The 230686-nt window shown below is 62.1% G+C and carries 203 protein-coding genes, 2 tRNA genes, 1 other RNA gene, 13 pseudogenes and 1 riboswitch (2 of these 220 cut by a window edge); of the genes and pseudogenes, 132 read left to right on the top strand and 87 right to left on the bottom strand.

What is annotated here, in order from left to right:
• The 9 genes from IPK59_05830 to IPK59_05790 all read right to left on the bottom strand — a co-directional run.
• On the bottom strand, positions 1-940 hold the 5' portion of the coding sequence (locus IPK59_05830) for a thiamine pyrophosphate-binding protein (GenBank protein ID MBK8158307.1). 749 nt of this gene lie to the left of the window's left edge; the window shows 940 of its 1689 coding nt (coding positions 1-940); its start codon is at positions 938-940; the stop codon falls past the left edge of the window.
• A gap of 57 nt (positions 941-997) precedes the next feature.
• A complete protein-coding gene (locus tag IPK59_05825; GenBank protein MBK8158306.1) occupies positions 998-2422 on the bottom strand; it encodes an amidase in 1425 nt (474 codons plus the stop codon).
• 2 nt (positions 2423-2424) lie between these two features.
• Positions 2425-3237: an ABC transporter permease subunit gene (locus IPK59_05820; GenBank protein ID MBK8158305.1), complete on the bottom strand. Its 813-nt coding sequence runs from the start codon at positions 3235-3237 to the stop codon at positions 2425-2427.
• The gene (locus IPK59_05815) at positions 3234-4073 is read right to left on the bottom strand and encodes an ABC transporter permease subunit (protein MBK8158304.1); all 840 of its coding nucleotides are present in this window, start codon (positions 4071-4073) and stop codon (positions 3234-3236) included. Before IPK59_05815 ends, IPK59_05820 begins: the two co-directional genes overlap by 4 nt.
• Entirely contained in the window at positions 4073-5170 is a 1098-nt protein-coding gene (locus IPK59_05810; protein MBK8158303.1) for an ABC transporter ATP-binding protein, read from the bottom strand. Before IPK59_05810 ends, IPK59_05815 begins: the two co-directional genes overlap by 1 nt.
• Positions 5171-5200: 30 nt before the next feature.
• Positions 5201-5545 (bottom strand): hypothetical protein, encoded by a 345-nt coding sequence (locus IPK59_05805; protein ID MBK8158302.1) that lies wholly within the window; start codon positions 5543-5545, stop codon positions 5201-5203.
• 24 nt (positions 5546-5569) lie between these two features.
• Positions 5570-6028 carry a GNAT family N-acetyltransferase gene (locus tag IPK59_05800; GenBank protein ID MBK8158301.1) on the bottom strand — a complete coding sequence of 153 codons (459 nt, stop codon included), beginning with the start codon at positions 6026-6028 and terminating at the stop codon, positions 5570-5572.
• Positions 6029-6040: 12 nt separating this feature from the next.
• The gene (locus IPK59_05795; GenBank protein MBK8158300.1) at positions 6041-6526 is read right to left on the bottom strand and encodes a YajQ family cyclic di-GMP-binding protein; all 486 of its coding nucleotides are present in this window, start codon (positions 6524-6526) and stop codon (positions 6041-6043) included.
• Positions 6527-6590: 64 nt separating this feature from the next.
• Positions 6591-7922 carry an MATE family efflux transporter gene (locus IPK59_05790; GenBank protein ID MBK8158299.1) on the bottom strand — a complete coding sequence of 444 codons (1332 nt, stop codon included), beginning with the start codon at positions 7920-7922 and terminating at the stop codon, positions 6591-6593.
• Positions 7923-8188: 266 nt separating this feature from the next.
• Between IPK59_05790 and IPK59_05785 the strand changes: the two genes are divergently transcribed.
• Positions 8189-10255 carry an EAL domain-containing protein gene (locus IPK59_05785; protein ID MBK8158298.1) on the top strand — a complete coding sequence of 689 codons (2067 nt, stop codon included), beginning with the start codon at positions 8189-8191 and terminating at the stop codon, positions 10253-10255.
• A gap of 53 nt (positions 10256-10308) precedes the next feature.
• On the opposite strand, the pseudogene IPK59_05780 reads toward IPK59_05785, so the two are convergent.
• The 6 genes and pseudogenes from IPK59_05780 to aguB form a co-directional block, all read right to left on the bottom strand.
• Positions 10309-11150: pseudogene (locus tag IPK59_05780) on the bottom strand (ABC transporter permease subunit).
• On the bottom strand, positions 11147-12094 hold the full coding sequence (locus IPK59_05775; protein ID MBK8158297.1) for an ABC transporter permease subunit: 948 nt from the start codon (positions 12092-12094) through the stop codon (positions 11147-11149). Before IPK59_05775 ends, IPK59_05780 begins: the two are co-directional and overlap by 4 nt.
• An 8-nt stretch (positions 12095-12102) precedes the next feature.
• Positions 12103-13248 (bottom strand): polyamine ABC transporter ATP-binding protein, encoded by a 1146-nt coding sequence (gene potA / locus IPK59_05770; GenBank protein ID MBK8158296.1) that lies wholly within the window; start codon positions 13246-13248, stop codon positions 12103-12105.
• Between the two features lie 87 nt (positions 13249-13335).
• A complete protein-coding gene (locus IPK59_05765) occupies positions 13336-14502 on the bottom strand; it encodes a polyamine ABC transporter substrate-binding protein (protein ID MBK8158295.1) in 1167 nt (388 codons plus the stop codon).
• A gap of 341 nt (positions 14503-14843) precedes the next feature.
• Positions 14844-16059 (bottom strand): annotated as a pseudogene (locus tag IPK59_05760) (polyamine ABC transporter substrate-binding protein).
• A gap of 156 nt (positions 16060-16215) precedes the next feature.
• Entirely contained in the window at positions 16216-17091 is an 876-nt protein-coding gene (gene aguB, locus IPK59_05755) for an N-carbamoylputrescine amidase (GenBank protein MBK8158294.1), read from the bottom strand.
• A gap of 268 nt (positions 17092-17359) precedes the next feature.
• Here aguB and IPK59_05750 point away from each other — a divergent pair, with 268 nt between their 5' ends.
• Positions 17360-18454, top strand: a complete 1095-nt coding sequence (locus IPK59_05750) for a TRAP transporter substrate-binding protein (GenBank protein MBK8158293.1) — start codon at positions 17360-17362, stop codon at positions 18452-18454.
• Positions 18455-18533: 79 nt separating this feature from the next.
• Here the strand turns inward: IPK59_05750 and IPK59_05745 are convergent, their stop codons facing one another.
• From IPK59_05745 to IPK59_05700, 10 genes are all read right to left on the bottom strand, one after another.
• Positions 18534-20222 carry a TRAP transporter large permease subunit gene (locus tag IPK59_05745; protein ID MBK8158292.1) on the bottom strand — a complete coding sequence of 563 codons (1689 nt, stop codon included), beginning with the start codon at positions 20220-20222 and terminating at the stop codon, positions 18534-18536.
• A complete protein-coding gene (locus IPK59_05740; protein ID MBK8158291.1) occupies positions 20219-20836 on the bottom strand; it encodes a TRAP transporter small permease subunit in 618 nt (205 codons plus the stop codon). The genes IPK59_05745 and IPK59_05740 overlap by 4 nt, the downstream gene beginning before the upstream one ends.
• A gap of 129 nt (positions 20837-20965) precedes the next feature.
• On the bottom strand, positions 20966-21589 hold the full coding sequence (locus IPK59_05735; GenBank protein MBK8158290.1) for a LysE family translocator: 624 nt from the start codon (positions 21587-21589) through the stop codon (positions 20966-20968).
• A gap of 110 nt (positions 21590-21699) precedes the next feature.
• Positions 21700-22812: a TRAP transporter substrate-binding protein gene (locus IPK59_05730; protein ID MBK8158289.1), complete on the bottom strand. Its 1113-nt coding sequence runs from the start codon at positions 22810-22812 to the stop codon at positions 21700-21702.
• Positions 22813-22959: 147 nt separating this feature from the next.
• A complete protein-coding gene (locus IPK59_05725) occupies positions 22960-23688 on the bottom strand; it encodes an arginyltransferase (protein ID MBK8158288.1) in 729 nt (242 codons plus the stop codon).
• A 62-nt stretch (positions 23689-23750) separates the two neighbouring features.
• On the bottom strand, positions 23751-24287 hold the full coding sequence (locus IPK59_05720; GenBank protein MBK8158287.1) for an RDD family protein: 537 nt from the start codon (positions 24285-24287) through the stop codon (positions 23751-23753).
• A 118-nt stretch (positions 24288-24405) separates the two neighbouring features.
• On the bottom strand, positions 24406-25419 hold the full coding sequence (gene motB / locus IPK59_05715; protein MBK8158286.1) for a flagellar motor protein MotB: 1014 nt from the start codon (positions 25417-25419) through the stop codon (positions 24406-24408).
• A gap of 21 nt (positions 25420-25440) precedes the next feature.
• Positions 25441-26298, bottom strand: coding sequence for a flagellar motor stator protein MotA (motA, locus tag IPK59_05710; protein ID MBK8158285.1), 858 nt, complete (start codon positions 26296-26298; stop codon positions 25441-25443).
• Positions 26299-26433: 135 nt separating this feature from the next.
• Positions 26434-28752 (bottom strand): penicillin acylase family protein, encoded by a 2319-nt coding sequence (locus IPK59_05705; protein MBK8158284.1) that lies wholly within the window; start codon positions 28750-28752, stop codon positions 26434-26436.
• A gap of 39 nt (positions 28753-28791) precedes the next feature.
• On the bottom strand, positions 28792-29988 hold the full coding sequence (locus tag IPK59_05700) for a CoA transferase (GenBank protein ID MBK8158283.1): 1197 nt from the start codon (positions 29986-29988) through the stop codon (positions 28792-28794).
• Positions 29989-30134: 146 nt separating this feature from the next.
• Here IPK59_05700 and IPK59_05695 point away from each other — a divergent pair, with 146 nt between their 5' ends.
• Genes IPK59_05695 through IPK59_05685 form a run of 3 tightly spaced genes read left to right on the top strand, consistent with a single transcriptional unit; the run spans position 30135 to position 33087 of the window.
• Entirely contained in the window at positions 30135-31286 is a 1152-nt protein-coding gene (locus IPK59_05695; protein ID MBK8158282.1) for a type III PLP-dependent enzyme, read from the top strand.
• A gap of 5 nt (positions 31287-31291) precedes the next feature.
• A complete protein-coding gene (locus IPK59_05690; GenBank protein ID MBK8158281.1) occupies positions 31292-32134 on the top strand; it encodes an alpha/beta hydrolase in 843 nt (280 codons plus the stop codon).
• Positions 32116-33087 carry an alpha/beta fold hydrolase gene (locus IPK59_05685; protein MBK8158280.1) on the top strand — a complete coding sequence of 324 codons (972 nt, stop codon included), beginning with the start codon at positions 32116-32118 and terminating at the stop codon, positions 33085-33087. The genes IPK59_05690 and IPK59_05685 overlap by 19 nt, the downstream gene beginning before the upstream one ends.
• Here IPK59_05685 and hemB read toward each other — a convergent pair.
• The 3 genes from hemB to IPK59_05670 form a co-directional block, all read right to left on the bottom strand.
• The gene (hemB, locus tag IPK59_05680) at positions 33070-34107 is read right to left on the bottom strand and encodes a porphobilinogen synthase (protein ID MBK8158279.1); all 1038 of its coding nucleotides are present in this window, start codon (positions 34105-34107) and stop codon (positions 33070-33072) included. The two genes, IPK59_05685 and hemB, sit on opposite strands and share 18 nt — an antisense overlap.
• 142 nt (positions 34108-34249) lie before the next feature.
• Entirely contained in the window at positions 34250-35563 is a 1314-nt protein-coding gene (locus IPK59_05675; GenBank protein MBK8158278.1) for a PLP-dependent transferase, read from the bottom strand.
• Between the two features lie 24 nt (positions 35564-35587).
• Positions 35588-36058 carry an OsmC family protein gene (locus IPK59_05670; GenBank protein MBK8158277.1) on the bottom strand — a complete coding sequence of 157 codons (471 nt, stop codon included), beginning with the start codon at positions 36056-36058 and terminating at the stop codon, positions 35588-35590.
• A 361-nt stretch (positions 36059-36419) separates the two neighbouring features.
• On the opposite strand from IPK59_05670, the gene IPK59_05665 reads away from it, so the two are divergent.
• Both IPK59_05665 and IPK59_05660 read left to right on the top strand, forming a co-directional pair.
• Positions 36420-37445, top strand: coding sequence for an enoyl-CoA hydratase/isomerase family protein (locus IPK59_05665; GenBank protein MBK8158276.1), 1026 nt, complete (start codon positions 36420-36422; stop codon positions 37443-37445).
• A 160-nt stretch (positions 37446-37605) separates the two neighbouring features.
• A complete protein-coding gene (locus IPK59_05660) occupies positions 37606-38100 on the top strand; it encodes a winged helix-turn-helix transcriptional regulator (GenBank protein MBK8158275.1) in 495 nt (164 codons plus the stop codon).
• Here IPK59_05660 and IPK59_05655 read toward each other — a convergent pair.
• The 8 genes and pseudogenes from IPK59_05655 to IPK59_05620 all read right to left on the bottom strand — a co-directional run bounded on the left by IPK59_05655 (position 38064) and on the right by IPK59_05620 (position 49151).
• Positions 38064-39404: an aminotransferase class I/II-fold pyridoxal phosphate-dependent enzyme gene (locus IPK59_05655; GenBank protein MBK8158274.1), complete on the bottom strand. Its 1341-nt coding sequence runs from the start codon at positions 39402-39404 to the stop codon at positions 38064-38066. The two genes, IPK59_05660 and IPK59_05655, sit on opposite strands and share 37 nt — an antisense overlap.
• 17 nt (positions 39405-39421) lie before the next feature.
• On the bottom strand, positions 39422-40477 hold the full coding sequence (gene pseI / locus IPK59_05650; GenBank protein MBK8158273.1) for a pseudaminic acid synthase: 1056 nt from the start codon (positions 40475-40477) through the stop codon (positions 39422-39424).
• Positions 40477-43515 carry a UDP-2,4-diacetamido-2,4,6-trideoxy-beta-L-altropyranose hydrolase gene (pseG, locus tag IPK59_05645; protein MBK8158272.1) on the bottom strand — a complete coding sequence of 1013 codons (3039 nt, stop codon included), beginning with the start codon at positions 43513-43515 and terminating at the stop codon, positions 40477-40479. Before pseG ends, pseI begins: the two co-directional genes overlap by 1 nt.
• Entirely contained in the window at positions 43512-44204 is a 693-nt protein-coding gene (locus tag IPK59_05640) for an HAD family phosphatase (protein MBK8158271.1), read from the bottom strand. Before IPK59_05640 ends, pseG begins: the two co-directional genes overlap by 4 nt.
• 14 nt (positions 44205-44218) lie before the next feature.
• Positions 44219-45046 (bottom strand): class I SAM-dependent methyltransferase, encoded by an 828-nt coding sequence (locus IPK59_05635; protein MBK8158270.1) that lies wholly within the window; start codon positions 45044-45046, stop codon positions 44219-44221.
• Positions 45047-45061: 15 nt separating this feature from the next.
• Complete coding sequence (locus IPK59_05630) at positions 45062-46507, bottom strand: hypothetical protein (GenBank protein ID MBK8158269.1); 1446 nt, start codon at positions 46505-46507, stop codon at positions 45062-45064.
• A 316-nt stretch (positions 46508-46823) separates the two neighbouring features.
• Positions 46824-47823: pseudogene (pseB, locus tag IPK59_05625) on the bottom strand (UDP-N-acetylglucosamine 4,6-dehydratase (inverting)).
• Positions 47824-47951: 128 nt separating this feature from the next.
• On the bottom strand, positions 47952-49151 hold the full coding sequence (locus IPK59_05620) for an acyl-CoA dehydrogenase (GenBank protein ID MBK8158268.1): 1200 nt from the start codon (positions 49149-49151) through the stop codon (positions 47952-47954).
• Between the two features lie 168 nt (positions 49152-49319).
• Between IPK59_05620 and IPK59_05615 the strand changes: the two genes are divergently transcribed.
• From IPK59_05615 to thiL, 16 genes and pseudogenes are all read left to right on the top strand, one after another.
• A complete protein-coding gene (locus tag IPK59_05615) occupies positions 49320-49535 on the top strand; it encodes a hypothetical protein (protein ID MBK8158267.1) in 216 nt (71 codons plus the stop codon).
• A gap of 250 nt (positions 49536-49785) precedes the next feature.
• Positions 49786-50748: a branched-chain amino acid ABC transporter permease LivH gene (locus IPK59_05610; GenBank protein ID MBK8158266.1), complete on the top strand. Its 963-nt coding sequence runs from the start codon at positions 49786-49788 to the stop codon at positions 50746-50748.
• Between the two features lie 14 nt (positions 50749-50762).
• Positions 50763-52283, top strand: a pseudogene (gene livM / locus IPK59_05605) (high-affinity branched-chain amino acid ABC transporter permease LivM).
• 52 nt (positions 52284-52335) lie between these two features.
• A complete protein-coding gene (locus tag IPK59_05600) occupies positions 52336-53166 on the top strand; it encodes an ABC transporter ATP-binding protein (GenBank protein ID MBK8158265.1) in 831 nt (276 codons plus the stop codon).
• An 8-nt stretch (positions 53167-53174) separates the two neighbouring features.
• A complete protein-coding gene (locus IPK59_05595) occupies positions 53175-53885 on the top strand; it encodes an ABC transporter ATP-binding protein (GenBank protein ID MBK8158264.1) in 711 nt (236 codons plus the stop codon).
• A 13-nt stretch (positions 53886-53898) separates the two neighbouring features.
• Positions 53899-54228 carry a hypothetical protein gene (locus IPK59_05590; protein ID MBK8158263.1) on the top strand — a complete coding sequence of 110 codons (330 nt, stop codon included), beginning with the start codon at positions 53899-53901 and terminating at the stop codon, positions 54226-54228.
• Positions 54229-54379: 151 nt separating this feature from the next.
• Complete coding sequence (locus IPK59_05585) at positions 54380-55516, top strand: branched-chain amino acid ABC transporter substrate-binding protein (GenBank protein ID MBK8158262.1); 1137 nt, start codon at positions 54380-54382, stop codon at positions 55514-55516.
• 160 nt (positions 55517-55676) lie between these two features.
• On the top strand, positions 55677-56894 hold the full coding sequence (locus IPK59_05580) for a branched-chain amino acid ABC transporter substrate-binding protein (GenBank protein ID MBK8158261.1): 1218 nt from the start codon (positions 55677-55679) through the stop codon (positions 56892-56894).
• 136 nt (positions 56895-57030) lie between these two features.
• Positions 57031-57462, top strand: a complete 432-nt coding sequence (gene rpiB / locus IPK59_05575) for a ribose 5-phosphate isomerase B (protein ID MBK8158260.1) — start codon at positions 57031-57033, stop codon at positions 57460-57462.
• A 60-nt stretch (positions 57463-57522) separates the two neighbouring features.
• A complete protein-coding gene (locus IPK59_05570; protein MBK8158259.1) occupies positions 57523-58827 on the top strand; it encodes a serine hydroxymethyltransferase in 1305 nt (434 codons plus the stop codon).
• 27 nt (positions 58828-58854) lie between these two features.
• Positions 58855-59313, top strand: coding sequence for a transcriptional repressor NrdR (gene nrdR / locus IPK59_05565; GenBank protein ID MBK8158258.1), 459 nt, complete (start codon positions 58855-58857; stop codon positions 59311-59313).
• 28 nt (positions 59314-59341) lie between these two features.
• A complete protein-coding gene (gene ribD, locus IPK59_05560; GenBank protein MBK8158257.1) occupies positions 59342-60424 on the top strand; it encodes a bifunctional diaminohydroxyphosphoribosylaminopyrimidine deaminase/5-amino-6-(5-phosphoribosylamino)uracil reductase RibD in 1083 nt (360 codons plus the stop codon).
• A gap of 41 nt (positions 60425-60465) precedes the next feature.
• Entirely contained in the window at positions 60466-61062 is a 597-nt protein-coding gene (locus IPK59_05555) for a riboflavin synthase (GenBank protein MBK8158256.1), read from the top strand.
• A gap of 86 nt (positions 61063-61148) precedes the next feature.
• Positions 61149-61604: a 6,7-dimethyl-8-ribityllumazine synthase gene (locus IPK59_05550; GenBank protein ID MBK8158255.1), complete on the top strand. Its 456-nt coding sequence runs from the start codon at positions 61149-61151 to the stop codon at positions 61602-61604.
• Between the two features lies 1 nt (position 61605).
• Positions 61606-62136 carry a transcription antitermination factor NusB gene (nusB, locus tag IPK59_05545; protein ID MBK8158254.1) on the top strand — a complete coding sequence of 177 codons (531 nt, stop codon included), beginning with the start codon at positions 61606-61608 and terminating at the stop codon, positions 62134-62136.
• The gene (gene thiL, locus IPK59_05540) at positions 62057-63106 is read left to right on the top strand and encodes a thiamine-phosphate kinase (GenBank protein MBK8158253.1); all 1050 of its coding nucleotides are present in this window, start codon (positions 62057-62059) and stop codon (positions 63104-63106) included. The genes nusB and thiL overlap by 80 nt, the downstream gene beginning before the upstream one ends.
• Before the next feature lie 43 nt (positions 63107-63149).
• Here thiL and IPK59_05535 read toward each other — a convergent pair whose 3' ends face one another.
• A complete protein-coding gene (locus tag IPK59_05535; GenBank protein ID MBK8158252.1) occupies positions 63150-63758 on the bottom strand; it encodes an HAD family phosphatase in 609 nt (202 codons plus the stop codon).
• A gap of 90 nt (positions 63759-63848) precedes the next feature.
• Here IPK59_05535 and IPK59_05530 point away from each other — a divergent pair, with 90 nt between their 5' ends.
• The 6 genes from IPK59_05530 to rhtA all read left to right on the top strand — a co-directional run bounded on the left by IPK59_05530 (position 63849) and on the right by rhtA (position 70559).
• Complete coding sequence (locus IPK59_05530) at positions 63849-64289, top strand: hypothetical protein (protein MBK8158251.1); 441 nt, start codon at positions 63849-63851, stop codon at positions 64287-64289.
• Entirely contained in the window at positions 64286-65509 is a 1224-nt protein-coding gene (locus IPK59_05525; protein MBK8158250.1) for an MFS transporter, read from the top strand. Before IPK59_05530 ends, IPK59_05525 begins: the two co-directional genes overlap by 4 nt.
• A 148-nt stretch (positions 65510-65657) precedes the next feature.
• Positions 65658-66395 (top strand): sel1 repeat family protein, encoded by a 738-nt coding sequence (locus IPK59_05520; protein ID MBK8158249.1) that lies wholly within the window; start codon positions 65658-65660, stop codon positions 66393-66395.
• 24 nt (positions 66396-66419) lie between these two features.
• On the top strand, positions 66420-67199 hold the full coding sequence (locus IPK59_05515; protein MBK8158248.1) for a methyltransferase domain-containing protein: 780 nt from the start codon (positions 66420-66422) through the stop codon (positions 67197-67199).
• 242 nt (positions 67200-67441) lie between these two features.
• Positions 67442-69517: a sodium-translocating pyrophosphatase gene (locus IPK59_05510; GenBank protein MBK8158247.1), complete on the top strand. Its 2076-nt coding sequence runs from the start codon at positions 67442-67444 to the stop codon at positions 69515-69517.
• A 169-nt stretch (positions 69518-69686) separates the two neighbouring features.
• The gene (rhtA, locus tag IPK59_05505; GenBank protein MBK8158246.1) at positions 69687-70559 is read left to right on the top strand and encodes a threonine/homoserine exporter RhtA; all 873 of its coding nucleotides are present in this window, start codon (positions 69687-69689) and stop codon (positions 70557-70559) included.
• A 15-nt stretch (positions 70560-70574) separates the two neighbouring features.
• Here rhtA and IPK59_05500 read toward each other — a convergent pair whose 3' ends face one another.
• Positions 70575-71090: an outer membrane protein assembly factor BamE gene (locus tag IPK59_05500; GenBank protein ID MBK8158245.1), complete on the bottom strand. Its 516-nt coding sequence runs from the start codon at positions 71088-71090 to the stop codon at positions 70575-70577.
• 217 nt (positions 71091-71307) lie between these two features.
• On the opposite strand from IPK59_05500, the gene IPK59_05495 reads away from it, so the two are divergent.
• The 11 genes and pseudogenes from IPK59_05495 to IPK59_05445 all read left to right on the top strand — a co-directional run bounded on the left by IPK59_05495 (position 71308) and on the right by IPK59_05445 (position 78836).
• The gene (locus IPK59_05495) at positions 71308-71907 is read left to right on the top strand and encodes a ubiquinol-cytochrome C chaperone family protein (protein MBK8158244.1); all 600 of its coding nucleotides are present in this window, start codon (positions 71308-71310) and stop codon (positions 71905-71907) included.
• A 2-nt stretch (positions 71908-71909) separates the two neighbouring features.
• Positions 71910-72467, top strand: coding sequence for a DUF177 domain-containing protein (locus IPK59_05490; protein ID MBK8158243.1), 558 nt, complete (start codon positions 71910-71912; stop codon positions 72465-72467).
• A 132-nt stretch (positions 72468-72599) separates the two neighbouring features.
• A complete protein-coding gene (rpmF, locus tag IPK59_05485) occupies positions 72600-72794 on the top strand; it encodes a 50S ribosomal protein L32 (protein MBK8158242.1) in 195 nt (64 codons plus the stop codon).
• A 41-nt stretch (positions 72795-72835) separates the two neighbouring features.
• Positions 72836-73885, top strand: a complete 1050-nt coding sequence (gene plsX / locus IPK59_05480; protein ID MBK8158241.1) for a phosphate acyltransferase PlsX — start codon at positions 72836-72838, stop codon at positions 73883-73885.
• A gap of 57 nt (positions 73886-73942) precedes the next feature.
• Entirely contained in the window at positions 73943-74917 is a 975-nt protein-coding gene (locus tag IPK59_05475; protein ID MBK8158240.1) for a ketoacyl-ACP synthase III, read from the top strand.
• Between the two features lie 128 nt (positions 74918-75045).
• Complete coding sequence (locus IPK59_05470) at positions 75046-75354, top strand: integration host factor subunit alpha (protein MBK8158239.1); 309 nt, start codon at positions 75046-75048, stop codon at positions 75352-75354.
• The gene (locus IPK59_05465; protein ID MBK8158238.1) at positions 75351-75971 is read left to right on the top strand and encodes a MerR family transcriptional regulator; all 621 of its coding nucleotides are present in this window, start codon (positions 75351-75353) and stop codon (positions 75969-75971) included. Before IPK59_05470 ends, IPK59_05465 begins: the two co-directional genes overlap by 4 nt.
• A gap of 194 nt (positions 75972-76165) precedes the next feature.
• Positions 76166-76243, top strand: a tRNA-Pro gene (locus IPK59_05460).
• A gap of 476 nt (positions 76244-76719) precedes the next feature.
• Positions 76720-77061 (top strand): annotated as a pseudogene (locus IPK59_05455) (DJ-1/PfpI family protein).
• On the top strand, positions 77045-77287 hold the full coding sequence (locus tag IPK59_05450; GenBank protein ID MBK8158237.1) for a DJ-1/PfpI family protein: 243 nt from the start codon (positions 77045-77047) through the stop codon (positions 77285-77287). Before IPK59_05455 ends, IPK59_05450 begins: the two are co-directional and overlap by 17 nt.
• A 970-nt stretch (positions 77288-78257) precedes the next feature.
• On the top strand, positions 78258-78836 hold the full coding sequence (locus IPK59_05445; protein MBK8158236.1) for a GNAT family N-acetyltransferase: 579 nt from the start codon (positions 78258-78260) through the stop codon (positions 78834-78836).
• Between the two features lie 83 nt (positions 78837-78919).
• Here the strand turns inward: IPK59_05445 and IPK59_05440 are convergent, their stop codons facing one another.
• Positions 78920-79231, bottom strand: coding sequence for a helix-turn-helix transcriptional regulator (locus IPK59_05440; protein MBK8158235.1), 312 nt, complete (start codon positions 79229-79231; stop codon positions 78920-78922).
• 133 nt (positions 79232-79364) lie between these two features.
• On the opposite strand from IPK59_05440, the gene IPK59_05435 reads away from it, so the two are divergent.
• The 3 genes and pseudogenes from IPK59_05435 to IPK59_05425 all read left to right on the top strand — a co-directional run bounded on the left by IPK59_05435 (position 79365) and on the right by IPK59_05425 (position 82684).
• A complete protein-coding gene (locus IPK59_05435) occupies positions 79365-79694 on the top strand; it encodes a nuclear transport factor 2 family protein (GenBank protein MBK8158234.1) in 330 nt (109 codons plus the stop codon).
• A 111-nt stretch (positions 79695-79805) separates the two neighbouring features.
• Positions 79806-82007 (top strand): annotated as a pseudogene (locus tag IPK59_05430) (esterase-like activity of phytase family protein).
• Between the two features lie 359 nt (positions 82008-82366).
• Positions 82367-82684 carry a hypothetical protein gene (locus tag IPK59_05425; protein ID MBK8158233.1) on the top strand — a complete coding sequence of 106 codons (318 nt, stop codon included), beginning with the start codon at positions 82367-82369 and terminating at the stop codon, positions 82682-82684.
• 135 nt (positions 82685-82819) lie between these two features.
• On the opposite strand, the gene IPK59_05420 is transcribed toward IPK59_05425, so the two are convergent.
• The 3 genes from IPK59_05420 to IPK59_05410 all read right to left on the bottom strand — a co-directional run bounded on the left by IPK59_05420 (position 82820) and on the right by IPK59_05410 (position 86383).
• Entirely contained in the window at positions 82820-83665 is an 846-nt protein-coding gene (locus IPK59_05420) for a FecR domain-containing protein (protein MBK8158232.1), read from the bottom strand.
• A gap of 198 nt (positions 83666-83863) precedes the next feature.
• Positions 83864-85849 (bottom strand): DNA topoisomerase IV subunit B, encoded by a 1986-nt coding sequence (parE, locus tag IPK59_05415; protein ID MBK8158231.1) that lies wholly within the window; start codon positions 85847-85849, stop codon positions 83864-83866.
• A 129-nt stretch (positions 85850-85978) separates the two neighbouring features.
• Complete coding sequence (locus IPK59_05410; GenBank protein MBK8158230.1) at positions 85979-86383, bottom strand: pentapeptide repeat-containing protein; 405 nt, start codon at positions 86381-86383, stop codon at positions 85979-85981.
• A gap of 470 nt (positions 86384-86853) precedes the next feature.
• On the opposite strand from IPK59_05410, the gene pseC reads away from it, so the two are divergent.
• Together pseC and mscL are read left to right on the top strand one after the other, a co-directional pair.
• Complete coding sequence (pseC, locus tag IPK59_05405) at positions 86854-88062, top strand: UDP-4-amino-4,6-dideoxy-N-acetyl-beta-L-altrosamine transaminase (GenBank protein MBK8158229.1); 1209 nt, start codon at positions 86854-86856, stop codon at positions 88060-88062.
• A gap of 41 nt (positions 88063-88103) precedes the next feature.
• Positions 88104-88517, top strand: a complete 414-nt coding sequence (gene mscL / locus IPK59_05400; GenBank protein ID MBK8158228.1) for a large conductance mechanosensitive channel protein MscL — start codon at positions 88104-88106, stop codon at positions 88515-88517.
• On the opposite strand, the gene IPK59_05395 is transcribed toward mscL, so the two are convergent.
• The 4 genes from IPK59_05395 to IPK59_05380 form a co-directional block, all read right to left on the bottom strand.
• Positions 88518-89684 carry a hypothetical protein gene (locus IPK59_05395; GenBank protein ID MBK8158227.1) on the bottom strand — a complete coding sequence of 389 codons (1167 nt, stop codon included), beginning with the start codon at positions 89682-89684 and terminating at the stop codon, positions 88518-88520.
• 3 nt (positions 89685-89687) lie between these two features.
• Entirely contained in the window at positions 89688-91181 is a 1494-nt protein-coding gene (locus IPK59_05390) for an MBOAT family protein (GenBank protein MBK8158226.1), read from the bottom strand.
• A 42-nt stretch (positions 91182-91223) separates the two neighbouring features.
• Complete coding sequence (locus IPK59_05385) at positions 91224-92477, bottom strand: hypothetical protein (protein ID MBK8158225.1); 1254 nt, start codon at positions 92475-92477, stop codon at positions 91224-91226.
• A 128-nt stretch (positions 92478-92605) separates the two neighbouring features.
• A complete protein-coding gene (locus IPK59_05380; protein MBK8158224.1) occupies positions 92606-93772 on the bottom strand; it encodes a hypothetical protein in 1167 nt (388 codons plus the stop codon).
• Between the two features lie 150 nt (positions 93773-93922).
• Between IPK59_05380 and IPK59_05375 the strand changes: the two genes are divergently transcribed.
• From IPK59_05375 to IPK59_05350, 6 genes are all read left to right on the top strand, one after another.
• Positions 93923-94924: a 4-hydroxyproline epimerase gene (locus IPK59_05375; GenBank protein MBK8158223.1), complete on the top strand. Its 1002-nt coding sequence runs from the start codon at positions 93923-93925 to the stop codon at positions 94922-94924.
• A 52-nt stretch (positions 94925-94976) separates the two neighbouring features.
• The gene (gene upp / locus IPK59_05370; GenBank protein ID MBK8158222.1) at positions 94977-95630 is read left to right on the top strand and encodes a uracil phosphoribosyltransferase; all 654 of its coding nucleotides are present in this window, start codon (positions 94977-94979) and stop codon (positions 95628-95630) included.
• Positions 95631-95642: 12 nt separating this feature from the next.
• Positions 95643-97124 carry a glycerol kinase GlpK gene (gene glpK / locus IPK59_05365; GenBank protein MBK8158221.1) on the top strand — a complete coding sequence of 494 codons (1482 nt, stop codon included), beginning with the start codon at positions 95643-95645 and terminating at the stop codon, positions 97122-97124.
• Complete coding sequence (locus IPK59_05360; GenBank protein MBK8158220.1) at positions 97124-97780, top strand: hypothetical protein; 657 nt, start codon at positions 97124-97126, stop codon at positions 97778-97780. The genes glpK and IPK59_05360 overlap by 1 nt, the downstream gene beginning before the upstream one ends.
• Positions 97781-97975: 195 nt before the next feature.
• A complete protein-coding gene (locus IPK59_05355; protein ID MBK8158219.1) occupies positions 97976-98695 on the top strand; it encodes a hypothetical protein in 720 nt (239 codons plus the stop codon).
• A 182-nt stretch (positions 98696-98877) separates the two neighbouring features.
• Positions 98878-99612, top strand: coding sequence for a hypothetical protein (locus IPK59_05350; protein ID MBK8158218.1), 735 nt, complete (start codon positions 98878-98880; stop codon positions 99610-99612).
• Between the two features lie 21 nt (positions 99613-99633).
• On the opposite strand, the gene trmFO is transcribed toward IPK59_05350, so the two are convergent.
• Positions 99634-100998, bottom strand: coding sequence for a methylenetetrahydrofolate--tRNA-(uracil(54)-C(5))-methyltransferase (FADH(2)-oxidizing) TrmFO (gene trmFO / locus IPK59_05345; protein MBK8158217.1), 1365 nt, complete (start codon positions 100996-100998; stop codon positions 99634-99636).
• 171 nt (positions 100999-101169) lie between these two features.
• Between trmFO and IPK59_05340 the strand changes: the two genes are divergently transcribed.
• Positions 101170-101559 (top strand): RidA family protein, encoded by a 390-nt coding sequence (locus IPK59_05340; protein ID MBK8158216.1) that lies wholly within the window; start codon positions 101170-101172, stop codon positions 101557-101559.
• Positions 101560-101721: 162 nt separating this feature from the next.
• Positions 101722-103197 carry a PAS domain-containing methyl-accepting chemotaxis protein gene (locus tag IPK59_05335; protein ID MBK8158215.1) on the top strand — a complete coding sequence of 492 codons (1476 nt, stop codon included), beginning with the start codon at positions 101722-101724 and terminating at the stop codon, positions 103195-103197.
• Between the two features lie 72 nt (positions 103198-103269).
• Here IPK59_05335 and IPK59_05330 read toward each other — a convergent pair whose 3' ends face one another.
• Positions 103270-103908: a glutathione S-transferase family protein gene (locus IPK59_05330; GenBank protein MBK8158214.1), complete on the bottom strand. Its 639-nt coding sequence runs from the start codon at positions 103906-103908 to the stop codon at positions 103270-103272.
• Positions 103909-103911: 3 nt separating this feature from the next.
• On the bottom strand, positions 103912-106785 hold the full coding sequence (gene uvrA / locus IPK59_05325; protein MBK8158213.1) for an excinuclease ABC subunit UvrA: 2874 nt from the start codon (positions 106783-106785) through the stop codon (positions 103912-103914).
• A gap of 184 nt (positions 106786-106969) precedes the next feature.
• Between uvrA and ssb the strand changes: the two genes are divergently transcribed.
• Together ssb and IPK59_05315 are read left to right on the top strand one after the other, a co-directional pair.
• Entirely contained in the window at positions 106970-107497 is a 528-nt protein-coding gene (gene ssb / locus IPK59_05320) for a single-stranded DNA-binding protein (protein ID MBK8158212.1), read from the top strand.
• 37 nt (positions 107498-107534) lie between these two features.
• Positions 107535-107933 (top strand): VOC family protein, encoded by a 399-nt coding sequence (locus tag IPK59_05315; protein ID MBK8158211.1) that lies wholly within the window; start codon positions 107535-107537, stop codon positions 107931-107933.
• A 468-nt stretch (positions 107934-108401) separates the two neighbouring features.
• Here IPK59_05315 and IPK59_05310 read toward each other — a convergent pair.
• From IPK59_05310 to IPK59_05300, 3 genes and pseudogenes are all read right to left on the bottom strand, one after another.
• Positions 108402-109194 (bottom strand): annotated as a pseudogene (locus IPK59_05310) (methyltransferase domain-containing protein).
• Positions 109191-109985, bottom strand: coding sequence for an ABC transporter ATP-binding protein (locus tag IPK59_05305; protein MBK8158210.1), 795 nt, complete (start codon positions 109983-109985; stop codon positions 109191-109193). The pseudogene IPK59_05310 and the gene IPK59_05305 overlap by 4 nt, the downstream one beginning before the upstream one ends.
• Complete coding sequence (locus IPK59_05300) at positions 109982-111295, bottom strand: iron ABC transporter permease (GenBank protein ID MBK8158209.1); 1314 nt, start codon at positions 111293-111295, stop codon at positions 109982-109984. Before IPK59_05300 ends, IPK59_05305 begins: the two co-directional genes overlap by 4 nt.
• Before the next feature lie 1016 nt (positions 111296-112311).
• Positions 112312-112533, bottom strand: a riboswitch (cobalamin riboswitch).
• A gap of 46 nt (positions 112534-112579) precedes the next feature.
• Between IPK59_05300 and IPK59_05295 the strand changes: the two genes are divergently transcribed.
• Positions 112580-113047: a GNAT family N-acetyltransferase gene (locus IPK59_05295; protein MBK8158208.1), complete on the top strand. Its 468-nt coding sequence runs from the start codon at positions 112580-112582 to the stop codon at positions 113045-113047.
• Here the strand turns inward: IPK59_05295 and IPK59_05290 are convergent.
• The 3 genes and pseudogenes from IPK59_05290 to IPK59_05280 all read right to left on the bottom strand — a co-directional run bounded on the left by IPK59_05290 (position 113019) and on the right by IPK59_05280 (position 115982).
• Positions 113019-114242 (bottom strand): TIGR03862 family flavoprotein, encoded by a 1224-nt coding sequence (locus IPK59_05290; GenBank protein ID MBK8158207.1) that lies wholly within the window; start codon positions 114240-114242, stop codon positions 113019-113021. The two genes, IPK59_05295 and IPK59_05290, sit on opposite strands and share 29 nt — an antisense overlap.
• A pseudogene (locus IPK59_05285) lies at positions 114235-115388 on the bottom strand (N-acetyltransferase). The gene IPK59_05290 and the pseudogene IPK59_05285 overlap by 8 nt, the downstream one beginning before the upstream one ends.
• Positions 115389-115517: 129 nt before the next feature.
• Positions 115518-115982: a RidA family protein gene (locus IPK59_05280; GenBank protein ID MBK8158206.1), complete on the bottom strand. Its 465-nt coding sequence runs from the start codon at positions 115980-115982 to the stop codon at positions 115518-115520.
• Between the two features lie 166 nt (positions 115983-116148).
• Between IPK59_05280 and IPK59_05275 the strand changes: the two genes are divergently transcribed.
• Positions 116149-117222: a phosphotransferase gene (locus IPK59_05275; GenBank protein ID MBK8158205.1), complete on the top strand. Its 1074-nt coding sequence runs from the start codon at positions 116149-116151 to the stop codon at positions 117220-117222.
• A 162-nt stretch (positions 117223-117384) separates the two neighbouring features.
• Positions 117385-118698 (top strand): aminotransferase class III-fold pyridoxal phosphate-dependent enzyme, encoded by a 1314-nt coding sequence (locus IPK59_05270; protein ID MBK8158204.1) that lies wholly within the window; start codon positions 117385-117387, stop codon positions 118696-118698.
• Positions 118699-118788: 90 nt separating this feature from the next.
• Here IPK59_05270 and IPK59_05265 read toward each other — a convergent pair whose 3' ends face one another.
• From IPK59_05265 to IPK59_05250, 4 genes are all read right to left on the bottom strand, one after another.
• The gene (locus tag IPK59_05265; GenBank protein MBK8158203.1) at positions 118789-119340 is read right to left on the bottom strand and encodes a hypothetical protein; all 552 of its coding nucleotides are present in this window, start codon (positions 119338-119340) and stop codon (positions 118789-118791) included.
• Between the two features lie 351 nt (positions 119341-119691).
• On the bottom strand, positions 119692-123435 hold the full coding sequence (locus IPK59_05260) for a vitamin B12-dependent ribonucleotide reductase (GenBank protein ID MBK8158202.1): 3744 nt from the start codon (positions 123433-123435) through the stop codon (positions 119692-119694).
• Positions 123436-123596: 161 nt separating this feature from the next.
• On the bottom strand, positions 123597-124676 hold the full coding sequence (locus IPK59_05255) for a DMT family transporter (GenBank protein MBK8158201.1): 1080 nt from the start codon (positions 124674-124676) through the stop codon (positions 123597-123599).
• A gap of 95 nt (positions 124677-124771) precedes the next feature.
• Complete coding sequence (locus tag IPK59_05250) at positions 124772-125749, bottom strand: hypothetical protein (protein ID MBK8158200.1); 978 nt, start codon at positions 125747-125749, stop codon at positions 124772-124774.
• Positions 125750-125938: 189 nt separating this feature from the next.
• On the opposite strand from IPK59_05250, the gene IPK59_05245 reads away from it, so the two are divergent.
• The 5 genes from IPK59_05245 (at position 125939) to IPK59_05225 (ending at position 128188) form a co-directional block, all read left to right on the top strand.
• The gene (locus IPK59_05245) at positions 125939-126439 is read left to right on the top strand and encodes a GNAT family N-acetyltransferase (protein MBK8158199.1); all 501 of its coding nucleotides are present in this window, start codon (positions 125939-125941) and stop codon (positions 126437-126439) included.
• A 118-nt stretch (positions 126440-126557) separates the two neighbouring features.
• A complete protein-coding gene (locus tag IPK59_05240) occupies positions 126558-126911 on the top strand; it encodes an NADH:ubiquinone oxidoreductase subunit NDUFA12 (GenBank protein MBK8158198.1) in 354 nt (117 codons plus the stop codon).
• 72 nt (positions 126912-126983) lie between these two features.
• Positions 126984-127460 carry an outer membrane lipid asymmetry maintenance protein MlaD gene (gene mlaD, locus IPK59_05235; GenBank protein MBK8158197.1) on the top strand — a complete coding sequence of 159 codons (477 nt, stop codon included), beginning with the start codon at positions 126984-126986 and terminating at the stop codon, positions 127458-127460.
• Between the two features lie 15 nt (positions 127461-127475).
• Positions 127476-127715, top strand: a complete 240-nt coding sequence (locus IPK59_05230; protein MBK8158196.1) for a hypothetical protein — start codon at positions 127476-127478, stop codon at positions 127713-127715.
• A 17-nt stretch (positions 127716-127732) separates the two neighbouring features.
• Complete coding sequence (locus tag IPK59_05225; GenBank protein ID MBK8158195.1) at positions 127733-128188, top strand: DUF2155 domain-containing protein; 456 nt, start codon at positions 127733-127735, stop codon at positions 128186-128188.
• On the opposite strand, the gene IPK59_05220 is transcribed toward IPK59_05225, so the two are convergent.
• The 4 genes from IPK59_05220 to IPK59_05205 all read right to left on the bottom strand — a co-directional run bounded on the left by IPK59_05220 (position 128122) and on the right by IPK59_05205 (position 131076).
• Positions 128122-128811, bottom strand: coding sequence for a leucyl/phenylalanyl-tRNA--protein transferase (locus tag IPK59_05220; GenBank protein ID MBK8158194.1), 690 nt, complete (start codon positions 128809-128811; stop codon positions 128122-128124). The genes IPK59_05225 and IPK59_05220 overlap by 67 nt on opposite strands.
• A gap of 63 nt (positions 128812-128874) precedes the next feature.
• On the bottom strand, positions 128875-130209 hold the full coding sequence (gene accC / locus IPK59_05215) for an acetyl-CoA carboxylase biotin carboxylase subunit (protein ID MBK8158193.1): 1335 nt from the start codon (positions 130207-130209) through the stop codon (positions 128875-128877).
• A 19-nt stretch (positions 130210-130228) separates the two neighbouring features.
• A complete protein-coding gene (gene accB / locus IPK59_05210; protein ID MBK8158192.1) occupies positions 130229-130666 on the bottom strand; it encodes an acetyl-CoA carboxylase biotin carboxyl carrier protein in 438 nt (145 codons plus the stop codon).
• Positions 130663-131076, bottom strand: coding sequence for a 3-dehydroquinate dehydratase (locus IPK59_05205; GenBank protein ID MBK8158191.1), 414 nt, complete (start codon positions 131074-131076; stop codon positions 130663-130665). Before IPK59_05205 ends, accB begins: the two co-directional genes overlap by 4 nt.
• Positions 131077-131339: 263 nt before the next feature.
• On the opposite strand from IPK59_05205, the gene IPK59_05200 reads away from it, so the two are divergent.
• Positions 131340-133028: a transporter substrate-binding domain-containing protein gene (locus IPK59_05200; protein ID MBK8158190.1), complete on the top strand. Its 1689-nt coding sequence runs from the start codon at positions 131340-131342 to the stop codon at positions 133026-133028.
• A gap of 3 nt (positions 133029-133031) precedes the next feature.
• Here IPK59_05200 and IPK59_05195 read toward each other — a convergent pair whose 3' ends face one another.
• Entirely contained in the window at positions 133032-133841 is an 810-nt protein-coding gene (locus tag IPK59_05195) for a thioredoxin domain-containing protein (protein MBK8158189.1), read from the bottom strand.
• 64 nt (positions 133842-133905) lie between these two features.
• The gene (locus tag IPK59_05190; GenBank protein MBK8158188.1) at positions 133906-135291 is read right to left on the bottom strand and encodes a M48 family metallopeptidase; all 1386 of its coding nucleotides are present in this window, start codon (positions 135289-135291) and stop codon (positions 133906-133908) included.
• 62 nt (positions 135292-135353) lie between these two features.
• On the opposite strand from IPK59_05190, the gene IPK59_05185 reads away from it, so the two are divergent.
• Both IPK59_05185 and IPK59_05180 read left to right on the top strand, forming a co-directional pair.
• The gene (locus tag IPK59_05185) at positions 135354-136895 is read left to right on the top strand and encodes a gamma-glutamyltransferase (protein ID MBK8158187.1); all 1542 of its coding nucleotides are present in this window, start codon (positions 135354-135356) and stop codon (positions 136893-136895) included.
• Between the two features lie 17 nt (positions 136896-136912).
• Positions 136913-138058 carry an aminotransferase class I/II-fold pyridoxal phosphate-dependent enzyme gene (locus IPK59_05180; GenBank protein ID MBK8158186.1) on the top strand — a complete coding sequence of 382 codons (1146 nt, stop codon included), beginning with the start codon at positions 136913-136915 and terminating at the stop codon, positions 138056-138058.
• Between the two features lie 21 nt (positions 138059-138079).
• On the opposite strand, the gene IPK59_05175 is transcribed toward IPK59_05180, so the two are convergent.
• The gene (locus tag IPK59_05175) at positions 138080-139345 is read right to left on the bottom strand and encodes a tyrosine--tRNA ligase (GenBank protein ID MBK8158185.1); all 1266 of its coding nucleotides are present in this window, start codon (positions 139343-139345) and stop codon (positions 138080-138082) included.
• Between the two features lie 253 nt (positions 139346-139598).
• Between IPK59_05175 and IPK59_05170 the strand changes: the two genes are divergently transcribed.
• The 3 genes from IPK59_05170 to IPK59_05160 all read left to right on the top strand — a co-directional run bounded on the left by IPK59_05170 (position 139599) and on the right by IPK59_05160 (position 141706).
• Positions 139599-140690, top strand: a complete 1092-nt coding sequence (locus IPK59_05170) for an anhydro-N-acetylmuramic acid kinase (protein ID MBK8158184.1) — start codon at positions 139599-139601, stop codon at positions 140688-140690.
• Positions 140691-140808: 118 nt separating this feature from the next.
• Entirely contained in the window at positions 140809-141240 is a 432-nt protein-coding gene (locus IPK59_05165) for a GFA family protein (GenBank protein ID MBK8158183.1), read from the top strand.
• 223 nt (positions 141241-141463) lie between these two features.
• A complete protein-coding gene (locus tag IPK59_05160) occupies positions 141464-141706 on the top strand; it encodes a hypothetical protein (GenBank protein MBK8158182.1) in 243 nt (80 codons plus the stop codon).
• Here IPK59_05160 and IPK59_05155 read toward each other — a convergent pair.
• The 4 genes from IPK59_05155 to IPK59_05140 form a co-directional block, all read right to left on the bottom strand.
• Positions 141676-143349, bottom strand: coding sequence for a phosphatidylinositol-specific phospholipase C (locus tag IPK59_05155; protein ID MBK8158181.1), 1674 nt, complete (start codon positions 143347-143349; stop codon positions 141676-141678). The genes IPK59_05160 and IPK59_05155 overlap by 31 nt on opposite strands.
• 24 nt (positions 143350-143373) lie before the next feature.
• Entirely contained in the window at positions 143374-143838 is a 465-nt protein-coding gene (locus IPK59_05150) for a hypothetical protein (protein MBK8158180.1), read from the bottom strand.
• 99 nt (positions 143839-143937) lie between these two features.
• Entirely contained in the window at positions 143938-144423 is a 486-nt protein-coding gene (locus IPK59_05145; GenBank protein ID MBK8158179.1) for a hypothetical protein, read from the bottom strand.
• Between the two features lie 813 nt (positions 144424-145236).
• Positions 145237-145905, bottom strand: coding sequence for an alpha/beta hydrolase (locus IPK59_05140; GenBank protein ID MBK8158178.1), 669 nt, complete (start codon positions 145903-145905; stop codon positions 145237-145239).
• A 295-nt stretch (positions 145906-146200) separates the two neighbouring features.
• Between IPK59_05140 and cysE the strand changes: the two genes are divergently transcribed.
• The 22 genes from cysE (at position 146201) to IPK59_05030 (ending at position 173063) form a co-directional block, all read left to right on the top strand.
• Positions 146201-146965, top strand: coding sequence for a serine O-acetyltransferase (gene cysE / locus IPK59_05135; GenBank protein MBK8158177.1), 765 nt, complete (start codon positions 146201-146203; stop codon positions 146963-146965).
• 48 nt (positions 146966-147013) lie between these two features.
• On the top strand, positions 147014-147508 hold the full coding sequence (locus tag IPK59_05130) for an Rrf2 family transcriptional regulator (GenBank protein ID MBK8158176.1): 495 nt from the start codon (positions 147014-147016) through the stop codon (positions 147506-147508).
• A 28-nt stretch (positions 147509-147536) separates the two neighbouring features.
• A complete protein-coding gene (locus IPK59_05125; protein ID MBK8158175.1) occupies positions 147537-148679 on the top strand; it encodes a cysteine desulfurase in 1143 nt (380 codons plus the stop codon).
• A gap of 24 nt (positions 148680-148703) precedes the next feature.
• A complete protein-coding gene (locus IPK59_05120; protein ID MBK8158174.1) occupies positions 148704-149978 on the top strand; it encodes an IscS subfamily cysteine desulfurase in 1275 nt (424 codons plus the stop codon).
• Between the two features lie 35 nt (positions 149979-150013).
• A complete protein-coding gene (iscU, locus tag IPK59_05115) occupies positions 150014-150409 on the top strand; it encodes a Fe-S cluster assembly scaffold IscU (protein ID MBK8158173.1) in 396 nt (131 codons plus the stop codon).
• 5 nt (positions 150410-150414) lie between these two features.
• The gene (locus tag IPK59_05110) at positions 150415-150819 is read left to right on the top strand and encodes an iron-sulfur cluster assembly accessory protein (GenBank protein ID MBK8158172.1); all 405 of its coding nucleotides are present in this window, start codon (positions 150415-150417) and stop codon (positions 150817-150819) included.
• A 9-nt stretch (positions 150820-150828) separates the two neighbouring features.
• The gene (hscB, locus tag IPK59_05105) at positions 150829-151482 is read left to right on the top strand and encodes a Fe-S protein assembly co-chaperone HscB (protein MBK8158171.1); all 654 of its coding nucleotides are present in this window, start codon (positions 150829-150831) and stop codon (positions 151480-151482) included.
• A gap of 11 nt (positions 151483-151493) precedes the next feature.
• Positions 151494-153392 carry a Fe-S protein assembly chaperone HscA gene (gene hscA, locus IPK59_05100; protein MBK8158170.1) on the top strand — a complete coding sequence of 633 codons (1899 nt, stop codon included), beginning with the start codon at positions 151494-151496 and terminating at the stop codon, positions 153390-153392.
• A gap of 53 nt (positions 153393-153445) precedes the next feature.
• Positions 153446-153781 carry a ferredoxin family 2Fe-2S iron-sulfur cluster binding protein gene (locus IPK59_05095; GenBank protein MBK8158169.1) on the top strand — a complete coding sequence of 112 codons (336 nt, stop codon included), beginning with the start codon at positions 153446-153448 and terminating at the stop codon, positions 153779-153781.
• Between the two features lie 27 nt (positions 153782-153808).
• Positions 153809-154003, top strand: coding sequence for a Fe-S cluster assembly protein IscX (iscX, locus tag IPK59_05090; protein ID MBK8158168.1), 195 nt, complete (start codon positions 153809-153811; stop codon positions 154001-154003).
• The gene (locus IPK59_05085) at positions 153996-155417 is read left to right on the top strand and encodes a hypothetical protein (protein MBK8158167.1); all 1422 of its coding nucleotides are present in this window, start codon (positions 153996-153998) and stop codon (positions 155415-155417) included. Before iscX ends, IPK59_05085 begins: the two co-directional genes overlap by 8 nt.
• Before the next feature lie 17 nt (positions 155418-155434).
• Positions 155435-156616, top strand: coding sequence for a tRNA 2-thiouridine(34) synthase MnmA (mnmA, locus tag IPK59_05080; protein MBK8158166.1), 1182 nt, complete (start codon positions 155435-155437; stop codon positions 156614-156616).
• 33 nt (positions 156617-156649) lie between these two features.
• Positions 156650-156952 carry an SCP2 sterol-binding domain-containing protein gene (locus IPK59_05075; protein MBK8158165.1) on the top strand — a complete coding sequence of 101 codons (303 nt, stop codon included), beginning with the start codon at positions 156650-156652 and terminating at the stop codon, positions 156950-156952.
• A gap of 123 nt (positions 156953-157075) precedes the next feature.
• A tRNA-Met gene (locus tag IPK59_05070) sits at positions 157076-157150 on the top strand.
• A 58-nt stretch (positions 157151-157208) separates the two neighbouring features.
• Positions 157209-158339, top strand: a complete 1131-nt coding sequence (locus IPK59_05065; protein MBK8158164.1) for a class I SAM-dependent RNA methyltransferase — start codon at positions 157209-157211, stop codon at positions 158337-158339.
• A gap of 720 nt (positions 158340-159059) precedes the next feature.
• Positions 159060-160271, top strand: a complete 1212-nt coding sequence (locus IPK59_05060) for a TolC family protein (GenBank protein MBK8158163.1) — start codon at positions 159060-159062, stop codon at positions 160269-160271.
• 53 nt (positions 160272-160324) lie between these two features.
• A complete protein-coding gene (locus tag IPK59_05055) occupies positions 160325-165706 on the top strand; it encodes a cadherin domain-containing protein (GenBank protein MBK8158162.1) in 5382 nt (1793 codons plus the stop codon).
• Between the two features lie 28 nt (positions 165707-165734).
• Complete coding sequence (locus IPK59_05050; protein ID MBK8158161.1) at positions 165735-167456, top strand: ATP-binding cassette domain-containing protein; 1722 nt, start codon at positions 165735-165737, stop codon at positions 167454-167456.
• Complete coding sequence (locus tag IPK59_05045) at positions 167453-168745, top strand: HlyD family type I secretion periplasmic adaptor subunit (GenBank protein MBK8158160.1); 1293 nt, start codon at positions 167453-167455, stop codon at positions 168743-168745. The genes IPK59_05050 and IPK59_05045 overlap by 4 nt, the downstream gene beginning before the upstream one ends.
• Before the next feature lie 8 nt (positions 168746-168753).
• Positions 168754-170772 (top strand): CHASE2 domain-containing protein, encoded by a 2019-nt coding sequence (locus IPK59_05040; GenBank protein ID MBK8158159.1) that lies wholly within the window; start codon positions 168754-168756, stop codon positions 170770-170772.
• A complete protein-coding gene (locus IPK59_05035; GenBank protein MBK8158158.1) occupies positions 170754-171410 on the top strand; it encodes an adenylate/guanylate cyclase domain-containing protein in 657 nt (218 codons plus the stop codon). Before IPK59_05040 ends, IPK59_05035 begins: the two co-directional genes overlap by 19 nt.
• Before the next feature lie 252 nt (positions 171411-171662).
• Positions 171663-173063, top strand: a complete 1401-nt coding sequence (locus IPK59_05030; GenBank protein ID MBK8158157.1) for an L-serine ammonia-lyase — start codon at positions 171663-171665, stop codon at positions 173061-173063.
• 2 nt (positions 173064-173065) lie between these two features.
• On the opposite strand, the gene IPK59_05025 is transcribed toward IPK59_05030, so the two are convergent.
• From IPK59_05025 to IPK59_05010, 4 genes are all read right to left on the bottom strand, one after another.
• Positions 173066-174133: a hypothetical protein gene (locus IPK59_05025; GenBank protein ID MBK8158156.1), complete on the bottom strand. Its 1068-nt coding sequence runs from the start codon at positions 174131-174133 to the stop codon at positions 173066-173068.
• A gap of 355 nt (positions 174134-174488) precedes the next feature.
• A complete protein-coding gene (locus tag IPK59_05020; protein MBK8158155.1) occupies positions 174489-175502 on the bottom strand; it encodes an ornithine cyclodeaminase family protein in 1014 nt (337 codons plus the stop codon).
• A 33-nt stretch (positions 175503-175535) separates the two neighbouring features.
• Positions 175536-177881: a caspase family protein gene (locus IPK59_05015; GenBank protein MBK8158154.1), complete on the bottom strand. Its 2346-nt coding sequence runs from the start codon at positions 177879-177881 to the stop codon at positions 175536-175538.
• A 102-nt stretch (positions 177882-177983) separates the two neighbouring features.
• Complete coding sequence (locus IPK59_05010; protein MBK8158153.1) at positions 177984-178934, bottom strand: autotransporter outer membrane beta-barrel domain-containing protein; 951 nt, start codon at positions 178932-178934, stop codon at positions 177984-177986.
• 293 nt (positions 178935-179227) lie between these two features.
• Here IPK59_05010 and IPK59_05005 point away from each other — a divergent pair, with 293 nt between their 5' ends.
• The 3 genes from IPK59_05005 (at position 179228) to IPK59_04995 (ending at position 182734) form a co-directional block, all read left to right on the top strand.
• Positions 179228-179872, top strand: a complete 645-nt coding sequence (locus IPK59_05005; GenBank protein MBK8158152.1) for a hypothetical protein — start codon at positions 179228-179230, stop codon at positions 179870-179872.
• Positions 179873-179937: 65 nt separating this feature from the next.
• Positions 179938-181971, top strand: a complete 2034-nt coding sequence (locus IPK59_05000; GenBank protein MBK8158151.1) for an adenylate/guanylate cyclase domain-containing protein — start codon at positions 179938-179940, stop codon at positions 181969-181971.
• Between the two features lies 1 nt (position 181972).
• Entirely contained in the window at positions 181973-182734 is a 762-nt protein-coding gene (locus IPK59_04995) for a glucose 1-dehydrogenase (GenBank protein MBK8158150.1), read from the top strand.
• Here IPK59_04995 and IPK59_04990 read toward each other — a convergent pair.
• The 4 genes from IPK59_04990 to IPK59_04975 all read right to left on the bottom strand — a co-directional run bounded on the left by IPK59_04990 (position 182731) and on the right by IPK59_04975 (position 187567).
• Entirely contained in the window at positions 182731-183912 is a 1182-nt protein-coding gene (locus tag IPK59_04990; protein MBK8158149.1) for a Gfo/Idh/MocA family oxidoreductase, read from the bottom strand. The genes IPK59_04995 and IPK59_04990 overlap by 4 nt on opposite strands.
• A gap of 13 nt (positions 183913-183925) precedes the next feature.
• Positions 183926-184984, bottom strand: a complete 1059-nt coding sequence (locus tag IPK59_04985) for a sugar phosphate isomerase/epimerase (protein MBK8158148.1) — start codon at positions 184982-184984, stop codon at positions 183926-183928.
• Between the two features lie 69 nt (positions 184985-185053).
• The gene (gene xylB, locus IPK59_04980; GenBank protein ID MBK8158147.1) at positions 185054-186514 is read right to left on the bottom strand and encodes a xylulokinase; all 1461 of its coding nucleotides are present in this window, start codon (positions 186512-186514) and stop codon (positions 185054-185056) included.
• Positions 186515-186529: 15 nt separating this feature from the next.
• Positions 186530-187567 (bottom strand): LacI family DNA-binding transcriptional regulator, encoded by a 1038-nt coding sequence (locus IPK59_04975; protein MBK8158146.1) that lies wholly within the window; start codon positions 187565-187567, stop codon positions 186530-186532.
• A 444-nt stretch (positions 187568-188011) separates the two neighbouring features.
• Here IPK59_04975 and IPK59_04970 point away from each other — a divergent pair, with 444 nt between their 5' ends.
• From IPK59_04970 to dhaK, 12 genes and pseudogenes are all read left to right on the top strand, one after another.
• Entirely contained in the window at positions 188012-189328 is a 1317-nt protein-coding gene (locus IPK59_04970; GenBank protein MBK8158145.1) for an extracellular solute-binding protein, read from the top strand.
• 69 nt (positions 189329-189397) lie between these two features.
• Positions 189398-190351, top strand: coding sequence for a sugar ABC transporter permease (locus IPK59_04965; GenBank protein ID MBK8158144.1), 954 nt, complete (start codon positions 189398-189400; stop codon positions 190349-190351).
• Entirely contained in the window at positions 190348-191304 is a 957-nt protein-coding gene (locus IPK59_04960; protein MBK8158143.1) for a carbohydrate ABC transporter permease, read from the top strand. The genes IPK59_04965 and IPK59_04960 overlap by 4 nt, the downstream gene beginning before the upstream one ends.
• 2 nt (positions 191305-191306) lie before the next feature.
• Positions 191307-191519 (top strand): hypothetical protein, encoded by a 213-nt coding sequence (locus tag IPK59_04955; protein MBK8158142.1) that lies wholly within the window; start codon positions 191307-191309, stop codon positions 191517-191519.
• A 3-nt stretch (positions 191520-191522) separates the two neighbouring features.
• The gene (locus tag IPK59_04950; GenBank protein ID MBK8158141.1) at positions 191523-192620 is read left to right on the top strand and encodes an ABC transporter ATP-binding protein; all 1098 of its coding nucleotides are present in this window, start codon (positions 191523-191525) and stop codon (positions 192618-192620) included.
• Positions 192613-193632, top strand: coding sequence for an ABC transporter ATP-binding protein (locus tag IPK59_04945; protein ID MBK8158140.1), 1020 nt, complete (start codon positions 192613-192615; stop codon positions 193630-193632). Before IPK59_04950 ends, IPK59_04945 begins: the two co-directional genes overlap by 8 nt.
• A 44-nt stretch (positions 193633-193676) precedes the next feature.
• Positions 193677-194288 (top strand): dihydroxyacetone kinase subunit L, encoded by a 612-nt coding sequence (gene dhaL / locus IPK59_04940; protein MBK8158139.1) that lies wholly within the window; start codon positions 193677-193679, stop codon positions 194286-194288.
• Positions 194285-194674 carry a PTS-dependent dihydroxyacetone kinase phosphotransferase subunit DhaM gene (locus tag IPK59_04935; GenBank protein MBK8158138.1) on the top strand — a complete coding sequence of 130 codons (390 nt, stop codon included), beginning with the start codon at positions 194285-194287 and terminating at the stop codon, positions 194672-194674. Before dhaL ends, IPK59_04935 begins: the two co-directional genes overlap by 4 nt.
• A 61-nt stretch (positions 194675-194735) precedes the next feature.
• The gene (locus IPK59_04930; GenBank protein MBK8158137.1) at positions 194736-195068 is read left to right on the top strand and encodes an HPr family phosphocarrier protein; all 333 of its coding nucleotides are present in this window, start codon (positions 194736-194738) and stop codon (positions 195066-195068) included.
• Positions 195058-196659, top strand: coding sequence for a phosphoenolpyruvate--protein phosphotransferase (ptsP, locus tag IPK59_04925; protein ID MBK8158136.1), 1602 nt, complete (start codon positions 195058-195060; stop codon positions 196657-196659). Before IPK59_04930 ends, ptsP begins: the two co-directional genes overlap by 11 nt.
• Positions 196656-197081, top strand: a complete 426-nt coding sequence (locus tag IPK59_04920) for a hypothetical protein (GenBank protein MBK8158135.1) — start codon at positions 196656-196658, stop codon at positions 197079-197081. The genes ptsP and IPK59_04920 overlap by 4 nt, the downstream gene beginning before the upstream one ends.
• Positions 197082-197098: 17 nt before the next feature.
• Positions 197099-198099, top strand: a pseudogene (gene dhaK, locus IPK59_04915) (dihydroxyacetone kinase subunit DhaK).
• Positions 198100-198162: 63 nt separating this feature from the next.
• On the opposite strand, the gene IPK59_04910 reads toward dhaK, so the two are convergent.
• Positions 198163-199281 carry an extracellular solute-binding protein gene (locus IPK59_04910; protein MBK8158134.1) on the bottom strand — a complete coding sequence of 373 codons (1119 nt, stop codon included), beginning with the start codon at positions 199279-199281 and terminating at the stop codon, positions 198163-198165.
• 295 nt (positions 199282-199576) lie between these two features.
• On the opposite strand from IPK59_04910, the gene IPK59_04905 reads away from it, so the two are divergent.
• Genes IPK59_04905 through IPK59_04895 form a run of 3 tightly spaced genes read left to right on the top strand, consistent with a single transcriptional unit; the run spans position 199577 to position 202470 of the window.
• On the top strand, positions 199577-200560 hold the full coding sequence (locus IPK59_04905; GenBank protein ID MBK8158133.1) for an ABC transporter permease: 984 nt from the start codon (positions 199577-199579) through the stop codon (positions 200558-200560).
• A 1-nt stretch (position 200561) separates the two neighbouring features.
• Positions 200562-201365 (top strand): ABC transporter permease, encoded by an 804-nt coding sequence (locus tag IPK59_04900; protein ID MBK8158132.1) that lies wholly within the window; start codon positions 200562-200564, stop codon positions 201363-201365.
• 4 nt (positions 201366-201369) lie between these two features.
• Positions 201370-202470 (top strand): ABC transporter ATP-binding protein, encoded by a 1101-nt coding sequence (locus tag IPK59_04895; GenBank protein MBK8158131.1) that lies wholly within the window; start codon positions 201370-201372, stop codon positions 202468-202470.
• Positions 202471-202475: 5 nt separating this feature from the next.
• Here IPK59_04895 and IPK59_04890 read toward each other — a convergent pair whose 3' ends face one another.
• The 6 genes and pseudogenes from IPK59_04890 to tkt form a co-directional block, all read right to left on the bottom strand.
• Positions 202476-203681, bottom strand: coding sequence for a serine hydrolase (locus IPK59_04890; GenBank protein ID MBK8158130.1), 1206 nt, complete (start codon positions 203679-203681; stop codon positions 202476-202478).
• Positions 203682-203824: 143 nt separating this feature from the next.
• A complete protein-coding gene (locus tag IPK59_04885; protein MBK8158129.1) occupies positions 203825-205942 on the bottom strand; it encodes a TonB-dependent hemoglobin/transferrin/lactoferrin family receptor in 2118 nt (705 codons plus the stop codon).
• 188 nt (positions 205943-206130) lie between these two features.
• Positions 206131-207093, bottom strand: a complete 963-nt coding sequence (locus tag IPK59_04880; GenBank protein ID MBK8158128.1) for a heparin lyase I family protein — start codon at positions 207091-207093, stop codon at positions 206131-206133.
• A 12-nt stretch (positions 207094-207105) separates the two neighbouring features.
• Complete coding sequence (locus tag IPK59_04875) at positions 207106-207492, bottom strand: MAPEG family protein (protein MBK8158127.1); 387 nt, start codon at positions 207490-207492, stop codon at positions 207106-207108.
• Positions 207493-207668: 176 nt separating this feature from the next.
• Positions 207669-208676 (bottom strand): type I glyceraldehyde-3-phosphate dehydrogenase, encoded by a 1008-nt coding sequence (gene gap, locus IPK59_04870; GenBank protein ID MBK8158126.1) that lies wholly within the window; start codon positions 208674-208676, stop codon positions 207669-207671.
• A 37-nt stretch (positions 208677-208713) separates the two neighbouring features.
• Positions 208714-210712, bottom strand: a pseudogene (gene tkt / locus IPK59_04865) (transketolase).
• 348 nt (positions 210713-211060) lie between these two features.
• Here tkt and IPK59_04860 point away from each other — a divergent pair.
• The 6 genes and pseudogenes from IPK59_04860 to IPK59_04835 all read left to right on the top strand — a co-directional run bounded on the left by IPK59_04860 (position 211061) and on the right by IPK59_04835 (position 213280).
• Complete coding sequence (locus IPK59_04860; protein ID MBK8158125.1) at positions 211061-211246, top strand: hypothetical protein; 186 nt, start codon at positions 211061-211063, stop codon at positions 211244-211246.
• 4 nt (positions 211247-211250) lie between these two features.
• The gene (locus tag IPK59_04855) at positions 211251-211580 is read left to right on the top strand and encodes a cell division protein ZapA (GenBank protein ID MBK8158124.1); all 330 of its coding nucleotides are present in this window, start codon (positions 211251-211253) and stop codon (positions 211578-211580) included.
• 13 nt (positions 211581-211593) lie between these two features.
• Positions 211594-211751, top strand: a non-coding RNA gene (gene ssrS / locus IPK59_04850) — 6S RNA.
• Between the two features lie 94 nt (positions 211752-211845).
• The gene (locus IPK59_04845; protein MBK8158123.1) at positions 211846-212241 is read left to right on the top strand and encodes a hypothetical protein; all 396 of its coding nucleotides are present in this window, start codon (positions 211846-211848) and stop codon (positions 212239-212241) included.
• Complete coding sequence (locus IPK59_04840; GenBank protein MBK8158122.1) at positions 212213-212443, top strand: hypothetical protein; 231 nt, start codon at positions 212213-212215, stop codon at positions 212441-212443. Before IPK59_04845 ends, IPK59_04840 begins: the two co-directional genes overlap by 29 nt.
• A 4-nt stretch (positions 212444-212447) precedes the next feature.
• A pseudogene (locus tag IPK59_04835) lies at positions 212448-213280 on the top strand (YmdB family metallophosphoesterase).
• A 187-nt stretch (positions 213281-213467) separates the two neighbouring features.
• On the opposite strand, the gene IPK59_04830 reads toward IPK59_04835, so the two are convergent.
• Complete coding sequence (locus tag IPK59_04830; protein ID MBK8158121.1) at positions 213468-213734, bottom strand: hypothetical protein; 267 nt, start codon at positions 213732-213734, stop codon at positions 213468-213470.
• Positions 213735-214049: 315 nt separating this feature from the next.
• Between IPK59_04830 and IPK59_04825 the strand changes: the two genes are divergently transcribed.
• From IPK59_04825 to gloA, 17 genes and pseudogenes are all read left to right on the top strand, one after another.
• Positions 214050-214799 carry a YebC/PmpR family DNA-binding transcriptional regulator gene (locus IPK59_04825; GenBank protein ID MBK8158120.1) on the top strand — a complete coding sequence of 250 codons (750 nt, stop codon included), beginning with the start codon at positions 214050-214052 and terminating at the stop codon, positions 214797-214799.
• A 26-nt stretch (positions 214800-214825) separates the two neighbouring features.
• Positions 214826-215341: a crossover junction endodeoxyribonuclease RuvC gene (gene ruvC / locus IPK59_04820; GenBank protein MBK8158119.1), complete on the top strand. Its 516-nt coding sequence runs from the start codon at positions 214826-214828 to the stop codon at positions 215339-215341.
• Positions 215338-215958, top strand: a complete 621-nt coding sequence (gene ruvA, locus IPK59_04815) for a Holliday junction branch migration protein RuvA (protein MBK8158118.1) — start codon at positions 215338-215340, stop codon at positions 215956-215958. The genes ruvC and ruvA overlap by 4 nt, the downstream gene beginning before the upstream one ends.
• Positions 215959-215978: 20 nt before the next feature.
• On the top strand, positions 215979-217013 hold the full coding sequence (ruvB, locus tag IPK59_04810; protein ID MBK8158117.1) for a Holliday junction branch migration DNA helicase RuvB: 1035 nt from the start codon (positions 215979-215981) through the stop codon (positions 217011-217013).
• 148 nt (positions 217014-217161) lie between these two features.
• Positions 217162-217602 (top strand): tol-pal system-associated acyl-CoA thioesterase, encoded by a 441-nt coding sequence (gene ybgC, locus IPK59_04805; protein MBK8158116.1) that lies wholly within the window; start codon positions 217162-217164, stop codon positions 217600-217602.
• Between the two features lie 20 nt (positions 217603-217622).
• Positions 217623-218420, top strand: a complete 798-nt coding sequence (tolQ, locus tag IPK59_04800; protein ID MBK8158115.1) for a protein TolQ — start codon at positions 217623-217625, stop codon at positions 218418-218420.
• Positions 218420-218893: a biopolymer transporter ExbD gene (locus IPK59_04795; GenBank protein MBK8158114.1), complete on the top strand. Its 474-nt coding sequence runs from the start codon at positions 218420-218422 to the stop codon at positions 218891-218893. The genes tolQ and IPK59_04795 overlap by 1 nt, the downstream gene beginning before the upstream one ends.
• Positions 218894-218897: 4 nt before the next feature.
• The gene (locus tag IPK59_04790; protein ID MBK8158113.1) at positions 218898-219806 is read left to right on the top strand and encodes a hypothetical protein; all 909 of its coding nucleotides are present in this window, start codon (positions 218898-218900) and stop codon (positions 219804-219806) included.
• 197 nt (positions 219807-220003) lie between these two features.
• Positions 220004-221331, top strand: a pseudogene (gene tolB, locus IPK59_04785) (Tol-Pal system protein TolB).
• Between the two features lie 154 nt (positions 221332-221485).
• Positions 221486-221992, top strand: coding sequence for a peptidoglycan-associated lipoprotein Pal (pal, locus tag IPK59_04780; protein ID MBK8158112.1), 507 nt, complete (start codon positions 221486-221488; stop codon positions 221990-221992).
• 213 nt (positions 221993-222205) lie between these two features.
• Positions 222206-222694, top strand: coding sequence for a peptidoglycan-associated lipoprotein Pal (gene pal, locus IPK59_04775; GenBank protein ID MBK8158111.1), 489 nt, complete (start codon positions 222206-222208; stop codon positions 222692-222694).
• Positions 222695-222887: 193 nt separating this feature from the next.
• Positions 222888-223865 carry a tol-pal system protein YbgF gene (gene ybgF, locus IPK59_04770; GenBank protein MBK8158110.1) on the top strand — a complete coding sequence of 326 codons (978 nt, stop codon included), beginning with the start codon at positions 222888-222890 and terminating at the stop codon, positions 223863-223865.
• 86 nt (positions 223866-223951) lie between these two features.
• Positions 223952-225226, top strand: a complete 1275-nt coding sequence (tilS, locus tag IPK59_04765; protein ID MBK8158109.1) for a tRNA lysidine(34) synthetase TilS — start codon at positions 223952-223954, stop codon at positions 225224-225226.
• 108 nt (positions 225227-225334) lie between these two features.
• The gene (gene ftsH / locus IPK59_04760; GenBank protein MBK8158108.1) at positions 225335-227278 is read left to right on the top strand and encodes an ATP-dependent zinc metalloprotease FtsH; all 1944 of its coding nucleotides are present in this window, start codon (positions 225335-225337) and stop codon (positions 227276-227278) included.
• Positions 227275-228308, top strand: a pseudogene (folP, locus tag IPK59_04755) (dihydropteroate synthase). Before ftsH ends, folP begins: the two are co-directional and overlap by 4 nt.
• A 60-nt stretch (positions 228309-228368) precedes the next feature.
• Positions 228369-229730 carry a phosphoglucosamine mutase gene (locus tag IPK59_04750; protein MBK8158107.1) on the top strand — a complete coding sequence of 454 codons (1362 nt, stop codon included), beginning with the start codon at positions 228369-228371 and terminating at the stop codon, positions 229728-229730.
• Positions 229731-229768: 38 nt separating this feature from the next.
• A complete protein-coding gene (gene gloA, locus IPK59_04745) occupies positions 229769-230158 on the top strand; it encodes a lactoylglutathione lyase (protein ID MBK8158106.1) in 390 nt (129 codons plus the stop codon).
• Between the two features lie 66 nt (positions 230159-230224).
• Here gloA and gltA read toward each other — a convergent pair whose 3' ends face one another.
• Positions 230225-230686 carry the 3' end of a citrate (Si)-synthase gene (gene gltA / locus IPK59_04740; GenBank protein ID MBK8158105.1) on the bottom strand. It continues 963 nt past the right edge of the window, so only the last 462 of its 1425 coding nucleotides appear in the window; its start codon lies off the right edge, out of view — the gene reads right to left on this strand; its stop codon occupies positions 230225-230227.

Here is a 230686-nt window from a genome sequence, read left to right as displayed (position 1 = left end):
GGCCCAACTCCTCAGCACTGGCATGCACATGAACCAGCTTCTGCGCCGGCATCGGAATGTCGATCAAAGTATAGCCGGACGTCGTCATTTCACCAAGGCGGGCGCCGATGGCGATGAGCAAGTCACTTTCCTTGATGCGTTGCGCGAGCTTCGGATTGATACCGATGCCGACATCGCCGACATAATTGGCGAGTGTGTTGTCGTAAAGATCCTGGCAGCGGAACGCGCAGCCGATGGGGAGATTGTTGGCTTCGGCGAAGGTGCGGAAGTCAGCCACCGCCTCGGCATCCCAACCACCGCCGCCCAGGATGACAAGCGGCCGTTGCGCCTTCGCCAGCATGTTGCGGAAGCTCGCCATGTCTTCTTCGCCAGGATGAGCGCGGCTCACCTTGAAATGATCCGCATCACCCACCTCGACCACATCGGTCAACATGTCTTCCGGCAGGGCGAGTACGACCGGGCCGGGGCGGCCATTGACGGCGCGGTGGAAAGCCTGGCTCACCAATTCGGGAATGCGGCGGGCGTCGTCGATCTCCGCCACCCATTTCACCATCGGGCCATACATGCGGCGGAAATCGATTTCCTGGAACGCCTCGCGTTCAACCTGGTCCCGCGCTACCTGGCCGATAAAGAGGATCATCGGCGTCGAATCCTGGAACGCGGTATGGACGCCGACCGAGGCGTTGGTCGCACCGGGCCCGCGCGTCACGAAACAGATGCCAGGCTTGCCGGTAAGCTTGCCATAGGCGTCGGCCATATAGGCGGCGCCACCTTCCTGGCGACAAACGATCAGCTTGATCTTGTCCTTGGAATCATGGAGCGCGTCGAGGGCCGCAAGATAGCTTTCACCGGGCACGCAGAAGGCCATCTCCACGCCATGTTGGATCAAGGCGTCGATCCGGATTCGGCCGCCATTGCGTGGCTTAACATTCTTGGACATCGGGAGCACCCAGGATAGCTGAGGAAATGGGGAAAAGCGGGCTAGGGCTAGCGCCTTTTACGCCTGCTTGGCAAGAGGGGGCCGCTTGTCCGCCCAAGGTTGGAGCTTTTCCAGGGCGGCACCCAGGCCAAGGACACCCCGGTCATCGTGGCGGCGGCCGATGATCTGCAGGCCGATGGGCAGATTGTCCCTGGTGAAGCCGGCCGGCACGGACAAAGCCGGGCAGGGGCTGACGAAGTTCCAGACCGAGGTGAAATCGAGCGCATGGTAGCGGCCCTGCTCGTCAAGTTTCCAGTATTCCGTGTCGCTGCGGCCGACCCTGGCTGCCGGCTGGCACATGGTGCCCGTGAGGACTGCCTCGTTCCGGGCGAGGATCGGCTGCAATTCACCCCACATGCGGGTGCGCGCGATCTCGATCTTCTTGAACTCGACCGCATTCATGGCAAAGCCCGCATCCATCAGGCGCACGACATTGGGATCCATCTTGGCGCGGAAGTCCTTCAGCACATGGCCGAAGAAAGTGGCGAGATAGACACCCCAATGCTGGCTCCATAGATCGTCTTCATCCTTGCCCCAGGGCAGCGAGACTTCTTCGATGACGGCGCCTTGGCTGGCAAAGAGATCGGCGACGCGCCGGACGGCGGCTTCGACCTCGGGATGCCAGACATGATGACCGGCATTCAGCAGCAGGGCGAGACGGCGTCCTTTGAGGTCGCTCGGCAGCGGTGCCGTGAAATCCAAGGGGGATGTGAGCGACTGGATGTCGCGCTCATCCGGTCCCTGCGTGATCTCCAGGAACAGGCAGGCATCGGCGATCGTGCGGGCGAGTGGGCCGAAATGGGAGATCTGGTCGAACTGGCTGGGCAGGATGGTGAAGGGTATGCGGCCGAAGCTCGGCTTCAATCCGACGATGCCGCAGAAGCTCGCCGGAATGCGCACCGATCCGCCCATGTCCGATCCTTCCGCAAAGGGCACGCAACCGCTGGCGACTGCGGCACCTGATCCACCGGAGGAGCCGCCGGCGGTGCGCTCCAAATTCCATGGATTGCGCGTGATGCCCCAGAGCGGGCTTTCAGTGAAGCTCGAATAGGCAAATTCCGGCGTTGTTGTCTTGCCGATGAGTATCCCGCCGGCCTTGGCCAGCGCTTCCGCGATCGGCGCGTCATGGTCCGGGGCCCAATGTTCATAGGCATAGGAGCCAAGCGTCGTGCGCTTGCCTTTGGTCGGAGTCAGATCCTTGAGCGCATAGGGTACGCCATGCAGGGGCCCCCGAAACTTGCCCGCTTTGGCTTCCGCCTCCATCACTTTGGCGAGCGCCAGGGCTTCATCGGCATAGACGAAGCAGAAGCAGTTGAGAACTGGATTGACCTCGGCAATGCGCGCGAGGGCATTGGTGACCAAAGTCACCGGCGACAGCGTGCCGGCTCGGATACGGGCGGCGAGGTCGGTAGCTGGAGCAAAGCACAGATCTAGGTCGGTCACGATCAGTATCCGTTCCGGGGTTGAGAAAGGCGTCCGAGGCGGCGCACGACAAAGATGAGCAGAATGACGTCGACCAGCATCATGAGCGCCACCAGGGCATGATAGAGGGGCGAGGCATTCTGGGCGACCCCCGACAGGATGGCGCCGGGCAGCAGTACCGCCTCGCCGGAGAGGGCATTGCCGAGATAAAAGTCGCCCAACGACAGTATAAGCGCCAACAGCCCGCCAAACACGGCATAGGGGCGCAAGCTTGGCCAGGTAAGGGACCGGAAGATGGTGATCTCATCGGCGCCGGCCTCAAGTGCGGCCTCCCGCCAGGCGGGATCGACGCGGCGCCAGCCGATGCACAGGATGGCGGCCACGAGTGGCGCTGCCACAGCCGCCTGGCTGGCGGCGACCAGGCCGAGCCCCAGGGCATTGCCACCCCATTGCGCCAATTTGAGGCAGGCCAACAGAAAGAGAGCGCCCAGGCCGAACCGGGGCAGAAGGAAGGGCAGGGCTGAAGCCAGGATGGCAACGTAACGGCGCCGTGCCAACCATTGCCGCCAGAGAAGGGAGAGGCATAAGCCCCAGACTGAAGCCAGGAGGGCGACGCCGAGGGCAATCAGCGGTGTCAGCAGCAAAGCCGGCGCAATACCAGATTCCTTGGTCAAGGCAGCCGTCAACTGGCTGGCATCCGCCACCAGGACGATCCCGAGGCTGTAATAAAGACCGAGCCCGAAGATAGCACCCACCGGCAGAAGCAGGAACAGGACCAGCAACAGGGCTATGAGATGAAGGGACCAGGCGGGCGTATGACTGACACGGCGGATCATAATCTGATCTCCTGCCCACGTCGCTTGGCCAGCGCCACGACGAACAGCGGCAGACAAGCCAACAGCAGCATGAGCAGCAACATTACAGCCGCATAGGGCCAGCCGGTGTCACTTTCAAGAGCGCGTTGCAGCCATTCGCTTGCCTGCTCGAAACCGCCGGTTCCGAGCAGTCGCGGCTCCAGAAAGCTGCCAACCGACCCGCAGAACAGCACCGTAGCGGTAAAGGTGAAAAGCCGGCGATTGGGCGGCCAGAGAATCTGCTGCAGAAGCGCAAAGGCTGTCGCGCCGCATTCGCGCGCTGCATCGAGGACGTTTCGATCAACACGATTGAAGCCCGCAGCAAGGCACAGGACAGCCAAAGGCAGCCAGGCATGTACACTGGCGATCAGTTCGGCCGAGAATCCGCCCAACATGTTAATTGGAATGAAGTCGATGAGCGCCAGATCCTTGAACGCCTGCATCCAGCCCAGGATGCGGATGCCTGGATCGGAGAACCACATCAGGATGATGAAGCCCAGGAGAAGGCGGCCCAGGAAGCGCCTGCGTATGGCAATCAGAAAAGCGAGCGGCGTGGCTATGAGCGTCGTGATCAGTGCCGACAATGCTGCCAGCAGCATGCTGTTCAACAGAGCGGCGCGCGCTTCGACCGACCCGAGGACACTGAGCCATGCGGTGGAGGTGATCGTGGCGGGTCCGTCCGGTGCACCTTGCAGGCTGAGCCACAGCACCAGCAGCAGGGGAGCCGCAAAGAACAGGGCCTGTGCGAAGACCGCGATCCAGGCGAGACCCAGGAGCGGGCCTCGCAAGATAGCGGCATGCGCGATATTCCGTGCCATCAGTCGGCCGGCAGCAGAAAGGCGTCGGCACGATTCCAGCCCAGTGTGATTCGCCGGCCCGCTTCTAGCGGAAAAGGCGCTGGCAGGGGAATATCGGCGATAATGCCGGGCTGGAACCCCTCGATTGTCGCACGAATCTGTACACCGCCACCACGTGGCATCACATCGGCGATCTGTCCGTCGGCCAGCATGTCGAAGCGTCGAATGCCGAGAAAGGGTCGCACAACCTCGGGCCGGATCAGCAACTGGGCTGGCCCGGTTGCCAGCGTCGGGTGACAGCGGTCGCGGCCGATATCACAACCGCCGGCCTGCAGAATAGCGCTGCGCAAAATCACCTTGGCCTCGCTCACGTTGATCTCGACCGGCAGCAGGTTGCAGGGACCGGCCAATCGCGCGATCACGGCATTCGCTGGTCGACCGAACAGGTCCTCGGGTTTGCCATGCTGTGCCTCGCGGCCCTCGATCAGCACCGAGATCGTGTCGGCTAGCGCCATCGCTTCAACAAGATCATCGGTGGCAAGGAGGGTGGTCAGGCCAAATTGGCGATGCAGGCGTTTCACTTCAGGCAGAAAGGCGCGTCTGGCCGCCGGTGCCAGCATATGCAGCGGCCGTTCCAGCAACAGGATTTCCGGCTCGCCGCCCAGCGCCCGCGCCAGGGCCACGCGCAGCTGCTGTTCGGCGGACAGCGCCCCGGGCATGCATGTCAGCAAGTCGGCGCTGATGCCGCATTCCTCGGTCAGGCGATCAAGTCGGTTCTTGATTTCCCCCTGGTCGTGCCCGCGTTGCTGCAAGGGAAAGGCAATATTCGCGAGGACGCAAAGATGGGGGAAGAGGGCGGGGTTCGATCGCACGGTCATGACGCCGCGCTCACCCGGCGCACGCAGGCCCAGATCCTTGCCGTCGAGCAAGATGCGCCCATGCTGCGGCCTTGTAAATCCGGCGACGGCATCAATCAAGGCCCGCAGGCCACTTTGATCCGGCGACACCAGCGCGAAGATCGCGCCACGGTGCAGGGCTGCCGAATAGCCGTCGAGGACCGGTCCCGTCGGGCCGCCGATCGTCAGATCACGCAGATCAAGATGCGTCGGCACCGACATTCCTGCTTTGCCCTTCCCCTGACGAAATCGTCAGTGATGATGAGCTTCGTGCAACATGCTCTGCCGCATGCCGGTATCGTAGCTATGGCCGGCCGGCGTCAAGATGCAGGCGCGCGGAAACATCGACTGGATGAGGCCCTTGCGTTCTAGGGCGCGCCAGGCAGCTTCGTTGCCAAGGCCGGTGGCGTCGCTGGCCGAGAGGACCCAGGGGCCAAGATGAAAATGGTCATCATGGGCATGGGGCAGGCGTTGAATGAGTGTGTGGCCGGCTTCCTCGGCCGGTACGGCATAGCCTTCCAGTCCCGACAAGGCCTGGAACAGGGTCAGCGTCTTGAGTTGCAGAGCGTTCAGATTGAGCGGGTTCTTCTTCGGCATGACGATGTTTCCTGAGTGAGACGTCTAGGCGGCGAGTGCCTTTTCCATGAACAGCGAATTTGGATCGGCCTGGTAAGCGCCAAACGGCTCGATTCCGTAAAAACCGGCGCTACGGTACAGGGCGATTGCTTCCGCTTGCCGGATGCCGGTCTCCAGGCGCAGGCAGTGGAGACCGACCGCGCGGGCATCCGCTTCCAGCGCCGCCAGCAGGCGGCTGCCGAGCTTCAGGCCACGTGCCGTCGGATCGACGAACATGCGTTTGATTTCACCATAGCCTGATTGGCGCAGAATCGCCGCAATGCCGCGCATAGCGCCATCGACGCGGGCGACGAAAAATGTCGTATCCGGGTGCTGCAGCGAAGAAACGTCGACCAGGTGATTGCTCTCGGCTGGGTAGAGTGCCGCGTAATAAGCGTCGCTGACCTGCAGCAAGGCGTGGACTTCAGGCTGGTCCGGAGTCTCGATTCGAATGACGGGGTGAATCAAGGCGTAACCTCAGTCGCGGAAATTGGTGAATTGCAGCGGCTGCTCGATCTTGAGCCCTTTGACAAAAGCGATCGCATCCTGGAGATCGTCGCGCTTCTTGCCCGTGACGCGCAGCTCGTCGCCCTGAATCGAAACCTGGACCTTCAGTTTGCTGTCCTTGATGTCCTTGACGATCTGCTTGGCCAGCTTCTGGTCCAGTCCCTGCTTCACGACGACTTCCTGCCGGCGCGAGTTGCCGGTCGCCTTCTGCTCTTCCTTGAACTCGAGGCAGTTGGCATCCAGCTTGCGGCGCGTGATGTAGACCTTCAGCAGATCCTGAACCTGCTTCAGCTTCAGATCGTCATCGGCGTTGATTGTGATGAGCTCGTCCTTGCGTTCGACGGTGCATTTCGAGCCCTTGAAATCGAAGCGGGTCGCGATCTCGCGGACCACGCCCTGCACGGCATTGTCGACCTCGGCCAGCTCGGTCTTTGAAACGATGTCAAATGACGGCATCGGAACCTCCTGAATAATCCGCGAATGTGCCATAGCGGCGGTCATTTCGCCAGCGCTGCGCCACTCAATGTGCCAGGGCCCTCGGGATGCGGGGATACCAAAGATAGAGTGTCGCGGCGCGCAGGCCAAAGAACAGCATCAGAGATGCCCATAGGCCATGATTCCCGAAGGCAGGGATGAGAAAGTACTGGGCGATGATGGCACCCAGGCCGGCGATGATCATCCCGTTGCGCATCTCGCGCCCCCGCGTGGCACCGATGAAGACGCCGTCAAGGGTGTAGCACCAGAACGCCACCAGCGGCGTCGCCACCAGCCAGGGCAGATATGGGCTGGCCAACGCGACCACGGGCGGATCGCTGGAAAACACGCCGATGATTGTCGGCCCGAACCTGTAGAGCAGGGCAGAAAATGCCGCCGCTATGAGCAGAGTCCAGAGCAAAGACCCCCAGACGACATTTCGCAACTGCCGTCGGTCGCGCGCGCCGACAGCCTGCCCCACGAGCGTTTCGGTGGATTGGGCACAGCCATCAAAGGTCTGCGCGATTGCAGCCAGCAGGACGAACAGCACCTGGTTCGCGGCCACCGTAGCATCGCCCATGCGTGCGCCGAGGCCGACGAAATACGCCATGATGAACATGATCGCCAGAGTGCGCAGGAAAATGTCGAAATTGACCGAGATCAGCACGAACAATTTGTCGAGATCGATCAACGAACCTGCGTCGTCGCTGAGTGGCACGATGCGCAGCAGCCGTCGCACGACCACAAAGCCGACGATCGCCGTCACCGTTTGAGCAATTGCCGTCGCGATTGCGGCGCCATCGACACCCAGATGGAAGCGAAAGACCAGGATATAGCAGAGCGCGATATTCAGTCCATTGAGCAGGAGCTGGAGTGCCAAGGCGCGCCCCATGCGTTGCAGGCCAATGAGCCAACCAAGAATGACGTAGTTCGTGAAGTCGAAGGGAGCACTGAACAGGCGATAGTGGAAGTAGCGCGCGGCAAGATCCGCCACGGCCTCGCTGGATCCGAACAGCGGCACCGTGACATATGCCAGAGGCACCATGACGAGAAGCACCACGCAACCGAAAATCCAGGCGAGTGAAAGAGCCCGGTTCAGCGTCGCCTTGATCTCGTCACCATCCTCGGCGCCAAAGGCCTGGGCGGTGAAGCCGGCTGTCCCCAGGCGCAGGAAGGCGAAGGCCCACAATACCAGGGCAGCCAAGGCAGCACCCACGGAGATGCCGCCCAGGGCGGTGGCATCCCCCGTCTGGCCGACCAGGGCGGTGTCGACCAGATTGGGCAATACCGCTGAGAAATTGGCAAGGATCGCCGGAACCGCCAAAGCAACGATGCGGAAATGGGTCGATTGAGGCGCTGGGGCGGTTGTGTCTGTCATGCTGCTGCGATGCAATGGGCGGCGCAATATAGGCAGGGCGTCCGATGACTGGCAAGTTGGCGTGATGATGCCATGCCCCTGCCAATCACGATATTTTGTCACTATTTCAGCTAGCTAGAGCGTTGCTAACCTATCTTTAATCAATTCACTCTAGGTAACGAGGATCAATTCCGTGATTGCCTGAAAACGCCCGTTGGGGCGACTCTGGGTGGTCAAACCCTCACTGCAGGGGCGCCGGTTGCGTCCAGGCCGAGCCGGGTGGCGCAATGCATGACGGCCACATTCTCTGTCTGCTGAGTGACGACGCGGAAAACGCGGCCATTCGTGCTGCCTTGGGCGATGACCGGTATCGCCTTGAGTGGGTGACGTCGCGCGAGACGCTCATTGGCGACAAGGGTGGTGATCCCCCGGCGGACCTGCTCCTGATGCGTGCAAGGTCGGGCACGGATGGCGACTTCATCAAGGCGATACGCACCGACCACGGGTCGGACCGATTCCCGATCGTTTTCCTCGTCGATCCGGGCGAGGAGACGCTGGTTGAGCATTGCCTGTCCTGCGGTGCCGATGACTTTCTCACCGTGCCGATTCACGCCGCCGAATTGTTGGCCCGGATTCGCAGTCAGTTGTCGCGCGCCCGAGCCATTGCAGCGAGCCGGCTTGAGCGCGACCGCTTCGCCCTCGCCGTAGCCGGTTCCAGCGACGGCATCTGGGACCTCACGTTGAGCGACGACGCGCTGTTCATGTCGCCGCGATGTGCTGAATTGCTTGGGCGCAATGGCGACGACGGATTCAAGCGTCTCGAAGACTGGCTGGCCATAATCCATCCCGATGATGTCGACCAGTTCCAGGTGGAACTGCGCAATCATCTTGAGGGCATTACGCTCTCTCTGCAGATGGAATGCCGTATGCAGCACCGCAACCAGACCTATCGTTGGTTCCTGGTACGCGGCACGGGCCAGCGCAACGCAACCGGTAAGGCGTTCCGCATCGCCGGATCCCTCACCGACATCAGCGAGCGCAAGCTCACCGATGCGATGACCGGTTTGCCGAATCGGATTGTGCTGTATGACCGTCTCAATCAGACCATCGTGAAGAACCGGCGCAAATCTTCGGCCAATTTCGGCATCATCCTGCTGCAGATCGATCGCTACGAGACGATGCGCGAGGCCTATGGCCAGGTCTTCTGCGACGCCGTCCAGAAAGTCGTCTCGCAACGCCTGGTCGGTACGTTGCGCACGACTGATACGCTCACCATCATGGGCGAGAACACCATGTGCATTCTCCTCGACGTGATGCGCGACGATACCGATCTGGTGCGCGTTTCGCACCGAGTCCGCGCCGCCGCCGAAGAGCCAATCACCCTGGGTGACGAGAGTGTCCTGCTCAGTCTCTCGATCGGCATGGCACAGGCCCAGGCGCATCACCAGAGTGCCGAGGATCTCATCCGCGACGCCACGGCGGCCCTCAACAAGGCCCGCGCCGAGGGTGGCGGGCAGGAGGTCGTGTTCGATCCGGATATGCAGCGTCGAGCGCGCGACCGCCTGCGGATCGAGGCTGAACTGCATCTAGCCCTCAAACGCAATGAACTCGTCCTCCTCTACCAGCCGATCATCGACCTCAACACCGGGCGCCTTGCCGGGTTCGAGGCCTTGGTCCGCTGGCAGCACGCCCAACGCGGCCTGATACCGCCAATGGAGTTCATCCCGATCGCCGAGGAGACAGGTCTCATCGTGCCGATCGGCACATGGGTCGTGCAGGAGGCCTGTCGCCAGGGCCGGGAATGGCTCGACCAGGAGGGCAATGCCGACCTGTTCATCAGCGTCAATGTGTCTTCTCGTCAGTTGGACGGTCCGGCCCTGCCCGAGATCGTGCGACAGGCCCTGCGCGAACATCGGCTGGCTCCCGAGCATCTCAAGCTTGAGATCACCGAAAGCGCCGTGATGCGGGATTTTGAACTGACCATGAAGCTGCTCAAGCGCCTCAAGGAAATCGGCGTCGGCCTGTCGCTCGACGATTTCGGCACGGGCTATTCGAGTCTCAGCCTCCTGCGGCGCCTGCCGGTCGATACCTTGAAAGTGGATCGTTCCTTCGTCACAGCCATGACCGCCGATACCAGCGGCGTGAAGATGGTTGAAGCCATTCTGCAGCTCGCCCGCCTGTTCGATCTCAAGGTCGTGGCCGAGGGGATCGAGCATGAGGAGGAGGAAAAGCTCCTCAAGGAACGCGGCTGCGAGTTCGGCCAGGGCTGGCGTTACGGGAAGCCGCTCACGGTCTCTGCCTGCCTTGACTTGATGCGCGAACAGCGCAAATCCACCAAACGCATCGCCGGGTAACGAAGGCGGCGGCGCCCATTGTGGACGGCGCCGACCGGTTCACATCCATCGAGCTATTTGTTGGTCTGCAGGGCGGCCTGGATATCCCGCTGCCGCCGCTTCTCGCTCCGCGTCATCAGGATGTGCGAGGTGATGACGCCCGTCGCCACCACCGCGATGATCATCGTTGCCAGGGCATTGATCGTGGGATCGACGCCGCGCCGGACCTTCGAGAAGATCAGCTGCGGCAAGGTCCCCCAGCCCGGACCGTTGGTATAGAGCGTGATGACCAGATCATCGAGCGAGATGGTGAAGGCGAGCAGCCAGCCGGAAATCACTGCCGGCGCGACAATCGGCAGGGTGATAACCAGGAAGGTCTTCAAGGGCTTCGCCCCGAGATCGAGGGCCGCCTCCTCCAGCGACATATCGAAGACGGAAAAGCGCGACTGCATGACCACGGTGACATAGGACATGGAAAGGTGATGTGGGCGAGCGTTACAGTCCAGAAATCCATGCGCCCGGGCCAACCAATTATCTGCTGCGAAGCCTTGAACAGCAGCAGCAGGGACAGGCCGGTGATGACTTCCGGCATGACCAGTGGCGCAGTCACCATGCCGCTGAAGGCGATGCGGCCATGGAACTTGCGATATCGGGCGAGGACGTAACCCGCCATGGTGCCGAGCACCGTTGCGAAGGTGGCGCTCACCGCTGCGATGATGAAACTGTGCTTGGCAGCATCCAGCACCGCTTGCTCCTGCAACAGCACTGGATACCAGCGTGTCGAGAATCCGCCCCACAGGGTCATCAGTTTGTTGTCGTTGAAGGAGTAAGTCACCAGTACCAGGATTGGCCCATAGAGGAACACAAAGCCCAGAACCAGCATCAGCAGAATGAACCAGGAGAGACGCTTGGTCATTTCGGCGCCTCCTGGGATTTGTTCTGGAAGTACTGGAACGCCATGATCGGGACCACCAGGATGATAAGGATGGCCACGGCAACGGCGGATGCCATGGGCCAATCACGGTTCTGGAAGAATTCGACGGCGACGACCTGGCCTATCATCAGCGCATCGGGGCCACCCAGCAGTTCCGGGATGACATATTCGCCGACTGCCGGAATGAACACCAGCAAGGCGCCGGCGATGATGCCAGGGAGCGAGAGCGGAATAGTGATGACGCAGAAGGCCTTCAATGGCCGGCAGCCGAGATCGGCTGCTGCCTCTAGCAGGGACATGTCCATCTTTTCGAGATTGGCATAGAGCGGCAGGATCATGAACGGCAGATAGGTATAGACGATGCCGATATACATCGCGGTCGGCGTGTAGAGGATCAGCAATGGCTCGTCGATGATGCCGAGCGCCAGCAACACGTCATTGACCACGCCTTCCTTGTTGAGGATGCTCTTCCACGCATAGACGCGAATGAGGAACGAGGTCCAGAAGGGCAGGATGATCGCCAGCAGCAGCAGGGCCCGCGTCGATGGCGTGCAGCGGGCGATGCCATAGGCCATCGGATAGCCGATGAGCAGGCAGATGATGGTCGAGAAGAAGGCGAGGGTGAGTGAGTTCAGATAGGCTTTGTAGTAGAGCGAATCGTGGAACAACCGCTTGAAATTGTCGAACAGTTGATCGTGCGGCACGCTCTCTGGCCCGAACATCGGCGTGTAAGGCGGCTGCGCGATGATGGTCTGGGCGAAGCTGAGCTTCAGGATGATGATGCAAGGAACGACGAAGAAGATAGTCAGCCACAGATAGGGAACCAGGATAACTGCTGTACGGGGCTTGAAGCCGAGGGCTGTGAGAACACTGCGGATCGGCCCGCCAAGCGGCAGGGAAGTCTGCTGGGGAATGTCGGATGCCATGTGCCGCCTCAGCTCAATAAAGCGACGGGGCTGTTGGCGTGCCAGGTGACATAGACCCGGTCGTCCCAGTCGATCGCATGCTCGGCGGCGCGGCGTTGGTTCGACATGGTGACTTTGACTTCCTTGCCGCTGTCGAGCTTGATCAGGTAGACGGACATGTTGCCCATATAGGCGATGCCCTTGACGATGCCGGGTGCGCAGTTGTTGGCGTCACCGGGATTGGTCTTGTCCAGTTCCATCTTTTCGGGGCGGATGGCCACCCACACTTTGGCACCGGGCGCCGCCGAAATACCGTGGTCGATATAAATCGGGCATCCGGCCTCGGCCGATTCGATCAACACATGGCCGGGCTCGTCTTCGACGATGTTGCCTTCGAACAGGTTGACCGAGCCAATAAAGTCGGCAACGAACTTGGTGTTGGGATATTCGTAGATTTCCTTCGGCGTGCCCACCTGCACGATATGCCCGTTGTTCATGACGCCGATCCGGGTCGACAGCGTCATCGCCTCTTCCTGGTCGTGGGTCACGACGATAAAGGTGATGCCGAGGCGATCCTGGATGTTCATGATCTCGAACTGGGTTGCTTCGCGCAGTTTCTTGTCAAGGGCACCCAAGGGCTCGTCGAGCAGCAGCAGCTTGGGTTCCTTGACCAGCGAACGGGCAAGCGCCACGCGCTGGCGTTGGCCACCTGAGAGTTGATGCGGCTTGCGGTGGGCAAACTGACGCATCTGCACCATGTCGAGAATAGCGCCGACCCTGGATTTGATCTGATCGGGTGGCGTTTTGTCCTGCTTGAGCCCGAAGGCGACGTTCTGTTCGACTGTCATATGCGGGAACAGCGCATAGGATTGGAACATCATGTTGGTTGGTCGCTCATAAGGCGGAATGTTCGCCATGTCGACGCCATCAATGTAAATCTTGCCCGATGTCGGCTGTTCGAAGCCAGCCAGCATGCGCAGCAAGGTCGTCTTGCCGCAGCCTGAACCGCCCAGCAGCGCGAACAGTTCGCCGCGATAGATGTTGGCGGATACATTGTTGACCGCGACGAAATCGCCGAACTTCTTCGTGACGTTCTCGATGCGAATGTAAGGCTGCGCGTTCGGATCGTTCCAGATCTGGGAGGTGGGTTCCGCTTTTGCTCGTTCAGCCGCCATGATGTTTCCTGTCGCTGCTGACCCGGTTCGGGCCTAGGCACTGTCAAAAAGGAAGCGGCGGCGCCGAGGCCGGCGCCGCCGTGTTTTCTACTGACCGGTTTTCACCCGTGTCCATTCGCGCGTGATGACACGGCTGAGTTCCTGGGAACGGACCACGGAGGGGAATCCCCGCTTCATCACTTCCTCGTTCGGGTAGATGGCCGGGTCGTCCAGGATTTCCTTGTTCACGAACTCCTTGGCCGCCAGGTTGGCATTGGCATAGTAGGTATAGTTGGTGGCGGCGGCGATCACTTCTGGACGCATCATGTAATTGAGGAACAGGTTGGCGTTCTTGGGATGCGGCGCATCTGCCGGGATCAGCATGCCATCGAACCAGATGTTGGTGCCTTCCTTCGGTATCGTGTAGGCGAGATTGATCTTGAGGCCGGCCTCGGCAGCTCGAGTCGCGGCGGTCGCATAGTCGCCCGACCAGCTCATCGAGATGCAGTTCTCGCCATTCGGCAGCGAGGTCAGATATTGCTGCGAGTCGAAGTTGCGGATATAGGGCCGCACCTTCATCACCAGGGCTGCGGCGGCGATGATGTCCTCTTCCTTCTGCGACGTCGGATCCTTGCCCATATATGCAAGCGCCAGCGGAAACACGTCTTCCGGTGAATCGAGGAAGGTGACACCGCAATCGGCGAATTTCGAGAGGATGTTCGGATCGAAGATGATGGCCAAGCTGTCGAGCGGGGCGTCGGGCATGCGTTCCTTCAGCATGTCGACATTGTAGGAGAACCCGTTGGTGCCCCACATGTAAGGAATAGCGTGTTCATTGCCCGGATCTGCGTCCTTGGCAAGAATGGCCATGATGGACGGATCCATGTTCTTCAGATTGGTGAGTAGGCTCTTGTCGAGCTTCTGATAGAGACCGATCCGAATCTGCCGCGCAAAGAATGAAGAGGAGGGGAAGACGACATCATAACCCGTCCCGCCGGTGACAAGCTTGGCCTCGAGATCCTCGTTGCCGGTGTAGGTGTCATACTGCACCTTGATGCCGGTCTCCTTCTCGAAATCGGCAATCGTGGTCTCGCCGATATAGTCGGACCAGTTATAGACATTCAGAACTTTGGGTTCTTCGCTGGGAGCCGGCGTGACCGCCGCTTCCTGTGTCGGCGCTGCGTTGGTCGTTTCGGTCGCCGTTTGATTCGCTGCGGGTGTCGTCGCTGTTTCGTTGCTTTGTTGCGACGTCTTTTCCTCGCCGCAGCTGGACATGAAGGCGCCAAGCGCCACCATCACCGCTGCCACGCGCAAGTTGTGACCGATACGCCTCTCGCCGGACATGACGCCTCCCCAGTTTTGAGCACACCAACCGGAATTGAGCACGTCTTGAACTAACGTTGCTTCAGTCCGGAGAATCCCTGTTTAGCACATTATTAACGATTTTTTATATCTGACCCCGTCCGAGTACCCCGTGTCAACCCTCGCCATGCAGCGCACAATCAAGATGTACTCGCGCAATAAAAGACCCCGCGGAATGAACCGCGGGGCCATTAGTCATTTTGTATCGATCAGATATTGCAGCGCTTTATGACGGCGCCATCATGTCTGCGGCATTACTGGCCGGTCTTGATCTTGGTCCAGGTGCGGGTGCGCAGGCGCTCGATTTCCGGTGTAGCGACCTTGTCCGCAAACAGGCGGGCGCGCACTTCTTCGTTCGGGTAAATGTTCGGATCATCCAGCAGAGCCTTGTCGATCATCGGCATGGCGGCGGCAACCGGGCTGCCGTAAGCCACATAGTTGGCGTTGGCGGCCGCGACCTTCGGATCGAGATTGTAGTTGATCCACTTATAGGCCTGCTCGATGTTGACGGCATCGGTCGGGATGGCCATCACATCCATCCAGATCAGCGTGCCCTCCTTGGGGAATCGCATAGCCGATCTCGATGCCGTTCTTGGCCTCTTCGGCACGGGCGCCAGCCAGGCTGAAATCGCCCGACCAACCCAGGGTCAAACAGACGCTGCCACTGGCAATGTCGTTGATATAGCTCGAGCTGTGGAAGTATTTGACATAGGGCCGAACGCCGAGCAGCAATTTCTCGGCCGCCGCATAGTCATCCGGGTTGGCGGTATAGGGATCCTTGCCGAGATAGTTCAAGGCGACTTGCAGGACTTCGGCCGGCGCATCGAGCATGGTGATGCCGCAATCGGCGAATTTCTGCGCCAGTTCTGGCTTGAAGATGATGTCGAGGCTGTTCACCGGCGCATCCGGCATGCGCTTGTTGATCTCGGCAACGTTATAGCCGATGCCCGTCGTACCCCAGAACCATGGCACGGAGTATTTGTTGCCAGGATCGAAGGCCGAAAGCACTTCCATGATCTTCGGATCGAGGTTCTTGTAGTTCGGAATCGTGGCAGGGTCGATCGGTTGGTAGATACCGACGATGATCTGCCGGGCGAGGAAGGCGCCTGAGGGATGCACGAGATCGTAGCCGGTGCCGCCGGCCATCAATTTCGCTTCGAGCATTTCGTTCGAATCATAGACATCGTACTGAACGGCGATGCCAGTCTCCTTTTCAAACTCGCCCTTGGTCTCCTCGGCGATGTAGTCCGACCAGTTATAGACATTGAGCTTGCCGCCGGAATCGGCTGCCGGTGCTGCTGCTGTCTCCGTCGTGGTGGCCGGTGCTGTTTCGGCGGCGTTGGTCGCCGGTGCTGCTTCCGTCGCGGTCGTGTTGGTGGCTTGTTCAGCCTCCTTCTTTTCCTCGCCGCAAGCTGTCAACAACAGCGCTGAGATAAAAGCTACCCCGATCAGTTTTGATTTTTGCACCATGGCCTCCTGGTTATTGTTGAATTGCCGGATTGTTTATTTCGGCCGCGCCGACTGGCCTGATGGCCCGCAGCCCAATGGTTAACACGCCCAGATGCTATTTTCGCACCTCAGAGGGTGGTTTTGTCAACAAATGGCCGTGAAGGACTGGTCCCTGGCTCATTCGCTCCAGTTCTGGCCGTCGAGCGTCATCATCACCGTATAGAGATCCGGCCGTCGGTCGCGGAACAGGCCCCAGCCCGCCCGCTGGCGCCGAAGTGCCTGAAAATCGAAATCGGCAGTGAGAATCGCTTCCTCGGCACCCGCCTCGGTAATGATCTCGCCGCGGGCGCCGGCGATGAAGGAGCGGCCATAGAAGGTCAGCGAGCAAGTCTGGCCGTCTTCCCTGCCGATGCGATTGGACGCCACCACCGGCACCATGTTGCAGGCGGCATGGCCTTGCATGGCGCGCTGCCAGTGATCGGCGCTGCTGAAATTGGGATCGTTGGGCTCGCTGCCGATGGCGGTCGGATAGAGCAGCAGCTCGGCGCCCATCAGGGCCATCGCGCGGGCGCATTCCGGGAACCATTGGTCCCAACAGATGCCGCAGCCGATTCGGGCATAGGCGGTATCCCATACCTTGAAGCCCGTGTCGCCCGGATTGAAATAGAACTTCTCCTGATAGCCCGCACCATCAGGAATGTGGGATTTGCGATAAAGTCCCAACATCTCGCCGTCGGCGTCGATCACCGCCAAGGAATTGTAATAGGCATTGTTGGCAGCCTCGAAGAACGAGATTGGCAGCACGACCTCCAATTCTCTGGCAAGTTCCTGCATGCGGGCAATGGTCGGATGGTCTTCCGCCGGTTGGGCAAGATCGAACAGCTCGGCCAATTGATCCTTGCAGAAATAGGGCGTCTCGAACAATTCCTGCAATTGAATGATGCGGGCGCCCCGCTTGGCGGCCTGCCGTACCAGGGCCTCGGCCCGGTCGACATTCTGTGCGGAATTCGGCGAACAGGCGAATTGAGTTGCCGCAACCGTCACCGTAGCCATGGATATATCCCCGATTTTCAATCTTGCTGCCCCGATTCATAGCCTTTGCGCGGAGCCGATCAAGCCTTTACTGGCGCACCGGTCCTACCCTCCTTTTGGAGTACTTGCATGCCGTTCCGAAATCGTCACATTGTGTCCTGGGCGGCGCACAAGGGCAGCGGCGTTTTCTGTTGTCTTCGCGGCGATTTGCGGGCGCCCCTTAAAATCTGACTCGATGACCAGGATTCCCACGGGATCCCAGCAAATATAGTCAACTTGGGAGGACCTTATGCTTCGTCGCAATTTCCTGAAAGGCGCCGGTATCGGCGTCGCTGCAACTGCGGTGGCGGCCCCCGCCATTGCCCAAAGCAGCCCCGAACTCAATTGGCGCCTGACCTCTAGCTTCCCGAAAAGCCTCGACACAATCTTCGGTGCAGCGGAGACCTTCGCGAACTACGTTTCCGATGCGACGGATGGCAAGTTCAAGATCCAGGTTTTCCCGGCCGGCGAACTCGCCCCGGGCCTTGAGGCCGCGAACGAGGTCGCCAAGGGCTCCCTCGAGATCTGCCATACCTGCAGCTATTATTACTGGGGCAAGGATCCGACCTTTGCCTTCGGCACAGCTGTGCCGTTCGGCCTCAACAGCCGCATGCAGAACGCCTGGATGTATCATGGCGGCGGCATCGAGTTGATGAACGAGTTCTATGCCGGCCATAATCTCTACGGCCTGCCCTGCGGCAACACCGGTGCCCAGATGGGCGGCTGGTTCAGGAACGAGATCAAGTCCGTCGCTGACCTCAAGGGCGTCAAGATGCGCATTGCCGGGTTTGCGGGCAAGGTGATGTCCGGCGTCGGCGTCGTCCCGCAGCAGATCGCCGGCGGTGAAATCTACCCGGCCCTTGAAAAAGGCACGATCGACGCGGCCGAATGGGTCGGTCCCTATGACGATGAGAAGCTCGGCTTCTACAAGGTGGCGCCGTTCTATTACTATCCCGGCTGGTGGGAAGGTGGCGCTTATCTCCACATCATGATCAACAATGAAAAGTGGAACGCACTGCCCAAGAGCTACCAGTCGATCGTGAAGGCGGCGGCTCAGGCAACCACGGCCGATACCCAGGCCAAGTACGACTTCCTCAACCCGACGGCGCTCAAGAAACTGGTCGCCGGCGGCGCCAAGCTGAAGCCCTATCCGCAGGATGTCATGGAAGCCTGCTTCAATTCGGCGAAAGCGGCCTATGAGGAGATCAGCGCCACCAACGCGCCCTTCAAGAAGGCTTACGAAGCGATGGCAGCCATCCGCGCCGACCAGTATCTCTGGTTCCAGGTGTCGGAACACACCTTCGATACGTTCATGATGAACCAGCAGCGCAAAAAGCAGCTCTAGTCACGGCTGCCATAAGTGATGAGGCCCGGCAATCCACCGATTGCCGGGCCTCTTTCTTTGTGCGCGATGCGGATCGGGCTCACTCGATGGCGGGCGGCTCCGACAGGTCGAAGCTCGGCAGGGTCGGCAGTTCTTCGGACCCGCCCAGCCCCTCGCTCGATGGCAGCGTAATCTCCACATTTGCGGGATCAACGGTCGAGATTTCGTCCTGGTAATGCGTGACAATCTGCGGGAACAGCATCACTGCGGCCACCATCAGCAGCTGCAGCAGGATGAACGCCACGGCACCTCGATAGATGTCGGTGGTCTTGACGCCGGCCAACGTCTTGCCGGTGACCTTGTCGAGCCAGTTGCCGACCGGTGCCACGGACCGCATGTAGAAGAGCGCAAAGCCAAAGGGAGGCGTCAGGAAACTGGTCTGCATGTTGATGCCGAGCAGGACACCGAACCAGATGAGGTCGATGCCCATCTTGGCCGCGACCGGCGCCAGCAGCGGGATGATGATGAAGGCAATCTCGAAGAAGTCGATGAAGCAGCCAAGGATGAACACCAGGATGTTCACCGCGATCAGGAACCCGACTTCTCCGCCCGGCAGGCCGGACATGAGTTCCTCGACCCAGACATGGCCGTTGACGCCATAGAAGGTGAGCGAGAACACGCGGGCGCCTATCAGGATGAAGAGCACGAAGCAGGACAGCTTGGTCGTGGCATCGAGCGCTTCACGGAGCGCGCCCCAGGAGATACGACGCTTGGCGAGCGCCATCAACAAGGCACCGGCGGCACCCATGGCGCCGCCTTCGGTCGGTGTCGCGATGCCGAGGAAGATAGTGCCCAGAACCAGGAAGATCAGCGCCAAGGGCGGGATCAAGGTGACGACGACTTCCTGGGCAAGCCGCGAAAGCCAGCCGAGGTTCATTGTCTTATTGGCAACCGCCAGGGCGTAGATTGCCGAGGCGCCGATGGTAGCACCCCAGATGCCGGCGCCATTTTGGATGCTGTCGCCGATTGAAAGGGCGACGGCAAAGGCGATCGCCGTGCCGACAATCGTCACGACGAGCAGCGACATGGCACCACTGCCAAGCGTGCGCGCTTCCGCCGGCAGGGCAGGTGCGGCTTTGGGACGGATGATGGTGATCACGAAAACATAGGCGCAATAGATCGCCGTCAGCATCAGGCCGGGAACGATGGCGCCTGCATACATGTCGCCCACCGAGCGGCCGAGCTGGTCGGCGAGGACGATCAGCACCAGCGAGGGCGGGATGATCTGTGCGAGCGTGCCGGACGCGGCGATGACACCGGTCGCCAGCGACCTGTCATAGCCATAGCGCAGCATGATCGGCAGAGAGATGAGGCCCATGGCCATCACTGATGCGGCCACCACGCCGGTGGTTGCCGCCAGCACGGCGCCGACCAGGACGACGGCATAGGCAAGACCGCCGCGGATCGGGCCGAACAACTGGCCGACGGTATCGAGCAGATCTTCGGCCATGCCGGATTTCTCCAGCACGATGCCCATGAAAGTGAAGAAGGGGATGGCCAGCAGCGTTTCGTTGTTCATGACCCCCAGCAGGCGACCGGGCGATGTCTGCAGCAGTGGCCAGGAAAGCGTGATTTCGCCGCCGGAAATCGGCGCAAGCTCGACCCCGATGAAGAAGAAGAACAGGCCGTTTGCCGCGAGGGCGAAGGCGACCGGATAGCCCATGATCAGGAACAGTACCAGGGAGGCGAACATGATCGGGGCAAGGTTATGGGCGATGAATTCGATCATCGGGCATCTCCCCCACCGCGATTGCGCTCGCTGTCGGGCACAGGTGTCGGTGCGCCCAGCGTTTCAGGATCGATCGTCGCATGTGCCCCGTGAAAATCATCGGACTCGTGAAGATTGCCGCTTAGGACGGCCACACGCTTGATGATTTCAGAGATCGCCTGTGCCAGCAGCAGGACAAAACCCGCCAGGATGATGAATTTGGCCGGCCAGATGATGAGCCCGCCGGAATTCATCGACATTTCCTGCGACTGGTAGGAGTCGAGGGCAAACGGGATGCACAGCCAGATCATCATCAGCACAAAGGGCAGCAGGAAGACGATATGGCCGAACAGGTCGATCCAGTCCCGGGTGCGCTTTTTGAGATGCGCGGAGATGACGTCGATGCGGATATGGGCGTTGCGCTGCAGGGTATAGGCGGCAGCCAGCATGAACACGGCGCCGAACAGGTACCATTGCAGTTCCAGCCAGGCATTCGAACTCTGGTCGAACACCTTGCGGATGATGGCATTGACCGCGCTGACGATGATTGCCACCAGGATCAGCCATTTCACATGCCGCCCGATGAACGCCGTCACCGCATCGATCCCGCGGCTGGCCGCAAGCAGTGCCTGCATCCGCTTGTCCTCCCGATTGTCACCGATTCCGGTGGTTTCTTGAACTCCCGCGCCAACCTACCTAAAGCCTTGATGGGGCGCAATCATTCCGGGTCTGGCGCCAAGGTCGACTTTAGTCTGGCTGGGGGCTTAGCTCTGGCTGGCGCGGGCCGTCGCGGTGAGAATGCCGGCGCCTATCAGCAGGCTGCCGCCGACCTTGTTGGCGGCCTCCACCACGCGCTCGTTGCGGATTGCGGCCCGCGCCCGCGAGGCGACGAGCGCATAGCCGATGGCATTGGCGAAGGCCAGGATCAGGAAGGTCGCTTCGAAGACCAGCATCTGGGTCAGGAAGTCGGCTTGCGGATTGAGGAATTGTGGGAGAAAGGCCACGAAGAAGATGATGCTCTTGGGATTGAGCGCCGTGACGATCCACGCATGCCCCAGCATCTGAGCCTCGAGGCGCCATCGGCGCGTGGCGGCGTTGAGCGCACCGCCGGCGCGCCACAGCTTGATGCCGAGCCAGATCATGTAGCCGGCGCCGATCCATTTGAGAATGGTGAATACCGTGGCCGAGGCGGCCAGAAGGGCGCCCAGTCCGAGCATGGACAGGGTCATGGCGGTGAAGTCGCCGAGCGCCACGCCGATCGCCATGGGGAAGGCCGCGCGCCAGCCTTGGCCGAGGGCATAGGAGATGACCAGGAGGATCGTGGGTCCCGGGATGACCATCAGCAAGGCCGACGCTGCCGTGAATGCGGCCCAGGTTTCCCAGCTCATCGTCCCGATCTCCCCCATGTTGCTGGAGTGATCAAGCCACAGCCGGTAGTCCAGGTCCAGTCCAGGCGTTAGCCCGGGGGAACTAATCTAACTATATGAAATATAATAATTTACCCGGTCGGATAGGTGAACCCGAGATACCGGGCGGCGAGGAAGCCGCCTTCACTGACGCGGGTCCAGGTCAGGGTGGTCTTCCGGTATTTGAGATAGGAGCCGACGATCCGCTTTGTCACGTCATCGCCGGCGTCGAGCACCTCCTGGACGACTTCGCTGGAAGCATTGCCGAAGGCGATCAGCACGTCGCGGGAGAACTTCTTGAGCTGCACGTCATGCTCGTTCACCAGCGTGGCAAGGGCTGCCGGACTGCGGCCGCTATATTCCGCCGCCGTCAGATCATTCTCGGCCATGCAGGCCGCGGCCACGATCTGCTTCAGATCGTCCGGCAAGGAAGAGAATTTGCTCTTGTTGACGATGCATTCCAGTCCCGTCCCCGGCTCCTGGAAACCAGGCCAGTAGTAGAGCTTGGTGATCTTGTAGAGGCCGAGCGAAAGATCATTGTAGGGCCCGACCCATTCGGCGCCATCAATGGCACCGTCCTGCAGCTTGGCAAACAACTCGCCGCTCGCCATCGGCATGACGTCGACGCCGAGCTTCTTGAGTGCTTCGCCGCCATAGCCGGGAATGCTGAATTTGCGGCCCTTGAGGTCGGCGACATCGTTCACTTCCTTGAGGAACCAGCCGCCCATCTGCACGCCGGTATTCCCGGCGAGGAAGGGTTTGACGCCGGCGGCGTCATAAAGTTCGTCCCACAATTCCTGTCCGCCGGCAAAGTTCATCCAGCCGTTGAATTCGGATGGAATGAGGCCGAACGGCACGGCGCTGAAGAAGCCGGCGGCCGGCATCTGCCCGATATGATAGAGCGAAAAATCATGGGCCATTTCCGCAGTGCCCTGCGACACGGCGGCAAAGCCCTGCAGGGGCGATACCAGTTCACCAGCGGCATAGACCTTGATCGTCAGTCGACCGCCGGACAATTGGTTGATGCGCTCCGCCAGTCGTTCGGCGCTGGAGCCGAGGCCGGGCAGGCCTTTCGGCCAGGCCGTCACCATTTTCCATTCAATGCGATCTTGGGCGAGAGCGGGTTTGGGAAAGGCACCGCCCAGGGTCGCAGCACCCGCGGCACCGGCCGTGAGTGCGCCGGTCAGAAAGCGACGACGTCGCATGCAAGCAATCCTCGATCTGGTCAATTCGGGCCGTGCGCCGCCGCCGTTTTCGGAGGAACTGCCACCGGCCCATTACTATCTGGGGCCGGAAACTATCAGGTCGGCGGTGCCAAGGAAAGCGGCCTCACGGCTGGCGCCGGTGGGTCGCTATTGGTCGGCAGCGAGACGTCGCCAGCCGTCGGCGCCATAGCGTTCCAGGGGCTGGAATCGCCGTTTATAGTCCATCTTCTGGCTGCCCTTCACCCAATAGCCGAGATAGAGGTAGGGCAGGCCAGCCTGGCGCGCGAGGTCGATCAGGCGCAGCACCACGAAGCTGCCGAGACTGTCCTGCGCCCGGTCAGCGGCAAAGAAACTGTAGACGGCGGAAATGCCGTCGGCACTCCAATCCGTCAGGCATGCGGCGATCAGGTTGCGATCGGTATCGCGGAACTCGACCATGCGCGTGTCGATCGGGCTGTCGGCAACCATGCTGGCGTAATCCTGCGGTCCCATGCCGACCATTTCGCCGTCATTGTGGCGCTGGTCGAGATAGCGGCTGAACAACTGGTATTGTTCCTGGGTTGGATGCGCCGGCCGGATTTCGGTCACCAGGTCGGCATTCCGCGCCAGCACTCGGCGCAGGGACCGGGAGGGGTGAAAATTGGCGATGTCGATGCGCACGGGAATGCAGGCCTGGCAGCCGGCACAGGCCGGGCGATAGGCGATCGAGTGACTGCGCCGGAAGCCTGCCCTGGACAGAAGCTCGAACAATTCGGTGGCTTGTCCGCCGGAGAGTTCGGTGATGATCTTTCGTTCCATCCGCTCAGGCAGGTAGGGACACGGGACCTCGGTGGTCACCATGAAGCTGATCGGGAAGCTGCGGCTCTGCACGCTCATGGCGTTATCCTACGCCAAGGACCCGTTTGTGACCAGTATCGGTGCAGGGGCGGCGGCTTCGCTCAATCCGGGTCGGCGCGCACGACGATCGAGCCGACGACGATGTCATGCAGCAGTCGGGAGCGGTCCGCGAAGAAGCCTACCGCCAGCACCGGAAAGAACACGGTGACGGTGGCAAAATACATCGCCGTCATCAGGAATGCTTGCACATGGTCAAGTTTGCGACCGTCGGTGTTAACCACCCGCAGGCCGGCGGCCCGCATGCCCAAGGTGGCGCTGCGCGGCCCAGCCATCAAATAGGTTGCCATCGCCACATGGATGACGATCGGTGCCAGCACCAGCGCCGGGAGCGACAGCAGCCCCAAGGTCGCGATTGTGGCCATGCAGTTGGCCAGCCACAGCACGCAGGACAGGATGAAGGCGATGGTGAAATCGACACCTGCCGCACAGAAACGTCGCAGCAGAACACCTTCATAGCGGCGCGGGTCGGCGAGATCGATATTGGTGTGCAAGGCCGCTGCCTCGTCGCTCCAGTCACGCCCGGCACCGCCTGGATCTAGGCGGCTCAATTGGATCGAGGGCGGTTTGCGGTCGGTCAAATCTGGGCCTGTGGCTTGGCTGCGGACTGGCTACGCGCTGGATATGTGATGTCGGGGCGCCGATCGCAAGCCCACTTTCCATCAGGAAATGCGGGTTTCTGCGGCGATCACGGGATCGTCACCCGCCGGAATCGGGTTCGACGTTTGCAGGCGGGATGATTTCCGCGGGCGGCTCATCCGGTGCTGCCGGTGCTGCCGGCGCTGCGGCTGGCGCGGCACCTTGGCCGCCGGGGGTATCTAGCACATTGCTCAATAGCGTGATCGAGATACGGCGGTTCTTCGGATCCGCAGGATTGTCCGCGATGAAGGGGTCTGTATCGGCGCGCCCGACAACGTTACGGACATTGCTCGCCTGGACCCCATTTTCGACCAGGACGCGCCGCGCCGCATTGGCGCGATCAGACGACAATTCCCAATTGGTGCGCCCGTCCGCGCCCACATAGGGGGACGAATCCGTGTGGCCCGAGATGGCAAGCTTGTTGGGCAAATTCTTGACGGCCTGCGCGACCAGACCAAGTAGACGGCGGCTCTTTTCATCCATGTTCGCACTGCCTGAGGCGAACATCGATTCCTTCTCGGCATCGAGCAACTGGATGCGAAGTCCTTCCGGAGTCTGGTCGATCTTCAGATTGTCCTGCAGGCCGGAAAGGTCCGGCGATTCCGCGATCACCTGCTGGATCTGTTGCTTCACTTCCTCGAACTTCTTCTCTTCCGTGGCCTTCAGCGCTGCCTTGGCCTCGGCGGCATCGATCGGCTTTTCCCCTTCAGCTGTGGCCGCAGCTTCCTCGGTATCGGCCTCGCCGGTCCCGTCGCCCGTGGCGCCGGTGCCTTCTTCCTCGATATCGATCTCAACCTCGGCGGCGGCCGTGCCGCTGGCTGCGTCCATCACCTGCTCCTGACCGTCCATCACGGAGACCGAGGTCGCTGCATCGGTTATGGCAAGAGTGGGGGTGAAATAATGGCCGATGGCCTTTTTCTGCTCATCGGTGGTGTTGCCGAGCAGCCACAGCAACAGGAAGAACGCCATCATCGCCGTCACGAAGTCGGCATAGGCCACCTTCCAGGCGCCGCCATGGGCGCCGCCGGCGACCTTCTTGATCCGCTTGATGATGATCGGTCTTTCATCCGCCATGGATCTGACCTCTCAAGTGCCTTAAGGCGTCGGCAGGGCGCTGACGGCCTGCTCGACCTCATAGAAGCTCGGCCGTTCGGTCGACCAAAGGACCTTGCGCGCGAATTCGACCGACACGGCTGGTGGATAGCCCTGCATGTGGGCCAGCAAGCCGGACTTCATGCACTGGTAATATTTGGCATCGGCATTGTCGGTCGCAATAACGACCGATGCAATGGGCGCAAAGACACCGTATGACATTAAGATACCGAAAAACGTACCGACTAGGGCCGCGCCGATGAGGCCGCCAAGAATTTCCGGCGGTTCGGCGATCGAGCCCATTGTTACGATGACGCCGAGCACCGCGGCGACAATGCCAAGGGCGGGCATGGCATCGGCCGTGCTCTGGATCGCATGGCTACCGACATGGAGCTCGGCGTGATGCGTCTCCAGTTCCGCGTCAATCAGGGTTTCGACCTCGTTGGGGTTTTCGGTACCCAAGGTCATCATGCGCAGATAGTCGCACAGAAACTCGACGGCATGGTGATCGTGCTGGAATTTTGGAAACTGCGCGAAGAGGGTGCTCTCGTCCGGTTTTTCCACGTGCTGCTCCAGGGCCAACATGCCCTTGGTTTTCGCGAGCCGGAAAATCTGGTAGAGGACGGAGAGCAATTCGACGTAATCGGCTTTTTTGTAATGTGGACCCTTGAGAGCACGCTTGAAGGCCGCGCCGGTCGCTTTGAGGCCAGTTTTTGTGTTGCTGATGATAAGGGCGCCCATGGCCGCGCCCAGAATGATCACGAATTCGAGCGGCTGCCACAGAACCCGTAGGTCCCCGTGAACGGAATAGGCGCCAAAGACGCAGCCAAATACGATGACGATGCCGACGATAACCAGCATGGATAGCCCGAACCCGCCCCTGTTTAACCCACCACAACATCACCGGTTTTAGTTAATACTTGGTTTAGGAGTCGGGGCAAGAGCTTGAATTGAGGTTCAATTCAGATAGTAGCTGAAGAGTTGCGCGGCGATGCCCTAATCCGGATCGGCGGGCTGCAACACCAATTGCGCCGCCCCGCCACCCTTTAATCCACGATAGACCCCATCCCGCCAATCAGTCAGCCAATCGTCATAGTGTCGCGAGAGCGGATTGCCCGATTGTCCGCCGGCCAGGGCAAACTGTGCTGCCTCGGGTGCGGCGAAATCGAGCACGAAGCGCAGACCCGGCCCATGCACGTGGGCGAGGGCGACCCCGCCTCTGGGTGGCAGCGGCGTGCCGCGGTTAACCGTGAAGAAATCGCCATCCGTCGGCAGATCGGCATCGAGCCAATCCCGCAGCAACGGGACATGGCGGAAAACCGGGTGATTGAAGTGCGCCCGGTGGCTGTCGCCCCAACGCCATGTCGCCGCATCTGGTCCGTAAGCTTCGGCGAGGTCACGGCGCGTGTCGCGAAAGGCCGCGACGAGAATATCGGCACAGCTTTCCTTTGCCGGGCTGACAATATCGTCGCAGGCGCGGCCATCGGCGAGGATCAACTGGAGCCGGTCGATCTGCCAGAACCACCAGTCGGGGAAATGGCCGCGCATCTCGTCGGCAAGGAGCTGCTTTGCCACACGATCGATCAGGATCGTGGCGATCAGCGGGGCTGCAAGGTCGCGGTCCATGGCGCCATCCCACGCCTCAAGGATGCCGGCCATCTGCGGGTCCGCCTTCGCCAGCACAGGCAGCCAGCGGCGCACGAAGGCAAGCACTGGCGCCGAATGATTGTCCATCTGGACAGCCTTCAGATGATCAGGCGTGATCTCAGCCTTGTTTTCCAGCAGGGCGCCGATCCGGTTCGCGCGGTCTTCTTCCGGCCAATCCGCAGTGATGAAAGGACGATAGCCCGCCGGTCTGATATCGTTGTTCGCCGTGACCAGCACACCGTTTCTGTCGCCATGCAATTGCGGCAGGGCCGCCATCGGCAGGGTACCCAGCCAGTCATAGGCGCCGCTCCAGCCCGGTGCCGGCAGGCGGCTCTCGGCAAAGATCGCCCGGCGCAGCGGCACGCGACCGGCAGCGATGAAGCCGGTGGCGCCGGTGCGATCGGCATAGACCACGTTCTGCTCAGGCGCGTGAAAATCGACCAGCGCCACTTCCAGCGCTGTCGCATCGCGCGCATGGTTCATGGCGAGGATGCTTTCCGGCGTGCGGTCACCCGGCAGCAGTGCCGTCCAGGCCAGGGCCAGCACGGTGTCCGGCGCCACGCCATCGTCGCTGAGATCGGAGACGACCGGGCCGTGACGTGTGCTGCGCACGGTGATCTCGATCTCCGGCGCATCCTTGATCCTGATCGTTTCCTGCCGTGTGAGGAATGGCTGCGGGCCAGTCGGGGTCACGTAGTGATCGGGGCGCTCCGGCACGATCCGTTCTTCGAACAGATCCTGGGTATCCCCATGGGTGGTGGTGAAGGTCCAGGCGACATGGCCATTGGTGCCGATCATGATGAAGGGAAGGCCAGGTGCCGTCGCCCCCGTCCAAGTCATATCCGGTGTTTCGAGGCGCGCCAGATACCAGGTTGCGGGCAGGCTGAGGCCCAGATGCGGATCGTTGGCGATGAGCGGCTTTTCGCTGGCACTGAGAAGGGGACCCACGGCCCAGCTGTTAGATGCGTAGCTGAGCGGTTGACGCCAGTTCGGCACGCTGCCGTCATCATTGCTGGCGGCGCGCGCCGTCGGCGCAGATACCAGCAGGTCGAATAGGTATGGCGGCAGGGCACGCTTCATCAACCGGTTGGTCGTTTCCCCCTGCCAATTGTTGGAAAGATCGAGCGCCATCAAGCGGCCCCAGACCAGGGAATCCGCCGGTCGCCAAGGCGTTGGCCGGTAGCCCAGCAGATAGAATTCCGGCGGCCAAGCACCGTCATGCGCGGCGATGAAGGCGTTCACGCCGGCGCTATAGGCGTTGAGCACGGATTTGAGCGCCGGACTTGCCGCCAGCACCTGAGCCTCAGCCGAACGGTAGAGTCCCAGCGTCCGCATCAGGCGGTCGGTTTCAAGCGTGTCCGGACCCAGAACCTCGGACAGGCGCCCGGCGCCAAGTCGGCGCATCGCATCCATCTGGAACAGCCGGTCCTGCGCATGGACGAAGCCAAGCGCGAAATAGGCATCGTTGCTGGACTGTGCAGCAATGGTGGGGACGCCGCGATCGTCACGCGTGATCGAGACCGCGGCGGGGATGCCGGGCAGGGTGATGTCACCCTCGGCCTGGGGCAGCCTCGTGCGTAGCCACAGATAGCTGCCCAAGCCAGCGGCGGCGACAAACAGCACCAAGATGACGAAGATGCGGAGTGTCCAGCGCAACCAATTGCTCATGAAACCTTTTTCCTGACAGCGTCGCGCCCCGCGGCGAGCTTAGCTGGCTTCCGGAAAATCGGCCAGGATGCGCGCGCGATCCTGGTCAAGCTCCGGCGCCGCCGGCCGCATCGCCGGTGTCGCAAATCCGGAGAATTTGATCGGCGAGCCGGCGACTTCCAGCGGTGCCACGCTGGGATCGTCGATCGGTAGCACGATCTGCCGGTGCTGCACCTGCGGATCATGGATCGCCTGTTCCACATTGTTGATCGGCGCTGATGGAATGCCGGTGCGGTTGAACAGCTCCAGCCAATAGTCGGTGGTGTTCTGGGTGAGGAAGCTCTCCAGCATTTCCTTCAACTGGGTGACATGTTCCGACCGCTTGGCGTTGGTGGCAAAGCGCGGATCGTCCGCCAATGTCGCGTGCTGCACCACGCCGCAGAAGGTCCTGAACAGCGAATCATTGCCGCAGGCGATGACGACATAACTGTCTTTCGTCCGGTATGCCTCGAAGGGGGCGATCGACGGGTGCCGCGCACCCAGGGGCTTGGGCGATGTGCCGGTGGAGTAATAGCGCGCGATGGCGTTCTCCAGCAGCGCCAACTGGCTGTCGAGCATGGCGACATCAACGGCGATGCCTTCGCCGGACTGATGGCGGTGGTGCAACGCCGAGACGATGCCCAGCGCCGTGAACAGGCCGGCACCGAGATCGCCGATCGAGGCGCCGACACGGGTCGGCTCGCCACCCTCATGGCCGGTGATGCTCATGATGCCGCCCATGGCCTGGGCGATGATGTCGTAGGCCGGGCGGTCGGCATAGGGACCGGTCTGGCCGAAGCCGGAGGTCGAGGCGTAAATCAGCTTAGGGTAGAGCCGCTTCAGGTCTTCCTGGCCAAAACCGAGCCGTGCCATGGTGCCGGGCCGAAAATTCTCGATCATTACATCGGCGCCGCGCAGCAGCCGGTGCAGGATCGCCTGGTCAGCTTCATTCTTGAGATCGAGGGCGATCGATTCGCTTCCCCGGTTCTGGGCAATGAAATAGCCGGACTTGCCGTTGATGAAGGGGCCGTAGGCGCGGGAATCATCGCCGCCTTTGGGATTTTCCACCTTGATCACCCGGGCACCCAGGTCAGAGAGCAACATGGTGCAGAACGGCCCCGCCAGCACCCGGGTGAGGTCGATGATCACGATGCCGGAAAGCGGCCCCCCGGCCTTACTCTCGGCCTTGCCTCGGGTCGCCCCGTTCGATTGCGCCATCTCCCCAATCCCCCCGACCTGCGTTCTGTCATTAATATGACTTGTTCCTTGGGGCATTTAGATAGCTGATCCGGGGGCTGGGTGACAACAGCGGGCCTATCGGCTAGAAGCCCATGAAGTCGGCATATGAGCCTCAGGAGTTGGGTATGGCGAAAGAATTCGAAAGCGTTCGGAGCATGATCGAGACGCTGAAGCCCAGCTATCCGGTCTATTGCCTGCGACCCGAGATCATCACCCAGGCGGCTACCCGGTTCCTGGAGCAGTTTCCGGGCCGGGTCCTCTATGCGGTGAAGTGCAACCCGCATGCCGAGGTGCTGCGCGCACTGCACCGCGCCGGTATCCGCCATTTCGACACCGCCTCGCTGCCCGAGATCGCCCAGGTGCGCGAGAGCTTTCCCGATGCCGCCTGCTATTTCATGCACCCGGTAAAGGGCCGCGCCGTCATCAACACGGCCGCCAAGGTCTATGAGATCGACACCTACATCATCGATCACCCGAGCGAGCTCAACAAGATCCTCACGGAGACCGGCGGTGCCGAGGGCCTCACCATCTATGTCCGCCTGAAGACGCCGCCTGTCGATGGCGCGTTCTACCACCTGGCCGCGAAATTCGGCGCCGATGTCGACGATGCCGCGTCCATGCTGCGCGATGCGGCGTCGCGCGGCTGCCGGGTCGGCCTTGCTTTCCATGTCGGCTCGCAATGCCTCGTGCCCGGCGCCTATGGCGAGGCGCTGAAGATCGTCGGCGAGGTGCTGGAGAAGGCCAAGGTGGATATTGTCGGCCTCGATGTCGGCGGTGGCTTTCCGGCGGAATATCTCGGCACTAACATGCCGCCCTTCGAGGACTTCATTCACGAAATCGAAGAGGGTGTGAAGAAGCTGAAACTGCGCCGCGACTGCGTACTAATGTGCGAGCCCGGCCGTGCGCTGGTGGCCCATGCGGTCTCGGTGGTGACCCAGGTTCAACTGCGCAAGGACGACCAGCTCTACATCAATGACGGCATCTACGGTTCGCTGTCGGAAACCGTCGATGCCGGCGTCAGGCTGCCGGCACGGGCCCATCGCCTGGCCGGAGCGCTCACCGGCGCGCCCAAGGATTTCATCCTCAACGGCCCCACCTGCGACTCCCTCGACGTCCTGCCTTCGACCTTCTCGCTCCCCTCGGACATCGACGAGGGCGATTGGATCGAGATCGACCGGGTCGGTGCCTATTCAAATGCGCTGGCGACACGCTTCAACGGCTTCGCGCCGGAAACGCTGGTTGTCGTCCATGATCAGCCGATGGGCAGCGTGCGCTGACCATGATGCGGCAGAAGCAATTCCTGGCGCTCAGTCCAGCAGGCTTCCACAATGTCGCCTATGTGGAATGGGGTGATCCTGCGGCGTCGCGGGTGATCCTCTGCTGCCATGGCCTGACGCGCAACGGCCGCGACTTCGATGCCCTGGCCACCGAATTGTCGAAGGAGGCACGGGTCATTTGCCCGGATATCGTGGGTCGCGGCAAAAGCGATTGGCTGCGCGATCCGGTCCATTACGGCTATCCGCAATATTGCGCGGATATGAGCGCGCTCATCGCCAGGCTCGATGTCACGGAGCTTGACTGGGTCGGCACCTCGATGGGCGGCCTCATCGGCATGACGCTGGCGGCCCAGGCAGGCACCCCCATCCGCAAACTCGTCATCAACGATGTCGGCCCCTTCGTGCCCAAGGCGGCGCTGCTCCGCATCGCGGACTATGTCGGCCTCGACAACCGCTTCTCATCGCTCTCCGCCGTCGAGACGCATCTCCGGAAAGTGCTGGCCCCCTTCGGCCCGCTGACTGACGCGCAATGGCAGCATATGGTGGCCTTCGGCCATCGCCTGCGGCCGGACGGCACCTATGGCCTCGCCTATGATCCGGCGATCGCCGTCAACGTAAAGATGGCGGTGCAGGATTGGGATTTATGGGCGCTCTGGGACAAGGTCGTGGCGCCGACCCTCGTGTTGCGCGGTGCGGATTCCGATCTCTTGACGGCGGAGACCGCGGTGGAAATGACCGAGCGTGGTCCCAAGGCGAAACTCGTGACCTGGGGCGGCATGGGCCACGCCCCGGCCCTGATGGCTCCTGAGCAGATCGATCAGATCAAAGAATGGCTGACGGGCAGATAAGGACTCTCCAGAAACTCGAATTGCCGCCCTTCCGGCCGCTGCGGCTGTGGCGGGGTGGCGATCTGCAGACCCTGCGCAACTGGATCCGACCGCCCAAGGACAATCTCGATCTCTGGCCCGGCGAAGGGCATATCTTCACCTGCAACGACGGCAGTGGCGATCGGCTGATCGCCAAACTGCACCGGCCGGCGGATCCAGGGAAACGCCCCCTCATTCTCCTCGTCCATGGCCTGTCGGGCAGCGAGGACAGCTATTATGTGCGGGTCAGTGCCTGCCATCTGCTGGCGGCCGGCTACCCGGTCATGCGCCTCAATCTGCGCGGTGCCGGTCCTGGCCGTGACTTCGCCAAGGGGACCTATCACGCCGGCCGCAGCGAAGACATCGCAAGCGCGCTCGCCGGTCTTGAACCGACCTTGAAACGTCACGGCGTGGTGGCGGTCGGCTATTCGCTGGGCGGCAATGTGCTGCTGAAATATCTGAGCGAAGCCGGCAGCAATGCGGATCTCCTTGGGGCGGTGAGCATTTCGGCACCGATCGACCTCAAGGCTACCTCCATCTCCATCACGTCGAAGCGCAACCGCCTCTATCATGCGCATCTCATCGACGGCATGCGCGTTGAGCGCGGCATCATCGCCAAGGATATCCGCACCATCACGGAATATGACAATCGCATCGTGGCGCCGGAGAACGGCTTTCGCGATGCCGATGAATATTACGCCGAATCTTCTGCCGCACAGCGCTTGGGGGGCGTGCGGGTGCCGACCATGGTGATCCATGCCTCGGACGATCCGTGGATTCCGGTTGCCTGCTATGGCCAGGTGAAGTGGGACGACAATCCCTATCTGCAGTTGAAGCTGCCGGTCTCGGGCGGCCATGTCGGCTTCCATGGGCAGGGCCTCGACCGGCCCTGGTACGACATGGCGCTGCTGCGGTTTTTAGCGTTGCTTGGCTAGCCGTTCCGCCACTTCAATGGCCGAGTAGGTGAGAATCCCATCGGCGCCGGCGCGCTTGAAGCAGAGCAGGCTCTCCATCACAACGCGGTCATTGTCGAGCCAGCCATTGCCTGCCGCGGCCTTGATCATCGCGTATTCGCCCGACACCTGATAGGCGAAGGTCGGCATCTTGAAAGCCTCCTTCACGCGCCAGATGATGTCGAGATAGGGCAGGCCTGGCTTCACCATCAGCATGTCGGCGCCTTCGGCTACATCGAGAGCGCATTCCCGCAGCGCCTCGTCGCCATTGGCGACGTCCATCTGATAGGTGCGCTTGTCGCCCTTGAGGGCCGATTTCGAGCCCACCGCGTCGCGGAACGGACCATAAAAGCCGCTCGCATATTTGGCGGCATAGGACATCAGTTTCACCCGCTGGAAGCCGGCGGCATCGAGCGCATCGCGCAGGCGGCCGATGCGGCCGTCCATCATGTCGGAGGGCGCCACGATATCGACGCCGGCCTCTGCCTGGGCCAGGGTCTGACGGATCAGGATTTCGATCGTCTCGTCATTCAGGATCTCGCCACCCTTCATGAGCCCGTCATGGCCATGGTCGGTATAGGGGTCGAGCGCCACGTCGCAGATGATGCCGATCTCCGGCACCGCTTTCTTCAGCGCCGCCACCGCGCGGTTGCACAGATTGTTGGCGCGGTAGGCCTCCTCGGCGCCGGCTGATTTCTTCTCGCGCGGCACCACAGGGAACAGCGCCATAGCCGGAATGCCGAGCTTCGCCGCTTTCTCCGCAGCTTTCACCAGCGCCGGAAGGGTGAGCCGGTCGACACCTGGCATCGAGGGCACGGCTTCCTTTGCCGGCCCACCTTCCTTGACGAAGACCGGCCAGATGAGGTCGTTGACCGTGAGGGCATTCTCCGCCACCAGCCGGCGCGACCAATCCTCCTGCCTCGTCCGGCGCATCCGGACGCGCGGGAACTGGCCAAAGGGCTGGCGCTTGGCATGGCGGTTGTCGTGGCTGTGCTCGGTCATGGCGGCTGCTCTGATCATGGGGCGATATCGTCCGATACAACGGCGCCGAGCCCAGCGCAATGGACGACACGCCGCGGTCCGGAAACGACAAGGGGGCCGGTCCCGTGGAACCGACCCCCTTGCCCGTTGATGCGGTTGGCGCTTACTCCGCCGCTTTCGCTGTGCCGGTCGCCACATCCAGGGCCTGGGTGATGTCAGCGAGGATGTCGTCGATATGCTCGATGCCGATGGAGAGACGGACATAGGAATCCGAGACGCCGCTCGTTAACTGCTCCTCGGGCGAGAGCTGCGAATGCGTGGTCGAGGCCGGGTGGATGGCGAGGCTCCGCGCATCGCCGATATTGGCCACGTGATAGAGCAGCTTCAGGGAATCGATGAAGCGGCGGCCGGCTTCCAGCCCGCCTTTGATCTCGAAGCCGAGCAATCCGCCATAGCCGCCCTTGAGATAGGTGTCGGCACGGCGCTTGTCTTCGCCGGTGGCGAGGCTCGGATGAATGACCTTGGTCACCGCCGGGTGGCCATTGAGATAGCTCGCCACCGCCTGCGCGTTCTTGACATGCTCGCGCATGCGCAAGGGCAGGGTCTCAAGTCCCTGGATGAACAGGAAGGCGTTGAACGGGCTCATCGCCGCACCGAGATCTCGCAGCAAGGTGACGCGCGCCTTGATGATATAGGCGATGGGGCCCAGCGGCTTCACGGCCTGGGTCCAGATGGCACCGTGATAGGAGGGGTCTGGCTGGTTGAGTCCGGGGAAGCGCGCGGCATTGGCTTCCCAATCGAAATTGCCGCCATCGATGATGGCACCGCCGATCGACGTGCCATGGCCGCCGATATATTTCGTGGTCGAATAGACGACGATAGCCGCGCCATGGTCGAACGGCCGGCACAGGATGGGCGCGGCCGTATTGTCCATGATCAGCGGCACGCCGAGCTTGCGGCCGATATCGGCCACTTCCTTGATCGGGAAGACGCGGAGCTTCGGGTTGGGCAGGGTCTCGGCGTAATAGGCGCGGGTCTTGGCGTCGGTGGCCTTGGCGAAGGCTTCCGGGTCCTTCGGGTCAACGAAGCGCACCTCGATGCCCTGTTGCTTCAGCGTATTGGCGAAGAGGTTCCAGGTGCCGCCGTAAAGATCGGTCGAGGAGACGATGTTGTCGCCGGCCTTGGCGATGTTCTGGATCGCCATGGCCGAGGCCGCCTGGCCGGAGGCAACGGCGAGGGCCGCGACACCGCCTTCGATGGCTGCGAGACGCTCTTCGAGCACCGCCGTGGTCGGGTTCATGATGCGGGTATAGATGTTGCCGAACCGCTTCAGGCCAAAGAGGTCGGCGGCATGGGCGGAATCGTCGAACTGGTAGGAGGTTGTCTGATAGATCGGCACGGCCACCGAGTTGGTGGGGCTGTCGCGGCGATGGCCGGCGTGGAGCACGATCGTTTCAGGATGCTTGCTGGCAGTCATTGTACGTCTCCAGAGTGTGATATGTCAGGCGGCAAGTGAATTATTGTCTCGCAGGTTTATGGAAATCTCAAGCCGGGTAGGCGTCGCGTTTCGGAACAGGTCCAGCACCGGGTCACGCCGTTCGACCGTGATCCTCAGCCGTTCCAGGGCATAAATATCGGCGGAACTAGAAATCCTTGCTTCAGCGCGCAAAGAACTCAGGCCCGGGCGGACGCTGTCCGACGCGGCGGCAAGCCCATTGAGATCCAAGCCCGCTTCAATGCGGATTTCAACCTCGCTGAGTTGTATGTCGAGGGCCGCGGCAAAGCGGCGATAGCTGGCGGCAAGGCTGCCGGCGAGCGCCTCCAGGATCCGCTGCACATGGTCGAGCTCCGGTCGCCGCGCTTGTGGCGCCTCGACGCCAGCGCGGGCTTTCAGCGTGACCTGGGCACAATGCGGGCTGCGGCGGATCTCGTCCTGCAATCGGGAAATAGTGGTGTCGGTTTCGGTCGTCATCGAAGATAGCCCTCCTCAAAGGCAGTCACATCCGCCCGGGGCCAAGGCTCTGCAGCGCTTTAGCTCTTGGTAACGCGGTGCAAGCTGCCCCTCAAATCCCGCGGGTCCGTTGTGGTGGACCAGGCCAGAATGACAAAACCCGCCGCGTCTGGGACGGGCGGGCAGCCAAAACACGGAGTTTCATGTCGAAACCGCGCTTTAGCTGCATTTGTAAAGCGCCCGCAAGCTGAGCTTCAAATCGGCGCGGGCGCAGAATGATCTGGGGCAGGGAGGCTTGTCAAGTTCGCTTGACGCGCCGACTTGACGTTGGCGGCCACATGGCCGAAGAGTCCGGCCCCTTTCCCCAGCAATCGGCCGGATCATGAGCACCTTCAAAGACGTCCTGTTTTCCATCGAGAACGGCCATGGCCGGATCGTGCTCAACCGGCCCCAGGCGATGAATGCGCTGACCCTCGACATGATCGACGCGATCACGGCGCAGCTCGCGGCCTGGGAAATGCGCACCGACATCAAGGCCGTCATCATCACCGGTGCGGGCGACAAGGCGTTCTGCGCCGGCGGCGATGTTAAGGCCGTGCATGCGGCCAAGCAGCGCGGTGATCTCGGCCTGCTCGAGGATTTCTACCGCCGCGAATACACGCTCAATCACCGCCTCGCTACCTATGCAAAGCCAATCATTGCTGTGATGGATGGCATCGTCATGGGTGGTGGTGCGGGCATTGCCTTCAACTGTTCGCATCCGGTGGTGACGCACAAGACGATCTTCGCCATGCCGGAATGCCGCATCGGCCTGTTCCCCGACGTAGGGGCAGGGCACTTCCTCAACCGCTGCCAGCCGGCCCTCGCCCTGGCGCTGGGCCTCCTGGGCCTGAGCCTGCGCGGCCCAGGCGTGATCCGGGCTGGCCTTGCCAAGTACTTCGTCGGCAGCGGGCGCGTTGCCGAGATCTCGCTGGATAACCTTGATGCGCTCCATCTCCCGGTCGATGCCGCCGGCCTCGACCAATTGCTCCCCAACATCGAGCGGGTGTTCGGCCTGAAGACCCTCGATGAAATCATGACGGTGCTGGGTGCCAGGCGGGATGCCTGGGCGGTCGAGACGGTGAAGGCGCTCCGCGCCTTCTCGCCGACCAGCCTCAGGGTTACTTTTGCCCACCTGACCCGATCGCGCGGGCAGACATTGGCCGAGGTGCTCAAGACCGACTTCCGGCTGGTCCAGCATTTCATGGCGGCCCCCGATTTCTTCGAAGGGGTGCGGGCCCAGTTGATTGACAAGGATGGCAGCCCCAAATGGCACCCGGCAGACCTCGCCGCCGTCACCCCGGCCATGGTCGAGGCCTGTTTTGGACCCGTCCCTGGCGTCAAGGATTGGGCGCCGCAGGTCCATTAAAGGGTGCCCGGGAGCCCTAAGGGCCCGGAAGGCCGGGAAATTTTGGAGATTCCCCTTCACTGGGCTGGCGCGGGATTAACCATTGCTTTACGATGGGTAGCTAGCTTGAGTCCGAATCGCGACCGTTTTTGGCGTGATTCTGCGCTATTGGGGATTAGCGGTGAAAAAAGCCTATCTGGAAACTATTGCGCTGGTTGAGCGCCTGCATCGCGAATGCCTTGAAGTGATCAAGGCCGATCTTGATCGGCAAGGCATCCGGGACCTCAACAACGTTCAGGCGATGATCCTGTTCAACATCGGCAGCGACGTGCTGTCGGTCGGCGAACTGACGAACCGGGGCTACTATCTCGGCTCGAACGTCTCCTATAACGTGAAGAAGATGGTCGAGAACGGCTATCTGATCCAGGAGCGCTCGCCGCATGACCGGCGCGCCGTCCATGTGAAGCTCTCGGAGAAGGCATTGGCCGTCGTCCAGAAGATGCATGACATGTACGACAAGCATCTCCAGGCCCTCAATACCGAGACCTTCAAGGACGGCGAGCTTGACGGGGTCAACCTGACCCTGCGCCGCTTGGAGCGTTTCTGGGCCGCCTCGATGGATTACGCCCCCGCTAACGGTTACGCTTTCCGAATGAAGTGGATGTCCTGGAACTGACGGCGGAAAGCCGTCACATCTCCTTGGACGCGCTCCGGCGCTTCACCCTTGACCAGCACCCGTGCGCAGAGTGCCGCCACTTCGGCCATATCGGCCGGAGTGAAGCCCCACCGGGTGATCTCCTGCGTACCGATGCGGATGCCATTGGCATCACCCTTCACCTCTGGCAGGGGCAGGCCGATGCTGGTGAAAAGGATGTTCGCGGGCTCGATCCGCGCGCTGGCCGCATTGCCCCCGCCATAGGGGATCGCATTCAGCGCCACATGCTGTGATGTCGTGAACTGGTCGCGGCCCGCTGGCTTGAACACCGTGATCCCCTCGGCAGACATGGCCGCTGCCAGGGCCCGTGCGTTGGCAATGCAGGCCTTGGCGTAGGCCGGCCCGAACGCCAGAAGGTCCAGCACCGCGATGATCATCGCCGCCGTCCGGCCGAGATCGAAATTGGCGGTGAGGCCGGGGAAGGCGATCCGGTCGAGCCGTTCCGCCAGTTCCGGCGCGTTGGTGAGGATCATACCCGAGGGTGGCCCGCCGAAGGATTTGTAGGTCGAGCCGGTCATGAGATCGGCACCCTCGGCCAGCGGTTGCTGGAACTCCCCGCCGGCGATGAGCCCGCCCATATGGGCGGCGTCATAGAGCACATAGGCGCCGACCTCATCCGCCACCGCGCGCACGGCTGCGAGGTTGTAGGGGAAGAGGCACATGCTGCCGGCGACGATGATCAGCTTCGGCCGGATGCGCTTGGCCGCATCGCGCAGCCCATCCGCATCGACATCCATGCGGGTGACGTCAAACGGCACGTCGTGAACCTCGAGGCCATAAAGGCCGGCCGCACCAATGGCATGATGGGTCGGGTGACCGGCCGCTGCATCAGGGAAGGCCATGATCGAATCGCCCGGCCGGCACGTCGCCATATAGGCATAGAGGTTCGCAAGCGAACCACTACCCACCCGGTGCTCGACGAAACGCGCCTTGAACAGGCGCTTCAGCAGCGTCGAGAGCATGACCTCCAGCTGTTCGGCATGCTGCATGCCCTTGTTGTACTTGGCGCCGGGATGGCCAAGGTTCGGCCGGCTGCCGATGGTGGAGGCGAGAAGGGCCGAGCCGCGTGGATTGGGAATGTTGGTGCCGGCGTATAGATTGATGCAGTCGTGATCGACCAGTTGCTCATGCGCTGCAACCAGCCGGTGCGCTTCGGCATCCAGCGCGTCGAATGCCATGGCGTCATAACGAGCAGTATGCCGCTCGATGAAGGAAGCGGCGTCGGCCGGAATCCAGGGCGAGGTCGAACTGCTGGAATCCGGCATGGGCATCTCGCGCGTTGCTAGTTGGTGGCAGCCAGCATGGTCCAATCGACCGCGGTGCCGCGTTTGAGATCACGCGCCGCGCGGCGGCCGATCACATCGGGCAGATGCTTCGGCGCCAGGCCCTTGCCGGGCCGGATCGAACGCACATGCTCCGCGCCAATGACATCACCTGCATTCACGTCCTTGACGACATAGAGTGAGCGGCGCAGCGGTCTGATACCGGCTTCCGATGCGCTCGGGCCGTAATGGACCGAGCCCACAGCTTCCCAGGCGACGTTGATCGCCTCGATCATCTGCTTCAGTTCCGCCGGCTCCAGGCTGAAGGCGGAATCGACGCCGCCATCGGCGCGGGCAAGGGTGAAGTGCTTCTCGACCAGGGCGGAACCCAGCGCGGTTGCTGCCACCGGCACCGCCGTGCCCATCGTGTGATCCGAAAGGCCGACCACGCAATTGAACATGTCGGCAAGATGCGGAATGGTCTTCAGATAGCTTTCGGCCGGCGGTGTCGGGTAGCCGCTGGTGCATTTCAGCAGGATGAGCTCCTTGCAGCCGGCACCGCGGGCCGCCGCCACCGCATCGGCGATCTCGCCCAGTTCCGAGGCGCCGGTCGACATGATCATCGGCTTGCCGGTCCGGGCTACATACTGGATGAGCGGAATGTCGCAAAGTTCCAGCGAGGCGATCTTGTAGGCGGGTGCGCCCAACTGCTCCAGCATATCGACCGCGGTATGATCGAAGGGCGAACTGAACACCGCGATCCCCAATTCGCGGCCAAGCGCAAACAGCGGCTCGTGCCATTCCCACGGCATCGCCGCCTCCTTGTAGAGGTCGAACAAGCGCGCGCCATCCCACAGCCCGCCCTTCACGCGGAAGTCCGGGCCGTCATGGTCGATGGTGATGGTATCTGCCCGGTAGCTCTGCAACTTCAGGGCATCGGCGCCGGCTTGTCTGGCCTCGCGCAGGATATCCTTGGCGCGCTCCAGGCTGCCATTGTGGTTGGCCGAGAGCTCGGCGATGACGTAAGGCGGGCGGTCGCGGCCGATCTCCCGCCCGGCAATGGTAACGCGCTGCATTAGGCCTCCTTGCGCTGGGGCGGGTAGGAGTGGAAATACCCATCCGCCGCCAGGCTGTATTCTGCTCGAATGAAGAGTGACAGTGAAGCTAGGTTATCGGGCAGGATTTTGGCATAAAAATGTGCCCCCGGCGCAAGTTGCCGCACCGCCTTCAACAGCGCAGCGCCAATTCCCATGCGGTGGTGCGACCGCGCTGTGGCGATCGAAATCAGATATTCAGGACGGCCATTGTCCTCGCCGATCCAATCCAGGCGTACATAGCCCGCCGGCTGCGCATCCACCTCGGCGATCAGAAACCAGTCCGCCACGGCCGACAGCCGCTCGAACAGCCAATTGTGATGTTCCTCGGCGGAGGGAATGGCGGGATTGAGCGCATAACGCCGTGTTTCCGGGGCACGCTGCCAATCCATCAGCATCGCTTCGTCGCTGGCCTCGACGATCCGCAGGTGAAGCTTGCGGCCGTCCCGGATCGACCTGGGCGGCAGCAGCGCCACGACCACGCGTTGCGTGCCGCGCCCGTCACACAGGCCCGTTGCCGCCACGGCCATGGCCCGGCAACGGGCGCCGTCCTGGCGAAGCGCGCGAAGTTGCGCTGCCAATCTGCTGGCGATCAGGTCCCTGGGCTCCGATGTCAGAAACCCAGCCAGGGTGCCGGCGCCGGCGCGTTCAACGATGGCCGCATTGTCGCGCTGATTCTCGACGATGCCGATCAGCACGGTTGGAATGCCCAGACAGCCACGCTCCCAGGTGGAGGTGCCCGGCGCGCCGATGATGAGATCGGCGGTGACCATCATCGCCGCCATATCGGCGACATCAGTCCACAGCCGGAAGCGATCGCCCGATTTCGCAATCTGTGCCGTGACGGCCTCGATATGGGGCGCGCGACTACCCAGCACGACATCGACCTTGAGGTCGCCTTCCTGGGCAAGGACGTCCAAGGCAAGCCCGGTGCCGTTGAGCGGATCGACACCGCCGAAGGCAACCAGCACCCGCTCGATCGGCTTGCCGTCACCCTGGGCTTTCAAGGCGTGCAGCCGTGCCGCCCGTCGGGCGTGAAACTGCTGACGCAAAAGTGCTGCATCGGGGCCGATCAGCAAGCGGCCGGGTCGCGCGTTCAAGGCCGCGTAGCGCTCCGGCGGGATGCCGGGCGTGGGATTGATGATGATGTCGGCGTTGATCTGTCGATTGGCAAGATCATCGAAGTAAACGACCCGATCGGCATATCGTCGCGCTTCTGTCGCAAATTCCGCCGTAACCTCGTAATCGTCGATGACCAGCACATCAAACTGTCCGACCGTCGCGCCGATCTTGGCGGCATGCGCCCTGCTGTCGGTTCCTTCGAGGCGGATCAGCGCATGGGCCGGTATGTTGCTGCCGAGGAAATCGATCGTTGTCTGAGTGGCTGCCCAATAGCATCGCCACCCCAGGGCCTCGACGCGGGTGAGCAGAGCATGGCAGCGCATGGCGTGACCCAGCCCGATCATCTCGCTGGCCGTCGACCGGAACACGATGATGCTGGCGGCGGGGTCCGCAGCCATTGCCGATCGCACGCGATGGCGCACATTGGTGACCGACAATTCCGGAATCCGCTCGATCCGCGATAGTGCCTCCTGCCAGGAAGGGATCAGCTCGCTGGGCAGATCGGCAAAAAGCCGGGCGAAGAAGGCGAGATCTTCGGGATAGTCCAGGGTCCAGCGTTGCTGATTGGCCGGCCAACCGGGGCCAACCACATTCACGCGGTGAATTTCTGGACTGCGTCGCAGCCAGGGTGTCACGTGCTCGCGATCATAGGATTCGGTTACGTCATGGGCAGCGCGCTCCAAGGCGGCTCTGGTGAAGGCCTCACAATCCAGCCCATGCGGGAACAGGCGCGGCATGTTGTTGGCAACATAATCGGCGCCGCTATCCGCCCTGGTGGCAATGACCGCGCTGCACAGCGCCGGATCGATCAACGGGCAATCACTGGTCACGCGCAGGATCACATCCGCGTCCACAGCCTGCGCGGCCCCCAGATAGCGTCCCAGCACATCGTGTTCATCGCCGCGGAAGACGATTGCGCCGAGCCGTTCTGCCAACTCAGCCACTTCATCGTCGGCCGGCTGGGTCGTGGTGGCGACCACGACCATGTCGGCATTCTTGACCTGGCGCAGGCGACCGATCACATGGGCCAGTACCGTCCGATCGCCAAGCTGCTGCAGAATTTTTCCAGGCAGGCGCGACGAGCCCTTGCGGGCTTGAACAATGATGGCTGTCCGATGCGGGCTGGGCGTCGGCTGACCGACCGACAGCGGCGTTATGGGTGGGTTCAGCAGGGTCCGCTCATTGACCACCATCTGCAGCAAGGCAAGCGTCAGGGGCGTCATGGTGCCTTGGTTGGCCACCAGGAAAGCCTGGATACTGTCGAGCGGCAGTACTTCAAGGCGCTCGTATTCGGCGCTGGCATTCTGCGCAAAGGCCTGCTGGATCTGCGCCCAGGAAAGGTCGCTCCGGAGGGTGAAGCAGACGTCAAAGACCTGGCTGTCGATATCGCTCACGATCGCCAGGGGTTGCACATCGGTGACGGCGCTGGGGTCGATGCCGACTTCCTCGCGCAGCTCCTGCATCAACTGCTCCTGCAGGTTGATGCTGTTATTGGTGTCCAAGGTGGAAACATCGACAGAACCGGACGGTGCGAGTTCACCCATGCCTGGAAACTGATAGACCGATTTGCTGCGATGGCCGATGACGATGCCATCCCGGCAGAACAGCAGGCCGGTGACCGCCAACGGGCGCACCTGCGACCATTTGAAGACTGAAGCATCACGCGATTGCGCGAGCAGCCAACGGTATTCCGCGCGCCGCCCGACAATGCGGTTGCCATCGATGGAGGCGACGGAGACGATCTCGCCGTCGAACAGGGCTGGCCCGCGCCGTCGGATCTCCTCATCCCAGATATTTCTGGCCAGAGTGTCGACGGAACTGGGAATCGTCAGCTCACCAGCCGACAGGTTGCAGCTCGGTATGCCATGGATTCGGGTGAGTGAAACTGGGTGCTTCAAAGATCCCTCGTCGGCTCGAACCGGTGCTGCAGATAGGCTAGTGCCGCGCTCAGGGAGGCGACATCCGCGCTTGTCATGACGGCGCTGCGCTGGGCCCGATCCGCCGACAGTCGAATGACTTCCAGGCCGGCTCCCTGGGCGGATGCGACACCGGCGGGGGAATCCTCGACCACGAGGCAATCGGCATGATTGACGCCGAGCCTGGCGACAAGGAGCTGATAGATGGCCGGGTCCGGTTTAGCGCGTTCACAAAGATCTGCGCCGACGATGCAATCGACATCGGCCGCAAGACCGTTTCGCGTCAGCCAATCCAAGATGAGGGTCGTTCGGCTGGCCGAACCGATGCCGATGCGCCAGCCTTGTCGGCGGGCCCAGGCAACGAGCTGATGTGCGCCCGGGGCTGGTGCGGCGCCCAGCACAGCGGACTCAACGCTGGCCCAGTAATCGCGCCAAGTGCCGGCAGCATCGCGGTCAGGCGCATGTTGTGCGCAAAGTTGCTTGACCAGGTCGAACAGATTGGCCCCGTTCACCTCAGCAAAGCTGGGTGCCTTGCCGGTCGCATCGATGCTGTTGAGGAAGTCGGCATAGACGGCACGCAAGCCGGGCAAGGTATCGGCCAGCGTTCCGTCGAAATCCAACAGCAGCGCGCGACGCCGGGATGTGACTGCCCTGGATGCCGGTTCGGACATCGTGTCAGTCCGCCTCAGGTCCGCGCGGGCTTTTGGCACAGGACCAGGCGATTCTGCCCGATCGGCCCAAGATCGAGGTCGAGCGATCCCGTCAGGTCGATATTCAGCTTGGCCGAGGCCTCGATCAGCGGATGATCGTAATCGACAATGCCGCCATTGGTCATCGGCAGCAGGACATAAAGCAACAGGTCATGCAGCGTGCTGATATACTGGGTTGCAACGACCTGCAGGCCAAGTTCGTCGGCCAGCGCCTCAAACCGTCCGTCCGCGACGAAAGTATTGAAACTGTCGATGGGACGATCCTGGAGACCTTGAGCCACGCGCAGGCTGTTTTGCCGGGCACGGGCCTCGGACGAATTCTCGATCGTTGCCAGGTAGCCTTGCGGTCCGAGCAGCGCAGCCATCAACCGAAAGGCCTTCTGCTGCAGGTCCCAGCTGTTGAGATTGATCAGGCAGCGATCTGTGAAAACGAGATCGAAAGGACCGCTAACATTGTCGAGCTCGACCGCGTTGCCGACCAGATAGGACAGCCGGGCGGCATCGATGCCGTCTTCTGCCTGGCGAAGCCTGGCAGCGTCGATCATTTCGGGAATGTAGTCGAGGCCGGTCACATGGCAGTCGGGAAAGTTTTGCGCGACCCAACTGCAATTGAATCCGTTGCCGCAGCCGACCTCGAGAATCCGCAGCGGTCTGCCAAGTTCAGTCCGTGCCCGCGCAACAACCCGGCCGATAGCGGCAATCTCGATCATCTTCGCGGTACGCCCCTTGGTGGTGGCGCGCAGATCCTTGCCGTATGAACGGGCCCAGTTCTGCCAATGCTGCTGAATGTCCTGGAGGTTCATTTTGGTGGACGCGCCCTAGGCGAATTTGCTGCGCACAAATTGCTGCAGACGTGTTGGCATGCTGACATTCTTTTGCGTCAGCAGCGCCACTTTGGATCCGCAGGAATAGATGCTTGGGTTGACATTGATGCCGAGCGCCCCGGCGATTCGGCGCAGCCGCTCCATGATCATTTCGTGGTCGAAATCCGGGAACAGCGTGCCACGCACGTTCTTGTCCTTGAGACTCCATTGGTAGTTCCAGGTGGGGCGCCAATCGCTGACCGAATCGTTTGCCGTGGTCGGTGGTGCTGCGTGCGCTGCCAGCAGGTTGTCGAGGGCATCCATGATTGTCTGGGCGCCCATTCGATCGGGATCAAAGCTCATGCTGGCGACAAAGGCCGCGCGCATCTCGTCGGTATAGGCAAGCGCTGGCTTGCCGGCTACGTGGTCGAGCAGCATCGCAACTGCCTGGTCTACTGAATGCGCCACCGGATTGACGCGATTGGCGACATAGCGGCTGACGACCGGACTTTCGGTCGCCATGACGCACAGTGCCGGGTGATCGAGTGCTATGGCCTCGACGCCAGTCGTGCAATTTGTCTGTATGAGAGCTTCGGATGCCAGGATCCAGGGAATGGACGCGCCTTCGCGCACTACCGAAAGGCGCGGTGCGCCCTTGAAGTGATTGAGCCAGGTGTCGATCCGCTCGCTGGGATGCGGCCGCAGGACGATCGACATGTCGGGCAGGCGCTCAAGCAATTGCTGGATGATGCCGACGACCGCGCGGTGGTTGTCGCCTTCCATGATCAGGTAGTTCTCGATGAACGAGCGCGCCGCGGGGTCTGAGAGGTCGAGTTTTCCCTGGCGCGCCTGATCCTGGACCATGAAGTCGACCGGACCCTTTTCAGAGTTGGTCCAGCCGAGATTGGTATTGACCAGGAGAAAACGGCCAAAGCGCTTGCGGATGGCATCGACCTCGGCCTGGTGGATGCTGCGCATGTTCGGGCGCAGCAGGTCCCAGCGCGGATTGATGGTCATATGGATCCGCTCCGCCGCGAAGGGGAAGCGAAGCTTCATCGAACTTGTGTTGACCTCGCCGCCGATGAATATGGCATCGGTGTGCCGCACCGCGTCATCGGCGATCCAGCGCAATTCGTCGGGCTTGGTAACGAGACCGGGAACCTCTTCTTCGATCGCCGCCACGCTGTAGCCGAGTTCCTGGACCCGCATGATCGTGCGGGCGTCGCGCTGGGTCAGGCTCTTGGAAAGATAGATGCCCGGCGGCATGGCTTCGACGTTGCGTTCGATCAGCCATTTCTGACCCAGTACAACCTCGAAACCGCGATTGAGGGCCAGCGCGGCCAGGAGCAGGCGCGAATCAAGTTCCCGGGACGATATTTCCATCGGCAGATACAGCAGGCGCCGCAGGGGCGGCGTCTGGGCGGGCGGGTTGCCCGCGGCTGTTGATGGCGTCTTAAACAAAAGCAATTCCCTTTGTTTTCCAGGCCTTAGTCGCTACCAAGCGATGAAACGTTCAACCCAACAAACCAGTCCGCTAGCATGTTCGACGCCGAATCGGGAATGGCAGCCGAGCCGATCCTGGCAGAAGGCAATCACTCCAGCATGCTTCTTGGCCGAATGCAGCGCGGCTATTTACCGCGAGACGGATGAAGATCGCAATTGCGGAACACGACGTCTTTATTAAAACGGGTTTATTCTATTTAAGATACGTCTAAGGAGAGCGACCGTCGGCTTGGCATTGGCCCCTTAGCGCAGCCTAATTTGCGCGGCCGGTCCGCTAGATCATCTTCTTGAGGGACGCGGCGTCGAGCCATTGGGTGTTGATGTCGCTGGCGAAGCGGAAGCCCTCTGCCACCTTTGGGGCGCCATCCTGGGCAAAGGAACGACGGGTCCAATAACTGAACACCGGCTCGATCACAGCGATCCTTGAGCTCAATCGTGGAGCGGCTGTCATCCTCGGTGATCATCACCTCGTGCAGCTTCTCGCCGGGGCGGATGCCGATGATGGTGTGGGGCAGGCCGGGCGCCAGGCAGTTGGCAAGCTCGGTCACCTTCATCGAGGGAATCTTCGGGACGAAGATCTCGCCGCCGCGCATGATCTCCATGCTGGACAGCACGAAAGCCACACCCTGGTCGAGGGTGATCCAGAAGCGGGTCATGCGGTCATCGGTGATGGGAATCGATTTGGCGCCCTTGGCGACCAGTTCCTGGATCACCGGCACGATCGAGCCGCGCGAGCCGATGACGTTGCCGTAGCGCACGACCGAGAAAATGGGGTCATGGCCGCCGGAGAGCGCATTGGCGGCGATGAAGATCTTGTCGGAGGCGAGCTTCGAGGCGCCGTAGAGATTGACCGGGTTGGCGGCCTTGTCGGTCGAAAGCGCCACGACCCGCTTCACCTTGTTCTTGATCGCCGCCTGCACCACGTTCTCGGCGCCGATCACATTGGTGTGGATGCATTCGAACGGGTTGTATTCAGCAGCCGGCACCTGCTTCAAGGCGGCGGCATGAATGATGTAGTCGACATCCCGCGTCGCCATCTCGAGCCGCTGCCCGTCGCGCACATCGCCGATGAAATAGCGCAGGCAGGGATACTTCTCCTGGCTGAGGTCCTGCTGCATCTCCCACTGCTTCAATTCGTCGCGCGAGAAGATGATGAGGCGCTTCGGCTTCCAATCCTTGAGCACGCGCTTGATGAACGCCTTGCCGAACGAGCCCGTCCCACCCGTCACCAGGATCGATTTCCCGTTCAGATCGGGAAGTGCCGTCTCAAACATGTCGAAATGCCTCGCCAAAAGAAGTGCTGCTAGGGCCTAACGACCATGTGGAGCCCTGTCAATCGCCGACCGGCCAAAGAAGAAGGGGCGCGACAATGCGCGCCCCTAAAACGGTGATTCTGGCTGATCTATGCGCCGGTAAAGGCCTGAAGCCCGGTCTGGGCCCGGCCCAGGATCAGGGCGTGGACGTCGTGGGTCCCTTCATAGGTGTTCACGGCTTCCAGGTTCATGACGTGGCGGATGACGTGGAACTCGTCGGAGACACCGTTGCCACCGTGCATGTCGCGCGCCATGCGGGCGATGTCGAGCGACTTGCCGCAGGAGTTGCGCTTGATCAGCGAGATTGCTTCCGGCGGGCAGTTGTCGGCGTCCTTCATGCGACCAACCTGCAGGCAAGCCTGCAGCCCCAGGGTGATCTCGGTCTGCATGTCGGCAAGCTTCTTCTGGATGAGCTGGTTCGCGGCCAGCGGCCGGCCGAACTGCTTGCGGTCCATCGTGTATTGCCGTGCTGCGTGCCAGCAGAACTCGGCGGCACCAAGCGCACCCCAGGCGATGCCATAGCGCGCATTGTTGAGGCAGCCGAAGGGGCCGCCCAGGCCCTTGGCATTGGGCAGCAGGTTCTCGTCCGGCACGAACACATTTTCCATGACGATCTCGCCGGTAACCGAGGCGCGCAAGCTGAACTTGCCCTCGATCTTTGGGGTCGAGAAACCCTTCATGCCGCGCTCCAGGATGAAGCCGCGGATGATATTGTCATCGGTCTTCGCCCAGACCACGGCGATATCGGCGATCGGCGAGTTGGTGATCCACATCTTGGCGCCGGTGACGCTGTAGCCGCCATCGACCTTCTTGGCACGCGTCACCATGCTGCCCGGATCCGACCCATGATCGGGTTCGGTGAGGCCGAAGCAGCCGACCAGTTCGCCGGTCGCGAGCTTGGGCAGGAATTTCTGGCGCTGCTCTTCCGTGCCATAGGCATTGATCGGGTGCATCACCAGGCTGGACTGCACGGACATGGCCGAACGGTAGCCGGAATCGACCCGTTCCACTTCCCGGGCGACGAGGCCGTAGGCGACATAGTTGGTGCCGGCGCAACCATAGCCGTCGATGGTCGAGCCCAGCAGTCCAAGCTCGCCCAACTCGTTCATGATCTCGCGGTCGAAGCGCTCGTGCCGGTTGGCCTGGACAATGCGCGGCATCAGCTTGTCCTGCGCATAGGCGCGGGCGGTATCGCGGACCAGCCGCTCTTCTTCGCTCAACTGGGCGTCGAGGAAGAGGGGATCATCCCATTGGAATTCGGGCTTGGCGGCGGTGCGGGCGGAACTCATGTGGTACTCCGGCTTTTGACAAGATTATAGGCGTTGGCAGCGGATGCTATATCATGTGGACTGGCGGCGCGACAGGCAGCGCGGCGCAGGCCACACATGTCCCACCCGCCCAGCTATCTTGCGGGCGCATGTGAGCCATGCAGGCGTCCCTTGCTATCAGGAGCGGTATTGTCGGACGAAGACTACCTCATCGAGTTTCACCAGGTCGGGTCCTACGTCAAGGTTTCGATCATGGATCCCGTCTCGCTGACCGAGGTCTCGATGGTGGCGCCGGCCAGCATGTCCCAGGGCCAGCTCGCCCAGGCGGCGATCCGCAAGCTGAAATATGTCCTGGCCCGGCGAAATGGCACAGTTGCTGACGGAACGGCAGGCGAACGCAAATAACACCTTGTCCGCCCGGAATTGTCACGATAGGTTCCGCAGCAATGACGAGCTGCACGCCGACAGGCCGGAAACGGCCTGCGAGAAGCGGCCGGAATGGGGGCCTTTCGTTTGATGTGACGTCCATGGCAGGGAAGATCTTCCTCGTCATGCGGCAGCAGCATTCCTCTTCCGATCGCGGCGCTCTGCGGCTCTTGGGATTGGCCGACGCATCACCGGTGCAAGGCCATGGGAGAAGGGGATAACGCCAGAGATGGAATGGTTTCTATCTTTATCGCCGCTGCTGGATGAGAAATTCCCACCCTTCGTGCAGCAGCTGATCAACGGGCTGACACTTGGTTCCATCTACGGCCTGATCGCCATCGGTTACACGATGGTTTACGGCATCATCGGCATGGTCAACTTTGCCCATGGCGACGTCTATATGATCGGCGCCTTCCAGGCGATGATCGTGCTGCTGCTGTGCGGCACTTTGGGCATCTCCTGGGTACCGCTGCAATTGCTGATCATGCTGGTGGTGGCCATCGTCCTCACCGCGGCTTATGGATGGACGGTCGAACGGATCGCCTATCGACCCTTGCGCGGTGCGCCGCGCCTTGCTCCCCTCATCTCCGCCATCGGCATGTCGATCGTGCTGCAGAACTATGTGCAGCTCCTGCAAGGTCCGCGCCCCAAGCCGGTCGAACCTGTCATCCAGGGTGGTTTCAAGCTGATGAGCCGGTCCGACGGCACCTTCGTGGTCCAGCTCGGCTACATGCAGATCATCATCTTCCTGATCACCGTCGCCTTGATGGCGGGGTTTGCGCTGATGATCTCGCGCACCACGCTGGGGCGCGCGCAGCGGGCCTGCGAGCAGGACATGAAGATGGCCTCACTGCTGGGCGTCAATGTCGACCGCACCATCTCGCTCACCTTCGTGATGGGCGCCGGCCTCGCCGCCGTGGCCGGCATGATGGTGACGCTCTATTGGGGCAACAACGATTTCTACATGGGCTTCATCGCCGGCATCAAAGCCTTCACGGCGGCGGTCCTGGGTGGCATCGGGTCGCTGCCCGGCGCCATGCTGGGCGGCATTCTCATCGGCCTCATCGAGGCTCTCTGGTCCAATTATTTCTCGGCCGAATACAAGGATGTGGCGGCGTTTGGGGTTCTGATTCTTGTGCTGATCTTCCGGCCCACGGGTCTGCTGGGGCGGCCTGAAGTGGAAAAGGTCTGACCGCCATGACTGATATGACGCAAGGCCGTAACGTCCGCGCCGCCGATGCAGGGCCAGCCGAACCCAACCCGTATGTCGAATCTCTCAAGGAAGCGCTCTTCACCGCTGTCCTTGTGTTCCTGCTGGGCTTCCTGATGGTCGGCTACCAGACCGAGGTGCTGCAGGGCAAGCAGATGAGCTACGTCACGCGCTATGCCGACGTCGCCTGGGCAGTGGTCCTGATGTCGGCCGGCCGCTTCCTGCTCACCCTCACGCGGTTCGACCGGACCTTGCCGGCCCTCATCCTGGGTGGACTCGCCTGTCTCTATCTGTTCGGCGCCGGTGTAATCGGTGTCCTTGAACTGCCGATCTATGAAACGCTGTTCGTAACCCCGGATCCCTTGCAGCCGGACATCCTGCCCTTCGAACAGCCGATGGTGAACGTCATCTTCGGCCTCGGCGCCTTGTTCATCTTTGCGTCGTCGGTGCGGACCCGTCGCCGCAAGACGGTGGGTGGCCAGACGATCGAGGTGCGTGAAGCCGCGGAGGCGCGCCAGGCCAGCTTTGCCCGCAACATTTCGGGCGTTCTTGGCCCGATCCTCATCATCCTCGCTTTGGTCATTCCGATGACGCCATGGGGTGACCGTCAGCTGGTCGACAGTCTGGTGCTGGTGATGACCTATGTCATGCTGGGCTGGGGCCTCAACATCGTGGTCGGTCTTGCCGGCCTGCTGGACCTCGGCTACGTCGCCTTCTACGCGGTCGGTGCCTATACCTATGGCAAGCTCTCGACCACGCTTGGCCTCAATTTCTGGGAGAGCTTGCCCCTGGCCGGCGCCATGGCGGCGACCTTCGGCCTTGTGCTCGGTTTTCCGGTGCTGCGCCTGCGCGGTGACTACCTCGCCATCGTGACCCTTGGCTTCGGCGAGATCATCCGTCTCGTCCTGGTCAACTGGCAAGCCTTTACCGGCGGCCCCAACGGCATCGGCAACATCGCCAAGATCGACTTCTTCGGCATTCCCTTCGAACGCAATCCGGCCGAGGGTACGCTGGCCTTTCATACGCTGTTCGGACTGGAGTTCAGCACCACCCAGCGCGTCGTGTTCCTCTACTACGTCATTATCGGCCTGGCGCTCATCACCAACTTCGTCACCATTCGCTTGCGCAAGATGCCGATCGGCCGTGCCTGGGAAGCCTTGCGTGAGGACGAGACCGCGTGTCGCGCCCTCGGCATCAATCCCACCAACACCAAGCTGACCGCCTTCGCGATCGGCGCCATGTTCGGCGGCTTCGCCGGCTCGTTCTTCGCCACCCGCCAGGGCTTCATCAGCCCGGAGCGCTTCAACTTCCTCGAATCCGCGATCATCCTGGCGATCGTCGTGCTCGGCGGCATGGGCAGCCAGGTCGGTGTCGCCCTGGCGGCTATTCTGCTCATCGGCCTACCCGAGGTGCTGCGCGAACTGTCGCTCTATCGCATGCTGGTCTTTGGCGGCGTCATGGTTCTCATCATGCTGCTGCGGCCCAAGGGCCTGCTCTCCTATCGCGTGCCCACCATCCTCTACAAGGATCGCAAGAAAAAGAGTTGGCCTCGACGCCGGGAGCGGCGCAATGACCGCGGCGGCCACGACCCATCTTGCCGACAACACCTTGCTGGAGGTGGAGCGGCTGACCATGCGCTTTGGCGGCCTCGTCGCGATCAACGACGTCAGCTTCTCGGCGAGGTCGCGCGAGATCACCGGTGTCATCGGCCCCAATGGTGCCGGCAAGACCACCGTGTTCAACTGCATCACCGGCTTCTACAAGCCGACCGTCGGCCGCATCGCGCTGCGCAATGCGCATGGTGAACCCTTCCTGCTGGAACGGATGGACGGTTTTCGCATCGGGCAGAAAGCCAAGGTCGCCCGTACTTTCCAGAACATCCGCCTCTTCCCCGGCATGTCGGTGCTCGAAAATCTGATGGTGGCGCAGCATAACAAGCTGATGCACGCCTCGGGTTGGACCGTGCTGGGCCTTCTCGGCCTGCCGTCCTTCCGGCGCGCGGAAGCGGCGGCGCGCGACCTTGCCATCGAGTGGCTTGAGCGCGTGAAGCTCACGGCCGTGGCCGACGAACCCGCCGGCAGCCTTCCCTATGGCGACCAGCGGCGGCTTGAGATCGCCCGCGCCATGTGCACCGAGCCGGTCCTCCTCTGCCTCGACGAACCGGCCGCTGGCCTCAATCCGAAGGAATCGGCCGAGCTCAATGCCCTGCTGCTCTCGATCCGCGACGAGTTCGGCATCGGCCTGCTCCTGATCGAACACGATATGAGCGTTGTCATGGGGATTTCCGACCATATTGTCGTGCTGGATTACGGCAGCAAAATTTCAGACGGGTCGCCGCTCGACGTGCGCAACGACCCGGCCGTCATTCGCGCCTATCTCGGTGAAGACGAGAAGGAATAGAATTGGCGATGCTCAAGATCTCAGGCGTTCACACCTTCTACGGTCACATCGAGGCGCTCAAGGGCGTCGACCTCGAAGTCAAACAGGGTGAGATCGTGACCTTGATCGGTGCCAATGGCGCTGGCAAGTCGACCTTGCTGATGACCATCTGCGGCACGCCCCGGGCACTCACCGGGCGTATCATCTTCGAGGGCAAGGACATCGCCCAGATGCCGACCTTCGAGATCATGCGCCTCGGCGTCGCGCAATCGCCGGAAGGGCGCCGCATTTTCCCGCGCATGACTGTGATGGAAAATCTGCGCATGGGCGCTATCACCGGCGACCCGCAGCATTTCAACACCGATCTCGATCGGGTCTTTTCGATTTTCCCGCGCCTCAAGGAACGCGCGGCACAGCGCGGCGGCACTCTGTCGGGTGGCGAGCAGCAGATGCTGGCCATCGGCCGCGCCCTGATGAGCCGGCCGCGTCTGCTGCTGCTCGACGAACCGTCGCTGGGTTTGGCGCCGCTGATCGTCAAGCAGATCTTCAGCATCATCCGCGAGATCAACGAGCAGCAGGGCATGACGGTGTTCCTGGTCGAGCAGAACGCCAACCATGCCTTGAAGCTTGCCCATCGCGGCTATGTGATGGTCAACGGCACCATCACCTTGTCGGGTACCGGAGCCGAGCTCCTGACCAATGCCGAAGTGCGCGCGGCCTACCTTGAAGGCGGCCATTGAGCTGGAGATTGATATGTGGGTTTTCCTGTTCCTCACCGTCTGCATTTTCGGCGGCACCGCCTTTCTCATGGGACAGGCCATCGGCGAGACATGGCGGCCCATGTGGCAGAACGTTCCCTATGGAATCCTGCTGGTGATCGCGAACCGCTATTTTGCCGCGGTCTTGTTCAAGCAGCCGGCCTTTGATGTGCTGGAGATTCTGCTGGATACGATCGTGATCATCGGCATCGCCCTGGTTGCCTACCGGCTGACCCAGGCGCGCAAGATGGTCGCTCAATATCCCTGGATTTATGAACGCACCGGTGTGTTTACCTGGCGCGAGAAGGCCACAACCCAAGGTTAAGTATGACAAACGGCGTGATCCGCCGGATCACGGAGTTTTGCAGTCGGTTAGGATTGACCCGGCTGCCGTTAGGCGAGAAGATGCCGCCAGCTTAACCTGACGGCGGAAGATCGCAGGGGTAAGTGAAACTCAGGCTTTATGCGAGGGATCTATGCTTAAGAATTTGATTGGCTCGACGGCGCTGGCCGCCGTTCTGGCTATTGGCGCGTTTGGCACCGTTTCGGTTGCCAAGGCGGACGACATCACCATCGCGGTTGCCGGTCCGATGACCGGTGAACTGGCCGCTTTCGGCGAACAGCTGAAGCGCGGTGCGGAAAAGGCGGTTGCCGACATCAATGCCAAGGGCGGCGTTCTCGGCAACCAGCTGAAGCTGGAGATCGGTGATGACCAGTGCGATCCGAAGCAGGCCGTGCAGGTCGCTAACGACCTGGTGAAGAAGGGTGTCACCTTCGTCGCCGGTCACTTCTGCTCGGGCTCCTCGATCCCGGCCTCGGCTGTCTATGCTGAAGAAGGCATCGTGCAGATCACCCCGGCTTCGACCAACCCGGCCTTCACCGAAGACATGGCTGCCAAGGGCGTCAACACCGTGTTCCGCACCTGCGGCCGCGACGACGCCCAGGGCGTGTTCGCAGGTCCGTGGCTGGCCAAGACCTATCCCGGCAAGAACGTCGCCATTCTCGACGACAAGTCGGCTTATGGTCAGGGTCTCGCCAATGAAACCGCGAAGAACTTTGAAGCGGCCGGTGGCAAGATCGCGCTCCGCGATACCTACACCGCCAAGGAAAAAGACTTCTCGGCGCTCATCAGCAAGCTGAAGGACGCCAAGATCGACGCCGTCTATATCGGTGGCTACCATAACGACGTGGGCTTGATCGTCCGCCAGGCGCGTGAACAGGGCCTCGAAGCCGCTGTGATCTCGGCTGACGCGCTCAACACCGCTGAGTTCTGGTCGATCTCGGGTCCGGCCGGCGAAGGCCTGCGCTACAGCGACGGCGCCTCGGCGGTCAATCTCGACTCCGCCAAGGACGTGGTTGCGGCGTTCCGCGCCGACAATTACGAACCGGAAGGCTACACGCTGAACAGCTATGCCGCGATCCAGGCTTGGGCTGCGGCGGTGACGGCGGCTGGCGACACCGATGGTGCCAAGGTTGCGGCAGCGCTGCGCGCTGCTCCGATCCCGACCGCGATCGGCGACCTGACCTTCGATGCCAAGGGCGACCTGACCAAGGTCAACTACGCCTGGTATGTCTGGCACGATGGCAAGGCCATCCAGGAACCGTTGAACTAAGCCTTCGGTTCTTCGGAACCAAGGGAAGAAGCCCGGGCCCTCGGCCCGGGCTTTTTTGTTTCTGCGATCGCTGCGCCTGCAGATGGTGTTGGGGGCTTGCGCGGCGCGACTGCGCTCAGTAATCGTAGGCGCCCAGGGCGTTTCAATCCGGGGAATATCAATGAGGTCGCGTATCGTGATAGACAGCCGCCTGATCGCCGCTCAGCTTCTGATGGCGCTGCTGCTGACGTCATGTGCCGGCGGCCCAAGCGGTCCCACTCAGGCCGAGAAGGAGGCCGCGGCCGCGCGTTTCGCCACCGAGGTGGCAGCGGCCCAGGCGGCGGCCGAGGAAGCCGGCACAATCCATATCGGTGTCGCCGGCCCGATGACCGGCGACTTCGAAGCTTATGGCATCGATATGCGGCGTGGGGCGGAACTGGCGGTTGCCGATATCAATGCCGCGGGTGGCGTGCTTGGGCGAGAGGTGGTCCTGGAAGTGGCCGATGACCGTTGCGGGATCGAGGATGCTGACGCCGCCGCCAGGGAGCTGGTCAGTCGTGGCGTGGTTTTCGTCGACGGTCATTTCTGCTCGGGCTCCTCTATCCGCGGCGGCAAGATTTATGCGCGTGCCGACGTCCTCCAGATCACGCCATCCTCGACCAACTCATTGCTGACCGACACGGCAGTGCAGGACAAGGTCACGACCTTGCTGCGCGTGGTCGGACGCGATGACATGCAGGGTGATTTCGCCGGTGAGTGGCTGGCAACGTCTCATGCCGGCCAGCCCATTGCCGTCGTCAGTGACAACAGCCTCTACGGCAAGGGCATTGCGGCGCGCCTGCTGGCGAAACTGAAGGAGAAGGGCATTCGGCCAGTGATCGACGGCCAGTTTACGCAAGGCCAGACGAGCTATGCCACGCTGGTCGAGGCATTGAAGAAGTCGGGGACCCGCGTTCTCTATGTGGCGGCCTATCATGATGACATCGGTCGTATCGCCTGGGCCTTGCGGGTGGCGAAGCTGGATATCGAACTGGTCGGCCCCGACGTCCTCAACAACCCGGAGTTCTGGTCCTTCTCGCAGAGCAAGGGGAACGGCGTACGCTTCAGTGATTTCGCCCCAGCCGTCGAGCGGCCGGAAGCGGCCGAGGTGGTCGCGCGCTTTCGGGCGCAGGGTATCGAACCCACCAACTACACCCTCAATGCCTATGCTGCAGTCCGGGTCTTTGCCGCCGGCGCGGAGGCCACCAAGGGCACCGACGCCAAGGCCATTGCGAACTATCTCCGCCAGAACAGCGTCAAGACCATCCTCGGCGAGATCAGCTGGGACGAGAAGGGCGACCTCCGGGAAAGCAACTATATCTGGTATGTCTGGCAGGATGGGCTGATCATGCGCAAATAGCGCGGTCAACCGCTCTCCACGGCATAGTTTGTGGTTGGCGCGGACCCCGGCCCGGCTATATGGTGGTCCCGCCTGAACTCGCCGCGCCCGGCGGGTTCAGGCATCTTGCATATTGGGCCGTCGAGATACCGGGAACATGGCTGAGAAGATCGCGATCGCCAGCGACCATGGCGGGTTTGACCTGAAAACCCAATTGAAGCAGGAGCTTGAACGGCTCGGCTTCGAGCCGCTCGACCTTGGCACCGATGGCCCGGCCTCGGTCGACTATCCTGATTTTGCCGTGAAGATGGCGCAGGCCCTGAAATCGGGTCCGGCGACACGCGGTATCCTCATCTGCGGGTCCGGCATCGGCATTTCGATCGCTGCCAATCGCCACCCCCATATCCGTGCCGCCTTGTGCCACGATCACCTGACCGCCTATCTCGCCCGCTGGCACAACAACGCCAATGTCCTGTGCTTAGGCGGCCGGACGACCGGCGTCGATGTCGCTCGGGACTGCTTGCAGGTGTTTCTTGGGACAGAATTCGAAGGTGGCCGTCACCAAAATCGCGTCGCCAAGCTGGGATAGGTTTGGCGTGAGCCGGCGGCAATCAGAAGCGCCAGGCGATGGCCAGGAAAGGTTAAGAGAATGAACAAAGAGACGAGCAATTATAAGCCGATGCCGGGCTTCTTCGACAAGCCGCTGGCCGAGCAGGACGCGGCGATTTTCGACGCGATCGGCAAGGAATTTCACCGCCAGCAGGACCAGATCGAGCTCATTGCCTCGGAGAACATCGTCTCGCGCGCGGTGCTTGAGGCGCTAGGCTCAGTCCTTACCAACAAATATGCCGAAGGTTATCCGGCCAAGCGCTATTACGGTGGCTGCGAATATGTCGATATCGCCGAATCCCTTGCGATCGACCGTGCCAAGAAGCTCTTCAACTGCAAATTCGCCAACGTCCAGCCGCATTCGGGCGCCCAGGCCAACCAGGGCGTTTTCATGGCGCTGCTGCAACCGGGCGATACCTTCATGGGCCTCAACCTCGCGGCCGGCGGTCACCTGACCCATGGCTCGCCTGCCAACCAGTCGGGCAAGTGGTTCAAAGTCGTGTCCTACACGGTCGATCCCGCGACCCTGCGCATCGACATGGATGAAGTCGAGCGCCTGGCACTGGAAGCCAAGCCGAAGCTGATCCTCGCCGGCGGTTCGGCCTATCCGCGCGTCTGGGACTTCGCCCGCTTCCGCAAGATCGCCGATGCGATTGGCGCGGTGTTCATGGTCGACATGGCCCATTTCGCCGGTCTCGTGGCGGCGGGCGTCCATCCGAGCCCGTTCCCGCACGCCCATGTCGTCACCACAACCACGCACAAGACCTTGCGCGGTCCGCGTGGTGGCATGATCCTGGCCGATGACGAGGAATTGGGTAAGAAGCTCAACTCGGCGATCTTCCCGGGACTGCAAGGCGGTCCGCTCATGCATGTCATCGCAGCCAAGGCCGTGGCCTTCGGCGAGGCGCTGAAGCCGGAATTCAAGGTCTACGCCCAGCAGGTCATCGACAATGCCAAGGTGCTGGCCGAAACCGTCATCGAAGGCGGCCTCGCCATCACGACGGGCGGCACCGACAACCATCTGATGCTGGTCGATCTCCGGCCCAAGAAACTCACCGGCAAGGCGGCCGAGATCAGCCTCGACCATGCCGGCATCACCTGCAACAAGAACGGCATTCCCTACGACACCGAAAAGCCGATGATCACCTCCGGTATCCGTCTCGGTACCCCGGCAGGGACGACGCGCGGCTTCGGCACCGGGGAATTCCGCCTGATTGGTAAACTGATCTGCCGCGTGCTGGATGGGCTCGCGGCGCATCCTGACGACAATTCGGCGACGGAAGCGGCCGTGCGCAAGGAAGTGAAAGCCTTGTGCGCCAAGTTTCCGATCTACCCGAACCGATAGTCGGGGTAAAAGGGGAAGAGGGGAAATATGCGCTGCCCGTTCTGCGGCAATGAAGACACCCAGGTGAAGGATTCGCGGCCGACCGACGACAACGCCGCGATCCGACGCCGCCGCCAATGCGGCAATTGCGGCGCCAGGTTTACGACCTTCGAGCGCGTGCAGCTGCGCGAGCTCGTGGTGGTGAAAAGCAATGGGCAGCGCGAACCCTTTGAACGCGAAAAGCTGATGCGCTCGATGCAGACCTCGCTCCGGAAGCGCCCGGTCGATGCCGAGCGGCTCGAGCGGGTGGTGAACGGCATCGTCCGTCGCCTGGAAAGCTCCGGCGAAAGCGAAGTGCCGACTTCGATGATCGGCGAAGCCGTCATGGACGCCCTGGCCAGCCTCGACAAGGTGGCCTATGTGCGCTTTGCCTCGGTCTATCGCAATTTCCGCGAAGCCAAGGATTTCGAGACCTTCATCGGCAAGCTCGGTGGCGAGAACGACTAACGTCGCCACCGATAGCGACCGTGCCCATATGGGCGCGGCGCTGGGCCTTGCTCGCCGCGGGCTTGGCCGGACCTGGCCAAATCCCAGCGTCGGCTGCGTCCTCGTCGACCCGGATGGCCGCTTGGTCGCGCGCGGCTTTACCCAGCCGGGTGGCAGGCCGCATGCCGAAGCCCAGGCCCTCGACCAAGCGGGCGACAAGGCCCGCGGCGCCACCGCCTATGTCAGCCTCGAACCCTGTGCCCATCACGGCAAGACGCCGCCTTGTGCCGAGGCACTGGTGGCGGCAGGCATCAGGCGCTGTGTCATTGCGACCGGTGACCCCGACCCCCGCGTCGCCGGTGGCGGCATCGCCATCCTCAAAGCCGCCGGGATCGAGATCCTGGAGAGTGTCCTGGAAGAGGAAGCGCGGGAGCTCAATGCTGGCTTCTTCACCCGGATCGCCCTGGGCCGGCCGCTTGTCACCCTGAAACTCGCCACCTCCCTGGACGGCAAGATCGCCACCCTGTCGGGGGAAAGCAAATGGATCACCGGCCCTTCCGCCCGCGCAATCGGCCACCTGCTGCGGGCGACCCATGACGCGATCCTGGTGGGATCCGGCACCGCCTTGGCCGACGACCCGGAACTCACCTGCCGCCTCCCCGGTTTGGACGAGCGTTCGCCGGTCCGTATCGTCCTCGACAGTCGGTTGCGCCTGCCGCTGTCGGCCGGGCTGGTCGCCAACCAGACCCGCCATCCGACTTGGCTGGTGACCGGGGCCGACCACGCGCCCGAGAAACTGGCGCCCTATCGCGAGGCCGGCGTCACCCTCATCCAGCTGCCGACGGGCAAGTCCGGGCGGGTCGACCTTGCGGCCGTTCTCAAGGTTCTGGGTGAGCGGGGCCTCACCCGCCTGCTGGTCGAGGGCGGTGCCAATCTCGCTACCAGTCTGCTGGCAGCCGATCTCGTCGACCGCCTCGCCTGGTTCCAGGCGCCCCTTGTGATCGGCGATGACGGCATGGCTGGTATCGGCGAACTGGGCAGGGCGCAGCTTGACCGGGCCCAGCGTTTTGCGCTTCTGTCCGAGCAACGGGCCGGGCCGGATGGCGTCGCCTTTTATCGCCGCAGCACCTGAGCTTCGAGATTCGGTTGATCGGCTAAGACACGGATATTGAAATATGTTTTACTGGAATCGTGACCGACCTCGGCACCGTCCGGTCGCTGCGGCAGGGCGCCGTCACGCGCCTTGAGATCGTCACCACCTATGATACGGCCGATATCGCCCTTGGCGCCTCGGTCGCCTGCAATGGCTGCTGCCTCAGCGTGGTCGAAAAGGGGCCGGATTGGCTGGCTTTCGAGGCGGCGCAGGAGACCCTCAACGTCACCACGCTGAAGGATTGGCAGGTAGGACACCGCATCAATCTTGAACGCCCGACCAAGGTCGGCGACGAACTGGGCGGTCATATCGTGGCTGGCCATGTCGACGGTATTGGCACGGTGGTGGTCGCCGCTGAAGACAGAGGCAGCTTGAGGTTGACCATCGAAGCCCCTGAAAATCTGGCAAAATATATCGCCTCCAAAGGGTCGGTCACGATCGACGGCGTGTCGCTCACCGTGAACGAGGTGGCCGGTCGGCGCTTCGGTGTCTGCCTTATCCCGATCACCCGCGAGGCCACCAATCTCGGCAAGGCCATGGTCGGCCAGCGGGTCAATCTCGAGATCGACCTCATCGCCCGCTATGTGGCACGGCTCTTGGGCCAGGATGGAAACTAAGCGGGGACGGAAACTAAAGCGATCCTCGACCTTGCCGACCGAAGCCGCTAAGAAGGCGCCAACAATCCCTTCAGAGTTTAGGAATTATGACCGCTAAGCCACATATCATGGTTATTGAGGCCCGCTTCTATGAGGACCTCTCGGACGCCCTGTGGGAAGGTGCCGAGCGCGCCTTGACCACGGTCGGCGCCACCTATGAACGCTTCACCGTTCCTGGCGCGCTGGAGATCCCAGCCATCATCCGCCTGGCCCATCTCGCAGCCGAGGCCGGAAAGATGAAGAAGCCCTTCGACGGTTTCGTGGCGCTGGGCTGTGTCATCCGGGGCGAGACTACCCATTACGAGACCGTCTGCAACGAGAGCGCCCGTGGCCTCATGACGCTTGCCACCGATTTTGGCCTCTGCATCGGCAACGGCATCCTCACCTGCGAGAATGACGCGCAGGCCTGGGTTCGCGCCAAGGCCAACGAACTCGACAAGGGTGGCGGGGCCGCCCTCGCTGCCCTCAGCCTGATTGCCGCGCGCAAGCGTCTGGTGTCCTGAGATGGCCGAGGAAAAAGCCCTCTCGGCCAAGGAACGCAGCCAGCAATTGGCGCTGGAACGCCGGGCGGCGCGTTTGGCCGCCGTCCAGGCGCTTTACCAGTGGGAACAGACCGGCGCCAAGCCGGATGTGATCATCTCCGAATTCAGCGTCCACCGCATCGCTCGCCGCCCCCAGGAGGGCGAGGATGCCGAATTGCCGCCGGCCGACCGCAAGCTCTTTGCCGAGCTGGTCCGGGGTGTGGCGTCCGGTGTGTCCGAACTTGATGACATGCTCTCCGCCGTCATCTCCGACGAATGGCGTGTCGAGCGGCTGGAATCGATCCTGCGCGCCATCATGCGCTGTGGCGCCTTCGAACTGGCCCATCGCCAGGACGTGCCGCCCAAGGTTGTCATAAGCGAATACGTGGCCGTGGCCGACGCCTTCTTCGGCGAGAAGGAAACCGGCATGACCAATGGTGTCCTCGACAAGCTGGCGCAGTCCCTGCGCCCGGGTGAGATCGGAACGGGACGCGGTGGCAAGACTACCGGGTGAGTTCGACCTCATCGCGCGCTACTTCGCGCCGCTGGCGGCCGGCATGCCCGGCGCCCTTGGCCTCACCGACGACGCCTGCACCCTGACGCCGCCACCGGGCCAGGAACTGGTCCTGACCGTAGACGCCCTGGTAGCCGGGATCCACTTCCTCCCAGAGGACCCGCCTGATCTCGTCGCCCGCAAGATGCTGCGCGTCAATCTCTCCGATCTCGCCGCCAAGGGTGCGACCCCCCTCGGTTATCTGATGGCGACTGCCTTCTCGCCCGATATCGACGAGGCCTGGGTCGCGGCCTTCACCCGCGGCCTTGCCGCCGACCAGGCGGAATTCGGGCTGGGCCTGATGGGCGGCGACACGGTCGCAACCCCCGGGCCGCTCACTTTGTCGCTCACCGCCATCGGTTCCGTGCCCACGGGCCGTGCGCTGCGCCGCAACGGCGCGAAACCGGGCGACGTCGTGCTGGTCTCCGGCACCATCGGCGATGGCGCGCTTGGTCTCAAAGTACTGCGCCACGAATTCCTGGATGCACCGGCGGATGACCGGCATTTCTTGAGCGATCGCTATCACCTGCCGCAACCGCGCGTGACCCTTGGTCAGGCCTTGCTCGGGACCGGCCATGTCCACGCCATGATGGATGTGTCCGATGGGTTGGTGGCCGATCTCACCCATATCGCCGAGGCTTCCGGCGTCGGCGCCATCCTGCGCGCCACCGATGTGCCGCTCTCTGACCCGGCGGCGGCGATCCTCGCCGATCAACCGGACCTGCTGCCGCTGCTCCTCACCGGCGGTGATGATTACGAACTGCTGCTCACCGCATCACCCGATGCGGTCGCCGATCTCCTCGGCCTCGCCGCCGAACTCGATGTACCGCTCACTGTGATCGGCGACATCGTCTCTGGCCGGGGTGTCGATGTCATCGACCGCGACGGCGCCGCGCTTGAAATCGGCAGCAGCGGCTTTCGGCATTTCTAGCTATTGCGTCATGGTCCGCGAAGGCGGACCATGACGATTTAGATCAAATCCCCAACCCCAATCCCCGTAGTTCCTCCAGCGCCGTCCCGTCATTGCGGAAATGCACTGCCTTTATGCCGAGCCTGCGTGCGGCCTCGATGTTGGCCGGATTGTCGTCGATGAAGGCGCATTGCGCCGGCGGCAGGTCGATCTGCTCCAGGAGATGGTGATAGATCGCCGGGTCCGGCTTCACCATCTTGAGATGCCCGGAAACGGCGACATATTCCATGTGCTTCACGAAGGGCAGATGATGCTGACGCGTGTCATAGGTCTCCGCCGACCAATTGGTGAGGCCATAGGCCGGGATGCCTGCGGCGACCACCCTCTCCAGAATGTCATGACCTTCGGCGACCGGCCCTGACACCATCTCGTCCCAGCATGCGTGGAAGGCTTCGATCAGCGGCGCATGCTGCGGATGCTCTGCGCTCAACTGCGCGATCGCCTCGGCCCAGCTGCGGCCGCGATCCTGTTCCAGGTTCCAGGCCGGGCTGCAGACATCGCGCAGGAACGCGCGGCGCGCCTCGGGGTCCGGGATCAGCCGGCGATAGAGATTTTCCGGGTCCCAGCCGACGAGGACATTGCCGAAGTCGAAGATGACGGCGCCTATGGCAATGAAAATCCTCTGCTTTCGGGGAATCAGTGCGTTCGTGTAGAGGGGCTGTCGCGTTGCCCGAAATCAATCCCGGCGCGTTCCGGTAGGTGCATGAAGAAAATCATCATCCTCCTTGTGATCCTGCTCCTGCTCGGCGGTGGCGCCGCGGCGGTGTGGTGGTTCTTCTTGAAGCCACCCGAAGACGGCGCCCCGGTCGTCGAGGAAGTGCCCCCGCCGGTCCTCTCGCAGATTGATCTGCCGCTGATTTCCATCTCGATCATCAAGAACAACAAATCGACCCAGCGCATTGATTTCCTGATCTCCCTGGTCTTCGATGCGCCCGAGAAGCAGGCCCTGGTGACGGAGCGCATGCCGCGCCTGAGCGACGCCATCGTCACGGAACTCCACAGCCTGCTGCCGCGCAAGATGGTAGAGCAGGGCGGCTTCGACCGGGTCTTTCTGGAACAGCGGCTGACCAAGATGGCGGAGGAGAAGTTCGGCGCCGGCACCTTCTACAAGATCTATATCCGGGACATGCAGGTCTATAAATGACCGCAGCACCCCTGCCGGTCGTCAGCGCGCACCGCGCCGTCTTCGTATTGGCCATGGCGCAGGCCACCGCGATGATCTGCAACTCCATCATGATCGTCACCTCGGCCCTCACCGGCCAGATGCTGGCCGCGGACAAGGGCTGGGCGACATTGCCGCTCGCCTGCCAGTTCATCGCCACCATGCTCACCACCTTTCCGGCCTCCTTTCTGATGAAGCGCATCGGCCGCAAGCAAGGCTTCATCATCGGCGCCCTCATCGGCATCCTGGGCGGCCTCGTCATGGCGGCCGGTTCCTACATCGCCAGCTACTGGCTGTTCACGGTTGGCAACACGATCTTCGGAATCTCCGCAGCCTTCACGCTGTTCTACCGCTTTGCCGCGGCGGAAGCGGCCGACGATGCGTTCCGGCCCAAGGCGATTTCGCTGGTTATGGCGGGCGGTGTCATCGCTGCCGTGCTTGGCCCCGAATTGTCGAAGGCGGGGCAGGATTTCCTGGCGCCCCATCTCTTCACCGGCGGCTTCGTTTTTATCGTCGGTCTCTCGGTATTGGTGGTGCTGCTGTTATTGCCGCTCCATCTGCCGCCGATGGCCGACGACAAGGCCGCCGGCAGGGATGGGGTGAAGCCGGCAGCGTCGCGGCCTCTCCTCGAGATCGTGCTGCAACCGCGCGCCCTTTCCGCGATCGTCGCGGCCATGCTGGGCTATGGCGTGATGTCCTTCGTGATGACGGCGACACCCCTTGCCATGCGCTTCTGCGGCTTCGATCTCAAGACCGGCATCGCCTTCGTCATCCAGGGCCATGTGCTGGCGATGTTCGCGCCCAGCTTTGTTACCGGGCATATCATCCGACGAGTGGGCGAGTTCAAGGTCATGGCCGCCGGGGTCCTCTGCTATGCCGGCTGCATCGCCATGGGCATGGCCGGCATCGACATCCACCATTTCTGGCTGGCGCTTGTGCTGCTGGGGCTCGGCTGGAATTTCCTCTATGTGTCCGGCACCAGCCAGCTCACCAAATGCTACCGGCCGTCGGAGCGGGCGAAGATCCAGGCCTTCAACGATTGCATGGTCTTCTCCGGCGTGGCGGTCTGTTCCTTCATCGCCGGCACCGTCGAGCAGGCCTTCGGCTGGGATTGGGTGCTGCGCGGTGCGATCGTGCCGGTGGTGCTGATCGCCCTGGCGCTGCTGTTTGGGTGGCGGCGTGAGCGAGTGACCGCGTCCTGAACCACCTCGTCATCCGAGCTTGATCCGCTGACCAAGTCAATGTGATTGCCCGGTATGCATCGTGATTGCAATTTTTTGCCGAATTTGATCGTATCGCACTCGCCGGTAAAATCCCATGCCCCTTTGGCAACTGCTCGCGGGAAAATAGATGTCACTCCAGTTATATCGGGTCGTTATCAACCTCTCGTTCGGAGCAATGTGTTTTCTTCTAGTTTCGTCCGCATCTGCTGATACGAGCAGCGGTCTTGATGCTTTTGAGAAAGGCGATTTCCAGAAAGCACACGCACTGTTGTTGCCACTCGCTGAGACAGGTGACGCCGACGCAGAGTATGCCGTCGGCCTCATGTACTTGAAGGGATTGGGCCTTGAGCAAGAGGTTTTAGCTGCGCGTTTTTGGATCGCAAGATCTGCCGAACGTGGAAATACTGCCGCAAGCGACGCGCTTCAGAAGATAGAAGACCTGCTTGAGCAAAAATATTCCAGAGGGCTTCCTCGCGTGGACGGCGCTGACGGTTCATCCCGGGAGCGCGCAATCTTTCTCCCCGATGCTCATAGCGAATCGGCAGGAATTCGCACAGAACACTTGATCGTTGGCTTCTTTTTTTTCGGGGTGGACGTGGAAAGCGCAGGCTGTGATGAATGGCCCATCAGTGCGCATTTACGACGTGATCACCTTGGAGAAAAGTGGCGCTCAGCGCGATATCTATTTCGATATTACGAATTGGTTCGGGCAGAGGGACTAATTTCGTTAGAACTTAAAGCGTGGAAAATAGCGCCAGAGGAAGGATTTGAGCCGCCTCCCAAGGAATCGTTATCCCCGAGCTTGACCCGGGGATCCACTGTCGCCGTTGATAGTGTGGATCACCGAGGCAAGCCCCGGGGATGACGCGTAAAGAGGCGGGCCACTATGATGACCGAGACCCACGAAGAATATGACGGCCGCATGCTGACCTTGCTCCAGATGATCTGGGGCGAGGGGTTTCTGTCGCCGGGCGGTCCACAGGCTGTGCGCGACATTGCTGCCGGGATCGATCTTGGCGGCAAGCGGGTGCTCGATATCGGTTGCGGCCTCGGTGGGCTCGACCAGGTACTGCTCATGCTCGGCGCTGGCCACGTCACCGGCATCGATGTTTCGCCCGGCATCGTCGAACGGGGGCAGGAACGCATCCGCCGCTCCGGCCTCAACAAGAAGATCGAGATCAAGCTGGTGGAACCCGGCCCACTCCCCTTCGCCGATGCGAGCTTCGATGTGGTGTTCGGCAAGGATGCCTGGTTGCACATCCCCGACAAGGTGGCGCATTTTGCCGAGGTGCGCCGCGTGCTGAAGCCCGGCGGGCGCATCGCCGCCGGCGACTGGATGAAATCGCCGGGGCCTTACAGCCGCGACATGGCATACTTCTTCGAGATGGAGGGGCTCACCTACCATCTCGTCACCCTGGCCGCGTATGGCGAGCTGCTGCACGGTGCGGGCTTCACCGACATCCGGCTTGAGGACATCACCGACCATTACCGCGCCGAGGCACATGAGGAACTGGCCCGCATGAAGGGCGAGCTTGCCGGCATGATGCTGGCGGAGCTCGGCGAGGCCGGGAATGCCCATTTCATCGAAGACTGGCGCTCCCTGACGGTTGTACTCGATAAAGGCGAACTGCGCCCGGCCAGGATATGGGCCACGAAACCCGCTGCCTAGCCGTCGCTGCGGCGCAACATCGCGCCGACTCGGAATTTTGATGGTGCTGTCGTGGGTTGGCAGCCATCTGGATGCCAGCGGCCCGGTGCCGGGCGGTCCGGTCAGTTGCAACGGCATGCCTATTCCTTTATGTTCCGGCCACTTTTAATGATTGCCGCAGGTGACTTTGAGCGCCCACCCAAGGCCCTCGACCGACCCCAAGCGGCAACCTGCCAACTCAATTCTGAATAGGGGATGCAAGAATGGATTCGTGGCTTTGGGGAGTAATCGCCTGCGGCGTCTTCGCGCTGCTGTACGGCATCTGGGCGACCAGATCCGTCCTGGCGGAGAGCGCCGGTAATGCGCGCATGCAGGAAATCGCTGCAGCGATCCAGGAAGGCGCCAATGCCTATCTGAACAAGCAGTACACAGCCATCGCCATCGTCGGCGTCATTGTGGCCGTGATCCTTCTGGCCTTCCTGACGAAATTGGCCGCACTCGGCTTCGTCATCGGCGCCGTCCTCTCGGGCGTCACCGGTTATATCGGCATGAACGTTTCGGTCCGCGCCAATGTGCGCACGGCCGAAGCGGCGCGCCGCGGCATGGCCCCGGCACTCGATGTTGCCGCGAAATCGGGCGGCATCACCGGCATGCTGGTGGTCGGCCTCGGCCTCATCGGCGTCGCTGGTTATTACGGCATCCTGAAATCCTCGGGCGTCGAAATGCGCGCGATGCTGGAAGCGCTGGTCGGCCTCTCCTTCGGCGCCTCGCTCATCTCCATTTTCGCCCGCCTTGGCGGCGGCATCTTCACCAAGGGCGCAGATGTCGGCGCCGATCTGGTCGGCAAGATCGAAGCCGGTATCCCCGAGGATGATCCCCGCAACCCCGCCGTCATCGCCGACAATGTCGGCGACAATGTCGGCGATTGCGCCGGCATGGCGGCCGATCTGTTCGAGACCTTCGCGGTCACGGTGGTCGCCACGATGCTGCTGGGCTCGATCTTCTTCACCGGCCCGGCCCAGGAAATGCTGATGCTGCTGCCGCTGCTGATCTGCGGCGCCAGTGTCATCGGTTCGGTGGTCGGCATGTTCGCCATCAAATTGGGCGCCAGCCAGAACATCATGGGTGCCCTCTACAAGGGCCTCATCACCGCGAGCGTCATCTCGATCATCATCATCGCGGGGCTGGTTCACACCCTGTTCGGCTTTGGCCTGATCGAGGGTACGGAGCTTACCGGCGGCGCCATTTTCTGGTGCGCGGTCATTGGTCTCGCAGTTACCGGCCTCCTGGTCTGGATCACCGAATACTACACCTCGACGGCTTACCGTCCGGTGCGTTCGGTGGCGCAGGCCTCGACCACGGGCCATGCCACCAACATCATCCAGGGTCTCGCGGTTTCGATGGAAGCCTGCGCGCTCCCCGTGCTGGTGATCTCGGCGGCGATCGTCGCGGCCTTCAGCTTTGGCGGTCTCTATGGCATCGCCATCTCTGCCACCACCATGCTGTCGCTGGCCGGCATCGTCGTCGCCCTCGACGCCTATGGCCCGGTCACGGACAATGCCGGCGGTATCGCGGAAATGTCAGAACTGCCGCCGGAAGTGCGCAAGGTGACGGATGCTCTGGACGCGGTCGGCAATACCACGAAGGCCGTGACCAAAGGCTACGCCATCGGTTCGGCGGCCCTTGCGGCCTTGGTGCTGTTCGCGGCCTATACCGAGGATCTGAAGCACTACTTCCCGCAGCTCATCGATGTTATCAAGTTCGAGCTGAATAACCCCTACGTGGTCATCGGCCTGTTCATCGGCGGCGCCTTGCCGTTCATGTTCGCCTCCATGGGCATGATGGCGGTGGGTCGTGCGGCGGCCTCGGTCGTCGTCGAAGTGCGCCGTCAGTTCAAGGAGATCCCGGGTATCATGGAAGGGACAGCCAAGCCCGAATACGGCAAGGCGGTCGCCATGCTGACCACAGCGGCGATCAAGGAGATGATCATCCCCTCGCTGCTGCCGGTGGCTGCACCCATCGTCCTCTACTTCGTGGTGGCGGCGGTCTCGTCGCAGGCCGAGGGCTTCATCGCACTTGGCGCCATGCTGCTGGGCACGATCGTCACGGGCCTCTTCGTCGCCATCCAGATGACCTCTGGCGGCGGTGCCTGGGATAACGCCAAAAAGTACATGGAAGACGGCCATCACGGCGGCAAGGGCTCCGACGCCCACAAGGCCGCGGTGACCGGTGACACGGTCGGCGATCCCTACAAGGATACTGCCGGTCCCGCCGTCAACCCGATGATCAAGATCACGAACATCGTGGCCTTGCTCCTGCTGGCGGCACTCGCCCACTAAGCAGGTCGCTCATCGCTGAAACGGAGACCCCCGGCCGGGACATCGGCCGGGGGTTTCTTTTGTCGCCTGATCGCGCCTGCAAACTGTATCCCAGGGCCGGACGCTTCTGGCCCTTGCGCCTTGCTGGGCGCCACCGCACTTTCTTCTACCGCTAATTCTGGATCGCCCGATGAAAACCGCGACGTCTGTCCTGCTGCCCGTGGGCGCCCTGCTGATCGCCATGGTGTCGATCCAGGCAGGTGCCTCCTTTGCCAAGGGATTGTTTCCGCTGGTTGGCGCCGAGGGCACCACGGCCCTGCGTCTCGGACTCGGCGCCCTGATGCTGACCATCGTGCTGCGACCCTGGCGCACGACCTTCACGCGGCGCAACTGGCGTGCGGTAGTACTCTATGGCGTCATCCTCGGCGCCATGAACCTTCTCTACTACCTTTCGGTAGCACGAATCCCGCTCGGCATCGCGGCAGCGCTGGAGTTTACCGGGCCGCTCGCTGTGGCTGTCTTTTCGTCGCGCCGACGCCTCGACTTCGTCTGGATCCTGCTCGCGGCCGTGGGGCTCCTGCTGCTGCTGCCGATCGGCGAGTCCGTGCATGCGCTCGATCCCTGGGGCGTCGCGCTGGCGCTTGGCGCCGGTGTCGGCTGGGCGCTCTACATCATCGTCGGCAAGAAGGCAGGGGCGGAGCATGGCGGTTATACGCCGGCCCTGGGCATGATCATCGCAGCGCTCGTCGTGCTGCCGGTCGGTATCGATCACGCAGGCGCCGCGCTGCTCAGCCCCGCCATCCTTCCCATGGCATTGGTGGTCGCGGCCCTGTCGAGTGCCGTGCCCTTTGCCTTTGAGATGGTGGCGCTTCGCCGCCTGCGGGCGCAGACCTATGGCACGCTGACCAGCCTGGAACCGGCGATCGGCGCCTTCGCGGGCCTCGTCATTCTACAGGAAGCCTTGCCGATCATTCAGTGGGTGGCGATCGGTCTTATCGTCTGCGCCTCGGTCGGCACGACCCTGACTATGACGCCGGAGCCGGTGATACCGCTGCCCGATTAAGTGGCGCGTTGGCGACTAGACGCCGCCGGGGGCGCCCGTGGTTCCGGTGGGGCCTTTCTTGGGTCCACCCTCATCCGGGCTGAAGCGGCCGAGATTGCCGAGCATTTGCTGGATGATGGTCAGTTCATTGCCGTGGGTCGGCGTCTGGCGGTCGACCATGGCGACCAGGCGGCCGTCGCTCTTGTCATAGACCTTCATGTCCTGGACGATGCCCTGGCTGTCGAAGGCAATGGCCAGCACGCCCTGATCGATGACGTCGGGTTCGAAGAAGGCGGTCTGGCTGGTGCGCTTGGACACGTAATACCAGATGTCGTCACCGAAGGTGCCGGTTGTCGAGGGGGAACCCAGCAGCTGCTCGACCCGGTTCTTGTCGTCTTGACCCGGCTGGATCTGCACGACCTCATCTTCGTCCGGGACATTGCCATGCTGGAGGATCTTGGCCTGGCAGCCGGTCAGCACGATCGCAAGTCCGACAGCGCCGGCCAGGAGAGCCGTGCGGAAGGGGTGGGTGCTGCTGCGACGGTCGGCCATGGGTCGGGTTCCGGGAACTGCCAAATGTGTTGCGCCCGCGTCGGCCCGAAAGTACGGTCCTCGAAATTCCGCTGGCAAGCGGTGGCAAATTCGCACCAGCGCCGGCGGACGTCAAGGAAATGGCTCGGGATAGGGTGCCGCCATGGCGCTACCCGCTATACCGACCGCGGTCCGCTGGCCCGGGTCAAGCCAGGGTCAATACTGAGAAGGTTTCAAATTGGCACAATCGGCTTTAGGCGGCCTTATCTCCCGACTCCTGCAGGGGCCGGGCGAAGTCAAACAGGTGGCGGCAAAGCTGTTCAACCGGCTGGTGTCCCAGGCGCGGGAGCGCGTGTTCTACGAGCGTCTTGGCGTGCCGGACACGGTCGACGGCCGCTTCGACATGGTAGCCCTGCACACCTTCCTCATCTTCCAGCGCCTGAAAGGGCAGGGGGACCGCTCGGCGATCCTCTCCCAGGCGCTATATGATGCACTCATCAACGACATGGAAGCGTCTCTCCGGCAATTGGGGGCTGGCGATATCGGCGTCGGCAAGCGAATCCGCGTGATGACCGAGGCGCTGCAGGGCAGAATTAATGCCTATGAGAAGGCGCTGGCGGGTAGCCAGATCGAGATCGAGGGAGCGCTCCGCCGCAACCTCTATGGCACCACCGACCCCGACATGGATGCCGTCCGCGCCGTCGCCAACTATCTGCGCCGCGCCAAGGATCTGGCCGACACGCAGCCGATCGATCGCATCATGCGGGGCATTTTTGACTTCCCGTCTTTGCCCAATGTGGCTGGATCAAGTGGCCAATCAAGCTATGGATTGGATTGAGGATGACACAGCAACCTACTGATATTTCAGTTTTCTCACGCATCATCGAGGCGAGCTCGGTGAGTGCCCGCAGCTCCGAGCGCCAGCTTGAGGCCAACCCGGCGGAACGCGCGGCGCTGGCCGACGTGCTCGACCTCCAGGCCATGGACAGGCTCGTGGCGAAGCTTGCCTTGCGCCGTTTGAGCTCCGGGCTGATCGAGGTCAAAGGGGCCCTGGAGAGCGAGGTCGTACAGACCTGCGGCGTCACCCTCGAACCCGTACCGGCGAAGGTCGCCGAAACCTTCCGCCTCACCTTCGGCGATGCCCAGCCGGAACCGGACCTCAGCGAAATCGACATCGATTTCGAGGATTCCGACCCGCCGGAACCGATTCTGGACGGCAAGATCGACCTCGGCGCCCTGGTGGCGGAGCAGCTCTCATTGGGCCTCGACCCCTATCCCCGCAAGGAGGAGGCAGCCCTGCCGCAGGAATTTGCCCCCAATGAAGCTGAGATCGCCGCCGAAAACCAGCTGGCAGGCAAGCGCAAGCCTTTCCTGGGGCTGGATAAATTGAGGAAATAGGAAATCCAGGCCTGTACCGGTGCAAAAGGCCCGGTCTCGGCAAGACGCTTGCCATCCCCGGGGATTTTCGTTATCTACCCGCCCATTGGCGGCACGCTTGCCGCCGCTATTTTTTTGTGAAGAGAGTGGATCATGGCAGTCCCCAAGAAGAAAACCAGCAAGTCGCGCCGTGACATGCGCCGCAGCCACCATGCGCTGACGGTCACGACCTCGGCCGAATGCCCGAATTGCGGTGAGCTGAAGCGCCCGCACCATGTCTGCGGCTCCTGCGGTCATTATGATGGCCGTGAGGTTGTCGCGCAGGGCACCGAGGCAGACGCAGCGTAACTCCAGACCCGCTGCTATGATGGCCGGGAAGGAGTGACGGGGTGAGCACCAGCCTGGCTATATCTCTAGACGCGATGGGTGGCGATAACGCTCCTGATATGGTGATCAGGGGCGCGGAGATCGCACGCCAGCGTTTCCCCAATGTCCACTTCCTGATGTTCGGCGACGAGGCGAAGCTCAAGCCGATGCTTGATGCGCTGCCTGCCCTCGCCAAGGTCTGCACAATCCGCCATACCGATTCCGTCGTCTCCATGGACGACAAACCGAGCCAGGCCCTGCGCGGTGGCCGCCAGAGCTCGATGCGTCTTGCCATTGATGCCGTCCATAACGGCGAAGCCGGGGCCATGGTCTCGGCCGGCAATACCGGCGCCCTCATGGCCATGGCCAAGTTCGTCTTGAAGACCATGCCCGGCATCGACCGCCCGGCGATCGCTTCCTTCTTCCCGACCATGCGGTCGGAAAGTGTGATGCTCGATCTCGGCGCCAATGTTCAGTGCGACGCCAACAATCTCGTCCAGTTTGCCGTCATGGGGAATGTGTTCGCGAGACTCGTTCTCGGCGTCCAGCAGCCCAGCATGGGCATCCTCAATGTCGGCGCCGAAGAGCTCAAAGGCCATGACGCGGTCAAGGTGGCGGCCGCTATCCTGCGCGACGTGCCGCTGCCCGGCAAATTCGTGGGCTTCGTCGAAGGTGACGATATCGCCAAGGGCACGGTCGATGTGGTGGTGACCGACGGCTTCACCGGCAACATCGCCTTGAAAACCATCGAAGGCACGGTAAAGCTTTACGGTCATTGGCTTAAGCAGACTTTCTCAGCCACTTTGTGGTCCAAGATCGCCTATCTTTTTGCCCGTCCCGCCCTCAACGGCCTGCGGGCCCAGGTCGATCCGCGCCGCTATAACGGGGCGATTTTGATGGGTCTCAACGGCATTTGTGTCAAAAGCCATGGCGGCACCGATTCCTATGGTTTTGCCAACGCCATCGGAGTTGCGGTAAACATGGTGCAGAATGACGCCATGGAGCGCATGAAGCAGGATTTCGCCCAATTGATGGCTGTGCCCGGGGCGGAAGCCGTCGCTGCGGCGCTCTAGACCAGCGACCATTCACTTTTCAGAACGTCTCTTTCAAAGATTGGCCCCAGATTAGCCATGGCCCGCAGATCCCTTCTTCTTTCCGCCGGCAGCTATCTCCCCAAGGAGATCCTGACCAATGCGGAACTCGCCAAGCGCGTCGACACCACCGATGAGTGGATCTCGCAGCGCACCGGCATTCGCCAGCGCCATATCGCGGCCCCCGGTGAGCTGACCTCCGACCTCGCGGTCCATGCGGCCGAGCAGGCGCTCCACCATGCGGGCCTGCGCGGCGCCGATATCGACATGCTGATCCTCGCCACGACCACCCCGGACCATACCTTTCCGGCCACCGCCACCAAGGTCCAGCAGCGCATCGGCATGAAGGGTGGCTTCGCCATGGACGTGCAGGCGGTCTGCTCCGGCTTTGTCTTCGGCCTCGCCACCGCCGACAATTTCATCCGCGCCGGCCAGGCGCACCGCGCCCTCGTCATCGGCGCCGAGACCTTCTCGCGCATCCTCGACTGGAAGGACCGCAACACCTGCGTCCTGTTCGGCGATGGCGCCGGTGCGGTCGTGCTGGAAGCGGGGGAGGGCGACGGCACCTCCAAGGATCGCGGCGTGCTCTGCACCCATCTCTTCTCCGATGGGACCTATTACGACAAGCTCTATGTCGATGGCGGCCCCTCGACGACTCAGACCGCGGGTTTCGTCCACATGGAAGGCAAGGAAGTGTTCCGCCATGCCGTGGTCAATCTCGCGGCCGCGGTCGATGCGGCCATCGCCTCGGCCGGCATCAAGGCCGACGATGTGGACTGGCTGGTGCCGCACCAGGCGAATCGACGCATCATCGACAGCATGGGCAACAAGCTGAAGCTCGCGCCCGAAAAAGTGGTGGTCACGATCGACCGCCATGCCAACACATCGGCCGCCTCGATCCCTCTCGCACTCGCGGAAGCGGTCAATGACGGGCGCATCCAGCGTGGCCAATTGGTCCTCATGGAAGCTATGGGTGGTGGTTTCACCTGGGGTTCGGCCCTGATTCGCTACTGAATCTTCCGTGACATTGCTGAACCAATCCCTACACATATGACTACAGATCAATGTCGCTCTCTAATTGACTGATTTCAGAGTAAACGATACGCTCATTCATCAAGAGCCGACTAGAAAGGCAGGGGGAGATGAAGGGCAACACGATCACTCGCGCGCATCTGGCCGAAGCCGTCTATCAAGAGGTGGGCCTCTCGCGCAATGAATCAGCCGAGCTGGTGGACACCGTGCTCGACGAAGTTTCGCATGCGCTCGTCCGTGGCGAGAGCGTCAAGATCTCATCCTTCGGCAGCTTCCTCGTCCGCCTCAAGGGCGACCGTGTCGGCCGCAATCCGAAGACCGGCGAAGAAGTGCCGATCAAGCCGCGCCGCGTCCTCGTCTTCCGCGCGTCGCACGTGCTGAAGGACCGGGTCAACAAGGGCGCTGAAAAACAACCATGAGCTCCTCGGCAGAACGACTCCCCACCGCCGATCGGGTCCTGGGATCGGATCAGGCATCTCAGAAATCGGACTCGGTCGCGGCCCAGCGCCGCACGGCGGCCCGCCGGGTGGAGAAGGCCGCGGGCGCCTTCCGCACGATCTCGGAAGTGGCCGACGACCTCGAAGTGCCGCAGCATGTGCTCCGCTTCTGGGAGACCAAATTCCCCCAGATCAAGCCGATGAAGCGGGGCGGTGGCCGCCGCTATTACCGGCCGGAAGACGTTGACCTGCTGCGCGCCATCCGGGGCCTGCTCTATGACCAGGGCTATACCATCAAGGGCGTCCAGAAGCTGATCCGCGAGGGGGCCCTGCGCCTCGGCGCCGAATTCGCCGATGCCGAGGCCCTGGCTGGCGGGCTGGACCCCGTCGGCAACGGCCATGACGGGCTCGAATCCGGTCATCTGGCCGACGGCACCACAGACCCGACCTTGGCGGCCAGGATCGGCCAGGCTCAGGCCATGCTCGATCTGCCTCTGTTCAAGGCAGCAGCCCTCGACGAGCGCCAGATCCGTGAGGTGAAGGCCATCACCAACGAACTCGAGGAACTGCGCGACCGCCTCCGGAAAGTCCTGGGCTGAGCCTTCCTGCCGCCTGATCAGACGTCCTCCCCCCGCCCTTAATCAATCTGGGGTCGGGGCGGTTTCTTTACGTTGCGTGGGCGCTGGCCGCCCGCTATATAAAGCGCGCCGTCGGCACCCCCTAGGGATTGGAGCTTTCCAGACCCTTCGCCGGCTGGCCCGGGCCCCGTCTCACGGGCAGCCCGAAAGAGTGTCGGAGCGTGGCGCAGCCTGGTAACGTACTAGACTGGGGGGTCTAGGGGTCGCAGGTTCAAATCCTGTCGCTCCGACCATTTTCTCTCCCGTCAGCAAATCTGGAAACCGGCATCGGGCAATCGCCGCGCGCCGCCCCTTCCGGCACGCCCAAAATCGCGCTACGGTCGGCTACGACTTTCAGGAGTAGCGACAAGATCAAAGCCGTCCAATGTCGCGCTCTCCGGATTGCTTTTTTGACGACACAGTTCGGTTAGGCCCTCTATGGGCTTGATGTGGAAAAGTTCGAAGGCAGCGTGTTCTCAGCGACTGTCTTCACCTCGCTACTTCTCGTTTGGATGAATGACCGTCGCCACTCAATCGATATCGGAGCATGAAGAATGAGCAATCCAATCCAAGCCGCCGCTTTCCTGCGCATGCAGCAGTTGATGTCGGCCTCGCCGGTGCCGTCGATCTCGACGGAACTCCTCACGACGGCGGATGGCGATCTCAACCGGGAGCTCAATAGTTTTCTGTTCGACCCGCCGACCGATCCCAATCTCCTCAAAGGGAAGAGATCGCGATCTGCTGCACTAACGGCGTTGAGGAGGTCGAGATCCTGGGGGCCCATCGCTGGCTCTCCGAACATGGCGCCACGGTGCATATCGTCTCCCCGCGGATTGGCGAGTTCCATCCGACCCTGGGTCTGCGCTTCCCGCCGCAGAGCACCACGCATGTGCTGGCGATCCGGCTCATGGAAAATGCCGGCTGGCTGAAGATCGACCGCTACACGGATGAGGCCAAGGCGGCGGATTACGATGCCATCCTCTTGCCCGGCGGCTGCTGGAATCCGGACGCGCTACGCATGGACAAGCACGCGCTGGCCTTGGTGCGCGCGATGTATGAAGCCGGAAAACCCGACGGCCATCTGTCACGGCCAATGGGTGATGGTCAGCGCAAAGATCCTGAAGGGAAAGCGCGCCACCGCCGTCTGGAACATCCAGATCGATCTGGAGAATGCCGGTGCCGTGGTCTCGGATGAGCCTTGCGTTGTCGACGGCAATCTCATCACCGCCCGCTTTCCCTACGACCTGCCGCGTCTCGTGAAGGCCCTCGTCCAGCAATTGGTGTCAGCGAAAGCGTGATTTCACGCGCAGCGGCCTTCTTCGCCTTACTATCTCTCGCATGGAGATAGATTTCGGAGCGACGGTCTCGCTCCAACGGGAGGCCGTGAATAACGCGATGACGATAGCTCGAAGGAGCAAAGGCAATGAAGATGAAATTTCAGAAATCTGGGGTCAGACTCCTTTTTTTCTACAACGATGCTCAACGGGAAAACGAAGGTTAAGGTCAAGAAAGAGTGGGCCGAGACTGAGAAGGGGGGCTTCTGCCCCATGGTCGGACGAAAAGCCCGTTCTCTTGAATGGCAATGACAATGCTATTCGGGTCGATTCCCCCAAAGGCGCTCGCCAAAGCCATTGATCTGATCATAGCTAAGACGGGTGAGGGCGCTTACGACGCGGTGCTTGAAGTCGCCGTCGCTCGTGTCGCGAAAGATGCCAACGCCGCCAAGGGTGCGCCCTCAAGTTCTTACCATTTTTAAAGCGTCTCTTTACGGCGTGCCTGGAGCGTCTTTGTCCGCGCAGGAGTACAACGTGTCTTCAAAAGCGCACTGAGCATCAACACAATAGCGACTTAACTTCACCGCCTTCTTGTCGTTGTAGAGACTGCATCCTCGTGCTGCTTCAGCGTCGATCTCAGACTCTGGTGTCACCCCACGGAGTCCGCGGACCTTCACCATGCTCTCATTGATGTCGGAAATGGCGGCCTTGGATCCCACGCACCCGATCAACAGTAAGCAAGCCCCCAATGCGATCACTCTCTTGTTCATAGCATCCCCCGATGGTGTTTCGGATTAGAAACACAACCTATCCAATTGTGGGCGAGGGAAGTCAATAGGTTCAATAGGTGCCCCGAGGGAGCGGATACCCCTTGATGGTAAAACGTGGTCAGAGCAACCGAGTCAGATACCGATTTCGACCAATATCCACACCCACAGCGCGCCCACCGCTAGCACCGATCTGCTGCTGGCCGAGGTCGAGACTCTTGGCGCCGATGCGCTGCGTGGTCTCGCTCAACCGGCCACTGTTTCTCCGCCTGTCGCCGGAGCCGCGATGGAGTGAAGGGAGGCACGGAGCCGTCCCGGAAAACAAAACAAGGAAAACCAGCAACAATGCTCTTGATTGCAAGGAGAGTCCGGATCAGCCGGAGGTCGCCCGCCTGCTTTGCCTCGCCGATGCGCGGGCGGCAGCACTCTATCCGACGGAGAACCGTCATGGCGCCAGCGTGGCGGATCTCATTTCCCAGGGTGTCCGCTTCTTTGTCGCGCGGTCGGACGCTGCCGTTATCGGCTGCGGCGGTTATGCGATGCAGGGGGAGAATGCCTCCGAATTGAAGCGCATGTTCGTCGAGACAGCGGCACGGGGCGGCGGCGTTGGCCGTGCGCTGCTGCGGACGATCGAAGAGGCGGCGCGGGCGGAGGGGGTCCGTGTGATGCGGCTGGAAACCGGTATCCAGTCAGTGGAAGCCCGGTGGCTCAATGGCAGCTTGGGCTACCGCGCGCGCGGACCTTTTGGCGCCTATGGCCCAGACCCGCTGAGCGTGTTCATGGACAAGGACCTCCTGGCCGAATGAGCCATGGCGCCCATGCCTTGGCCGCCCTCTCCGATCCGGTCACGGTGTTGCGCCTGTCACGCGGATGATGGTTCGCCTGCCTGTTATGCCGGCAACGCCGCCCATTTCAGCAGCGCATCCAGCGCCGGGCAAAGCGCCTGGCCCCAATCGGTGAGGCTGTACTCGACTTTCGGCGGCACCTGATGGTGGACGAGGCGGCGGACGATGCCATCCTTTTCCATCTGGCGCAGTTGCTGGATCAGCATCTTCTGCGAGATGGCGGGAATGGCGCGCTCGAGATCGGAGAAGCGCAGGGTCTTGCCGCCGAACAGGTGAAACAGGATGGTGAGCTTCCAGCGTCCTTCAAGGATTTTGAGCACCTGCTCGACGCCGTCGGCGGCTGTCGCCGGCGTCAGGGCCTCCACGACCTTACCTGAAGGTAAGTACCCAACTTTTTCGTGCGTACTTGTCATCGGGAAAGGTTAGCTGCATCTCTCTCGGTGAGCAAGGCGCGTGGCTGCGCGCGCCTAAATCCAAGAGGAGATATCCATGACCATCGATCTGCCCCAGCCGATCGCCGCCTATGTGGCGGCCGACAATGCCGACGACGCGGACGCCATTGCCGCCTGCTTTGCCGCCGATGCCGTCGTGCGCGATGAGGGGCACGTCCATGAGGGGCGTCAGGCAATCGTGGCCTGGAAGGCGGCCGCCAAGCGGAAATACCAGTATACCAGCGAGCCGCTCACCTGCATTACGCGGGACGGCAAGACCGTGCTCACGAACCGGGTCACCGGCAATTTCCCCAACAGCCCGATCGACCTCACCTTTGTGTTCACCATCGCGGATGGAAAGATCACACAGCTCAAGATCGGCGCCTGATCAAGATCGGCACCTGAGCGATCACCAATCCGTCACATCGCCGCAATCCCGCGGTCATGATTCGGCGCTACGCCTCAGCTTTCCGCGAAATACAGGATGGGGGCTGAAACCATGACACGCGTCGCCAGGACGACTTTGCTTGCGGCACTTTTCGCATCGACCGCGCTGACACCGGCCTTGGCCGACAGCTTCAACCGGATCGCGACCTTCCATGTCGTCGACAATCTGCCGGCGGATGCCGATCCCGCCAAGGAAACCGTGTCCGAAATCATCGCCGCCACCGAAGACGGCATGACCCTTGTCTACACCGACAGCCCCGGCGAACGCATCGGCCTCGTCGACATTGCGGACGCGAAGGCACCGAAGCCGGCCGGCACCGTGGCGCTGGGTGGCGAGCCAACCTCGGCCGTCGTCATCGGCGGCACGGCCCTGGTCGGTGTGGTCACCTCGCCCGCGAAGGACAAGCCCGCGGGCCATGTCGCCATCGTCGATCTTGCGACCAGGCGGTGAGCGCCACCTGCGATCTCGGCGGCCAGCCGGATTCACTGGTACTGAGCCCCGACAAGAAATTCCTCGCCGTCGTCATCGAGAACGAACGCGATGAGGAGGTGAACGAAGGCGCCCTCCCGCAATTGCCGGGCGGCAATCTCACCATCTTCTCCCTCACCGATGGCGCCGTTGATTGCGCATCGAAGAAAGTGGTCGATCTCACCGGCCTCGCCGCAGTGGCGCCGGAAGATCCGGAACCGGAATATGTCGACATCAACAGCCGCAACGAAGCCGTGGTGACGCTGCAGGAGAACAACCATATCGCGATCGTCGACCTGGCGGCCGCCAAGGTGACCGCACATTTCACCGCCGGTACCGTTGATCTCAAGAACATCGACACCGAGAAGGACAAGGTGATCTCCCTTACCGGATCGATGGACGGCGTCGCGCGCGAACCCGATACCGTGCAATGGGTCGATGACGACCGCTTCGTCACCGCCAATGAAGGCGATTGGAAGGGCGGCAGCCGCGGCTTCACCATTTTCAACAAGGATGGCAGCGTCGATTTCGACAGCGGCACCGCGTTCGAGTATTTGACCGTGCGCCTCGGCCACTATCCCGACAAGCGCAACAAGAAGGGCAACGAGCCGGAAGGGGCGGAAGTAGCCACCTTCGGTGCCGATCGGCTCCTGTTCGTGGCCTCGGAACGCGGCTCGCTGGTCGGCGTCTATCAGGATGCGGGTGCCGGCAAGGAGCCGACCTATCTTCAGGCGCTGCCGGGCGGTATCGGGCCGGAAGGATTGCTCGCCTTGTCGGCGCGCAATCTGTTTGTGACCGCCGCCGAAAACGATCTCCGCGCCGACGGCCTCATCGGCGCGGTCGTGACGATCTATGAACGGAGCGCTGCCCCCGCCGCCTATCCGACCATCGTGTCGGCCAATGGCGACGATGGCTTGCCGCTCGGCTGGACAGCCCTCTCGGGCGCCGTGGCCGATCCGACACTGCCGGGCATCCTCCATGTGGTGAGCGACAGCGCGCTTGCGGAAGCACGCATCATGACCGTCGATGCCACCGCGAAGCCTGCCAACATCACCAGCGCGCTCACCGTCACCAAGGACGGGGCGCCGGCGAAGCTGCTCGATCTCGAGGGCATCGCCATGGCGACGGATGGTGGCTATTGGCTGGCCTCGGAAGGCAATCCTGAACGCGAGAAGGACCCGACCGAGAACCATCTGCTTAAGGTGTCGGCAGCGGGCGTCATCGAACAGCAGATCGCCCTGCCGAAGGATCTCGCGGCACAGGCCGTGCGCTTCGGCTTCGAAGGCGTCGCCGTCACCGGCACCGGTGCCGACGAAATCGTCTGGCTGGCCGTCCAGCGCGAATGGAAGAACGACCCGAAGGGCATGGTGAAGCTGCTGGCTTACAAACCTGCGGATCAGAGCTGGGGCCAGTTGCACTATCCGCTCGACAAGGCGGGGAAGGGCTGGACCGGCCTTTCCGGAAGTCACCGCCACCAAGGATGGCCTCGTCTTCATCGAACGCGACAACCAGGCCGGCCGCGAGGCTACTGTCAAGCAGCTGACCTTCGTTGCGTCGGCCGAGCTGGCGCCGGTGCCGCTCGATGCCGCCGCGGTGCCCGTCGTGAAGAAGTCGCTGCTGCGCGATCTGCTGCCCGACCTTTCCGCTCCCGGCGGCTACGTGCTCGACAAGGTTGAGAGCTTTGCCATCGATGTGGCTGGCAATGCCTTCGTCATCACCGACAATGACGGCGTCGACGACCATTCCGGCGAAACGCAGTTCATCCCGCTCGGCAAGATCAACTGACCGGCGGGCGGGTCCAGCCCTGTCGCACGAACGAAGAATCCGCGCCGTCCGGCGCGGATTCCTGGGCATTTGACACGCATTGTTTGCATCCCCTGGGCTGGCGCCGGGCGTGGTCGGAACGCGGCCAAAGCCACGGTCTTGCTGGCTTTTTGGTCCGGCCCCTGCGGCGGCAAGTCGCGGATATTTCGATCAAATATGCGGGAAAAGCTCTTTCGCACACATTTGTGTATCCGGGAGGAAGATTCGCTGGTTCATTTCCGGACGCGGAAATGCGATAAGGGAGACGGAAACAACAGTTGAGGCGAATGCAGTCCTTTTTAGGGGCTGGGCGGCTTGGCCTTCGCTATAGCGAGAATGTGATGATTGACGCTCCTGAGACTTTGCAACCATTTGTACCTCATGCTGATGGCGACGCCGGGAACGGCAACGCCATCAGTCTTTCTCTGGCCGATCTGCTGCCCGATAGCGGTGGCGCCATCGTCATAGAAGGCGATGGGCTGGATCTTTCCGTCCGCATCATGACCGACGAACCGGTGATTGACGCCGGTGTCATCGATTCCCTGGTGACGGCGACCGGTGAAGATGTTTCCGGGCATGCTTTCTTTGCCTTCAGCAACGGCACCACGCTCTATGCGCCGCGCGAACTGGATCTGTTGATCGTCAATCTCGACATTTGACTGACCACATCGCGGCCTAGACTAACCCCCGTCTACCACTGATCCACGGCCTGGCGCTTCTGGGCTCCGCTGTCATGTCCGTCTGCTGGCGTGTCCTCAGGCCGGACCCAGCCGGGTTTGCCACCTGATCGCGCCTCAGGTGTTGCCGCCGTTACTGTCATGTTCATGATTGTTGTCGTTGTCATGCTCATGTGTCTGACCGCGGTCGCGGTCCCGCCGCTTGCATGAAAACGTATCCGGGTCCGGGCAGTTCTGTTTCCCGGGCTTGGACTTTCCCTGCTCATTGTCGGGTGCGACCGGCTTGGCCGCCGGGGCGAGGTCGAGCGCCGGGGCGGTGCCGAGATCGAAGCCCCGCTCCGGGCCAGGCACCTCGGTGGCTGCCATGAGCGCCGCCACCTGCGCCTCGTTCCAGCGGGTAATCTGCCCCAGCCCCTGATCGGTCACCGTGACGCCCAGCGTGCGGGTGAGCGTGGTGGCGCTGACCCCGGAAACCTCATTCTTGCGCACACCGACGCGGCCCGAGAGGACCAGCACGTCGCTTTGCACGGCATTGGCGAGGATGCCCCATTCCGTGCCGCGCACGGCCGTGATCGCCCGGGGCGTGCGGATTTCAAAGCGTGATTTTGATGTCGCCGGCGCTGCGAACGCCCGCAACGCACCCAGCCACAGATCGAGGCCCACCTGGCGGTCGGTCCCCGGGCCGGCGGACACGACATTCTCGATCGACAACTCGGATTCCGAACCGAGGTTGATGATCGATCCGTCGATCAACTGCACCCGTACACGGCTGCTGGCATCGGTTTTCAGCCTGTCACCGGGCTCAAGCGCCGCGCCCAGTACCAGGGGCGCCGAGGCGGCACCGCGCGTGACCTCGACATTGCCCGACAGTTTGACAACCTGGGCAACAGGGTCGGCCCAGGCAAGGCTGGTCGACACCAACAGGGCGAGCACTCCCCAAGAGAGTTCGCGTAAGCACATCATTTTCAAGATCCGTCTCAAGATTTTCTAGCGTAGGCCACACAATACGGCGCGTCCAGACGCGTCGGCTGGTCCTATGACTTAAGGATAGGATTTGTGCCAGGCGCGCGGAAGCATCGGCCGTCACATGTCGGTCGACCGGCAGCCTGGCTTGGTTCGGGAGCGACTCACACGCCAATGAGAGTGTTGGGCGATCTGGGCTCAGATATCCAGATTCTGGGCGAAGCGGGCATTTTCCTGGATGAACTGGAAGCGCATCTCGGGCTTGCGGCCCATCAGACGTTCGACAAGATCGGCGGTCTCGCGGGCTTCGTCGCGCTCTTCCTCGTTATACTTGTGCGGGATGCGCACCTTGAGGAGCGAGCGAAAGCGCGGGTCCATCGTCGTTTCCTTGAGCTGCGATGCCGGCATTTCGCCGAGGCCCTTGAAGCGGCTGATCTCGACCTTGCCGCGGCCGGAGAACTCACCTTTGAGCAGCGCTTCCTTGTGGGCATCGTCGCGCGCATAGGCGACCTTGCCGCCTTGCGCCAGCCGATAGAGCGGCGGCTGCGCCAGGAACAGATGGCCGTTCTCGATGAGCTGCGGCATCTCGCGATAGAAGAAGGTCATCAGCAGCGAGGCGATATGCGCACCGTCGACATCGGCGTCAGTCATGATGACGACCTTCTCGTAGCGCAAACGCTCTTCGCTGTATTTGTCGCGGCTGCCGCAGCCTAGTGCCTGGATGAGATCGATCAGCTCCTGATTGCCGGCGAGCTTGTCGCTGGTGGCGGAGGCGACGTTGAGGATCTTGCCGCGCAGGGGCAGGACCGCCTGAGTTTCACGATTGCGCGCCTGCTTGGCGGAGCCGCCAGCGCTGTCGCCTTCCACCAGGAAGATCTCGGTCCCGGCCATCGCATCCTTGGTGCAATCGGTGAGCTTGCCGGGCAGGCGCAGCTTGCGGGTCGCCGTCTTGCGCGACAGCTCCTTGTCCTGCTTCTTCCTGAGGCGCTCCTCCGCCTTTTCGATGACGCGGTCGAGGAGATCCTTGGCGCGGCCGGGATCGTTCGACAGCCAGTGGTCGAAATGATCCTTGATCATGTTGTCGACCAGGCGCGCTGCCTCGGGGCTGGAGAGACGTTCCTTGGTCTGGCCCTGGAATTGCGGATCGCGGATGAACACCGACAGCAGCATCGCGGCATTGCCGCAGATATCGTCCGACGTCACCAGGCCGATCTTGCGATTGCCGACCAGGTCGCCATAGGCCTTCAACGAACGGGTGAGCCCGGTGCGCAGGCCGCTCTCATGGGTGCCGCCTTCCGGCGTCGGCACCGTGTTGCAATAGGAGCTCATGAAGCCGTCTTCATCGACCGGCCAGGCGATGGCCCATTCGACGCGGCCCTGCTCGTCGGGGAAGTCGGCCTGGCCCGCATAGGGGGCCGCGGTGATGGTCTTGCGCGTCCCCAGGGTCATGCCGAGATAATCCATGAGGCCGCCCGGGAAGTGCAGCACGGCCTGCGCTGGCGTATCGTCGCCGTCATGGATCAAGGTCGGGTCGCACGACCAGCGGATCTCGACGCCGCGATAGAGATAAGCTTTCGAGCGGCACATGCGATAGAGCCGGCTCGGCTTGAAATGAAGCTGCTGCCCGAAGATTTCCGGATCCGGATGGAAGCGGATCGAGGTGCCGCGGCGATTGACGTTGCCCTCGTTCTTAAGCTTGGTGACCGGCTTGCCGCGCTTGTAATGCTGCACCCAGAGCTGCTTGTCCTTGGCCACCTCGACGACGAGATCGTCGGAAAGCGCATTCACCACCGAACTGCCGACGCCGTGCAGGCCGCCGGACGTCTGGTACACCTTGCCGCTGAACTTGCCGCCGGAATGGAGGGTGGTGAGGATCACTTCGAGTGCCGACTTGTCCTTGTACTTCGGATGCGGATCGATCGGAATGCCGCGGCCATTATCGCGTACCGTCACGTAACCATCGGCGCCCAGTTCCACCTCGATGCGGCTGGCGTGACCCGCCACGGCTTCGTCCATCGAGTTGTCGAGCACTTCGGCGACCAGGTGGTGGAGGGCGCGCTCATCGGTCCCGCCGATGTACATGCCGGGACGGCGGCGGACGGGCTCAAGACCCTCCAGAACCTCGATATCCTTGGCGGAATAATCGCCGCCCTTCTTGGGCGTGCCTTCGAAAAGATCGCTCATGGGACTCCAGACCGTACTCGACTCGTTCGCGCCAGCTGGCGCCAAGTGGCGCAGTGATACCCAGCCAAGGCCGATGACCGCAAGAACTGCGTTGGCCTGTTTTATCTATTTGATTTAAAAAGGAAAATATTACTCGGGCGGCTGGTTGCTGCCAGGATGTCGACAGGAAAGGGCCCGGTGCAGCACCTCCGGTGCCACCTCGACCCCCATCAGATTGGCACGCCACAGGTCGGCGCCATCAAGATTGGCACCGGACAGATTTGACCCCTTGAGGTTCGCGTCGGAGAGATCGGCCCCCGCGAGGTCGGCATCCTTGAAATTGGCCCCGGCGAGATTGCAACCAGCGAGATTGGCACCCTGCAGCTTGCTCTCCGACAGATCGGCGCCGGAAAAGTCGCAGCCGGCGAGATTGGCCATGGAGAGATCGAGCCGCGGCAGCTTGAGGCCCGAGAGATTGCGTCCCGTAAAATCCGCCCGTTCACCGCCGGCACCCCGCAGCCAGTCGTGATGCGACCGGAGGATATCGAGCAGCATCCGCAGATTGCGCGATTTTGCCGCACGCTCGGCGGCGTCGACCTCGGCCTTTTCGACCAGGTTCACATGGGGCGGCAGAGTGGGTGCAAGAAGCTTCAGGCGCAGCTGCCGTTCGGCATCGGCCTCGTTCTCCGCCAAGATCTCGCCATGGAGCGTCGGCAGGCCTTTGCGCTGCTGAATCCGATAGATGAAAACTTTCGGCTGACCTTCGCCGTCCTGGGCGTCCGTGCCGTCCAACTCGGTCATCTGCGGGGATACTCCCTGCCTCACTTGGTAGATGCCCGCACCAGCGGTGCAGGCGGCTGCGACTCAGGTCTTGTGGATAACTATAGCAAGCCTCGGTCGCACCGACTCTAAGGAAGAATAGTTAATACCTTATGTCTCGATACGCCTCCTGACTGGCGTGGTCCGGTATGGCCCGCTATAGGTCTTAGTCCCAGTCTATCCATATCAGCCGCGTCAAAGAGATCATGAGCAACAATTCCTTTCTGCCCTACGGCCGCCAGAGCATCGACCAGGACGATATCGCCAGCGTAACCAAGGCTCTGCAGGCCGATTACCTCACCACCGGTCCCGGCGTCGGTCGCTTCGAGCAGGCCTTCGCCGAGATGGTCGGTGCGCGTTATGCCATCGCCAGCAACAGCGGCACGGCGGCGCTCCATCTCGCCTGCATAGCGCTGGGTCTGCAGAAAGGGGATGCGGTCATCGTGCCGACCCTGACCTTCCTCGCCACGGCCAATGCGGCGCGCTATTGCGGGGCCGATGTCATCTTCGCCGATGTCGATGCCGATACGGGGCGGCTGACCGCCGCGACGTTGGCGGCGGCGCTGTCGAAGGCGGGCTCGGCCAAGGTGAAAGCGGTGCTGCCGGTGCATCTCAACGGCCATTGCGCCGATCTCACCGCCATCCGCGCCCTCACCGAGGCGCGTGGGATCAAGGTGATCGAAGACGCCTGCCACGCGCTGGGTGGCATCCATCAATCGGGCAACAGCAGCACGGCAAAGGTCGGCGCCTGTGCGCTCTCGGAACTCGCCTGCTTCTCGCTGCATCCGGTCAAGACCATGACCACTGGCGAGGGTGGCGTCACCACGACCAACGACCCGAATCACTACAAGATCATGCAGACCTATCGCAGCCACGGTATGGTGCGCGACGCGGCCGATTTCCGGCACCGCGATCTGGGCTTCGGTCCCGATGGCCAGCCGAACCCCTGGTATTACGAGATGCAGGCCCTGGGCTGGAACTACCGCATCACCGACTTCGCCTGCGCGCTCGGCGAAAGCCAGCTCGCTAAATTGCCGCGCTTCATCGCGCGCCGCCGCGAACTCACCGCCCTCTATGACAAGCTGCTGCCCGACCTCGCGCCGAGGCTCAAGATCGTGCCGGCGCAGCCCGGCGATAACGCTGCCTTGCACCTCTATGCCGTGCTGATCGATTTTGCCGGGATCGGCAAGTCGCGGGCGCAGGTCATGGCTGAACTGAAGGCGCTGGGTGTCGGCACCATGGTGCATTACCTGCCGGTCCATCAGCAGCCCTATTACCGCGATCTCTACGGCAAGCAGGACCTGCCGGGTGCGGATTCCTATTACGCCCGACAGCTCTCGATTCCGCTCTATCCCGATATGACGGATGCGGATGTAACAAGGGTGGTCGGCGCCTTGCGGTCCGTCCTCGGCTGACCTAACCTGCCGGTCTCGACATGACGATGAAGGGGACGGCCATGTTCAAGGAATTCCGGGATTTTGCCGTACGCGGCAATGTGGTGGATCTAGCCGTCGGTATCATCATCGGCGCGGCCTTCACCGGCATCGTCAATTCGCTGGTCAAGGACATCATTATGCCGCCCATCGGCTGGATCCTTGGCGGCATCGATTTCTCGAATTTCTTCATCGCGCTGAGCACCGAACATTACGACACGCTCAAGGCAGCGACCGATGCCGGCGTGGTCACGATCAATTACGGCCTGTTCCTCAATGCCTGCATCAATTTCCTGATCGTGGCCTTTGCCATCTTCCTGCTGGTCAAGCAGATCAACCGCTTCAAGAAGGCGGAAGAGGCGGCACCCGCCCCAGGCCCCTCGGAGAGCGAGAAGCTGCTGGCCGAAATCCGCGACCTCTTGAAGAGCAGCCGCTGACTATTTCCGGCAGCCGAGGCTGTTGAAATCGGCTTCTGGCGCGCGGCCTTCACGCGCCACGGTGGCGCGACCCTTGTTGGCATCGATCAATTGGCGGATGAGGGGGCGATCGACCGCCTGATCAAGATGGCTGCTGGGGTCGGCCGCCATGGCATCGATCACCCGCAGATAGGTCACTTCGCCGCCGTGAATGCCATCGACAAATTCGCACGGATCGGTGCCGAGGCTCGATGGGTCGTGGAAATCGAAGGTGAGGACCGGCAGCGATGACAGGCGGCGGCGCACCTCGTTGACGATATTGGGCTCCGACTGTTCTGCCACCCATTCATAAATTGGGCCGGCAACCGGCGGCAGCACGACCATGACTTCGACATCATGGTCCTGCAGCTTGTGGATCAATACTTCCAGCCGGTGCCAACTCGCTTCCGAAAATTCGTTCCACGGCGCCCGGTCGTTGCGCTTCGATTGCCGTGCCATATCCTTCAGCGTTTCGGCAAAGCCCACATCGCTGCCGCCGGCCTGCTCGGTGAGGCTGATGCCGTAGTCATAATGACCGAAAGGATCCCAGCCGGCATCGCCGAAGCGGGCGGGCAGGCCGATGCCGGGCAGCAGATCCTCGGGCGAAAACAGCAGGGTCGACAGATTCCGTGGTGTCAGCGTGCCGTTCCACAGCCACACCGCAGGCTGCGTCAGTTCATGGAGTGTCAGCGGCGTCTCCGGCGAAGCGTCCGTCGGTGCATCCGGCCGCCTGGTTGCGCTTAGCCACCACCAATCCAGGGCGATGATCATTTGCCTGGGACGATAGCGTTCGAGCACCGCGTTGACGAAGATCTCACCGGATTCAAGATCGCGCATGGCGCCGCCGGCATTGATCGCTTTGCTGCGCCAGGGATCGGCAATGAACTGCATCGCGCGTGACGAACCCAGCAGCACGACCTCGGCCTCGGCAAGCCTCGCGCGTTCGATCTTGTAGGGGCGCGGCCGATAGAACAGCCCCGAACTGTAGCGGACATCGTGCTCTTGCTGGATGCTGGCGGCGGTGATCGGATCGATCGTCTCGCCGGCACGATGCAAGGCGAGGTAAGAAATGCCCAGCAGTCCGAAGGCAATTCCCAGCGGGATTGCGAACAGCAGGGCGTAGCGAAGATATGAGCTTTTTCTTTTCATGTTTCAGAACTGGAAATAGAGGAATTCGGATTGCCAGCCGAGGATGGCGACGGCGCCGGCCGTCGTCACCAGACCCGCCGCCAGCGCCCATCCGGCCACCGGGCGCCATTCCAGATAGCGCTCATAGCGCCCGAGATGGCGCCGCGTCAGCGTCACCAGCTTCAGCGTCGGCGCATAACGGCGGAAGATCTCGGTGCTGTTGGGGGCGAGCGTCGCGATGAGGCCGGCGATCAGGATCACCGGCCAGCCATCCAGCGGCAGATCGGGCAGGTTGGGCGTCTTCAGGCCGAAGCCGCTGGCGCCCACCAGGGAAGCCAACACGCTATGCGCCGTGGCGACGTCGACCGCCTTGAAATAGACCCAGGCCACCATCACCACCAGCATGGTGATGAGCCAGCCCACGGGCCGCGGCAGGGCGAACCCGCGGCCTTTGCAGAAGCCCGACCACAGGCGCTGCACCACCAGGAACGCGCCGTGGAGCGCGCCCCAGATGATGAAGGTCCAGCCCGCGCCATGCCACAACCCGCCCAGCAGCATGGTGAGCAGCAGATTGGCCAACTGCCGCGCCGTGCCGTGGCGATTGCCGCCCAGCGGGATATAGAGATAGTCGCGCAGGAAACGTGACAGGGTCATGTGCCAGCGGCGCCAGAAATCGGCGATGTTGACCGCCTTGTAGGGCGAATGGAAATTGGCCGGGAAGCGGATGTTGAACATGCGCGCAAGGCCGATCGCCATGTCGGAATAGCCCGAGAAATCGAAATAGAGTTGCAGGCTGTAGGCGAGCGCCCCCATCCACGCCTCGACCAAAGTGAGGTCGGCGCCGGCATGGGCGGCGGCGAAAGCGGGATTGGCGATCTGCGCCAGCGTGTCGGCGATCACCGTCTTCTTGAAGAGGCCCAAGCCGAACAAGGACAGGCCCACCAGGATGTTGATGGCCCGTGGCTTCAGGAAACCCGGCTGGCGGATCTGCGGAATGGCCTCGTTGTGATGCACGATCGGGCCGGCCACCAGCTGCGGAAAGAAGGTCACGAACAGGCAGAAATCGATCAGCCGGTAATGCTTGGCCGACCGGCGATAGGCATCCACCAGATAGGCGATCTGCTGGAAGGTATGAAACGAAATGCCGAGCGGCAGGATGATGAGGCCGAGACTCCAATCCGTGCCGGCCGTGTCGTTGACAATGCCCAGGAAGAAATTGACGTATTTGAAATAGCCCAGCACCACCAGGATGAGCGCGATGGCGGCGGTCAGAATGAGCCGCCGCGCCCGATTGGAAAGATCGGTCCGCTCCAGCTGACGGCCGACCAGGAAGCTGAACACCACCTCGCCCAGGATGAGGAGGATGTAGATCGGGCTCCACCAGGCATAGAAGAACACCGAGGCCAAAGCGAGAAAGCCCACCGCCATGTCGCGTGCGGCGAAGCGGCCGAGCAGGAAAAACAGCGCCAGTGTCACCGGCAGGAAGACGAACATGAACTGGTAGGAATTGAAAAGCATGCTAGGGCCTCGGTGTGGGCGCTGAGAGGGAATTCAAGGCGGTCACGAAGACTTGTCGCAGCCGAGGTCGAGGAAATCGACTTCGGGCGGCACGTCACCCGGCCGCAATTCGCGCAAGCGCGCATGGCCGGCATTGCTGGCAATGAGGCCGGTGACCATGTCGCGGTCGATCGCCTGCCCGAACTTGGTGCCGCCGAAATTGCCGATGGCATCGAGGATGCGCAGATAGGTCACTTCGCCGCCATGGAACCCGTCGACGAATTCGCAATCGGAGGACCCCAACGCGCCGGCATCGGAAAAATCGAACAGGCGCGCACCGATGCTGCCAAGGGCATCACGCCAGAGCGGCACCAGCCGGTTTTCGGCATCCTGGTCCATTGCCGCCTGCACAGGCCCGGCCAGCGGCGGGACCAGCAGGATCACTTCGATCGATTGTGTTTCCAGCTCCCGCACCAGGTCGCGCAATTGCTGCAGTCCTTGCGCGGACGGTGCGACATGAACGTTCATCTTGCTCGACTTCCTGGCGCTTTGCAGGCGCTTCAAGGTGCGCTTGAACTGCCTGTCGTCGCTTTTCATGCCACCGTCAATCAACGTGCCGTAATCATAGCGGCCATAGACGTCCCAGCCGCGTCCGCCGAATTTGGCAAACGCCCCGATGCCCTGCGGCAGCGCGTGAAACGGCGACAATCCTTCCAGGAACGAGCTGAGGTGAATGGCGTCGTCTGCCACCCACTGCACCGGCGTCATCAACTGGGTCAGGGAAACCTCGACCTCGTCGCTCAACGTGCCGGTGGCATCGATCTCGTCATCGCGGTTAGGGTTGAACCACCAGAAATCCAGCCCGAGCAGGATCGACTTCGGCTTGTGGATGGCGATCGCGGCGCGGGTGAAGGCGACTGCCTGGTCCAGGGTGTTGGCGGCACCACCCGCATTGAGGACCGAGCCTGAAAAAACCTCGCCGGCAAACGGCATGACGCGGGACGAACCGACCAGCAGGAAATCCGGCGTCTTCAGCCGATAGCGTTCCAGCTTGTAGGCGTAGGGGCGGTAGACGAGGGCCGGTCCATAGAGCGTACCGGTCTCATCCTGGAGCCTTGCCGCCGCGACGGGTCCGGTCGTTTCCTCCACCCGTATGAGGAAGGTGTAGAGAGCTGCCAGGACCAGTACCGCGATCAGGATCGGCACAAAGAAAATTGTCAGGTAGCGCGCCGTGCGCCGCCGTCCGACGGACGCCGTGCGCGGACCGCCGCGCACAGGGTCGGATACGTGATCCGGAAGGACATTTTCCTGGGTCATGCGGGCACAGAATCAGTCGGTTGAGATAGCCAAGGCCGGGGCCGGGTTATACCAACTGGCTGGCCTGATGTCATGCCCCGCCGCATGTCCGGAAAATGGTTAACCGCATGGCCCTGTTGGTGTTTTTCTCAGCGCGCCTTGTCGCAGTCACTGTCGCGGTAGAGCGATCCTGGCGCTGCATCCGCTGGCAACAGCTCGACAAGGCGCTTGTGCCCGATATTGCTGGCAATCAGGCTCGTGACCAGATCGCGGTCAATGGATTGGCTGAGGATCGTGCCGCCCGCGCCCGCGATCGCCTCCAGGGCGCGGATATCGGTCACCTCGCCACCGGTAAGATCGTCGACGAATTCGCAATCGGACGACCCCAGGACGACGGCATCGTCGAAATCGAACACGCGCTGGCCCGTGGCGCGGAGGGCGTCGCGCCAAAGGGGCACCAGCCGGTTCTCCGAATCCCTGGCAAGGGATGCGCGGAGCGATGCGGCCATCGGCGGCACCATCAGGATCACTTCGACGGACTTGTCGTTGAGTTCGGCGAGGAGGTCGGTGAATTGCGCCAGGGCCGCCGGCGACGGGGCGACGCGAACATCGCGCAAGCCGGCTGGCTCGTCATTGTCGGCCGCGGGACCATCATAGCGTCCATAGGCGTCCCAGCCCTGGCCGTTCAACATCGCCAGGGCGCCGATGCTGAAGCTTTCATCACTTGCGGGAAGCAGTCCACCAAACCAGTGGCCGGGCGAGACCTGTCCGGTCAGCAGCCACAGCGCGGGACTGTGGAGATGCGCGGCGAAATTCGGCGCGTCAGCAACCGACGGGCCGGCCGGCGGCGCATCGGGATGGAACCACCAGAAATCGAGGCCGATCAGAATTGATTTGGGGGGATGCAATGCCACCGCCGCCCGGACGAAGCTGGTGAGCTGGTCGAGCGAGCCAGCGGCCCCTGCCGCATTGTAGACCGTCGTCGCGAAAGCTTCGCCGGGCAGGGCGGACAGCCGCCGCGAGCCGATGACGAGAATATCGGGCCGCGTCAGGCGATATCGTTCCAGCTTGTAGGCATAGGTGCCGACATCGGAGGCCGGTCCATAGAGACCGCCATGGGTCTCCTGCCGCCCGGCCGCGAGGGTCGGCGCCATCAACTCCTGGCTCCGCCACAGAAGGATGGCGCTGGCGCCGCAGAGCAGGCCTGGGATGAGCACAAGGAGTGCTACAAGCAGCACCCAGCGACCAGGGTGGCTGTCCCGCGATTGTCGGCGGAAGCTGAGGCCGGAGGACCTGATGACACGCTTTGAAGACATCTTTTCTCAGGTCATCTGCGGCAACGAATCACAAATGGGACTCGGTCGGTTGAAGATTGCCAAGGCCGGGGCCGGGTTATATCAATTGGCGGGCTCGCTGTCATGTCCGGCGGCGCCAACAACTTCCTTACCCATCAAAAGGTTAACCACATGGCCCGATTCACCTTCTCCTGCATCGACGCGCATACATGCGGCAATCCGGTGCGGGTCGTGTCGGGGGGCGGACCGCAATTGACCGGCGCCAGCATGAGCGAGCGGCGCCAGCATTTCCTCAAGGAATTCGATTGGATCCGCACCGGCCTGATGTTCGAGCCGCGCGGCCATGACATGATGTCCGGCAGCATCCTCTATCCGCCGACCCGGCCCGATTGTGATGTTGCCATCCTGTTCATCGAGACCTCGGGCTGCCTGCCGATGTGCGGCCATGGCACCATCGGCACGGTGACGGTCGCCATCGAGAACGGTTTGGTGCGGCCGAAGAAACCGGGCGAACTGCGCCTCGACACGCCTGCGGGCCTCGTAGTCGCGACCTATGAACAGGTCGGCGACTATGTCGAATCGGTGCGTCTCACCAATGTGCCGGGCTTCCTGCATTCCGAGGGGCTGGAGATCGATTGCCCGGAGATCGGGCCCATCAAGGTCGACGTAGCCTATGGTGGCAATTTCTATTGCATCGTCGAACCACAGGCTGGCTATCGCGACATGGCGGATTTCACCGCCGGCGAGCTTATTGCGATGAGCCGCGAACTCCGCCGCCGGATGAACGAGCGCTATACCTTCCAACATCCCGAGAACCCCACCATCCAGGGCCTCTCGCACATCCTGTGGACAGGCAAGCCCACCGTCGCCGGCGCCGATGCGCGCAACGCGGTCTTCTATGGCGACAAGGCGATCGACCGTTCGCCCTGCGGCACCGGCACCTCGGCGCGCATGGCGCAGCTTGCCGGCAAAGGGCGCCTCAAGGTCGGCGACAATTTTGTCCATGAGAGCATCATCGGTTCGCTCTTCAAGGGCCGGGTCGAGCAGGCGGCAACCGTCGGCAACAAGCCGGCTATCGTGCCGTCGATCGAAGGCTGGGCGCGGGTCACCGGCTTCAACACCATCTTCATCGACGATCGCGATCCCTACAAACACGGTTTCCAGGTCATCTGACGCGCATCAATCAAGAAGCAACGAACCCGGCGACGGGAATAGGGAGCGGCCCATGGTCAAGACATTCAAGGAATTCCCGACGCTGAGCGTGCTCGATCATCCGCTGATCCAGCACAAGCTCTCGATGATGCGGGACAAGTCGACACCGACCACCCTGTTCCGCCAGTTGCTCAAGGAGATCGCACTCCTCATGGGCTACGAGCTCACGCGCGATCTGCCGATGACGACCCAGGAGATCGAAACGCCGCTCACGAAAATGGATGCGCCGGTGATCATGGGCAAGAAGATCGCCGTGGTGCCGATCCTGCGCGCCGGCCTCGGCATGGCGGATGGTCTCATGGAACTGGTGCCCGCCGCCCGCATGGGCCATATCGGTCTCTACCGCGACCACGAGACCAAGCGGCCGGTTGAATATTTCGTGAAGCTGCCGGAGCCCGAGGGCCGCATCTTCATCCTGGTCGACCCGATGCTGGCGACCGGCCACTCGGCGGCGGCGGCCATCGACACGCTCAACAAGCGCGGCATTTCCGATGACAATATCCGCCTGATGTCGCTGGTGGCAGCCCCCGAAGGCGTCCGCGTCGTCCAGGCGGCGCACCCAAGTGTGCCCATCTTCGTGGCGGCGCTGGATTCCCATCTCAACGAGCTGGCCTATATCGTGCCCGGCCTCGGCGATGCCGGCGACCGGCTCTTCGGCACGAAATAGGGGGCGATCATCATGGCCAAAGCGGATCTCATCCTCGCCATCGACCAGGGCACCACCAGCACGCGCGCCATCGCCTTCAGCCTGCGCGGCGAACCGCAGGCGACGGTACAGAAGGAACTGCCGCAGATCTATCCGGCCGATGGCTGGGTCGAGCATGACCCGGAGGAAATCTGGCGCGCCACGGTCGAGGTGAGCCCGGGCGTCATCGCCAAGGTGGGGGCCGAACGCATTGCTGCCATCGGCATTACCAACCAGCGCGAAACCACGGTCGTCTGGAACCGGAAGACCGGCAAGCCGGTGCACAATGCCATCGTCTGGCAGGACCGGCGCGGCGCCCCCATGTGCAAGCAGCTCATCGCCGATGGCTGGGAGCCCAAGATCCAGGCCAAAACCGGCCTCCTCATCGACAGCTATTTCTCGGCCACCAAGATTGCCTGGATTCTCGAGAATGTTGCAGGCGCGCGTGAATCTGCCGAGCGCGGCGAGCTTGCCTTCGGCACCATCGACACCTTCCTGCTCTGGCGCCTGACGGGCGGCAAGGCCCACGCGACCGATGTCACCAACGCCTCGCGCACCATGCTCTGCGACATCCACAAGCTGGCCTGGGATGATGAACTGCTGTCGCTGTTCAAGATCCCGCGCTCGATGCTGCCGGAAATCAAGGAGAACGCCGCCGGTTTCGGCACGACCGATCCGCGCGAGCTGGGCATCGCCTTGCCGGTCGCTGGCATGGCCGGCGACCAGCAGGCAGCCCTCATCGGTCAGGCCTGCTTCACCCCCGGCATGATCAAGAGCACTTATGGCACCGGCTGCTTTGCCTTGATGAACACCGGCACCAAAGCTGTCCTCTCGAAGAACCGGCTGCTCACCACCGTCGGCTACAAGCTGAAGGGCGAGACCGCCTATGCGGTCGAGGGCAGCATCTTCATCGCCGGCGCCGCCGTGCAATGGCTGCGCGACGGCTTGAAGCTCATCCAGCAGGCGGGCGAGACGGAAGTGCTGGCCCGCTCCGTGCGCGGCACGGGTGGTGTCTATTTGGTGCCGGCCTTCACGGGCCTGGGTGCGCCCTATTGGGACCCGATGGCGCGTGGCGCGCTCTTGGGACTTACCCGCGACACCGGCATCGCCGAGATCGTGCGCGCGGCATTGGAGGCCGTCTGCTACCAGACCCGCGACCTCATGAGTGCCATGATTGCCGACACCGGCACCGATGTGCAGAGCTTGCGCGTCGATGGCGGCATGGCGCGCAACGATTGGGTCATGCAGTTCCTGGCTGATCTCCTCCATGTGCCGATCGGGCGGCCTGTGGTGGTGGAAACCACGGCGCTCGGCGCGGCGATCGCGGCCGGGCTTGGCACCGGCATCATTCCCGATCTCAAGACCGCCGCCGCCAGTTGGCAGCAGGAGCGGGAGTTCAAACCGGAAATGGCCGAGGCGGATCGCGATCGCCTCTATGCCGGCTGGAAGACGGCGATCGGGCGGATCAGGTCTTAGTGCAGCTCATGCGGATCGCGGTTCTCGTTTCCCTGCTCGCCTCGCTGCTCGGGGCATGTGCATCCGGTGGCACGACATCCTCCCACAGCCAGTATCCGGAGCAGTATGACACCACTGTACTGGCCGACACGGCACATCAAGACAAACTGCGGGCCATTGGGGCGGATGTGCGTGTCAAGCTGGCAAAGGCCTGCACCCAATCGGACCCTACATTGCCTTCATGGTCCGAATCCCACAGCCTGCTATCACTGGCAGCTTGCTACGACAGCAAGATCAAGGAGGCGTTCAACGAACCTTTGGGCGAAGCATCCTGTGCGGCCGAGATGGAACGGGACAATTTCTTTACCTGCCTGATGGCGGGCAGCTACCTCAATGACATTCTGCGCAACATGGACAGCCCGAAGGTCCTGTCGACCGAGGAATGGCAGGACCTGAGTCTGGCCGTGAAAAACGTCAATGCCGAAATCGCGGCACAAAGTATGTTCCAATGCGCCAAGTCGACCGCGGCCGATTGTCAGCTGGCGTTCCTGTTGCGGGCATACGGCCTCGGTGATGAGGCTGGTGATATCTGTGCGCGCCAAGTCGATGCCATGGGCTGCCTGATGCGCGAATCCATGACGATCTTCATTAAAGATCGAGCGCTCTTGATCTGGTAGGTGCCCCGGGCCTGGTCGTCGACGCCACCTGAGCTTTGGACGACCCAGGACAATGTCGCCTCGCAAAGGGGATTGCCTTTGGCCGGGCGAGCCGACAATATCCGCTGATCGTAGTAGTCGTTCTGCGGCGAACGATTATCCAATAAGTAGCGGCGCTGATCTCATGGTCGCGCGAATCTGAGAGGGTCATCTCCCATGTTCATGAGTGTTCGGCGCATCTTGCCCGTGGTCACTTTCGCTATCGCCATGAGTGGCCTGATGGGCTGCCAGGCCAGGCAGGAGTCGACCAGCGCCACCACGCCGCCCCCCGCGACATCGAGCAAGGTTACGGCGCCTGCCGTTTCGAGCAGCACCACGGCCCTCGACAACAAGACCAACGGCGTATTTGATGCCCGCATCGAAGCGGCAATGAAAGAAATGTTTTCGAAGGCGATGGCGGCCTGCGCCCGCGACCACAGCGTAGTCGCCAGCAAGGCCGGGTTGATGGGCTGCTTCAATGAGAAGACGGCTCTCGCCATCGACCCCAGCGGCGCGGCCAACGAAAATTGCGGCGGCTTCGAGGAACCGGAGCAATCTTTCAAGTGCATCCTGATGGGCTCGATGCTGATGCGTGTGCGGGAACAGTCCAAGGTGCCCATCTCCGCCGCGGCCTGGCAGGATATCGAAGGCGTGTTGGCCGGCGAAATGGCCGTCATCGCCCTTGACGAATCCTTTGCCTGCACCAAGTCCGGCCATACCGGCGACGAAGCGGCCCGTGCCTGCCTTGCCGATCGGCTGGTGGGACGCCTCGGCGGCAAGGCGGAAGATGGCCGGTCATGCCTCGCGGTTGAAGATGATTTCATCTTCGGCCAGTGCATCGGTGAAGCCGCGGCATTGGAGCTGATCGAGAGCGCGGCGACGCGCGTCGGTTCATAGCTGGGCAATGATGCAGTGAAGCATGGGTCCGCGGCTCGTGGCATCCTTTGCCATGGACATTCGTTGGGCGGTGATGATCGCGCTGATCCCGTTGGACAACTTCAGATGGCTCTCCTAAAATGTAGGCGCAATTATTCGTATCAGGATGCTTCACCGAAGATGCCGCTGCGCGAGGGAGTCCCATGAAAATCAGTACCGCATTTCTTGTCTCGTTTGGCTTGGCCATCATGCTCGGTGGATGCCAGACCGCATCTCCCGCCGCCAACAGCGCCGCTGCGCCGTTGAGCCAGCCATACGCCGGTGTCGGCGCTGAGATGTCCGACGAAGCGATGGCCCGCCTCACCCCCGAGCAGCGTGAGGTCGCGCTGCAGGAACGTGCTCGGGCCCGCTATCCGGAGATGATGGCGCGCCGGGATGCCGCGACCGATCGCATTGTGAAGCATGCCATATCGAATTGCATGACCGGCAAGGATCTTGGTGAACTCCTGGCGCTTCGCAATGGCAACAAGTGCATTTTCACCGCCATGGCCAAGGATCTCAATCCCGCCGAGCAGATCGAAAAATTCTGTGTCGGGGTGGCCAATTTCGAGGCGTTTGAAGATTGCGCCATACATGGCACATTGCTCTATCGCATGAAGACGAGCCTGGGCGAGAAAAGCGATCCTGCCGACTGGACCGCCGGTCGTGATGCCGCCAAATCCTACTGGGATCGCATCACGCTCGGCTGGGTGGTCGATTGCGTCAAACCCGCCGGCGGCACGTTGCACCACTGCCTGACCGGCAAGATCGCCGAGGTCCTGCAGGTTGACGATTCCGATCTTGCCTATTGCCGGTCGCGCCAGACGGAAATCCAGATCGACTGCATGGTGCTCGCGGCCGCCCTGGTCATGTACCGCAACGCTGGCGAGTCGGTCTGACGGCTGCCCGCGGTCAGATTCCTAGGCCAGCCACTCCGCCAGATCACCCAGCGCGCGTTGGCTGAGGCGCGGCTTGCGGCCGGATTTCCATTCGCGTAACTGCGCCTTGGTGAGGCCGTCGGGCGCATCGATTTCCGGGAACAGGCCGAAATTGACGTTCATCGGCTGGAAGGTCTTGGCGTCCGCTTGGCCCGTGATATGGCCGATGAGCGCGCCCAGGGCGGTCGTGAGCGGTGGCGGTGCCATCGTCTGCCCCAATCGCTCGGCGGCGGCGAAGCGGCCGGCAAGCAATCCGATGGCGGCACTCTCGACATAACCTTCGACGCCGGTGATCTGGCCGGCAAAGCGCAACCGTGGCTGCGCCTTCAAGCGCAGGGCTTGATCGAGCAGCTTCGGACTGTTGATGAAGGTGTTGCGGTGAAGCCCGCCCAACCGCGCGAACTCGGCATGCTCGAGGCCCGGGATGGTGCGGAAGACGCGCACCTGTTCGGCATATTTCAGTTTCGTCTGGAAACCCACCATGTTGTAGAGCGTGCCCAGCGCATTGTCCTGGCGCAGCTGCACCACCGCATAGGGCCTGCGCTGTTCGCGCGGATCGAACAGGCCAATGGGCTTCATCGGCCCAAAACGCAAAGTGTTGGCGCCACGCGCGGCCATGATCTCGATGGGTAGGCATCCTTCGAAATAGGGTGTGCCTTCCCATTCCTTGAACTCGGTCTTCTCACCGACCAGCAGCGCCTCGATGAAGGCGAGGTATTGCGGCTTGTCGAGCGGGCAGTTGATATAGTCGGCGCCGTCGCCTTCGGGTCCCACCTTGTCATAGCGCGACTGGAACCAGGCCTTCTCCAGGTCGATGCTGTCCTTGTGCACGATGGGGGCGATGGCGTCAAAGAAGCTCAACGATGCTTCGCCGGTCAATGACAGGATGGCTTCCGCAAGTGCCGGCGAGGTGAGGGGGCCGGTCGCCACGATGACGCTGTCCCAATCTTCGGGCGGCAATCCGTCGACCTCGCCGCGCGCCAGCGTCACCAGCGGATGCGCGATCAGCTCGGCGGTGACGCGTTCGGCAAAGCCATCCCGGTCGACGGCAAGCGCCCCGCCCGCCGGCAGCTTCCTGGCATCGGCCGATTTCAGGATCAGCGAGCCGGCGCGGCGCATCTCCTCGTGCAGCAGCCCCACGGCATTGTTCTCCGCATCGTCCGAGCGGAACGAGTTGGAGCAGACCAGCTCCGCGCAACGGTCGGTCTGGTGCGCGTCGGTGGCGCGGTGCGGGCGCATCTCGTGCAGCACCACCGGCACGCCGGCCGAGACAAGTTGCCAGGCGGCCTCGGAACCGGCCAGGCCGGCACCGATGATATGGACGGGCTTCAAAGTGCTTTCGGTCATGGGGCGGGTCATAGCGCCCAGGACGGGACGGGGCAAGGTTTCCTTATTCCCTCCCCCTTCAGGGGGAGGGTAGGGTGGGGGCATGGGTGATGGCTTGCCACAAACGAGACTGATCGGCCCCCCTCCACCCCCCCCTGAAGGTGGGAGGCTATGAACCAAAGGAGCCCAATCATGCTGAACTTCCTCAACCCGCCCTCGGCCCCGCCGCCCTTCAGCCGCTATTCGCAGATGGTCGCGGCCCCGGCCAATTTCCGCTGGCTGCATATCAGCGGCCAGGTCGGCTGCGACCGCCAGCACCAGACTGCCCAGGGCTTTGCCGCGCAGGCGGAGCTGGCCTGGGCCAATCTCATTGCCTGTCTCGAGGCAGATGGCATGAATGTCCATGATCTAGTTAAGGTGAACGTCATTCTGACAAGGGGGGAGGATGTGCCGGCATCCCGGATTGCCCGCGACAAGGCACTGGCCGGCGCCCAGCCCGCCTCGACCCTGATCGTTGTCCAGCAACTCGCCAATCCGGAATGGTTGATCGAAGTCGAAGCGATTGCCGCGAAGGCGGCTTAGCGCCGAGCCTCGGCGTCCACGCGAAATGCACACTATAGTATGCAGTTTATTTGCTATCGTAAACTGTCGCTGATCTAGGCGTGAAATGACCCCGTAGACCACTGCAAACCCCCGATTTCCCCAAGACGGAGTTTGCCTGTGTTCGGTTCATCCAAGCGTGAAATGGCGGCGAAACTCGCGGCGCTCCATACCTCCCAGGCCGTCATCGAGTTCAAGCTCGATGGCACGATCATCACCGCCAATCCGAATTTCCTGGCGGCGGTTGGCTACAGCTTGGCTGAAATCCAGGGCAGGCATCACAGCCTGTTCGTCGAGCCGGCTTATAAGGACAGCAGCGAATATCGACAGTTCTGGGCAACTCTTGGTCGCGGCACTTTCCAATCCGGACAGTTCCTGCGCATCGGCAAGGGCGGCAAGGAAATCTGGCTGGAAGCCAGCTACAACCCGATCCTCGATTTGCGCGGCAGGCCCTACAAGGTTGTCAAGTTCGCGACCGACATCACTGCGCAGAAGCTGGGCTCCGCCGACCTGCAGGGCCAGGTCGAGGCGATCGGCCGCTCCCAGGCCGTGATCCAGTTCAACCTCGACGGCACCATCCTCGACGCCAACGAGAATTTTCTCAGCGTGGTCGGCTATCGCCTGGACGAGGTCAAAGGCAAACATCACAGCATCTTCGCCGATCCTGCCTATAAAGCCAGCGCCGAATACAAGCAGTTCTGGGAAAGCCTCAACCGCGGCGAATACCAGGCCGGGCGCTTCCGCCGCGTCGGCAAGGGCGGCAAGGAGATATGGCTCGAAGCCACCTACAACCCGATCCTGGATGCGCAAGGGCGACCGTACAAGGTCGTGAAGTTCGCGACCGATCTGTCCAAGCGCAAGGCAGAGAATGCTGCCCTGGCACAGGATTTCGAGGACAACGTGAAGTCGCTGGTGCAATCCGTGGCGGTCTCGGCCGAACACATGCAGCAGACGGCACAGTCATTGGCCGCCGCTGCGGAACAGACCAAGCAACAATCCTCGACGGTATCCGCCGCCACCGAGCAGCTCTCCGCCTCGGTCAACGAAATCGCCCGCCAGCTTACGGATGCGACCGGCATCATCAACGTTGCGGTCGGCCAGGCGCGCAGCTCCGAAGAGATGGTGGGAACCCTGGTGGGGGCTGCCGACAGGATCGGCAATGTGACCCAGATGATTTCCGACATTGCCGGCCAGACCAATTTGCTGGCCCTGAATGCCACGATTGAAGCGGCGCGCGCCGGCGAGGCGGGCCGTGGCTTCGCCGTGGTGGCATCCGAAGTGAAGTCGCTCGCCACCCAGACGGGCCGGGCGACCGAGGAAATCAGCCAGCAGATCGACGGCATCCAGCAATCGAGCCAGACTACGGCATCGGCGATCCGCGAGATCGGCCAGATCATTGCCCGCGTCAACGAGATCAGCACCTCGATCTCCAGCGCCGTCGAGGAACAATCCGCCGCGACCCGCGAAGTCTCCGGCAATATCCTCGGCGTCAACCAGTCCGCCGAGGACACCGGCCGCACCTCCGCCTCGGTGCTGGAAGTGGCCCGGGGCTTGGCCGACCAGGCAGCAAACCTGGAACAGCGTGTCGATCAGTTCCTCGCGAACGTGCGGGCGATGTGACGAGATTGGAACAACTCTGCCGTCATCCCCGGGTCAAGCCCGGGGATGACGATATGGAACGAGTGAGGACGGCTAAACCAGCTGCTCGATGCCCTGCTGCTCCAGCATCTTCTTATACGCTGGCCGCGCCATGGCGGTCCGGATCAGCGAATTCAGCTGCGGATAGAGATGGCCGGGTTTCTCGGTCATCCGCGACCAGCGCACCAGCATCACCAGGAAATAGTCGCAGGCATAGAAGGTCCCGCCGCATAGATGCGGCCCCTTGGCCGCCAGCTCGCCATCGAGGAACGCCCACATCTTGGCTAATCGCAGCTCGGCCTGCGCCTTGAGCTTGGCCTGCTCGGCCGTACCGTCGATGAAGTTCTCGCCATGCCACCAATGCATCAAGGCTTCCTGCACGGTGTTGGTGAGATACGCCATCCACTGCAGATAGCGCGCGCGGTCGGCGTGACCCACGGCTGGTGCCAGCTTCAATTCCGGAAAGCGCTCGACCAGGAACTGGCAGATGGCAGCACTCTCATACATGACCTGGCCATCGTCATAGACCAGCGTCGGCACCCGCGCATGCGGGTTTAATTTCTGATACTCGGGCTTCTTCAAGTCACCCTTGTCGCCGTCGACACGGATGAACTCGACCTCGGCGCCTGCCTCCAGCAGGATCGCCTGAGGCGCCATCGCCGCACTGCCGGGATTCCAATAGAGCTGGTACATGTCCTACCCCTTCGCTGCCTTCTTCTTCACGCGCTTGCTCAAATACGGCGCCAGATATTGGCCGGTGTAGCTGCCGGGCGTGTCGGCAACGTCTTCCGGCGTGCCTTCGGCGACGATGCGGCCGCCTTTGTCGCCGCCTTCGGGGCCGAGGTCGATGATCCAGTCGGCGACCTTGATGACTTCGAGATTGTGTTCGATGACGACGATGGTGTTGCCCTGGTCAACGAGGTGCTGCAGCACCTCAAGAAGCTTGCGCACATCCTCGAAATGAAGACCCGTGGTCGGCTCGTCGAGGATATAGAGCGTGCGGCCGGTGGCACGCCTGGAGAGCTCCTTGGCGAGCTTCACGCGTTGCGCCTCGCCGCCTGACAAGGTGGTGGCCGCCTGCCCGATATGGACGTAGCCCAGGCCCACCTGGTTCAGCATGGCGAGCTTGTCGCGGATGGCGGGAACCGCCTTGAAGAAGTCGACGCCTTCCTCGACAGTCATGTCGAGCACGTCGGCGATCGACTTGTTCTTGAAATGCACCTCGAGGGTTTCACGGTTGTAGCGCTTGCCCTTGCATTGGTCGCATTGCACATAGACGTCTGGCAGGAAATGCATCTCGATCTTGATGACACCGTCGCCTTCGCAGGATTCGCAGCGGCCGCCTTTGACGTTGAACGAGAACCGCCCGGCCTTGTAGCCGCGCGCCAGCGCATCGGGGAGGCCCGCAAACCATTCGCGGATCGGCGTGAAGGCGCCGGTATAGGTGGCTGGGTTCGAGCGTGGCGTGCGGCCGATCGGCGACTGGTCGATGTCGATCACCTTGTCGAGGAATTCGATACCTTCGATGCGGTCATGCTCGCCCGGATGCGTGCGCGCATCATGCAGGCGCTTCGCCAGCGCGTTGTAGAGCGTCTCGATGATCAGCGTCGACTTGCCGCCGCCGGAGACACCGGTGACGCAGGTCATGGTGCCCAGCGGAATATCGACCGTGATGTTCTTCAGATTGTTGTGCCTGGCGCCGACGATGCGCAGGCGCGCGGCCTTGCCGGCCCCCTTGCGTCGCTCCGTCGGAATGTCGATCTTGCGCCTGCCGGTCAAATATTGCGCGGTGAGGCTGTTCGACTTCATCACCTCGGCAGGCGTACCCTGCGCCACCACTTCGCCGCCATGGATACCGGCGGCCGGCCCCATATCGACCAGGTAATCGGCGTTGCGAATCGCATCCTCGTCATGCTCTACCACGATCACCGTGTTGCCGAGATCCCGGAGGCGTTTCAGGGTCGCCAAGAGCCGGTCATTGTCGCGCTGATGCAGCCCGATCGACGGCTCATCCAGAACATAGAGCACACCGGTAAGGCCGGAGCCGATCTGGGAGGCGAGGCGAATACGCTGGCTCTCGCCGCCTGACAGCGTCGCCGAGGCACGGCCCAAGGTCAGATATTCGAGGCCGACGGAATTGAGGAACCCCAGCCGCTCATTGATCTCCTTGAGGATACGATAGGCGATATCGTTCTCCTTCTTGCTCAATTTCTTGGCAAGACCCCCGAACCAATCGGCCGCTTGAAGGATGGAATATTCCGCGACGTCGGCAATGTTCTTCTTGTCGATCTTGACCGCGAGGGCTTCCGGCTTCAGGCGCTTGCCCTCGCAGGCCTCGCACGGGCTGGTCGATTGATAGCGGCCCAATTCCTCGCGCACCCAGGCGCTGTCGGTCTCGCGGAAGCGGCGATCCATATTGGTGATGACGCCCTCGAACGGCCGCGTCGTCTTGTAGGACCGGGTGCCGTCATCGAACGACATGGTGACGATTTCCTCGCCCGAGCCGAACAGGATCACGTCGCGGATCTTCTTCGGCAGATCCTTCCAGGCGGTGCCCAGCGAAAACTTGTAATGCTTGGCGAGGCTTTCCAACGCCTGCGTGTAATATTGCGAGGTCGAGCTGGCCCAGGGCGCCACCGCCCCGTCCCGCAAATTCTTGGCCGTATCCGGCACCACCATCTCAGGATCGAAATAGAGCTTCTCGCCCAACCCATCGCAGACCGGGCAGGCGCCGAACGGGTTGTTGAAGGAGAACAGCCGCGGCTCGATCTCGTCGATCGTGAAACCGGAGACCGGGCAGGCAAAACGCGACGAAAACAGGATGCGTTCGTCCGGCTTGTCGGCGTAATCGGCAAACAGCAATCCATCGGCCAGACCCAGGGCCGTCTCGACACTGCCGGCAAGGCGCGTCTCCAGCCCCTTCTTCACGGCGATGCGGTCGACCACCACCTCGATATCGTGCTTCAGCTTCTTGTTGAGCGCCGGCACCTCGGCGATGTCATGGATCGTGCCGTCGACCCGCACGCGCTGGAAGCCGCGCTTCTGCAGATCCTGGAATTCCTTGCGGTACTCGCCCTTGCGGCCGCGCGCGATCGGCGCCAGCAGCAGGAGCCGCGTCCCCTCCGGCAGCGCCATGATCCGATCGACCATCTGGCTGATGGTCTGGCTCTCGATGGGCAGGCCCGTGGCCGGCGAATAGGGGATACCGACGCGCGCGAACAGCAGGCGCATGTAATCGTAGATCTCGGTCACGGTGCCGACCGTCGAGCGCGGATTCTTCGAGGTCGTCTTTTGCTCAATCGAGATGGCCGGCGACAGGCCGTCGATCGAATCGACGTCCGGCTTCTGCATCAATTCCAGGAACTGGCGGGCATAGGCCGAGAGGCTCTCAACATAGCGCCGCTGCCCCTCGGCATAGATCGTGTCGAAGGCGAGCGACGACTTTCCGGAACCGGACAGGCCCGTGATCACCACGAGCGAATCCCGGGGCAGGTCGACATCCACGTTCTTGAGGTTGTGCTCGCGCGCGCCGCGCACGGAAATCTTATGATCTCTCAGATGGTTAGCCATGGGGAAGCAACCGCACTTTCAGACTGAATCGCGCTATTTCGGGGATCGAGTTGGGGCGCATCATAGCGGCCTTACGGCCATCGTAATACCCCTTTTGTTCTTCTTGCCAGGATGCTAGGAAAATGGACAGCGAAGCGCTATACGGGCGCACCAGTTCAATCGGATTTCAGCAGGGGGCAGCGTCATGGCTGGCAGCGTCAACAAGGTTATTCTCATCGGCAATCTCGGGCGTGACCCGGAAATCCGCGCCACGCAGGACGGCACCAAGGTTGCCAACCTCTCGATCGCGACCTCCGAATCGTGGCGCGACAAGAGCTCAGGTGAGCGCCGTGAAAAGACCGAATGGCACCGCGTCGTGATCTTCAACGAACGCCTGGTGGACGTCGCCGAGCGTTTCCTGAAGAAGGGCTCCAAGGTCTATCTCGAAGGCCAGCTCCAGACCCGCAAATGGACCGACCAGTCCGGCGCCGAGAAATACACCACCGAAGTCGTACTGCAGCGTTTCCGCGGCGAACTCACCATGCTCGACGGCAAGGGTGAAGTCGGCGGCATGTCCGACAATGGCGATGCCGGCTACAGCGGTGGCGCTGGTGGCGGCGGCGGTTATGGCGGCGGCAGCGGCGGTGGCGGCGGCTTTGGCGGCGGATCGTCGGGTGGCGGTGCTGGCGGCGGCAGCCGCGGCGGCGACCTCGACGACGACATCCCGTTCTGATCCCGGCCGTTCTGATCAGCGGCTAACTACCAGCCCGATGCTGCATCACATTTCCTTCGGTGTAGCTGATATTGTGCGTGCGGCAACGTTCTACGATGCTGTGCTTGCACCACTCGGTTATTGCCGTGTCTGGGAAGATATCCGGCCGGGCGAGGACGATCAGGCGGTCGGCTACGGCATCGTTAACGGCCAGGACAAATTCGCCATCAAGCAGCGGTCACCGGGGACCTCAGTGCCGCGTCCGGGCTTCCATCTGGCCTTCGCCGCACCCAGCCGGGCGGCAGTTGACGCGTTCCACGCCGCAGCGCTCGCCCAAGGCGGAAGTGACCTGGGCGCGCCTGGCCTCAGGCCTGATTACGGTCCGCATTATTATGCAGCCTTCGTCCTCGACCCGGACGGTTACTGGATCGAGGCCGTCATCAACGCCCCGGCATAGCCGTCGCTAGAGGGCAGTGTTGCGGATAAGGGCGATGATGAGGACGCCCAGCAACAACGCGATCGGCACCACGATCGGCGGCGTGAAATGCTTCATGGAAATTTCTTTCTGTAAAAGGCGGACCGGGTCGGCCCGGCATGCGGCGCGTCAATAGCTCGTGGCGCCTTCCGGGTAGATGTAGAACAGGAAGCCGTAGAAGATCGCACACATCGCCAGGGCAACGCCCCCGATGATGCACAGCATCGCTTTGAAATCGGTCATGAATTTCCTGGAGGACCCATCGGATCTGTCCGTCGCTTCCACCGGGAGGCCACGCTGGCTCCTGGCCTTGCAACCGCCGACAACCGATCCGACCCGGTCAAGCGATCACCAAGCGCCCTATTTGGCGCTAAAGCAACCGTTCTTATGGCGCCGCGCCGATTGGTGGCTCTCGAGGGGGCGCCGCGGAGCGCGCGGAGCTGAAAACCGTCAGTCCCGCTGTGCCGTCAGGATAAAGCGGCGATAGACGAAGGTGCGCAGCTTGTTGCGCAAATCCGCCGCGCGGCGCTGGGCCAGCGCAATTGGGCGATGCGACGACAGGGAAATGTCGGCAAAGCCGGCATCCCGCAGCAGCGGCATCAGCCTTTCCGGCGTGAGCCCATCGCCAAAGGGCAGGTGGGTCATGATGTCGGCATGCCTCGCACTCATCGCGCCGTCATAATGCCGGTCCGGCCCCATCACGCGGTCCAGCAGCGCAATCAGCCGGGCCGCAAGCCGGCCGCTGCTGCTGGGCTTTGTCCAATCGCCATCGAACACCAGCAACTTTCCGCCCGGCTTCAGCAGCCGGTGCCACTCGCGCAGGGCGGCGTCGGGTTCGGTCAGGGTCCAGACCAGATGGCGGCAGACGATGGCGTCGAAGCCGGCATCGGGCAGCATCGTGTGTTCGGCATCGGCCAGCAGGGAATGCCACGCGGCCGGCCTTGTCCGCGTGCTTCGCTCTGGCGACCGCCAGCATGGCCTCCGAGAAATCGATGGCGGTGACCTTGTGCCCGAGCGAGAGAAGCAGATTCGTGACTTCACCCGTGCCGCAGGCAAGTTCGAGAACATGGCGCGGTGCATCGCCCAGTTGACTGCGGATCGCCGCGCGCCAGGCGTCGAATTCTGCGCCCGGCGGAATGCGATGACCGAAGGCGAGGTCGAAGGTCTCGGCCCGGTTCGACCAATAAAGGCGGATGTCCTCCTTCAGCGCATAATTGGCGCCTTGCGAGATCGGCCTGTTCATTCGGCCGCCCTCCGCAAGGCCATCTCAACATCGGGCGAGAAATGGATCTGCAGGCGGCCATGATGCGGCGAGCGGTCGATATGCGCGCGCACGCCAAACACATCGCGGATCAGGGTTTCGTTCAGCACCTCTTCCGGCGTGCCCGCGGCCACGACGCGGCCCTGCTGCAGAACGGCCACCATGTCGCAGAACAGGGCGGCGAGGTTGAGATCGTGGAGCGCCACGATGCTGGTCACGGGCAGACGACTCACCAGCGACAGGATCTCCAGCTGGTGCTGGATATCGAGATGATTGGTCGGCTCGTCGAGCAGCAATTCGCTCGGTGTCTGCGCCAGCGCCCGGGCGATATGGGCGCGCTGCCGCTCCCCGCCCGACAAAGTCTGCCACGACTGGTCGCGCTTCGACCCCATGCCGACATGACCGAGCGCGTTCTCGACCGCGTCATCATCCGCCTTGGTCCAGGGGGAGAGGGGCCCTCGATGCGGTGTGCGGCCCAGGCGCACGACATCCAGCACGGTGACCAGCGCCTCGGTCGTCGCCTGCTGTTCGACCAGCGCCACGCGGCGCGCGATGCTCAGCCGCGACATCTGCGTGATGTCGATATCGCCCAGCGTGATCACGCCGCTTGCCACCCGCCGCAGGCGGCACAGCAGCCGCAGCAGCGACGATTTGCCCGATCCGTTCGGTCCTAGCAGGCCCAGCGTCTTGCCCGGCGCCACGTGAATCGTGACACCGTCGACGATCATCCTGCCGGCGGTCGACCAGCTGATATCGGTGGTGGCGATGCTCATTGCGGTTTCCTCGCACGGTAGAGGATGAGGGCGAAGGCGGGGGCGCCGAACAGGGCCGTTACCACGCCGATGGGCAGGATCTGCTGCGGGACGATGATGCGCGACACGATGTCGGCCAGCACCATGAACACTGCGCCGATCATCAGCGAGGCCGGCAGCAGGCGGGCATGGGCCGGTCCCACCAGGAAGCGCGCGGCATGAGGCACGACCAGGCCGACAAAGCCAATCGACCCCACGATGCCGACCATGGTGGCGGTCATGAGCGCGGTGAGGCCGAACAGGATGAGGCGCACGCGCAGCACCGGAATGCCCAGTGCCGCCGCCGCGTCGATGCCGAAGGTGAACGCGTCGAGTGCCCTTGCATGAAGCTGGCAGACGGCAAAGCCGATGATAGCGATGGGGGCCGCCAGATAGACATCTTCCCAGCGCACGCCGCCAAGGCTGCCCAGCAGCCAGAACATGACGCCGCGCGCCTGCTCGGCATTGGCCGAGGTGGTGACGACATAGGCGGTGAGCGCATTGAACAATTGCGATCCGGCCACCCCTGCCAGGATGATACGGTCGCTGCCGCCACCGGCCCCCGCCGCCAGCAGTGTCACCAGGATGAAGGCGATGACAGCCCCCGCAAAGGCGCCCATCGACAAGGTGACGAGGCCGGCACCGATCCCTAGGATCATCACCGCGACGGCGCCAGTCGAGGCGCCGGCCGAGATGCCCAGCACGTAGGGTTCGGCGAGCGGATTGCGCAACAGCGCCTGCAGGATGGCGCCCGAGATGGCGAGTGCGCCGCCGCAACAGGCGGCGACCAGCGCGCGGCTCAAGCGATAATCCCAGATGATGCCTTCCTGGATGCGGCTCAACTCGAACGCGGTGCCGAACAGCTTGTTGGCAATCGCCTGGTAGGTGGCGAAGAGGGGGATCGGCACCTCGCCGATGGAGACCGCCAGGCCGATGGAAAATGCCAGGACCAGTAATGCCGCCAGGGCAAGTGAGGCCCGCAGGCCCCACCCACCCTGGATCACCGGATTGATCGCAGCCGGGCTCAATTGACCAGCCCGAACTTCTTGATGCCCTCGGCCACGGCCTCGATGCCGCCAACCGCGCGGATGGTCGGATTCATCGCCTGGGAATCCAGGATGACGATCTGGTTCTTCTGCACCGCGTCGAGCTTGCTGGTGACCGGATCGGTCTTCAGGAAGTCGAGCTTTACGTCGATATCGTCGGCGGCAAAACGGCGGCGATCCATTTTGGCCACCACGATCACCTGCGGGTTGGCCCCGGCGATGGTCTCCCAGCTGGCGAGCGGCCATTCCTCCTCGGTGGTCACCACGTTCCGGCCACCCAGCGTTTCGATGATATAGGCGGGTGTGCCGTTCTTGCCGGCGATATAGGCATCGCCATTCACTTCTGGGCTGGAGAACCAGAACACCATGGAGAGGCCTTTCGCCTTGGCGCCGTCGACGGACGCCAGTGCTACCGCTTCACGCTGCTTAAGGTCAGCGATCAAGGCTGCGCCGCGATCCTGCACGTCGAAGATCTGCGCAATGTCTGCGATCTCCTGATAGATCAGCGACATGTTGAACATCTCCTTGCGCACCCCGTCGCCGCCGCCGGAATTATCCTTGGCGACGCAATCGGCCGCTGCCACATAGCTCGGAATCTTGAGATCGGCGAACTGCTTGCGCGTGGCGACCGACCCGTTGGGGCCGACATGCCATTCGAATTCCGCAGTGACGAGATCAGGCTCCTGCGCCAGCACGCTCTCGAAGCTGGGATCGTTGTCGGCGAGCCGCTTGATCTTGGCATTGGCCTCTTCATAGCCCTCGAGCACCGGCCCGAACCAGACGGCGGTGCCGACGATCCTGTCGGCAAGACCCAGCGACAGCAGGATCTCCGTGCTGCTCTGGCCGATGGCCACTGTGCGAGAAGGCGCCTTGTCGAAGGTCAGCGTCTCGCCGCAATTCTGCAGCGTCAGCGGATATTGCGTCGGCTCTGCCGCGGCGCTCGGTGCTGTGAAGGCGAGGCCGGCGAAGGCCGCGAGCGCAGCGAGGGCGGTGCGGCGGAGCGTTAGGTTTCCTGTCTGGTTTTGCATCTCGGGTTCCTTGTTGCCTATAGATGTAATGTTATAACATTACATATAGAATTTAACTGGATCAACCGGCTGAGCACATTGCTGGGCCGATTTTTGATCAAAGCAGCGGGGAAAGTCACCGGCGCTGGCCTAAGCCCTTGCCGTCACTTGGATATGGGGAATGAACGCCGGTCACCCGGCGCGCCTGTGCTGGCGCCATGTCAACGTCTCCATCTCGGGCACCCCGCCCGGTTTGAATCAAAACGCGTCGATGGCAGGTCTCCTGACTCGCGGGTCGATGCCTTTCTGCCGACCTTCCCGATCATCGGATGATCAGTGGTACGAAGTGGCAGTCAGCTATCCGCTTACAGTTGCGGGGGCAGTCACGGTTTAGGCCCCGATTGGGTCGTCCGCACCGTGTTCCCTATTAATCCCCTGGAATTCATCCGTCGGGGAACCATCGCCCCCTTCATACGGTGCCGCATCGTTGGACGTCAAGATGGTGGCCCGCTACCATCGCGCCATGAACGAACAGCACCAGCAGATTGACATACGGTCGGTTGAGCCGGCCGACCTGCCGGCGATCACGATCATTCGCACCAGCGTCCACGAAAACCATCTCTCGGTCGCCGAGATGACGGCGCGCGGCATCACCGAGGCCGGCATCGCCGCCGAGATGGCGGAGGGCAATCTGCGCGGCTGGCTGGCGCTGGTGGATGGCTTGCCGGCGGCCTTCTCTTATGCGCGACGCATTGAGGGCACCATCTTCGCCATGTTCGTGCAGCCGGGCTTCGAGGGCCTCGGTCTCGGCAGGCGCCTGATGGCGGCGGCAGAAGACTGGCTCTTTGCGGAAGGCGTCAAGGAAATCTGGCTCACCACCGATCAGAACCCCGATATCCGCGCCCACGGTTTTTATCAGCGCCTGGGCTGGGTGACCGACTGGACCGTCGAGGCGGGCGAAGTCACTTATTGGAAGCGCCGCGCGACTTGATCCTGGCGAGCGCCGCATTGCCTGCGACATGGCCGCTCGCAAAGCAGGCGGTCAGCAGATAGCCGCCGGTCGGCGCTTCCCAGTCCAGCATCTCGCCCGCGCAGAAGACATCCGGCAGCTTCTTCAGCATCAAGCCCTCATCGAGGCTGTCGAACGTGACCCCGCCCGCCGAACTGATCGCCTCGGCGATGGGGCGCGTCGCTGTGAGGCCCAGCGGCAGCGCCTTAATGCCCTTGGCGAGGCGCGCCGGATCGGCCAGGATCTCCGCGTCCAGGCATTCGCGCAACAGCCCCGCCTTGGCGCCCGCGATCTTCAACTGCGATTTGAGATGCGAGGAGAGCGAGCGCGACCCACGCTGCGCCAGGACATCGGCAATCTGCGCGACATCATGGTTGGGCAACAGGTCGAGCAGCAGCACGGCCTCGCCTTGCGCCGCGATCGCGTCCCGCAAGGGGCCCGAGAGGGCATAGATCAGGCCGCCCTCGATGCCATGCTCGGTGATGATCGCCTCGCCACGGGACCGCGCGCTGCCGAAGGCGGCGGCGATATTCTTGAGCGGCTCCCCGGCACAGCGCGTGCGGAAATGCGCGCTCCAGCCGATCTCGAAGCCGCAATTGGCCGGCACCAGGGGCGCAACTTCGATCTCGCGCGCGGTGAGGGCGCTCTGCCAGGCACCGTCTGAGCCAAGCTGCGGCCAGCTGCCGCCCCCCAGCGCCAGCACCGTGACGCCGGCCGGCACCAGCTTTTCGCCCGACGGTGTCGCAAAGCGCAGCGACCCGTCCGCGGTCCAGCCCAGCCAGCGATGCCGCACATGAAAGCGCACACCCGCCGCGCGCAACCGGTGCAGCCAGGCGCGGAGCAGGGGAGCAGCCTTCATCTCATGGGGGAACACGCGCCCCGAGCTGCCGATGAAGGTCGCGATGCCGAGCTCGTGGATCCACGCGCGCAAGCGGTCCGGCCCGAACGAAGCGAGCCAAGCCGCGACCTTGCCGCTTTGGACGCCGTAGCGCGCCGTGAATTCCTCGAGCGCCTCGCTATGGGTGATGTTGAGCCCGCCCTTGCCGGCCATCAGGAACTTGCGGCCGACCGAAGGCATCGCCTCATAGAGATCGACGGCGACACCGCCTTCTGCCAGCTTCTCCGCCGCCATCAACCCGGCCGGACCACCGCCGATGACGATGGCGCGGTCAGTCATTCTCGACACGGCGGAAGGGGGAGAGCGTGCCCAGCTCCGCCATCTCGTTGCGCATCACGCGGCGCTCGCGGTCGAGGTAGTCGGCGATGGCCTCGCGGAAATTCGCATCCGCGATCCAATGCGCCGAATGCGTTTCGACCGGCAGATAGCCACGCTGGATCTTGTGCTCGCCCTGGGCGCCGGCCTCGACCCGCTGCAGGCCATGGGCGATCGCATAGTCGATCGCCTGGTAGTAGCAGCATTCGAAATGGAGATTGGGCACGTCCTCGACGCAGCCCCAGTTGCGGCCATAGAGCGCATCGGTGCCGCGGAGATTGAGCGCCCCCGCGATGGGCCGCCCGTCGCGGAACGCCATCACCAGCACGATCCTCTCGCGCATCGTTTGATGGATCGCGTCGAAGAAGTCGCGGGTGAGGTAGGGCCGGCCCCATTTGCGGCTGCCGGTATCCATATAGAACTCGAAGAACGCATCCCAATGATCGGATCTGAGATCGTCGCCGGACAAGGCACGGATCTCGATCCCGGCGACGCTGGCCCGTTCCTTGCGGATCGCCTTCCGTTTCCGCGAGGAAAGCGTGCCGAGGAAATCCTCGAAACTGCCATAACCCGCATTGTGCCAATGATACTGGCACCCTAAGCGATGGAGATAACCATGCTCCACCAGCTCACCCGCTTCTTCTCCCGTGCAGAAGGTGATGTGCAGCGAGGAGAGACCGGATTTCTCCGCCGTGCTGGTGATCGCGCCGATGAGCGCGCTGCGCATCACCGCGTCATCGGCGCTGGGCTTCACCAGCAGGCGCGGTCCGGGCACGGGCGAGAAGGGCACCGCCACCTGCAGCTTCGGATAATAGCGCCCGCCCGCCCGCTCATAGGCCTCGGCCCAGCCATGGTCGAACACATATTCGCCCTGGCTGTGCCCCTTCACATAAAGCGGCACCGCGCCCAGCAACTGGCCCGCATCATCTTCCAGCACGATGTGCTGCGGCAACCAGCCGGTGCCGCGCCCGACCGAGCCGGAAATCTCCAACGCGTTGAGGAAAGCGGGGAGACGAACGGATTGTCCGCCCCGGCACAGGCATCCCAGGCGGAAGCTGGAATCTTATCCAGCCGATCGACGATGCGGGCGGTGAGGGAGAGTTCGGTCATCGTAAGCGCCCCTCACCCCAACCCCTCTCCCCATAGGGGCGAGGGGCTCCGCAACGAGCGCGTTGGAAACTCCCTCGACCCGCTTGCGGGGAGAGGGTCGGGGTGAGGGGTATTCTCAGTCTCGATCCCTCACGCAATCTCGACAATCGCGTCGACTTCGACGGCGAGGTTGAGCGGCAGCACGTTGACGCCAACCGCCGAGCGGGCATGCTTGCCGGCCTCGCCGAACACTTCGACCATCATGTCGGAAACGCCGTTGGCGACCTTGGGCTGTTCGGTGAAGCTGTCCAGGCAATTGACGAAGACGCCCAGTTTGCAGATGCGCTTCACGCGGTCGAGATCGCCCAGCGCCAGCTTCAGCTGCGCGATGATGTTGAGCCCGCACATCCGTGCCGCCTGCGCCGCCTGCTCGGTCGAGAAGTCCTGACCGACCTTGCCGATGAACTTGAACTCGCCATTCCACACGGTGACCTGGCCCGAGACATAGGCGGTGTTGCCGGCGATCACGACCGGCACGTAATTGGCGACCGGCACCGCGGCCTTGGGCAGTTCAATGTTGAGTTCGGCCAAGCGGGCCTCGATTTTACCAGCCATGATGCGCTCCTTGGGGGCTTGTCTGATGGATTTCGGGGCGATCCTAGCCGGTCGGGACGCAGCAATCCAGCCTTCCGCATCCCCGACAAATTTGCAGCGAGGCCCTGAGAATCCCGCTATAACAGCCACCACTTGCCACCATCGACAGCGCCTGTGTGGATTTTGCATGCCAGCCGTTCAATCATCGCCCGTTCCTTCGTCGCCTGGCGAGGCGGATTCCCTCTCGGCCCCGCCGCCGGTCTTCAGCGAAGTGGACGCGGCAGCTCTCGCCCGGCAGCATTTCGGGGTCGATGGCACCGCCAGCAAGCTCACCAGCGAGCGCGACGCCAATTTCCGCATCAGGACAGCGACCGGCGAGAGCTATGTGCTGAAGCTCTCCAACCCGGCCGAGGAACGGCTGGTCACCAACCTGCAGACCGAGGCGCTGCGCCATGTGGCGGAAAAGGACCCGGATCTGCCCGTTCAGCGTGTCTTCCGCAATGCTTCCGGCACCTATGAGGAGATCCTGCCAGATGCTGCCGGCCAGCCTTTGGTGCTCCGTCTCTTCTCCTATCTCGAAGGCGAGCCGCTGCATCTCGCCCCGCGCAGTGCCGCCCAGCGGCGGAATCTGGGCAGCAACCTCGCGCGCCTGACCCGCGCGCTGGCGGACTTCACCCATGCCGCCACGCATCATGATCTGCAATGGGACATCAAGCATGCGAGCCGCCTGTGGCAGTTGACCCCCCATGTCGAAGCGGGAGAGAAGCGACAACTGGTCGAGCGCGTGCTCACCGATTTCGACCGGCATATGACACCGGTGATGGCAAACCTCCGCACCCAGTTCGTCCATAACGATCTCAACCCCTATAATGTGCTGGTCGACAGTCAGGACCCGGCCAAGGTCGCCGGCATCCTCGATTTCGGCGACATGGTATGGACGCCGCTGGTCAATGATCTGGCCGTAGCATCCTCCTATCAACTCGCTTTGGAAGGTGACCCGCTGGCCGAGGCAGGCGATCTCATCGCCGCCTATCATGGCGTCCTGCCGCTCCATGAGATCGAGCTCGATCTCCTCTACGACCTCATCGCGGCACGGCTGGCGACCACGGCCACGATCACCAGCTGGCGCGCCGCGCGCTATCCCGAGAACAAGGACTACATCCTGCGCAACGCGCCGCGCGCCTGGGCGGGTCTTGCCGCCTTCGCCGCCATGCCGCGCGAACAGGCCCAGGAAAATCTGCGCCGCGTGTGCGGTATCTAAAGGGGACCAAGTTGCTTGAAACACCCCTCACCCCGACCCTCTCCCCGCAAGCGGGGCGAGGGGGTTTCCATCGAGCTCGTTGCAGCGCCCCTCGCCCCTTTGGGGAGAGGGGTTGGGGTGAGGGGACTTCCGCGCAGATTAGGGAATTCAGGAGATAGCAAGATGGCGATGGTGAATCAATATGTGCCCGGCCGCGAAGGCGATATCAGCGCGGCCGACGCAGCCCTCATCAAGCGGCGGGAAAAGCTGCTGGGCCCGGCCTATCGCCTGTTCTACGAAAAGCCGCTCCACATCGTGCGGGGCGAGGGCGTCTGGCTCTATGATCCCGACGGCAACGCCTATCTCGACGTTTACAACAATGTGGCCTCGGTCGGCCATTGCCATCCCAAGGTGGTGGCGGCCCTCACGAAACAGGCCGGGATCCTCAACACCCATACGCGCTATCTGCACGAGACCATCGTCGATTATGCCGAGCGCCTGCTCGCCAAGTTCCCGGCAGCCCTCCAGCATGTGATGTTCACCTGCACCGGCTCGGAAGCCAACGACCTCGCCTTGCGCATCGCCAAATCCTACACCAAGGGCACGGGCGTCATCGTCACGAAACTCGCTTATCACGGCCTGACCGTCGCCATCTCGGAACTCTCGCCGTCGCTGGGCGATTATGTCGAACGCGGTCCCCAGGTGAAGCTGGTGCCGGCTCCCGACACCTACCGCATCGCGGGCGATGTCGGCGCTAACTTCGCCGCCGGCGTCAAGGCGGCGATCGCCGAGATGCTGGCGCAAGGGATCAAGCCCTGCGCCTTGCTGCTCGATGGCATCTTCTCCAGCGACGGTGTCTTCCCGGGCGAACCCGGCTCCCTCAAGGAGGCGCGCGACGCCATCCGAGCGGCCGGCGGCATCTACATCGCCGACGAGGTGCAGCCTGGCTTTGGCCGCGTCGGCCCCGATTTCTGGGGCTTCGCGCGCCACGGCCTCGTGCCGGACATGGTCACGGTGGGGAAACCGATGGGCAACGGCCACCCGATGGCGGCCGCCATCATGCAGCCGCACATCGTCGAGGAATTCGGCCGCCGCTCGCGCTACTTCAACACCTTCGGCGGCAACCCGGTCTCCTGCGCCGTGGGCCTTGCCGTGCTCGACGTCATCGAGCAGGAGAGCTTGGCCGAGAATGCCGGCAAGGTTGGCACCTATATGCGCGATGGGCTTGCGAAGCTGGCCACGCGCCATGAGGGGATCGGCGACGTGCGCGGCGCGGGGCTCTTTCTGGGCCTCGAATTCGTCAAGGACCGCAAGACCAGGGAACCCGACGCCGAGACGACCACCCGCATCGTCAACGACCTCCGCCGCCGCAAGGTGCTGATCAGCGCCACCGGCCCCGGCGCCAACATCCTCAAGATCCGCCCGCCTTTGGTCTTCACGCAGGCGCATGCCGACATCTTCCTCGACGCGATGGAAAAGTCGCTGGCAGGGCTTTAGGCGAGACCCAGCACTCCCCCCATCGTCATGGTACGCGAAGGCGTACCACCCACGAGTTTCTGTCCGACAACTCAGCGCTTGCCGGCGAACTCAATTATTGAGCGGAATGCTCTTACATTCTTTATTCACCGGTAAGAAGCCCTTAAAGGTGGCAATCTCGAAGATATCGTCGAACCGCGTGATGCAGTGTTGAGGCGCGTACCGGGAGATGCGGATCTCATGCTGCCGAAAACCCGTACATCCACCATGCGTGCTTGTCGCTCTGGTTAGCTCTTGTCCCGCCAGAGTGACGAGCAGGTCGCCATCTTCCACGCCGCCGCACTGACCTGTCGGCTGAGGTGCATGATAGTTGATCAGCTCGATCGAGAGTGCGCCGTGCGAAAGTTTGCATGCATAAGGGTGCTTATCCAGATCGCAAATCTCAAAGATCCCCTGTGCTGCTAGTGCAGCGCGTTCTTCTCCGCCCACATTGTAGAGGCCCAGCGTTTCGATCGCAGCGTAATCCGCTTCCGGCACGCATGTGACACGAACGAACTTGAAATACGTATCAGCTCGCGCGTTGCCGGAAATGAGCATTGCTCCGGTTAAAACGGCCACCAAGGCGTATATCAATTGTCGCGTCGAACTAACCATGTTGCTCATACTCCCCCCACAACTATCTGCAAAATGAATTGCCCCAACTCTCTAATCGGTAATTGGGGCAATTTTCGGGCTACTGCCTGATGGGCCATCTTCGCGTCAGATCATCACGGTACGCCGTCGGCCAAGGCCGACATTCGTCAGCTGTGGCGTACCACCCACGAGTTGGCGGCGATTGAAGAAAGCAAGTCGTGGGTGGTCCGCCGTCGCGGACCATGACGATTGGGTGAGATCCCAAAAGAAAACCGGGCCCGTGATGCACACGGACCCGGTGGTCATTTCTTGGCCAGTTTCAGGAGGTCGGAGGATGGGCGGTCTGGCTCGGCCACCCTTGGTTGACCTCTGCTAAAACCCTCACGAACACCCGCTCGTCGAGCCGCAGGTGGTGCACTTCATGCAGGTCCCGTTGCGCACGAGGGTGAAGTTGCCGCATTCGCCGCAGGCATCGCCCTCATAGCCCTTCATCTTGGCTTCGCGGATCTTGTCGAGGCGGCTGTCCACCGCCTGGACCACCGCGGCGCCGACCGTGGTCGATTGCATGACCGTGGTGGTGACGCTGCTCATCCCGCCGCCATTGCTGCCGTTGCTGCCACCACCCCCATTTCCACTGGCATGGGCGTGGACATGATGATGGTCATGATCATGGGCGTGGTCATGGGCCAGGGCCGTGTTGCCGATCGAGCCGCCCATCATCGAGGCATTCTTCAGCACGATGAGGTTGGAGCGCACATAGCCGGTCGAGGTGATCTTGCGCACCGCTTCGACGCCGCGGTCCATCTGCTGCTGCTTCTCCGGCAAGGCCTGCTCGTCGGCGCCGCTGCCCATGGCGTCATGGAGGAGGTCCGAGGGTTGCACGTGCGCGAGATCATTGCGGCCGAGATAGGAGACCGCCAGTTCCCGGAACGTGTAGTCGAGGATCGAGGTCGCCATCTTGATCGCATCATTGCCTTCGACCAGGCCATTGGGCTCGAAGCGCGTGAAGGTGAAGGCCTCGACGAATTCCTCGAGCGGCACGCCGTATTGGAGGCCGATCGAGATCGCGATGGCGAAGTTGTTCATCAAGCTCCGGAAGGCAGCACCTTCCTTGTGCATGTCGATGAAGATCTCGCCCAGCTTGCCGTCATCATATTCGCCGGTGCGGAGATAGACCTTGTGGCCGCCGACGATCGCCTTCTGGGTATAGCCCTTGCGGCGTTCCGGCAGGCGCTTGCGGCCGGCTTCGACCACGCGCTCGACGATCCGTTCCACGATGCGCTCGGCAACGATGGGCGCGCGCGCCGCGGCCGGCGCGTCGATCACATCATCAACCGTGTCGTCATCGCCCAGCACCGACGCCGAGAGCGGCTGCGAGAGCTTCGAGCCGTCGCGATAGAGCGCGTTCGCCTTGATGCCCAGCTGCCAGGAGAGCAGATAGGCGTCCTTGCAATCCTCGACGGAGGACTGGTTCGGCATGTTGATGGTCTTGGAGATGGCGCCCGAGATGAACGACTGCGCCGCCGCCATCATGTGGATGTGGCTGTTGACCGAGAGATACCGCTTGCCGATACGGCCGCAGGGATTGGCGCAATCGAACACCGAGAGATGCTCGTCCTTCAGGAACGGCGCGCCTTCAAGGGTCATGGCGCCGCAGACGAAGGTGTTGACGGCTTCGTATTCGGCCTTGCTGAAGCCAAGGGCGGTCAGCATGTCGAAGGTCGGGCTGGCCAGCTGTTCCGGCGTAAAGCCCAACTGGCTCTGGCAGAAATCGTCGCCGAGATTCCATTTGTTGAACACGAAGCGGATGTCGAAGGCAGCTTCGAGCGAGCTTTCCAGCTTGGCGATGATCTCGTCGGTGAAGCCGCGGGCCTTCAGGCTCTGATGGTTGATATAGGGCGCGTCCTTCAGGGTCGCGTGACCCACGGCATAGCGCACCATCTCCTCGATCTGCAGCGGGGTGTAGCCGAGCGTCGTCAATGCATCCGGCACCATGCGGTTGATGATTTTGAAATAGCCGCCGCCGGCGAGCTTCTTGAACTTCACCAGGGCGAAGTCGGGCTCGATGCCGGTCGTGTCGCAATCCATCACTAGGCCGATGGTCCCCGTGGGCGCGATGACCGAGGTCTGGGCGTTGCGATAGCCGTGCTTCTCGCCGAGTGCCAAGGCCAGATCCCAGGCGTTCTTCGCGGCCTCGACCAGGCGCTTGTCGACGCAATTCTGGTGATCGAGGACGACGGGCAGGACCGAGAGGCCCTCATAGCCGGTCTTCTCGCTATAGGCCGCGCGGCGATGGTTGCGGATGACGCGCAGCATGTGATCGGCATTCTTGGCATAGCCCGGGAAGGCGCCAAGCTCGCCCGCCATCTCGGCCGAGGTCGCATAGGCGACACCGGTCATGATTGCGGTCAAGGCCGCCGTGATGGCGCGGCCTTCCTCGCTGTCATAGGAGAGGCCCATCGACATGAGCAAGCCGCCGATATTGGCATAGCCGAGACCCAGCGTGCGGAACTCGTAGGAGAGCTGGGCGATTTCCTTCGACGGGAACTGCGCCATCAGCACCGAGATCTCGAGCACCACGGTCCACAGGCGGACGGCATGTTCGTACGCCTCGATGTCGACCGAGCCTTCGGCGCTCTTGAAGGTCATGAGGTTGAGCGAGGCGAGGTTGCAGGCCGTGTCGTCGAGGAACATGTATTCCGAGCACGGATTGGACGCATTGATGCGGCCGGATTCCGGGCAAGTATGCCATTCGTTGATCGTGGTGTCGTACTGCACCCCGGGATCGGCACTGGCCCAGGCGGCCTGGCCGATCTTTTCCCAGAGGTCGCGCGCTTTCAGCGTCTTGTGGACCTTGCCGTCGGTGCGGCGGATGAGATCCCAATCACCATCCTGCTTCACGCGCTCGATGAAATCATTGGAGATGCGCACGGAATTGTTGGAGTTCTGGCCGGAGACGGTGAGATAGGCGTCCGAATCCCAATCGGTGTCATAGGTCTTGAAATCGATCTTGTCGTAGCCTTGCCCCGCGAAATGGATGACGCGCTGCACGTAATTGTCGGGAATCTTCGACTTGCGCGCAGCCCGCACAGCGGCCTTCAAGGCCGGGTTCGACTTCGGGTCGAGCTTGTTCGGGCCTTCCCCGTCATGGGCTGCCTTGATCACCTTGTTGAGGTGATAGTTGCAGGCCTGGCTGCCGGCGACGAGGGCCGCGACCTTCTGCTCCTCGAGCACCTTCCAATTGATATAGGCCTCGATATCCGGGTGATCTAGATCGACTGTCACCATCTTCGCGGCACGGCGCGTGGTGCCGCCCGATTTGATGGCGCCCGCCGCCCGGTCGCCGATCTTGAGGAAGCTCATGAGACCCGACGAGCGGCCGCCGCCCGACAGCTTCTCGCCATCGCCGCGCAGCTTCGAGAAATTGGAACCGGTGCCGGAGCCATACTTGAACAGGCGCGCCTCGCGCACCCAGAGGTCCATGATGCCGCCATCGCCCACCAGATCGTCGGAAACCGACTGGATGAAGCAGGCATGGGGCTGCGGATGTTCGTAGGCCGATTCAGAGCGCACCAGTTCGCCGCTCTTGAAGTCGACATAATGATGACCCTGGGCCGGGCCATCGATGCCATAGGCCCAATGCAGGCCCGTGTTGAACCATTGCGGGCTGTTCGGCGCACCCATCTGGCGCGCCAGCATGAAGCGCATCTCGTCATAGAAGGCGAGGGCGTCTTCCTCGGTGTCGAAATAGCCGCCCTTCCAGCCCCAATAGGTCCAGGTGCCGACCATGCGGTCGAACACCTGCTTGGCGCTCATCTCGCTGACGAAACGCTTCTCGGCCGGCAGCTTCACCAGCGCTTCCCGGTCAGCCTCGCGGCGCCACAGGAAATCCGGCACGTCGCCTTCCACCACCGGGCGCATGGCGGCGGGCACGCCGGCCTTGCGGAAATACTTCTGCGCCAGCACGTCGCTCGCCACCTGTGACCAGTCGGCCGGCACCTCGATATCCTTCAGCTGGAAGACGATCGAGCCATCCGGATTCTTGATCTCGCTCGTCGTGCGGCGAAAGATGATTTCCGAATAGGGTGACTGGCCGGCTTTGGTGAATCGACGTGCAATACGCATGTGTTGGCCCCCGAATTTTTTCGGTTTATGCCCGGTCTGAACCGAATCCTCGCCCCGCTGCAGAATCTGGTTCAGCAAAACGGGGGAAAGGATTGGTTCGGCGCGTCTATATCTAGGTGCCTAGACCGGCGCCGTGACCAGATATTGATGCCGCGAGGGGCTCAGCGGCAACTAGAAAATATCAATATTTGGTGATTATTAATCTTGACGCCCATAGATGTTGAGGATGCCCTTGGTTTACGGGCCTTTCTGGGCCTTGTCGCAGCGCAAAATGCCGTAATTAACCGATTCTCATTTTTGTGACGGCCGGTGACGCTCGAAAAGATGATGGATATCAACAGGATGATCGTGCCGATCCATTGCTGCGGCGAGGTCGCTTCCCCTAGGATTAGGGTCGCCGCCACCAAGCTGATGGCCGGTTCCAGGTTGAGGGTCATGGCGGTTTCGGTCGGCGACAGGGTCTTCATCGAGCCGAACCAGCAGATCATGGCGGTGACATAGCAGCCGGTCGCCCCCAGATAGCCGAGCCAGCCCAGCCCCGTTTCTGGCAGGAATACGCCACCCACCATCGCCACATAGACCGTGGCGAGGCCAATCATCCAGAGCTGCGCCCAGAAATTGACCACCCGGGAATCGACATCGTCGAGATAGGCCCCGCCCCAGGTGACGAAGGCCGCCACCCCCAGCGAGGCGATGAGCGCAAAGGCCGCCCCGCGCCAGTCGAGGGTGATCTGGCTCGCGTCAAAGGCGATGCCGGAGAAATCGAGCTGCAGGCCGATATCCTGGCCAAGGGCAATGACCAGGCCGAGGAAGGCCGTGACGAGCAGGATGGCGCGCAACGGGCTGATCCGCTCGCGCCCCGAGAGTGCCGCGAACACCGCCACCAGCAGTGGATAGGTATAAAGGAGGATGACGGCGAGGCTCACCTTGATATAGGCGACGGAGCTTAAGTAGCCCACCGACATCGCCATCAGGCAGAGGGCGATCCACAGCGTCGCCCGCATGTTGCGCTTCGGGAGTCTGAAGCTCACCCGCGCGGCTTTCAGGATCAGGCCCAGCACGATCATCAGCGCCGTGAAGCGCGACCAGACCAGCAGCATGGGTGTGGCCCCACCCTGATAGGCGAGGCTGGCAAAGGTCGTGATCAGGCTGACGAAGATCGTGCCGACGAACAGCAGGCCCAGGGCGCCCCAATGGCTGCGGCCGGGCGATGATGACGGATGGTTCAGGATAACCCCCAACAGATGACGCCCGCTTTGCACCGGGTCGGATTTGGCTGCCGAACATGGTGCAAAGCGGATAGGTCGTCAAATGGCGAGGTCAGGCCCCCCGCTTGTCAGATGGGCAGCTTGTCCGTGGTGATGCTGACCAGCGGCACCCGCGTCCGCGCATCGACCAGCAGCTTGGTGGTCTCGGGGAAGGAGAGCGGGGCGCTGCACCGCACGCCCTGCACCAGCCCGATTTCGACCAGGTATTTGGTCTCGGCCTCGGCCTCGGCCACGAAGGAATGCGTGATCGGCTCCAAATCGACGCGCTCGAACTGGTCCTGGTACCCTTCGCTGGGAATGAGATGGGCGGTCTTGAACACCACCCGCCGCGACGCGTTGTTGCTGAGCGGGAAACGCGGGGGCGGGTTGAAGGCGGGCGCCACGCCCGCCTTGAGCGGCGGCGTCATGGTGAAGACGTTGATGAAGACCGAGGTCTCGATATCGACGGTCTTCTGCAACCGGCTCACGGGCGAGGCATCGTCCTTGATGGACATCGACCAGTTGACCGCGAGGCGCGGCAGCTTGACCTTGGCGATCGACAGCTTCCCGTCGCTCACCGCGTCCGGCTGGAAGATGGCGAAGAAGGACATGGCCATGCTGAACGGCGTCTGCCGTTTCTCGCCGGCCGGCACATTCACAAAGCTCCACAGATCGCCAGTCGTGCGGGGATTGACATTGGGCACACCCTCGACCGGGGCATTGTTGAGATAGGTCTGCTGGTACTCATATTCCTGCCGGCCGCCGACGCGGAACATGCGGTCGGGATCATTGGGCACATAGACCCGCGCCAGGCGCCTGAGGCCGAAGAATTTGGGCCCCAGGAAGGGCGCTGTGAAGGCCTGGCTGTGATCGAAGAGATCGGCCATCCGGCCCTCCCGCAAGGTCATCAGCGGCTGGCTGCCATTCACATAAGTGAGGGATTCATCGTCATCGACCATGCCGTGCCTGGCGAGCTGCAACAGGTCAATCACTTCCTCGGCGGAATACTGCGCCTTCATCTCAAGGCCATTATGCGCCGCGCCGTCACTCTCTTTACGCTCAAGCATGCGTTCGCTTCCCTGTCTATGCCCTCGACCAGCGAGGGGCGTTGTGGTGGCAGCAACGCTAGAAAGGCTCGGCAGGAGGCGCAAATGATGATTGTGCGTTATGTGGCGGCGATCACAGGTTTTCCGCAACCGGCGACGGCAGACGCACGAAGCTCGACCATGTATTGTGCGCTTTGAAACGATACCTTTATGGCCGGACCGACCTTGTCATCCAGCGACCCACCCGCCTTCGAGATTCGCCGCGCCGGCATCAGCGATGTGCCGGATCTGGTGCGCCTCATCCATGCGGGCTTTGCCGAGCAGCGCAGCCTCGACCCGCCGTCGAGCGCCGACCGGGAGAACGTGGCGGACCTGACCGCGCGCCTCTTGGAAGGGACGGCCTACCTCGCCGTGGCGGGTGCTACCCGCATCGGCTGCGTCGTCGGCCAGCGCCATCCCGACTGTCTCTATATCGGGCGCCTCGCGGTTCTGCCGGCCTGGCGGCGGCAGGGGGTGGCCCAGGCGCTCCTCCGGGCGATCGAGGCCCATGCCCGGGAAACCGGCGAAACCTTGCTGGAACTCAATGTCCGCCTGGTCCTTCCCGGGAATATCCGCCTGTTCGAGGCGGCCGGATTCCGTATCACCGAACAGCGCAGCCACCCCGGTTTTGCCATTCCCACCTACCATGTCATGCAGAAACGCCTGGATTAGCCCGGATTCCCTTTCCTTGCCTGGGAAACGGCCGGATTGTATAGTCCCGCCGGAGTTCTTAACCTGTTGCACTTATTGGCCCTTCTGGGCCGGTGCAACCCATGACGGCGAATCAGGAATGAGCATCGGTACGCGGCTTTTTACTTGGTTGAATGGCGAGTTGGTCGGCAGCGACGAATTCGGCAACAAGTATTATGTGCATCGTCGCAACAAGGGCCAGAAGCGGCAGAAGCGGTGGGTGCTCTATAACGGCGAGGCGGAAGCAAGCCGCGTCCCCCCGGAATGGCATGCCTGGCTCCATGCGACGACAGCCGTGGCGCCCACCACCCGCGCGCCGGCCAAGGCGTGGCAGAAGCCCCACGAGCCCAACCACACGGGCACCGATCTCGCCTACCGGCCGCCGGGCCACACCTTGCTGGGTGGTCACCGCGCCAAGGCCACCGGCGATTACGAACCCTGGTCCCCCGTTTAAGGCGCCCCGCTCTAAGGCGATCTGCCAGCCGATCCGGATCCACCCATTCAGCCAACCGCCAAGGTTCCATCCATGCAGCGCAACGTTCTTGAAACCATCATGGGTGCCGTGGTGCTGGTGGCCGCGGCGGTGTTTCTCTATGTCATCTACAGCGGCAGCGGCATCAAGGAAGATCGCGGCGGCTATCAGCTGACCGTGCGCTTCGATCGCGGCGGCTCGGTCCTGCCCGGCACCGATGTCCGCATCAGCGGCGTCAAGGTCGGCGCCGTGACGACGCAGGATTTCGACCCCAAGATGTTCCAGGCCGTGGTGACCCTCAACATCCGCAAGGATGTCGAATTGCCCAAGGACAGTTCTGCCATCATCACCAGCGACGGATTGCTCGGCAATTACTATATCAAGCTGGAACCGGGTGCCGAGGACGAGATCCTGAAGGATGGCGACGAGATCGCCTACGCCCAGGGCGCCCTTGATCTGGTCGAACTGATCAACAAGTTTGTCGTGGGCGGGTCTTCCACGTCCAAGCCGGAAGAATCCGCCACGCCGTAAGGCGGAAAGGCGATCATGAGCAAGGACAAGGCGAATACGGGTTTCGACGCGCCCGTCTGGAAACAGCCCGACGGGCAGCCCGTCTCGTGCCTCGAAAAAGTCAAAGTCCTCAACCAGAATCTGATCGAGATTCGGCAGCTGGCGCAGGATGCGCTGGAAGACGCCGTGCTGATGGGCTGCGACGAAGCGCAGATCCGCGCGGTGTTCAACGATCTCGTGGCGAAACTCGAGAATCCCTACGGAAAGAAATCATGAAATTCACGAAGGCCGGCATGGCGGCGGCGGCTCTTGCCCTTGCCACCCTGTTCGGCAGCCATGCCGCTTTGGCCATTCCCGGCGACAATGTCGTGCTGCGCGCCATGGACAAGATCACCGCCCGCGTCTCCACCATCACCGTGCCGGTGGGCGGCACGGTGACCTTCGGCTCGCTCAAGATCACCGCCAAGGCCTGCGACAAGCATCCCCCGGAAGAGACCCCGGAATCCTCGGCCTTCCTCGACGTGGTCGAGGAGAAGCCGGGCGAAGCCGCGCAACCGCGCTTCCAGGGCTGGATGTTCGCCTCCAGCCCGGCACTCTCGGCCCTCGAACATCCGGTCTATGATCTCTGGGTGCTGGATTGCACCAGTGACGAGCCGCCCGTCCAGGATCAGCCTGCCGAAGCTCAGCCTGCCGAAGCTTCGCCCGCCCCCACCAATTCCAACAGCACCGAGTCCGGCACCTCGGAATAGAAGGAGGCTGGCTTTGCCAGCGCCTGGTTGAGCAGCATCCGGTAATCGTCGCGCGGGATCTCGATGGTACCGAAGCGGCTCAAATGCTTGGTCACGAATTGCGTGTCGAGCAGCACGAAGCCGCCATGGCGCAGGCGTGCCACGAGATGCACCAGCGCCACCTTGCTGGCATCGGTCGCGCGGCTGAACATGCTCTCGCCGAAGAAGGCGCCCCCCAGGCTGATGCCATAAAGCCCTCCCACCAACTCCGTGCCCTGCCATACTTCCACGCTGTGGGCATGGCCCATGACGAAGAGCTGGCGGCAGAGATCGAAGATCGTGTCGTTGATCCAGGTCTGCCCGCGGCCCGGCGCCGGGGCGGCGCAGCCGACGATGACTTCCTCGAAGGCCTGGTCGCAGGTGACGCGGAAACTGCCCTCGTCACAAGCCAGGCCCTGACGGACCGCCTTCTTCAAACTGCGCGGGATGTGGAATTTCTCGAGCGGCAGGATGCCGCGCTGCTCCGGGTCGATCCAGTAGAGTTCGGGGTCGTTGCGCGCCTCCGCCATCGGGAAGATGCCGATCGCATAAGCGCGCAGCAGCATCTCTGGCGTGATCTTCGGCGGTTTGACCCTGTTGGACATCTTGACCTCTGCTGTCCCGGCGCAACCCCATGACAGGGAGAGTGCCGGACCTTTGGCGCAGCGTCAAATGCCGACGAATTTCTCCAGCCAGCGGATGTCGTAATCGCCGTTGATGAAGTCCGGGGCCGTGACCAGGCGCTGGTGCAGCGGGATGTTGGTTTTCACGCCCAGGATGACCATTTCCTCGAGCGCGCGGCGGGCCCGCATCAGGGCCTCGTTGCGGGTCTTGCCATGGACCACCAGCTTGGCGATGAGGCTGTCATAATTCGACGGCACCTTGTAGCCGGCATAAAGCGCCGAATCGACGCGCACACCGAGGCCGCCCGCGGCATGGAAGTCTGTGATGAGGCCCGGCGAGGGCATGAAGGTCACCGGATCCTCGGCATTGATGCGGCATTCGAAGGCGTGACCGGTGAAGGTGATATCCGACTGGCTGAAGCCCAGCGGCGCACCGGAGGCCACCCGAATCTGCTCGCGCACCAGATCGATGCCGGTGATCATTTCCGAGATCGGATGTTCGATCTGGAGCCGCGTGTTCATCTCGATGAAATAGAACTTCCCATCCTGGAACAGGAACTCGATCGTCCCCACCGAGCGGTAGCCCATGGCCTTGACGGCCTTGACCGCGATCTCGCCGATTTCGGCGCGCTGGTCGGCATTCAAGGCGGGCGAGGGCGCTTCCTCCAGCACCTTCTGGTGCCGGCGCTGCAGCGAACAATCGCGCTCGCCGAGATGCCCCGCATTGCCGTGCTTGTCGGCCAGGATCTGGATCTCGATATGGCGCGGATGGGAGAGGTACTTTTCCATGTACATCTGGTCGTTGCCGAAGGCGGCCTTTGCCTCGGCCTTCGCCATGGCCAAGGATTCCATGAGTTCGCCCGGATTGTTGGCGACCTTCATGCCCTTGCCGCCGCCGCCGGCGGCGGCCTTCAAGAGCACCGGATAGCCGGTCTCCTCGGCGATGCGCGGCGCATCGGCGTCGGTGACGGCGCCGTCGGATCCCGGCACGCAGGGAATGCCGAAGCGCTTGGCGGTCAGCTTCGCCTCGACCTTGTCGCCCATCTGGGAAAGATGATCCGGCGACGGGCCGATGAAGGTGAAGCCATGCTCCTCGACCATGGACGCGAACTTCGCATTCTCGGACAGGAAACCAATGCCGGGATGAATGGCGTCGGCGCCGGTGATGGTGGCTGCCGAAATGATCGCGGCCATGTTGAGATAGGAATCCCGCGACGGCGCCGGGCCGATGCATACGGTCTCGTCGGCGAGGCGCACATGCATGGCATCGGCATCGGCCGTCGAGTGGACGGCCACGGTGCGGATACCCATCTCGCGGCAGGCGCGGTGGATGCGCAGCGCGATTTCGCCGCGATTGGCGATGAGGACTTTTTCAAACATCGTCGCGGCTGATCCTTGGTTACTCGATGACGATGAGCGGTTCGCCGAATTCGACCGGCTGCGCGTCGTGGATGAGGACTTCCTTGACCACGCCGTTTGCCGGGGCCGAGATCGGGTTCATGACCTTCATCGCCTCGATGATCAGCACCGTCTGGCCCTTGGCGACCTTGTCGCCGACCTTGACGAAGGGCGTGCCACCGGGTTCCGACGACAGATAGGCCGTGCCGACCATGGGCGAGGTGAGGGCGTTCTTGGCGATCTCCGCCTTGGCCGGGGCTGCGGCCGGTGCCGTCACATTGGCGACCGGTGCTGCGTGCACGACCGTGGCGGGCGCTGCCTGCGAGGTGACGCGGATGCGTTGCCCGTCTTTTTCAAGTTCCAGCTCAGTGAGGCCGGTTTCCTTCAACAGCGATCCCAGCTTGCGGATCAGCGCCTCATCTATATCGAACTTACTCATGCGCGTGCCTTCTTCGGAGTGATCAGATTGGCCATCGCCTCAAGCGCCAGAAGATAGCCCTGGGAGCCCAGCCCGCAAATGACGCCGGTGGCGGCCTGCGAGACGTAGGTCTGATGGCGGAACGGCTCTCGCCGATGGATGTTGGAGAGATGCACCTCGATGACCGGCAATTCGGTCACCAGCAGCGCATCCAGGAGGGCGATCGAGGTATGGCCGTAGGCCGCCGGGTTGATGATGATGCCGGCATGGCGCCCCCGCGCCTGCTGCAGCCAGGTCACCATCTCGCCTTCGATGTTCGACTGCTTGAACTCCAGCCCCAGGCCCAGCGCCTTGGCCTTCTTGGCGCAGGCGGCTGCGATGTCGTCGAGCGATTCCCGCCCATAGACCTCGGGCTGGCGTACCCCCAGCATGTTCAGATTCGGTCCGTTGAGGACGAGGATGGTCGGCGATTTGGCCAAGATCGAGATTCCCCAATGAATTCGCGCGGTAAACCGGCGATTTGAGGCCCTTATAGCCGCGCCTGAAGGGGAGGGCAACCGGTGCGGGCAGGCCGGTTTTGGGATCCTGCCTCGATCCTGTTTAATGTGGTGCACAATTTTTTAATATGAGGCACAATTATGTGACTTTAGTCCGGAAGTTTAAGCCGGCGCCACGAGATGCTCAGGGGGTGAATTTGGCCAATTCGGAGGGGTCTCCCGAGGCCCGCGCACTTGATTCCCGGCTGGTCGAGGCTGGCCTCGAGGGTCTGGAGAGCCTGCAGCACGGCATCGCCCGTGTGCTCGATGCCCAGACCCTGTCCCTGGGTGAGATCGCCGAGCGCAGCCAGCGCATGAGTTCGGCGCTTGAGCAATCGACCGAGGCGGTAATGGCCAGCGGGCGCATCGCCGGCGATCTCCGCCAGTCGCTGGCCGCCGAAATGGCCGCCGTCGTCGCCAACATCAAGGCCGAGCTGGAACAGGTGGTGTCGGCCATCGAAAGCAAGGCCGGCGACGCCCACAAGGTCCTGCGCGAGATCGAGAGCATTGCCAAATCGGTCAACCTGCTGGCGCTCAACGCGACCATCGAGGCGGTCCATGCCGGCGAGCAGGGCAAGGGATTCGGGGTGGTGGCAAGCGAGGTGCGCCAACTGGCACAGCGCACCATGCAGAGTGCCAAGGAGGCCGGGCGCAGCATCGACCTCACCGAGGTGCAGAACCGCGTCGCCGGGACCGCGACCAAATCCGACCACATGCTGCAGGATATTTCGGACCATCTGGCACGCGAACTCGACCGGCTCAACGGCAATTTCCACACCATCAATCAGCGCATCGACGAGTTGAAGGACAATAACCGGGTCATCTCCGTCGCTGTCCCCCAGGCCACCGCGCGCAACGAGGGCGTCGTCGGCAAGTCACGCTGGTCGATGCAATTGGCCGAGGAACTGGCTTCGAGCCTGGAGCAGGGGACCGATGCGGTGCGCGCCGTTCTGCAGGCCCATCATCTGCCGAGCAGCCGTGATTTCGACCGCCTCGCCGATATCCGCCGCCGCGGCAAGATCCGCATCGCGGTCGAGCCGGCCTTTGTCGGCCTGTCCTTCCGCCTGCGCCCGGGTGGGCCGCTCACCGGACTCGACATCGACTATGCGACGGCCTTTGCGAAATGGCTCTGCGTGAAGCCGGACTTCGTCGAATATCCCTGGGACCAATGCACCGAGCTTCTGCATCTCGGACCACAGCCTGGCGAAGCGCCGGCCGATCTGGTGTGGAGCGCGCTCCCGCCCAACGCCGCCTATCGCGGCACGGCCTTCTCGGAAAGCTACACCTATCTTCATTACATCCTGGCGCGACGCGCCGGCGACATGGAGGTGCGCGGGATCGGCGATCTCGGTGGCAAGGTTCTCGGCTGCATCAACGATCCCGGTGCCTTCGCCACCCTGGAGGCAGCCGGCATCCGCTGGGGGGCCAATGCCGCCAAGCCCGGCGGCAAGGTGCGCCTTGCCAACCTCATCGCCTATTCCGACCAGAGCCAGATCCATGATTGCCTGGTGAACCGCGTGGTCGATGCCTTCGCGGTCGACCAGCCGATCTATTATTGGGCGGCGACCGGCGCCGAAAGCCGCTGGCGCGGCAAGATCGAGTTGCTGCCAGGCAATCTCGCCGGGGCACCCTGGTATTATGCGGTGGGTGTCGCCGCCACCGCCGCCGGCCACGACCTGCTGGCCAAGGTCAACGAGTTCATCCGCTGGTTCAAGGACCAGCCGGAGCGGGTGGCCCTTGAGCGGAAATGGCAGGGCGAGCCCGTCATCGGCACCAGCACCTATCGCGACGAGCCGGGCAATCTCCCGGGCGAAGCGGAACTCGCCGCCTTGCGCGCGAAGCCCTGAGCCTTACGATCCCTTGCGGGCGTCCTTGATCAGGGTCTGCAGGTCCTCGATCGAGAGCGCCCCCGGCATCACCTTGTCGCCGACGATGAAAGTAGGGGTCGAGCGGATCGAGAGTGCCAGTGCGAGGTCGTGATTGGCCCTCAACTGGTTGACGATCTCATCCGATTGCATGTCGGTCACCAACTGCTCGGCGTTGAGGCCGCTGGCAGCCGCCACCGTCGCGATCGAGTTGAGATCGAGCGTGCCACGATGGGCCATCAGTGCCGTGTGGAAGGGCAGGTATTTGTCCTGCTTGGCGGCGGCGAGGGCCGCCTTCGCCGCGAGCAGCGACGGCTCGCCCAGGATCGGGAACTCCTTGAACACGATCTTGAGGCCGGGGTCGGATTTCAGCAGGCCTTCCAGCGCCGGCGTCACCTGTTTGCAATAGGGGCATTTGTAGTCGAAGAACTCGACCACCGTCACATCGCCATTGGGATTACCGGCGAAGGGCGCGTTGGCATCGGCGAAGATCTGATCCTTGAACTGTTTCACCGCCTCGACCTGGCTGTTTGCCTTGGCGGCTTCTTCCTTGGCCTGCAGGGCCTGGATCGCCTCGCGGATGATCTCCGGATTGGCAAGCAGATGGTCGGCCGAGATCTTGCCGATTTCCTCGGTCTCTGCCGCGCTGAAACCGGCAGGTGCGGGAGCTGTTGCGGCATCGGCGGATGGCGACAGTTTGCCGGGGTTGATGACGCCCAGGCTGATCGCGAGGGACGCGGCCCCCAGCGCCAGAGCGAGGACGATCGGCAGGTGTCGAAGCGGTGAGCGGGACATGTGGTCGAGCCTTGAAGTATTGGCCGCGCGGGCGGCGGCGTTGCGAAATCAGCGCCTGGGCGCGCTAGTTGTTTTCCCGGATCATCTGGGCTTCGCTGATGATGTCATTGGCCTTGATCCAGCCCGGCGAACCCACTTCCATGCCGTCGAGCGCACGCTTGGCCTGCGCCCAGGCTTCGTCGGAATCGCCCTTCGCCATGGCCTCCTCGGCCTGGGCCAGGGCCGACATCGGCAGATTGCCGTCCTTGCCATAGGCCTTGGCGAGGAAATACCAGGCGCGGCTATTGCGCGGCTCGATCGTGGTGACAGCCTCCAGATGCTTGATCGCCTGCTTGGTGAGGCCCGGATCGTCCAGCTCGATCTCGACATGTGCGAGTTCCAGGCCGATCAGCGGCTCGATCGGCAATTGTTCGAAAGCTGCCGTGTAGAGCGGCAGCGCCTCGGCGAGCTTGCCGTTCTCGAACAGGATCTGGGCCTTCTGCTCCTGGAAGAATGGATCGTTCGGATAGTCCGCCAACAGGCTGTCCATGATCGCCAGCGACTCCGGCATGCGGCTCACGCGAAACAGGCCTATGGCACGGGCGTAGCGCGCCCCGACCGACTGGTCGCTCTCCGGAAACTCCCGCTCGATCTGCGACAGCGGCCACAGATAGCCCTTGAGCTTGGCCACCATGCGTTCATGGAGCGCGATGGTCTCAGGCGAATCCTTGGCATCGGCATAGGGCGATTGGTCCACATGCTGCTGCACCGAACTGATGCGGTCGCCGGTGAGCGGGTGCGTGATCAGATAGGGATCCTGGTTCTGGCCGAGCAGGAATTGCTGACCGTCGAGCTTCTCGAAGAACTCCATCATCCCGCGCGAGGATTGCTTGGTCGCATCAAGGTAGCTCATGCCGGCCTGGTCGGCGGCGGCTTCCTGGGTGCGCGAATATTTGAGCACGTTGCGCTTGGCGATCTCGGAACCGAGCGAGGCGCCGGCCACCAGTGCCTCGCCCTTGCCGCTCGCCACCGCCGCGGCGCCGCCCAGGACCAGGCCGATGATCTGCTCGATCGTGGCATTCTCCAGCTCTTCCTGGATGCGCGACAGATGGGCGCCGGCGATATGGCCGGTTTCGTGGGCGATGACGCCCTTCACCTGGTTGGGGGTGTCGGCGCGCATGAGGAGGCCGGTATTGATGAACAGGCGCATGCCGCCGGCCACGAAGGCGTTGATCGAATCGTCATTGACCAGCAGGACGCGGATGCCGGCGGGGTCGAGCCCCGCCACCCGGAACAGCGGATCGGCATAGCCGCGGATGGTCGATTCGATCTCGGCGTCCCGGATCAGGCTGATGGGCTTGCGCGCCTGGGCCTGGACCGGCACCGGAAAGCCCAGCGCCAATACCATTAAAACGACCAAAACCGGCCGCAGCTTCCATCTCGCACTGGCTCGGTTGATCAATCCGGGCATCCTTCTCTATGCTCCCCCCGAATTAACGGTTCCCGATCATCGTCAGCAGGGCGGAGTTTACCATGTCGATTGCCTATCATAACGGCCATCCCCAGAGCGGCAAGCGCCGCCATTCCCGGCCGTCCTTGCTGTCTGCCGGGACCGCCCTGGCCGCCGTTTTGATGCCGGTTCTGCTCGGCAGCTGCGAAAATACCCGCTCGGTCGCCTCCGATGCCACCCAGATTGACGGTTTCCGGGCCGGTGTGGTGGCCGACGAACCGCGGGCGGCGCTGATTGGTCGCACGGTCATCTCCGGCGGCGGCAATGCCGCCGATGGGGTGGTGGCGGCCTATTTCGCCATGGCCGTGACCATGCCGGCGGCCGCGGGCCTGGGCGGCGGCGGCATCTGCATCGCCCACAATGCCGACGAGAAGACCACCGACGTCATCGACTTCCTGCCCCGGGCGGCGGCGGGTGGCGCGGTGGCGGTGCCGGGCAATGTGCGCGGCATGGCGGCGCTCAATGCGCGCTATGGCAAGATCCAGTTCGCGGCCCTGGTGGGGCCGGCGGAAAGCCTCGCCACGACAGGCGTCCCCATCAGCAAGGCGCTGGCCCGCGACCTCCAGCAATATGGCAGCCTGCTCACCGAGGATCCGACGCTGCAGGCGACGTTCCAGAAACTCGACGGCACGCCGCTGGGCGAGGGCGACAATATGCGCCCGGTCGATCTCGCGGCGACCCTGGGCCAGATCCGCGCCCAGGGCGTCAACAGTTTCTACAGCGGCCTCCTCGCACAGAAACTGGTCGAAGGCGCGCAGGCTTTGGGTGCCCCCCTCACCATCGACGATCTGCGCAATTACAAGGTCACCATCAGCGCGCCGCTCGAAACCCCCTTCACCGATCTCAGCCTCTATGTGGCAGCACCGCCGGCCTCGGGCGGTGTCATCACCGCGCAGGCGGTGGCGATGCTGTCGGGCGGCGACAATTCGCCGAACGGCCAGGCTGCCATCTCGCAGAACATCATGGCCGCGCGCGCCGGCTGGATGCAGCCCGATGGCAGCACGACGGTGCCGCCCGCCGATCTGCTCTCGCCCGACAAGGTGCAGGCGCTCGCCGCCCAGACCAGCGTCGGCCTGCCGCAGGAAAATACCAGCGCCGCCAGCATCGTCGCCATCGATTCAGACGGTGTCGCGGTCGCCTGCACCTTCACCATGAACGCGCCTTTCGGCTCCGCCCGCGTGGCGCCGGGCACCGGCATCGTGCTGGCGCCCGCACCCAACGACCAGGGCGTCGGCTATTCGACCCTGTCGCCGGTGATGGTGGCCAGCCAGTATAACGGCCAGGTCTATTTCCTGAGCGGTGCCGCGGGTGGCGCCGCCGGTGCCCTGGCCGAGGCGCTGGTGCTGGACGGCGTCATGAAGCGCGCCATGCCGCTCGACCAGGCGATGCAATTGCCGCGCGCCTTCGACGCCGGCGACCAGCGCTTCGATGAGAACGCCGGTGTCCGCATTGGCCGCTTGAACACCATCTTCTGCAGCGGCGGCGTGCCCTCCGATCCCGACAGCTGCCAGTTGCGCAACGATTACCGCGGCAACGGCCTCGCCTCCATCCTCGGCGAAGAATAGGGCGGGCCGGTCCGATCATGGCGCTCAAGGCCTCGCGCCGCGCGGCGATCGATCCCTTCATCGTCATGGAAGTGATGCGTGCTGCCAACGAACGGGCGGCAAGCGGCGGCGACGTCATCCATATGGAAGTGGGCCAGCCCTCGACGCCGGCACCCCGCGCCGTGCGCGAAGCGGCGCAGAAGGCCCTCGATCGCGACCTCATCGGCTATACGGATGCCCTGGGGGTGCCGGCGCTCCGCCGCCGCATCGCCCAGCATTACAGCGAGTTCTACGACATCGACGTGGCCGCCTCGCGGATCGCGGTCACGACCGGCTCCTCGGGCGGCTTCCTGCTGGCCTTCCTCGCCGCCTTCGATCCCGGCGACCGGGTGGCGCTCGCGATGCCGGGCTATCCCTGCTACCGCCATATCCTCGCCGCGCTTGGCCTCGAACCGGTGCTGATCGAGACCGGGCCGGAGACCAAGTTCCAGCCGACCATCGCCGCCCTTGAGGCGCTGGCAGGCAGGCTCGACGGCCTCATCATCGCCTCGCCCTCGAACCCGGTGGGCGCGGTGCTGCCGGCGGCCGAGCTCGACGTCATCGCCGCCTGGTGCGCGAAGAACGGCGTGCGCCTCGTCTCCGACGAGATCTATCACGGCATCACCTTCGGGACCCATGCCAGTAGCGCCGCATGCCATGACGGTGCCATCGTCATCAACAGTTTCTCGAAATATTTCAGCATGACCGGCTGGCGCTTAGGGTGGATGGTGCTGCCCGACGACCTCGTGAAGCCGGTCGAGCGCCTCGCGCAGAATTTCTTCATCTCCGCGCCATCGCTCTCGCAATTGGCCGGTGGTGCCGCCTTCGACGCGCATGAGGAATTGCAGGGCAATGTCGCGCGCTATGCACAGAACCGCGAACTGCTGCTGAACGAGCTGCCGCGTGCGGGCTTCGATGATCTCACCAGCACCGATGGCGCCTTCTACATCTATGCCCATGTGGCGAAGCTCACCGATGACAGCCTCGGCTTCTGCCGGCGCATGCTGGCCGAAACCGGCATCGCCGCCACCCCCGGCATCGATTTCGATCCGGCGCGCGGCCGTCACTACATGCGCTTCTGCTTCAGCGGTGCCACCGCCGACATGGCCGAGGCGGCAAGACGGTTGATCGCCTGGCGGAAATAGCAGCCCTGCCGCGCAGCGCCGTCAGCTAAGGCGCACCACCACATGCTTCTTCTTGCCGGAAGAGAGCTTGATCACCCCGTCCGCATTGAGGTCGGCCCGCGTGATCTTGTAGCTGTCGTCGCTGATGGCCTGGTCGTTGAGCCTGGCGCCGTTGCCCTTGATGAGGCGCCGCGCCTCGCTCTTCGACGTGACGAGCCCCGCCAGCACGAGGAGATCGATGGCAGCGATGCCGGCCCCGATATCGGCGGCCGGAACATCAATGGTCGGCAGATCGCCGCCCAAACCACCTTCGACGAACACCTTGCGCGCGGTGGCTTCGGCATCCGCTGCCGCCGCTTCGCCCCGGCACAGTTTGGTCGCTTCATTGGCGAGGATGATCTTGGCCTCGTTGATCTCGGCACCTTCCAGCGAGGCAAGGCGCTCGATCTCCAACAAAGGCAGATCGGTGAAGAGGCGCAGGAACCGGCCGACATCGGCATCCTCGGTGTTGCGCCAGAACTGCCAGTAGTCATAGGCGCTCAGGCGCTCCTCGTTGAGCCACACGGCGCCCGCCGCCGACTTCCCCATCTTGGCGCCCGACGCCAGCGTGATGAGCGGCGAGGTGAGGCCATAGAGCGAAGCATCGTCGCAGCGGCGCCCGAGCTCGACACCGTTGACGATATTGCCCCACTGGTCGGAGCCACCCAGTTGCAGCGCGCATTTGTAGCGCCGCGACAGTTCCAGGAAGTCATAGGCCTGCAGGATCATGTAGTTGAATTCGAGGAAGGTGAGCGGCTGCTCGCGCTCCAGCCGGATCTTCACGGAATCGAAGCCCAGCATGCGGTTGACCGAGAAGTGCCGGCCATAGTCGCGCAGGAACTCAAGATAGTTGAGCTTGTCCAGCCAGTCGGCATTGTTGACCATGATGGCATCGGTGGGGCCATCGCCGAAGGTCAGGAACTGCGCGAAGATCTTCTTGATACCGGCGATGTTGCGCGCGATGTCCGCGTCGGACAGCACCTTGCGCATGTCGTCGCGCCCCGTCGGGTCGCCCACCTTCGTGGTGCCGCCGCCCATGAGCACGACCGGCTTGCCGCCCGATTTCTGCAGCAGGCGCAGCATCATGATCTGGACCAGCGATCCCACATGCAGCGAATCCGCCGTCGCATCGAAACCGATATAGGCGATGAGCGGCCCGCCCTTGGCGCCCGGTTTTGCGAGGGCGTCGAGCTCCTCCATGGCGGTGCATTGGTGCAGATAGCCCCGGGCGACGAAATCGCGCAGGAAGGGGGAATGCGGCTGGAACATGGGACTGACTCGTTGGGCGTTGCTTGTCTTGTGGCCGGTCATGTAACACATTCGGCCGAGAGGGGCCAAGCGGGGCAAGAATCGGCTGCTTTGTACTTACAGGACGGGGTGTTACCGCTCACCCCGACCCTCTCCCCGCCCCGGAGGCGAATGCCGACCTTCGTCGGCGGCGCGGGGCGAGGGAGTTTCGAGTGAGCTTAACAGGAAGCCCCTCGCCCCTCTGGGGAGAGGGGTTGGGGTGAGGGGGCCTTAAATGGCGGTAAAATGGGCGATCGGGCTGATGAGCGGCACTTCCGGCGACGGGGTGGACGCGGCCCTCATCCGGGCCGATGCCGAACGCATCCACGACTTCGGCGCCGAGCTTTCGGTGGCCTATGAGCCAGCCTTCCGCGACCGCCTCAAAGCCTGCTATGGCGGCAAGGGGCCGAGGACCGAAATCGACGCCGTCGCCCGCGAACTCACCGAACGCCATGCCGAGGCGGTGCGCCTGCTCCTGCTGAAGGCGGCAATGCTGCCGACCGACATCGCCGTCATCGGCTTCCACGGCCAGACCATCCACCACGCCCCCCATGAGCGCCACACCTGGCAGATCGGCGACGGCGCGCTGCTGGCGAAACTCACCGGCATCGATGTGGTGAACGACTTCCGCAGTAGGGACGTGGCGGCGGGCGGGCAGGGGGCGCCGCTGGTGCCGATCTTCCACAAGGCGCTGGCCGACATGCTGCCGCCCGAGGTCAAGCGGCCGCTGGCCGTGCTCAACATCGGCGGCGTCGCCAACGTCACCTGGATCGGTCGTGACGGCGCGTTGCTTGCCTTCGACACCGGCCCCGGCAACGCGCTCATCGACGATTGGGCGCAGCGTCATGAGGGCCGCCCGGTCGATCTCGGCGGGGCTCTCGCGCGGGCTGGCCGCATCGACGACGATGTGCTGGCGCATTTGCTGAGCCATCCCTTCTTCGATCTCCCGGCCCCGAAATCCCTCGACCGCAACGCCTTCCACTCCAAGATGGTCGATCATCTCAGGGCGGCGGACGGTGCCGCGACCCTCACCGCCTTCACGGCGGCCGCCATCGCCCGCGCGGTGCATCTCTTCCCCGCGCCCGCGCAGAACTGGCTGGTGTGCGGCGGCGGAAGGCATAACCCCGTGCTGATGGAGGCACTCATCGAGCGCCTCGATGCCCCCGTGCGCGGTGTCGATGAAGTGGGCTGGAACGGCGACGCCCTTGAAGCCCAGGCCTTCGCCTATCTCGCCTTGCGCAGCCTTGCGGGATTGCCGTTAAGCTATCCCACCACGACCGGCGTGCCTCAACCCATGACCGGCGGCAGGTTGTGGCAAGTGCAATAGCTCGCACTTGCTGTCTTGAAGCCATTCCCTCTCCCCTCGCGGGAGAGGGTCAGGGTGAGGGGGCGAAACTGACGACTCCCACCAAACCAAAACCGCAACCAAGCGAGGAGCAGGTACGATGTCCGATCAACATGAAGGCGGTTGCGTCTGCGGCGCGGTGCGCTATGTGACGCGTGGCCTGCCGGAGCGCGTCAGCATGTGCCATTGCACCTGGTGCCAGCGCCGCACCGGCTCGGCCTTCGGCACGGAGGCTGTCTTCAAGCATGCGAACGTGAGGTTCACGGGCGCACCCTTGCGCGTCTATCGCCACCTGTCGGATGAATCCGGCCGCTGGCTCGACCAGCATTTCTGCGCCACCTGCGGCACCAATCTCGGCCTCACCATGGAAGCCGTGCCCGAGATCCGCTCGATCCCCGCCGGCACCTTCGACGACTCATCCTGGCTGAAGCCGGGCGAGATCCCCTTCCGCCACATCTTCATGCGCTCCGACCACGGCTGGGCCGCCGTGCCGGAAGGCATGGAGCAGTATGCGGAGCATTTCCGGAAATAGTACAACCACCGCCGCAGTAGACTACTCCTCCCCCCTTTAGGGGAGGCCGGGAGGGGGGCGGTAGCGATGGTCCCATCCGCTAGAAGCCTCCACCCCTTCCTGTCGTCCTCGCCCCTTTTCGCCGGCCATCAACAAGCGCGTGGCTGCCCCGCCTGCGCGGCCCATGACCGGGGCTGTCGCGACGAAGGATGCAGGCTAAATTGATCTTGCGCCGGATGTCCTCGTGCGCAACGGCATGGCGCAGGTCGCCAACGAGACCGGCCTGTCCCGTGGACTGCTCTATCGCTCTTTCAGCGAGAAGCAGCCCGGCCTCGAAATCACCCCGCGCCTCATGAAGGCCCTCTGCTTCGGCCTTTCGGTCAAGGCATCTCCTTTTCTGGGCTGGGTCCGCAGCTATAGAGAGACGGGTGTCGCCAGGCGGCGATTGCCATCCCATCAAGCAGACGAGCACACCTTCACGATGTAGGGTGGTGTGCGGGCAATGGATCGGTAGAGTTTCGCCGTCTCATCCCAAACAAGATAGCGGGCATGATAGCCGCTCCCGCTGCTCACCGCCTTTTCCGTCACGAAATATCCCTCGATGCCCGTACTCCCGCTTCTGCTGGCCCACTGCCAATTGTTGCCTTGGATGAAGTCGGTGTCCTTGTCGCTCTCCTGGGCATAGAGACCGATCCAATCCCACGTGCCCGGCGTGCTCCCCTGCCAATACAGCGTCATCCAGCCTCTTTCCGAGGGACCCAACCCGACCACCAGATCATGCGGACCGTTGGAGACCGGCTGCGCACCCGAGCGCAGGATCTCAGCGACCGATGCCGGCGTATGGCGGGCGGGCTGAGGAAATTTCCCTTTCAATGGCGACAAGTCGTTCGAGGTCACCAGCGTGTAAATCAGATCAGTCGTGAAGTCGGGAAAATCCATCATGAACCAGCCGAACCGGATGCAAGAAGCACGGCGCGTGAGATCCGAGGACAGCCTGGGATTGATCGCCATGGCCATTTGATAGGGGATGCGGTCCGGCACGGAGGAGGCCGACGAGAAGTTAATATAGAACTCGCTTCCCGGCCCCACGATCGCCTTGTCGATCATCTTCGATATTGCGTCGAACTTGGCCACGACATTATCCGTGTCATAGTAATCTTGCAGATGGGCCGTGACGACTACCCTTGGGTCGTTCCGGCTCCGGTAGCTGATTGACATGTCCTTGGCGTTGTTGGCCCAGCCGCTGGAGAAGTCGAGGCCGTAACCGTGACTAAATCCTATTTGTGGCAGCTTGTACCGGCGCATCAGCACGATTCGACCGCGGGCCGCGCGTAGGCTCGGCACGGTATCGTCGGTAATGACAAGGCTTCCATATGCCTTGAGGTACCCATCTCGAACGAGGCTCGCGAAGCTGGTGCCGTCGCTGTCATCCCGCTCTTCGTTTTTCACCGACATGACAATGAACTCGAGCGGATTGGCGGCAATGAAATCGGCCACGGCCGTGAGGACATCGGAGAACGTCAGGGAGAGTGGAATGGGGCCGTGATAAAGTGCCAGTTTGCCGTCCTTCTCCTTCAGCCGGATATCCAAGAAGCGGATGCCGGCGCTGAGTTGTTCCGGTATGGACAGATTCTGCGTGGTGGCTTCTCCGACCCACGTTCGGTAGGCACCACTGTCATGGGTGCCGGGCAGGTTTAGGCAAGAGATCGGCACATCATCGAACGGCAGGTAGGACATCCAACGGGAGAGCGGGTATCTTTGCGACGAAACACGCGACGGAATGGGCGGCGTGCGCCTGAGCGCGACATACTTCCTCAATTGTTCATCCCAGCGCATGTAGCGGGCTTGCACGCCCGGTCGCGCCATATCCCACGGGACAAACGGAGCCCCTCCGGAGACCCATTTCCACGTTTCCTGGGCATCATCCGGCGCGTCGAGGGAGGGGAAGATTCCAACCCAGTCCCACTTGTCGGGGCTTGTGGATGACCAGGTCAGCTCCAGCCAACCTCGCTCATTGGCGCCAAGACAAATGCTGATGCTCTCCAAGGCCCCGGACTCTTCCTGTGTGCCAAGCTGATTGGCGGCCTGCCGCGCATAGTCGGCCGGCGGATTTTCAGGGGCGTTCTTCATGTCAGCCGTCCTTTCCTCTGCGATTTAGCTCGGCCATACCCGTCGACCAATGCTCATGAATTTCGTGACGGCCAGTGACCCACGTTCGTTCCGGGCCTTGCTGCCGGGGGCTTCGAGCGTCGCGGTTATCGCGTCGCGCTCGGCCTCAAAGATCACAATCGGTGTGAACATCTCGTCCATGACGATGAGGAGGACGGCGTCCCACGGTTTCTTCAGATCGATCTTGCCAACCCGTCCGGCGAACTTCTTAGCCGTTGGAATTGCGCGCGCCTTGATCTGGAGACGTCGGCCATTGGCGTCGATGGCGTCGTAACCTGCCTCGCGGGCAACGGCCAGTTCGAGCTTGAGTAGCTGGGCTGCCTGGAACTCACCAATCTCGCCGGTGATGCCGAGTGGTTTGCCGGTGAGACGATGATATTCGACCGCGAGTAACCGAGCCTTGGCTAGAAGCGCTCCTATTTCCTCGGACGTGGCCGGTGGAGCATCCATGTTTGCCTCTCAGATAGAATTGTACGAACCGGGTTAGGAAAATCGGGATCAAAGTTAATCTACAATTTGGCTCTCAGTCAGATCCTATTTCCCGCCCCCCTACCTCTCAAAATAATTCACCTTCGCCGTATCGAACGTGCGGATGAACACGATGCGGTTATCTGCTTCTTCCCAGACGCGGCTGAAGAAGCCCGGCACAATTTCTCTGCTCTCGACCGGCGCGCCGTATTTCTCGGTGAGGTCGCGCAGCAGCTCGTCGGCGAGGGGCATCGTCCTCAGATCCAGGTTCGCGCTGACAAGCTTCCTTGTCTCAAGGTCGAAATAGAAGAGGACAATGTAGGTATACGCGCCCTCGACATGCCAGCCGGCCAGCATCGCGGCGCTGCGTCCGTCGCTGATGTATTCCCGGGTCTGGGCCTGCACCTTTTCATCGAGCGGCGTCAGTTTCACCGGGCTGGCGGCGATCACCTCGTCGAGGCTCATGCCCCATTCGGTATAGGCCCAATCGGCTTGCCCGGCGCGCGGCAGAGCGAGGGCCATGAAAGCGATAACGGCAAAAGCGAGGATATGGCGACCGCGTGACATGCCGGTTCTCTCCCGTTCATCCGATGCGCGGCATTGCGTGCCGGTCGCGCACCATCCTTCCCCGTCTGCGCCGATCCCGGCAATGCGCCAGGCGCGACACTCGTTCACAGTCGCCGGGCGCTATGTTGAATCAGTTCCCTATTTGTTCTTGACAAAACACTAGGAATACGATACTATTCAAACTGCGCGCAGATTGAATTTGAAACTGCCGGCCGAGGGCTCTTTCACCTGCAGGTGAGATGCATCCCCGGGCCGTTCATCTGGAATTGCTCGGTTGTCTCCGGCGCAAGCTGTGGGCTCTTCGGCGCGTGGCGCCGTTGGGGCCTGGCGGCGCAGGCCGGAACCCCCCGCGTCGGGGCCCTCTCGGGACAGGCGCACCTTGGCTGATGGTCGATCAGCCTCCCGGATCGGCAGGAAACCGATCCCCTCCGGACCCAGCAGGCTGCGGGTCCCACGCGGCGAGGCGGGTGACCTCGTCCCCTGGATCGGCGAGGGCACCGATCCCCGCCTGGACCGCGCGGGCAGCCGGTCTCCCGGGATCGCATGGGTCAGGCGATTCCCCCGCCCGGCGGGTCAGCCGGGCATCTACGCAGGCGCTCGGCAGGTCAGCCGGGCATCTGTGCCGGCCGGTCCCCAGCCTCGATGGGGCAGGAGCGGCCGGGACGCTGCCCGAGTGATTCCAGATGCACGGCCTCAATCGACCAACCCAGATCGACCAACCCGGATCAACCAGCCGAGATCAACCGATCAGGAGATCGGAAAAACCGGCGGATCTGAAAATCAGGAGGGATCCAACCGCGCGCGCAGCGCCGTCTACTTCCCGGCCCGCGATTTGGCAGCGGCTTCCGGCAAGGCGGTGTCGAGATAGGTGTCGCAGATGCCCATCAACTGGTCGAGATGCTCGGTGAAGAAGTGCGAGGCACCCGGCACGATCTTGTAGTCGATCTTGATGCCGCGCTGATGGGTGAGCTTGGTCACCAGCTTCTGCACGGATTCCTGCGGCACGACATTGTCCTGGTCGCCCTGCACCACCAGGCCCGAAGACGGGCAGGGGGCGAGGAAGCTGAAATCATAGATGTTGGCCGGGGGTGCCACCGAGATGAAGCCGGAGATTTCCGGGCGGCGCATCAGGAGCTGCATGCCGATCCAGGCGCCGAACGAAAAGCCGGCGACCCAGCATTGCGGCGCGTTGGGGTTCCAGGTCTGCAGCCAGTCGAGGGCCGCCGCGGCATCCGACAGCTCGCCTTCGCCCCGGTCGAACTTGCCCTGGCTGCGGCCGACGCCGCGGAAGTTAAAACGTAGGACGGAGAACCCACGCTGCTGAAAGCACTGATAAAGGCTGTAGACCACCTTGTTGTTCATCGTGCCGCCATGCTGGGGATGCGGATGCAGCATGAGAGCTATGGGCGAATTGGGGGAGGTCGCCTGCTGGTAACGGCCTTCAAGCCGGCCTTCCGGCCCGTTCATGATGATTTCAGGCATGTCTCGTCCAATTAGCTGATATAAATCAGCAGGTTACAGATCCAGGGCCAGCTTGCCGCCAAACCCAAATCCAGAAGCCCCCGGGTGACCGATCTCCGCCATACCTGACCATTGTCAATGGTATTTGATCGGCTAGGGCTTTAGGCAATGACGATCAATACTTGATCGCGCTACTCAGGTACATTATATCAGCTTCGAAGCGGTCACAGCGCCGTCAGGCCGTCCCTATAGTTGAGTGATAGAATCAGCTATTGGGGCCGGAACCCGCGGCGCGCTAATAAACACGATGGCGATCATGTTTTTCAAGAACATTGCGGAAGACCTGGATGCAATGATGGCGCGGGACCCCGCTGCGCGGTCCCGGCTGATGGTCGCCTTGACCTATCCCTGCTTCCACGCGGTCCAGCTCCATCGCCTGGCCCGGCCGATCTATCTGGCCGGTTTCCCCACTTTGGCGCGGATGATCTCGCAGTTTTCCCGCTTTATCACCGGCATCGAGATCCATCCCGGCGCCCAGATCGGCAAGCGCCTGTTCATCGACCACGGCATGGGTGTCGTGATCGGCGAGACGGCGGTGATCGGCGACGATGTGACCCTTTACCATGACGTGACCCTGGGCGGCATCGCGCCCGCCATCAATTCGGCGCAGCAGGTCAATGTGAAGCGCCACCCGACGCTGGAAGACGGCGTCATCATCGGCGCCGGCGCCCAGGTGCTGGGCGACATCACGGTCGGCAAGGGTGCGCGCGTCGGCGGCAATGCCGTGGTGATCAAGAGTGTCCCCGAAAACAGCGTCGCAGTCGGTGTGCCGGCGCGGATCGTGATGCCCAAGGAATGCGGCAGCGAGTTCGCCGCCTACGGCATCCCGACCCAGGATTTGCCCGATCCGGTCGCCCGCGCGATCGAGGGATTGCTGGAACAGATGACGCGCATGCAGGGCCGGATCACGGCGCTGGAGAGTGAGCTCGACGGCTTTGCCGCCGGAACTGCCGGCAAGGCAGCCGAGGGCAATGGTCATGAACAACCCGGCGCCGAGGCGCGCCGTTTCGGACGGAATTGAGAGCCGGGCAGCGCCCTTCGCTGACCCGCAAGCTTTAGGAGAAGTGTCATGAGATTGAGCACCAAAGGCCGTTACGCCGTGATGGCGCTCGTTGATCTGGCGACCAACAGCCAGGGTAGACCGGTATCGCTGGCCGATATTTCCGGGCGTCAGGAGATTTCCCTGTCTTATCTCGAGCAGCTGTTCGCCAAGCTGCGCCGGGCGGGATTGGTGAAGTCCGTGCGCGGTCCGGGTGGCGGCTATCTGCTGGCCCGCACGGCCGACGATACGCGCATCGCCGACGCCATCCTGGCAGTCGACGAGCCGATCCGCGCCACGCGCTGCAAGCCGAACACGGCGACCGGCTGCCATGCCGACAAGTCGCGCTGCCTCACCCATGATCTGTGGGAAGAGCTCTCGCGCCAGATCCATCTGTTCCTGAGCTCGGTCTCGCTGGCCGACGTCGTGGAGCGGCGCATCCTCGGCATCGCCCACAAGGTCGAGGGCGTTTCCGCCGGCAATGGCGCGTCGCATCCCAACGACGCCGCCGCCGCGGCGGAATGAACGACAACAGCAGGATCAGATCAGGGATATGAACCGCGGCATCTACATGGATTGGAATGCAACCGCCCCGCTGCGCCCATCGGCGCTGGCGGCGATGACGGCTGCGTTGCAGGAAGTGGGGAACCCGTCCTCGGTTCATGCCTTCGGCAGACGCGCCCGCGCCTGGGTCGATCATGCCCGCGAGGCAGTGACCGCTCTGGTGGGCGCCAAGGCACCGCTGGTGACTTTCACCTCCGGCGGGACCGAGGCCAACAATCTTGCGCTCAACACGCGCTTCAATCGCCCGCTGATCGTCTCGGCCATCGAGCATGAATCGGTGCTGCGGCCAGCGCGTCTCGCCGGTGCGCAAATTGCCCGGGTGGGGCGGAACGGCGAAATCGACGTGGCGCATCTCAGCCATCTCATCGACAAGGCAGGCAGCCCGGCCTTCGTCTCGGTAATGCTCGCAAACAACGAAACAGGCGTCATCCAGCCGGTGGCGGAGATCGCGCGCATCGCCAGGTCGAAGGGTGCCGTCATCCATTGCGACGCGACCCAGGCCATCGGCCGCTTCCCCGTCGACATCAATGAGCTTGGCGTCGATTACCTGACCCTGTCCGCCCACAAGATCGGCGGCCCGCAGGGGATCGGCGCCCTCATCCTCGGCGGTGAATTGCCGGTGGAGCCGCTGGTGCAGGGCGGTGGCCAGGAACGCAATCGCCGCGGCGGGACCGAGAATGTGGCCGCCATCGCCGGCTTCGGCGCCGCGGCCCAGGAAGCCGCGACCCTTTCCGACAGCGACCGGATCACGGCGCTGCGCGATCTGCTGGAAGAAAGGCTGATCGGCTTCGGCCTGCCGCTCACCATCTTTGGCCGCTCGGCGGCGCGGCTTCCCAACACGACCTGCTTTGCCAGCGGCACCAAGACCGCGGAAACGCTGGTGATGGCGCTGGATCTCGCCGGTATTGCGATCTCGGCCGGTTCAGCCTGCTCCTCCGGCAAGGTGCGCCCCAGCCATGTCATCTCGGCCATGGGGTTCGACGCGGCGACCGCCGGTTCCGCCATTCGCATCAGCCTGGGCTGGCAGAATACCCAGGCCGAAATAGATCAGTTTATCGCCGCCTGGGGCCGCGTTCAGCGCGCCGGGCTGGCACGCAACGATGATGCCGATGCACGTATTTCGGCAGCATAAGAGAAGAAGGGTCACGACAGAATCATGAACATCGCCAACCAGAATCAGAAGACGGCAACGAAGGACGCGCTTCCCGGCGCCAATGTTCCGAAGCTGCCGATCTATCTCGACTACCAGGCGACGACGCCGTGCGACCCGCGCGTGGTCGAGGTGATGCTGCCTTACTTCACCGAGAAATTCGGCAACCCGCATTCGCGCAACCACCAATATGGCTGGGACGCGGAAGCCGGCGTCGAGAAGGCGCGTGCGCAGGTGGCTTCCATTATCAAGGCCGATGAGAAGGAAATCATCTTCACCTCGGGTGCGACGGAATCGAACAACCTCGCCATCAAGGGTGTGGCGCATTTCTACAAGGACCGGAAGAACCACGTCATCACCACGGTGACCGAGCATAAATGCGTGCTCGATTCCTGCCGCCATCTGGAGTTGGAAGGATTCGAGGTCACCTATCTGCCGGTGCAGCAGAACGGCCTCATCGATCTTGAGGTCTTGCGCAAGGCGATCACGCCGAAGACCGCCATCGTCTCGATCATGGCGGTCAACAACGAGATCGGCGTCATCCAGCCTCTGGCCGAGATCGGCAAGATCTGTCGCGCGGCCGGCGTGTTCTTCCACACCGACGCAGCGCAGGCCGTCGGCAAAATTCCGATCGATGTCGATGCCATGAATATCGATCTGCTGTCGATCTCGGGCCACAAGATCTACGGACCCAAGGGCATTGGCGCGCTCTATGTCCGCCGCAAGCCGCGCGTGCGCCTCGAAGCCTTGATCCATGGCGGTGGCCAGGAACGCGGCTTCCGCTCGGGCACGTTGCCGACCCCGCTTTGCGTTGGCCTGGGCGAAGCCTGCGCCATCGCTGAGAAGGAAATGGGTGCCGAGGCGGAACGCCTGAAGAAGCTCTCCAAGCGCTTCTATGACGGCATCACCGCGAAGCTCTCGGAAGTCTATCTCAACGGCGATGTCGAGCACCGCATTCCCGGCAATCTCAATCTCTCCTTCGCCCATGTCGAAGGCGAAGGCCTGATGATGGGGATCAAGGATCTCTGCGTCTCGTCGGGTTCGGCCTGCACCTCGGCCTCGCTGGAGCCCTCTTATGTGCTCCGCGCGTTGGGCGTCGAAGTGGAGATGGCTCACACGTCGCTCCGCATCGGCATCGGTCGGTTTACGACCGAGCAGGAAGTTGATTACGCCGTCGAACATCTGGTGCAGGCGGTGCTGCGGTTGCGCGAAATGAGCCCGCTTTGGGAAATGGCGCAAGCCGGAATTGATATCAAGTCGATCCAATGGGCCGAGCACTAAGCCAGGCATTGGACAGAGAGTGTAAGGAGTAGGTCATGTATAGCGAAAAAGTCGTCGACCATTACGAGAACCCCCGCAACGTCGGTGGTTTTGGCAAGGAAGAAGCTGGTGTCGGCACCGGTCTCGTGGGGGCGCCCGCCTGCGGCGACGTCATGCGCCTGCAGATCAAGGTCGAGGACGGCCGGATCACCGACGCGCGCTTCAAGACCTTCGGCTGCGGCTCGGCCATCGCCTCGTCGTCGCTCGCGACGGAGTGGCTCAAGGGCAAGACCCTCGACGAGGCCGAGACCATCAAGAACACCGAGATCGCGCAGTTCCTGTCGCTACCGCCGGTGAAGATCCATTGCTCGGTCCTCGCCGAAGACGCAATCAAGGCGGCGATCAAGGATTACCGCGATAAGGCGGGCTCTGCGGACAAGGCGGCGGAATGAGCGAGATGAACACACATGCGGAAGTGGCGGCACCTGCCGCGACTTCGGCCGCGCCGGCAAAGCCCGCCAGGCGGCCGAAGCCGGCGGCCATCACGGTAACGCCGGCGGCGGTCGCGCGTGTGCGCGAATTGCTGGAGAAGCGCGGCAAGCCATCGGCCGGCATCCGCATCGGCATCCGGTCGAAGGGCTGCTCGGGCCTTTCCTACACGATCGAATATGCCGATGAACCGGGTGTCGGTGATGAATCGGTTGTGCTGGATGGCGTCACCATCCTGATCGACCCGAAGGCGTCGCTGTTCATCTTCGGGACGGAAATGGATTTCGTGGAAGAAAAGCTGCAATCCGGCTTCGTGTTCCGCAATCCCAATGAGAAGGGGCGCTGCGGTTGCGGCGAATCCTTCCACGTCTGAGTGGGTGCGATGGCTGTGGTTGAAAAATTGGGCGGCACGGGATCGGGTGCCGGGGGTGCCGGCGCGGGCTTCGTGCCGTGCTGGTCGTGCAAGGGTCCGGTAGCGAGCCGGGCGCTGTTCTGCCACACCTGCGGCGCCGTCCAGGCGCCTGGATCGACCGATCACTTCACGCGTTTGGGGATGCCCCAGAACTTCGATCTCGATGACGAGAAGCTCGAGAAGCAATATCTCGGCTTCCAGCGCGTGCTGCATCCCGATCGCTTCGCCGGCAAGCCCGTCAAGGAGCGCGTCATCGCGGAGAGCCAGGCCGTGGCGCTCAACGAAGCCTATGAGACACTGGGCGATCCGCTGAAGCGCGCCACCTATCTGCTGCGCCTCAAGGGCATCAACTCCGAAGTGGCCGAGGACAAGACGGTCAACGATCCCGCCTTGCTGATGGAAGCGCTGGAGAAGCGCGAGGCGCTTGCCGAGGCCGAGAGCGCCGACGCCATCGAAGAGTTGATGATCAGTGCCGGTGCCACAGCGATCCAGTTGCTGAGCGACATCTCGCTGGCCTTTGCCGCCGATGATCTTGCCGCCGCCAATCGGTCCGTGCTGCGCCTCAAATACCTGCGCAAATTCCTGGAAGAAGCGCGCCTCCGACGCGCCGCCCTGGAGTCCTAAAGGGTGATGTTCTGATGTTGTTGCAAATTCACGAGCCGGGTCAGACGCCGGCGCCCCATGAGCTGGAGCGCAGCCAGGCGATCGGCATCGATCTCGGGACCACGAATTCGGTCGTCGCCATGGTGTCCGGCGAGCATCCGGAAGTGCTGCGCGATGCGTCCGGCGATGGGCTGGTGCCCTCCGTCGTCGCCTATGTCTATGACGAGCCGATCGTCGGCAAGCAGGCGCAGGCTGAACTCGCGCATCATCCCGATCTCGTCATCTCGTCGGTGAAGCGCCTGATGGGACGTGGCATCCATGACGTGAAAACGCTGGCGGGTGCGCTGCCCTATGAACTGGCGCCGGCAGATGGTGAAAAGACCGGCGGCATGGTGCGTCTCAAGGTGGGCGACCAGATCCTCTCGCCGGTCGAGATTTCCGCCGACATCCTGAAGGCGCTGAAGCTGCGCGCCGAGATCAGCCTGGGCCACAAGGTCGAGAAGGCGGTCATCACAGTACCCGCCTATTTCGACGATGCCGCGCGCACCGCAACCAAGGACGCAGCACGCCTCGCCGGCCTTGAAGTCCTGCGCCTGGTCAACGAGCCCACGGCGGCGGCCCTCGCCTACGGGCTCGACAGCGCGGCGGAAGGCATCTACGCGGTCTACGATCTGGGCGGTGGCACCTTCGATATCTCGCTCCTGAAGTTGCAGAAGGGCGTGTTCCAGGTCCTGGCCACCGGCGGCGATTCCCAATTGGGCGGCGATGATTTTGATCACGCGCTCGCCGAATGGGTCATGCGCCGCACCGGCATCACCGGCCTGACGAGCGGCGAAGCCAAGGTCCTGCTGCAGGCAGCGCGCACGGCCAAGGAGCGTTTGACCACCGCGTCGGGTGCCGAGTTGAAGGCGACGGTGGCAGGTCACGATGTTCGGCAGTCGATCGACCGTGGCACATTTGAAATTCTGATCGAACCCTTGCTGGGCCGAACGCTCCGCGCCTGCCGACAGGTGCTGGAGGACGCCAAGCTCAACGTGTCCGAGGTAAAGGGCGTGGTGCTGGTCGGTGGCTCGACGCGCGTGCCCTTGGTGCGCGCCATTGTGGCCGATTTCTTCAAGCAGCAGCCTTTGGCCGACATCAATCCAGATGAAGTCGTGGCCGTCGGTGCGGCCCTCCAGGCGAAGGCGCTGACGCAGGGGTCGGATACCTTGCTGCTCGACGTCATTCCGCTCTCGCTCGGCATCGAGACGATGGGCGGTATCGTCGAACGCGTGATCGAACGCAACACGCCCATTCCGGTGACCAAGGCGCAGGACTTCACGACCTACCAGGACGGCCAGACCGGCATGCTCATCCATGTCGTGCAGGGCGAACGCGAAACCGTCGATGCCTGCCGCTCGCTGGGCCGCCTGGAACTCACCGGCATTCCGTCCATGGTGGCGGGGGCGGCGCGCATCCGCGTCACTTATGCCGTCGACGCAGATGGATTGCTGACGGTCAGCGCCGAGGAAAAGACGAAAGGTGTGAAGGCCGAGATCGCGGTGAAGCCCAGCTACGGCCTCTCTGATGACCAGATGGCCGATATGCTGCGCGACAGCCTGACCTATGCCCGCGAGGATATGGAGAAGCGCCTGCTGCTCGAATCCCGGGTCGAGGCGGAGCGTGTGCTGCTCGCCCTGAACGCCGCCTTGAAGGCCGACGGCCCCCTGCTGACGGCCGCCGAGCGGGCCGAGATCGACCGCGTGGCGCAGGCGCTCAAGGGGCTGATCCCGGGCGACGACCGGGTCCGGATTCATGCCGCGATGGAAGATCTGGACCGCGCGACCCATGATTTTGCCCAAAAACGCATGGATCGCGCCATCCAAATGGCGCTCAAGGGCCAACGGCTTGACGAAGTTGAGGCCGGTATGGCAACTGACGGCGCGCAATAGAGATTTATCGGGGCAGATCCCAGGATGGGGCCCGTGACGGAGAGTGTGACGAAATGCCGAAGATGACGTTTGTGAAGCAGGACGGGACCCGGGTCGAATGCGAAGCACCGCTGGGTCTCTCGGTGCTGGAAGTGGCCCATCGCAACAGCATCGATTTGGAAGGCGCCTGTGAAGGGTCGCTGGCCTGCTCGACCTGTCATGTCGTCATCGACCCGGAATGGTATGACGTGCTGGCCGAGGCCACCGAGGACGAGGAAGACATGCTCGATCTCGCCTTCGGCCTCACCAAGACCTCGCGCCTCGGCTGCCAGATCAAGATGACCGAGGAGCTGGACGGCCTGGTCGTCAGCCTGCCCTCGGCCACGCGCAACATGCAGGTCGATAAGTAAGTCGGGGCAATCATCATGGCGAAGAAGCTGCGCTGGACCGACGTGCATGACATCGCCATCGAACTCGAAGACCGCCATCCGGATGTCGACGTCGTCAATCTGCGCTTCACGGATCTCTGGAAGTGGGTCCAGGAGCTGCCGGATTTCGGCGACGATCCGCAGAAGAGCAATGAGAAGGTGCTCGAGGCCATCCAGATGGCCTGGCTCGACGAGCGTGACTGACATCAGGGCACACCACGCTCAGTTGCAAGGCTGGCTCAAGGCCGGCTGGCGATCCGCCACCCGTTATCCTGGATCGAACATGGTCGGCAATGGCCTCACTAGATTTCTTGCCATGCCATGGATTGATCCGCTCTGTCTCTTAGGGATGGGCTGGATCCTGCCGGCGGCCCGTTGTTGGGCGGCGGCCGGCTCCGGCGATGTTGCGGCCTTTGCGGCGGAGCTGTCATTGCCGCATGTTTCTTCCGATATGGCTGACCGTGTCCGGCAAACAGCAGAACTGCGACAGGTTGCGCTGGCGGCGCAGGCGCAGTGGATTGCGGCGGCATTTGACGGTGTCGGGGATCTGCCGGTGGCCGAAAGATACCGGCGCGAAGCGGCGCATACTTACATTGGCCAACGACTTGCCTATCTATGGTTCGCTAGACGAAATCGTGTTCACGCTGCGAAACTTGATGTCCCGGCCCCGCATGAGATTGAGGCGCTGATTGACACCTATGGTGATGATCCAGACGCATTCTTCGCCCCTTGGCCCGAACCTGTTGCAATTGAACGCAGTCAAACAATCGAACATGCAGACGTCAAAGAGTACTGGCTGCGTCTGCCATCGCCAGACGCGCCCGAAGACACCTGCTGGGTCCATGTCTACGAAGGTCACAGCAAGAATGGCGCGCCTATCCCAAGCTTGATCTTTGGCCATGGCCTGGCCATGGAAATGGAAATGATGCGCGGTGACATGCGCGGGTATCGTGGCCTAGCCGCGCGGGGCTGTCGGATACTGCTACCGGACGCACCAGGTCACAACCGGCGGGTAGCGGCTGGGCAATATGGCGGCGAGAGTTTCATGTGCCGGCCGCCCTTGTCAGGCCTACTCCATTTCCAGAAGTCTGCCCGCGAGCTGGCAGCCATCATTGCCTGGTGCCATGAGACGCAGGCGGCGCCGGTGGCACTTGGCGGCATCAGCCTTGGCGCACTAACAGCGCAGGTTGCTGCGCAGCATCTCGCTCATTGGCCGGCGATCTCACGGCCGGATGCCATGATGCTCCTGACGACGACCGATAAGATCAGTTCTTTGACCTTTACCTCTTCCCTGGCGAAGGTCTCAGGGCTTGGCACGGCGGCGAGGAAAGCTGGTTGGGCCGATCAGGAAATTGCATTGTTGGGCCGCTTCACTGACACCGTCGGTCCCGCGCCGATCGACCCCGCCAAGATTGTCCTGATGCTCGGCACGCGTGACGATGTGACGCCATATGACGGCGGGAAGCGGTTGGCGGAATGCTGGAATATTCCGCCTGATAACCTGTTTGTGCGTGGACAAGGGCATTTTTCGGCTGCAATAGGCCTGGGTTCCGATCCCGCGCCATTTGGGCGCATCTTGGCCATTCTGAAGGCGCAAATTGGCGGATCTGGACAGTAATGTTATAAGCTCGACCCATGAATAGCCTCGGTTTCCATAAGGCACCCGCCGACACCCGCGTCGTCGTCGCCATGTCCGGCGGCGTCGACAGCTCCGTCGTGGCAGCGCTCCTGAAGGAGCAGGGCTATGATGTGGTCGGCGTGACGCTGCAGCTCTACGACCATGGCGTGGCGCTCGCGCGGAAGGGCGCCTGCTGTGCCGGCCAGGACATCTATGACGCGCGCATGGTCGCCGAGCGCCTCGACTTTCCGCATTACGTGCTCGATTACGAAAGCAAGTTCTCCGACGCGGTGATGCAGGAGTTCGCGGATTCCTATCTCAAGGGCGAGACGCCGATCCCCTGCGTCCGTTGCAATCAACGGGTGAAGTTCCGCGATCTCCTCACCCAGGCCCGCGATCTCGGCGGCGATTGCCTGGCGACCGGACATTACGTGCGCCGGGTGATGACGGAGGCGGGTGCCGAGCTCCACCGCGGCACCGATCCCACGCGCGACCAGAGCTATTTCCTGTTCGCGACCACGCAGCCGCAGCTCGACTATCTGCGCTTTCCGCTCGGCGATATCCCGAAGACCGAGACGCGCGCCATTGCCGAGCGCTTCGGCCTTGAGGTTGCGAACAAGCCGGACAGCCAGGACATCTGCTTCGTGCCCAACGGCAATTATGTGAGTGTCGTCGAACGCCTGCGTCCCGGTGCCGCCGAGCCCGGCGAGATCGTGCATGTCGACGGTCATGTGCTGGGCATGCATAAGGGCATCGTGCATTACACGATCGGCCAGCGGCGCGGCATCGGCGTCAATGAGAAGGGCACCAACAACGAACCGCTTTATGTCGTGCGCCTCGATGCGCCAGCAAAGCGCGTCTATGTCGGGCCCAAGGAGGCCCTGGCGCGCGATCAGGTGACCTTGCGCGAGATGAACTGGCTTGGCCGCCCGGGCGAGACGATGCAGGACATCGCCGTCGACGTGAAACTGCGCTCGATGACCCAGGCGGCACCGGCGCGGCTGACCTTGGGCGAGAATGGGGCTGCCTCCATCCAGCTCGACGCGGCGCAGTTCGGCATCGCACCCGGCCAGGCGGCGGTGGTCTATCAGGGGGAACGGTTGCTGGGCGGTGGCTGGATCGCCGCGACCGCCTCGCGCGCGCTGCGCGGGGCGCCGATTGGGACATCCGATGAACGGGCCGTCAGTGCCGCGGAATAGGTTGGCGTGCAATCAGGATAAGGGGGATATCCGATGGAACTCGAGGCGTTGATCGACGAAATGCGCAAGCGCGCGGCCCAGAACGTCAAGCTCGGCTACAAGGTGAAGTTCCTGGTCGATGACGATGTCATCTTCTGGGACGGTACCGAACATCCGCCGGTCATCGGTTCCGACGACCTCGGCGATGCCAACACGACCATCACCATCACGCCTGAAAACCTGCAGAAACTGCTGGCCGGCAAGCTCGATCCGACGCTCGGCTACATGACCGGCAAGCTCAAGGTCGAGGGCAGCATGGGTGTCGCCCTGAAGCTCACCTCCATGTTCGGCGACTGAGCCGAATCTATCAGCGATTTCAGCCGGTTGCGTTGTCCTTGACAGTTGGGGTAGCCCCCCTATATACGCTTGCCGACCGACCGGGACGCCAGCGCCCGGCTCCGGCTTCGCGTCCAGCGATGTGGCACCGTAGCTCAGCGGTAGAGCAGGGGAATCATAATCCCTTGGTCGGCGGTTCAAATCCGTCCGGTGCTACCATTTCCCCACGGCACCGAAAGATGTCGATGTCCGTGTGTTCGGGCGATATACACACGTCATGAGCGCAGACGGCGACAGCATAAACGGCGATTTCGAGATCTTCCTGGTGGCCTCTCCCGGCTTCGAAGCCGTGCTTTGCGCGGAGGCGGTGGAGAAGGGGTTCAGCGCGCCAAAGACGGTGACCGGCGGCGTCACGGTCATGGGCGGCTGGCCAGAGGTCTGGCGCGCCAACCTCACATTGCGCGGTGCCAGCAGCGTGTTCGCACGCATCGCCGCGTTTCCGGTCTTCCATCTGGCGCAACTCGACAAGCGGGCGCGCAAAGTGGCCTGGGGGCAATTCCTGCGCAAGGATGTGCCCTTCCGCGTCGAGGCGTCCTGCAAGCATTCCAAGATCTACCACTCAGGGGCGGCGACGCAGCGGGTCGAAACGGCCATCGTCGAAACGCTCGGCGCGCCGGTATCCCCGGAGGCCGAGGTCTGCGTCAAGGTGCGGATCGAGGATGACCTCTGTACCATCAGCATCGATACCTCCGGCGAATCCCTGCACAAGCGCGGGCACAAGGAGGCCGTCAACAAGGCGCCGATGCGCGAGACGCTGGCGGCGCTCTTCCTGCGCCAATGCGGCTATGACGGCAGCGAACCGGTGCTCGACCCGATGTGCGGATCGGGCACCTTCGTCATCGAGGCGGCGGAGATCGCGGCCGGCCTCGAACCCGGCAGGTCGCGCAAGTTCGCGTTCGAGCACCTCGCCAGCTTCGACGCGGCGGCCTGGCAGGAAATGCGCAACCGCGGCACCCGCGTGCAACCGCCGTTTCGCTTCTACGGCTGCGACCGCGATGCCGGTGCCATCACCATGAGCCGCGCCAATGCGGAACGTGACGGCGTCGCCGAGATCACCTCGTTCCGGCAATGCGCCATCGGCGGCCTCACCATGCCAAGCGGGCCGGCCGGCCTGGTCATCGTCAACCCGCCCTATGGCACCCGCCTTGGCGACAAGAAGCGGCTGTATCAATTATACGGCGCGCTTGGCCAGGCGTTGCGTGCGCGCTTCATGGGCTGGCGCGTCGCGGTGGTGACGAGTGAGGCGTCGCTTGCCAAGGCATGCGGCCTGCCATTCGGAACGCCCCTGGGCCCGGTGTCCCATGGGGGACAGCGCGTGACCTTGTTCCTGACCGGGCCGCTGCCCTGAACGCCCCTGCCCTGATCGCCCCTTCCCTGATCGCCTCTGGGCAAGCGGCGAGGAGGCTGCGGGCCTGATGGCTGAAACCGGCGTCGTGGTGCCGGGAGACGCTGTCCCGTGATCATCCACCTGCCGAGAACCGGATCTATAACTGGGGCCTTCTCGACCCCGTCAATCGACACCACCCCGTTCCTGTCGCTGCGGTGGGTGCGCCGGGCAAAGTGACCCGTTCGCTCTCAGCCAAAATTCGATGACAGGGGCGAGGCGCAGAATCCTATTCACACCGTCAGGCGCGCAAAACTAAAGGATGTAGGCGGCATCGTGGTGCCGCAACTGCAGCAAAAAATCCACACCGCCGAACTAAATTCATCCAACCACATCATGCTGTGTTCTTTTTATCGCTTCGGCTGATCGGGCGATCTTTTGAAGGTGACAGGCTGTGACGAGTTGCTACGATATTTAAACAAATGCTGTTCAATTGCCCTCTTGATTACTGAAATTTAGGAACTGGTTTCCTCCGGACGATCTGCGGGGTGGCGGGCGCTCGGAGCATGGGGTCGATCCGCCAGAATTATCTGCGGAACGTTTGGGGGTATGCAATGCGCGGATTGAAATCCGTCGGTGTCCTGACTTTGATCTTGGCCACGACTTACGCGAGTGGCGGTCTGTGCGACGCACGGGCCGAAACCCTGGAGCAGGCCCTGTCGGGTCTGCTTCAGAGCAGTGACCGTGTCGCTGCCGCTCAGCACAACCTCCGGGCCAACACAGAAGGCATCGACGAGGCGTTGTCGGCCTAACTACCCGAAGGCGGCCATTACCGGCGATGCCGGCTACGAATACACGGACTCGCCGTCCCTGCGCGACGACGGCGACGACTATCTTTCCACCGACCGCGAGGGCGTGGCACTCACCGTCACGCAGAATATCTGGGATGGCTGGCGTCGCGAAGCTGGTGTCGATGTGGCGCATCTCAACGAGGATGTCGCCGGGCTCGGCCTCGGCAGCACGGTGCAGGATGTGCTGTTCGAAGCCATCACCGCCTATCACGAGGTTCTGCGCCAGACCCGGTTGATCGAGATCGCGCGGTCGGACGAAGAAAATCTCCAGGTACAGTTGCAGTTGGAAGATGAGCGCGTGCAGCGTGGCTCGGGCATTACCGTCGATGTCCTGCAGGCGAAATCGCGGCTGCAGCTGGCAAAGGAACGCCGCGTCGCCCTGGAAGGGCGCCTGAAAGCCGCGGTTGCGCGCTATCAGCAGGTCTTCAGCACAGCGCCGGATGTAGCCGATCTGGTCGACCCCGTCCCGCCGATCGCCTTGTTGCCGGCCGATGTCGACACCGCCATCAATCTCGCCATGGACGACAACCCGGCCCTGGCCGCCAGTGCCAAGGGTATCGATATCGCCAGCCAGGAGCGGATCGCTGCGCGCAGCGATTTCTTCCCCCGCCTCGATCTGGTCGGGTCGGCCGGCTACGACAATGATGTCGATGGCGTCGAGGGATATCGCGAAAACTATTCGATTGTCCTGCGCGTCACCTGGGAGTTCTTTTCCGGTTTTGCCACGCAATCCCGCGTGAAGCGGGCTTCAGCGGTCTATGGCCAGCGCATGAGCGAGTTCAATGACGCGGGCCGGCGGGTCACCGAAGAGGTGCGCCTCGCCTGGGAAAATCTCGAAACGTCCAAATCGCGGGTCGAACTCCTGCAGAACGCGGTCAATATCGCCGAAGAAGTCTATGACGCGCGCCAGCGCCTGCGCGAAGCGGGACAGGAATCCTCGATCAATGTGCTGGATTCCCTCAGCGAATTGAAGACGGCGCAGATCAATTTCGTGGATGCCAGCTACAACGCGCGGCTCTCTGTCTATCGGGTGCTGCGCGCGGTTGGACATTTGCGGCCGCAGGACATGGGTCTTGATGAACCGACGTTAACGACTGCCCAGTAACGCCCGCCCACGGCCATTCACCGAATGGCCCGGGGTCAGGCGCGGAGGTCTACATGGTAGCCATATCGGAACTGACATTCGGCGCCGATAGCCGACGCCTGGTGATCGAGGGTAGCGACGCACCGCGGATAGAGATTCCCGGTGGTGGCGACATCCTCAAGGCCGCGTTTCAGCATGTCGGCGACGACCTCCTGATTACGCCGGTTCAGGGCCAGGAGATCCTGGTGAAGGACTATTTTGCCAGCGGGACGCAGCCCGACCTGTTGATTGACGGGCGCGCGCAGCTTGGTGGCGCCCTTGTCGAACGGCTCGCCGCCGCCGGCAACAGCCATCACCTGCAGGTGGCCGAGAACAGCACCACCCAGACCGACCAGGTCGCACAGGCCGGCACGGAGGCGATCGGCAAGGTCGAGAGCGTATCGGGTACCGCCAGCGTTCAGCATGCTGACGGCACATCCGCGCCGCTCACAGGCGGCGACGCCGTCTTTCTCAACGATGTCGTGGTGACCGGCAGCGACGGCTCCGTCGGCATTGTCTTTGTCGATGACACGACCTTCTCCCTGTCCGCCGGCGCGCGCATGACGATGGACGAGATGGTGTTCGATCCCGCCGGTGGCGGTGGCAGTTTTGTGACGACCGTTCTGCAAGGCACTTTCAGCTTCAATACAGGTACCATCGCGCCGAACGGCAACATGGAAGTCAATACGCCGGTCGGGACGATCGGCATCCGTGGCACCACAGTCGCGGCGCGCATCGCACTTGAAGGCAGCGATACATTCATCATCCTGCTGGCGGATGAGGATGGTCATGTCGGCCGCGTCATCATCCAGAATGCCGGTGGCATCCAGGAGATCAACGAAGCCAACGCCGCCACGACGCTGACGAGCTTCTTTATCGCGCCCAGTCAACCCGTGATCATGCCCGGCGCGGACGTCATCAAGTATTTCGACGAGGTGCTCCAGCAGTTGCGGGCCATCCAGGGTGCCGGACCGGTCGACAATCAGGGTGGTGCCGCGGAAGAAGAGGATACCAGCGACCAGGCTTTGCTCGACCAGTTCGATCCCGACAGTCTGTCGACGGCTGCCGGCGGCGAGGAAGCAGCCCCGGGAGAAGAGGGAACGGAGCTTGAGCCGGTCGACGAATTGTCGGAACTGCTGGGCTTTGTGCCCGACCCGCTGCAGCCGGTGTCGTTCTTCTCCTTCAATCTCTTCGGCAAGGTCGGCCTTGGCAGTTTGACGTTTGGCACGGCTGGCTATTACGGATCCGGAATCACGCTCGACTATCTCGATCCCGGCGTTTCCGTCTTCAGCCCGCCCAACTCGCCCTATACCATCCTGAGCGGCGGTCCCGGCAACGACGCCATTGACGGCAGCCCGTTCACCGGACCGCTCATCATTCTGGGCAACGCCGGCAATGACGTGCTGACGGGTAGCCCCAGCGACGATCAGATATACGGCCTCGGCGGCAACGACCTGCTGATCGCGGGCCATGGCGGTGGCGACGACCTCATCGACGGTGGCGACGATACCGACACGGTCAGGTATGCGAGCACCACGCTGGGCGTCACGGTCGATCTCGAGCTTGGTTTCGCCAGCGATACGACCGCTGTCGAAATCATCGGCCAGGACAATCTGGTCGATATCGAGAATGTGATCGGCGGATCTGGCAACGATACCCTGATCGGGGACGATGCCGCCAACCAGCTTGAGGGAAACCTTGGCAGCGACGCATTGACGGGCGGGGGTGGTGACGACAACCTCTATGGCTACCTGGCCGATGGGTCGGCCGATGTTGAGGGAATTGCCGTCGATCCCAATGCCGGCAAGGATGCCGAGGATGGCGGCGATGCGCTATTCGGCGGCGCTGGCAATGACACGCTGCATGGCGGCGCCGGGAACGATGTCGCGGTCTTCACCGGCAATGCCATCGACTACAAGATCGAGCTGACGATCGGCGATGGCGGCAGCTATGTGACGGTCACCGACCTTCGCCCGGGCAGCGAAAATGAGGGTGTGGATACGCTCTACGATATGGAGCGACTGCAATTTGCCGACCAGACGGCGCTGGTAGCCAATCTCAAGACGGGCGACAACTACGCACCGGGGACGATCTCGCTCACCAATGGCAGCGTCGCCGAGGGCGTCGCGCCCGTCGGCGGCACGCTGATCGGAACGCTGGCCGTCATCGACGGCGATTCTGATGAGACCTACGGTTTTGAACTGCTGAGCGACGAAACGCGCTTTGAGATCGTGAACGGCGAGTTGCGGCTCAAGGACGGGCAGGAACTCGATTTCGAAACCGAGCCGGCCATAACCCTCAGCGTCAAAGTGACCGACAGCCGCGGCCTCTCTTATACCAATGAGTTGCAGGTCACGATCACGGATGTCAACGAAGCGCCAAGCGTGCCGGTCGACAGCAACGCTGCGCCCAATGTCATTGCCGAAAACGCCGCTGCGGGATCGCTGGTTGATATCACCGCCTTCTCGACCGATGAGGATTTTGGCGAGATCGTATCCTATGGCCTCAGCGATGACGCCGGCGGTCGCTTTGTGATCGATGCAGTCACCGGCGTCGTCGCGGTGGCGCAAGGCGCCCAGTTCGACTTTGAAGGCGACGGGGCTTACACCATCGAGGTGACGGCAACCAGCGCCGGCAACCTCACGGCGAGCCAGACCTTCGTCATCCAGTTGTCGGATGTTCAGGAGGTGATCGGCGCATTGGGTGACGCTGACGCCAATGCCAATCTGGTGGCGGAAAATGCCGCCGTTGGAACCGTGGTCGGGCTCACCGCTCATGCGACCGATCCGGATGCCGGCGATGCCGTCAGCTACACATTGACCGACAATGCCGGCGGCCGCTTCGCGATCGACGCAGCGACCGGCGTGGTGACCGTCGCGGGGGCGCTCGATTTCGAGACGCAGGCAAGCCACGAGATCACGGTGCTGGCAACCAGCAGTGACGGTTCCAGCAGCAGTCAGAGCTTCACCATTGCGGTCGGCGACGTCCAGGATGTGCCCGTCGCGATCGATGAAACCGCGGCGCTGGTGATCGACTCACTCAACACCGTCACCAACGGCGTCAATCTGCTCGCGAACGACCAGATCGGTGTCGACACGCCCGGCCTTATCGACGGCGTCGGACTGAGCAGCGGTGCCCTCATCGCGGTCGATGCCGATGGCACGGACATCCATCTCAAGGCCGATGGAACTGTCGGCAGCATCGACGACAGGATCGGGACCCTGCATGTCAACCAGGATGGGAGCTGGAGCTTCACCCAGACGGTCGGCACTGACCTGGCCGACATGCAGTTCACCTACCGGCTGACCGACGCCAATGGCGATTCGGACACGGCCAGCTTTGCCGTCGACCTACATGACCCGACACCGATCAACTACAACGACGTGACGTCGACGCAAGCGATCGATCAACAGAACAACATCATGATCATCCTTGATTGCTCCGGGTCGATGGACAACACGGTTGGCGGTATCTCCCGCTTCCAGCTGGCCAAGGATGCGCTTGCCAATATGCTGGCGCAATATGATCAGGCCGGTGACGTCAATGTCATCGTCGTGGGCTTCAGCAGTTCGACGACCGCCATGACGTCCTGGAGCGATGTTGCCACCGCCCTGGACTTCATCAATGACCTTGAAGCGTCGGGTGGCACCAACTATGCGAGCGGCATCACAACGGCGACGAACATCCTCAACAATACCGGCTTGCAGGATCAATTGCTGAATGGTCCGACGACGGTTTATTTCCTGTCGGACGGGCAGCCGACATCCGGCACCAGCCTTGCCAGCAACAATACGGTGCGCAATGCCTGGGATTCGGCGCTGACTGATAGTGTCGACCGTGTCATTGCCGTGGCGCTGGGGTCGGACATCCTGGTGACGGATCAGGATTTGGTGGACATTGCCAATCCGAATGGCGGGGGATCCCCGGCAAATGCGGTCATCCAGGTCGCCAATTTCAACGATCTCAGCGCTGCCCTCGCGACCACCACGGCAAGTGCCAGCGGCAATGTGCTGAACGGCACGCTGACGGCAGGCGATGGCGACGGTGGTGTCGCTGGCGTCACGCCCGACAAGGGCAGCGACCCGGTGACGCGCCTGGCGAGCTTCAACTACATCGACCCGGTGCAGGGAAACGGCACCAACTCGCTGGCCATTTCCTGGAACGGCGTCGCGGCCGTGGTGACGGGGGCTGCCGCCGGCCAGGTGATCTCCAATGTCGGCGGTGTGGTGACTTTCGCCACCAATTTCGGCGTGATGACATTCTTCTTTGTCGATAGCGGGCCGCGCCTGGCCGGTGATTTCACCTTCGCCGCCGTGGCCTCGACCAATGTCGAGACGGAGACGTTCCAGTACACGACCATTGACGGAAATGGCGACCTCGATCCAGATGGTGGCGCCAATCTGGTGATCACGGTCGCACCTGATCTCTCGCTGAAGATCGTGCCTGTTGCGACCAACTTCCAGCCCGGTTCCCTGTCGGCGCCGCAGACCGGCAACGGCAGCGACAACAGCTTGCCGGGAGATTCGGGGAACAACCGCCTCGATGGTGCCGGCGGCAACGACACGCTCAACGGCAATGATGGCAATGACTGGCTGATCGGCGGGTCGGGGAATGACGCGCTGAACGGCGGCGATGGCAATGACTATCTGGACGGCGGCATCGGCGATGATGTCATGGCCGGTGGTGCCGGCAACGACGCCTATGTCGTGAACAGTGCAGCCGACACGGTGTCCGAAGATGCCGGTGGCGGCACGGACACGGTGTTTGCCAGCGTCACCTATGCCATCACCGATATCGACGTCGAAGACCTCGTGCTGACCGGCACCGGGAACATCAATGGGACCGGAAACGGCACCGGCAATCACCTCTACGGCAATGCGGGGAACAATCTGCTGTCGGCCGGCGATGGCAATGATTACCTGGCGGGTGGTGCGGGCAACGACACGCTGGATGGCGGCACCGGCAATGATTTCCTGTCCGGTGGTGCCGGCGTCGACACGCTGACTGGCGGTGTCGGCAATGACATCTTCCAGAACCAGACTGTCAGTGACAATTACAGCGTCGGGACGAACCAGGCCGTGTCCGGCATCAATCCCGCCTTGTACGACAAGATTACGGATTTCGATGCGGCCACGGACAAGATTGTCTTCAGTGCCCTCTATGACGGCACCGGCGGTTGGGATTCCGGGCATCTGTTCGTCGAGGGTGTCGATTTCTCCACGCTCACCACCGGTTATGACGGCACCAATGGGACCGGTACGGCTTATGCCGCCGGCCAGGCATCGTTGATCCTCGATTCGAACAACAATCTGATCTATGATTCAAATGGTGCTGACGCTGGCTACACCATCGTTGCCCAGATCCAGCCGGCAGGCGGGTCACCGGAAGTGACCGCCAACAACGTGCTGGCCGCATGATCTCGGCACGTCGCCCTGATGGCTCGCCATGAGTGACCGGAAGGACAGCTCGGTGTCCAACCTTCGCCTTCTCCTCGGAATTGTTGGCCCGGCCTTGCCAGGCCTTCTGGTGATGTCGCTGTTCATCAACCTGCTGGCCCTTGCCGCGCAGATCTTTGTCATGCAGGTCTATGACCGTGTGATCTTCCATGCCGGCCTGACAACCTTGCAGGCGCTGCTGCTCGGCATTGGCGCCGTCATCGTTTTCGACTTCATCCTGCGGCAGGCGCGCAGCCGGGTTCTGCAGCGCGTCGCACTCGCGGTCGACATCGATCTCGGGCGGGCGCTGTTTGCCAAGGTTGCCGGACTGCCGCTGCAGATGCTTGAATCGCGCGCCGGCCATTATTGGCAGTTCCTGTTCCGCGACCTGGAAACCGTGCGCAACACGGTCGCTGGCGCCGCGATCGTTGCACTGGTCGATCTGCCCTTCATCATCCTGTTCCTCGGCCTCGTCATCTGGCTGGCCCCACCGCTCGCCTGGGTGTTTGCCCTGGTGGCGATCTCCTTCGTTCTTCTGGGTTTGTGGAACGGCCTCTCCGTGGGGCGCGCCGCCCGGCTGGAACGCGAGGCCATCATGCGCCGGGATCGCCTGCTCAATGAGATCAAGCTGGGGCGCGCGGTGATGAAGTCGACGGCCATGGCCGACCCGCTCCAGGCGATGTGGGAGCAGGGCCAGGCCGCGAGCGTCCGCTCGTCGATCAAGCGTGGTCGCCTTGCGGATGGCTCGATGAATGCGGCTGCCAGTCTCGGTGTCATCGCGACGATTGCGCTCACCAGCGTGGGCGCCGTTGCCATTCTTGATCTCAAAATGACGGTTGGCACCTTGGTGGCGGCCAATCTGTTGTCGGGCCGTCTCATTGCACCGCTTTCTCAACTCATCGGCAGTTGGCGTGCGTTGGCTGGATTGCGGGAGTCCATGAAGCGGCTCTCTGCGGTCATGGCCGAAGCTGATGACCGCCGCGCCACGGCCATCGATTTGCCGACGCCCCAGGGCAAGGTCCAGTTTGAAGAGGCCAGCTTCGCGTATGATCCGGCTTCGGCACCCGTCGTGAAGGCGATTTCCGTGCGCTTCGGCCCAGGGGGATTGCATGCAATCGTTGGTCCCAACGGGAGCGGCAAGACGACCTTGCTGAAACTGGCGCATGGCCTCTATGCCCCGGCCAAGGGCCGCGTGCTGCTGGACGATGCCGATCTCGCGCAGTTCAGTCGCCATCAGGTCGCCGCCTGGATCGGCTATGTGCCGCAGGATGGTTTCCTGTTCAGCGGCACCGTGCGCCAGAATATCGCGCGCTTTTCCGACAGGGTCGCGGATGCCGATATTGTCGCCGCGTCGCAGAAGGCCGGGGTGCATGGTTTCGTTTCCGACCTGCCGGACGGCTATGAGACGGAGGTGGGCGAAGGTGGTGGCCGCTTCTCGACGGGGCAGCGCCAGCGCATTGCGATCGCGCGCGCCTTGATCGGCGATCCACCGGTGCTGCTGCTCGATGAACCCACCAGCAACCTCGACCGCGACGCCGAGGAGGATCTGCGCAAGCATCTCCGCGAGATTGCCCGCAACTGCACCGTGATCGTGGTGACGCACAGCCCGGCCCTGCTGCAGGCCAGCGACAGCATCACGGTGCTGGTTCAGGGCGCCATTGCGCTTGCCGGGCGCACAGAGCAGGTCCTGCCGCGCCTGATGGGCAACCATGTGCGCCAGGTGGGCACATGACCTGCGAACTCGACGCGCTTCGCCGGGAGACAAGATCCTCCGGCTGGATAATCTTCGCCGTCACCAGCATCGCCCTCATCTGCGCCTTCTTCGCCTGGGCCGCCGTCGCCAGGTTTGATCAGTTCTCCGTCGCCGATGGCGAGGTTGTGCCCTCCGACAAGGTCAAGGTGATCCAGCATCTGGAAGGCGGCACCATCGCCAGCATCTTCGTGAACGATGGCGAATTGGTGGAGGAGGGTGCTGAACTCCTCGCCGTCGAACTCGGCCTCAACAGCGCCAACAGCGAGGAGCTGCAGGCCCGGCTGGACAGCCTCGCCTTGACGCGCGTTCGCCTGATGGCGGAATCGAGTGGATCGCCGTTGCAGCTACCGGCCGATCTTGTTACGCGCCGGCCCGACCTCGCGGCAGCCGAGGAATCGGCCTACAAGGCCCGCCAGACGGAGCTCAGGAACCGGATCGAATCCGCGCAGCAGCGCGTCCGCCAGCAGGAACTGGCGGTGACTGAATTGCAGGCGACCTATAGTGCCACGGCGACCGACCTCGACATGTCGAACAAGAACCTCGCCATGTCCGCGGATCTGCTGCGCGACGGCCTGACCTCGAAGATGGAGCATCTGCAGCGGGAGCGCGAAGCGAAGCTGCTGGAGGGAAAACTGAGCGCGCTCCGCTCGACCATCCCCAAGGCGAAGGCGGCACTGGAGGAAGCGCAGCACAATCTCAATGACGAGAAGTTGCGCTTCAACAGCAACTCGCTGGCGGAACTTGGCAAGGTCGAGCAGGATATTTCTGCGACTAATGAAATGTTCCTGGAAGCCAGCACACAGGCATCACGCAAGATCATCCGCTCGCCGGTTGCAGGCATTGTCAAAAACCTGCGCTTTCACACGATCGGCGGCGTGATCGGACCGGGCGATCCGATCATGGAAATCGTGCCGGTGAATGACAATGTGGTCATCGAGGCGCGTCTGCGGCCGGAGGACAGCGGCATCGTGACTCTCGGTCAACCGGTGCGCATCAAGGTGAGCGCCTACGATTTTGTCCGCTTCGGCACGATCTCCGGGACACTCTCCTATATCGGCGCGGATTCGGTGGCCGATTCCGAAGGGCACACCTATTTCCAGGTGATGGTGACGCCGGACCGCGCCTATCTCGGCGATACGCCGGGCCAGTATCCGATCCGCCCCGGCATGACCACGACAGTCGATATCCGAACCGGCAATCGAACGGTGCTGGAATTCCTGCTGAAGCCCGTCATGCGCCTGCGCTATGACAGTCTGCATGAGAGCTAGGGTGGGGCGTGACTGATCTGGCGACAAGACTGCGGTATCGATTGACGCACAATTTCATGGGTGGACGCTGGCTCGTCGCCCTGCTGTTGCTCTGCCTGCTGTGGCTGCGTTACGAAGATCCGGCCCTGGTCGAAAAGCTGAGAGTCCTGCAGTTCGACCTCTTTCAGCAATTGGCGCCACGCGCGATCACGCCGCCACAGGTGGTCATTGTCGATATCGACGAGGAAAGCCTGCAGAAGGTCGGGCAGTGGCCCTGGTCGCGCGCAATCCTGGCCGATCTGGTCGACCGTCTGACAGAAGCAGGCGTGGCGGCGATCGGCTTTGACGTGACGTTTCCCGAGGCCGACCGGACTTCCCCTCGTTGGTTGATTGACGGGGCAGACGCCAACCTGAGTGCGGCCACCAAGGCGGAATTGCTGGCGCAGCCCTCGAATGACACCCGCTTGGCTGAGAGCATGCGCAAGAGCCGTGTCGTCCTTGGCATCGCCGGCGCCGACCGGCCGTCGATCGCCGGCGGCAAGCCAATACCGACACCGCGCGGCGATATTGGCGGTGACCCAAGCCGTTTCATCATCGGCTTTCCCGGAATTGTCGGCAATCTGCCGGAGCTTGACGCGGCGGCGCTTGGGCGCGGTGCCATCAGCTTGCAGGAAGAACGCGACGGCGTGGTGCGGCGAGTACCCATGCTGATCAAGGTCGGCAAGGATGTCTACCCGGCATTTACTATCGAAGTTCTGCGGGTCGCGATGGGTGAGCCGAGTTACTCAACCAGATCCAATCCAGCTACCGGGCTGGACAGCATCATCATCCAACGCAATCGCATCCCCACCGATCGACATGGGTCCTTCTGGATCCACTATCAGCATCACGATCCCGAGATGTATGTTCCCGCAGCCGCGGTCCTGGATGAGACCGCCCCTCGCGAGAAACTGACAAATCGCATTGCGCTGGTCGGCACCTCTGCCTCCGGCCTCGGCGATATCTCGGCCACGCCGCTTGGCAACGTCCCGGGTGTCGAAATCCACAGCCAGATCCTCAGTTCGATTCTTGCCAGCGATTTTCTGGTGCGGCCGGTCTACGCCGACAGGGTGGAGCTGACCACGGTCCTGGCCATCGGCCTCCTGATTATCACCATTCTGAACTGGCTGCGGGCCCGTTGGACGGCGCTGCTGCTGCTCAGCATGCTGGCGACACTCGCAGGGACCGCTTGGTATGCGTTCAGCCAGCACGGCCTGCTGTTCGACGCCGTCTACCCCGCCATCGCCACGATCCTGCTCTATACGGCGCAGGTCTATGTCAATCACTATACCTCCGAGCGTCAGCGCCGACAGGTCAGTGATGCGTTCGGGCGTTACGTCTCACCCGTCCTGGTGCAGCGCCTGGTCAAGGATGCGACGCGGCTGCAGCTGGGTGGCGAGACCAAGGACATGACCATCCTGTTCTGCGATATCCGCGGCTTCACGCAGATCTCCGAGCGGTTCAAAGGCAACCCGCAGGGCCTTACCAACCTCATCAACCGCTTCCTGACGCCGCTTAGCGAAGAGGTCCTGAATCACCAGGGGACGATCGACAAGTATATCGGCGACTGCATCATGGCGTTCTGGAACGCGCCGATCGACGATCCGAACCACGCGCGCAACGCCTGCGCGGCGGCCCTTCAGATGTTCGCGGCGCTTAAACGGCTCAATGTCGAATTAGGGCAGGAAGTCCGCCAGACGCAGGATCCCGACCGGCTGCCGAAGGCCTATCGGCGCCTCAAGGAGCTGACGGACGCCGAAGCCGAGGAGAGGCTGCAACTGGCCGCCACCCTGCGCAGTGGCGCCGGTGAAGGACAACCCTATGCGCAATATGCGCTTGGCAAGGCCTATCGCGATGGACTGCTCGGCCAGCGCAATACGAATGAGGCCGTCACGTTGTTCTCGGCGGCAGCAGCCCAGGCTTCGCGCCGGCGCAGCGCAATCTGGGCGAACGCCTGGCGCGGGGCGACGGCGTGGCACCGGATGCCATCATGGCGCTGCATTGGCTGACCCTGGCGTCGCGCGATGGACTTGCCGCGGCGGAAGAGGTACGCATCGAGCTTATGCAGCGCATGTCGGTGGCGGATATCGCCGCGGCCGAACGACGTGCCCGTGCCTGGCGGCCGAGCAGTCTTCGGCACGCGGTGACCAGCATCAATATGGGAATCGGCATCAACACGGGTGAATGTGTCGTCGGCAATATGGGTTCACGGGTGCGCTTCGACTATTCGGTGCTCGGCGATACGGTCAATGTCGCAGCCCGCATTGAAGCCCAATCCAGCAATTACGGTGTCGGCATCGTCATCAGCGAGACGACCTACGCGCAGGCCGAAGACTTCGCCGCCCTTGAAATCGACCGCATCATTGTAAAGGGCAAGAGCGAGCCAATTCGCATCTTCACCCTGCTGGGATCGCCGGAGGTGGCGCAGAGTCCGCTGTTCCGGGATCTCGCCTGGCGTCATGAAGCCTTGCTGCACGCCTATCGGGAGCGGCAATGGGACGAAGCCTTGCAGCATATCGACGCCTGCTCGCAGCTCTGGCCAAGACTTGAGCCGCTCTATGATCTCTACCGGGATCGGATCGAGAATTTCCTGGTGGATCCCCCAAGTGCCGATTGGGATGGCGTGTTTGTGGCGACGAAGAAGTAGGGCGGCTGGCCGCATTCTCTCGACGCCGGCGTCGATCGATCCAATGTATTGATTCTAAATGAGAAAAATGCCACTTTGAGGCGTCAGGGTTGTTCGCCCGGTGTGAATTTCAGCAAACTTCTGCCGCCTGCGGACGGGCCCTTCGCGCTGCTCTATGCGATGGCTATCTCCGGACCTAATGCTTGCGTTAGCATGGGCGTGGGCAAGCCAGACGCATGTTCCAGCCCGCCTAGAGAGTTTTGAGATCCTTGCATGTTCCTCAGTATTTTCGACATGTTCAAAATCGGCATTGGCCCATCCTCATCGCATACGATGGGGCCGATGACCGCGGCCGTTCGCTTCCTCGACCTGTTGCGCGGCAGCGCCGCACGTGCCTCCAAAGGCGGCGCGCCTGCGCGCCTGCGCGTAACCCTTCATGGGTCGCTCGCCTTTACCGGCAAGGGACATGCAACCGACCGCGCCGTGGCCCTCGGGCTGATCGGCTATACCCCGGCCGGCATCGTGCCCGGCGAAGCGGATCAGCGCCTGGCTGAGCTCCACACCAGCAAGACGGTGCAGCCGGAAGGGCTGCCGGCGCTGAGCTTCGATCCGCAGAAGGACATTGTGTTTGATTTCGGGCCGTCGCTGCCCGGGCATTCGAATGGTCTCGTCTTCGAGGCGTTTGACGCCACAGGGCGATCCTGCCTGCGCGAGGTGTTCTACTCCATCGGCGGTGGTTTCGTCGTGACCGAGGCGGAGCTCAACAATCCCAAGGCAGGTGGGGGCGAGGCGAATGACGTCACCCGTTTGTATCCGTTCGATAGCGCGGCCGCCATGTTGGAGATGGCGCAACAAAGTGGCAAGTCGATCGCCGAGATGAAGCGCGAAAATGAGTTGCGGACAATGTCGTCGGCGGAACTGCAGCGCGGGCTGGCAGGCATCTGGTCGACCATGAACAGCTGCATCGAACGCGGCCTGATCCAGCAGGGCGAGTTGCCTGGAGGCCTCCATGTAAAGCGGCGCGCCCGGGCCATACGCGAACAGCTCGAACTGGAGCGCGGTACGAACCGCGCGCAGCCGCATGTTACGTCAGACTGGCTCAGTGTCTATGCCATGGCTGTCAATGAGGAGAACGCTGCCGGCGGCAAGGTCGTGACAGCGCCGACCAATGGCGCGGCGGGCGTGGTACCTGCCGTCATCAGATACTATCTCGATCATTGCTTTGGTGCCGACCCGGCGCGGGTGGAGGAGTTCCTGCTGACGTCGGCGGCGATCGGCGGCATCATCAAGCACAATGCGTCGATCTCCGGTGCCGAAGCCGGGTGTCAGGGCGAAGTCGGTTCCGCAGCCGCCATGGCCGCGGCCGGGCTCTGTGCGGTCCTCGGCGGGACCCCAGCCCAGGTCGAGAACGCCGCGGAGATTGCGCTTGAACATCATCTCGGCATGACATGCGACCCCGCGGCCGGGCTGGTGCAAGTGCCCTGCATTGAACGCAACGGGATCGGCGCAATCAAGGCGGTCGCCGCGGCCTCACTCGCATTGCGGGGTGACGGTTCGCATTTCATGCCGCTCGACAATTGCATCGAGGCCATGCGCCAGACGGGCGAGGAAATGAACACGAAGTTCAAGGAAACCAGCCTGGGCGGCCTCGCCGTCAATCTGCCGGAGTGCTGAAATCAGCCGAGGTGACGGGCGTGTGCCGGGCGCAGGCGTTGGAGGGTCGGCGGCAGATTTGCAGCGAGCCAGGCCATGATCTGCGATCGCCGGCGGAAGTAGAAGATGCCGGCGCCGATGATGCCGAGTCCCACCGCGGAGAGGGCAATCGGGAAGAGCAGGGAGTCGGCAAAGACCTCGTCGGCGAGATAGCCGAGATAGCAGGCAACGCCGATGGCACCAAAGACCGCGTAGACGCGACGCATCAGGAAGACTGCCAGAAGGATCAGCGCAATGTTGATCAGGCAGTAAATGGCCTTCGCAACTTCGCTGTCACTGTCATGTGCTGTCAGGCCACCCCAGAAGGCGACGACTCCGCAAAGATGTAACCAGAAGGCGAAGTCACCGGCCGGCCATTTCCTGAGATCCAGCGCACAGGCTGCGACCATCAGCGCGAGGCCGAACCACATGGAGACATCCTCCCGGATCTGCCAGCTCCAGTTATCCCCACCAAAGAACCAGGCCGCGAGATCCATCGACAGGAACCACAGGGCAATCGCGATGATCGCTGCGATGCAAGGGAAGGGGTAGAAGCGGATGGCGACCAACCCCACGACGATCGTGCCGATCTCCATATAGACCCAACTCGCGTTGATCCAGTCGTAGAAGGCGCCATAGGCTGCTGGTTCTTCGAACCCCGTGGGCCATAGATCGAAGGATGCTTGAACGCCGAAGATAGCAAGTGGGGTCATGCTGACGGCCACGGCGATCAGAAGGCCGGCGGGGGCACGCAGGCCTGGGCGGTTCCACAGCAGATGGGCCAGCGTGCCTGCAATGGCCGCATAGATCAGGGCCGTGATGGTAAGGGCCTTGCCGCCCATTGCGTCGAAGGCGAGGGTCGTGAACAGGCCCATGGCACCGATGATGATGAGCGCGCCCGCGTACCAGAGAATATGCGAAGAATCGAAGCGCGTCGGCCTGGCGGGGCCCTCTCGCGTCGACAGAAAAGCCAGCAACCGATCTACCTGGCCGCGCTCAAGGATGTTGGCGGCAACTGCCGCGTTGAGGTCGTTGTCATCTATCAGGCGCATGGCCGGTTTGCCTCATGATTGAATACTGATCGAGTCGCGCCGTCCTTTCGGGAGTATTACGCGCAAGGGTGAAGTTGTCGACACGGCTATTGGATCGCAAAGGGAGCCGGGCAGTCTTGCAGGACTGCCCAGCTGAGTGAGGCCTGGTTCTGGGAGGCGGGTGCCACCGCGGAGGACAATGGCATCCGGTAAGTGACCGACGAACCAGTCATGCCCGCAGCTGGGCGATCATGACGGAGTTGGTTGTCGAGCCGCGTTCATTTGAACGTATCGCCGCCGCGTGGACAATCGAGCCTTCCTTGTGCGGCAAACAGGAAATCTCGTTTGTTGCAGCGATGATCCGGTACGCCTCGAATCAGATGAACCGAAGTTCCTGGCCAATGCCCAGTCTTGCAGCCTTGGTCAGCAAGGCATGACCGAGGGCAATATCGCTGAGGCTGAGACCGCGATGCCAGAAGAGGTTGGTTTCTCCAGCGCTTTGGCGACCCGGCTTCAGGCCGGCGACAATCTGTCCGAGTTCGGCATGCAGGTTAGCCTCGGTCAGGCGATCGCTGTCGACATGCTGGCGGAGGGCGCCGAACGGCAACCCTTTGCGACACTGGCCCCAATCGTCAACAACGATCTTGTCCATGATATCGGTGAGGGAGAGTTCGACGGCGCTCATCGTGCCGTAAGGAACCACCAGGGCGCCGCGTTTGATCCATTCGGTTTTCAACATCGGCTGGGGCCTTGGCAAGCGAGATGCTTCCACGACGATATCGGCATCGCGGATACAGGATTCCCAATCCGTCGTGACGGTGATCTTCTTGCCGAGATCCTCGGCCAGTCTCGCTGCAAACGCCTCGCGGCTCTCGGGGCGTCGGGAATGTACGCGGATTTCGTCAAAATCGAACAGCCGATCCAGCAATCGCACGTTCCAATAGGCCGTGCCACGGGCACCGATATGACCCAGAATTCTGGCTGTCCTGGGTGCAAGGTGCTTGGCGCCCAGGGCTGTGATGGCACCGGTCCGCATGTCGGTGATGGCTGTGGCATCAAGAATTGCCTTCGGCATTCCCGTCTCTGGATCAAACAGGTTGAGGACCGCCATTTCCGAGGGAAGGCCTCGTTCGAAGTTGCCGACGAAATCGCCCACCACCTTTACACCGGCGAGGCCCAGAGGTTTGACGACACCGCGCAGGACGTTGAAATGGCCCTTGGCGGAATCTTCCGGGACCAAATGCACGCGCGGTTCGATCACGGTCTCTTTGTTGCCTTGGGCGTGCAAGCTATCTTCGACAGCCGCCAGAATCTCGTCGTCCGTGAGGGCAAGCCTTGCCACATCCTCGCCGTTGAGGAATTTGATGAAGATTGGCTTGGTCGCGGTCATCTCTCTGCCCTCGATTTCAATCGGCTAAGCTCACTACTTCGCCTTGGCGATCAGTAGATCGGCGCCAACTGAAAAGATATCCGGTTCCTGCACATCGGCGCCATAGGCGGCGCGGAACGCTTTGGGGTTTTTCTCGCGCTGTGCCAAAAAGAGCTCAGGCAGCGCCTGATAGGTGAACTTTGCCACCTCCTGGGACGATATCCAGCCATCGCGCGGATCGACATCGCCTTTGCCCTTCAGGGCCTGGTCGACGAGATAAGTAAGGAAGCCGGCGCCGAGTTCGGCACTCTCGGGGGCCAATTGGTCGCGCCTCGTGGCCGTCAGGACCTGAATGCCGGAACTGCGCAGGCCGTTGGTAAGGAAGCGCTTCTGGAAAGAAGTGACGGCGTAGAAGTTTTCGACCGTGCCACCCGAATAGCAGGCATCGATGATGACGAAGATCCGTTGTGCCCCCGATTTCTCCAGGGCGGCGCGGATTTCGGTAGCGGAAATCCAGCTGTCCGGATCATCTGCCGTCGCATCACTGGGCAGGAAGTACCAGTCGCTCTCATCGGTGATGCCGTGGCCGGATAGAAAGAGAATGACCGAATCCTCGGATTTCGCCGCTTTTAGGCTTTCGAGGGATGCCAGCACCTGCGCGCGCGTCGCCCGGGCGTCGGTCAGATCGGTACTGGCGATATCAGTGAAGAGCCCTTGAGAGTAGGCCGTGATTGCCGTTTTCACGCGGCCTGCATCGTTGGCAGCGACCTTCAGCTGATATTCCTTGGGCAGCCGTGAATAGGTTGAAACGCCGATAGTGATGAGATTGAGGCGGCCCTGGCGAGGATCGCCGGTGAAGATCTGCCTCATTTCGGCCTGTTCACCCGGATTGTCATAGGAACCGGTGGCAACTGCCTGGAAGATGTTCGGGCCGGGCACCGGCCAGACATTGTAGCCGACAACGCGCACATGTTTGCCATCGATCTCGGCATCCTTCTGTTCCAGGATGGCGCCGACATCGACAATCTTGCCGTTGTGATAAAGGCGGACGTCCTTGATGCCGCCGCCCTGATCGGTGGCGATCACCATCAACTGGTAGGCCTTGTCACCGGCAAGTTCGGTCGAAATCGCTTCGACCTCAACCTTCGGCGGCATTGGAAACTTCTCCACCGGATTGCCAGGTATCGTTCGCAGGTCGCGCTGATCATGGTCGAGAACCGCAGATAACATGCCGGGATCCGCGAAGGCCTGCGTGAGGGAGGTGATCGGGAAGTTGGATTTTTTGACCGCCCAGGCGATACCGCGCAGGCCACTGCTGGAGCCGTCGAAGCGCCCTTGACGATCGACCAGTGCCCAGCCTTGCGCCGAGATGAAGATTGAAAGCACCATTTCCTTGGTGACGGTGTCGAACACCTGTAACGCACCACCGGCGTCGATCACGATGACCTTGGCGGCCGCCTCGTCATAGATGAGGCCGATCGGTGCCGTTTTCAGGTCGGCTATCTTGTGTGTGATTTTTCCTGACTTCAGCTCAACCAGATCAAGTGACTTGTCGGCGCGGAGGACCACGGCACTGCCGCCGGTCATGCCGATATCGGCATGCTTAAGATTGCCGATATCGGCCGCAGGTGATGTCGCACCGACGACCAGGAGCGCGCCATGGTCGCCGATCGCCGTTGCCTTCTGGCCATTCTGCGTGAGATGCAGCGATTCCGGCGATTGCCCAAGCGCGCCTTTGAGAGCGGTTGGCTTGCCAGTTGCGCTGTCGAGGACAAGGATTTCCCCGCCTTCATCGGCCATGGCGATGAACTTGCCGTCAGCGGAAACGGCGAGCTTCAAGATAGCCCTGGCTGTGCTGGTTACCTGCCAGGCGAGCTTGTTGCCATCAAGTTGCCAGGCGGAGATGTCTCCTTTCGCCGTTGCCACAAAGGCCAAGGAATCATCCGGGCTCGTTGCCAACGCCGTTACCGCGGATTGTCCCGGCAAGGTACCGAACGGCTTGCCGCTCTGTGGGTCGATCAGCTTCACACTGCCATCGTCCGCGCCCACCAGGAATGTCATCCCGCTCGCCGAAGGGGCGAAGACAGCACCCTTGACGGTTTTGATCACCGCCTGCTGGCTGCCAGCCTGGAGATTCCAGAGGCGAAAGGCACCGTCGCTGCCAAGGAGTGCGAAGCTGTTGCCACCGGTGCCCACGGCCACATCGGTCAGCTTGAGAAGTGGTGTGCTGATTTTCAGCTGCGCCTGCGCATAGAGCACATTCTCAAAGAGATTGCCGCTGATGGCATCGAACACGGCGTCCTGGGCGCGGGCGGATTGACCGGGCAGGCTGCCCGCGAGCAGAAGACCGACTGGAAGCAACCTCGCTATGCCGCGCAGACCAGTTGAAAAGGCGATCATGGCTGCCAAATCCTCCGCTTGATAACCATCCCCCAAGAAAAGAGGGGCGCGCCCGCCAAAACGAGCAACGCCCCCCAATATATCATCCCTGGAACCTGAAGATCAGAAGCGGGCCTTGAACTCCACCTGGCCGCCGATCTGATTGGTTTCCTGGTTGACCACTTCGGCGCGTACCCCGGCGCCGAGCGAGAGCCAGTCATTTACGCGGCCGCGGACACCGCCCGACAGGTAGAGGAAGTCGGTGTCGCCTTCGTCCACTTCCGGCACGTTCTCCGGCCAGACATGCTCATATTGCACGCCCAGATAGGGGACGAAGGGATCGAGATTGTAGCCGACTTCGGCCGACGCGACGGCGGTATGCGCATCGCTGTCATCGTCGCCTTCGGCTTCAAAGTCGAGGAGCTCGGTGTAGGAATAGCGCCAACCCGCCTTGCCCTTCAAAATGAAGTCACCGACCGGGGCCGCTGCGTTGAGGGCCAGTTCACCGGAGAAGGTCTGGCTGTCGGAATCGACGTCCTCGGTATCGTCCGCCGTGCTCTTGCCGTCGCTATAGGCATAGGAGAAGAGACCGGTGGCGAAGAAATAGTCGGCAAAGCGATAGGCGACATAGGGCGAGACCGTGAAGGTGTCGCTGTAGAAGTCCGCATCCGGTCCACCATCGATGATGTCGATATCGGTCGCCGAATTGGCATAGGCGCCAGAGATGCCGAGGAAGAACGAATCGCCAAAGCGGTGATCGATGCCGAATGGAACAGTCCACAAATCGGTGTCGAACTCGCTGCCGGCTTCCTCGATCAAGCTGTCATTGTCGCTGGTGATGTTGGCGTAGCTGGGAGTCAGCCAGACGCTGTTCGAGTAACCGGTGTCGGGCATGCCTTCCATATCGGAGGTCACGTCATCACCGATGCGCTTTGAAATCGCGTCGGTGACACGACGGCTGACTTCGTCACGGATCTTCTTTTCGATTTCATCGTCGGCCAGGGCAAGCTTGCCCGTGGCCCCGCTGAGGATGGTGGCCGCCAGGATCAGCCGCAGAGTAGAGCGCGGGGTCATCCGAAGTGATTTTGCAAAAAACGCCATAATCGTCCCTCACACAGAAAAATTAGTGTTCCCCCGGAGGGAGTTAGGCCCCCTTTGTCCGGATAGTGCCATTTTGTACAACTGGTCGAATAGCGCTTCTAGCGGCCCTCGCCAAGAGCGTCAACTCGACCTTGTGACGTCAGTCACAAACCGGGAGCCTTTCCATAGCGCCTAACTTGCCCGCGTGCTTATGATGCCCTGAGAAGCCCGATCCGGGAAGCTAAGAAGATGCTAAAATGGTAAACAACTTTAGTAAAATCATACACTTGACTGGTGGTTTCGCGTCGGCAGCCAGCATCCTGTTTCTAGCTGCCACGGCAGCAGCGGCGGCGCCGCGGCCGGTCGCGATCGTCGAAGACTCACCACGAGTCGAGGGCAAGTTTCAGGCTTTCGACTTGGTAAGTGAGGGCGAGACGGTTCAGCTTGGCGCCGGCGAGACGATCGTCCTCGGCTACCTCAAATCTTGTCTTCGCCAGACCATCACAGGGGGCGTCGTGATCATTGGCGCCAGTGAATCCCAGGTTTCCGGTGGCAAGGTCAGCAGTGAGAAGACGGAGTGCGCGGTCAACAAGCTGGCTCTTGCCCAGGATGAGTCGCAGCAAAGCGCCACCATCGCCTTCCGCGGCAAGATCAAGCACATCCATACCCGCCAGCCGATCATTCTCGCCTCGAAGAGCCCCGGTGTCACGATCGAGCCCATTGATGGCGGCGACGTGTGGCGGATTGTGCCGGAGAATGGTCGCGTCGATTTCCAGGCCATGAAGCTCGAAATGCAGCCGGGAAGGAGCTATCGGGTCGTGGGCACCACCCAGACGGTGATCGTCGAGGTTGACGCCGAAGCGACCGCGGCCAAGACTGGGCTCCTTGAGCGGGTTGTGATTGTCGATCCCGAGACTGAAGCGGCAGATTGACCCACGCGCGCGAACGAACGGAATAGCGAGGCGGCTTGCGGGGGCGGCGGAACGTCATTTTGGCCATGGCCGCGGCTGCGCTCATCAGCGCGGCCTCATTCTGGTCCTGGGGTATCGCGCTTGATCGTTGGTCGATCGATCTGCTGCATCTGGTTCATGTCCGCATCTGGGGCCCGCCGCCGGTCAGCGACCAGATCGCAATTCTCGCCATCGATGAGGAGACCTACCGGGATCCGCGATTCAGGGATTTGCCGCAGGCCCTCTGGACACCACAGTTGGGAGCGGTCCTCGATTCCGTCCTCGATGCGGAGCCAAAGGTCATTGGGGTCGACATTATCATCGGCACGACCGCAGACAGCATTGCGCCGGGTTATGATCGGCCCTGGTTCAAGGCGTTGCAGCGAGGGGCCAGGAGCGACCGAATCGTCCTTGGCTTTACGCAGCATCAGATCGAGCCAATTCGCCCGACACAGCAACAGCGCTCGGCGGTCGGCGACTCCTTCGGTTTCGTCAATCAGAGCCCTGTCAATCTGAGCACCGACAGCGATGGCGTCAGTCGGCGGATGCCGCTGTCTCTGGCCTTGCCCGATGGTTCACGGATACTGGGTCTGGCGGCGGAGCTTTACCGGAGAGCCAGTGGCCAGGCACCTGACGCCATTTCCAGCGCAGCGCCCTTGCTGTTGAATTTTGCCGCGGCGTCCAGAGCACCTCTCTATTCCGTCGCCGATCTCCTTGCCTGCGCTGATTCCGGCAATGCGGACTTCTTCAAACAGCAGTTTGCCGGAAAGGTGATCCTGCTTGGCGGCATTCTGGATGTCGAAGACCGCAAGCTGACGTCGGGCAGGTTTGCGACGTTGCCCGAGGGCCAGGACAGTGGACCTCGCTGCAGCGGTTCTGCCGATGCGACCAAATTCTCGGGTAGGTCGCGTGATACGATCCCCGGTGTCCTGATCCACGCTGCAGCCGTTGACAATCTGCTCAACAATCGCGGTTTGCACGAAGTGCCCACCATTGCACGCCTCCTGCTGCTTTTCCTTTGCAGCCTTGCTTCGACGCTGATTTTTGTGCTGCTGAAGCCGCGACGGGCTTTGCCTTTGTGGAGTCTGCTGGTGTTGCTGTGGAGCACGGCCGCGACGATCGCTTTCGCTCAGTATTGGGTTATTCCACTGGTCACGGGCCTGGTTGCCATGTCGTTGGCAGCGCCCACCGGCATCGCCTTGCGCATGGGCAGCATGGACCGGGCGCGGCGGCAATTGCGCCAGGCGTTCTCGCTCTATCTGCCGCGCAGTGAGGTCGACCGGTTGGTGCGGGAAGAGAAGCTGCCGGCCCTGGGTGGCGAATTGCGCGATGTCACCATCCTGTTTTCGGATATCGCCTCCTATTCGACGCTGTCGGAACGTGTGGCACCGGGACCGCTGGTTGACGAACTCAACCGCTATTTCGGGCGCATGACCGATATCGTTCAGGCTCATGGCGGATTTGTCGATAAGTTCATCGGCGATGGCGTCCTGGCCATTTTCGGCGCGCCGCTCGCGCGCGAGAACTCATCCGCCGATGCCGTGCGGGCCAGTCTTGCCATGATCAAGTCGCTGCAGGATGAGCCGTTGTTCATTGGTGGTGATGGCCGCATCGCCATCCGCATCGGCCTGCATCGCGGCGAGGCCATCGTCGGTAATATTGGGTCATCGCAGCGGTTCAATTACACGGTGATGGGCGATGCCGTGAACGTGGCGTCACGCCTCGAGGGTGTTGGCAAGCATTACGGTATCCCGATCGTCGTCAGCGAACAGGTGCAGGAGGCCGCGGCCGAGGAGTTTGCGTTCCGCGAGCTGGATTTCATTCGCGTCGTGGGACGTGACCAGCCGGTGCGGCTCTATCAGCCGCTGGAGCCGCTGGATGCCCAGGCGCTTGACCTCCCCGGCTTTGCATCAGCCTTGGCGCTCTGGCGCAAGGGGTCGTTCGAGGAGGCCGCCCTGGCATTCTCCGCTCTGGCGGCGCGGGGTGATACGCTGGCCGCCCGCTATGTCGGGTGGGCACAAAGTTATGCCAGGACGCCGATGAGCGACTGGGAAGGCGTCATTCAACAAGGATCGAAATAGGATGCAGGATCTTCGCGGCAAATGCGTATTGGTGACAGGCGGCGGAACCGGGATTGGTGCTGCCATATCGCGCGGATTCGCTGCCGCCGGCGCCAAGATCGTGGTCCACTACCATGCCGGCAAGGACGCCGCTGAGACACTTGTGCGGCAGATTGGCGGGCAGGGCGGGCATGCAGTTGCCCTGGGCGCGGATCTCACCGCCCCAAACGCCGCCAACGATCTGCTGGCGAGGACCGTGGGCAAGCTTGGCGGCCTCGACATCCTTGTCAACAATGCCGGCGGCATGGTCGGCCGGCGACCTCTCGCCGAGATTGACGATGCCTTCATCGCTGAGGTCTTCGATCTCAACGTCCGGTCCATGGTGCATTGCTGCCGCGCGGCGTTGCCGCATCTCACCGCCCGTGGCAAGGCCGCCATCATCAACGTCAGTTCCGTGTCGGCGCGTACCGGTGGCAGTCCCGGCTCCAGCATCTACAGCGGTGCCAAGGGCTTCGTTTCGACCTTCACGCGCTCGTTGGCGCGGGAGCTGGCCCCGAACGGCATTCGGGTGAATGCCGTATCGCCCGGGACGATTCACACCGACTTCCATGTGCGGCATTCGACGCCGGACAAACTGGAAGCGACGCGCAAGACCATTCCGCTACAGAAACTGGGTACGGCCGAGGATTGCGCCGGCACGGTTCTTTATCTGGCTTCCGACAACCTGTCCGGCTACGTCACCGGACAGGTTATCGAGGTAAATGGTGGCCAGTTGATGGCCTAGACCTTGGCGATCTTCACCCAGGCGGCATTGCGCAGCGATGATTTCACCGCTGCTTCGATAAAGGCAACGCCACGTGCGCCGTCGATCGCCGTTGGGAAAATCACTGCGGCGTCCGGCCGGCGCCGGATCCTGGCAGCGCGGATCGCTGCTGCCACCTCACCATAGATATTGGCAAAGCCCTCGAGATAGCCCTCGGGATGTCCCGGCGGTACGCGAGTCACGCGGGCCGCAGCCGCGTTGGCAGAGCCGGTTGCGCGCGACAGCACCTGCGTTGGTTTGCCGAAAGGCGACCATCGCAATTGGTTGGGATGTTCCTGATGCCATTCCAACCCGCCCTTGGTGCCATAGACGCGCAGCTTCAGATTGTTTTCATTGCCGGGACTGACCTGGCTGGTCCACAGCATCCCGCGGGCACCACCGCGGAAGCGCAGAAGGATATGGGCATTGTCGTCCAGCTTCCTGCCCGGTACGAAGGAAGTGAGGGCGGCGGCGAGGGAATCCAGCTGCAGACCGGTGACGAAACACGCAAGGTCATATGCATGGGTGCCGACATCGCCGATTGACCCACCGGCGCCGGATTGCTTCGGATCGGATCGCCAAAGAGCCTGCTTCTGACCCGTGGCTTCCAGCTTTTCGGTGAGCCAGTCCTGCGGGTACTCGACCTGTACGACGCGCAAAGTGCCGAGATCGCCCTCCGCCACCATCTGCTGAGCGTGGCGCACCATGGGATAGCCGGTATAGTTATAGGTAACAGCCAGAATGCGCCGCGCCTTCCTGGCGCGCTTCCTGAGGTCGAGCGCATCCTTGAGCGTCGTTGTCATCGGCTTGTCGCAGATGACATGGATGCCGGCATCGAGAAAGGCCCGCGCTGCCGGGGCATGAAGATGATTTGGCGTCACAATGGCGACGGCCTCGATTCCGTCCTCGCGCCCGGCCTCCTTCAGCGCCATTGTCTCGAAATCCGGATAGGCGCGATCCTTGGCAATGCCCAAGGCAGCGGCGGACCGCTTGGACTTCGCCGGGGTGGAGGAGAGCGCGCCCGCAACCAGCTCATACTGATCGTCCATGCGCGCGGCGAGACGATGCACGGCGCCGATAAAGGCGCCCTCGCCACCACCTACCATGCCAAGCCTGATGCGATCCTTGCCGCCCCTGTCTTTACTGCCTTCAATGGCCATTTCCTGCCCTCCCTCAGATGCCGAGCATGCGGCGATTGGCGGCCTTGTCGGCGCCACCACCAGCGAAATCGTCAAAGGCCTTCTCGGTGACGCGAATGATGTGGTCGCGAATGAAGATGGCGCCCTCCTTGGCGCCGTCCTCGGGATGCTTCAGGCAGCATTCCCATTCCAGAACGGCCCAGCCTTTGAAGCCATACTGAGCGAATTTGGAGAAGATGCCCTTGAAGTCGACCTGGCCGTCGCCCAATGAACGGAAGCGACCGGCACGGTTGACCCAGCTCTGATAGCCGCCATAGACACCCTGGCGCCCGGTCGGGTTGAATTCGGCATCCTTCACGTGGAACATCTTGATGCGCTCGTGATAGATGTCGATGTATTCCAGATAGTCGAGGCACTGCAGAATGAAGTGCGACGGATCGTAGAGAATGTTGCAGCGCGGATGGTTCTTCACCCGTTCTAGGAACATCTCGAAGGTGACGCCGTCGTGCAAATCTTCACCGGGATGGATTTCATAGCAGACGTCGACGCCAGCCTTGTCGAATGCATTCAGGATCGGCAACCAGCGTTTGGCCAGTTCCTCGAACGCGGTATCCGTGAGTCCCTTCGGCCGCTGCGGCCACGGATACATGAACGGCCATTCGAGAGCACCCGAGAAGGTGACATGAGCCGTAAGCCCCAGGTTCTGCGATGCCTTGGCGGCCAGCATCATCTGATCGACGGCCCATTTCTGTCGCGCCTTCGGATTGCCACGCACCTTGGGTGGCGCAAAGCCGTCAAAGGCCTGGTCATAGGCTGGATGCACCGCGACGAGCTGCCCCTGCAAGTGGGTCGACAGTTCCGTGATGGTGATGCCATGCTTGGCGGCGGTGCCCTTCAGCTCGTCGCAATAGGTCTTTGATTTTGCGGCCTTCGCGAGGTCGATCATGCGGCCGTCCCAACTGGGCACCTGCACTCCCCTGAAGCCGAGGCCGGCGGCCCATTTGCAGATACTGTCGAAGGAGTTAAACGGCGGTTTGTCTCCGGCAAACTGCGCCAGGAAAATTGCGGGTCCCTTGATATTGGTAAGTGCCATGTTCATTTCTCCCGATTGCTGCGCCTTGTAGCGGATGGCGCGTTGCTTGTTGCTGGCGATTGGACGAAGTCAAGTCGTTGCGATCTCCTTCAAGCGTGGATAGGCTATGCGGTAGCGAGCGTATGCAGCCTCATAGCTGTCCCGCAGGTCTGCCTTGGGCGTGAAAATGGCGGCGCGTTGCGGCGGCCGGCAAACGGTCATTGGGTCTTCGCCAGTAGCCGCCATGCGCCCAAGGCGTGCCGCGCCGAAGGCGCTGCTGACTTCAGCGCCGGTTACCTGCGACAAGGGCAGATCGAGCACGTTGGCGAGGATCGACAGCCAGAGTGGCGAACGTGCGCCACCGCCGATGACGTCGGCGCCCTTGATTGTCGTGCCCGCTGACGCCAGCGCATTCAGGCAGTCCTTGAGGGCAAAGGCGACGCCCTCCATGACGGATTGAATGAGCGTTGACCGATCCGTCTGGTGAGAAAGGCCGATGAATGCACCCCGGATGTTCGCGTCATTGTGCGGTGTTCGATCACCTGAGAGATAGGGCAGGAACAGGGTATCGCTGGGTCGGCTGACGGTGTCATCCACTTCCCTCATCAGCTCTGCTTCATCGACACCAAGGGTCGTGGCCAACCAGCTAAGGCAAGACGCGGCCGAGAGAATGACTCCCATCTGGTGCCAGGTATTGGGGAGGCAATGACAGAAGGCGTGGACGGCTTCACCCGGGTTGGGCGCGAAGCCGGCGGTTGTTGCCCACAATACGCCGGAAGTGCCCAGTGAGATGAATGCATCGCCGGGTCGCACGGCTCCCAGGCCGACGGCACCGGCCGCGTTGTCGCCGGCGCCGCCGGCCAGGATGGGTGGTGTCATCATGCCCCATCGCTGTGCCAGATCGGACCTCAGGCGCCCTGTTGGCATGGTGCCTTCAACGAGGCGCGGCATCTGCCGGCGTGACAGCCCTGTCGCGTCGAGTGCTGCATCGGACCAGTCGCGCCTGGCGACGTCGAGCCAGAGCGTACCCGACGCGTCGGACATGTCTTCAACATTCTCGCCGGTGAGGCGCAGGCGCAGATAGGTCTTCGGCAGCAGGACTCTGGCTATCGCGGCGAATATCTCCGGCTCGTGCTTCCTGATCCAGAGTAGTTTGGGCGCGGTAAAGCCCGGCATGGCGGCATTGCCGGTTACCTCCCGTAGTGCCGGCCAAGCCGCCTCAAGTTCGGCACATTCAGTTGTGGCGCGTCCATCATTCCAGAGAATGCAGGGGCGCAGGACGCGGTCCTGCGCGTCGAGCAAGATGGCGCCGTGCATCTGCCCGGAGAGGCCGATCCCGGTAACCGATGCCATGGCGCCAGGAGCCGTACCGGCCAGTTGGTCCAGGGCCGTCAAGGTCGCCTTCCACCAGGATTCCGGATTCTGTTCCGAATGGGTGGGTGCGGGTCGGCTGGTTGTCAGGGCGTCGCTCGTCGTGGCGACTACCCGATCGTCTTCATCGATGAGAATGCACTTGACCGACGAGGTGCCGAGGTCAATGCCGATGAACATGGCATCCCTCAGACATCATGGCAGATTGTCCCGCAGGAAAATATCGATCCGAATGCGCTCCTGGTCGTCGATCATCGGTTGGCCGCTGCAGTGCGCGAGAAGTACCCTGGCGGCGGATCGTGCCTCGTGGCCGGAATCCTGATTGATCACGGCATCCATGCTGCCCTGTATGAGGTAGCTGCGTGAAAATTCCGTGAGCTCGTGGCCGATGAAAAGGATCTGGTACTCCTTGCCGGCAGCCACCAAAGCCTCGACGATGCCACGGGTACCTGCCCCGATGCTGTAAATGCCGATAAGGTCAGCATGGTCGCGCAACAGCGTCGTGGTGAGTTCCCGGCACCGGACCGCATCGTCATGGCCCTCAAGGGTGGGCAGGGGTGACAGATCGGCAAACTCTGCGGCAATTACTTGCTGGAAGCCGAACAGCCGGTCAGCATGGTCGCGCAGGGCGAGGCTGCCGGCGATCACACCGACAGATCCTCGGCTACCTTTCGAGAATCGTCCAAGGAGAGTGCCTGCGGTACGACCTGCGGCCGCGTTGTCGATGCCGACAAAGCGGTGGCGTCGCGAGGTCGGCGCATCCGACACCAGTGTGACGACGACCATGCCGCTTTCGACGAGTTCATCGATGGCATCACGGACCATCGGATGGTCGAGGGCGACGATGGCGGCGCCGTGGTATCGACCGACGAGGCCACGCAAGGTCGCCGCCAGCGTTTGTGGATCGAACACATTTACACGCAGCAGATCGCCGAACGCGTTCTGATCATCCAGCCAATCCAGCGAACGCTGAACCTGATTTGCCAGCTGGGCCATGAAGGTGTTGGTGCCGGTCGGGAGGACGAAGCAGAAATTGAACCGGATCCCGCGGGCGAGGCGAACCGCCGCCGGGTCCGGCCGGTAGCCGAGTTTCACCAGTGCCTGCTCGACACGTTCCACCGTACGTGCACTGACGCCGGGGCGACGATTAAAAACCCGGTCGACCGTCGCGAGGCTCACCTGGGCGACTTCTGCGACATCAACAAGAGTAGGGCGGCGAGGGTGATCCATCATCGCTGCACGGTGGCTGGAAAGAATGAGGTGCGCAACGCAAAAAATGAGGGATTCTATCGACGAGGTGCTCGGATTCGCATATACAGCATGTTTATAAAGTTTAGTACTTCCGTTCAGTAAAAAAGTGAGCGGATGGGAAGTTCGCCAGTGCAGCACAAGAATCACCCTGAATGTTGCGGTGCGGCGAACTTAAAGTGCGGAGTGGTATGAAACACTGCCGTAAATTACGCTGTGCCGCGCATTTCGAGACTTGTGATGTTTAGTGAGTTGGCATACTACTTAACACCACGCGGCGGCCTCTCGATACCTCATCGATCGGCTGAGGCGGAGATCCATCAAGAAGAAATGCCCGAAAGCGCGGGGAGCGCGGACGGGATCCTCAAGGCTAATAGTTCGAATGGACGGGCCTCGAGAAAATGGACGCAACAATGGGAGGAAAGTGGAATGAAAAAGTTCCTTGCGGGTGCAGGCGCGCTGGCCACAGCCATCGCCTTTGCGCCTATTTCGGACGCCAAGGCTGATACGTTGACACTCTGCTGGGCCGCCTGGGATCCGGCCAACGCGCTGGTCGAACTCTCCAAGGATTTTACCACCCAGACCGGCACTGAAATGAAATTCGAGTTCGTGCCCTGGCCGAACTTCGCCGATCGCATGCTCAACGAGCTCAATTCCGGTGGCAAGCTTTGCGATCTGCTGATCGGCGACTCGCAGTGGATCGGTGGGTCGGCCGAGAACGGCTACTATGTGAAGCTGAATGATTTCTTCGACAAAGAAGGAATCAAGATGTCGGACTTCGCGCCAGCGACCGTCTATGCCTACTCGACCTGGCCGAAGGGCACGCCGAACTATTGGGCTCTGCCGGCCATGGGCGATGCCAATGGCTGGTTCTATCGCAAGGATTGGTTCGAAAATGCCGATCTGCAGGCGGAATACAAGGCCAAGTACAATCGTGATCTCGCGCCACCGAAAACCTGGGTGGAACTGAAGGAAACCGCGGAGTTCTTCCAGGGCCGCGAGATCGACGGCAAGAAGGTCTATGGCGCAGCGATCTTCACCGAACGTGCCTCGGAAGGCATCACGATGGGCGCTACTTCCGCGCTTTATCCCTATGGCTTCAAATACGAGAACACGCCGGGCAAGTATGATATGGAAGGCGCCGTCAACTCAGCCGACGCCGTAGCCGGACTGGAGATGTACAAGGCCATCTACAAGTGCTGCACCCCTCCGGGCTACACGGACAGCTATATGGGTGAAGGTCTCGACGCGTTCAAATCGGGCCAGGTTGCCATGATGATGAACTGGTTTGCGTTCATGCCCGGCATGGCCAAGGATGAAACGGTCGGCTCGAAAACCGGCTTCTTCGTCAACCCCAGTGCGAAGGTCGCCGCGTCGACGCTCGGCGGTCAAGGTATCTCGGTTGTTGCCAACACTGACAATATGGACGGCGCGCTTGCCTACATCAAATGGTTCGCCCAGCCGGACGTGCAGAAGAAGTGGTGGTCGCTTGGTGGCTATGCTTGCCACAATGACGTGCTGAACGACCCGAGCTTCAAGGATTCACAGCCCTTTGCGGCCCAGTTCCTTGAAGCCATGGGCGGCGTCCAGGATTTCTGGCAGGAGCCGTCCTATGCCCAGCTGCTTCAGGCCATGCAAAAGCGCATGCATGACTATGTCGTGGCGGACCAGGGCACCGCGAAAGAGGCCCTTGACGGTCTGATCCAGGATTGGACGGGGATCTTCAAGGAAGAAGGCAAGCTCTAACCAACCTTCCTGAGTGCGAAGGCGTCTCCGGCGATTGCGTCGGAGACGCCCCTTCTTCCAGAGAGACACATGCCCAATATTGACACCATCGCACATCGCGCAGCTGCAGCGACGCCACAGGGAGTCGCCAGAAAGGTGCGTGGATTATCCGATCGATCCATCGCCTGGCTGTTTGTTGCGCCGACGATGCTTCTCCTGCTGGCCATCAACATCTTCCCGTTGATCTGGACGGTATATCTCTCGTTCACCAACTATGCGTCGAACCGGCCCAACCGGCCGGTGATCAATGTTGGCCTCAAATGGTATCGGGATATTCTGAGCTCACCCGAGATCTGGGCGGCGATGCAAGCTACGGCCCATTTCGTTTTCTGGACGATCCTGTTCCAGACGATCATCGGGTTCGGTCTGGCTTATCTTGTCGACCGCAAATTTCGCGGCCATGCCTTCTGGACGACGATTATCCTCATTCCGATGATGCTTTCGCCCGCCGTCGTCGGCAACTTCTGGAAGTTCCTGTATCAGCCGCAGATCGGTCTGTTCAATTACGTTGTCTCATTTTTCACCGGCCTTCCGCCGTCTTCTTTCGAAATGCTTGGATCGGTGACCCTGGCCCCCTGGGCGATTGTCATCGTCGACACCTGGATGTGGACACCCTATGTCATGCTGATCTGCCTTGCCGGGCTCCGCTCCATTCCGGACTACATCCTCGAAGCGGCCGAGGTCGACCGTGCCTCGCGCTGGCGGCAATTCTGGTCGATCACGCTGCCGATGGCCCTGCCGTTCATTATGCTGGCCGTGTTGTTCCGCGGCATCGAAAATTTCAAGATGTTTGACATGGTCATGCTGCTGACGGGCGGGGGCCCTGGTTCAACCACGGAGCTTGCCTCTATCACGCTCAAGCGCGCGGCTTTCGAGGCTTACCGGACGGGATACTCCTCGGCCTTTGCCATCATCCTGTTTGTCGTGGTCTTTGGCCTCGCCAATGTCTATGTGAAGGCCCTCAACAAGGTGAAGCAAAGATGAGCGGCGCCTCAACCACGGCACATTCGGTCGTCGAGCCATCGGCAACCTCAAAGCGGGTCGCCGGGCTACTCGTCATACTCTATGCGCTCATCTCAATGGCGCCGCTGGCCTGGATCTTTGCGACCGGGTGGAAGACGCCACCGGATTCGATCTCCTATCCGCCAAAGGTCGTGTTCGAGCCGTCCCTGGAGGGCTACTGCAACCTCTTTACGACGCGCACGCGCCAAACGAACGAGTACATCGAGGCCCTCGGTCCGCCCCAAGGTGCGTGTGACGAGGTGACACGGCGTCGTGAGATGGTGATCGCCGGTCAATCAAACTACGTGCCGCGCTTCATCAATTCGCTGATCATTGCCTTTGGATCGACATTCCTCGCAGTGTCGCTGGGCATCTTCTCCGCCTATGCCTTCTCGCGCTTCAAGATTCCGCTGGCCGACGACCTTCTGTTCTTCATCCTGTCCACGCGCATGATGCCGCCGATCGCCGTGGCAATCCCCATATATCTGATGTACCGGGAACTGGGGCTCTCCGATTCAGCCCTTGGCATGATCTTGCTCTATACGGCCGTGAACGTCTCGCTCGCGGTGTGGCTGCTAAAGGGCTTCATAGACGAGATTCCGCGCGAGTATGAGGAAGCGGCCATGATCGATGGCTACACGCGACTCCATGCCTTCTTCAAAGTCGTGTTGCCCCAGGCGGCGACGGGTATCGCCGCGACCGCCATCTTCTGCATGATCTTTGCCTGGAACGAGTATGCCTTTGCCGTCCTGCTCACGTCTGGCGAAGCGCAGACGGCACCCCCCTTCATTCCGACCATCATCGGCGAAGGTGGCATGGATTGGCCCGCAGTTGGTGCCGGCACAACCTTGTTCCTGATACCGATTGTTGTTTTCACGATTGTGCTGCGCAAGCATCTGCTGCGGGGCATCACATTCGGGGCGGTGCGGAAATGAGCATGAAGCCAGACATCGGGGGGCAGGCGCGTCCTAAACGAAATTGGCCGAGCTGGGCACGACGTGGCCTGATGGAGAATATCGCGATTGCCTTCATTCTCCTTGGCGTCTTCATGCTGGTGCAGCCATTCTCGATCTCGCTCTACGGCTGGTCATTTGTCACGGTGCTCGTCGGCATTGTGATGTTTACCGTCGTCAGCAAGTTCCCGGAGTAGATGATGGCCGAGATCCGTGTTGAAAATCTGCATAAGAGTTTCGGTGAGTTCGTGGCCGTCCGTAACTCAAACTTCACCGTCGAAGACGGGGAATTCGTGGTCTTGCTCGGTCCGTCGGGGTGCGGGAAGACCACAACTTTGCGCATGATTGCCGGTCTGGAACTGCCTACCTCGGGTCGCATTCTGCTGGGTGGCAATGACGTGACGTTCAAACGCGCCGGCGAACGCGACATTGCCTTTGTGTTCCAGCTCTTCGCTCTCTATCCGCATATGAATGTGCGGCAGAATATTGGCTTCCCACTGAAATGCGAAGGCGTTTCCCGTTCCGAGATCAGTCGGCGTGTGAGCGAGGCAGCGCGCATTCTGCGGATCGAGCATATCATTGACAAGCCGGTCTCTGGTCTCTCGGGCGGAGACAGACAGCGCGTGGCACTTGGCCGTGCCATTGTCCGCGAACCCATGTGCTTCCTGATGGATGAGCCGCTGGGCGCGCTTGACTCGGAGTTCAGGCACGTCATGTGCGGAGAACTCCGGAGTCTTCACAATCGCCTGAAGGCGACCACTGTCTATGTAACCCACGACCAGATGGAAGCGATGTCGATGGCTGACAAGATCGCCGTGATGAGCGGCGGCTTGATCGAGCAGTTTGGCACACCACAAGAGATCTACCAGAGACCGGTTTCCATGTTTGTTGCCGATTTTATCGGCTCGCCACCGATGAATTTCCTGCGTTTCGAGAGCGGCCTGGCACGTGGCAGCGCGGAAGCAAGACTGGGAGATGCGCTCGTGCCGATGCCCGCAGTGCACGAAGACGTGGCGCCGGCTAAGCTCGTCCTCGGCGTGCGTCCCGAACATATCCGTTTCGATGACGCATCGCCATTGCGTGGTTCGGTCTATGGCGCTGAATATCTGGGGACGACCCAGATCGTCACGGTCGACACTGACTTTGGTCAGATCAAGGCGCGAACCAACTCCCACATCACGGTGGAGCCTGGAACCCATGTTGGTCTGCGGTTCAAAGCAGACAGGCTGTCGCTCTTTCATGGCGAAGGTGGTCGAGCAGTAAACAGCGCTTTGTACGAGGGTATTGCCCATGGCTGAGGTAAGGCTTGAATCCGTCACCAAACGCTTCGGCGATACGACTGCCGTCGAGGCGATCGAACTCACCGTGCAAGACGGTGAATTCGTCGTTCTATTGGGTCCAACCGGTGCCGGGAAGACGACGACGCTGCGCCTGATCGCGGGACTTGAGGCGCCAGATGAGGGGCGAGTATTTCTCTATGGCAAGGATGCGGCACCTTTGTCGCCGGCGGAACGCGACGTCGCTTTTGTCTTCCAGCAGTATTCGCTCTACCCCCATCTCAGTGTCTTCGAGAATCTCGCCTTTCCACTGCGTTCGCCGGCGCGGCGGCGCGATGAAGCGACGATCAAGGCCACCGTCGAAAAGGTCGCCGCGATGCTTCGGATCGAGAAGAAACTTCAGAACCGTGCGACGCGCCTTTCTGGCGGAGAGATGCAGCGTGTAGCAATCGGCCGGGCGCTGGTCAGGTCGCCGTCGATCTATCTGATGGATGAACCGCTGTCGTCGCTCGACGCCAAGCTTCGCTCCGATATGCGGCTCGAGCTGCAGCATATTCAGCGGGATCTTGGTGCGACCATGCTCTATGTCACCCACGACCAGATCGAGGCGATGACAATGGCGACACGCATTGGCGTGCTCGATCATGGGCGACTTGTTCAGATTGGTACACCGCGCGAGATCTATGAATCACCGCGCAATGTATATGTCGCCACCCGTCTGGGAATGCCGTCAATCAATCTGGTACCCGCAGCAGCCTTCGCGGGGCAACCGATGCCACCGGGAGCAACGACAATCGGTGCACGTACAGAACACGTGGTCGTCGGCAGATCCGGGGCGGGACGAAGCAATCCGGCGACGGTTGAATGGATCGAACATCTGGGTGATCAGAATCACCTTCACCTGAGGGTGGGTGAGCATAAGTTGGTGACCCTGGTGGACCCCGATTTGCCGCTTGCAGTCGGAGATGCGATCGATCTCAGTCTTAAAGGAGCTCTCTACTTTGGTGCGGACGGCGAAAGAATTGCGGCCTAGGTCTTGGCGGTGAGAGTGTTTTGGGTAGGACGGGAATGAGCTTGATGGAACAGGGTGCAGAGCTTAGGCGCGAACTTGTCACGGCATTGGCCAGGACAATCGACCAGCATGCCGACGAATTGACGCTCCTCGATCAGGCGATCGGTGATGGTGATCACGGCCTCAACATGAAGCGTGGTTTCGAGGCTGTGGTAGCAGACATTCAAGGCCTGTCGCAGAAATCCTGGCCGGACTATTTCAAGAGTATCGGGATGACGCTGGTGATGAAAGTGGGTGGCGCATCCGGGCCTTTGTTCGGGACGTTGTTCCTGACCCTGGGCAAGGAGCTGCCTTCGGAGCCGCAGCCGGATGATATCGTACGTGCCCTGCGCGCGGCTATCGTCGCCATACAGGCGCGAGGCAAGGCAGAGGCCGGGCACAAGACGATGCTCGATGTCCTTATTCCCGTGGTGGAGCTGCTTGAGGCCGGTGACAGGGATCTCGTCAGTTTGGTGCAGAAGGCACATGATGCGAGCGAAGCCACCAAGCCCCTGAAGGCCGTACGAGGCAGAGCATCTTTTTTGGGTGAGCGGTCGATCGGGCATATGGATCCGGGAGCGCGTTCATCTGCCTTGATGATTGACGCGGTTGCCGGTGTGCTGAAGGAATTGGCATGAACAGGGTTGGTATTGTCATCGTCTCACACTCGCCGAAGGTGGCCGAAGGGGCTGCCGATATGGTGCGCCAGATGGTGGGGAACGATGTGCCCCTGGCTTGGTGTGGAGGGGATCCGGGAGGCAATCTCGGCACGTCGGTCGAGCATATTCTGAAGGCGATCGATGCCGCTTGGTCGGAGGCGGGCGTGGCAATCCTGGTCGATCTCGGTGGTGCCGAAACGAATTCAGAGATGGCTGTCGAGATGTTGCCTGCTGAGCGCCAGGGGAAGGTGGTTGTCTGCAACGCGCCGATTGTCGAGGGGGCCGTCATTGCGGCAACAGAGGCGTCGGGTGGATCCTCGCTGGACATCGTACGGCGGACGGCGGAAGAGCTATCGCCGCAATGAGCAAGAGTGGCGAGTCGGATTGAGGTATCAGGATGAAGTCCAGGACCAGGAATATCGCGGCATGACAGAAACACCGATCAAGGCGGCGATAGAGATCACCAATCCGACCGGATTGCATGCGCGGCCGGCGGTGAAGATGACCAAGCTTGCCAAGAGATTCTCGGCGCAGGTGCTTGTTGCATTCGATGATAAAGGGCCCTGGATCGATGCCAAGAGTGTCGTAAAGGTGATGGCTATGAAAGCACCCAAGGGAGCCACCCTTCATTTTGCCGCAACTGGGACCGATGCTGCCCTGGCGATCGCCGAGCTGGCGGACCTCGTGCGCCGCGATTTCGACGAAAATCATGACGATCCTGTTGCAACCGGTGGTGTTGGGCAGGGGCATGCCGGCTGAATCATGGCATAGCGGTCGCGCTGCCTCGCCTGGCTTCGCGGCTGGGCCTCTTTTCATCTGTCGCCCGGCGGCTGCGACGCAACGCATTGCGGGTACACCAGCTGCCGAGGCGGTCGCTCTGCGCAAGGCCATTGCCGCTGCCATTGGTGAAATCGAGCTGTTGCAGTCAGATGCCAGCGGTGAAGCCGTGGAGATTCTTGACTTCCAGATAGCCATGTTGAGCGACGACGCCTTGGCCGAAGCGGCCTTCAATGATATTGAGCGAGGCGCTTCGGCCGATCATGCCTGGGCCATGTCACTGGACGTGCAGGTTGCGGAATACGCACATGCGGCGGACGAGTATTTTCGCGCCAGGGCCAGCGATCTCGCTGATATTCGTGATCGGGTACTGGATCGACTGCGTGGTGCCGAAACAGAAAATCCACCGCCGGGCGCAGTTCTTTTGGCTGACGATATGCCGCCCTCGCGCTTCCTGTCGCTGGATTGGTCGGGTGGCGGCGGGGTTGCCTTGACGGGCGGCAGCCCGACAAGTCACGTCGCGATGCTGGCGCGTGCCCGCGGTGTGCCCATGGTGGTGGGTCTCGCCCTTGATCTTGGCCAGGTACAAGCATGTGAACTCGTCCTGTTGGACGGCGAGCGAGGGCGACTCAATTTGGCGCCGAGCTCTGCCACTGCCGTGGCTTTTGATGGACAGATACGCGAGCAAGCGGCACAGGCGGAGTCCTGGGCTCATTTCGTTGGGAAAGCTGCTGTGACCGCGAATGGCGAGCGGGTTCTCACTCAGATCAATATCGCAGAACCGACCGAACTCGACCGGCTTGATCCCGCGATCTGCGATGGCATTGGACTGGTGCGCACGGAGTTCCTGTTCCACGATCAGTCCGGTTTGCCAGATGAAGAGCAACAGTTCGAAGTCTATCGCCGGATTGTGACATGGGCTGGCGGCCGGCCAGTAACGATCCGGACGCTTGATGCAGGCGGCGACAAGCCGATCGCCGGACTGTCGATGGCCCAGGAATCAAACCCCTTTCTCGGATTGCGCGGGATAAGACTGTCGCTCGTCAATCAGCCGGTTTTTCGGATCCAGTTGCGAGCATTGGCGCGCGCTGCGCAATTCGGGCCATTGAAGATCATGTTGCCCATGGTAACGGTGCCTTCCGAGATCACGGCAACGGCTGCGATCCTGGCTGATGAGGTGGCAAAGCTGCAAAAGGCAGGCATTCCCAGCCGGCTTCCGGCCCTCGGTATCATGGTTGAGGTGCCGGCTGCCGCTCTGGCCGTGGACCGGTTTGATGCCGCGTTCTACTCGGTCGGGTCCAACGATCTCACGCAATATGTGACGGCCGCGGCCCGCGATATCGCCTCGGTTGCCGGGCTCAATGATACCGCCAATCCGGCTGTTCTGATGTTGATCGAGCGAGTAGCGGGATATGGCCGTCAGTCGGGACGAGAAGTCAGTCTATGTGGCGATGCCGGCGGCGATCCACGACTCATTCCATTGCTGTTGCAGGCCGGTATTCGTAACCTGTCGATGGCGCCAACTATGCTTGCCAGGGCGAAATCAGTGATTGCCGGCTGGGAATCCACATGAGTGACGAGATCGGCAATGGCGGCAATGAAGAGTCGGCGATGGCCGAATACAAGGGAATTCTGCAACGGTTGCTGGACAACCGCCCCTCGGGAACACGCCAGCGGCTGGCGCATGCTTTGGGCAAGAACCGCAGTTTCATCACGCAAATCACCAATGCCAGTTACGCGGTACCCATCCCGGCGCCGCATCTGGAGACAATTTTCGAGATCGTGCATTTTCCGACACATGAGCGGCAGGCCTTCCTCGATGCCTATGGCCGGGCCCATCCCGGCCGTCTGCAACGGGCGCAATCCACTCGCCGTATTCGTACGGCAATATTGCATGTTCCCGATCTCGGCGAAGAGGAACGCAATCGCCGGCTTGATCATATGTTGAGTGAACTTGCCGTCCAGGTCGCCAGGATCCTGGAAGACGGCCAATGACTGCGGGGAGATGACCAATGAAGAAACTCATCAACAGTACCGACACCTTGTTGGCTGAAAGCCTGGATGGGTTTGCTGCCGCCCATAGCGACATTGTAGAACTCGGCGAGGACCGAAAGTTCATCCGTCGTCGCAATCTCAAGCGCGGCAAGGTCGGCTTGATTTCCGGCGGCGGCTCGGGCCATGAACCGTTGCATGGAGGATTTGTCGGTCATGGCATGCTGGATGCGGCCTGTCCTGGCCAGGGTTCACCTCACCCACGCCGGACCAGATGATCGCGGCAGCACAGGCCGTCGACACCGGCGCTGGCGTCCTGTTTATCGTCAAGAACTACGAAGGCGATGTGATGAACTTCGCCATGGCGGCGGAAATGGCTGCCGACATGACGGGCGGGCCAATGATGACCGTGATCACGGACGACGATGTCGCGGTCGAGACGTCGACCTACTCCACGGGACGGCGCGGTGTGGCCGGTACCTTGATCGTCGAGCGTCTCGTGGGTGCGGCTGCGGAGCAGGGACGGGACTTGGCTGGATTGCAGACCTACGGCCAGGAAGTGAATGCGCGCACGCGGTCGATGGGTGTCGCCTTGACGAGTTGCACGGTGCCGGCGGCCGGTAAGCCGACCTTCTCCCTGGCCGAGGACGAGATGGAGATGGGGGTCGGCATTCATGGGGAGCCTGGGCGACGGCGGGTGAAGCTGACGTCGGCAGATGAAATTGCGGCAGAAATGCTTGGCGCTGTCACGGGCGATCTCAAGCCAAAACCGGGCCAACAGGCCATCCTGCTTGTCAATGGCTTCGGTGGTACGCCAGCGATGGAACTGTATCTGATGTGCAACGCCGCGCGACGCATTCTTGCTGCGGAAAAAATCCTGGTGGCGCGCTGCCTGGTTGGTTCCTATGTCACGTCGCTTGAAATGGCGGGCTGCTCGATCACGCTGTCCCTGGTCGAGGATGCCGATCTAGCCTTGTGGGATTCACCGATTCACACTGCGGCCATGCGCTGGCGCATGTAGACGTCAGCCGCCGGCAAGCTGTGCCGCCAGGAGCATTCCTGCTCCCGGCGGTGTTTAAGGCGCCTACTGTTTGAGCGCTTTCACTTCTTCCCACAGCTTGATGTACTTGGCATTGCGGGCGCTCTCGACCGGCTGGAACAGGATGCCGTTGTCGAGATGCTTCACCGGATCGGTGATGCCCAGTGCCGCCACCTGTGCCGGGTCAGCGATTTCGAAAGCCTTTCGATTGCTGTGCCCGTAGCCGTAGGATTCGATCATGAACTTACCGGTTTCTGGCGAGAGCCAGGCGTCCAGGAAGTCATATGCTGCTCCTTCGTCAGCCTTGCCGGTGTTGAGCAGAGTCATGCCGCACAGCCAGGTAAAGATGCCTTCTTTCGGCTCGGCATATTTGATGGGGACGCCTTGTTCCTTAAGGCTCTTCACGGTTTCGTTCCAGGCATAGGCGGCAACGATTTCGCCTGACGCCAGCGCCTGATTGATTTCGGTATTGTCCTTCCAGAGGAATCGACTGTTCTTGACGATCTTCTCAAGCAGGGGCCGGTTGGCTTCAAGTTCCGCGTCGGACATTTCGAAGATCTTCTTCTTGTCGTAACCGAGCAGCAGGCCGACGATTTCGGCGGCGGCTTCAGTATCGGACATCGACAGCTTGCCTTCATAGCGGTCGTCGGTGAAGATTCCCCAGGACTCATTGGCGGCAAAGTCGGGCTCGACCAGGTCTGTGCGGTAGGCGATACCCGAATTTCCCCAGTCAGCGGGGATCATGACAACGTTGCCACCGACGACGACACCATTGCCGACCTTCAGGGGTTCGAACACGTCGTTCCAATGGCTAAGGCGAGCGGTGTCGATGGGCTTGGTCAGGCCTGCTTCGACGAAATAGCCGACGGAATAGGTGCAAGGGTGCACGGCATCGGCATTGAAGCCCGACCGCACCTTCTGGAGGGCCTCGTCTTCATTGGCAAAGATCGAGAAAGCGGGCGGGGACCCGTGCTTGTCGACATAGGCCTTGAAGAAATCCGGCTGGTCGTAGCCACTCCATTCCATGACCGTCAGCTGCTCTTCGGCGCGTGATCGGGTCGGCAGGAGTGTCATGCCGATCCCGAAGGCTGCCGCGGATCGCATGACGTCACGGCGCGAAATGCGCCCTTGCGACATGCGGTCGATGAATTTCAAGCGGTTCATTCCCATAGCCCCCTATCTGATTGAAACGTCGTTTTGTTGTGGGTTTGATTGAAACCGGCAAATTTGACGTCCGGCTGTGCATAGCTGTCAACGTTCTTTCATCGATTTGGCGGTTGGACACGAAATGATGATCTTTCTGACGGCCAAGGCCCCCGGGGAATCCATGAATCCAGATCGCGGACTCATGAATTGCGTTGTGCTTGACAGCCGAGCGGCACGCGACTGACACTTGCTTCAAGGCATGGCGCTCAAGACCATGCTGCAGGGATGGTAGCGTGATTGGGAAATTCTCGGAATGAGTGACGCGGCGAAAGGCAGTTTCGTCGCCGGTGGCGACCGTGTGCGCGCCGCAAAGGGCAGTCTGATTCAAAGATTTCCGTGGCTGCGCGGCTATCTCTTGATGTCGCCGACTTTGCTGGTGATGCTGGCGATGCTGGTGGCGCCGATTGTCGCCTTGGTTGTACGCAGCTTCTGGACCCAGAATGTCTTCCAGATCGACACGACCTTTACGCTGCGGAACTATGCCCAGATATTCGAATTGTCGGACAAGATTACCTACTGGATGAGCATTCCGTTTCCGTTCGCCAATCCGGTCTATCTGATCCTCCTGGTCAAATCGATCCTGATGTCCTTGGCAGTCACGGCCTTTGTGATGCTGCTGGCCTATCCGATGGCCTATTTCATGGCCTTCCGGGTACGGCGACACAAGTTCCTTTGGCTCATCCTCATCACCGTCCCGATCTGGACCAGCTATCTTCTGCGCGTCTTTGCCTGGAAGATCATGCTCGGCTTCAATGGTGTGATCAATTCCAGCCTTATCAAGATCGGCCTGATCGACAAGCCGCTCGACTTCCTGCTCTACAGCCCCTCGGCCGTCATGCTCACCCTGGCACATGCCTGGGTCGCCTTTGCCATCCTGCCCATCTATGTGAGCCTCGAAAAGATCGACCGTTCCCTGCTGGAAGCCGCGACCGACCTTGGCGACAAGCCGTGGGAGCGATTCTGGCATATCACCTTGCCGCTTTCGGCGCCCGGTGCAATCGCGACATCCTTGATGGTGTTCATCCCGACGGTCGGCGACTATGTGACGCCGACTCTTGTCGGCGGTTCAGGCGGCAGCATGATCGGCAACAATATCCAGATCCTGTTCGGTCGTCAGAACGACGCGCCGCTCGGTTCGGCCGTTTCCGTCGTCATGATGGCGGTCATCACGGCGATCGTCTGCCTGTTCCTGTGGGCGGTCGGCTACCGCAAGATTCGCGCGCGCGAGGCGATCTAGCATGGGAAAGCGAATCGACTTTCTCCCGATCTATGCCGTGCTGTTCCTGGTCTTCCTCTATGGCCCAGTCCTGCTTCTGCCGCTTTTCTCGTTCAACGACGCGACCTATGCCGTCTTTCCGCTGAAAGGCTTCACCCTCAAGGCCTATCAGCAGATGGCGCACGATCCATCGCTGTTGAAGTCTCTCAAAAACAGCTTGATGGTCGCAACTGGCGTTTCCATTGTCAGCACGGCCTTTGGTTTGTTGGCTGCGATGGGCGTCACTCGATACAAGATGCCGGGTCGGGGGCCAATGATGGGCGGCATCATGCTGCCCTTGGTCGTCCCCAGCATCATCCTTTCCGTGGCGTTGCTGGTGATCGCGCGTCAGGTGTTTGATATTCCCCTGACACTCTGGACGGTCGGTGCCGGGCATGTGCTGCTATGCGTCCCGTTCTCGATGATGGTGCTGATGGCCCGCCTCGAAGGGTTCGACAAGAGCCTTGAGGAAGCATCCGGTGATCTCGGCGAGAATGGCTGGATGACATTCTGGCGCGTGACCTTTCCCCTGGCATTGCCCGGGGTCGTCTCCAGCCTCCTGATGTCATTCACCATCTCACTTGACGAATACGTCATGGCCTTCTTTCTCAGCGGCCTCGATCAGACACTGCCGATCTTCCTCTACAGCCAATTGCGCTTCCCACAGCGCTTGCCGATGACCTTGGCGCTTGGCAGCACCATTCTGGTGATCTCAACCATCATCGTCATCTTCTCCGAGATTCTGCGCCGCCGTGGCGTCCAGACAACCAAACCAAGCGGACTTTGACCTCATGACCGCAACCGACACCATTATCTCGCTCAATCATGTCTCCAAGCTGTTCGGGCCCGTGCGCGCGGTTGATGATGTGAGCTTCGAGATCAAGAGGGGGGAGTTCTTCTCGCTGCTGGGGCCATCCGGCTGTGGCAAGACCACACTGCTGCGCATGCTGGCCGGGTTCGAGGTGCCGACATCCGGTGCCATCCTGATCGATGGACAGGATGTCTCGACCGTGCCGCCCTATGCGCGGCCGACCAATATGGTATTTCAGAACTACGCGATCTTCCCGCATCTCAATGTTGGTGAGAACATTGCCTACGGCCTGCGCAAGAAAGGGCTCGGTAAAGTTGAGTTGGCGCGCGTGGTGGAGGAGGCGCTGGAGCTGATCAAGATGCCGGGTTATGGCGCGCGGGCCAGTCACCAGCTATCGGGCGGCCAGCGGCAGCGTGTGGCACTGGCACGAGCCCTGGTTTGCAAGCCCAAGGTGTTGCTGCTCGACGAACCGCTGGGTGCCCTCGACAAAAAGCTGCGCGAAGAAATGCAGATCGAGCTGCGCCAGATTCAGCGTTCGGTCGGCGTCACCTTTGTCTTCGTGACCCATGACCAGGAGGAGGCGCTGGCGCTCTCCGACCGTATTGCCGTCATGTCCCGCGGCAAGGCGCTTCAGATCGACAGCGCGACGCGCCTTTATGAAGCTCCCAGCTGCCGCGAAGTGGCGGAGTTCATCGGTTCGATGAACTTCTTCCCAGGCACGCTGAAAAACGTGAACAACGGCATCGCCGTCGTCGATGCGGGGCCGCTCGGCAGCCTGTCAGTTACGGTCAGCGCGCCAACCCCTGCAGCCGGCTCTTCGGTTGCAATCGCCGTGCGTCCGGAGAAAATGCGCCTGGCATGGGCGCAACCTGCCGTCACCAGCAATGCTGTTGCCGGCAAAGTACATGCCGAGGCCTATTTCGGCGATCGCAGTCACTATCACATCTCGATCGAGGGCCTCGGCGCACCGATCGCCGTGGCACATCAGAAGATCGATCGCAGTCTCGATGATTCCAGCACCGTTGGCCGGCCGGTCTGGCTGAGCTGGCCCGACAGCGCCGGTGTTCTGCTCAGCGAGTAACGCGTTCAGCCAAACTGTTTCGCAATGGCCGCAAGGCCGGCGAGGATGTGTCTGTCCATGCCATCGTCGACAGGGAGTGGCTGCGACGATACCTTCACGATGACGGTTTCGCTTCTGCGGTCGATGTAGATCCACTGACCATGTATGCCAACGGCGCAGAAAGCTCCGCGGCTTTCATCGACGATGTACCATTTGCTGCGGTATTTTCCGTCCTTGATGAAGGTGGCCATGCTGCCGCGCGCCCAGGCGCCCTTGTCACCATTCGTCAAGATGTCATCGACCCAATTCCGTGGGACGACCATCCTGCCACCAACTGTCCCATGGTTACGCATCATTTCGCCGAAACGGCCAAGATCGCGGAGAGTTGCGCTGATTCCGCCGGCTGTCCGCGCAGCGCCCAGGCGATCGACAGTCACATAGGCCGGCATTTCGGCGCCGATATGCTGCCAGATGCCATCGCTGAGCAGGTCAGCGAGCTTGCGGCCCGAAGCGCGCTCAAGCAACCAACCCAGGAGATCGGAATTGGGTGACACATAGTGAAAGACTTCACCATGCTTGCCATCGGCGCGGCGCGTCGAGGCGAGGAAGCTGCGCAGATCACCGCCCGATTCCGGATCTTCGACAGGATTCCATCCGCTGGCACGGCGGTAACGCATGAAGTCGCCCGTTGGATCCAGATAGTCCTCGGTGAAGTCGATCGCCACGGTCATGTCCAGCACTTGCCGCACCGTTGCGTCGCCATAGGCGGACCCTCGGGTTTCCGGAAGATAGGTGGTGACAGCAACATTGGGATCGAGCTGTCCGCTCTCGACGAGCTGGCCTGCCAGCGTTCCGGTGATGGACTTGCTGACCGAAAAGACGATATGCGGGCGCAGCGCGGTGAGGGCGGCCGCGTAGTCCTCGGACACAATCCGGCCCTGATGGAGCACCAGAAAACCATCCGTGAAGGTGTCGGCAACCATGCTGGCGACCGTTCCATCCTTGCCGTCCATCGTGCGATAGCCAACCTGGCCGAGCTCGATTGGTGCGCTGGGAAGGGGCGACACGCGAGCTGGGTCGTGCGCAATGATGGCGCTGGGGACAATCTCCGACACGTGCGAGAAAGCCCAGCGGTTGAACGGCGCAAGGCGCCAGTTCGCCAGAGTCACCTGCTTGTCGGCACTGGGCGGCGATCCCTGCATCAAACCAGCTTCAAACGGCATTCCATCCATCGCTGCACCCTCATGGCAAATTGCCCCGCAATCTAGCCCCACTGGCCAGCCTCGCCAAGGGGATCGGCCGAAAATTTACCCGCCTCGGTCTGCGAGGGCCGGAACAGGGTGGCGTAACCCAGGGTGGCAATGGTTTTCTGAGATCAGAAGGACATGCCGTAGCTGACCGCAACGCGATAGTCGCGACCTGGATCCTCTTCCTCCGAAAGATAGCGGTAGTAGGAATTGTCGAAGAGATTGTCGACACCGGCATCCACCCGGAATCCTCTAAGAGCCCCCTCGTCGGGCGCCCAGGTGGCGAACAGGCCGACCACATTGTAGTCGTCAGTAGCCAGAGCGGCATCGGGTGTGCGGTTCTGCGCCCAGGCATATTCGTGGCTGACGCCGAAGCTGACATCCCAGGCTGGCACCTTGCCACCCAGGACCAGCACCAGTTTGTCCGCCGGAATCGAGAGCAACGGCTCATCATCCGTCTTGTTGTCGCCGCGAATGCGGGAATAGCCACCATTGAAGAAGACGTAGTCGGAATCATAGCTGAGTGTCACCTCGACACCATCGATCTCCGCGCGGGGGACATTCACCGGCGTTGTCGTGAAAACCATCGGGGGGACAAAATCCATGACCACGTCGCCATCGATGAAATTCTTGGCCTTCGTCGTGTAGTAGGCGGCATGGAATCGAATGCCATCGTCCGGCAGAACAACATCGTCGAAGTTAAGTCGCAGGCCACCCTCCCAGGTCTTGGCCGTTTCCGGCTTCAGATCGGGGTTTGGCACAAAGACGTTGTTGGCGCCTGGGAAAATGTTGAAATGGGTGCCGCCGATATAGAGTTCGGTCACCGATGGGGCGCGGTAGCCCTCGGCATAGCTGCCATAGAGGGAGAGCCAATCCAGCGTGTGCCAGTCGACGGCGATCTTTGGCGATATCCGGTCGTTTGACTGGTCGGAGAAATCGCCGCTTGGCTGGCTCTTGTAATAATCCCATCGCACGCCGGGAGTGACGCTGATCTGATCGAACAGTTCCATTTCATACTGAGCATAGACGCCCACAACATCCTGAGTGGCGTCGGGAAATTGCGCGCGCTTTTCACCGTCCACGCGGCCTTTGCCGGAATCGTGGTAATATTCGGTGCCAAACGTCACGGCATGATGAACCGATTGGCTCTCAAACTCGAAGGTGTTGAACAGGTCAAAGCCTGTCGTCGTCAGCTCCGTCGTCGTGACCCGGTCATAACCTTCCCCATCGTCCTTCACATCGGTGTCATCGCGATAGAGTGTTGCTTTCAGGTTGATCAGATCGGTATCCGGTGAATCGACGGCATAGCTTAGAGTAGCGGTGCTCTTGTCGATCTCGTGGTCGGCGTCGTAGATCGCATTGAGGTTGTCGACATCGGTGGCCTCGATATTCTCACTGTTGTTATAGAGCAGGCCCGAAAGCTCGATCCGGTGGCCCTCTGCGGGCGAAATGCCAAGCTTCGCCAGGCCGCTCAGGATATCTACTTCGGTGTGTTCTATGTCGCGCCCAGAGCCACCTTCATAGTCCTGGCTATCGCGCCAGACGGCGCTGCCGATGAAATCGACTTCCTCGATCGGTCGAAGCGCCACGATGCCGGAAAGCGACGGTTCGTCGTTGACCGAATGAAATCCGGCCTTGGCGCGGAATCCGAACGTATCGTCTTCCTCCTCCAGGAAGTCCGCAGCATCCTTGGTCTCCAGCGCAATGACGCCACCGATGGCGCCGCTGCCATAGAGCGTCGATCCGGCGCCCTTCATCACCTCGATGCTCTTGATCATTTCCGGATCGACGAACATTGTGCCGCCATGGCCGGAACCGACATTCTGCCTCGCGCCGTCGATGGTCGTGAGCACGCGGTTCGTGCCCCAGCCGGTCGATCCCATCCCGCGAATGTTGGGCTGGCTGTCGGACCCCTTTGGACCGCCCTCGATTTCGACACCGGGCAGGTTGTTGAGGGCATCGCCGATCGTCAGCGGCTGCAGCCGTTCCAACTGTTCCTGATCGATTACATCGATACTGGCCGGGACGTTGCTTAGCGCGCGGGGTGTCTTGGTGGCCGTCACCGTGAGGGGATTGAGTTCGGCCGGCGCAGCCGGATCAATTTCTTGCGCATTGCGATCGGCTTCTGTTTCCGGTGGCAGGAGAACCGGTTCTTCCGCCTGTTGCGCCAAGCTGGGCAGTGGCATGAGCACAAGCGACAACAGGGCCGTACTGGCCCATAGATGCATATAACGGCGGGACGACATGGGGTTGAACCTCCAGAGCTCGAGTCAGGAAAGACCTGGCTTGGCTCTGGCCCACCTATCGAATGAACAGGTGGTGTCGCTGGCTCGCTAGGCGAATGGTCACTGTGGGATTCGCATTATGCATTACCCCACATAGGTGAGAATCATTCTCAAATAGGTTTTATCGCCCATCAAATTCTGGTGCAAGCTCATTGTTGGAATAGGGGAGAAGCAGGATCGACGGCGGCAAAGCTGGCGCCGCGCGCTAGATTGTCGAGATAGACGGTGGTGGCGTAGGCGGCGGGATCACGATAAGGCCCGAATTTGAAGTATTGCGGTTGTCCAGTGGCGCCATGGTGGCCAATAAATCCCACGGCCCGGGCAATCTTGTTGCCATTTGCCCATACTTCGACAGCGCCATTCTCTCCACCTTTGACCCGGAAGACGAGGTCGGTCCACTGCCCAAAAGGCGTCGGTAGATAGGCAAGACGCTCAATTGCGATCGGGCGCGCCGGCGTAAGTGACATCAGCGGTCCGCCGAATTTCGGCTCACACCGAGCTGGGGTTGCCAAAGTGGCGTCCGCCATATCGGCTTCAAAGGCGAGCAGCAGTTTGCACCCATAGGGGCGCCCCGTGTCTGGATCGCTTTGGGCGGCATCGACATCCAATGTCACATGGTAAAGGCCCCCGGTGAATCGTTGTGCCACAAATGGACTGTCATCGATCGGTGCCTTCCACTGACCGATCACCAGGCGCGTATTGTCTCCTTTTGGCGCGCTCGCCCGATCGATCCACATCGAGAAGCCATAATAGAGATCGTCGCCAAACCTGGGTCCGAACTCGAAACTCTCCCAGATCTCGGCTCGCTCCTTCTCATCCGGTGTGTATTCGGCATAACGCCCGGCGATCAGGCAGGAGGTTGCCTTTGGAACCCAGGTCGCCGTCCCGAACACCGGCTCACGAATACGCAGCTTCAAAGCCTGCGACCCGGCACGCGCCCGATCCTGGCTCAGGGAAATGGCACCCTCCGGCCGCTCGCAGGGCACAAAAGCCGCTGCAAACGTGGCTCTTTCAAAACCCTCCTGGACCGTGTGGGCTACTTGCGCACGCGCCGGGAAAGCCAAACAAGGCAGCAAGCCAAGAAGCAGAAAAATGCCTATCCTGACCGCCATGGAGCGGGCCGATTACAGGAGCTGCAGGAGGAGGAGGACCAGGCCAACCATGGATACGGCCCAGGTCCCTGTCCGAATCCAGGGGATGCCGACAAGGTAGACGATTGCATAGGCCAGCCTGCCCCAGAAGAAAAGCTGCGCGCCCAGGGCCGTCATGGGATTCAAATGACCCGTTGTGTGGGCCACCAGTACCAGCGCGGCAAACAGGGCCAGGTTTTCAAGCATGTTGCGATGAGCTCGCGTAGCGCGGCCGGCCAATCCGGTCAGGACGGGCATGTTTTCGCGATTGCCCGCCAGGGCCGGCAAACCGACCTGCAGCTGCGTCGCGATGGCAGCGATCAGCATCTGCACAACGCAGAGGATGACGGTCCATACCAGCAAACCGAGTTCGGTTGGAATTTCTCCAGGCATTTTGACCTCCCCATGAGATTCATCGGTGCGACCGGCCGGCAATCGACCTTTGTCGCTTCCATCTTATCTTCGGTTCAGGGGGCGCGGTAGGCCCGGGACCGATAAAGAAAAACCCCCGGGCCACTGCTGGTCCGGGGGTGTGTGTTCCGTGGAAGGACGGGATGTTAACCTAGCTTGCCAACAGCGGCAGCCACGTCGCACATGCGGTTCGAGAAACCCCATTCATTGTCATACCAGGCGAGGACGCGCACGAAGGTGCCATCGATGACCTTGGTCTGCGACAGGTCGAAGGTCGAGCTGTGCGGGTTGTGGTTGAAGTCGATCGAGACCAGCGGCTGGTCGTTGGTGCCGAGGATGCCCTTCAGCGGGCCGTTGGCGGCCTTGATGATCGCCGCATTGACCTTTTCCGCGGTCGTCGCCTTCTGGGAGACGAATTTGAAATCGACCACCGACACATTTGGCGTCGGCACGCGGATCGAGGTGCCGTCGAGCTTGCCGGCGAGTTCCGGCATGACCAGACCGACGGCCTTCGCGGCACCGGTTGTGGTCGGGATCATGCTGAGCGCCGCCGCTCGGCCGCGATAGAGATCCTTGTGCATCGTGTCGAGCGTCGGCTGGTCGCCGGTATAGGAATGGATCGTCGTCATGAAGCCGTGCTCGATGCCGAGCGCTTTATGCAGCACATAGGCGACCGGCGTCAGGCAGTTGGTGGTGCAGGACGCGTTGGAGATGATGGTGTGCGACTTTTTCAGCTTGGCGTGGTTGACGCCGTAGACGACGGTGATGTCGGCATTGGTGGCGGGTGCCGAAATCAGCACGCGCTTGGCGCCGGCGGCCAAGTGCAGCTTGGCCTTTTCCTTGTCCGTGAAAAGGCCGGTGCATTCGGCGACCACATCGACCTTCAGGTCCTTCCACGGCAGCTTTGCGGGGTCGCGCTCGGCGCTGACATTGATCCAGCCGCGGCCGACATCCATGGCACCTTCCTTGGTCTTCACGGTGCCGTTGAAAGTGCCGTGCACGGAATCATAGCGGAAGAGATGGGCATTGGTTTCGACCGGACCCAGGTCGTTGATGCCGACCACCTCGATGTCCTTGCGACCCGATTCCATCATCGCGCGGAGGACGAGACGGCCGATGCGGCCGAATCCATTGATCGCTACCCGAATTGCCATGTGACGAACCTTTCCTAAATCCGAAGAGTGCTATGTATCAGAGCTTCGCGGTGACGGCGTCGACGATAGCCGCCGGCGTAATGCCGAAATGAGTATAGAGATCGTTGATCGGGGCCGACGCGCCGAAGCCCTTCATGCCGATGAAGATACCGTCGGTCCCGATATAACGTTCCCAGCCGAAGCCAATGGCGGCTTCCACGGCAACCTTGAGGCCAGTACCAAGCACTTCCTTCTTGTAGGCTGCGGACTGCTGATCGAACAGTTCGCAACTCGGCATCGACACGACAGCGGTGCCGATGCCTTTCTCCTCAAGCAGCTTCTGCGCCTCGACGGCGATGGCGACCTCGGAACCGGTGGCGATCAGCGTCACTTTGCGGTCCTTCTGCGTCGGGCGGATGACATAGCCGCCGCGGGCGCAATGATTGGCATTAGCCGCATCGGCGCGCAGATGCGGCAACGCTTGACGGGTGAGCGCCAGGATCGAGGGACGATCCTTTGTGGTGAGCGCCAGCGCCCAGCATTCCGCCGTCTCCATCGTGTCACAGGGGCGGAATACCAAGAGATTAGGAATGGCGCGGAGTGCTGCCAGATGCTCGACCGGCTGATGGGTCGGACCGTCTTCGCCGAGGCCGATCGAATCATGGGTCATGACATAGATGACCCGCTGATTCATGAGCGCCGAGAGACGGATGGCCGGGCGGCAGTAATCAGTGAACACCAGGAAGGTACCGCCGAACGGGATGATCCCGCCATGCAGCGCCATGCCATTCATGGCCGCGGCCATGCCATGTTCGCGGATGCCGTAGTAGATATAGTTGCCGCCATAGTTCTCGGCCGAGACCGGCTTGGCGACCTTGGCCTTGGTGTTGTTGGACCCTGTGAGGTCGGCCGAGCCGCCGATCAATTCCGGCAGACCGGGAACCAGTGCGTCCAGCACCAGTTGCGAAGACATGCGCGTGGCAAGCTTGGGCGCGTCCTTGGCGATGGCGGATTTAAGGTCACCGACCAGATCGGCGAAATTGGCCGGCAACTCGCCGGCGATAACGCGTTCGAATTCGCCCTTCTGCCTGTCGCCGTCCAGGCGTTTGGTCCAGGCGGACTGGGCGGCGCTGCCGCGGCCACCGATTGCTTCCCAGGCGGATTTGATCTCGGCCGGGATCACGAACGGCTCGTGGCTCCAACCCAGTTTCTCACGCGCGCCGGCAATCTCTTCCTTGCCGAGCGGCGAGCCGTGGGTGGCGGAGGTCCCGCCCTTTTTCGGGGCGCCGAAGCCGATCACCGTCTTGCAGGCGATGAGGGACGGCTTGGCCGACTTCTTGGCGGCGGCAATGGCCGCCGACACGGCTTCCGGATCATGGCCGTCGACCCGGGTCGCGTTCCAGCCGCTTGCCTGGAAGCGCATCACCTGGTCATCGGAGCAGGATAGGGAAACCGCGCCGTCGATGGAAATGCCGTTATCGTCGAAGAGCACGATGAGCTTGTTGAGCTTCAAGTGCCCCGCCAGCGAAATTGCCTCGTGGCTGATGCCTTCCATCAGGCAGCCGTCGCCGGCAATGACATAGGTATGGTGGTCGACCAGATCATCGCCGAAGCGTCGCGTTGAGGATACGCTCGGCGAGCGCCATGCCGACGGCATTGGCGAGACCTTGGCCGAGCGGACCGGTGGTCGTTTCGACACCCGGCGTATGGCCATAGTCAGGATGGCCAGGCGTCAAGCTGCCCAATTGGCGGAAGCGCTTCAGCTCATCAAGGGTGACGCCCGCTACGCCGGTGAGGTGGAGGAGCGAATACATCAACATCGACCCGTGACCGGCCGACAGCACAAAGCGGTCCCGGTCCGGCCAGCCTGGCTGGGCAGCGTTGAACTTCAAATGACGCTGGAAAAGGACTGTCGCCACGTCGGCCATACCCATCGGCATGCCGGGGTGTCCGGAGTTTGCGGCCTCGACCGCATCCATCGACAGGGCGCGAATGGCATTTGCCAGGTCGCGGTGGGGGATTGTGGTCTTCGCGGCAGCAGCCGAATTCGCGTCCATCATCATTCCTTGGACTGACGGGCAATTACCCGAGAATCCTAATATGGCGGCCGACCGATCCGGCCGCCGGATCGGGCCGGAACATGCCCGCGCGGGCGCATAAGGTCAACAACGGATTCCCGCGGTATTTGCTGGAAATCTCTGTTTTCCCGAGCAGCGAATGTGAGCCTGCCCACCGCATCGGTTGACGCCGCTTCAATAGGTCGAGTAAACGAGAAGAAACCGGCAATCAAACCGATCCAGATGTAGGTTCAGAATCACCACTGCAGATTGGAAGCGGATCAACCGGGGGCAGGGACCGACAGGATGTCCAGATTGGATACGGCAATAAGTCGCCTCGATGCGGCCATGGCGCGCTTGGATTCGGCGGTCGAGGACAGTTCCTCGCGCGGTTACAAGGACCGTGACCTGCTGCAGACGGAACTGGCGGTTCTCCGACAGACCTACACATTGCTGCAATCGGAAGCGCGGCTGGTTTCCGACAGGTTGGACACGGTAATTGGCCGCATGCATTCCGTGACCGAGGGGGCTTGAGACAATGCCGACCGTCACCATTGCGCTGAATGGCCGCAACTACGACATCGCCTGCGGCGAAGGCGAGGAAGCCCGCGTCCAGGAACTCTCCGGCGAGATCCGGCGACGCATGGAAGGTCTGGCCAAGAATGCCGGTCCTGTGGCGGAAAACCTCCTGTTTGCTCTGACCGGCCTGTTGCTTGCTGACGAGCTCGACCAGAAAAATCGCCAGATTGCCCAGCTCAAGGGTCAGCAGGAAGACCTGGTGCAGCGGCGCGAGATCGCGCTCGCCGACACCATCGAGCGCCTTGCGGTCAAGATCGAAGCTATTGCAGCAAGGCTTGAAGCAGCCTAAGTACCGTCTGGGCGGAGCGCTGCAGGGTTCGCAAGCCGGGTAATCCCTGAGGCCAATTCTAACCTCTAGGGAGCTGTCCCTACCGAGACCGTGGTCTCGGATATACGGTGCCCACCTGCTTAGGCAGGCCACGGAGGATTCATACGTGCGAACGGCCCAGGTGGCACCGCCCACCTCATCACAGCCGCGCCAGTGATCGACAAGATCGATCATTGGCGCGGCTGTTTGCTGCTTGATCGATCAACAGTCGGTAAGATCTCAGTCTATGGATTCACAGGAACTTATTGATTTTAAAAAAAATCTTCGACGAGAAGCATTTGCGACGCGCGATGTCGCCTGGCAGGCGAACCCCTATGCGGGAGAAGCGCTCAAGCAGCATCTGATAGAGGCTTTGCCAATGCCACCCGGCATCGCCATTTCCGGATACTGGCCCCTCGAAGGCGAAATAGATCTGCGCCCGGCATTGGCCCACTTCCATGGCGAAGGGCATCCGGTCGGCCTGCCGGTCGTGGTCGCCAAGGACGCGCCGCTCGTGTTCCGCCGCTGGCATCCAGATGACGAGATGATCCTGGGCAGCTTCCGGGTCATGACGCCGCCGGTCGGCGCTCCGGGAAGTCGTACCGACGATCCTTTTGGTCCCGCTGCTGGCTTTCGACCCTGACGGATATCGCCTTGGGTATGGTGGCGGTTTTTATGACCGCACGCTGGCCAAGCTGCGGAGCGAGGCGCATGCTGTTGCTGTTGGCGTTGCCTATGCGGCGCAAGAGGTGCCATTCGTGCCCCGGGGCAGCTTCGACCAGCCGCTGGATCTGATCGTCACGGATCGCTCAGTCTTCAAGTTTGATATTAGAAAAGAAACGTAACGTTATGAATTTGTTGTTCTTGGGAGATCTGGTCGGCCGCGCTGGCCGCGATGTGGTGGTGGAGCGCCTGCCACAGCTCCGCCGAGACCTCGCGATCGACTTTGTCGTCGCCAATGTCGAGAATGCGGCTGGCGGGTTCGGCATCACCCAGAAACTATGTGCCGATCTGTTCGCCCATGGCGTCGACTGTGCGACCACTGGAAACCATGTCTGGGACCAGAAGGAGACAGTCGGGTTTATCGGGAGTGAGCCCCGCCTTCTGCGCCCGGTGAACTTCCCAATCGGCACTCCAGGTAAGGGTGCCGGCCTGTTCCAGACCGCCCGGGGCAAAAAATCCTGGTCGCCAATCTGATGGGTCGCCTGTTCATGGACCCGCTGGACGATCCCTTCGCGGCGGCCGAGGCATTGCTCAAGACGTACCGCCTCGGCGGGAATGCCGACGCGATCATGTTCGATTTCCATGCCGAGGCCACCAGCGAGAAGATGGCATTTGGCCATTTCGTGGATGGGCGCGCTTCTTTTGTAGTGGGAACGCATACCCATGTCCCGACCGCAGATCACATGATCCTGGAAAAGGGGACTGCCTACCAATCGGATGCCGGGATGTGCGGTGACTATGATTCCGTGATCGGCATGGAAAAGACGGCGCCGGTCCTGAGGTTCACCAGGAAGCTACCTACCGAGCGACTGAGCCCAGCCAACGGCGCAGGCACGCTGTGTGGTGTGCTCGTTGAAACAGATGAAGCGACGGGTCTTGCGCGGCGCATCGAGCCGGTGAGGTTGGGCGGAAAGCTCTCTGCCGCGATGCCAAAGGCGGCCGCGTCGGCGCTTGGCTGAACCGCCCGCTTGCCCATTATTACCCATGTTCACAATGCTTTGACAGATCCTTGACCAAAATCGGTCAGGTTGCATGGCTTAACTTGGGGACGGGCTTTCGTGGCGATGCCAAACGCTTGCGTAGTGCCCGAGGCAATGCGTGAGGCATGTCGTCCAGCTTGCAGGGGCAGGATCCGCCTTGGGCTGGTCAGCCGCGCTTGCTGCCAGCGACGGCCATAAATCGGTCGACTTCGTTCTGCATCTGCTCGGCCCGGCTCATGAACTGGCGGGCCATGTCGTGAACCCGGTCACAAGCGCGCGGCTCGCCATCGCCGACAATCGTCAAGGCGCCTGTCACACCTTCCAGACCCATCTGGCGGGCGACCTGGGTGACAAACTCCGCCATGCGACGGATTTCCGCCTCCAGATCGACACTCTGGCTGTTACTTCCGGGTTCCCGGATCGTGCGGGACATTCATGACCTCGCTTACCTGAGTTGGCGCGAATCGGCGCCAATCGTTAAAGGCTATACGGAGCATTCCGTAAACGAGTCATGAATTTTGCGGCGGAAGGGTCAAAATCGTTGGAAACCGGCAGATCGGGGTGTGAGGTCGATCATCTGGCCGTCTGGCTGCCCGCTGGGCTTGGCAGGCGGGCGAATTGTGCTAAAAGGCGTCAAAATCCTGCCATATTCGCGGTCTAGCGTCGCCCTAAGGATGGCGCCCGATCCCAATATCTGGTCAGGATTTGCCGATAGTCCACACTAGGTTTTGCGTTCAGGAACGGATCGATGGCTGGCCATTCCCAATTTAAGAACATCATGTACCGGAAGGGTGCGCAGGATGCGAAGCGCGCCAAGGTCTTCACCAAGATCATCCGGGAGTTGACCGTCTCGGCAAAGATGGGTTCGCCCGACCCGGCGACCAATCCACGCCTGCGTGCCGCCATCCTGGCCGCCCGCGATGCCAACATGCCCAAGGACACCATGGAACGCGCCATCAAGCGCGGCGCCGGGGGTGAGGACATGACGGCCTATGACGAGGTCCGCTACGAAGGCTACGGCCCGGGCGGCGTCGCCGTGATCGTCGAGGCCCTGACCGACAACCGGAACCGGACGGCGACCGAAGTCCGTACCGCCTTTGCCAAGGCGGGCGGCAATCTGGGTGAAACCAACTCGGTCAGCTTCATGTTCGAGCGCAAGGGCGTCATCCGCTATCCGGCCAAGGTGGCCAGTGCCGATGCCATGTTTGAAGCCGCACTCGATGCCGGCGCCGACAATGTCGAATCCGATGCCGAGACCCACGAGATCACCTGCGCCACGGAGGATTTTGCGACCGTGCGCGACGCGCTCGAGGCCAAGTTCAAGGACGCCAAGGAAGCGCGCCTGCAATGGCGTCCGGTCACCACGGCCCCGGTTGATGGCGATGTCGCCGAATCCCTGTTCAAGCTGATCGACACGCTGGAGGACAATGACGACGTCCAGACCGTCAGCGCCAATTTCGAAGTGTCGGAAGAAACCCTGGCCAAGCTGACGGCCTGATAGGCAACGTAAGGACTGCTTGCCGCATGCGAATTCTCGGACTGGATCCCGGTCTGCAGCATACCGGCTGGGGCGTCATCGACGCCGTCGGCTCGCGGCTTTCATTCGTGGCCGCGGGCGTCGTGAATACGCTTGCCAAATCACCACTGTCGGAGCGCCTCGTCGAAATCCATGACGGCTTGCGCGCGGTGATCGACCTGCATCAGCCGGACGAGGCGGCGGTCGAGGAGACCTTCGTCAACAAGAACCCGAGTTCGACCCTGAAGCTGGGGCTGGCGCGCGGTGTCGTGCTGCTGACGCCGGCACTCTACAAGCTGCGCGTCGCTGAGTACCCGGCCAATCTCGTGAAAAAATCTGTTGTGGGCGCTGGGCACGCCGACAAGACGCAGGTGCAGATGATGGTCGGCGTCCTCCTCCCTGCCGCCCGAGATGAAAAAAGCGCTGATGCCGCCGACGCCCTGGCTGTCGCGATCTGCCACGCCCATCACATGGGGACGCTGGGCAAATGGGGCGCCCAGGATTTCCGTGAGGTTGCCCGTTGATCGGCAAGCTCACAGGCATCGTCGACAGCGTTGCGTCCGACGCCGCCATTATTGACGTCGGTGGCGTAGGTTATGTGGTCCATGCCAGCGGCAAGACGTTGGGTCGCCTGGGCGCGCGGGGCTCCGCTGTCAGCTTGTTGATCGACACCCATGTGCGGGAAGATGCGATCTCGCTGTTCGGCTTTGCTGAGACGGTTGAGCGCGACTGGTTCCGGGCGCTGCTCAATGTGCAGGGCGTCGGCGCCAAGGTGGCGCTGAGCATTCTCTCGGTCCTGGCGCCAGATGAGCTGGCGCGCGCGGTCGCGGCACAGGACAAGGCGGCGGTCGCCCGTGCCAATGGCGTGGGCCCCAAGCTGGCGCAGCGCGTCGTCTCCGAAATGAAGGACAAGGCCGGCGGCATCAATCTGGGTGCTGCGCTGACTGCCGGCAGCGCAGGTGACGCGGTGCCCGTGAATGGCGCCGATGGGCCGATGAACGACGCCGTCTCTGCCTTGGTCAATCTCGGCTATCGCCGCGCCGAAGCCTATGGCGCGGTTGCCAAGGTGATGCAGAAAGAGGGCGCCGCTGCACCGCTCAATGACCTGATCCTCAAGGGCCTCAAGGAGCTCAGCCAGTGAGCTCGATAGAGACGACGCGCATGGTGGCGCCGGATCAGGCGCCGGAAGATCATCCCGAGCAGAGCCTGCGACCGCTGGTCCTCACCGAGTTCATCGGCCAGCAGAAGCTGCGCGAGAATCTGGGCATATTTATCGAAGCCGCGAAGTCCCGTGGCGAGGCGCTGGATCATGCGCTGTTCTATGGACCGCCGGGTCTTGGCAAGACGACCCTCTCGCAGATCGTGGCGCGTGAATTGGGCGTCGGTTTCCGTGCCACTTCCGGTCCGGTGATCGCGCGGGCAGGGGACCTTGCTGCCTTGCTCACCAACCTGCAGCCGCGCGACGTGCTCTTCATCGACGAGATTCACCGGCTGAACCCCGCGGTCGAGGAAATTCTCTATCCGGCGATGGAGGATTTCCAGCTCGACCTCATCATCGGCGAGGGGCCGGCGGCACGCTCGATGCGGATCGACCTGCCGCCGTTCACGCTGGTCGGCGCGACCACCCGCGCCGGGCTGATCTCGACGCCGCTGCGCGAGCGCTTCGGCATTCCGCTGCGGCTTAACTTCTATACCCATGACGAGTTGGAGTTGATCGTTCGCCGCGGCGCCCGTGTGCTGGGTCTCGATCTGGCCGATAGCGGCGCCATGGAGATTGCGCGGCGCGCGCGTGGTACACCGCGCGTGGCCGGTCGCCTGCTGCGCCGCGTGCGGGATTTCGCCGTGGTGGCCAAGGTCGGCCGTGTCGATGCGAAGCTCGCCGATGCGGCACTGACCCGGCTGGAGGTCGACCAGATCGGCCTCGATGCGATGGATCGGCGCTATCTCACCTGCATCGCGGAGAATTACGACGGCGGGCCGGTGGGTGTTGAAACCATGGCGGCGGCGCTCTCCGAACAGCGCGACACGATCGAGGATGCGATTGAGCCCTATCTCATCCAGCAGGGCCTGCTGCAGCGGACACCGCGCGGCCGCATGCTGACCTTGAACGGGTTCAAGCATCTGGGGCTGACGCCGTCGAGCCATGCGGCGCAAGCGGATCTGCTGGGGCCGCCGATCGGGGAGGATGAACTGTGATGGCGAGACCCGTCGGTCACCCCCTCACCCCAACCCCTCTCCCGCGAGGGGAGAGGGGCTTTTGGCAAGCTATGGCAGGTTCATGCCACACCTCGATGGAAACTCCCTCTCCCCTCGCGGGAGAGGGTTGGGGTGAGGGGGCGTTTCGATGACTCTCACCGCCTTGAACGCCAACGCATCGGCGACGCAACACCACCACTCCATCCGGGTCTACTACGAAGACACGGATGCCGGCGGGATCGTCTATTACGCCAACTATCTGAAATTTGCCGAGCGCGCGCGGACCGAGATGCTGCGGGAAGCGGGATTCCATCACACGGTGATGATGGAAGGCGACGGCATCATGCTGGCTGTGCGCCGTGTTTCGGCCGAATATTTCCGGCCGGCGAAGCTCGATGATGCGCTGGACGTTTCCACCAGCGTCACGGGTCTGGGCGCCGCCACTGTCGATCTCGATCAATCAATCCGGCGCGAGGCCCAGGAACTGTGCCGCGTGCACGTGACCATTGCCTGCGTGGGGCGCGACGGTCGGCCTGTCCGGTTGCCGGCCGATCTGCGCGCAGCGCTGTCCCCCATCATTCCATCCTGAAGAAGAAGTGAAGAAGAGCCATGGATCCGCAACAACCAGCACCATCCGCTACCCCGGTCGCACCGGTCACGGGCAATGCCCTCGAGGGTGTCGATGCAACCTTGCAAGGTGCCGCAGGACTGCCCAGCGCCGTCACCCATGACCTCTCGGTCTGGTCGCTATTCCTGCAGGCCGACTGGATCGTCAAGGGTGTCATGATTTTCCTGCTCATGGCATCGATCTGGAGCTGGGCGATCATTTTCGACAAGATCATCCGTATCCGCCGTCTCCGGGAACAGGCCCGCCAGTTCGAGGAAGCCTTCTGGTCCGGTGGCTCGCTTGAGGAACTCTATGACCGCATCTCGAACCGCCCGGCGGATCCGATGTCGTCGATCTTCGTCGCCGCCATGCGCGAATGGCGCCGGTCGGCCGCCAAGGGATTGCTGGCCTCCGAACATCTCCGCGAGAATCTGCAGGACCGCATCGAGCGGGTCATGAACATCACGCTTGGCCGCGAGATGGATCAGATCGAACGCTATATGGGCTACCTCGCCTCGGTGGGTTCCGCGGGTCCATTCATTGGCCTCTTCGGCACGGTCTGGGGCATCATGAACAGCTTTGCCGCCATCGCGGGATCGAAAAACACGACGCTCGCTGTCGTGGCGCCCGGTATCGCCGAGGCCTTGTTTGCGACAGCGCTGGGCCTGGTTGCTGCTATCCCTGCGGTGCTCGCCTATAACAAGCTCTCCAGCGACATCAACCGCTATGGCAACCGGCTCGAAGCCTTTGCCGGCGAGTTCGGTGCCATCCTCTCGCGCCAGCTCGAGGAGAAGCACTAATGGCCGTCAAGCTCGGCGGTGGCGGCCACCCGTCGCGCGGGCATTCGCGCCGCCGGAAGTTCGCGCCGATGGCCGACATCAACGTGACGCCGATGGTCGACGTCATGCTGGTGCTGCTCATCATCTTCATGGTGACGGCGCCATTGCTCACCGTGGGTGTCGAAGTGGAATTGCCCAAGACCAGCGCCGAGGCGATGTCGAACCCGGAAGAACCGATCGTGGTGACCGTTCGCAGTGACAACGCCGTATTCCTGCAGGAAACGCAGATCGGGATCGAGGAGGTGGGGCCGCGTCTGAAGGCCATCACCATGAACAAGCCGGACACGATCATTTACGTTCGTGGCGATGCGGCGGCAAATTGGGACGGCATTGCCCAAGTTTTGGCGGAATTGCAGGCTAATGGTTTTAGCAAGGTCGGCATCGTGACCGACACCAAAGCCAGCACTGAGCCGGAAAAGAAGAAGTCGAATTAGCGTTATGAATTTTCTGACCGAGAAACTTGGCTTCGAACCTGAGCTCAACCAAGGCCTGATCGCCTCGGTGGTCTTTCATATCACGCTGTTCTTGTTCGCCTGGTTCGGCGTGCCGCATTTGTTTCAGGATGACTTCATCGAGCAGCCGATGGGACTGAAAGGTGCGCTGATCTCCGATATCACGGCGGCACCCAAAGTCGACAAAGCATCAAACAAACTGACCGAAAAGCCGAAGAAGACTCAGAAGGTCGAGCCACCCAAGAAGGAAGCCAAACCGGCTGCTGCGAAGGAGAATCCGAAACCCGCCGCCGCACCGCCGCCGCCTGCGCCGGAGGAAGTGGCGGTCGCCATGCCGGACAAGGATAAGCCCATCGAGAAGAAGCCCGAGGAAAAAAAGCCGGAAGAGAAGAAGGTCGAGGAAAAGCCCAAGAAGAAGCCGGAAGAAAAGAAGAAGAAACCGACCAAAAAGGATACCAACGAACTCGACAGTCTGCTTGCCAGCGTCTTGCAGGATCAGGCTGCGGAACCTACCCCGGAGAAGCCGGAGAAGAAGGCCGCACCCGCACCGGACGAACCGAGCGAGGGCCCCCAAACCCCGGAACTGTCGGCGGTCGCGCTGAGCGCTTCCGACGCCGACAATATCGGCCAGCAGATTGGCTCGAATTGGGCAGTGGACGTTGGCGCGTTGCCGGACCCCACGCAATACATCGCCATGGTGCGGGTCAAGTTCGACGGGCAGGGCACGGTTCTGTCGGTCGATTATCTGGAAAAGGGGCGCATGAGTGATCCCAAATACCGCATGGTGGCCGAATCCTGCCGGCGGGCCTTTTTCATTACGCAACGTGTCCAGTTCCCCCCTGGGAAGGAGCAACCGGTCATTACTTTTGGCTGTGACCCGCAATATGCGAACTGATTCGAGCTGCGGATGGTGCAGGGCAGAACCAAAGTCGCCCTCGCGTGTTTGTCAGATGCACCAGAAGGAAAACCGGGTTAGTAATGAAATATTGAGTGCATTTGCAGACACAGAATGAGATTTGATATCACAGAATTGACCTAGTCCCGAGGTAAAGAGGCTGGTGTCTTTACACGAGAGATCATGAGGCAGAATCGATGATGCAAGGTTTGAGGCATGTTGTCCGCAGTGCAGCAATCGCGCTCGCTGTGCTGGTTGCGCCCGTTTCCGCCATGGCGGAACCCACGATCATCATCAGCCCCGGCAAAGCGCCAGAGCCGATGCCGATCGCGGTGCCTGATTTTTATGGCGCATCGCCCAACGATGGGCAGGTAGCGCGGGACATGGCTGCTGTCATCGCCGCCGACCTTGAACGCTCAGGCCTTTTCGCGCCGATCGACAAGAAGGCATTCATTCAGGATTCTGCTTCGTTGCAGCAGGCGCCGCGCTTCCAGGATTGGCGCCTGATCAACGCCCAAGCTCTGGTGGCCGGCAATGTGACGTCGCAAGCCAATGGCCAGATCTCGGTCCAGTTCCGTCTGTGGGACGTGTTCGGCGAACAGCAGATGTCTGGCTTCCAGTACAACTCCGCCACCAATAACTGGCGCCGCGTCGCACACAAGATTGCCGACGAAGTCTATAAGCGGATCACGGGCGAAGAAGGCTATTTCGATACGCGTATCGTCTATGTTTCGGAAACCGGGCCCAAATCGAACCGCGTCAAGCGCCTCGCCATCATGGACCAGGACGGCGAGAACCATAAGATCTCACCAAAGGCGATGTGTTGGTGCTGACGCCGCGCTTCTCGCCGGCGGCGCAGGACATCACCTACATGTCCTATTACGGCAACAAGCCGCGCGTCTATCTCTTCAACATCGACAGCGGCCAGCAGGAAGTGCTGGGCGATTTCCCCGGCATGACCTTCGCGCCGCGCTTTTCGCCGGATGGCTCCAAGGTCATCATGAGCATGGCGCAATCGGGCAACACGGATATCTATGTCATGGACATCCGCACCCGCCGCACCCAGCGCATCACCAACACGCCGGGTATCGATACGGCGCCGAGCTATTCGCCCGATGGCGGCCAGATCACCTTCGAGAGCGATCGTGGCGGGTCACAGCAGATCTATGTGATGGGTGCTGACGGCTCCGGCCCGCGCCGGGTCAGCAAGGGGCAGGGGCGCTACGGTACCCCGGTCTGGTCTCCGCGAGGTGATCTTATTGCGTTTACCCGCATGTTCCAGGGCAGCTTTTACGTAGGTGTCATGCGCCCGGATGGGTCGGGCGAGCGGATGCTGTCCCAGGGCTGGCTGGTGGAAGGTCCGACCTGGGCGCCCAATGGTCGTGTCCTGGCCTTTTTCAAGCAGGAGCCCAATGGCAAGACCCAGCTCCACAGCATCGACCTGACCGGCTATAACGAGCGTGTCATGAAAACACCACTGGACGGCTCGGATCCTGCATGGTCGCCCTTGCTTGGGAATCAATAATGATCTATGTTCCGCCTCGATTCTAGGGTCAAATCGACCCCGGAATACCTTGATTCAGCGCGGAAATTAAGGCTACGGCAGTTCGACGATCCACAGTCGGGGGTTGGACGGGGGAAATGCACGGGCCAAGAACGGACAAAAGAGGAAACTAAAAATGCGTCTTTCGATCTTGTCGGCCCTGGCTGCGGCCGCTCTCCTGGCAGCCTGTTCGTCGGACGTGCCGGTGAACGATGCTGGCGGCGCCGGTGCAGGCACCACGGCTTCGACTGCTGACAGCTCCGGCATTGCCGGCGCTGCGGTCCCGGGTTCGCCCGAGGACTTCAACCAGAACGTCGGTAACACCGTTTACTTCGATCTCGACAGCTACAGCCTGAGCTCAGACGCTCAGAGCCAGTTGCAGCGTCAGGCTGCCTGGCTGCAGCAGTACCCGGCTCGTACCCTGACGGTCGAAGGCCATGCCGACGAGCGCGGCACCCGTGAGTACAACCTCGCCCTCGGCGAGCGTCGTGCGAACTCGGTTGCCAACTACCTCGTCGCTCTCGGCGTCGACAAGGCGCGCCTCAGCACCATCTCCTACGGCAAAGAGCGTCCGCTCTGCACCGAGAGCGATGAGTCCTGCTGGTCGCAGAACCGTCGTGGCGTCAGCGCCATCAACCCGTAACTCGGCTTACTAGCCAGTAACGGGGCGTCATATTCGCCGGCCTGGAGAAATCCAGGCCGGCGTTTTTGTTTTTGGGAATGGTGTTTTCCCCGACTTCGTGCGAATTCCGCCGCAATCCCGCCCCACTTGCCGCCGAGTTTACCTCTGTTGATGTTTTTCAACCTAAAGAGGGGACTCTCAATGCTACGAAACAGTGTCGGCAACTGGCGCTTCATGATGGCGGCCGCGGCGATGATGGGTTTGGCTGCGTGCGGAAATGACGCCGGCAAGGTGCAAACCACCACCGACCCCGTCCAGGCAAACCCAGCGCCAGTCGTCGAAAATTCGCCCCAGGGCGTGCTCCCAGGCAGCGATCTGGAGTTCAGCCAGGTTGTGGGAGATACGGTCCTGTTTGCGACCGATGCCTATGATCTGGCCTCCGAGGCCCAGTCGACGCTGCAGAGGCAGGCCGCTTGGCTTCTGCAATACCCGGCACGGACGGCCGTCATCCAGGGTCATGCGGATGAGCGTGGCACGCGGGAATACAATCTGGCCCTGGGTGAGCGTCGCGCCAACTCCGTGCGGGCCTACCTGGTTGCGCTGGGCGTCGACGCAATGCGCCTCCAGACCGTCTCATTCGGCAAGGAACAGCCCCTCTGCGGTGAAGCCAGCGAAGCCTGCTGGCAGGGGAACCGCCGCGCCACCACCGCGTTAAATCCCTGACCGACGGATCGGTCCTCGGGCAAAGGGTCGGCAATGCCTGGGCAAGCGATTGCCCAGGCTTGCTTTTCACCGAGTCCCTTTGGCATTGTCAGCTCGCAATTTTGTGACCGAGCTGGCCCGGCTGCGCCTTAATTCCGCCCGGATCGGTGTCGACCATGGACAATGCCGAGAACCGGGAACGAGAGCGATGAGGATGAACCGCGTGACATTTGCCCAAGGTATCAAATTTGCCGCCTTCGCCGGCCTGCTGGCCCTTGCGCCGGTTGCTGCGGCCCAGGCGGACGAGGTCGACGATCTGCGCGCCGAGCTGCAACAGTTAAAGCAGCAGGTAACGTTCCTCGAAAATCAGATGCCCAAGGGCGGCGCGGCGGTGGCCGGTGGCGGTACGCTGGCGGCGCAGACCGAAGTCCGCTTCCAGCAATATGACCAGCAGATGAGCCAGATGACTGGCCAGATCGAGCAGTTGGAACTCAAGATCAACGATATCGCCGACAAGTTCGAGCGGATGCAGAAGGACACGGAGTTCCGCCTCTCAGAGTTGGAGCGCAACAGCGCCGGGGGTGCCGCGACGTCGCCCATGGCGGCGGCTGACGGCACCATGCCGGTCGAAAGTGCAACCGCGGCGCCGGCGGCACCGGTCGACCCAGGCGCACCCCCGCAGCCGACCCAGCCCGGGGTCCTGGGGACCCTGTCCACTGACCAGATGCAGAATCTGCCCCAGGCGCCCGCTGGCGCCGCCGAACAAGCTGCGGCAGGCGCCGCCGCCTCAGTCGTGCTGCCCGGCGATACGCCGCAACAGCAATATGACTATGCAACCGGTCTCGTTCAGCGCGGTGCTTATGCTGAAGCGGAACTCGCGCTCAAATCCTTCGTCGTCGAACATCCGAAGGACCCGCTGGCAGGCAACGCGCAATACTGGCTCGGCGAGACCTATTACGTGCGCAGCGATTTCAAGAATGCGGCGGTTGCCTTTGCCGAGGGCTATCAGAAATATCCCAAGAGCTCCAAGGCGGCCGACAATCTGCTGAAACTCGGCATGTCTCTGGGGCAGACCGGACGCAACCCGGATGCCTGCACCGCTTTCCGGCAGCTCGATAAGCAGTTTCCTGACGCGTCGCAGGCGATCCGGGATCGGGCCGCGCCTGCGAAGCAACGCTACAAGTGCAACTAGGCAGCCCGGCCTTAGGGGATTCAGCGCTTGGGGATAGTTCAGAACCAGCACCACCGGACCTGACGACTGCCCAAATGGGCGCGTTGATGGCGGCCTGTGGCCCGTTCGAAGCAAAGCCACATGTGGCGGTTGGCGTGTCGGGCGGGTCCGACAGTATGGCGCTGATGCTGTTGTTGGCCGATTGGGTGCGCGGGCAGGGTGGCAAGTTGACGGCCCTTACTGTCGACCATGGCCTGCGGCCGGAGGCGGCAAACGAAGCCCGGACAGTTGCTGGATGGGCTGCAAAAGCCGGAATCGATCATCGCACCCTGGCCTGGACCGGGATCAAGCCGGGCACCGCAGTCCAGGCGGCAGCGCGCGAGGCGCGCTATGAGCTGATGGGGGCCTGGTGCCGAGAAAACGAGGTCCTGCACCTGGCGACGGCGCATCAGCAGGATGACCAGCGCGAGACGGTCGCCATGCGCCGGGCGCGCGGCGGTCCCGACCAATTCGGTTCAGCCGGTATCAGCTCGGTCAGCACCCGCCGCGGTGTTCGCTTGCTGCGGCCGCTGCTGCCGGTAACCGGTGCGACGTTGAAATCCTATCTCCAGTCGCGCCACCAGTGCTGGCTCGAAGATCCCAGCAATCGTCACGAGCACTATGAGAGAATTCGCTGGCGAAGAGGCATTGAAGGGCCATTGCCGACCAATGGCGAAATCCTCGCCTGGGGGGAAGCCCGCCGCGAAGCAGAGCGAGAGGTGGCCGGCCTCCTCGCCAGATCCGTCTCGGTTCACGCCGCCGGGTTTGCCTTGATCGACGTCGCGGCCTGGGCGGGCAGCAATCCCGCTATCCTTCACCGAGCCCTGGGGCAGGTCGTGGCGACGATCGCCGGCAGAGATTATTTGCCCGCGCGAGCCCCCCTCGACCGTGCCGTCCAGAAGCTACTTGCTGGGCAATGTGGTCTCAGTCTGGGAGGGACGCTGATCTCCATTTGGCGGGGGCAGGGGTTGATCTGCCGGGAAGCGGCAGCCGTCACTGACAGCATGGCCATCGTAGGACCTCAGCAGTTTATCTGGGACCGGCGCTTCCTGATGACGATATCCGGCGACCGGCCGGCAGGTCGGATTGAAGTCCTGGGCGAAAGAGGGGTAGCCGAGATCGGCCAAACGGGCCATTTCCGCGCAAACCCTATGGATATTCCAGCGCTCGTTCGACCCTCGCTGGCGGCAATCTGGGCTGCGACAGGTCGTCTCAGTGCCGTTCCCCATCTCGGTTTCGATCCGTATGGGGAAGGATTGCGTGCGCAATTCCGCTTTCGGCCACATTATTCAGTGACATCAAGCGGCTTTACAGTTGCGTATGGGTGGCCGCACACTATCTAAGTACGGATGAAGCGTCGGATTTTTACCAACTGATGGCAGTGTTCGGCAGGTACCCGGCCAGCCTCAGTCCCCAAAACCGACCTTGAGACCTAACGAGGGATAAAGATTGTGAATTGGGGTAAAAACCTGATGATCTGGGTGGCGATCGGCTTGTTGCTGGTTGTCCTTTTTCAAATGTTCGGCGACGCCACGTCACGTACGCAGCAATCCCAGCTCGCTTATTCGGATTTCCTCGACAAGGTAAACGAAGGCGAGATCGCCGACGTGACCATCCGCGGCCCCGAAGTGTCCGGCCACACCAATGACAGGCAGGCTTTCTCGACCTATGCCCCGGAAGATCCGAAGCTGGTCGAGATGTTGGCGGCCAAGGGTGTTAAGATAACCGCCGCCCCGCAGGACGACGGCACCAGCCCCTTGATGCAGATTTTGATCAGCTGGGCACCCCTCATCATCATTGTCGGTATCTGGGTTTTCTTCATGCGCCAGATGCAGGGACAGGGCGGCAAGGCGATGGGCTTCGGCAAATCGCGCGCCAAGCTGCTCACCGAGCGCACAGGTCGCGTGACTTTCGAAGACGTCGCCGGCATCGAGGAAGCCAAGTCGGAGCTGGAGGAGATTGTCGAATTTCTGAAGGACCCGCAAAAGTTCCAGCGCCTCGGCGGCAAGATTCCCAAAGGCTGCTTGCTGGTCGGCCCTCCGGGTACCGGTAAGACGCTGCTCGCCCGCGCCATCGCCGGCGAGGCCAATGTGCCGTTCTTCACGATCTCGGGTTCCGATTTCGTCGAAATGTTCGTCGGCGTCGGCGCATCCCGAGTCCGTGACATGTTCGAGCAGGGGAAGAAAAATGCTCCCTGCATCATCTTCATCGACGAGATCGACGCGGTCGGTCGTCATCGTGGCGCTGGTCTTGGCGGCGGCAATGACGAGCGCGAGCAGACCTTGAACCAGATGCTGGTCGAGATGGATGGCTTCGATGCCAATGAAGGCGTCATCATCATCGCCGCGACCAACCGTCCTGACGTGCTCGACCCTGCCTTGCTGCGTCCGGGTCGCTTCGACAGGCAGATCACCGTGCCGAACCCCGACATCAATGGCCGCGACCAGATATTGAAAGTGCATATGCGCAAGGTGCCGTTGGGTCCCGATGTGGACTCACGCGTCATCGCACGCGGCACTCCTGGTTTCTCGGGTGCGGATCTTGCCAACCTGGTCAATGAAGCGGCCTTGATGGCGGCCCGTTTCGGCAAGCGTGTCGTGACCATGGCCGATTTCGAACACGCGAAAGACCGTGTGATGATGGGCAGCGAACGCCGTTCGATGGTCATGTCGCCGGAGGGGAAGCTGGCGACCGCCTATCACGAAGCCGGCCACGCGATCATCAATCTGGAAGTGCCGGAGGCAGATCCGCTGCACAAGGTGACGATCATTCCGCGCGGTCGTGCGTTGGGCCTCACCATGTCGCTGCCGGAAAAGGACCGTTACAGCATTTCGAAAACTTGGATGGAAAGCCGTATTGCCATCTGCTTTGGCGGTCGAATTGCCGAGCAGCTGATCTATGGCGAAGAGCATCTCAATACGGGAGCCTCGAACGATATCCTGCAGGCCACCGAAATGGCCCGCCGCATGGTCACCGAGTTCGGCATGAGCGAGAAGTTGGGGCCGTTGCGGTACTCTGATGGTGAGCAGGAAGTGTTCCTGGGCTACTCGATGGGGCAGCAGCGCAAGAGCATGTCTGGCGAGACCATGAAGATGATCGACCAGGAAGTTCGTCGTATCGTCGAAACAGGTGAGAAGAAGGCGCGTGAGCTGCTGACGCGCTATCTCGATGGCCTGCACACGGTAGCCAAGGCGCTGGTCGAATTCGAGACACTGACCGGTGATGAAGTCCGCGCCTTGTTGAATGGCGAGACCATCCGCCAGGATACCGGGCATGGTGGCAGTGCAGCTGCCGCAGTGAAGCCGCGTTCGTCGATCCCGACCAGCGGTGGGGCGGTAAGCCGTCGGAAGCCCCGCTTGACCAGCGGGGCTTCTGTTATCTGGGGGAAAGTATGACCGGGCCTTATCTGATCCCGACGGGCTTGATGACCGGGAAGGCGGCCGCACGCGCCATGGGGGCAGGGCATGGATTGCCCCTCGCGGGTGGGTCGATTGCCTTTTCGGGCGTAGAACTGGCGGATCGCGGGGCGGACGGCTCGGGTGTCCGGCGGCCGGTGCTTTTGCCCAAGGTCCCGGCAACTCTGCTGGCACCCTTTACGGCGCCGCGAAAGAGTTGGGCCGGCTTCGACCTCAAGCGTCCGCTGCTCATGGGCATTGTGAATGTCACCCCCGACAGTTTTTCGGATGGCGGTGATTTTTCAGACACCGAGGCAGCGATCGAGCGTGGCGTCGCCCTTACCAGGGCAGGGGCCGACATTCTCGATATCGGTGGCGAATCGACCCGTCCAGGGTCGGCACCGGTTTCGGTGGACGAGGAGATGCGGCGCGTCATCCCGGTGATCCGGGCGCTGGCGGAGAAGGGGCTGTGTGTTTCGGTCGATACGCGCCATGCCGCGGTCATGACAGAGGCCGTGACTGCCGGCGCCCGTATCATCAATGATGTGACAGCTCTGACCGGCGATGTGGACAGTGAACGGGTGGCAGCCCGATCGGGTGCTGCAATCGTTCTCATGCATATGCTGGGTGAGCCTCAAACCATGCAGGCCAACCCTGTCTACGCGGATGCCACCCTGGACCTCATCGACTATTTCGCTGCCCGCTTGTCGCGGCTTGGCGAACTGGGTGTCGACCGCGCCAGAATCTCGCTGGATCCAGGTATCGGCTTCGGCAAAAAGACCCGCACAACCTGCTGATCCTGAATGAACTGGCAGCGTTCCACGGCTTTGGCTGCCCGATTACGCTGGGCGTCTCCAGGAAGAGCTTCATCGGCCGGCTCTCGCGGGGCGAGGCGCCAAAGGACCGATTGGCCGGGTCGGTCACCATTGCCGCCCTGGGTCTGGCGCAGGGGGTGCAGATCGTCCGAGTTCATGATGTGCCCGAAACCTTCCAGGCCAGAGCCATGCTGGCTGCCCTTGAGATCGTTTGATATGAAGGCTGCAAGCAGTAAAGTGAAAGTACCGCAGAGATTCTCGAGGCTGGCCAGATCATGACCCGTAAACTATTCGGCACAGATGGGGTGCGCGGCCTGGCCAATGCCGAGCCGATCATCGCCATGACCGCCTTGCGCCTGTCATTGGCCGCTGGAGCGCATTTCACGCGTGGCGGCCATCGGCACAGAGTCATCATCGGCAAGGACACGCGGCTTTCCGGCTACATGCTGGAAACAGCGCTGACCTCCGGTTTCCTCTCAATGGGAATGGACGTCATGCTGCTGGGGCCGCTGCCGACCCCGGCCGTGGCCATGCTGACCCGTTCGATGCGGGCCGATCTCGGTGTCATGATCTCCGCGTCGCACAATCCTTATGAAGACAATGGCATCAAACTGTTCGGGCCGGATGGTTACAAACTGTCCGACGATATCGAGGCGGAAATCGAAAGCCGGATGTTTGGAGCCGGCTTTGACGCATCGGTAGGGCTGGCGCCGTCAGCACAATTGGGCCGCGCCAAACGCATCGATGATGCGCAGGGTCGCTACATCGAATTTGTGAAGTCGAGCTTCCCCAAGGGGCTCAGCCTGGAAGGCATGCGTGTCGTGGTCGATTGCGCCAATGGTGCCGCCTACAAGGTCGCGCCGACAGTGCTGTGGGAGTTGGGTGCCGACGTGGTGGCGATTGCCAACGAGCCGAACGGCACCAATATCAACGCAGCCTGCGGGGCGGTGCATACCGAACGCCTCTGCGGTCAGGTAAGGGCTAGCGGCGCGCATCTCGGCATTGCTTTGGATGGTGACGCCGACCGGGTAATCGTGGTTGACGAAACAGGTACGGTCATCGATGGCGACCAGTTGATGGGCCTGATTGCTGAAAGCTGGCAGAGCGCGGGGCGCCTGGCTGGGGATGGCATTGCGGCGACGGTCATGTCCAATCTCGGCCTTGAGCGCCATTTGGCAAGGCTTGACCTCAAACTGCATCGGACCTCGGTGGGCGATCGCTATGTCGTGGAGGCGATGCGTCGACTTGGCCTCAACATCGGCGGCGAGCAATCCGGCCATATCATTCTCAGCGACTTTGCCACCACCGGTGACGGCCTGATGGCCGCCCTGCAGGTGTTGGCGGTTCTGATCAAGGCGGATCGGCCGGCCAGCGAAGCTGGCCGCGTCTTTGCGCCGTTACCGCAACTCCTCAAGAATGTGCGCTACCAGCAGGGTGCGAACCCACCACTGGAACAGGCACGGGTGAAGGACGCCATTGCGGCCGGCGAGGCGGCGCTCAACGGCTGTGGCCGACTGCTCATCCGGAAATCCGGCACCGAGACTCTCATCCGCGTGATGGCGGAGGGTGAGGACAGGAAGCTGGTTGCCCGCGTCGTCGACGATATTGTCGAAGCCGTCGAAGCCGCGACCAGGTAATCAAGATCACGAAACAATCGCCACGTAGAGGAAAAGAGATGGCCAACCGTTTGCTGCACACGATGATCCTCGTCATGGATATGGACAAGTCGATCGACTTCTACACGCGTCATCTCGGCATGAAGCTGCTGCGCCGCAAGGACTATCCATCGGGCGAATTCACCTTGGCCTTTGTCGGCTATGGTGACGAGGGCGATCACGCGGTGATCGAGCTCACGCATAATTGGGGTCGCAAGGAACCCTATGAAATCGGCACCGCTTTTGGCCATCTTGCGATCGGCGTGGAGGATATCTACGGCACCTGCGACAAGCTCGCCAAGGAAGGCGTCAAAATTCCGCGCCCAGCCGGTCCGATGGCGCATGGTGGCTCGGTGATCGCCTTCGTGGAAGATCCCGATGGATACAAGATCGAGTTGGTCCAGAAGTAACCTGGCCTAAATGAAAAGAAGGGCGGCACTTTGTGGTGCCGCCCTTTTATCTTGGCCCAAGCAGCTTTATTTCCGCTGCTTCATCGGCACATAGGGTCGCTCGCCATAGCCGGTATAAAGCTGGCGCGGGCGGCCGATGCGCTGGGTGGGATCTTCGATCATCTCTTTCCATTGCGCGACCCAGCCCACGGTCCGCGCAACGGCAAACAGCACGGTGAACATCGAGGTCGGGAAGCCGATGGCTTGGAGAATGATGCCCGAATAGAAATCGACGTTCGGATAGAGCTTGTGCGAGATGAAGTAATCGTCCGAAAGGGCGATTTTTTCCAACTCCATGGCGAGTTGCAGCAACGGATCGTTGCGCTTGCCCAGGGCATCCAGCACCTCGTGGCAGGATTTCCGCATCACCGATGCGCGCGGATCATAGTTCTTGTAGACGCGATGGCCGAAGCCCATGAGGCGTGTGTTGTCCTGCTTCGACTTAACCTTCCCGATATAGTCCTTGATGTTGTCCTTGTGGCCGATCTC

Source organism: Rhodospirillaceae bacterium, from assembly GCA_016712715.1.
Classification (GTDB): Bacteria; Pseudomonadota; Alphaproteobacteria; order Dongiales; family Dongiaceae; genus Dongia.
This window is presented reverse-complemented; position numbering and strand designations above follow the sequence as displayed.

Coding starts and splice junctions, on each gene's coding strand:
- IPK59_05820 (MBK8158305.1), bottom strand. CDS start 3,237: ATGATCCGCCGTGTCAGTCATACGCCCGCCTGGTCCCTTCATCTCATA.
- IPK59_05815 (MBK8158304.1), bottom strand. CDS start 4,073: ATGGCACGGAATATCGCGCATGCCGCTATCTTGCGAGGCCCGCTCCTG.
- IPK59_05810 (MBK8158303.1), bottom strand. CDS start 5,170: ATGTCGGTGCCGACGCATCTTGATCTGCGTGATCTGACGATCGGCGGC.
- IPK59_05805 (MBK8158302.1), bottom strand. CDS start 5,545: ATGCCGAAGAAGAACCCGCTCAATCTGAACGCTCTGCAACTCAAGACG.
- IPK59_05795 (MBK8158300.1), bottom strand. CDS start 6,526: ATGCCGTCATTTGACATCGTTTCAAAGACCGAGCTGGCCGAGGTCGAC.
- IPK59_05790 (MBK8158299.1), bottom strand. CDS start 7,922: ATGACAGACACAACCGCCCCAGCGCCTCAATCGACCCATTTCCGCATC.
- IPK59_05785 (MBK8158298.1), top strand. CDS start 8,189: ATGCATGACGGCCACATTCTCTGTCTGCTGAGTGACGACGCGGAAAAC.
- IPK59_05775 (MBK8158297.1), bottom strand. CDS start 12,094: ATGGCATCCGACATTCCCCAGCAGACTTCCCTGCCGCTTGGCGGGCCG.
- potA (MBK8158296.1), bottom strand. CDS start 13,248: ATGGCGGCTGAACGAGCAAAAGCGGAACCCACCTCCCAGATCTGGAAC.
- IPK59_05765 (MBK8158295.1), bottom strand. CDS start 14,502: ATGTCCAGCTGCGGCGAGGAAAAGACGTCGCAACAAAGCAACGAAACA.
- aguB (MBK8158294.1), bottom strand. CDS start 17,091: ATGGCTACGGTGACGGTTGCGGCAACTCAATTCGCCTGTTCGCCGAAT.
- IPK59_05750 (MBK8158293.1), top strand. CDS start 17,360: ATGCTTCGTCGCAATTTCCTGAAAGGCGCCGGTATCGGCGTCGCTGCA.
- IPK59_05745 (MBK8158292.1), bottom strand. CDS start 20,222: ATGATCGAATTCATCGCCCATAACCTTGCCCCGATCATGTTCGCCTCC.
- IPK59_05740 (MBK8158291.1), bottom strand. CDS start 20,836: ATGCAGGCACTGCTTGCGGCCAGCCGCGGGATCGATGCGGTGACGGCG.
- IPK59_05735 (MBK8158290.1), bottom strand. CDS start 21,589: ATGAGCTGGGAAACCTGGGCCGCATTCACGGCAGCGTCGGCCTTGCTG.
- IPK59_05730 (MBK8158289.1), bottom strand. CDS start 22,812: ATGCGACGTCGTCGCTTTCTGACCGGCGCACTCACGGCCGGTGCCGCG.
- IPK59_05725 (MBK8158288.1), bottom strand. CDS start 23,688: ATGAGCGTGCAGAGCCGCAGCTTCCCGATCAGCTTCATGGTGACCACC.
- motB (MBK8158286.1), bottom strand. CDS start 25,419: ATGGCGGATGAAAGACCGATCATCATCAAGCGGATCAAGAAGGTCGCC.
- motA (MBK8158285.1), bottom strand. CDS start 26,298: ATGCTGGTTATCGTCGGCATCGTCATCGTATTTGGCTGCGTCTTTGGC.
- IPK59_05705 (MBK8158284.1), bottom strand. CDS start 28,752: ATGAGCAATTGGTTGCGCTGGACACTCCGCATCTTCGTCATCTTGGTG.
- IPK59_05700 (MBK8158283.1), bottom strand. CDS start 29,988: ATGGCGCAATCGAACGGGGCGACCCGAGGCAAGGCCGAGAGTAAGGCC.
- IPK59_05695 (MBK8158282.1), top strand. CDS start 30,135: ATGGCGAAAGAATTCGAAAGCGTTCGGAGCATGATCGAGACGCTGAAG.
- IPK59_05690 (MBK8158281.1), top strand. CDS start 31,292: ATGCGGCAGAAGCAATTCCTGGCGCTCAGTCCAGCAGGCTTCCACAAT.
- IPK59_05685 (MBK8158280.1), top strand. CDS start 32,116: ATGGCTGACGGGCAGATAAGGACTCTCCAGAAACTCGAATTGCCGCCC.
- hemB (MBK8158279.1), bottom strand. CDS start 34,107: ATGACCGAGCACAGCCACGACAACCGCCATGCCAAGCGCCAGCCCTTT.
- IPK59_05675 (MBK8158278.1), bottom strand. CDS start 35,563: ATGACTGCCAGCAAGCATCCTGAAACGATCGTGCTCCACGCCGGCCAT.
- IPK59_05670 (MBK8158277.1), bottom strand. CDS start 36,058: ATGACGACCGAAACCGACACCACTATTTCCCGATTGCAGGACGAGATC.
- IPK59_05665 (MBK8158276.1), top strand. CDS start 36,420: ATGAGCACCTTCAAAGACGTCCTGTTTTCCATCGAGAACGGCCATGGC.
- IPK59_05655 (MBK8158274.1), bottom strand. CDS start 39,404: ATGCCGGATTCCAGCAGTTCGACCTCGCCCTGGATTCCGGCCGACGCC.
- pseI (MBK8158273.1), bottom strand. CDS start 40,477: ATGCAGCGCGTTACCATTGCCGGGCGGGAGATCGGCCGCGACCGCCCG.
- IPK59_05640 (MBK8158271.1), bottom strand. CDS start 44,204: ATGTCCGAACCGGCATCCAGGGCAGTCACATCCCGGCGTCGCGCGCTG.
- IPK59_05635 (MBK8158270.1), bottom strand. CDS start 45,046: ATGAACCTCCAGGACATTCAGCAGCATTGGCAGAACTGGGCCCGTTCA.
- IPK59_05620 (MBK8158268.1), bottom strand. CDS start 49,151: ATGAGTTCCGCCCGCACCGCCGCCAAGCCCGAATTCCAATGGGATGAT.
- IPK59_05610 (MBK8158266.1), top strand. CDS start 49,786: ATGGAATGGTTTCTATCTTTATCGCCGCTGCTGGATGAGAAATTCCCA.
- IPK59_05600 (MBK8158265.1), top strand. CDS start 52,336: ATGACCGCGGCGGCCACGACCCATCTTGCCGACAACACCTTGCTGGAG.
- IPK59_05595 (MBK8158264.1), top strand. CDS start 53,175: ATGCTCAAGATCTCAGGCGTTCACACCTTCTACGGTCACATCGAGGCG.
- IPK59_05590 (MBK8158263.1), top strand. CDS start 53,899: ATGTGGGTTTTCCTGTTCCTCACCGTCTGCATTTTCGGCGGCACCGCC.
- IPK59_05585 (MBK8158262.1), top strand. CDS start 54,380: ATGCTTAAGAATTTGATTGGCTCGACGGCGCTGGCCGCCGTTCTGGCT.
- IPK59_05580 (MBK8158261.1), top strand. CDS start 55,677: ATGAGGTCGCGTATCGTGATAGACAGCCGCCTGATCGCCGCTCAGCTT.
- rpiB (MBK8158260.1), top strand. CDS start 57,031: ATGGCTGAGAAGATCGCGATCGCCAGCGACCATGGCGGGTTTGACCTG.
- IPK59_05570 (MBK8158259.1), top strand. CDS start 57,523: ATGAACAAAGAGACGAGCAATTATAAGCCGATGCCGGGCTTCTTCGAC.
- nrdR (MBK8158258.1), top strand. CDS start 58,855: ATGCGCTGCCCGTTCTGCGGCAATGAAGACACCCAGGTGAAGGATTCG.
- ribD (MBK8158257.1), top strand. CDS start 59,342: ATGGGCGCGGCGCTGGGCCTTGCTCGCCGCGGGCTTGGCCGGACCTGG.
- IPK59_05550 (MBK8158255.1), top strand. CDS start 61,149: ATGACCGCTAAGCCACATATCATGGTTATTGAGGCCCGCTTCTATGAG.
- nusB (MBK8158254.1), top strand. CDS start 61,606: ATGGCCGAGGAAAAAGCCCTCTCGGCCAAGGAACGCAGCCAGCAATTG.
- thiL (MBK8158253.1), top strand. CDS start 62,057: ATGGTGTCCTCGACAAGCTGGCGCAGTCCCTGCGCCCGGGTGAGATCG.
- IPK59_05530 (MBK8158251.1), top strand. CDS start 63,849: ATGAAGAAAATCATCATCCTCCTTGTGATCCTGCTCCTGCTCGGCGGT.
- IPK59_05525 (MBK8158250.1), top strand. CDS start 64,286: ATGACCGCAGCACCCCTGCCGGTCGTCAGCGCGCACCGCGCCGTCTTC.
- IPK59_05520 (MBK8158249.1), top strand. CDS start 65,658: ATGTCACTCCAGTTATATCGGGTCGTTATCAACCTCTCGTTCGGAGCA.
- IPK59_05515 (MBK8158248.1), top strand. CDS start 66,420: ATGACCGAGACCCACGAAGAATATGACGGCCGCATGCTGACCTTGCTC.
- IPK59_05510 (MBK8158247.1), top strand. CDS start 67,442: ATGGATTCGTGGCTTTGGGGAGTAATCGCCTGCGGCGTCTTCGCGCTG.
- rhtA (MBK8158246.1), top strand. CDS start 69,687: ATGAAAACCGCGACGTCTGTCCTGCTGCCCGTGGGCGCCCTGCTGATC.
- IPK59_05500 (MBK8158245.1), bottom strand. CDS start 71,090: ATGGCCGACCGTCGCAGCAGCACCCACCCCTTCCGCACGGCTCTCCTG.
- IPK59_05490 (MBK8158243.1), top strand. CDS start 71,910: ATGACACAGCAACCTACTGATATTTCAGTTTTCTCACGCATCATCGAG.
- rpmF (MBK8158242.1), top strand. CDS start 72,600: ATGGCAGTCCCCAAGAAGAAAACCAGCAAGTCGCGCCGTGACATGCGC.
- IPK59_05475 (MBK8158240.1), top strand. CDS start 73,943: ATGGCCCGCAGATCCCTTCTTCTTTCCGCCGGCAGCTATCTCCCCAAG.
- IPK59_05470 (MBK8158239.1), top strand. CDS start 75,046: ATGAAGGGCAACACGATCACTCGCGCGCATCTGGCCGAAGCCGTCTAT.
- IPK59_05465 (MBK8158238.1), top strand. CDS start 75,351: ATGAGCTCCTCGGCAGAACGACTCCCCACCGCCGATCGGGTCCTGGGA.
- IPK59_05450 (MBK8158237.1), top strand. CDS start 77,045: ATGAAGCCGGAAAACCCGACGGCCATCTGTCACGGCCAATGGGTGATG.
- IPK59_05445 (MBK8158236.1), top strand. CDS start 78,258: ATGCGCTGCGTGGTCTCGCTCAACCGGCCACTGTTTCTCCGCCTGTCG.
- IPK59_05435 (MBK8158234.1), top strand. CDS start 79,365: ATGACCATCGATCTGCCCCAGCCGATCGCCGCCTATGTGGCGGCCGAC.
- IPK59_05425 (MBK8158233.1), top strand. CDS start 82,367: ATGATTGACGCTCCTGAGACTTTGCAACCATTTGTACCTCATGCTGAT.
- IPK59_05420 (MBK8158232.1), bottom strand. CDS start 83,665: ATGATGTGCTTACGCGAACTCTCTTGGGGAGTGCTCGCCCTGTTGGTG.
- parE (MBK8158231.1), bottom strand. CDS start 85,849: ATGAGCGATCTTTTCGAAGGCACGCCCAAGAAGGGCGGCGATTATTCC.
- IPK59_05410 (MBK8158230.1), bottom strand. CDS start 86,383: ATGCTGCTCGATATCCTCCGGTCGCATCACGACTGGCTGCGGGGTGCC.
- pseC (MBK8158229.1), top strand. CDS start 86,854: ATGAGCAACAATTCCTTTCTGCCCTACGGCCGCCAGAGCATCGACCAG.
- mscL (MBK8158228.1), top strand. CDS start 88,104: ATGTTCAAGGAATTCCGGGATTTTGCCGTACGCGGCAATGTGGTGGAT.
- IPK59_05395 (MBK8158227.1), bottom strand. CDS start 89,684: ATGAAAAGAAAAAGCTCATATCTTCGCTACGCCCTGCTGTTCGCAATC.
- IPK59_05390 (MBK8158226.1), bottom strand. CDS start 91,181: ATGCTTTTCAATTCCTACCAGTTCATGTTCGTCTTCCTGCCGGTGACA.
- IPK59_05385 (MBK8158225.1), bottom strand. CDS start 92,477: ATGACCCAGGAAAATGTCCTTCCGGATCACGTATCCGACCCTGTGCGC.
- IPK59_05380 (MBK8158224.1), bottom strand. CDS start 93,772: ATGTCTTCAAAGCGTGTCATCAGGTCCTCCGGCCTCAGCTTCCGCCGA.
- IPK59_05375 (MBK8158223.1), top strand. CDS start 93,923: ATGGCCCGATTCACCTTCTCCTGCATCGACGCGCATACATGCGGCAAT.
- upp (MBK8158222.1), top strand. CDS start 94,977: ATGGTCAAGACATTCAAGGAATTCCCGACGCTGAGCGTGCTCGATCAT.
- glpK (MBK8158221.1), top strand. CDS start 95,643: ATGGCCAAAGCGGATCTCATCCTCGCCATCGACCAGGGCACCACCAGC.
- IPK59_05355 (MBK8158219.1), top strand. CDS start 97,976: ATGTTCATGAGTGTTCGGCGCATCTTGCCCGTGGTCACTTTCGCTATC.
- IPK59_05350 (MBK8158218.1), top strand. CDS start 98,878: ATGAAAATCAGTACCGCATTTCTTGTCTCGTTTGGCTTGGCCATCATG.
- trmFO (MBK8158217.1), bottom strand. CDS start 100,998: ATGACCGAAAGCACTTTGAAGCCCGTCCATATCATCGGTGCCGGCCTG.
- IPK59_05340 (MBK8158216.1), top strand. CDS start 101,170: ATGCTGAACTTCCTCAACCCGCCCTCGGCCCCGCCGCCCTTCAGCCGC.
- IPK59_05335 (MBK8158215.1), top strand. CDS start 101,722: ATGGCGGCGAAACTCGCGGCGCTCCATACCTCCCAGGCCGTCATCGAG.
- IPK59_05330 (MBK8158214.1), bottom strand. CDS start 103,908: ATGTACCAGCTCTATTGGAATCCCGGCAGTGCGGCGATGGCGCCTCAG.
- uvrA (MBK8158213.1), bottom strand. CDS start 106,785: ATGGCTAACCATCTGAGAGATCATAAGATTTCCGTGCGCGGCGCGCGC.
- ssb (MBK8158212.1), top strand. CDS start 106,970: ATGGCTGGCAGCGTCAACAAGGTTATTCTCATCGGCAATCTCGGGCGT.
- IPK59_05315 (MBK8158211.1), top strand. CDS start 107,535: ATGCTGCATCACATTTCCTTCGGTGTAGCTGATATTGTGCGTGCGGCA.
- IPK59_05305 (MBK8158210.1), bottom strand. CDS start 109,985: ATGAGCATCGCCACCACCGATATCAGCTGGTCGACCGCCGGCAGGATG.
- IPK59_05300 (MBK8158209.1), bottom strand. CDS start 111,295: ATGGCCGCTCGCCAGCTGGGAGACCATCGCCGGGGCCAACCCGCAGGT.
- IPK59_05295 (MBK8158208.1), top strand. CDS start 112,580: ATGAACGAACAGCACCAGCAGATTGACATACGGTCGGTTGAGCCGGCC.
- IPK59_05290 (MBK8158207.1), bottom strand. CDS start 114,242: ATGACTGACCGCGCCATCGTCATCGGCGGTGGTCCGGCCGGGTTGATG.
- IPK59_05280 (MBK8158206.1), bottom strand. CDS start 115,982: ATGGCTGGTAAAATCGAGGCCCGCTTGGCCGAACTCAACATTGAACTG.
- IPK59_05275 (MBK8158205.1), top strand. CDS start 116,149: ATGCCAGCCGTTCAATCATCGCCCGTTCCTTCGTCGCCTGGCGAGGCG.
- IPK59_05270 (MBK8158204.1), top strand. CDS start 117,385: ATGGCGATGGTGAATCAATATGTGCCCGGCCGCGAAGGCGATATCAGC.
- IPK59_05265 (MBK8158203.1), bottom strand. CDS start 119,340: ATGAGCAACATGGTTAGTTCGACGCGACAATTGATATACGCCTTGGTG.
- IPK59_05260 (MBK8158202.1), bottom strand. CDS start 123,435: ATGCGTATTGCACGTCGATTCACCAAAGCCGGCCAGTCACCCTATTCG.
- IPK59_05250 (MBK8158200.1), bottom strand. CDS start 125,749: ATGCTTGAGCGTAAAGAGAGTGACGGCGCGGCGCATAATGGCCTTGAG.
- IPK59_05245 (MBK8158199.1), top strand. CDS start 125,939: ATGGCCGGACCGACCTTGTCATCCAGCGACCCACCCGCCTTCGAGATT.
- IPK59_05240 (MBK8158198.1), top strand. CDS start 126,558: ATGAGCATCGGTACGCGGCTTTTTACTTGGTTGAATGGCGAGTTGGTC.
- mlaD (MBK8158197.1), top strand. CDS start 126,984: ATGCAGCGCAACGTTCTTGAAACCATCATGGGTGCCGTGGTGCTGGTG.
- IPK59_05230 (MBK8158196.1), top strand. CDS start 127,476: ATGAGCAAGGACAAGGCGAATACGGGTTTCGACGCGCCCGTCTGGAAA.
- IPK59_05225 (MBK8158195.1), top strand. CDS start 127,733: ATGGCGGCGGCGGCTCTTGCCCTTGCCACCCTGTTCGGCAGCCATGCC.
- IPK59_05220 (MBK8158194.1), bottom strand. CDS start 128,811: ATGTCCAACAGGGTCAAACCGCCGAAGATCACGCCAGAGATGCTGCTG.
- accC (MBK8158193.1), bottom strand. CDS start 130,209: ATGTTTGAAAAAGTCCTCATCGCCAATCGCGGCGAAATCGCGCTGCGC.
- accB (MBK8158192.1), bottom strand. CDS start 130,666: ATGAGTAAGTTCGATATAGATGAGGCGCTGATCCGCAAGCTGGGATCG.
- IPK59_05205 (MBK8158191.1), bottom strand. CDS start 131,076: ATGCTGGGGGTACGCCAGCCCGAGGTCTATGGGCGGGAATCGCTCGAC.
- IPK59_05195 (MBK8158189.1), bottom strand. CDS start 133,841: ATGTCCCGCTCACCGCTTCGACACCTGCCGATCGTCCTCGCTCTGGCG.
- IPK59_05190 (MBK8158188.1), bottom strand. CDS start 135,291: ATGCCCGGATTGATCAACCGAGCCAGTGCGAGATGGAAGCTGCGGCCG.
- IPK59_05185 (MBK8158187.1), top strand. CDS start 135,354: ATGTCGATTGCCTATCATAACGGCCATCCCCAGAGCGGCAAGCGCCGC.
- IPK59_05180 (MBK8158186.1), top strand. CDS start 136,913: ATGGCGCTCAAGGCCTCGCGCCGCGCGGCGATCGATCCCTTCATCGTC.
- IPK59_05175 (MBK8158185.1), bottom strand. CDS start 139,345: ATGTTCCAGCCGCATTCCCCCTTCCTGCGCGATTTCGTCGCCCGGGGC.
- IPK59_05170 (MBK8158184.1), top strand. CDS start 139,599: ATGGCGGTAAAATGGGCGATCGGGCTGATGAGCGGCACTTCCGGCGAC.
- IPK59_05165 (MBK8158183.1), top strand. CDS start 140,809: ATGTCCGATCAACATGAAGGCGGTTGCGTCTGCGGCGCGGTGCGCTAT.
- IPK59_05155 (MBK8158181.1), bottom strand. CDS start 143,349: ATGAAGAACGCCCCTGAAAATCCGCCGGCCGACTATGCGCGGCAGGCC.
- IPK59_05150 (MBK8158180.1), bottom strand. CDS start 143,838: ATGGATGCTCCACCGGCCACGTCCGAGGAAATAGGAGCGCTTCTAGCC.
- IPK59_05145 (MBK8158179.1), bottom strand. CDS start 144,423: ATGTCACGCGGTCGCCATATCCTCGCTTTTGCCGTTATCGCTTTCATG.
- IPK59_05140 (MBK8158178.1), bottom strand. CDS start 145,905: ATGCCTGAAATCATCATGAACGGGCCGGAAGGCCGGCTTGAAGGCCGT.
- cysE (MBK8158177.1), top strand. CDS start 146,201: ATGTTTTTCAAGAACATTGCGGAAGACCTGGATGCAATGATGGCGCGG.
- IPK59_05130 (MBK8158176.1), top strand. CDS start 147,014: ATGAGATTGAGCACCAAAGGCCGTTACGCCGTGATGGCGCTCGTTGAT.
- IPK59_05125 (MBK8158175.1), top strand. CDS start 147,537: ATGAACCGCGGCATCTACATGGATTGGAATGCAACCGCCCCGCTGCGC.
- IPK59_05120 (MBK8158174.1), top strand. CDS start 148,704: ATGAACATCGCCAACCAGAATCAGAAGACGGCAACGAAGGACGCGCTT.
- iscU (MBK8158173.1), top strand. CDS start 150,014: ATGTATAGCGAAAAAGTCGTCGACCATTACGAGAACCCCCGCAACGTC.
- IPK59_05110 (MBK8158172.1), top strand. CDS start 150,415: ATGAACACACATGCGGAAGTGGCGGCACCTGCCGCGACTTCGGCCGCG.
- hscB (MBK8158171.1), top strand. CDS start 150,829: ATGGCTGTGGTTGAAAAATTGGGCGGCACGGGATCGGGTGCCGGGGGT.
- IPK59_05095 (MBK8158169.1), top strand. CDS start 153,446: ATGCCGAAGATGACGTTTGTGAAGCAGGACGGGACCCGGGTCGAATGC.
- mnmA (MBK8158166.1), top strand. CDS start 155,435: ATGAATAGCCTCGGTTTCCATAAGGCACCCGCCGACACCCGCGTCGTC.
- IPK59_05075 (MBK8158165.1), top strand. CDS start 156,650: ATGGAACTCGAGGCGTTGATCGACGAAATGCGCAAGCGCGCGGCCCAG.
- IPK59_05065 (MBK8158164.1), top strand. CDS start 157,209: ATGAGCGCAGACGGCGACAGCATAAACGGCGATTTCGAGATCTTCCTG.
- IPK59_05055 (MBK8158162.1), top strand. CDS start 160,325: ATGGTAGCCATATCGGAACTGACATTCGGCGCCGATAGCCGACGCCTG.
- IPK59_05050 (MBK8158161.1), top strand. CDS start 165,735: ATGAGTGACCGGAAGGACAGCTCGGTGTCCAACCTTCGCCTTCTCCTC.
- IPK59_05045 (MBK8158160.1), top strand. CDS start 167,453: ATGACCTGCGAACTCGACGCGCTTCGCCGGGAGACAAGATCCTCCGGC.
- IPK59_05035 (MBK8158158.1), top strand. CDS start 170,754: ATGGCGCTGCATTGGCTGACCCTGGCGTCGCGCGATGGACTTGCCGCG.
- IPK59_05030 (MBK8158157.1), top strand. CDS start 171,663: ATGTTCCTCAGTATTTTCGACATGTTCAAAATCGGCATTGGCCCATCC.
- IPK59_05025 (MBK8158156.1), bottom strand. CDS start 174,133: ATGCGCCTGATAGATGACAACGACCTCAACGCGGCAGTTGCCGCCAAC.
- IPK59_05020 (MBK8158155.1), bottom strand. CDS start 175,502: ATGACCGCGACCAAGCCAATCTTCATCAAATTCCTCAACGGCGAGGAT.
- IPK59_05015 (MBK8158154.1), bottom strand. CDS start 177,881: ATGATCGCCTTTTCAACTGGTCTGCGCGGCATAGCGAGGTTGCTTCCA.
- IPK59_05010 (MBK8158153.1), bottom strand. CDS start 178,934: ATGACCCCGCGCTCTACTCTGCGGCTGATCCTGGCGGCCACCATCCTC.
- IPK59_05000 (MBK8158151.1), top strand. CDS start 179,938: ATGGCCGCGGCTGCGCTCATCAGCGCGGCCTCATTCTGGTCCTGGGGT.
- IPK59_04995 (MBK8158150.1), top strand. CDS start 181,973: ATGCAGGATCTTCGCGGCAAATGCGTATTGGTGACAGGCGGCGGAACC.
- IPK59_04990 (MBK8158149.1), bottom strand. CDS start 183,912: ATGGCCATTGAAGGCAGTAAAGACAGGGGCGGCAAGGATCGCATCAGG.
- IPK59_04985 (MBK8158148.1), bottom strand. CDS start 184,984: ATGGCACTTACCAATATCAAGGGACCCGCAATTTTCCTGGCGCAGTTT.
- xylB (MBK8158147.1), bottom strand. CDS start 186,514: ATGTTCATCGGCATTGACCTCGGCACCTCGTCGGTCAAGTGCATTCTC.
- IPK59_04975 (MBK8158146.1), bottom strand. CDS start 187,567: ATGATGGATCACCCTCGCCGCCCTACTCTTGTTGATGTCGCAGAAGTC.
- IPK59_04970 (MBK8158145.1), top strand. CDS start 188,012: ATGAAAAAGTTCCTTGCGGGTGCAGGCGCGCTGGCCACAGCCATCGCC.
- IPK59_04965 (MBK8158144.1), top strand. CDS start 189,398: ATGCCCAATATTGACACCATCGCACATCGCGCAGCTGCAGCGACGCCA.
- IPK59_04960 (MBK8158143.1), top strand. CDS start 190,348: ATGAGCGGCGCCTCAACCACGGCACATTCGGTCGTCGAGCCATCGGCA.
- IPK59_04955 (MBK8158142.1), top strand. CDS start 191,307: ATGAAGCCAGACATCGGGGGGCAGGCGCGTCCTAAACGAAATTGGCCG.
- IPK59_04950 (MBK8158141.1), top strand. CDS start 191,523: ATGGCCGAGATCCGTGTTGAAAATCTGCATAAGAGTTTCGGTGAGTTC.
- IPK59_04945 (MBK8158140.1), top strand. CDS start 192,613: ATGGCTGAGGTAAGGCTTGAATCCGTCACCAAACGCTTCGGCGATACG.
- dhaL (MBK8158139.1), top strand. CDS start 193,677: ATGGAACAGGGTGCAGAGCTTAGGCGCGAACTTGTCACGGCATTGGCC.
- IPK59_04935 (MBK8158138.1), top strand. CDS start 194,285: ATGAACAGGGTTGGTATTGTCATCGTCTCACACTCGCCGAAGGTGGCC.
- IPK59_04930 (MBK8158137.1), top strand. CDS start 194,736: ATGACAGAAACACCGATCAAGGCGGCGATAGAGATCACCAATCCGACC.
- ptsP (MBK8158136.1), top strand. CDS start 195,058: ATGCCGGCTGAATCATGGCATAGCGGTCGCGCTGCCTCGCCTGGCTTC.
- IPK59_04920 (MBK8158135.1), top strand. CDS start 196,656: ATGAGTGACGAGATCGGCAATGGCGGCAATGAAGAGTCGGCGATGGCC.
- IPK59_04910 (MBK8158134.1), bottom strand. CDS start 199,281: ATGAACCGCTTGAAATTCATCGACCGCATGTCGCAAGGGCGCATTTCG.
- IPK59_04905 (MBK8158133.1), top strand. CDS start 199,577: ATGAGTGACGCGGCGAAAGGCAGTTTCGTCGCCGGTGGCGACCGTGTG.
- IPK59_04900 (MBK8158132.1), top strand. CDS start 200,562: ATGGGAAAGCGAATCGACTTTCTCCCGATCTATGCCGTGCTGTTCCTG.
- IPK59_04895 (MBK8158131.1), top strand. CDS start 201,370: ATGACCGCAACCGACACCATTATCTCGCTCAATCATGTCTCCAAGCTG.
- IPK59_04890 (MBK8158130.1), bottom strand. CDS start 203,681: ATGGATGGAATGCCGTTTGAAGCTGGTTTGATGCAGGGATCGCCGCCC.
- IPK59_04885 (MBK8158129.1), bottom strand. CDS start 205,942: ATGTCGTCCCGCCGTTATATGCATCTATGGGCCAGTACGGCCCTGTTG.
- IPK59_04880 (MBK8158128.1), bottom strand. CDS start 207,093: ATGGCGGTCAGGATAGGCATTTTTCTGCTTCTTGGCTTGCTGCCTTGT.
- gap (MBK8158126.1), bottom strand. CDS start 208,676: ATGGCAATTCGGGTAGCGATCAATGGATTCGGCCGCATCGGCCGTCTC.
- IPK59_04860 (MBK8158125.1), top strand. CDS start 211,061: ATGGCGCGCTTGGATTCGGCGGTCGAGGACAGTTCCTCGCGCGGTTAC.
- IPK59_04855 (MBK8158124.1), top strand. CDS start 211,251: ATGCCGACCGTCACCATTGCGCTGAATGGCCGCAACTACGACATCGCC.
- IPK59_04845 (MBK8158123.1), top strand. CDS start 211,846: ATGGATTCACAGGAACTTATTGATTTTAAAAAAAATCTTCGACGAGAA.
- IPK59_04830 (MBK8158121.1), bottom strand. CDS start 213,734: ATGTCCCGCACGATCCGGGAACCCGGAAGTAACAGCCAGAGTGTCGAT.
- IPK59_04825 (MBK8158120.1), top strand. CDS start 214,050: ATGGCTGGCCATTCCCAATTTAAGAACATCATGTACCGGAAGGGTGCG.
- ruvC (MBK8158119.1), top strand. CDS start 214,826: ATGCGAATTCTCGGACTGGATCCCGGTCTGCAGCATACCGGCTGGGGC.
- ruvB (MBK8158117.1), top strand. CDS start 215,979: ATGGTGGCGCCGGATCAGGCGCCGGAAGATCATCCCGAGCAGAGCCTG.
- ybgC (MBK8158116.1), top strand. CDS start 217,162: ATGACTCTCACCGCCTTGAACGCCAACGCATCGGCGACGCAACACCAC.
- tolQ (MBK8158115.1), top strand. CDS start 217,623: ATGGATCCGCAACAACCAGCACCATCCGCTACCCCGGTCGCACCGGTC.
- IPK59_04795 (MBK8158114.1), top strand. CDS start 218,420: ATGGCCGTCAAGCTCGGCGGTGGCGGCCACCCGTCGCGCGGGCATTCG.
- IPK59_04790 (MBK8158113.1), top strand. CDS start 218,898: ATGAATTTTCTGACCGAGAAACTTGGCTTCGAACCTGAGCTCAACCAA.
- pal (MBK8158112.1), top strand. CDS start 221,486: ATGCGTCTTTCGATCTTGTCGGCCCTGGCTGCGGCCGCTCTCCTGGCA.
- pal (MBK8158111.1), top strand. CDS start 222,206: ATGATGGCGGCCGCGGCGATGATGGGTTTGGCTGCGTGCGGAAATGAC.
- ybgF (MBK8158110.1), top strand. CDS start 222,888: ATGAACCGCGTGACATTTGCCCAAGGTATCAAATTTGCCGCCTTCGCC.
- tilS (MBK8158109.1), top strand. CDS start 223,952: ATGGCGGCCTGTGGCCCGTTCGAAGCAAAGCCACATGTGGCGGTTGGC.
- IPK59_04750 (MBK8158107.1), top strand. CDS start 228,369: ATGACCCGTAAACTATTCGGCACAGATGGGGTGCGCGGCCTGGCCAAT.
- gloA (MBK8158106.1), top strand. CDS start 229,769: ATGGCCAACCGTTTGCTGCACACGATGATCCTCGTCATGGATATGGAC.